Here is a 230,686-nt window from a genome sequence, read left to right as displayed (position 1 = left end):
CAGGCACACCCTGTGTAAACTGCGGCTCAGGGTCTTTTTTGTCGAGTTGTGAGCGCAAATACCAATCATCCGCAATCTCACTGTCTGAATACTCATCAGATGCGGAAGAGGATTTGGCATTTGGCCCTCTATACAAGGAATATGCGTAGGCGCCGGCACCAACAACAGTCTTGTCATTAAACTGATAGGCGTTGGTTGCACTTGCATCAAGCATGAAGGCATCAGCTGTTGTTGTGCCGCCATTAATCGAGTTTACAAGCTTAATGCCATGCCCCGGCTCAGTATCTGTCCCGTCGGCATCAGTCCCTGTATTCTTAATATGCAGCAGGGTCTGTCCGGAAATTGCACTACCGTCATTTACAATCATATCAGAAGCTGAGCCGCTGGCGCCAAGGAATGTATCCAGATGTGCGACAGCTCCCTGCGAGCCCACATATTGCCCGCGCAGAATCAACTGGTCACCGGTTTTGCTATCTGACAGGTTGAGAATACCGCCAATGTTGTCGATGTCTCCCTGCAAAGTAAAGGCAGCGGGAGCACCGCCTGATCCGTAGGCTACAACTTCAGAAGCATTTTTAAGATCTAGCTTGGTGAAAACAGCCGTGGTTGAAGGCGCAGAACCGGTCTTCTCCTGCAAAACCCATTTTGCCTTCTGATCAAGATTCAGATTTAAAGTCGATACAGCTGCCTTATTGGTCAGGCCAAGCATCGTTCCTTCTGAAAAATTGAACGTAGTTATACTTGGTTGACCGCTTATTCCGTCAACATTAAGCAGATATCCGCCGCTGGCAGCTGTCAGCAGACTCCTGGAGCCACGCACAGTCAGCAAATAATTTTGTTGATTACTCGCAACTTCAACAAGGTTCGCTGTTGTTGAAGTTGTAGACGCAACAAGATTATTGAACATCGTGTCGGTCTGTGCATTGGATTGGTTAAAATTACCGCTGATACTAATGGCTTCACGGCCGGCCGCAATGGTCGTACTTGAAGCATCCGTATTGGCATCCAACACAGCCCCCTGCCAGATCACAGCGATGGCAGAACTGTTGGCAGCAGCCGTTGTATCAATTTCCATGCGACCAAGTGAGGTCAGACGACCCTCACCTGTGCCGACATCGGCCGTTTTACCCAGACGGATTGCATTGGCACGACCGGATGTACTCTTAATTTTAATATTGCTGTTGTTTAACCTGACTTCCGGTACCCTGCGGTTTTGCTCTGAACCTGATACGTAAATGCCAATGGCATCATTTGACGCTGCATCAATATCGATTGCCAGATCGCCCTTTACTTCCACATAGCCCGCAGATCCGTTTCCGCTTTGCCGATGTGCACCCTGTATAGCACGAATACCGACTAAAAGAGGGTAGCCAAAAACATACGGTCCGGATTGCATTTTTATATCAAGATTATCAAAAAGCGCCCTTGAGCGCATACCATTAAATGCGGATGTTTCACCGGCATTATTTGTCGATCCGGCCACCACACCATAATGTTCAAAAACCCCACGGCTTGGCAAATTCAGCATCTTTAAATTCAATGTACCGATTCTCACGGTACCACCATGCGTCACCCCGACACCATTCTTGGCAATATTATCACCGGCAGGCGCTGCAGAGTTTGCATCAGTATTCTCAATTGTTAGATTAATTGTTTTACCGGAGGCGTCAAATGTTGAGGTAAAATCAGGAGACGTACCATAAACTGAGATACCTACAGCTCCCTTAACCGTCGTTGTGAAATCATTCTCAATTGTCAAAACACGATTAAGTCCCTGACTTTAAATGAGAAAACCGATATTACCTGAAGATGTATTACCAATTATATTTTGGACAGATGATACAGAACATCCGTTTTGATTATTGCCGTTGTTAACGGTAAAGGTGCCGTTTGCATTGGCTACACATGGTGCGGCATTCGCTGCTGAACTAAAAATAAATGCACTGCTAAGTACTGTACTTGCGAATAAGAGCTCTTTCATAAGCATCCTCCACATTTATCATGTGTGAATATACTTATATCAGAACATAAAAAGTAAAGTACGTAACGTGCAGTACGCACCAAAACAATATCACAGATTGTATTTTTCACACACTTGCGATGATTTCATAAAATTCCGAATGCTAAAATAACAACAAATTTCCCGCTTCTTATTGGACTATTTTTGTATGCACTTATGCGTATATTTGTATTATCAACAGATGATATTTTCACCAAGTTGATCTCCTCATGATACCTACTCGATATCTGCCCCGTTTTGATCATCAAAGCGGGGTCTTTTTATATCATGTGCTGTAAATCAACTTTTCGGGAATTGACCGGTGTTGATACACTGTTCACCCTGCCCATATTACAAAAATACAAATCTGCGATAATATAATGCAAAGCACAGAACAGCTCGGCAGAGATTGATTTCATTCTCTGCTTCATCAGTTTCAGAAAGGCCAATATGACCTCCGGTATCCATCATGTGACCCTCATTACTCGCAATGTGCAGGCCAATATTGATTTTTATGCAGGTTTTCTGGGGTTGCGTCTGGTCAAACAGACCGGCGGCTTTGAAGACGGCGAACAATTGCACCTGTTCTATGGTGATGCGCTTGGCTCTCCGGGTTCACTGATTACCTTTTTGGTCTGGGAAGAAGGTGCCCGCGGGCGTGTCGGACACGGACAGGTAGCCGAAATTGCCTTGGCAGTCCCGCCGGAATCAATTGGTGACTGGCTGACACGCGCTCTGTCCCAGCAAATCCGCGTAGAAGGCCCTAAACGCGAATTCGGTGAACCTGTGCTGCGCCTGAAAGATCCGGACGGCGTTACCGTCAAGCTGGTCGGTCATGACATGCCGGCTGCACATCAGTGGAATTCTGCCCCCACCCGTCTGCACAGCGTTACCCTTTTCACTGAAACGCAGGAGGAAACCGCCGCCTTCATCAAGCGCTTCGGCTATAGTGAAGGGCAGCGAGAAGAAACAGTGCTGCGCATGGTTTCCGACACAGATTTCGTGGATGTGCGCAATGTCACCGGCTTTGTGCCCGGAATTCCGGGAACTGGTATTGCCGACCATGTGGCCTTCCGTGCCAAAGATGTCGATGCAATCAAAGCGTCTGAAACGGAATTGTCACGCCTCAACTCGTCGATCACCAATTTCCATGACCGCAAATATTTCATCTCTCTTTATGTGCGTGAACCGGGCGGAACGCTGATTGAGCTGGCAACCGACGGGCCGGGTTTTACCATTGATGAAACACCGGAGCATCTGGGCGAAACACTGTTTGTGCCACCGCATAATCAGGAGCGCGCGCAGGATCTGAAAATCATAATGCCGCAGTTTTCGATGCCCGGAGAGGAGCGTATTGCTATGCGTGATTTGCCGTTTGTCCATCGTTTCCACACACCTGAAAATCCTGATGGCAGTGTTATTCTGCTGTTGCACGGCACTGGCGGCAATGAAACCGATCTGATGCCTATGGCACATCGCATCAATCCGCGCGCTACCCTGCTCGGCGTACGTGGCCGCAGCCATGAGGAAGGCACTGCACGCTGGTTCCGCCGCTTTGGTGCTACGCAGTTTGATCAGGCAGATATCCGCTCGGAAGCTGAGGCTTTCAACGCTTTCTTTGAAGGCGCCATTGTCTCCTACGGACTTAAACCGGAAGATATCACGGTGCTCGGCTATTCTAATGGTGCAAATTTTGCCGCTGCAGTGATGGCGCTTTTCCCGAAACTGATCCGCCGCGCTATTCTGTGCCGGCCGATGCATGTGCTGGAAGATGTACCGCAGGTTGATCTGTCCGGCACAGAAGTTCTGACGCTGGCCGGTAAATCTGATCCTTACGGAAAATATGCTGAAGCGCTGAATACATGGCTCAGCAAGAACGGAGCTGACCTGACGGCAGAGACACTCAATGCAGGTCATCAGTTATCTCAGGATGATATTACCCATGCAAAGGAATGGCTGCGTTTATAAACGCAGCCATAAAAGCATTTCCAGCAAAGTGTGATGCGGTTTGCATCGAACAATGCGAGGATAAAAAAGATAGAGCGGTTCTGACGACTAAGTCTTAATCGAAACCGCTCTATTTATGTTATAAAATTACAATAATTTCTTTTGCAGCATAGACATACCGGTGAAACGCATCTATTAATCGTAATGTTATTACATTTCGACTTGAGGTTTATGATGCTAAAACAGCTAAAATGCGCTACGGCGCTCGGTATACTAGGCTCCCTAATGATTGCCGGTCATGCCAGTGCAGATGAGGAACATAAGCAGGTCTGGCGTTTGTTTGTTGCCGATCATACCAAGCCGGTCGTTCGGGCTATTGATCTGGAGAGCGGCAAAGAACTCGGAAAATTTGATATCAAAGGCTATGCGGGTCTGACCGCGAGTGCATCCGGCGAAACTGTATTCGCCGTGCAATCCGACGCCGATCAGGTGAATGTCATTAAAACCGGCATCAGTCTCTCCGATCATGGCGACCATCGTGATCTGGAAGTTTCGGAAACAGCTTTGCTGGACGAGAAATTTGAAGGCAAACGGCCGGTTCACGCGGTGATGCATGGTGACAGTATTGTGCTGTTCTTTGACCGCGAAGGCAAAGGCCATGAACTGTCCGAGCAGGATATTCTGAAAGGTAAGCCGCAGGCAAAGATCATTGATGCCACTGCGCCTCATCACGGTGTGATTGTGCCTTTCGGCAATCAATATCTGGCTTCCGTGCCAAATCTGGAAGCAGAAACCAAGCCCGACGTCCTGCCGCCACGCCTCGGCCTGCGTGTCCTTGAAGCTGACGGCGCGCAGACAGGCGATGTCGCGACTTGCACAGCCCTACATGGTGAAGCATTCTCTGCCAGCCTTGTAGCCTTCGGCTGTGAGGAAGGCGTGCTGATCGCCAGCCCGTCCAAAGACAAAAAAGCCGAGCTGAAAATGCTGACCTATGGTGCCGATCTGCCAAAAGGTAAAGTCAGCACGCTCATCGGCAGCAAGGCGATGCAGTTTTTCCTCGGCAATTACGGTGAGGACAAGATTGCGCTGATCGACCCTGACAGTGACACACCTTACCGCCTCGTTGACTTACCTACCCGCCGTGTGGATTTTGCCCTCGACCCTGCTCGTCTGAAAAATGCCTATGTGCTGACGGAAGACGGTCAGCTACATCTCATCAATATTCTTGACGGCACAATCACCCGCTCTGCGAAAGTAACCGAGCCTTACAGCAAAGACGGCCACTGGCGCGATCCGCGTCCGCGTCTGGCCGTTGCCGGTGATCACATTGCCATCACCGATCCGCGCCATAGTCTGGTTCGCCTGATCAATATTGAGAGTTTCAAAGAAGACCGCACCATTCCGGTGGCGGATCAGCCTTTCAGCATTGTTGCTGTTGGCGGCTCCGGCGCAGAGCACTAAAAATATAAAACCTCCCAAGGTGAAAAGACCAGTTTGATACTGGTCTTTTTTATATTTGCCATTCGTATCCCCGCTGCTTAAGGCAGAGATGATCTGTTTAAAGAATGGTATTCTTTCATGAAAAAATTTGCGCTGCTTGCCGCTCTCGGTCTGACACCACTATTGCTGGCAGCGGCTCTGTTCACCGGTATTGAGGTGCGATACCGCGAGCATGACACAGATTATACGTTTTTCGTCAAGCAGCAGCCCTCTCTGCAACTCCGCTTCGTTAATCCGATTGTTTGCGGGGAATGTGATGTTGAGGCTTTTGAAAAGCTGTCGCTGGCTCGTATTGATGACATCCGCACCTATTGCCGCCAGCGCTTTGGTCTGGACAATTTACGCATGTGCCATGCGATTTTTGCCGAGCACCAAAGGCAGGTAAATACAACAATGCAAAATCCTGATGAGATTGCTGCCGTTGCCGCACAATTCATCAATCATCAAAATATCGCACAAAACAGTAACTGGGCATTTCCTGTCATTAATTCCAAGGTGACAGTACCGGAATGTACACTGCCGCTTGATGCAGCATGGCGCGATGATGCCGATCAGGCAAAACGCATTCGAATAAGCTGTACAGATACCGGACTGCCCGTCCCGCAAGACCGCTGGGATGTCACATTGCCGGTAAGTGCCACTCAATAAAAAAAGCCCCGCAAGTCAGACTTGCGGGGCTTTTGATTTTTTACTGCGGATGATTAGTGAGCCATGCCCACAACCGCATCATCATCGCCGGTCTTGGCAATGGCTGAAACCTCTGGCTCCACCCATTCAATCGGCTCCGGTTTGCGGATCAGTGCATGTTCAATCACTTCACCGACGAAGGATACCGGAACAATTTCCAATGCGTTTTTCACATTGTCCGGAATCTCTGCCAGATCCTTGGCGTTTTCTTCCGGAATCAGCACCTTCTTGATACCGCCGCGCAGAGCTGCCAGCAGTTTCTCTTTCAGGCCGCCGATCGGCAGAACACGACCGCGCAGTGTGACCTCACCGGTCATAGCAACATCCTTACGAACCGGAATACCGGTCAGCACAGAAACAATTGCCGTAACCATTGCTGTACCGGCAGACGGGCCATCCTTTGGTGTCGCACCTTCCGGTACGTGCACGTGGATATCACGTTTGTCGAACAGCGGAGGCTCGATGCCGAAATCCACCGCACGGGAGCGGACATAAGATGCCGCAGCCGAAATGGATTCCTTCATCACATCACGCAGGTTACCGGTAACAGTCATACGACCTTTACCCGGCATCATCACGCCTTCAATGGTCAGCAATTCGCCGCCCACTTCCGTCCATGCCAGACCGGTTACAACACCAACCTGATCTTCACCGTCGATCTGTCCGTAACGGTATTTCTCCACACCGAGATAATCAGAAATATTATCTCGTGTTACATGAACCGACTTGGTCTTTTTACGTGCGATTTCCGTGACAGCTTTACGCGCCAGTTTCATCATTTCACGCTCAAGACTACGCACGCCGGCTTCACGGGTGTAATGCTGGATCACAGCCAGGATAGCAGCTTCATCAACCGAGAATTCCTTCGGCTGCAAAACATGTTCCTTGATTGCCTTTGGCAGCAAATGCCGCTTGGCAATTTCAAGTTTTTCATCCTCGGTGTAGCCGGCAATACGGATGATCTCCATACGGTCGAGCAACGGGCCCGGAATATTCAGCGAGTTTGCAGTTGTCACGAACATTACGTTGGACAGGTCATATTCGACCTCCAGATAATGATCCATGAATGTTGCATTCTGTTCCGGATCCAACACCTCCAGCATGGCCGATGACGGATCGCCGCGGAAATCCTGTCCCATCTTGTCAATCTCATCGAGAAGGAACAGCGGGTTGGACTTCTTGGCTTTCTTCATCGACTGAATAACCTTGCCCGGCATAGAGCCGATATAGGTTCTGCGATGACCGCGGATTTCAGCCTCATCACGCACGCCACCAAGCGACATACGCACATATTCACGACCGGTCGCATTGGCGATAGAGCGTGCAAGCGAGGTTTTACCCACGCCCGGAGGGCCAACGAGACAGATGATCGGGCCTTTGATCTTGGCAGCACGTGACTGTACCGCAAGATACTCGACAATGCGCTCTTTGACCTTTTCCAGACCAAAATGTTCCGTATCCAGCACGCCTTCAGCAAAAGCCAGATCGGTTTTGACCTTGGACTTCTTGTTCCACGGCAGCGACAACAGCCAGTCGAGATAGTTGCGCACCACTGTGGCTTCCGCCGACATAGGGCTCATCGAGCGCAGCTTCTTCATTTCAGCTTGCGCTTTTTCCGAAGCTTCCTTGCTCAGCTTGGTCTTGGCAATGCGTTCTTCCAACTCGGCCAGTTCATCACGGCCGTCTTCACCGTCGCCCAGTTCTTTCTGGATCGCCTTCATCTGTTCATTCAGGTAATATTCGCGCTGGGTCTTTTCCATCTGGCGCTTAACACGCGAGCGGATGCGCTTTTCAACCTGAAGAACCGAGATTTCGGATTCCATGTATTCCAGAGCTTTTTCAAGACGCTCACGAACCGACAGGATCGAAAGCATTTCCTGCTTTTCAGCAATCTTGATCGCCAGATGCGAGGTTACCGTATCGGCCAGTTTCGAATGATCATCGATCTGGCTGGTCGCGCCGACAACCTCAGGCGAAATCTTCTTGTTCAGCTTCACATAATTTTCAAAGTCGCTCATCACTGAGCGGGACAGCGCTTCAATCTCTACCGGTTCTTCTTCCGGCAGTTCCAGAATGTCAGCATAGGCTTCGTGATAATCTTCACGGTCACTGAATTTGGAAATCTTGGCGCGGGCAATACCTTCAACGAGCACTTTCACAGTGCCGTCCGGCAGTTTCAGTAACTGCAGCACATTGGCGACAGTACCAACTTCATAAATAGCATCATTGGCCGGCTCATCGTCGGCAGCATTCTTCTGCGTGGCAAGCAGGATCTGCTTATCAACGCCCATCACTTCTTCAAGTGCACGGATTGATCTTTCACGGCCGACAAACAGCGGCACGATCATATGCGGGAAGACAACAATATCGCGCAACGGCAACACGGCATAGAGCCCGTCTTGTCCACCCGCCGATGTCTTCAACTCTGTATCCGTCATTTTAAGTCCTTTCCCGGGTAAACCACCCGATCGCCACACAATGATCCCCGTTTCATCAGCAAATCACTGTGTGCATCGACTGTATAATTGGCCACCCACTGCCCGTATTTCAAGCACTACTTGTGCTTCATACAGCAGAATAAATCAGCGCATTTATGACCACCGGTACAAAATGCAGTTTCCTTTCCTACCTTCTAGCCGCTTTTTCGGTTAAAGAAACGCTTTAAATCACCGGTTTAGTCCAACAGAACCCATAGTCCACATATTGCTCGGAAAAACATGAGTACAATACTCCAAAATATCATTTATCCGGCAATGCATCAATTATGCGTAAAATATCCCGCCAAACAACAAAACGCTCAGGATTGCTCCTGAGCGTTTTTCATTTTCGTCACAATTGACACAGTTTTCAGTTTCAGGCAGAAACAGTGCCTTTTTCTTCCTTGCGATCGCCATAGATGTAAAGCGGCTGCGCTTTGCCATCCACGACTTCACCGGAAATAACCACTTCCTGAACGCCTTCCAGTGTCGGCAGATCAAACATGGTGTCGAGCAGGATTTTCTCCATAATCGAACGCAGACCACGCGCACCGGTCTTACGCTCTACCGCACGACCGGCAATTGCCAGCAATGCATCTTCATGGAATGTCAGCTCAACATTTTCCATCTCGAACAGACGCTGATACTGCTTCACCAAAGCATTCTTCGGCTCAGACAGGATCTTGACCAGAGAGGCAACATCCAGATCTTCCAGTGTTGCGATGACCGGCAAACGACCAACGAACTCAGGAATAAGACCGAACTTCACCAGATCTTCCGGCTCCAGCTCGTGGAAAATCGCACCGATACGGCGTTCATCCGGCGCTTTGACAGTCGCGCTGAAGCCGATGGAGGTCTTTTCACCGCGAGATGAAATGATCTTATCCAGTCCGGCAAATGCACCACCGCAAATGAACAGAATGTTCGTTGTGTCCACCTGCAGGAATTCCTGCTGCGGATGCTTACGGCCACCCTGCGGCGGAACGGAAGCCACAGTGCCTTCCATGATCTTCAGCAGAGCCTGCTGAACACCCTCACCGGAAACATCGCGTGTGATCGACGGATTATCGGCCTTACGGCTGATTTTATCCACTTCGTCGATATAGACGATGCCGCGCTGCGCCCGCTCAACATTATAGTCGGCAGCCTGCAACAGCTTGAGAATGATATTTTCAACATCTTCACCGACATAACCGGCTTCGGTCAGTGTCGTAGCGTCAGCCATTGTGAACGGCACATCAATGATGCGCGCCAGTGTCTGCGCCAGATAGGTCTTACCGCAACCGGTAGGGCCAACCAGAAGAATATTGGATTTTGCCAGTTCAACATCACCGCTCTTCGGCTGGTTAGCCAGACGCTTATAGTGATTATGAACCGCAACCGAGAGAACGCGTTTGGCGTGGCTCTGACCGATGACATAATCATCGAGAACCGCCATAATTTCCTGCGGGGTCGGCACGCCTTCACGGGATTTCACCAGCGAGGATTTATTTTCCTCACGGATGATGTCCATGCACAGCTCGACACACTCATCACAGATAAAAACGGTCGGGCCCGCAATCAGCTTGCGCACCTCATGCTGGCTTTTTCCGCAAAAGGAGCAATAGAGCGTATTTTTGGAATCGCCACCGCCGTTGCTGACTTTGCTCATCGCAGTTTCCTTTCAGTAATGGCCGCCCGCCGCTTCATCAACAGGCACCAAGTTCTAACCGTTATGTCTTCCCGACCGAAACCGACATAAACGGCAGTCGTCATGCATTTGTCTGATATTGGCTTCCGGTGCTATTGACAAGATGTCAGCACACTCAGCCATGCAACGCACTTAACTCTGTATAGACAGCCTGACCGCAGCAATAGCGATCCGTACCGTCTGTGTGTACTCAATGCCTATTTTTAGGCAAAAGACCCAAACAATCACTTAACACAACAACCAGCATAAACAGGCAAAAGACAGTTTTACAACCATTCCGCTCAACTGTTTTATGCGACTGCGTTCTAAAAAGGCTAATGGCAGATAAAATGTGGCTAAAATTATACAAAGCCATTCTTTTCTGCCATTAAACCCCGTTCATGAAACTTTGAGTGCCTTCAAATTAATCCGCATTTTTTACAAAACGGATCATTCTCAACCCACTCAGTCTTACTTATCGCCGAGATCGCGTGATTCGATAACCTTGTCGATCAGGCCGAATTCAAGCGCTTCCTGAGCAGTCATGAAATGATCGCGGTCAAGAGTACGCTCAATGGTTTCATAATCACGACCGGTATGCTTGACGTAGATTTCATTGAGGCGGCGCTTCATCTTGATAATATCCTGCGCATGGCGTTCGATATCTGAAGCCTGCCCCTGGAAACCACCGGATGGCTGGTGCACCATGATGCGCGCATTCGGCAGCGCTAGACGCTGGCCGGTTGTACCGGCAGTCAGCAGCAGCGAGCCCATAGATGCAGCCTGCCCCATGCAAAGCGTGGAAACTGGAGGCTTGATGAACTGCATCGTATCATAAATCGCCATGCCGGATGTCACCACGCCGCCTGGCGAATTGATGTACATTTCAATCGGCTTGTTCGGGTTTTCCGCTTCAAGAAACAGCAACTGCGCACAGACCAGCATTGCCATGCCGTCTTCAACCGGACCGTTTACGAAAATCACACGCTCTTTGAGCAGGCGGGAGAAAATATCATAGGCCCGCTCGCCACGCGCAGTCTGTTCAACCACCATCGGGACCAGATTCATTACGGTTTCAATTGGATCTCTCATGATTAACTGCCTTTGGCTATCGGAGAACGGCGCGAAGCACTGCCGTCAGGATTCGTGAATATTCCATACATAGGTCGACGCACTATGGTTTCGCAAGATGCGGCTCACGGTTTCGCAAGATGCGAACCGGCAAGCAAGCTTAAAAAACGCTGCGAACCGGTTTAAACGCTCATGCTTTCCAAAACCTGAACAAAGCCCTGCACTTCCCTGAAACATCAAACAAAAAAATGCTCCGCAGATGTACCGGCGGAGCATTTTCCGGACAGAATATAAAATTTACTCAGTGATTGTATATTCGCCTAATTCGCAAAGGTTCTGCGTATCTTCCAGATCCTCCAGATCATCCCCCTGAAACTCAAAGCGCATGTCATAGCTACAAACACTGCGGCCATCTGCAATCGTGATTTTCATGCTTTCACCTGGAGCCAGTGCATCACGGCCGAAAATATCATCTTCCCAGCTCTCAACGCCGACGGGTGAAGCATGGAAATTATTAACGACCGACTGGGTTCCGTTTTTTAAAGTAAAAACCAAATCCTCAGCAAAAGCAGCGCCGCTCATCAATGTGAAAGCACATGAAAAAGCTGCTATTAATTTGAATTTCTGCATAGTTAGCCCCCTCAGAAGCGATGTTTAAACCGCTCCGTTATTCAGTTATTACTTTGTCTGAGTATTCTTATGCGCATGGAATAGAATTTTTAATACGCAGACAAAGTATTTTACCCACTATCGGGCGGGCTATCAGGATCTGATTCTCCGTAGGATTGAAATATCAGCGCTTTGTTATTGAGGCATATTTATCGCGGAATTTCTGGGCAGAACCGGCAGTCATATCCACATCAATGACAACCGATCCATCTTCCTCATCCTGACGACGCACATTGCTGCCATGACGATAAATCCAGTCGATCAAACTGAACTGATCCGGCTGGAGACAGACCTGTACTTTTTCCATAGAACCGGAAATACGGCCCTCAATCATCGCCAGCAATTCACGCGTGCCCTGCCCGGTTAAAGCAGAGAGCGGCACCGGCCTTGCATCTTCATGACTGCCGCTGCTCAAATTTTCCGCGCTGTCCTGCATCGGCTCGCTTAAGCGGTCAATCTTGTTCCAGATTTCGATAACCCGCTTATCATTGCCTTTTTTGATGCCAAGACCACTCAGGATCGTTTCAACATCCTCAGCCTGTGCGGCATTGTCCGGATCGGACATATCGCGCACATGCAGAATAAGATCGGCCTCCACCACTTCCTCCAGCGTCGCTTTAAACGCGGCCACAAGATGGTGCGGCAGGTTGGAAATAAAACCAACCGTATCGGACAGGATAATCATATCCCCGTGCGGCAGGCGCAGACGGCGCAAAGTCGGATCGAGCGTGGCGAACAACATATCTTCGGCCAACACATCAGCACCGGTTAAGCGGTTGAACAAAGTTGATTTTCCGGCATTGGTATAGCCGACCAGAGCAATCACCGGATGCGGCACCTTGCGGCGCTTTTGCCGATGCAACTGGCGCGTGCGCACAACCGTATCCAGCTCACGCTTGATACGCAGAATTTTATCCTGCAACTGGCGTCTGTCGGCCTCGATCTGGGTTTCACCCGGACCACCCATGAAGCCGCCGCCACCGCGCTGACGCTCCAAGTGCGTCCAGCTGCGAACCAGCCGGCCTTTCTGATAATTCAGATGCGCAAGCTCAACCTGCAGGCTACCCTCACGGGTTTGCGCACGGCGGCCGAAAATTTCGAGGATCAGACCGGTACGATCAATAACCTTGATTTTCCAAGCCCGCTCCAGATTGCGCTGCTGCACCGGCGTGAGCGGATGGTCAACAATCACCAGCTCAATTTCTTCACGCTCGATGCGCTCGGCAATATCCTCAACCTTACCCGTGCCGAGCAAAGTCGCAGGGCGTGGCTGTGAGGTTTGCACCAGAAAACTGTCGATAATTTTCAGGTCAATCGCGCGTGCCAGACCGGCCGCTTCTTCAAGCCGCGCTTCATCACTACGGCGGTATTTCGGGCGTTCGCTCTCATCCTGATCAACGACAAGTGCATAGCGTTCCGGCAAAATCGGCACGACAACAAAAGCCCGCGTGTCTTCCACTTTCGTGGTGAACGGTGTTTTGCCGCTTTTAAATTTTATATCTTCATCATCATAAACATCTTCAACAGACACATCATATGCGTCTTCTGCTGCTGTTTCAGGTGTCAGGTCAGATGCCGGATCATTTCTTTTTTTCAAGCGTTTATCCTGATTTCATATATTAAAGCGTGGCGCATTTCATCGTGCTCACCGCGCGTTCTGTATTCTTTACTCTGCCGCATGATCGCGGGTATCGGCTGAGCCCCTTATACGCGCGAAATGCTCTGTCTCTTCGCAGCGAAACAATTTCGTATGAAACGGTTGCTGCTTTAGCATCGAATAACTGCCGGTTATGCATGCCTTGTTATCTCATCAGATAATTATTCATCCGCGCAGCAACAATGACCGCAACCCGATAATTATTTTCGTCGCTACAAACAAATATATCCGCAGGCCTTGAGGCGCCGCGGATATAAAAACATTCTCAAATTTCAGAAAACAGTCGTAAAGATCTGTAAAACTTACTCTTCTTCGCCTTCAAACATCTGCACAGGCTGGCTTGGCATGATGGTTGAGATGGCATGTTTATATACCAGCTGTGAATGTCCGTCGCGGCGCAACAGCACACAGAAATTATCAAAGGATGTGACAATACCTGTCAGCTTTACACCATTAATCAAAAAAATCGTCAGAGAGATTTTTTGCTTACGTACAGAATTCAGAAAGAGATCCTGAAGATTTTGCGATCGTTCAGCCATTTTTTTATTCCTTTATTTCGATCCGCAACCGGTACTGATTTGAGCTGGCAAACAGCCCAACTCATATTTATGCTGGCAGGCAGACGTACGCCACAAACAGATATGCACTGAAGAAACTTCAGGAAATATTCCCTCCGCAGCTCAGCTTTATCATCCGCCTCAGATATTGCACCTGTATTTTGATACAGAATCAAGTGTTACGGGAATAATCCCACATTCCACAAAGGGTTAACAGGCCGCTATTTTTTGCGCAACGTCAAAATGTTGTATGATGCCGGATCAATAGTCACAGATCGTTCAAGGACAAAGCCTCCCAGATCAGAACATTACTGAATTCAACTCTGCACACTTCACCAAAAGCTTGTGCCTTATGCTGTTTCCGGCAGTTCTCCTGTTTCCTTCAGCATCCACTCATAAAAACTGCCTGCGCGGACAACCAGATCTTCCGGGCTTTTGCGATGGATATGAAAACCTATGAAATCAGGATGTTGCAATGGCTCAAGGGCATATTCCGGATCAAAAATATTCAGACAGTCACGCCCCGTCCAATAATAGAAGCTTTCTTTTGGCGCAGCATTTTCAAAGCAGCCATATTTCTTCGCCAGTCTGGATATGCCGTCATTGCCGAAAATCGTAATACCGATAGCGGCAGGCGTCACTTCCTTACCCGTCAGGCGATACCATAACGGCCGCAATACACGACGGCGCAATCCAAGCCATTTCGGCAGCGGATAATTTCCCGCCATATAAGCATCAAACTCCGCTATCACCGGATAATCATGCGGGAAATACAGAGCCGACACGCCCACGCGCTCTTTATTTTCCCGTGCCAAATAGGGTTTTGACACATCCGGATGAAACTGCTTATGCAGATAAACATCCGTATCAAGCCATACACCCTGCTTCTGCTTCATCAGATTAATGCGGAAAATATCGCTGAACTGGACGATCGTCACATATTCTTTCAAATCCGGAAAAGCCGGATCAAGACGACGGAATGATTCAATCGGCAAAATAGCAGATGCATCATGCTGCTCCACACCTTCGGGCAGATTTTCAACCGGCTGATAGCTGAACAGTTTCACACGCTGGCCTGTTCTGACCATAGATGTCAGGCACATATGATCTACAGGTCGCAATCTGGTGCCGTACCAGAATGTACAAATATCCATAAAACAATCTCAATTTTAAAATCGGGTGTTTAAAAGAAATCGAGACTCACACGGAACATTTGCTCCACATGCTTCACCGCATCACTTGTAGCAAACATTACGACACGATCATTACGGCGAATATGCAAATCACCGTGTGGTTTAATCACTTTGCCGTCACGATAAACCGCCCCGACACGTAGCCCCGCAGGCAGATCAATATTACGCAGCGGTGCGCCCACCAAAGGTGAAGTCTCCAGCGCCTCCGCTTCAATCAGCTCGGCCCGCCCGTCATACACACTGTGCACCGAGCGGATACGTCCGCGCCGCACCTGCTGCAAAATCTTGGAAATCGTTACGTTTTTAGGACTGACATAGGAATCAATACCAACCGTATGGATAAACTCCTGATAGGCTGAGTTATTAATCAGCACCATATTCGACTTACAGCCAAGACGCTTGGCCATAATGCTCGACAAAATATTTGCCTGATCCTGATTGGTCAGTGCCACCAGCAAATCCGCATCCTGCACTTCTGCTTCACGCAACAATTCCTGATCAAGTGCACTGCCATTCAGTACAACCGTCTTATCAAGCTCGTCTGCCACAAAAGCCGCGCGTTCACGATTATGCTCAATGATCTTCAGGCGGGTATGTGGCTGGCGCTCTTCCATTTTCTTGGCAACATAGAGCCCGATATTACCACCACCGGCAATAATAATCCGGCGTGCCTCCGGCTTGTCGTGGCCAAACAGGCCGAGCGTGCGGCGCACCTGCTCCACCGTTGTCACCACGTAGGCCAAATCGCCCGCCAGCAAATGATCCTCAGAGTGCGGAACAAACAGCTTGTCATTGCGCACCACGCCGACAACCGTTGACGGCAGATCTGGAAACAGATCGGTCAATTGTTTCAGCGGTGTATTGATGATCGGGCAGTCTTCCATGCATTCAATGGCAAAAGCGACCACCTTGTCATCGGCAAAGCGCAGCACATCGGAAGCGCCGGGAAGAGCGATACGGCGCAGCACCATATCACCGACTTCAAGCTCCGGCGAAATCACCACATCAATCGGCATATTATCGCGCGAGAACATCTCCTGATACTGTTTTTCCAGATAGGTCTGCGCGCGGATACGGGCGATCTTGGTCGGCACATTGAACAGCGAATGGGCAACCTGACAGGCCACCATATTGATCTCATCGTAAAGCGTGACAGCAATAATCATATCTGCTTCGTCAGCACCGGCCGCCTGCAATACGTCAGGATGCGAGCCGTGCCCGACGAAGCCACGCACGTCGAGAAGATCGCGCACAGCATGAATAAGCTTTTCCGATGTATCAATCACCGACACATCATTCTGCTCGGCTGCTAACCGCTCGGCAATACCAAAGCCGACCTGACCGGCACCGCAGATGATGATGCGCATGATTATACTCCGAGCGACTTGAGTTTACGGTGCAGAGCAGAGCGCTCCATACCCACAAACTCAGCCGTACGTGAAATATTGCCGCTGAACCGGTTAATCTGAGCCACCAGATATTCCTTTTCAAACATTTCACGCGCTTCACGCAGCGGCAGCGCCATAATATGCTGATCGGAATCCGTTGGTGTGCGCGGCAGTGTATCACCGATTTCCGCAGGCAGCAGATCAGCTGTCACCGGTGCATCCACGTCATCACCACGCGCCAAAATCATCAGGCGCTCAACATTGTTGCGCAACTGGCGCACATTGCCCGGCCAGCTGTGCGATTGCAAAACAGCCATCGCATCATCACTGATACGGCGCGGCTTGATACCGGCCTGCTCGGCCACCTGATTGATGAAGAATGCCACCAGTGACGGAATATCATCGCGGCGCTGCGCCAATGGCGGCACCTGCACAGGCACAACTGCAAGCCGGTGAAACAGGTCTTCGCGGAACAGGCCTTCGGCAATCATGCCCTCAAGGTTTTGCGCTGTGGACGAAATAATACGCACATCCACTTTAACACGCTTGGTGCCGCCAACGCGTTCAAACTGCTGATCGACCAATACGCGCAAAATCTTGTTCTGCGTTTCGCGCGGCATATCGGCAATTTCATCGAGATAGAGAATGCCGCCATGCGCCTCTTCCAGTGCGCCGACTTTGCGTTCACCACCGTCCATTTCGGTGCCGAACAGCTCAATCTCCATGCGTTCCGGTGTAATCGTCGCTGCATTCACAGTCACGAATGGTCCGTTGGCACGGCCCGACAGCGCATGAATTGCCCGCGCGGCCATTTCCTTACCCGAGCCGGAAGGTCCGGTAATCATAATACGGCTATTGGTTGGCGCCACGCGCTCAATCGTCTGGCGCAACTGGTTCATTGCCAGAGAATTACCAAGCAGCTCGAAAGTCTCACCGGAGCGTTTGCGTAAGTTAGAAACCTCACGCTTGAGGTTCGATGTTTCCAGCGCGCGCTCAGCCACAAGGATCAGACGATCCGCTTTGAACGGCTTTTCGATAAAATCATAGGCACCGCGGCGGATAGCCGACACAGCCGTTTCAACATTACCATGACCGGAAATCATCACCACCGGCAAATCCGGATGCAGCTTTTTGATTTCATCCAGCAGTGCCAGCCCGTCTAGGCGGCTGCCCTGCAACCAGATGTCCAGAAACACCAGACGCGGCACACGATCATTGATCGCAGCCAAAGCGCTGTCTGAATCGAAAGCTGTACGGGTTTCGTGTCCTTCGTCGCTTAAAATACCAGCAACCAGATCACGGATGTCCGTTTCATCATCAACGACGAGAATATCAGAAGCCATTTAATCCACCTGCCTTGTTCCCATTATCCTGCTGCCAAACTGCAATATACTTTGGCAACGGATATTTTAAATTCAACTGCCTGCACCTGTCACTCATGCCTGCAGCTCCTCATTTGTATTTGTCTCTGCCGCATTCGGTGTTTCCGGCGGCGTCGCAGGGAAAACCATGCGGATCATCGCACCTCTTCCCTGATAGAAATCGGCTGGCGCATCATGCAGTTCCATATGCCCGCCGTGATCCTCAACGATTTTTCTGACAATAGCGAGGCCAAGGCCGGTGCCTTTTTCACGCGTTGTCATATAAGGCTCCAGCAAACGCTGCCGGTTATCGCCCGGCAAGCCCTTACCATTGTCGATTACATCGACAATCAGCTGATCATTTTCCTGATAGGCCTTGAGCAGAATATGCCCGTGATAATTATCTTCACCGGTAACGGCTTCAATCGCCTCACTGGCGTTTTTAATAATGTTACCAAAAGCCTGACCAAGCAAGCGACTGTCAAAATGACCATAGAGCGGCGTTTCGCTCAGGCGTTGCTCAAAACTGATTTCGCTGCGGCTCACTTCCACCAGAAATGCAGCTTCTTTCAGCGAATCCCGCAAATCAATGGTTTCCATTTTCGGCTTCGGCATACGCGCAAAAGACGAGAATTCATCCACCATCCGGCCAATATCGCCGACCTGCCGGATAATCGTCTCCACGCACTGGTCAAAAACCTCACGGTCTTCGGTAATGACCTTACCATAGCGGCGGCGGATACGCTCAGCAGAAAGCTGGATCGGCGTCAGCGGGTTTTTAATCTCATGAGCAATACGGCGCGCCACATCAGCCCATGCGGTTGAGCGCTGCGCCTGCACCAGATCGGTAATATCATCAATCGTCACAACATAAGAACGCTCGTCGCTTGTGCCGTCTTCAATCGTGATCTGCACATTGAAGGTGCGGGTTAAGCCGCCACGCATCATCGACACCTGATCGCGATAAACCGCACGCCCTGAATCGTGAGCGACCTCGAACACCTGCCCGATTTCAGGAATATGTGCGCTCAGGCTCGTGCCGATCACGTCATCCCCTTCAACGCCGAACATCTGCTCTGCGGAACGGTTGACAATATTAATCAGGCCAAGCGCATCAACGCCGATCACCGCAGCCGTGACACCGGACAAAACAGCTTCGGAGAAGCGGCGGCGTTCATCAATCTGATCTTTGGCGGCCAGAAGATCCGTGCGCTGGCTTTTCAACTCCGCAACCATGTTGTTGAAAGTGCCCGCAAGTGCACCAAGATCACCATCACTGGAGCGCACCGGCACAGAAACCTCAAGATTGCCAACCGCCACTTCATCGGCAGCACCGATCAGCTGACGGATTGGCCGTACCAAACGGTCAGCAACAGCAATACCAGTCCAGATGGCAGGCAACAGAACAATCAGCATCAGGCCGAAATAGAGCAGCGCAAAAATCACCTGCGTCGGGATACGGTTAGCCTCCATATCCTGATAACGCTTGGTATTAGCCTCCATCAGGCGCATGGAGTCCAGAATTTGCGCATCCACACGTCGCACCGTGTAAAGATAAACACCCGGTATCTCGCGCATTTTGATGATCGCACCAACAAAATTGCTGGTCGGCCCCGGCGGAATAATCACCGGATTGCCATCCCTTGCAGTCTCAAACGCTTCAGATGGCGGCTGTGGCAGATTTGCGCCGCCCTGCTCGCTGCGCAGCACAATGCTGCCGTCTTCGCCCAGCAATTGCGCGCCGAGCAAACCGCGCCCCAGCGCCTGCAGGGTCATCAGTTGCACAAAACCATTGCGGTCAAGGCTGTAAAGTGTGCGCTGCGCGTCCATATCCTGCAGCATCGAATAGGTCGTGCTTTGCAGATTACGCGCAGTTTCGTTGATATAACCGTTGGCAAGGCTGATTGATGAATTAACGATGTTGCGCGTATTGGTCTCAAACCAACGATCCAGCCCGAGATTGAGTGTCACACTGGCAACAATTGCCACCACAATCGCCGGAACCGCAGCAATCAGCGAGAACAGGGCAACAATGCGCACATGCAGCCTTGCGGCAGCGCGGCCATGACGGCGCGCCTGCGTAATACGGAAAATCTCACGGATAATCAGCGCCAGCAGACTAACGACCAGCACCACATTGATGATGATCAGCGTCAGCGTCACATTCAGATCAGGCACAATCGGCGTAACACCGATCATAATCAGAAAGGATACAAGCGAGGCAATAATCGACAAGACAACAATGATTACACCCGGAAGAGCCAGCAAACGTCTTTGTTCACTCACCCGTGCAGGTTTAAATTCGCGCAACCACTCAAGCAGACTCGTCTTATCCATTCCGTTAATCTATTATAAACCGTTGCCATCATGCAACAGAATGTTGCACATATGCAACGTTATCGCTGATGACGCTGGCTATATTAGCTATTCTTGAAGATATTGAGGTCGTGGTCGCGGATTTTTTTGCGTAGCGTATTGCGGTTCAGACCCAGCAATTCTGCGGCCTTGATCTGATTGCCTGAGGTCGCAGTCAGACTTGCTGCCAGCAGCGGATATTCGATCTCTTCCAGAATACGATCATAAAGCCCTTGTGGCGGCAATTCACCATTGAATGAGGCAAAATACTGGCGCAGATAAATCTCCGTCGCCTCACGCAAATTGGTGATCTGATCAGCTTTCAGCCCTGCCTCGTCTGCATGTAATGACGGCGGCAAATGCTGTAATTCATGGCGGATAATCTCGGCATTAATCTCATCCTGCGGATAGAGCGCCGCGAGCCTGCGCACCAGATTTTCCAGTTCACGTACATTGCCCGGCCATGTGTAATGGCGCAGCACTGCAAATCCCTCGGCACTGATCTGTTTGGCTGGCAGACCTTCCTTTTCCACCAGCCGGAAGAAATGCTGCACAAGATCAGCCACATCTTCACTGCGCTCACGCAGCGGCGGCATACGCAGCGGCACCACATTGAGCCGGTAGTATAAATCCTCGCGGAACTGGCCTTTATGGATTTGTTTCAGCAAATCCTTATTAGTAGCAGCCACGATACGCACATCAGTTTTAATCGGCGTACGTCCGCCAACGGTCATATATTCGCCCTGCTGGAGTACGCGTAACAGACGCGTCTGCGCCTCCATCGGCATATCACCTATTTCATCAAGAAACAGTGTGCCACCATTGGCCTGCTCAAAGCGCCCTGAAAAACGCTGCTGTGCACCGGTAAAGGCTCCTTTTTCATGGCCGAATAATTCAGATTCAATCAGATCACGCGGAATAGCTGCCATATTGATCGCCACAAAAGGCCCGTTACGACGGCGGCCATATTCATGCAAAGCGCGGGCAACCAGCTCCTTACCCGTACCGGACTCACCGGTAATCATTAGTGTCAGATCAGTCTGCATCATGCGTGCCAGCACACGATACACATCCTGCATCGCCACTGAGCGACCAACGAGCGGCATATTTTCCGCCTGCTCGTCCACATCCTGCTTTTTCTGCACCGGCTTTGGTTCGGACAAAGCGCGACGCAGCAGGCTCACCATCTCGCTCAGGTCAAATGGCTTTGGCAGATAATCATAGGCACCGGCTTCCGATGCGCGAATAGCGGTAATGAAAGTATTCTGCGCACTCATCACCACAACCGGCAGATCAGGGCGCGTTTTGCGGATGCGCGGCAGAATTTCGAAAACGGAACCATCCGGCATATTCACATCGCTGATAACCAGATCACCTTCGCCGCTCGTAATCAGCGCCCAAAGCGCTGCACGATTGCTGGCAAGGCGCACAGCATAGCCTGCTCTGCTCAGCGCCTGATTAAGCACTGTGCGCATGGCTGCATCATCTTCAGCAACGATGATTACCGGTTCATTCAATGCCTCACCCCCACATATATAAATATTATATTACATGATATTAGATAGATATTTTAATATTTAAATTTAAACAACAGAACTGTCTTGTTTCCAAATCGGCAACAGAATACGGAAAATGGTTTTTCCGGAGAAACTTTCGCATTCAATCATGCCGCCATGATCGGCAATGATCTTGGCTACCAAGGGCAAGCCCAGACCAGAGCCATTGGTTTTGGTTGTGATGAACGGATCAAACAGGATCGGCAGAATATCCGGCGCAACCCCGCCACCATTATCAATCACGCAATATTCCAGTGGCAGAGACAAGCGTTCACCCGTCGCCGGTACAATCATATGCATGCCTGCTTTATAGGCCGAAGTCAGCAGGATCTCGCCCTTTCGCCCTGAGCGTTCCTCTGGCTCGATCGCTTCAGCTGCATTTTTAATCAGGTTGAGAAACACCTGTATCAACTGATCGCGATTACCCCAGACACGTGGCAGCGACGGATCATAATCCTCGCGGATCGTGACATGGGATGCAAAGCCGTGGCTCGCCAGCGTTTTGACATGACCCAGCACCGTGTGAAGATTAACAGCGGAACGCTCAATCGGACGCTCGTCGGAGAACACATTCATCCGGTCGACCAGTGCGACTATACGGTCAGCTTCATCACGGATCAGCTGGGTCAATTCACAATCGGACTCATTGGCCGCATCGCGTGCTGACATTTCCAGCAATTGCGCGGCACCTCGAATACCTGAAAGCGGGTTCTTGATCTCATGCGCCAGCATCGCCGCCAAACCGGAAACAGAACGCGCCGCGCCGCGATGGCTCATCTGGCGATTGAGCTTCTCAGCCATTGCTGTTTCTTTGAACAAGATAACAACCTGATCCGGTATTTCACTCACCGGCGTTACCTGCACATCCACCATGCGCTCAGTGCCTAAACGAGGTGACGACAGATCAATATGATATTCATTGACCGCTGTACCGCTTTGAATAACCTGCGCAATCAGGCCAATCAGAGGGCTTGCAGGCGGGAGAAAATAATTGAGGCCGTGGCGCTTCATGATCCCTGCACTGGAGCCGAAAAACACCTCAGCCTGCGCATTAGCATAAATGATGCGCCCCGCAGCATCTGCCATTATCACAGCTTGCGGCAGTGTATTCAGCACATGATCGGACAAAGAGAATGCAACGGCATCCATCAGGCAGCTTCCTTCAGGGATTTTGCCCCTGTGATTGGTGACAGGCCGTTATAAATATCGGTGAGAATGTCGGATACTTCCTGCGCATTGCCGGAGGTCATCAACGCTTTTTTGACCGTATCGGGCACGATCGGCGCATGGCGCTCCATATACCAACCCAGATGTTTACGGGCATGACGGACGCCGGTCTTCTCACCATAATGTTCCAGCATGGCGTGATAATGCGCGAGAATATAATCGCTCAGATTTTGCGGTGCGGCCTTAGTTTCATCGCCGCGCAATTCATCTGCAACCTGCCCCGCCAGCCAAGGCTGACCATAGGCGGCACGGCCAATCATCACCGCATCGGCACCGGAGCGGCGCATAATTTCCTGCACATCGGCAGCACTGCCAACATCGCCATTGGCAACGAGCGGCACAGAAATTGCCTCACGCACGGCGCGTATCGCATCCCAATCGGCATGGCCGGTATAGAACTGACAGCGCGTGCGGCCATGTACGGTAATCATCTGCACACCGGCATCAACAGCGCGCTGCGCCAGTTCCGGCGCATTGATTGAATTGTGATCCCAGCCAAGCCGCATTTTCAGCGTCACCGGCACTTTGACAGCTTGTACAGTGGCTTCAATCAGTGTCAGCGCATGATCCAGATCGCGCATCAGTGCAGAACCGGAATAGCCGCCGGTCACCTTTTTGGCAGGGCAGCCCATATTGATATCGACAATATCCGCACCTTCACCTTCAGCAATTTTAGCGGCCTCGCCCATCCAATGCGCTTCACGGCCTGCAAGCTGCACGACATGAGTCTGCAGGTCACCGCGTTCCATGCGCTTACGGCTCTCGGAGTGATGATTACACAGCTCTGCACTGGCAACCATTTCGGAAACCACCAGACCTGCCCCTGCCTCCCACGCCCGACGACGAAACGGCAGATCAGATACGCCGGACATCGGCGCCAGAAACACGCGATTGCGGATTTCCACGTTTCCGATCTTTAATGGCAGGGTTGCAGTCGTCATTATCAGCCTAAAAATTGTGCAATATTAAAAACGCTCAAACTTTAAGCAGATTTATAGGTTTTATCATCTTCATGCAAGAAAAAGCGGATTTTACTAAAGCTCTTTAAACATCATACGATTATCAAAAAAACATCACTGGTATTTCGTTTATCAAGGCGTTATTCGCTATAAACAGAGGTGTGACAGCTCGGAAAGGCTTTTCTCATTCGCACAGCAGCAGTTATAGTCGCCGCAGGACGCGGAGAACGCGCCGGTCAGAGCACCGAAGGCCCAAAGCAATATCGTCGTATTGGCGGTCAGGCTGTGCTGGCGCATACTTTACGTACCTTTCTGGCCTGCGAGCAGATTTCGCCTGTAGTGGTGGTGATCCATTCCGATGATCACGATCTTTATCATGCTGCGCTGCAACGCGCTGATATTGATGCTGCGCGTATTCGCCTTGTTACCGGTGGCCCGACACGACAGGAATCCACCCGCCTCGGTCTTCTCGCTTTGTGCGATAATGCACCGGATTATGTGATGATACATGACGGCGTGCGCCCGTTCATCACGCAGGATCTGCTCAAGCGCATTATGATTGCCCTGCACCCGCAGACCGGTGTGCTGCCTGCCCTTGCCGTTTCCGACACACTGAAACAGGCTGGCGGCGATGCTTTGGTCACCAAAACCGTGCCGCGCGCGGGGCTTTTTGCAGCACAGACACCGCAGAGCTTTCCGTTTGCGCCCATCTTGGATGCGCATAATGCAGCATTTGCATTGGGACGCACAGATTTCACCGATGATGCCGCCATTGCAGAATGGCAGAGCATTCCTGTTCGTGTTGTCGAGGGCTCAGCCGATAACACTAAAATTACATGGGCAAAGGATATTGAAATGGCAGATCAGCGCTTGCGTCAAGATGTGGTTGCTTTTCCGGACATTCGCACGGGCAATGGTTATGACGTGCATAGTTTCGAGGCCGGAGATCATGTGTGGCTCTGCGGCGTGAAAATTCCGCATACACATAAGCTTAATGGTCATTCCGATGCCGATGTGGCGCTGCATGCACTGACGGATGCCCTGCTTGCCACTCGCGGCGCAGGTGACATCGGTACGCATTTTCCACCATCTGATCCGCAGTGGAAAGGCGCAGCCTCACGGCAATTTGTTGAGTTTGCAGTTAAAATCGTGCGTGAAGCCGGTGGACGTATTGCCAATGCCGATATTACACTGATTGCCGAAGAGCCGAAAATCGGTCCGCATCGGGAAGCCATGACCGCAGAACTCAGCGATATGCTCGGCGTCAGCACTGACCGCGTTTCGGTCAAAGCCACGACCAATGAGAAAATGGGCTTTGTCGGCCGTAAGGAAGGCATTGCTTCTATCGTAACCGTCAGCGTCATCTATCCGGGTGAAGTGCCCGCATAAAGGAAGGCATATTCATGAGTCTCGTAGCAGAAGAACAAGCTCTCGCCGTTCTTGATGCCTGCCGCAAGGCGCAACTCATGATTACCACTGCCGAATCCTGCACCGGCGGCATGATTGCCGCCGCACTGACCGACATTGCCGGTTCGTCCGATGTCGTTGATTGCGGTTTCGTCACCTATAGCAATGAAGCCAAAGCCTCGCTGATCGGCGTTTCCCAAAGCCTGCTCCGTGATTTTGGTGCGGTGTCGAAACCTGTCGCCATTGCTATGGCTGAAGGTGCACTGAAACATGCCCCGCAGGCTAGTATCAGCATTGCAGTCACCGGCGTTGCAGGCCCTTCAGGAGGCAGCGCTAAAAAACCTGTCGGACTGGTGCATATCGCCTGTGCGAGACAGGGGGTTGAAACCCTGCATCTGGAATGCCGCTTCGGCGACCAATCGCGCGAGGCTATCCGGTTAGCCACAGTGCATGCTGCATTGGATTTGGTTCTGCAAAGGCTGGCTGAGTAATTTTAATTACTTAATCGCATCGCCGGTTTTAATGCCGTAAATCTGATCGGCGCGTTTTTCAAAAGCTTCCGCAAATTTGCGGAAAGCCAGATCAAACATTGAGCCCATTACCAATCCGAGCGTGCGGCTTTTGAATTCATAATCAATGAAAAAATCAACATCGCTATGCGTACCGTCACCGACCGGTACAAATGTCCAGCGGTTGTCGAGATAGCGGAACGGCCCGTCAATATATTTGACCTCAATCACCCGTTCATCCGGCTTGAGCAGCACCTGTGTGGTGAATGTCTCACGGATCAACTTATAACCAACAGTCATGTCGGCCAGCAGCAAGGTTTTACCGTCGCGTTCTTTGCGGGAACGGATAGTCAATGCTTCACACATCGGAACAAATTGCGGATAAGTTTCAACATCCGCGACGAGAGCAAACATTTGCTCCGCGCGGTGCTGAACCTGACGTGTGGCAGTAAATTGCGGCATAGTTTTATCGGTTACGCTGTTTTAGAGCATTTCCAGTTTATGATGTACCATAGGAAATGCTCTATCTATTTGCTTTGACGCGTATCTTATCCGAAAACCGGCTCCCACTTTTCGGGATACGCTCTTAATTACGACTGGCGATCAGCGCTTCACGAGCATCACGCAGCTTGGCAAAATCATCGCCCGCATGGTGTGATGAACGTGTCAGAGGGCTGGAAGCGACCAGTAGGAAGCCTTTGGTTTTACCAATCGTTGCGAAAGATTTGAACTCATCCGGTGTCACATAACGGATAACCGCATGGTGCTTACGGGTTGGCTGCAGATACTGACCAATGGTCATGAAATCCACATCTGCTGAGCGCAGATCATCCATCAGCTGGAGAATTTCATTACGCTCTTCGCCCAGACCAACCATGATACCGGATTTGGTGAAAATGGTCGGATCGAGTTCTTTCACGCGCTGCAACAAACGCAGGGAGTGGAAGTAACGGGCACCCGGACGCACTTTCAGATAGTTGGACGGCACAGTTTCCAGATTGTGGTTGAACACATCCGGACGCGCCTTAACAACGATCTCAAGAGCACCTTCCTTACGCAGGAAGTCCGGTGTCAGGATTTCAATCGTGGTCTGCGGGCTGGCAGCACGAATTGCATGAATAACTTCAGCAAAATGCTGTGCGCCGCCATCGGCCAGATCATCGCGGTCAACGGAGGTGATAACCACATGGGTCAAACCCATCTGTTTCACGGCCTTGGCCACATTTTCCGGCTCATTCGGGTCGAGAGTGGTCGGGATACCGGTCGATACGTTACAGAACGCGCAGGCACGGGTGCAGATTTCACCCATAATCATGAATGTCGCGTGTTTCTTATCCCAGCACTCACCGATATTCGGGCAGCCGGCTTCCTCGCATACTGTGACAAGCTTGTTAGAGCGCACAATATCGCGGGTCTCGCCATAGCCGCGTGAAGTCGGAGCTTTAACGCGAATCCAGTCAGGCTTTTTCAAAAGTGCTGTGTCGGGCCGGTTGGCCTTCTCAGGATGACGAAGGCGTTTTCTGTCGTCGTTAACGGTGTCCAGAAGCGTAACCATATGTCTTTCCCAAAACGGCCAAAGCGGCCTTCAGATTTCGTAACACCGGAAATTCCGGCCAGAATATTGCGCCTGCATAGCAGGGAGGACTGCCAAGGTAAACAAGCATGCTTTAACCCTGCCCGCCTCAAATGTCGTAACAGCTCATATAAGCCGTCAGCTTTTATATACAACCGGACTCAGCGTCGCGCCGCTTCACCGATTGCCTTGAACACCAGTGCCCAGATCAGGCCGAAACAAAATCCGGCCAGCCCCAGCGCCAGTGTTACACTCCACACGCCATACCAGCCCGAGAGTGCATAGCCATTAATTGAAATCACATTGCCGGACAGAAAGCTGAGTGTCGACACACCAAAACCAAGCCCCAAACCGATCAGCGTTGAATATTTCAGCACTGTCAGCGCAGCTTTGCGATAAGGTGATCCGTCTTTAATCAGCGGCAATTGCAATCCTTCTCAAAAGTGAAACCGGCCTGAATTTTAGTCATCAGGCCGGAATAAATATTAAGCGTTCAGAACTTTGCCATAGGCATCCAGCACGCTTTCCTTCATCATTTCTGACAAGGTAGGATGCGGGAATACGGAATGCATCAGTTCTTCTTCCGTGGTTTCGAGATTCATTGCGATCACGAAGCCCTGAATGAGTTCGGTGACTTCAGCGCCAACCATGTGTGCACCGAGCAGCTGGCCGGTCTTCTTGTCGAAAATGGTCTTAACCAGACCCTGATCTTCGCCCAGCGCAATCGCCTTACCGTTTGCAGCAAACTGGTAGCGGCCAACGCGAATGTCAAAGCCCTGCTCTTTGGCCTTAGCTTCGGTCAGACCAACGGAAGCAACCTGCGGATTACAATAGGTGCAGCCCGGAATTTTGCCCTTATCCAGCGCATGAACATTCGGCACACCGGCAATCTTCTCAACGCAGATAACGCCTTCATGCTCGGCTTTATGCGCCAGCATCGGAGGACCGGCAACGTCGCCGATGGCATAAATGCCTTCGACATTGGTCTTGCCGTAACCATCAATCACCACGCAACCGCGATCGGTTTTAACGCCAAGCGCTTCAAGGCCGAGATTTTCAATATTGCCGACAACACCGACAGCCGAGATCATACGGTCAGCCGTGATTTCCTGCACCTTGCCGTCATTGGTTTCAACGCTGGCGGTAACCGAGTTTGTACCTTTGACCACTTTGGTCACTTTGGCTTCGGTGATGATCTTCATGCCCTGCTTTTCGAGCAGTTTACGGGCAAAAGTCGAGATTTCTGCATCTTCAACCGGCATGATATTTTTCATGACTTCAACAACAGTCACGTCAACGCCCATTGTGCGGTAGAAGGAAGCAAACTCGATACCAATCGCACCTGAGCCCATAACCAGCAGGCTCTTTGGCAGTTCTTGCGGAACCATTGCTTCGAAATAGGTCCAGATCAGCTTGCCATCCGGCTCAATGCCAGGCAGCGCACGAGGGCGCGCACCGGTTGCCAGAATGATATTCTTGGCTGTGTAAGTACCCTCACCCAAAACGCCTTTTGGCACCGGATTCTGTGGCAGCATCGGCTGTTTGGTGGTTTTGGAAACCACGATTTCAGCAGCTTTACCGGCGGATGCGCCTTTAGTGACTTTGGCTTCGCCCCAAATCACGTCGATCTTGTTCTTCTTCATCAGGTACGCAACGCCGCCATTGAGGCGCGCTGACACACCGCGCGAACGGGCAACAACTGCCTTCACATCCGCGCTGATTTTACCTTCGAGCATCAGGCCGTAATCCTTGGCATTTTCACCGAAATGCAGGATTTCAGCCGAGCGCAGCAGAGCTTTGGTCGGAATACAGCCCCAGTTGAGGCAGATGCCGCCAAGGTGCTCACGTTCAACAATCGCGGTTTTAAGTCCGAGCTGAGCGGCACGGATAGCAGTTACATAACCGCCGGGACCGGAACCGACCACGATAACGTCGTAATTGTTGGACACGCTCATTCTCCTTGAATGGTTTCAATGCCGGTTACCGGCGCATCATTCATTTTATCTATTTAATTTATTACAAACCCAAGATCAGGCGCACGACAGGCTCCAGCGCCTGTCCGATTGCCCGTGTATTTTCCGCATCCAGATGCACACCATCCAGCGATGTGGTTTTGGCAACGCCGGATGCATCAAAGAAGCTGCATTCCGTTTCATCCGCCAGATCTGACAGCAGCAGCCCCAGCTTGCGTGATTCCGTAATACCACCGGCAAAGAGCGAGGCAAAAAACGGATCAGCACTCTCAGTGATATGCGGCGGAGCTACAATCAAAATATCCGGCACCGCATAGCCTTCGCGATACGGATGATTGCGGATCATCTGGATCAGTCTACGCATACCGCAATGGCTGGAAAAAGCATCACCAACGACCTGCGGTTTCATATCATTACTGCCGAGCAGGATAATCACCAGATCAAGCGGCGCATGGGTGCCAAGCAATGTCGGCAGAATACGCGAACCGTTGCGGTCTTCCGGTGCGGTATAGTCATCAAAAGCAGTGGTGCGGCCGTTCAGCCCTTCAGCAATCACATGCGCCTGAGAACCGAGTGCCTTCTGCAAAACAAACGGCCAGCGATCTGCAAGCGGCAATCGTGCACCGTCCGGCGCCTGATAGCCCCATGTCAGTGAATCACCAAAACACAAAACTGACTTCATAAATCCACCACCAGATCAAAATAGAAACGGTGCTCCGATATGAACCGGAGCACCAATCTGGATTACACCAGCATGCCCAGCGGGTTTTCAATGTAGTTCTTGAAAACCTTCGCCAGTTCCGCAGCCAACGCACCATCAACGGCACGGTGATCGGTGGAAAGCGTGACGGACATTACGGTTGCAACAGCCAGTTCGCCGTTTTTAACAACTGCGCGCTGTTCACCGGCACCAACTGCAAAGATTGTTGCATGTGGCGGGTTGATGATGGCAGCGAAGTCTTTAACGCCGAACATACCGAGGTTAGACACCGAAGTGGTGCCGCCCTGATATTCTGTTGGCTTCAACTTACGATCACGGGCACGTTTGGCCAGATCTTTCATCTCATTGGAGATGACTGACAGAGCCTTGGTTTCTGCGCCACGAACGATTGGTGTGATCAGGCCACCCGGAATAGAAACGGCAACGCCGACATCCGCGTGTTTGTGCTTGACCATGCCTGCATCAGTCCAGGAAACATTGGCTTCCGGAATATCGCGCAGTGCCAGAGCGGTTGCCTTGATCACCAGATCATTCACCGAAAGCTTGTAAGCAGGTGCTTCGCCCTTTTCGGTTTTGATCATTGGTGCCGCAGCATTGAGCTGTGAACGCAGAGCCAGCAGAGCATCCAGTTCGCAATCAATCGTCAGATAGAAATGCGGAACAGTCAGCTTGGATTCCATCAGGCGGCGCGCAATAACCTTACGCATACCGTCATGCGGTACCAATTCGTATGAACCTTCCTCAAACATTTTGAGGGTAGCTTCATCCGAAGCGCCGGATACGGCAACCTGAGGTGCTGCAGCAGAAGCGGCAGGTTTAGCAGGAGCTTTAACGCCGGAAGCGATCGCAGCTTCAACGTCCTTACGAATGATGCGGCCATGCGGACCGGTGCCGGAAACAGCGGCCAGTTCCACGCCTGCATCTTTGGCAACGCGACGTGCCAGCGGCGAAGCGAACAAACGCTCGCCCTGAACAGCAGGCGCTGCAGCTACTGCCGGAGCGGCAGCCGAAACCGGTGCCGGTGCGGATACTGGTGCAGCGGCAGCAGCAACCGGTGCTGCTTCAGCCTTTGGTGCTGCGGCCGGTGCATCGCCTGAAGCTGCCTTCGCAGCTTCAGCAACATCTTCACCATCTTCCGCCAGAACAGCGATCAGGGCATTGACCTTCACGCCTTCAGTTCCGCCAGCAACAACCAGCTTGGCCACGATACCTTCATCAACGGCTTCTACTTCCATAGTTGCCTTGTCGGTTTCGATCTCAGCAATAACGTCACCTGCGGAGACCTTATCGCCTTCTTTGACCAGCCATTTTGCCAGATTACCTTCTTCCATTGTCGGAGAAAGAGCCGGCATCGTGATTTTGATAGCCATGTTTAATCTTCCCCTTAACGAGCGTAGGTGACAGCTTTAACAGCCTCAACAACTTCCGCAACCGATGGCAGTGCCAGCTTTTCAAGGTTGGCGGCATATGGCATCGGCACGTCTTTACCGGCGATGGTCATAATCGGCGCATCGAGATAGTCGAAAGCCTGCTGCATCACGCGGGTCGCAATTTCTGTACCCACGGAAGACTGCGGGAAGCCTTCTTCAACAGTAACCAGACGACCGGTCTTTTTGACCGATTCAATCACAGTCGGCATATCCATCGGGCGGATGGTACGCAGATCGATGATTTCAACGTCGATACCCTGCTGAGCCAGCTCTTCAGCTGCCTTGATCGCATAGGTCATGCCGATACCGAAGGACACGATAGTCGCATCTTTACCGACTTTATGAATGCGGGCTTTGCCGATTGGCAGCACAAAATCTTCAATGTCCGGCACATCAAATGTGTGACCATACATAACTTCGTTTTCAAGGAAGATGATCGGGTTCGGATCACGGATCGCAGCCTTGAGCAGACCTTTAGCATCAGCAGCCGAATAAGGCATGATGACTTTCAGACCCGGAATATGGCTGTACCATGCCGCATAGCACTGGGAGTGCTGTGCACCAACGCGCGCTGCGGCACCCGAAGGACCACGGAACACCATAGGCGCGCCCATCTGACCACCGGACATATACAATGTCTTGGCAGCGGAGTTGATGATCTGGTCAATCGCCTGCATGGCGAAGTTGAAGGTCATGAACTCAACAATCGGACGCAGACCGGTATAGGCCGCACCGACAGCGATACCGGCAAAGCCGTGCTCGGTGATTGGTGTATCAACAACGCGCTTGTCGCCGAATTCAGCCAGAAGGCCTTTGGTTACCTTATAGGCACCTTCATATTCAGCAACTTCTTCACCCATCACGAATACGTCAGGGTCGCGGCGCATTTCTTCAGCCATTGCGTCACGCAGAGCGTCACGAACAGTGGTCGGCACCATCTTTGTGCCAGCCGGAATATCCGGGTCATTGGCAACTTCAAGCTTAGGAGCAGCAGGAACCGGAGCTGCAGGTGTTGAAGCACCTGGCTTCTCACCGGCAACAACTGGTGCTTCTGAAGTAACCATTGTCGGCTGTGCAGCAGCAGGAGCCGCGGCACCAATGCTGTCAGCGCTTTCGCCGTCAGCCAGCAACACAGCAATCACTGAGTTTACCTTAACGCCTTCAGTGCCTTCAGCAATCAGCAGCTTGCCGATGGTGCCTTCGTCAACAGCTTCCACTTCCATGGTCGCTTTATCGGTTTCAATCTCAGCAATGACATCGCCGGAAGTGACTTTGTCGCCTTCCTTTTTCAGCCATTTGGAGAGTTTGCCCTCTTCCATTGTCGGGGAGAGCGCTGGCATAAGAATTTCAACAGGCATAGCGCTCGCTCCTTACAGCAGAATATCAGTGTAGAGTTCAGATGCATCCGGCTCCGGATCATTCTGTGCAAAGTCTGCTGAATCAGCAACAATGTCACGAACTTCCTTATCAATCGCCTTCAGGTCATCTTCCGAGAACCAGCCATTATCCATCATACGGTATTTAACCTGCTCGATCGGATCATGCTCGGAGCGCATTTTCTGCACTTCATCCTTGCTGCGGTATTTCGCAGGATCGGACATCGAGTGACCACGGTAACGATAGGTCTGCATTTCAAGAATGATCGGACCCTTGCCGGAACGTGCCCATTCCAGTGCTTCTTCACTGGCGGCGTTCACAGCGCGCACATCCATACCGTCAACCTGAATACCAGGAATGTTGAAGGACAGACCGCGACGGGAGAAATCGGTTTCAGCCGAAGCGCGGGTTACAGCAGTACCCATCGCATAGCGGTTGTTTTCGATTACAAATACAACAGGCAGCTTCCACAGCGATGCCATGTTGAAGCTTTCGTAAACCTGACCCTGGTTGGCAGCGCCGTCACCAAAATAGGTGATGGAAACGCTGTCATTGCCGCGGTAGCGGTTTGCAAAGGCCAGACCGGTGCCGAGCGACACCTGCGCACCAACGATACCGTGACCGCCGTAGAAATGTTTCTCTTTCGAGAACATATGCATCGAGCCGCCCTTGCCTTTCGACAAGCCGCCCTGACGACCGGTCAACTCAGCCATCACGCCGCGCGCGCTCATACCGGCTGCGAGCATGTGACCGTGGTCGCGATAGGCAGTGATAACCTGATCGCCCTCATTCATGGCTTTCTGCATGCCGACAACAACAGCTTCCTGACCAATGTAAAGGTGACAGAAACCGCCGATAAAACCCATACCATAGAGCTGACCGGCTTTTTCTTCGAAGCGACGGATCAGCAGCATCTCACGGTAAGCGTGAAGATCTTCTTCTTTGGTGAACTGGTTAGGCTGAGGTGCCTTGAGAGTGTTAGACAGAGCTGCCTGCGATTTAACCGCAGCAGTTTTTTGTGCCCTAGGTGCCATATTTTGCTCCCTGTTATGGTGGGCGCAGAATAAACCTCATCAGCCAAACTTACAATATGTCTAAACAGCTAATTTTTCACTATTTAAGTTGTTGATATTTATAGCAAAACATCCAATTAACTGCAATTCAGTTAATTGGTCTTTTTGCCGCGATCAACGATAATCGTGACCTCATCTGCATGAGACAGATTCAATGCGCGGCGCGCCTGCTCATCCAGAATATCCTTGTCAATTGAACCGTCACGCAATTGCAAAACCTGACGCTCCAGAGACACTCTTTGCTCGGTCAGATCGGTCAGCTGCGTATTGAGCATAACGGTCTGCGCCAGCAATTGTTCCTTGGAATAGATGCCGTAAGCACCATTATAAGCATGAAAACCGAAATAGGACAAAAACGCCGTCGCCAGAACCGGCACAACCAGTCGACCCTTAATGCTTTTACGCTTTTGTTTTGTCCACATACTCACACCTCTTGAGCAATAAGCATCCGATACGCGGATATCTGCTCACAAAAACAGGACTGCGATTATCAACACACGATAAATTCAATCCGATATTTATTTAAAGCATATTAGCCTTAACAGAGACTTACAGAACCAAACCAAAAACAGCTTCTTTACAAAAAAGGCCTGCATTTTCATGCAGGCCTTTTCTCAATTTATTTCAAAGCAAGATCTTAGAGGCCTTTGAAAGCCGCGCGACCTGCATAACGTGCCTGCGAGCCGAGCTCTTCTTCAATACGGATCAGCTGGTTGTATTTTGCCAACCGGTCGGAACGTGCCAGCGAGCCGGTTTTGATCTGACCGCAATTGGTGGCAACAGCGAGATCTGCAATGGTTGCATCTTCTGTTTCACCCGAGCGATGCGACATCACAGCGGTGTAGCCGTTCTTATGCGCGGTTTCCACAGCATCCATAGTCTCAGACAGCGTGCCGATCTGGTTGACTTTAACCAGAATGGAGTTGGCAACACCCATTTTGATGCCATCACGCAGACGCGCTGAATTGGTTACGAACAGATCGTCACCAACGAGCTGGGTCTTCTTGCCTGTCAGATCGGTGAGGGTTTGCCAACCTGCCCAATCATCTTCCGACATACCGTCTTCAATGCTGATAATCGGATAGTCAGCGGCCAGTTTGGCCAGATATTCAGCCTGCTGCTGTGGTGTGCGTGTTACGCCTTCGCCTTCATAGACGTAGTTACCGCCCTTGAAGAATTCAGTCGCGGCGCAATCCAGACCGATTGCAATTTCTTCACCTGGCTTGAAACCGGCTTTAGCAATCGATTCCATAACGAAATCCAGCGCTGCTTCCGCACTCAGCAGGTTAGGAGCAAAACCGCCCTCGTCACCGACATTGGTGTTGTGACCGGCAGCTTTCAGGCGGGATTTCAGTGTGTGGAACACTTCCGCACCGTAACGCACAGCTTCACGCAGAGAAGATGCACCAACCGGCAGAATCATGAATTCCTGAAAATCAATCGGGTTGTCCGCATGTGCGCCACCATTGATGATATTCATCATCGGCACCGGCAGGATATGGGCATTGGCACCACCAACATAGCGATAAAGCGGCTGACCGGAGGCCTGTGCAGCAGCCTTGGCAACAGCCAGCGATACGCCGAGGATAGCATTGGCGCCGAGGCGGCTTTTGTTTGGCGTACCATCCAGATCAATCATGGTCTGATCGATTTCGATCTGATATTCCGCTTCATGACCGGCCAGTGCGTCAAAAATCGCACCATTCACGGCTTCAACAGCCTGTTCAACGCCTTTACCCAGATAACGGGTGCCGCCATCACGCAGTTCAACTGCTTCGTGAGCGCCGGTTGACGCACCGCTTGGTACAGCCGCACGGCCAAAAGAACCGTCTTCCAGTGTCACGTCAACTTCAACAGTCGGATTGCCACGGCTGTCGAGAATTTCACGACCGACAATATCGATGATCGCTGTCATTGGGAGTATCCTTCCATAAAGCATGTCCGGCAAAATGACGAAGCGGTTTTGCGTAAAGACAATGCGTAAAACAAACCGGTAGAGCCAACACCGCGCCGCCCTAATCAGCCGAAACGGTATTACAGAAATTTCGCGCTATTGATAACCAATCAGATTGCCGGACGCAAAGGACTTCGGCCAATCAGATGTTAATTTCCGGATTTTCAAACGATATTAAAGTGAAGAGTTTGCGACAGCGCGCGCAATCACTCCGTTTCAAACAAAAAAAAGAGCGGTTTGACCGCTCTTTTTATCTGTCACATCGAGGAAACCCGACTCTGTTCCGTTTTCTGGAAGGCCTTTGCCAGACCTTCATCGCGTGCATAAACATCGTCATAATAACGAATTTTACCGCTCGCCTCATCCGGCCATGCAGTAAAATAAGTCAGGTAAATCGGCACGCCGGACGGCACCTTAATGCCGCGCTCATTCTTGCCGAAATATTTGGTCAGATTCTCCTGCCCCGTGCTCATTACGGCCGAAGCCATAGCTCGCGGATCAGCCAGACGGATACAACCGTGACTGACTGCACGCATATCGCGTTTGAACGCAGCCTTTGACGGCGTGTCATGCAGATAAATGTCATGACTGTTCGGGAACAGAATTTTCAGCTCACCCAAGGCGTTACTTGGCCCCGGTTTCTGACGCACACCAACATGCGCTTTGCCCTGCGCCACCGCCGACCAGTTGACCGAGGATGACGGCACACGCTTGCCGCCAACAATCACTTCATAATTATTGCGATCGAGATAACCGGAATCAGCCAGAATACGCGGCATCATCTCATTCATTACAATAGAACGCGGTACGCCCCATGACGGGTTAAAAACAACTGTGCTGATCGTATCATAGAAGAAATGCGTCTGATTGCGCGCAGAGCCAATCACCACATCCATTGCCAGCTGTTCTTTGCCCTGATCGAAATATTGCGCTCGATAGGAAGGCTGGTTGACGAAGACATAGCGCTGTCCGAAATCACGCGGCAGCCAGCGCAGACGTTCCATCGCATAGAGAATACGCTCGCGTTTGACCGAAGATGTTTCGCCCTGCAAGCCTGCGATGGTCGCACGACCAATCACACCATCCGGCGTTTTGCCCATCAGTTTCTGGTAGTCTTTTACCGCTGCCACCAGTTCAGGATCATACAGTGTCCCGTCTTTGTGACGGTCAAACATCTCCTGATAGCTATTCAGATAACCGGCAGGAGCCTTTTGTACGATCAGCGCCAGAATTTTTGGCAATTCAGCATTGCTCTGACCCGGCTTAATCAGCGTGTCCGCTGCAATACGAACAGTGTTTTTTGTTTCCGGCTTCATCGAAGCCAGCTGCGCTTTCAGCTTCTGATAATAGCTGTTTTGCGGATTGAAACTGCTGAGTGTTTCCGCAGGTTCAGCATCCGCAGCCAGTGCTTTCAATACCAGATCAGGTTTAATGCGATTGCGCGGCAGATCATGGAATCCGCTCAGACGATTGGCGATCACCCGCCCCTCACCGGCATCCAGCGCATAGCGCAGTGCCCGTGCAGTCAGATTGATTTCAAATGCAGCCATTTCACGAATACGCTGCTCTTTATGTGTATTGTCAAAGGCCAGATCAGGCACTTTCACCGCATATTCAGCGGAGACCAGTCCATCTTCTTCAGCACGCTCAAACAATGCGAGCACATCTTCAGCGCGGGATGAAACATTCAACCCGTCAGACCATAGCAATGCCTGCTCGGTTGCATAGAAAGTGACAATGGCCTCAGCGACAGATTGTTCGGCCTTCACACCCGTGGATTTCATTGCATCCAGAACAGCAGTCACCAGAGCTGTGTCTGTTTCTGCCAGTGCTTTCTGAGCAGGCGATTTCATCAGCCCCTCAGCACGCTGCGGCAAAGTGCTGATAAAATCAGCAGTCTCGCTATATAATACGGAAGGCACCAATACAGCGCCACCCGCATCATTATCAGGGATGGCAGCGGTCAGCTGCATATCAACAGCCGTAAAATCGACTTTTACAAGCTTCTCAGGCCGGTAGTCATAAACTTGCGGGCCTTTAACAGCCACAGCTTTAACAGCTTGTATTACTGGTTTAGCAGGTTTTGCAGCCCGTGGAGCAGGATTAGCCTGTTGCATCTGTGGTGCTGGCGGAACAACCTGCTGGTTCTGCAATTCCCGCGCCTCACGCTTCTGACGAAACAAATCCATCAGATTACTGGCGGCACCGGCGCTTTGCACCGGAACCAGAACGGCTGCTCCCGTCACAGCAGCAATGGCCGTTGTTAAAAAAGCGCGTCGCATTGAAGTGCTAACGATCGGGCGGCGGGATTTCAGCGGAAAAGTCATATCTGTCCGTCAGCTCTTTTTGCAAAATAAAGCGATGAATTCAGTTTCCGCTGGTTTTCCGGAACTGCAATGATTCACTCCCAAGACTGTGCGCCATTGTGATTTAGAAACTTTTAACAATAAATATAATTTTACGGCACAAAGCCCTTCTGCCTGCCAAATAGCCGAAAAAGATCAATCTGCCGCAGTGGCAAGTGCGGCCACAAACGCTAAAAGCCCGTCATCTGATAGTTTTACTTCCATCCGGCTGCGCGCGGCCTCTCTGCGACGAAACCGGTGAACAAGGTGATATATGGCTGAGCAATTGAATACCGGCATGTTTCCGCTAGGTGATGATACAACCCCCTATCGCAAGCTGACATCTGATTATGTCTCGGTCGATACATTTAAAGGTCAGGAAATTCTGACCGTTGAAACAGAAGGCCTGCGCCTGCTGGCCGAAGCAGCTTTTGCCGATATCAACCACCTGCTGCGCCCGGGTCACCTGCAGCAGCTCAGCAATATTATGGAAGATCCGGAAGCGACCGATAATGATCGTTTCGTTGCCTATGATCTTCTGAAAAACGCCAATATTGCCGCCGGCGGTGTGCTGCCGATGTGTCAGGATACCGGCACAGCGATTATTATGGGCAAGAAAGGCCGCCGCGTCTGGACTGAAGGCGGCGATGAAGGTGCGCTGGGTTCTGGCGTGATGGATGCCTATTTCAAAAAGAACCTGCGTTATTCCCAGCTGGCTCCGCTGGAAATGTTCAAGGAAGTTAACACCAAGAACAATCTGCCAGCCCAGATCGACATTTATCAGGAAGGCGAAGACGCCTATAAATTCCTGTTTGTTGCCAAAGGCGGCGGCTCTGCCAATAAAACCTTCCTGTTTCAGGGCACACCGTCTCTTCTGACCCATGACCGGATGGTCGAGTTCCTCAAAGAGAAAATCCTGACGCTCGGCACCTCAGCCTGCCCACCATACCATCTGGCGATTGTGATCGGCGGTACATCGGCTGAACAGAATCTCAAGACTGTTAAGCTCGCCTCCACCCGTTATCTCGACAGCCTGCCGACCAAAGGCTCCGAAGACGGCCATGCGTTCCGCGATCTGGAGATGGAAAAGGAAATCCACAAGCTGACCCAGTCTCTCGGCGTGGGCGCACAGTTTGGCGGCAAATATTTCTGTCATGATGTGCGTGTTATCCGTCTGCCTCGCCACGGCGCATCACTGCCGATTGGTCTGGGCGTTTCCTGCTCGGCTGACCGTCAGGCCAAAGGCAAGATCACCAAAGACGGTATTTTCCTTGAAAAGCTGGAAACCAATCCGGCAAAATACATGCCGGACATTGATGAAGCCAAGCTCTCCGACAGCGTGGTGAAAATTGATCTCAACCAGCCAATGGCAGAGATTCTCAAAACCCTGTCGCAGCATCCGGTTAAAACCCGCCTGTCACTGACCGGCTCCATCATCGTGGCACGCGATCTGGCGCACGCGAAAATCCGCGAGCGTCTGGAAAACGGCGAAAGCATGCCGGATTATTTCAAAAATCATCCGATCTATTATGCAGGCCCTGCCAAGACACCAGCTGGTTACGCCTCAGGTTCCTTTGGCCCGACAACTGCTGGCCGCATGGATTCCTATGTGGATCAGTTCCAGTCTTTCGGCGGCTCTATGGTCATGCTGGCTAAGGGCAACCGCTCCCGTCAGGTGCGTGATGCCTGCGGCAAACATGGTGGTTTCTACCTCGGCTCCATCGGTGGCCCTGCCGCGCGTCTGGCTCAGGACTGCATCAAAAAAGTTGAAGTCGTTGAATATGCGGAACTCGGCATGGAAGCCATCTGGCGCATTGAAGTGGAAGATTTCCCTGCCTTCATCGTTATTGATGACAAGGGCAATGACTTCTTTAAAGAGCTCAATCTCTCGTAAAATCAAAAAGAAAGCCGGAGGAAACTCCGGCTTTTTTGCTTTTTTAAATTTACGCAGTTTCGAACGAAAAACCGGCGTCCACTTTTTCTGAAACTGCTTTAATGAAACTTCGGTTCGCGGCTGAGGTTTTTAGCTTTCAGCTCATCAAGATAACCTTGCCAGCGGGTTTCATATTCTTCGCCCAACTGATGCAGGTAGATCCACGTAAACAGGCCGGTATCGTGCATATCGTCAAACGTAATGCGCACTGCATAATTGCCAATCGGATCGAGCTTCATAATCCCGACATTGATCTTGCCCGGCACAGTCACACGCTGCTCCGGTGAATGTCCCTGCACTTCCGCTGATGGTGACAAAACGCGCAGCATTTCCGCAGGGAATGAATAATTATGCCCGTTGTTAAATGTCACAGACAGAGTTTTCCGATCTTGTGAAACCCGCAACTCTTCCGGCCAGATATCGCTCATTAAATGATCCACCATATTCATGTCTGTCTGATGTGGTAGTCTCAGAAACGCTGACGGGCAAGAGCCTGTGTTTATACAAAGCAGAGCCTGCGTGACATAATGGTACTGGACAGCACCATATGTTGATCTTATCTCTCTTTATATAAGCTAAAAATTGAAAGAACCGGCACACGCGAAATATGGACATAGCAGTACAAAACAGCAGCATAAATGCGCCTCAGGCGCCTATGATTGACCCGTTTGGACGGGCAATTACCTATTTGCGCGTTTCTGTGACTGATCGCTGTGACTTCCGCTGCACCTATTGCATGGCCGAACATATGACCTTTCTGCCAAAGAAAGATCTGCTCTCACTGGAAGAGCTCGACCGGCTCTGCACAACTTTTATTGATAAGGGCGTGCGCAAAATCCGCCTCACCGGCGGTGAGCCGCTGGTGCGCAAAAACATCATGCATCTTATCGGCAGCCTGTCCCGTCATATTGAGACAGAGCGACTTGACGAGCTTACACTGACGACCAACGGCTCCCAGCTCTCCCGCTACGCAAAAGAACTGGCTGATTGCGGTGTTAAACGCATCAATGTTTCGCTCGACACGCTGGATGCAGACAAATTCAAGACAATTACCCGCTGGGGTGATCTGGCACAGGTTTTGCGCGGGATTGATGCGGCACAGCAGGCAGGCATCCATATCAAGCTCAATGCCGTTGCATTGAAAGGTTTCAACGATCATGAAGTTCCGGACATGCTGCGTTGGGCGCATGGCCGCGGTATGGATATGACGCTGATTGAAACCATGCCGATGGGCGAGATTGATCTAGACCGCACCGATCAATATCTGCCGCTTTCCATGCTGCGTGCCTCGCTTGCTCGTCAGTTCACCATGACTGACATTCCCTATCAGACCGGCGGCCCTGCCCGTTATGTACAGATTGCAGAGACCGGCGGACGACTGGGCTTCATTACACCGATGACCCATAATTTCTGCGAAAGCTGTAACCGTGTACGCATAACCTGTACGGGTACGCTTTATATGTGCCTCGGTCAGGAAGATGCCGCTGATTTGCGTGAACCGCTGCGCGCGAGTGCCGACAATCAGTTGCTGTCAGAAGCGATTGATAATGCCATTCTGCGCAAGCCTAAAGGCCATGATTTCATCATCGACCGGCGGCACAACCGCCCTGCAGTCTCGCGTCATATGAGTGTGACCGGCGGTTAAGTCATATAATTGATTTTTATATCATTATTTTGCTGTGCATGACGCAAACGGGTGACCATGTCGCATAAATACTTGTTATAAGCGCTGTACAGACAGAAACCTCTTCAGGTTTTCTTGCAGGAACATGACCGTGGCACTTTCAGCAAATATTCGCTCCAGCCTTTATATGATGCTCGGTATGGGTGTCTTCGCCATTGGTGATGCTCTGACAAAATACTCTGTGCAGACGCTTAATCTCGGCCAGTTCATGTTTATGCGCGGAATATTATGCATTGTGCTGCTGCTCATTCTTGCAGCAAAACAGGGACATCTTGGTCGCTGGCGCGATGCTCTGGACAAAACAACCCTGCTGCGAGGCTTCGGTGAAGTAGGCGCCACGACCTGCTATCTGGTGGGACTGACACATCTCTCACTCGCCTTTGTGTCTTCCGTTTATCAGGCTGTACCACTGGCGGTAACACTGGGTGCGGTGCTTTTCCTCGGCGAGCAGGTTGGCTGGCGGCGCTGGTTGTCGATTGGCATCGGTTTTATCGGTGTCCTCATTATCATCCGCCCCGGCGGCGATGGCATGAACGCCTATTCCTTGCTACTGCTGATCGGCGTTGGCTTTACAGCGATGCGCGACCTGACAACCCGCCGCATCAATATGCAAATCCCGACTATTCTGATCTCTGCCATGACGTCAATTATGATCACCATTACCGGTTTTGTTATGATGCAGGCGGATACGGGCTGGGTGCAACCAACCATAACAGATATGACACATGTCAGCATTGCCGCTGTTTTGCTGATTATCGGCTATCACTGCATCATTCTGGCGACCCGCGTCGGCGATATGTCTTTTGCCTCACCGTTCCGCTATACCAGTCTGCTCTGGGCGATTGCTCTGACCTATATTGTTTTCAACCAGATACCGGATCAGAACACTCTGATCGGATCGGCAATCGTGGTCGCCAGCGGTTGCTATATGCTTTATCGTGAGGCGATAACCGGCTACCGCATGCGCAAAGAACTGCGCAAGCAAAAAGCAGAAAGCGGCATTTCCGCATAAACACCACACACCGCAGAGGTACTCTTTACAATGCCGGGCGATGAGACAATTCTGACGGGCGAAAATGTACTGGGCCTCATCCTCGCAGGTGGCAGCAGCCAGCGGCTTGGCGGCGGTGACAAATCCCTGCGGCCACTGGGTGAGCATTCAATTCTTCATCAGGTCTGCGCACGGCTGAAACCACAGACTGATCAGATCGTCATCAGCGCCAACAGTGACCCTGCATTTTTTGCAAGCTTCTCCTATCCGGTCATCAACGACGGGAAATGGCTTAATAGCGGACCGCTGGCGGGTATACTTGCCGGTTGTCACTATGCCCGAACGCATGGATGCAGCCATGTGATGAGCGTTGCAGGTGACACACCATTCTTTCCGCCAGATCTTTTGCAGCGCCTCGCGCAAGCACGGGCAGCAGCTCCCGCATCCACGAAGGAAACCATTGTCTTTGCCCGCTCAGATTTTGGCGCGCATCCGACTTTTGCCTTATGGCCTGTTGCCATTGCACATTCACTTGAAAACTGGTTCAGCGAAACAAAGCGGCGCAGCATTCGGGTTTTTGCCGCCAATCATAATGTCTCCTATGCGGATTTCAGCGAAACTGATAAAATAAGCGGGCTTGATCCGTTCTTTAATATCAACACCCAAACAGAGCTGGCACAAGCCAGATCAGTCTGGCAATTGCAGGACTTAAGCAACCGGCAGGAGCCTGAATCATGACACAGAAAATTTTTGGTATTACCGGCTGGAAAAACGCAGGCAAAACGACTTTGACAGAGCGCGTGGTGAAAGAGTTGACCAGACGCGGCTACAGAATCTCCACAATTAAACATGCACATCACAGCTTTGACATCGACATGCAGGGCACAGATTCTTACCGCCACCGTGAGGCGGGAGCAAAAGAAGTGGCGATTGTTGCCTTCAGCCGCTGGGCTCTGATGCACGAATTACGTGATGCGCCGGAACCCTCGCTGGAGGAAGTTGTGAGCCGGATGGCCCCGTGCGACCTCATCATTGTCGAGGGCTATAAAAACGACAAGCACCCTAAAATTGAAGTCCGGCGTAAAGACAGTCCGACTCAGATTCCACTCAATGCTGATGAATATTCCATCGTTGCAATTGCCACTGACGAGTCTTTAAAGGAGCAAAGCGTACCGGTTCTTGATCTGAATAATATCGCTGCCATCAGTGATTTTATTGAAAATTATTGCGCATTAAGCCCCGCAAACTGATCTCACAGTATCGAACTGTCAATTTCATTTTTAATAAAACAAATTAAATTCATCAGATAAATAACTGATTTAATTATAGTATTTTTAAATTATGCACAGCAAAGCCCATTTCATGAAAATTCTAAAACATTCGCGCTTCATCATACTGTCTTAAAACACTTTTTTGCCCTTGCCTTTCCCGCAAAAATGGTGGGAATATCGCTGCGAACAATTATTGCGTCTGAAACCGGTAAAAAACAAACTGTTAAAGAAAACCGGCTTTGTATTTCCGGCGTAATAGTTCTGACTTTTGGATGGGTTAAACGGGTGAAAAGTATATGACAAATTATAAGAGAATTATCGGAACCGCACTGTCTGCCATTATGATGACCGGAGCAGTCTCACTAACCGCTACTGCTGTGCAGGCGCAGGAACCTCTGAAACTGACAATCGCAACTGAAGGTGCATACCCTCCGTTCAACTTCATCAATGCTGCTGGCGAACTTTCCGGTTTTGACGTGGATATCGGCCGCGCATTGTGTGAAGAAATGAAAGCTGAATGCAAGTTCATCACCATTGAGTGGGATGGCGCGATTCCGAGCCTGCAGGCCGGTAAATTTGATGCATTCATCGCTTCAATGTCCATCACTGATGAACGTAAGAAGCAGGTTGATTTCAGCAATAAATATTACAACACCCCTCCGGGTCTGGCTGCGCCAAAAGACACCGACATCAAAGGCACAACCAAGGAAGATCTGGCCGGTAAAACCATCGGCGTGCAGATCTCCACGACACACGCCAACTATGCGGAAAAGACTTTCACAGACAGCACAATCAAAGCCTATCCGACTGCGGAAGAATATCGCCTTGATCTGGCAAACGGCCGCCTCGATGCAGCCAGCGACGACAGTGTGACCCTGTCTCAGTGGCTGAAAACCGAAGACGGCGCTTGCTGCAAGATGGTTGGCACATGGGCACCGGTTCTTGAAATTCATGGCCCGGGCGCAGGCGTAGCTTTCAAAAAAGGCAATCCTGAACTGATCGCCAAGTTCAACGATGCTATTAAAGCCATCCGTACAAATGGCAAATACAAAGAAATCAACGACAAGTACTTTGAATTTGACGCCTATGGCGCCGAAACAAACTAAGCACCCTGTGCGCTTGTAAAATACGCGACAAGAAAAGCTGCATTTTTATAATGCAGCTTTTTTCATTTTCGGGCGGTAAATTCCATTTAATGCAAAAAGTGCATCAACCTATGCACAATGATCTGAAACCGGATTATCCCATGCAGGCACTATAACTTTTTGCACATTAATTTCCGATCCAGAACGGCACAAAAAACGACAACAAAGAGTTTAACAAACCACATTTAAATTATTGATTTAATTATATTAAATGCAGTTTTAATATTACACATTTCGCATATACGCGTGATATTGAACTTGTCCAGCGCTTTATTTTTCCACGCTTGCGTAAAACATGTTTTTGATACTTGCCTTTGATGCCGGAATGATGGGAATATCGCTGTTAACAAAATTTTCTTCGCTATAAAAACGAACCGTACTAAACAACGGCAAAGAGAATAAAAACAATAAAACTTATGACTGGTTTGCATCAGCGATATCATGGGGGATATCAAAAAAATGAGAAATTCAATGGGAACAAGCCGTACTTTCAGTAAGGCTATGCGCAGTCTCGCAACTGCCGGCGTTGTAACAATCAGCGCAATGGCAGCACTTTCTGCATCGGCCTACGCACAGGAACAGCTTGTTCTGAAAGTCGGATCGGAAGGGGCATATCCTCCGTATAATTTCGTCAAAGCTGACGGCACTGTTGCCGGCTTTGAAATCGACATTGCCAATGCGCTTTGCGATGAACTGAAAGCGAAATGTGAAATCGTTGTTCAGGATTGGGATGGCATGATCCCTGCGCTGCAATCCGGCAAGCTGGATGTGGTGATCTCCTCAATGTCGATTACACCTGCCCGCAAAGAGCAGGTTGATTTCAGCAATAAATATTACAATCCTGCCGCTGCTATCGCTGCACCGAAAGATTCTGATATTAAAGGCACGACAAAAGAAGACCTCGCCGGCAAAACAATCGGCGTTCAGTCCTCAACCATTCATGCTGTTTTCTCTGAAAGCGCCTACACTGACAGTAAAGTCAGTTCCTATGGCAGCTCGGACGAAGCACGCATGGATATGGTTGCCGGTCGCGTGGATGCTGTGAATGACAATATTGTCTCGCTGATCGACTGGCTGAAAACACCGGATGGCGCATGCTGCAAGCTTGTCGGCCCGGTTAAGGCTGATCTGGAAATTCATGGCCCCGGTGTCGGTGTTGCCATTAAAAAGGGTCGCGAAGAGCTGGTTGAGAAATTCAACACAGCTATTCTGGCCATCCGCACTAGCGGTAAATATAAAGAAATCAACGACAAATACTTCGATTTCGATATTTACGGCGAATGATACTGAATACACCGGCCAGCTTCGTCTGGCCGGTATTTTTAAACTGATCGTGACGGGTGACAAACCACTCTTGTCGCCCGTTCTTACAGGGATTTACTAAATGGAAAAATATGCTGTGTTGATTGGCTTTGGTCCGGACGGATGGGGGCTGAGCATAGCATGGGGACTGTTAACAACCGTTTTGCTGGCTCTTGCCACTCTGCCAATCGGTTTGTTGCTCGGTTTCCTTGTTGCCTTAGGAAAGCAATCGGCTGAACCATCACTTCGCCTCGCTTCCAATATTTACACCACGATTTTTCGCGGCCTCCCTGAACTGCTGACACTGTTTCTGGTGTATTTCGGTGGTTCACTTGCCGTTCAGAAAGTATTTGCACTGATTGGCTTTCAAGGCTCCGTTGAGGTTAATGCCTTCGCTGCCGGTATGATTGCCCTGGGTTTTGTTTTCTCTTCCTATTCCAGTGAAGTGTTTCTGTCTGCCTTCCGCGCCATTCCAAAAGGCCAGTATGAAGGTGCTTATGCTATCGGCCTTACCAATTTTCAGACTATGCGTAAGGTCATCTTACCGCAGCTGATTAAAATTGCCCTGCCCGGCCTTGCCAATTTGTGGATGGTTCTGCTGAAAGATACATCTCTGGTATCCGTTATCAGTCTTACCGATATTCTGCGTCAGACCTCTGTTGCAGCGCGTGTGACCAAAGAACCATTCCTGTTCTACGGCGTGGCCTGCCTGATCTATCTGGCACTCGCAATCATCTCTTCTTACTTTATTGCCCGCATTGAAAAATGGGCTGAAGGCAGCCGCAAAAAGCCGGCGCCGAGCGTGGTAAGCCAATGACAACGATAACAAACACGCAATCCGAACGCGTTTTCCGCCCTGCTGAACCTGCCCGTCCCTGGACAGGTGCACGGATTACCGGCCATATACTGGTTGCCATATGGCTGGCTCTCTTTGCCGGTCTTGCCATCTATCTCTATAATTCATGGCAGATAGATCTGATCGAAACCTATGCACCACGCTATTGGAACGGTCTGAAAACAACCCTCGTACTGGTTTCTCTTTCCATTGTGCTTGGCGCATTGCTGTCTTTGCCGGTTGCTTTCGCCCGTATGTCGGACAACCGCATATTGGGCGCTATTGCCTATGCCTATGTTTACTTCTTCCGTGGCACGCCGCTGCTGGCGCAGATCTTCCTGATCTATTATGGTCTTGGAACATTCCGCCCGTTTCTGGAAACCATCGGCCTTTGGGGCTTCTTCCGTGAAGCATGGTATTGTGCAGTGCTGGCCTTCACGTTGAATACAGCAGCTTATCAGGCTGAGATTCTGCGCGGCGCTATCCTCAGCGTGCCAAAAGGACAGTGGGAAGGTGCCCATGCCCTTGGCTTGTCAAAGTTCCAGACCTTCCGCAAGATCATTCTGCCACAGGCACTGATTGTTGCGCTGCGTCCTTACGGCAATGAAATCATTCTGATGATTAAAGGTTCAGCCATTGTTGCAATCATCACGGTTTATGACCTGATGGGTGAAACACGCCGCGCCTATTCCCGTACATTTGATTTCCAGACATATCTGTGGGCTGCAATCATCTATCTGGCGATTGTTGAAGTTCTGCGTAACATTATTGAATGGATTGAGCGTAAAATCACCATTCATCTTATTCGCTAAATCGCGATCGTTTGGACTGACAAAAAAGCCTGCCCCTGAACATCAGGGGCAGGCTTTTTAAGTTTTAAACACTCAGAAGAAATCGGGAAGCTAACAGCAGAAAACTAAGCGGCTTTGCCGTTCCCTACCAATTCAAGCAGCACATCCGCGCCCAACTCACCTGCGGGCTTTTCTGTATGCATTTTTTGAATAATCCGCTCGAAACCTTCGATTTGCGCATTGCGCACAAGACCATCTTCCAAAAGCCCTTCAATCTGGCGGCACAACATGCCCACACGAACAAATTCGTTGAAGAACTCAGGAATAACCGGCGTGTCATCAATAATATTAGGCAGTGATGCGCTCCAGACCGTAATCAGCCGTGTCAGAAACAACCGGCTAAAAAGATCTGCCTTGTAGGTAATAACCGTCGGTATTTTCGTCAGCGCCAGTTCCAGTGAAACCGTGCCGGAAGCTGCCAATGCCACATCCGCCTTGGTAAAAGCATCCCATTTCGCCGCTTCCCCGCTCACAATAAGCGGCTTAACCGGCCAATCCTTCGTCAGGCTCTGCACGTAGGCTTCATGGCGCTCCGGTGTCGGCAAAATTGCATTCACCGCTGTGCCGCGCTCATGCAGCATAGCCAGCGTTGCACCAAAATCTTTAAGCAGAGCCTGTATTTCAGAGCGGCGCGAGCCCGGCAGCAGCAAAATGGTTTTTTCAGCATCACCATCTGGTAGTTTCCGGTTTTTACGCTCTTTGGATACATCCAGCAAAGGCTGATAGCTGGTTAACCGGTGCCCGACATAAGTGGACTTAGGCCCTGAAAGCCGTTGCATGACCTCAACTTCAAACGGCAGCACGGTCAGAACATGATCAATATATTTGCGTATTTCTTTGGCGCGGTGCGGTCGCCATGCCCACACGGTTGGTGCAATATATTTGATGATTGGTATCGACGGATCAGCTTGTCTGACTTTTTTGGCAACGCGATGCGTAAAGTCCGGACTGTCAATAATCAGCAAGCAATCCGGCTTTGCGGCAACAATTGCCTTCGCCGTCTGGCTGATACGCATTATCAGCTTCGGCAGCCGCGCCAGCACAGCGCCAATCCCCATCAGCGCAATCTCATCAGGGTCGAACAAGCTTTGTAAACCGCGTTGCTGCAAATGCGTACCGCCAACGCCGACAAGGCTGATCAGGCGATCCGTTTTGGTGCGCAGTGCATCCACCAGATCCGCACCCAACAGATCACCGGATTCTTCACCGGCAACCACAGCAATTTTCAAAGGGAGTTTTTCGCTCATCGTCTGACCGGCATCCTTGAGAGTGTGGAAAGTGTTGAGCATAATTGCTGCGCAGCAGCAGAGCTATACAAGTTTCAATATTTTATTCCGAAGGGCTGTCGAAGGTAACAATAAACAATCCTTCAGCATCCGCAGCCTGAACAGTATCCTTGTAGGATAGCATCACCGTACGTCCGGCCTCAATCGCGATACCGGAAAGTCCTGCAGCAGCAATATTGGCAACCGTATCAATACCAATGGTTGGCAGATCGGCGCGCTCATCCTGCGAAGGTTTTGCGCATTTTACCAAAACCCCGCCCTGACGCGGGATACGGCCTTCATCGCGCATTTGCCGGACGCGCTCAATCATATTATCCGTGCCTTCAGCGCCTTCAAGCGCAACGACACGCCCGCCAACGGCAACGGCACCCTGCCCGACATCAAGTGTCCCGAGCAGTCTCGCAGCTTCACGCGCGAGCTCAATATTATGCTGTTCTTTCTTGTCAGGCTTAGTTGTCGTCAGTACTGAGGCCGCAGGCGCCAGAATATCCGGCACAATCTGATGCGCGCCAACCATACGAAACCCGTAGGATTCCAAAAGCCCGATAAAAGCCCGCAGTAATGCATCATCGCCCTTACCCAGTGCACGAAATACACGGGGCAAAGCACGAAGCGTGGTCAGATCCAAACGAATATCGCTTAAATGCGGGCGCTGCCGGACACCGCCGGCTAAAATCACATTTTTCGCACCGGACTGTTTCAGCGCCTTAATCAGGCGGGTGAACTCCACCACTGAAACCGTAACATGCTCGTAGCGCTTAAGGCTTTCATCCGCTTCGCCTTTAAGGCACAGGATAAAAGGCGGATTACCTTTTCTTTCAAGAGCTTCCGCCACAACCTGCGGCAGAAGCCCGTTACCGGCAATAATGGCAGTTCTGGCTTCAGCATCAGGAGCCTGTGCAGGAACAGCGCTTTCCATCATATCATGAGTGGTCTTCAACATGGCCGTGTTTGCCATGCAAAGGCGGCGTTGTAAACGAGCTGCGCTTGGCATCGGCAGTAATGAAAGCAACCAGATCAGCAACGGCTGCAGAGTCAGCAAGCTCAATACGCACGTCTTCAACGCGCTCTTTAACCGGCTTTGTGCGGTCAAACAGCATACGTACTGCACGGCGCACGGCGTGGATTTCCTTACGCTCAAGGCCCGAGCGCTTCATGCCGATAATGTTGAGGCCGCCCAAATGTGCGTGCACACCGATAGCCATACCAAACGGAATAACATCCTGAACAACAGCAGCCATACCGCCCACAAAAGCGTGGTGGCCAACGCGTACAAACTGGTGAACAGCGGCACCGCCACCGAGAATAACATAATCGCCGATCTCGCAATGACCGCCGATCATAACGTTATTGGCAAAGGTTACATGGTTGCCAACATCACAATCATGAGCGACATGCGCATAAGCAAGAAATGTGGAGTTATCGCCGACATTGGTATAGCCGCGACTGGTATCCGAACCGCGATGCATGGTTACGCCTTCGCGGATCATACAGTTTTTGCCAACCAGCAGCTTTGTGTGGCCACCTTTATGCTTACCATTTTGTGGTTCGCAACCAAGAATAGCATGCGGGAACACTTTGGCATTTTCGCCTAATGTCGTAAAACCCGTGACAACAACATGGCTCATCAGCTCGCTGTTATCACCAATCTCTGCCCCTGCCTCGATATGGCAGAAAGCGCCGACAGAAACACCCTGACCAAGCTTTGCGCCTGGTTCAACACAGGCCGTCGGGTGGATAGAGGTTTCACGCATTGAAATCACGCTTTTTCTATAGTTGAATCAGAGCATACCATAACTCTGAATGTTTATTTACGCCTGCCTCGAAGGACAAGCTTAGTCTTTGCCGTGTCTCAGCTCACGCACCGGTCATTGCGGCCACTTCAGCCTCAGCAACTTTAATGCCGTCAACTTCAGCCACGCAGGCAAATCTTGAAATATTGCCGCGCTGTTTGATTTTTTTAACACGGAGCAAAAGCTGATCGCCCGGAACAACAGGACGACGGAATTTTGCATTATCAATTGTCAGCAAGAACACAGTGCCTGCATTTTCAAGGCCCATTTTGAGCATCGAAATCGCACCGGCGGTCTGCGCCATTGCTTCAATAATCAACACACCCGGCATAATAGGGGTGGCAGGAAAATGTCCAGTAAAATGTGGCTCATTGAATGTCACATTTTTGATACCGGTTGCTGAATCATCGCCGTCAATATCAACAATCCGGTCAATCAGCAGAAACGGATAGCGGTGCGGCAGCACTGCAAGCAATTTCTGAATATCAACAGCAGCAAGATTGCCCCGCTCAGTATTTTCACTCATATCAGGATTTCTCCTTCTTACTTTGACCGATACTACGCAACGTCGCAATATCGCGGAACCACTGCTTCAGTGGTCTGGCAGGCAGACCACCCCATCTCTCACCATCGGGAATATCATTCATCACACCACTCGCAGCAGCAATCTGCACGCGTGAGCCGATATTGATATGATCTGCAAGACCAACACGGCCGCCGATCATTGCCATATCACCGATGGTCACACTACCGGAAATACCGGTATGAGCGGCAATTACGCAATGCCGCCCGATTTTAACATTATGCGCAACCTGCACCAGATTATCGATCTTGGTGCCCTCGCCGATTACAGTATCGCTCAGTGATCCGCGATCAATCGTGGTATTTGCACCGATTTCCACATTATCCTGAATGATAACACGGCCAAGTTGCGGCACTTTTTCTAGGCCTGCTGGCCCCGGTACGAAACCAAAGCCATCCTGACCGATCCGCACACCCGGATGCAGATAAACGCGATTGCCGAGCAATGCGTAGGTCAGAGAAGCATTAGGAGCAATGATACAGTCACGACCAATTTTGCAACCTGCACCAATAACGCTGTTTGCACAGATTGTTGTGCCGGAGCCAATAGATACACCTGCCCCAATAACCGCACCCGGCTCAATGGTCACGGTGCCTTCAATCTCGGCAGTCGGATGAATCGTAGCATTTTCAGAAATACCGCTTACGCCAAGCAGTGAAATCGGATGGACTGCCTGTTCATAGAGCTTTCGGCCGACAGCAGCAAAATCTCTGTGTGGCGAACGGCTGACCAGAACAGCAATACCTTCAGGAATCAGAGATGCCTGCGCTTCAGCGCATAGCACAGCGGCCGCTTTGAGAGAGCTCAGAGCAGCTTCATTTTTCTTACCTTCAAGGAATACAAGAGAATCCGGCGTAGCATTATCCAAAGACGCCAAATGCTCAATTTTCCGGTCGGCATATTGCTTTGTCAGCAAATTGGAACCGGTAAATTGAGCAATATCAGCGACGTTGAGTGCACAGGACAGCGTATAAAATACAGGATCTGCCATCAACAAACTTTCTCTCCTGAGGCGGATCTTTCAATCAGAAAGACTATCGCCTCAGGATAAAGCAAACTTATCAGAACTTGCTCGACATACCGAAGTTGAAGTTCTGAACTTTGTCGGAATCTTCTTTCTTGATCGGAATAGCATAGTCAAAGCGCAGCGGACCAAACGGAGAAGCCCACATCAGACTTACACCAGCCGAAGCACGCAAGGCACTGCCGGTTCCAAGTGCGCCGTCAGTCTTGTTACCATAGAGCGTTGCAGCATCTGCGAAGAACGCACCACGGATACCAAGGCTTTCCGGAACAACAGGCATCGGGAACTGAACTTCAGCGCTGGCGTTGAAGTAAGTTGTACCACCGAGCCAGTAACGATCACCGTTAGCAGCATCCTGATAGGCACCGATACCGTTATATTTAAAGCCGCGGATCATGTCAGTGTTACCTTTGAACATATCAAAGATACGCAGACCATCATCTGTGAAGGCATGGATATAACCACCACCGGCGGTCAGCACACCAACGACATCAGCTTCCTGCAACAAGGTCTTGTAATAAGTAGCCTTTGCAGTGGTCTTCATGAACTTGGCATCGCCGCCAAGACCAGCAAATTCCTGACCGAAACGCGCATAAATACCATCATGCGGGTTATTCGGGTTATCAATCGTATTGTAGGTCAGAGCATAAGAAATCGATGAGCGCAACCAAGGGCTCTGCTCAGCAGCTTCAATCAAAGCCGGAGCGTAGATGTTCATATCATCGCTCTTAAGCTTATACTTTTCCTGAACCAGATTGTAGCCGATGCTGGCACCGAAATTATCTGTAATCGGAAGACCAAAACGGATCGTACCACCGGTCTGCTCTACATCATACTGATCCTTAACGCGGTACGACTTGCGGAACACGTCAAAGCCTGCGGAAATACGCTGACCAAGGAAGTAAGGCTCAGTGAAGGAGAACGAGTAGTTACGCGCATCATCCTGACCGGCACCCGCACCAATACGGATATACTGACCACGACCGAGGAAGTTGCGCTCTGCAACAGAACCTTCAACCGAAGCACCCGGTGTTTCACCACCTGAAGTATAGCCGGCACCGATGGAGAATTCACCTGTAGGCTTTTCGATCACATCAACAATCAGAACAACCTGATCCGGCTCGGAACCCTGAGCTGTCGAAATGTTTACAGTCTGGAAGAAATCCAGAGCTTCAAGACGACGCTTGGCGCGTGTGATCATAACCTGATTGAAAGCATCGCCTTCGCTCATGTCAAATTCACGACGGATTACATAATCACGGGTCTTATCATTACCGCGGATTTCGATACGCTGCACGTAAGCGCGCGGACCTTCTTCCACATTGTAAACAACCGAGATTGTGTGATTCTCAAAGTTACGATCGCCGCGTGGCTCAACCTTAGCAAAAGCATAGCCGCTGCCTGCAACGCGCTCAGTCACAGCTTCAACTGACTTTTCAACGTCATTTGCACTGTAGACTTTACCTGCGCGGGTTTTCAGCATGCCATCGAGAGCCTGCGTATCAACACCCGGAATCGAGCTTTCAACCTGAACATCACCGAATGTATAACGCTGACCTTCTTCAACAGTGAAGGTAATTGTATATTCGTTGGTTGCAGGATCAAGAACCGCATTGGAAGAGATAACACGGAAATCAGCATAACCGCGGTTGTAGTAGAAACGACGCAGCGCTTCTTCATCAGCCTGTACGCGGTCTGCGCTATAGATATCGCCGCGTGTCAGCCATGACAGCGGATTGGTACGCTTGGTGGAGATCACATCACGCAGACGACGACCACCGAAAGCTTCGTTACCAACGAAATCAATATTGGCGATTTTTGTACGGCCGCCTTCAGTGATTTCATAAACAACGTTAACGCGACCCTGACCGAGATCAACTGTACGCGCATTAACAACAGCATCGCTGCGGCCAACATTGCGGTAAGCATCAACGATGGCCTGACGGTCTGTTTCCATCTGAGCAGGATCAAACGGGCTACGGGCTTTCAACTCAACCGCACGGCCGAGGTCAGCATCCTTAACCTTCTTGTTGCCCTGGAAGAGAACGTTATTAACAACCGAGAACTCGGAAACGCTGACGATCAGCGCTCCGCCGGACTGGCTGATACGAACATCAGAGAACAGACCCATATTGAAAAGGCTTTTAACAGCCGCATCAATATCAGTATTGGTGAATGATTTGCCCGGCTTGATGCCGATGGCGCCACGAATTGTCGATGCATCAACCCGCTTGTTACCGCGAACATCAATACGACTAACGACTGCTGCCTGTGCAACACTCACAGTAGCAAATGAGATCGCTGTAGTACCTGTAGCAACCATTGCTACCGACATAGCGACCGCAGAAGCAGCACCAAAGAACTTTGAATTTGCCGTCATAGGTCTATTTAACCTTCGTTTCGTTGCCCCGGGCCGTAATCCGGGAAATAGCGCATAATGCTGTCTGTAATAACCGGTTTTCATATACAAGCAAGCATCACAATTAAAATCTGTTTACTTCATTCCTGAACGTGGCACAGGTGCCACGCAAATCCAACGGCATGGTAAACAAATTATTGCTTTCTTGTATAATCCCCTCGTGTTTTTACACAGTTCGTTAATCTTTTAATTCAATCCCCTGAAGCGGATCACGTCTATTCAGACTGCATACCCGCTTCAGATTCTATCTGTTTATGCATTACCGTAGCCATCAGGCTGTTTCAACTTGATGACGAATGCTTCAGTCCTTGTCCAGTCCAGCCTAGCAGGCAAACAGGTCGTTGTAAAAGACGAATCCCATAAAACCCAGAACTACGAAAAAGCCAAGCCTGAAGAATAATTCCTGTACTGCTACCGGAACAGGACGTCCCAATACAGCCTCACCCGCATAGATCACCAAGTGGCCTCCATCAAGAGGGGGAAGCGGAAATAAATTGAACAATCCAATACCAACAGACAGCATTGCAACCAGCTGAACAAGCCATTCGAAGCCGTGTTGCGCCGCTTGTCCGGCCATATTAGCAATTTTTACAGGCCCGCCTAACTGACATTTATCCTCACGCCCCATCACCATTCTTTTCAGAAAAGTGCCGGTGCGGCTGATAATATGACCAGTTTCCACAACCGCCACCCCAACCGATTCGAGCGGTGAATATTCAATACGGCGGTAATTTCCCGTGTCTTTTGTGATTGATACCCCGATAACACCAAGCTTGATTTTATTGCCCAGCGCATCTGTCTGCTCCATAATTTCAGGAACAGCCTTCAGCTCAATCTCGCGGCCTTCACGTTCAACAGTAAATGACAACTCATCACCGCTGCGGCCATTCACGATACGCTGCACATCGGCAAATGTTGAAATCGGGCTTCCTTCAACATTGATGAAGCGATCGCCCGGCTTAAATCCGGCCACAGCAGCAGGACTACCCTCATTGACCTCAGCAATTGTCGGATCAGCAACCATGCGGCCATAGCTAGCGAAGAAGAAGGTCAAAATCGCGATTGTCAGTAGAAAATTGAACGCAGGACCTGCGAAAACAGTCGCTGCACGCTTCCACACCGGTTGCGTTGCAAATGCGACCTTGCGCTCAGCCTCGGTCATTGAAGCAATGCCCTCGCCGTCCGGCGCGCTGACAGCATTCATATCGCCAGCAAATTTAACATAGCCGCCAAGCGGGATAGCGCAGAGTTTCCAGCGCGTTCCGTTCTTCGCCGTATATCCGATCAGCTCCGGTCCGAAGCCGATGGAAAAAGCCTGAACACCGATACCGCACAGACGGCCTACAATGAAATGTCCCATTTCATGAACAAAAACGACAACGGCCAGAACAAGAATAAACGGAAGCAATGTACCGACCAGCAAGCTATTGCTGCCGAATAAATATGTAAGGGTATCACCCAAAACTTTGTCTCCCGTTATTCAAAACTTCAAAATCAATAGTGTGTCCGGCCAAAATTAAGCCGAACTTAAAGAGGCTGCAGAACCGCACCAATAAACATGGTCGACGGCGAATCCGGCCCTGTCACCAGAGCTCCGATAACATAAAGCACCACAGCAGCCACAATCAGCCCGTCAACGCGATCCATCACACCGCCATGCCCCGGAAGCAGTTTGCCGGAATCTTTGGCACCGAAGCGCCGTTTAACCCACGACTCTCCCAGATCACCCAGCTGTGACGCAACGGAAAGGCCGATAGCAAGAATAACCATCGGATATTTGACGCGGTCAAAGCCGAAATAGCTGACAGCCGCAGCAGCAATCATAGCCGCAACAACGCCGCCGATAGCGCCGGACCAGGTTTTATTCGGAGAAAAGCGCGGGGCCAGTTTCGGCCCGCCAAGACTGCGGCCGGTAAAATAGGCAAAAATATCCGTCGCCCACACAAGCGCGAAAAGATAGATAATTGCAATCAGACCGGAAGTGGTTTCACCGCGCAGAACTGCCAGACACACCATCGGCACACCGGCATAAATCAGCCCTGCTGCCGTCCAGTTTGAACGCTGGATCAGGAAGACCGCACCGGCTGCGAGGATAGCCAGAATCTGTAAAGACGGCACCTGTATCAGCAACAAGCCCGCAGCGATTGACAACACCGCCCAACCCGCCGTCAGGCCGGAGCGTGTCTGCTTCGAGGCGCTCAGTGTTGTCCATTCGTAGAAAATAGCGAAACCGATCACCACAGCAAGGACACGGAAGCTCATACCGCCCAGCCAGATCAGCAGAATTACAACAGGCGCAAGAACTGCCGCCGTCAATATACGCAATTGAAGATTGGACACGAAACCCCCGCCCTAAAACTGACCATCAATGGTCATGAAAACCAAAACAGCCATGCCCCGCACGGCTGCCTCATCCTGCCGTGTGCCGCAAAGGCACCACGTCAGCTTCAGAACTGTCAGGGAAGCTCTGTGCATCCTCAGCCGTCAGCCCGCCAAAGCGGCGAACCCGTTTACGATATTCATCAATCGCCGCCAGCAGATTGGCAGGTTTGAAATCCGGCCAGTATTCCGGCGCAAACAGAAACTCGGAATAAGCCGCCTGCCACAGCAGAAAATTAGACAGCCGCATCTCACCGCTGGTGCGTATAATCAGATCCGGATCAGGAATATTATCCGTGTCCAGCTTTGCACCGATCATTTCAGCGGTAATTGCATTTGGGGAGAGTATACCGGCAGCAACATCCTGCGCCAGTTTTTGCACTGCCCGCGTCAGCTCATCACGCGCGCCGTAGTTAAAGGCAATCACCAGTGTCAGGCCGGTATTTGCAGCCGTCAGGTTTTCCGCCTCATTCAGGAGAACGCAAATATCAGATGCCAGATCATCCCGCGCACCAATGATACGAACACGCACATTACGATTGTGCAGCTTGTTCAGATCGCGGCGGATAAACAGTTTGAGCAGCCCCATAAGCTCGGTGACTTCGGAATTCGGACGCGACCAGTTCTCAGAAGAAAATGCGAAGAGTGTAAGAAACTCCAGCCCGTTATCGCCCGCCGCGCGCACGATCTCGCGCAAGGCATCCACACCTGCTTTATGACCGGCAACACGCGGTAAACCACGCGCTTTAGCCCAACGACCATTGCCATCCATGATAATGGCTATGTGACGCGGATCGGACATTCAGGTAAATTCCTCTTTATCGGCAGAACGGAAACCCTAAAGCACCGCGCTCATCCGGTTTGAAAACTCAATAATGCGCAGACCGCAGCATTGTCAGACCGCCGCTTACAACTGTGTGCATTATCATGCTGTACTATAAAAACTGCAAAATGTCTTTTGCGCGGCCACTCAGGCACTAAATATCCGCCAATATACGGATATTTTATTTCTCACGATATTACCGGAAAGAATAACAATCAGAGTGCTTTCAGTTCATATGAAAACACTCTGAAAGATCGTTTATACAGTTTAAACCTGCATGATTTCCGCTTCTTTAGCGACCAGCAGCTTGTCCACTTCGGTAATTGTTTCGTCTGTCATTTTCTGAACTTTTTCAGACAAAACGCGGCTGTCATCCTGACTGATGGTGCCGTCTTTTTCCAGCTTCTTCAACTGATCCATACCATCGCGGCGCACATGACGGGCAGCCACTTTAGCACCTTCCGCATACTGGTTAGCAATCTTAACCAGCTCTTTGCGGCGTTGTTCATTGAGTTCCGGCAGCGGTACGCGCAGGGTCATACCATCGGTGATCGGGTTGAGACCCAGACCGCTGTCACGGATCGCACGTTCAACTGCGCCAACCATGCTCTTGTCCCAGACAGAAACGGAAAGCATACGGGCTTCAGGAACAGTAATCTGCGCCACCTGATTGATTGGCATGGTCGAACCATAGGCTTCAATCGTCAGCGGCTCCAAAAGACTGGCCGATGCGCGTCCGGTGCGCAAACCGCCCAGATCATGCTTGAAGGACTGAATAGCGCCCTCCATACGGCGTTTCAGATCATTTACATCCAGAGCGTCGCTCATATCATTTCTCCTTGGGCACGTACACCAAACGTCTTGGGCAATTAAGACGGATAATCCTGCCAGAGCGTGCCGCGCCTAACCGTGTGCACTGCGCCCGCTCCGGATATTGTAATTTTTCGTATCAGCAGGCACTGAAATGAGATTCTTCAGAGTGCCTGAATGCTGTGACAGCCTGAAATTGCTTTCAGGCTGTACAATTCGCTTTTTGTTTAGAACAGGTTGACGCAAATGATAAGCACAAAATCTCGGCTGTACTGAATTGAATCAGTCATCAGATGCAGATCAAACCTGTATAGCGCCCTTATCAGGCGTCTGTCACAACTGTGCAGCGGCCTTTGCCCTGCAGAATTTCAGCGAAACCACCGGCTTCGTGAATAGAATAGACCACGATCGGAATGTGGTTTTCCTGAGCCAGCGCCACCGCAGTCACATCCATAACGGCCAGACCTTTATCCAGCACATCTTTATGTGTCAGACGATCAAAGCGGGTCGCGGACGGATCTTTCTTCGGATCTGCACTGTAAATGCCGTCAACCTGCGTTCCCTTGAACAGGGCATCGGCACCAATTTCCGCAGCGCGCAATGCGGCAGCAGAATCAGTTGTAAAGAACGGATTACCTGTGCCACCGGCGAAGATGACAACCTTGCCCTGATCCATATAGGCGGTTGCCTGACGCTGCGAGAAACTTTCGCACAGTTCCGGCATAGCGATAGCGGAAAGTACAACCGCATCAACACCCTGCTTGACCAGTGATGTGCGCAGAGCCAGCGAATTGATCACTGTTGCCAGCATGCCCATATGGTCGCCGGTAACACGATCACCACCTTTAGACGCTACGGCAAGGCCGCGAAAAATATTGCCGCCGCCGATAACAACGCCGACTTCAACGCCAAGCGCACGCGCTTCAGCAATATCGCATGCAATACGGTCAGCAACGGACACGTCAATGCCAAATCCCTGCTCACCCATCAGCGCCTCACCGGACGCTTTGAGGAGAACCCGTTTATATAGTGCCTTACCAGTCATGGGATCCCTTTTTATTAATCTTTAGCCCGAACTTCCCCACCGGCAAGCGGACGTGTTTTCAGTTACGCGCGCCCCGAAAAATACGAAGCGGTTTTCGGAAAAGATACGCGTTAGAGCGTGTCGCGTTTAATTGTATCCACTGCGCCCGCTCTACCTCCTTGTTTTTACGCATGTCGTTATCGGAAAACCGGTACCCACTTTTCCGCGACAAGCTTTAGTTCAAAAAAGCAGAGCATTCCCAATGATTCCGTATAAACCGGAAATGCCTGATCCGGTCTGCATGGCTAAACAAATACCCATGCGGGAAGCCGGAACACATATTAATTTTCTGCCGCAAGCAGCCGGCGCCAAGCATAATTGCATGACCGGTGCAAAGAACAAGAAAAGAATGAATATGCTTCGCATACATGAAGGGCACCGCGTTGTCACGCGGTGCCCTTCATAACTGACAATTTTTATAGGGATTATCGTAAAAAAATGCCGGCCTGACAAAGCCAGACCGGCATTTTAAATCTTACCGTAAATCACATCTCTGATATGCGCTTCGCAATTCAGGCTGTGACTATAAAGAATTAGCCTTTGTTAACGGCAGCAACTTCAGCAGCGAAGTCGGTTTCTTCTTTTTCAATGCCATCGCCCAGAGCGAAGCGAACAAAGCCGGTTACCTTAGCAGGTGCGCCGATTGCTTTTTCTGCTTCTTTAAGAGCAGCTTCTACGCTCAGGTCAGGATTGATAACGAAAGCCTGCGACAGCAGAACAACTTCTTCGAAGAACTTGCGCATACGGCCATCAACCATCTTCGCGATGATTTCTTCCGATTTGCCGGACTGACGAGCCTGATCAGCAAAGATTGCTTTTTCGCGCTCAACAGCAGCAGCATCAACTTCAGCAGAAGTCAGAGCCAGCGGGTTGGTTGCAGCAACATGCATAGCGATCTGACGACCAATAGCAGCAGCAGCTTCTACATCACCGGTGGTTTCGATTGCTACCAGAACGCCCAGCTTGCCAAGACCATCAGCAACACCGTTGTGGATGTAAGAAGCAACAACACCATTGTCCACGCTCAGAGCAGCGGAACGACGGAATGCCATGTTTTCACCGATGGTGCCAACAGCATCTTTGATGGTGTCTGTTACAGTCTTGTCTGAACCTGGATAGGCTGCATTGGCAACTGCATCAGTTGAACCGTCGGTGCCGAGAGCAACTTTGGTTACGTTGAGAACGATTTCCTGGAAAGCTGCGTTACGGGCAACGAAGTCAGTTTCGGAGTTAACCTCAACAACAACTGCCTTTTTGCCTTCGCTGGCAACGCTAACCAGACCTTCAGCGGCTGTACGGCCGGCTTTTTTGTCAGCCTTGGCGATACCCTTGGTACGCAACCAATCCATGGCAGCTTCCATGTTGCCATTATTTTCGTTCAGAGCGGTCTTGCAGTCCATCATGCCTGCGCCGCTGAGTTCACGAAGTTCTTTAACCATTGCTGCGGTAATGCTCATTGTCGCCTCTTAAGGAAAGCAGCAGACATCCGGCAAAGCGGCATGCCCGCCAAGGATCATTGTACAGACAGCTGATCTGCCTTTTATCAATGACCGATTAATCATGACAGCCCGCACTGCAATTGCTGCAATACGTTAACTGTATACATACGGGATAGCAGGAGCCAGATAAGGCCCGAATTCTTGCAGACACAGATTTCATCAGTCAGAAACTGAGAATCAGAAGCGGACTGTCCGCCCCACTTGTTTACCGGCTTTAAGCTTCAGATTTTTGAAGCTCTGCAAACACGGCAGCTTGTGTCTTTTAAGCAGTTTATCTGCCGGACCTGCAATCAGATCCGGCAGATAAAAGATATATTAAGCGTTTTCAGCAGCAGCTTCGAGAGCTGGCTCAACAGGAGCTTCAGCCTGGCCACCGATGTCGATGCCCAGAGCGCCCTGCTGACGCATAATACCGTCCAGAGCAGCCTTGGCAATCAGATCGCAATAGAGCGAGATTGCGCGGGCAGCATCGTCGTTACCCGGAATCGGGAAGTCGATCTGGTCAGGATTACAGTTGCTGTCGATAACCGCAACAACAGGGATACCAAGACGCTTGGCTTCCTGAATTGCAATCGCTTCTTTGTTGGTGTCAACGATGAACATCAGGTCAGGAACGCCGCCCATATCCTTGATACCACCGAGAGCGCGGTCCAGCTTTTCGCGTTCGCGTTCCAGTGTCAGGCGTTCTTTCTTGGAATAACCCTGAGCTTCGCTCGACTGCAGTTCGTCAAGCTTGCGCAGACGCTGGATCGAGTTGGAAATGGTTTTCCAGTTGGTCATCATGCCGCCGAGCCAGCGGGAGTTGACGTAATACTGAGCCGAACGGTCAGCTGCGTCAGCAATGATTTCCGAAGCCTGACGCTTGGTGCCAACGAACAGAACGCGGCCGCCACGAGCAACAGTGTCAGATACAACCTTCAGCGCATTGTGCAGCAGAGGAACGGTCTGAGCCAGATCGAGAATGTGGATGTTGTTACGTGCACCATAGATGAAAGGTGCCATTTTCGGGTTCCAGCGATGTGTCTGGTGACCGAAGTGAACACCAGCTTCCAGAAGCTGGCGCATGCTGAATTCAGGCAATGCCATAGTAATTATCCTTTTCCGGTTGAACCTCCACGGGGCTGAGGCACAATGTGCCACCGGAGGCGCTGTGCGGATTTCTCCCGCAAGTCACCCAAATCCCGTGTGTGGAATAATGCGGCTGGTAAACGATGAATGAAGAAAATGCAACCCCTGAACGGTCAAAAACCACAAAGAGCCGTATTAAAGCCTTCACCTGTCATATGTTTTACAGCCATCGAAAATATACCACAGGGTTATACCGGCTCAAACCGGAAAACCCTGTGGCTTAGTATCAATTACACTGCGGCTTCATAGGCAGGGTAATCCGTATAGCCTTTTTGCGCACCGCCATAGAAGGTTGTGTGATCCGATGCTGCCAGCGGCCAGCCATTGCGCATACGCTCAGCAAGATCAGGATTGGCGATATAAGGCTTGCCGAAAGCAACCAGATCGGTCAGCCCTTCATCAAGCACGCGCTGAGCAGTTTCCTGCGTATAGCCACCAGCATATATCAATGTGCCCTGATAGGCCTTGCGAAACGCTGTCAGGAACTTGTGGCCTTCCTCTGTTGTCAGCAATCCGCCAGCATTCCCGATATGGATGTAAGCCAGATTACGTTTCGACAGCTCGCGGGCTAATTCCAGCCATGTTGCTTCTTCACCCTCAAATGCGTGAAGGTCAAACAAGCGGCTAAACGGGGTCAAACGAATACCGACACGCGAAGCGCCGATCCGTGCAACCACAGCGTCCACGACCTCCAGTGCAAAACGAATACGGCCAGCAATTGTTGCGCCGCCATAGGCATCTTCACGCGTATTGAAACCGGCATTGATAAACTGTTCGATCAGATAGCCGTTTGCACCATGAATTTCGACACCGTCAAAACCGGCCTTTACAGCATTGTCTGCTGCATCAGCAAATTCCTTGGTAATGCGGGCAATCTCTTCTGTATTCAGTGCGCGCGGTGCACTGGGAGATACCAATCCCGGTGTGCCGCCGTCATCAAGTCCGAAGACATTTGAATTTTTTGCAATTTCCGCAACCGGCGCGACAGGCGCAATACCGTCTTTTTGGACGGAAGTATGAGAAACACGGCCTACATGCCAAATCTGCGAGAAAAGCTTGCCGCCACGCGCATGAACTGCATCCGTGACCTTTTTCCATCCCGCTACCTGCTCGGCAGAATAAACACCCGGCGTATAGAGATAGCCGCGCCCCTCATCGGAAATCGGCGTTCCCTCTGTCACAATAAGACCAGCTCCGGCACGCTGAGCGTAATATAATGCCGTATCACTATCAGGCACAGTATCAACGGCACGCGCGCGCGTCATAGGTGCCATCACCACACGATTTTCCAACGACAGGCCGCTCAGATTATAAGAAGAAAACAGATCAGACATTATGAACCTTTATTTGTAACAAATCGCCTTTTCCGCAAAATGCAGACGACGAACCAAAGTCATAATGATATTTATAATCACCACTACATAATTCAAGGTATAAAATTTCAATAAAATGAAAAAGGCGGCAATTCCGTTGCCGGAACCACCACCTTGAATCTCAAAACAATCAGCCTGTATCAGCTCATTCGCAAGATTTTGCACCATCCGCCTGCTTGAACATTTCCAGATTAACCAGTGTGCCTTTCATGGCAAAATCGCCATAATCCATATTGAGATCACGGGTCACGCCATTGCGGTAGAGCTTGAAATTGATGCGATAAACGGGAAGTCCCTCGTCATTTTCCTCATCATCAAAATACGCGACTGTTACCGGCCAGCTTTCCTGCTTTGCCACGTCGCCCATAACCTTCGTCTCACCATCAGAAGGCAAGACCTGCCCTTTGCCGATCACTGCGGTCGTTGACATGATTTTATTGGCATCATCTGAACCATCGAAAATCGTTGTCTGGTAGAAGGTATCGCCTTTTTCAGCTTTTCCGAGCAATTCTTCCATGTGACGTGTCGGAAACTGCGACAGCGCCAGCTTCAGATCCTGCTTTTCAGGCTTTGTCAGCGCAACGTCCATCTGCTTATCGCCGAGTGTTGCATTGCCGCGCACTTCTTTGACCAGCTCTTTATCAACGAAAGTTTTGTTGACGAAACGAAAGCGATTGCCGTCACCGGCCTCGAATGTCGTGGCCTGCTGATCGGTGACCCGCTGATCCTGCCCCTCCATATCAATACGCGTCACAAAACGGAAATTCGTTGTATAGCCCTCACAGGCCGAGCCGTTAAACTCATAGACCATGCGTCCCGTTACGCCGCTGATGCCCGACTTTTCATCCGCACGTTCCAAAGTCAGATCATAAACAGCACGATGCGGCAGAAGAGTACTGCCAGCATAAGCAGCAGTACTCAGCACACCTACAGTGCCGAGCACAGTCGTTCTAAGAATCGCAGTGTGAAGCACTGAGGTTGATTTAAAACCAGTTCCGAACAACAGGGCCTGCAAAAAACGCATAAAGATTCTCCGATAAATTTATCGCCATGTTAAAATAACTCATGGCGGAAGCGAGGCAAAAATCACAGCTTTTGCTATGCTCCACTGATTCTGTCAGTTTCAGTGATGTTTTTGTATCTGCACGTTGTCTAATTAACGCACAAACACCGTAAAATGATCCCGAACAATGAAATGCAAACTGTTAAAGAACCCCTGCGGAGAGACCCCCGCCCCAAAATGACCTTATTACGCATCGCCGTTATCAAGTGATGATGAAATAAAACCGGAAAGAGCGCCATGACCTCGACAATCGAAACCCGTCTCAAAGACCTCGGCATTACTATCCCTGAATCAGCAGCACCAGCCGCTGCCTATCTGCCTTTTGCCCAGAGCGGTAATCTGCTGTTCACCTCCGGCCAGCTGCCGCTGGAAAACGGCAAGCTCATCTCTACTGGTCTGGTTGGTCGCGATCTGACGATTGAACAGGCGCAGGAAGCTGCCAAAGCCTGCGCAATCAATGTGCTTTCGCAGGCAAAAGCGGCACTCGGCGGCGATCTTTCCCGCATCAAGCGCATTGTAAAAATCACTGTTTTCGTGGCTTCCGTTGTTGATTTCACCGACCAGCACATTGTTGCAAACGGCGGCTCACAGCTGTTTATCGACGTGCTTGGCGATGCAGGCAAGCATGCCCGCTCCGCAGTTGGCATGGCCGGCCTGCCACTGAATGCACCGGTTGAAATCGAAGCCATTATCGAGGTTGCATAATTATGAGCGCAGCGCTTCGTGGTGAACTGAAATGGCTTACCCGCAGGCCGATAGCCCATCGCGGATTGCACGATATGAATAAAAAGGTCTGGGAGAACACTCTTCCGGCCTTTAGTGCAGCGATTGCAGGTAATTATGCCATTGAATGCGACGTGCATCTGACAAAAGACGGCGAAGTCATCGTATTTCATGATGATGTGCTGGATCGTCTGGCAGGTCGTGAAGGGCGTATTTGTGACCTGACACTGGCACAAGCCCAAAAGCTGACAATCGGCACAACACAGGACCATCCGCCTTCATTGCGCCAGATGCTCGATTTGATTGCCGGACGCGTGCCGGTGGTGATTGAGCTGAAAGGCATTGAAGGTCAGGACGAAGGTCTTGTTGCCGCCGTTGCCAAAGAGCTGAAAGACTATCAGGGTGAAGCGGCGATCATGTCATTTGATCATCACCTTATCCGCCTGTTCCGCAGCAATGCTCCGGGTGTTGTTGCTGGTCTGACTGCTGAAGGTACACGACCAGCAGATATGGAAGCGCATTTTGCCATGCTGGCGCATGATGTGGATTTTGTGTCCTATAATTTCCACCACTTGCCTAACCCGTTCATCAGCTTTTTCCGCACCGTGCTCGACCGTCCTGTCATCACATGGACAGTGCGCAACGCAGAAGAAAAAGCCGTGAGCGATATGCATGCACAGCAGATTACATTCGAAGGTTTTATACCAGACAGTGCAATCGCCTGAGGCACCAGAAGATTACCGGCGTATCGTCTGATGCGCCGGTATCAACCAGACAGCTTTGAATCGTTTGACGGGAATGGTTGGTTGCTATGCATGAGGAAAAGACGGGACGCGAGGAAGAAACCGGCATCATTTTGCGCACCGTCAGCAATATGCAGGGTTTTGAACTCAGCGAATGGGCGCAATTTTCCGTTACCGACAAACAGCCCATCAGCTCTGCCGATGACATCTCACCGTCCGTCAACAAATCCTATAACCCGTTTTTGTCCTATGCCTATCTTTCCGCACTGGAGGATTCCGGTTGCGTCGGCGGCAATACCGGCTGGCAATCCTGTCACCTGCGCCTCGAAACCGAACAGGGCATTTTGCTTGCAGCAGCCCCTGCCTATCTAAAAGCGCATAGTCAGGGTGAATATGTGTTCGACCACGGCTGGGCTGAAGCCTTTGAGCGTGCGGGCGGCCAATACTACCCCAAGCTCCAGCTGGGCGTTCCGTTCACACCGGCAACCGGCCCGCGACTGCTTACCGCAGAGAATAACCCAGAACTGCGCCGCCTGCTCGCCAGTGCCGTTGCCCAATTCACCGAACAAAACCAGCTGTCATCCGCTCATGTAACCTTTGCTGAAATGCCGGATATTCAGGCACTCACAGAGGCCGGATTTTTGCACAGAAAAGATCAGCAATTCCATTTTATAAACAATGGCTTCCATGAATATAATGATTTCTTGGAAGAACTTGTTTCCCGCAAACGCAAAGCCCTGAAACGGGAGCGACGTGAAGCACTGAGCAACGGCATTTCCATTGACTGGTTGTCCGGCTCCGATCTGACAGAAGAAATCTGGGATCAGTTTTACGCATTCTATATGGATACCGGCAGCCGCAAATGGGGACGTCCGTATCTCAACCGCGAATTCTACTCGCTGATCGGCGAGCGTATGAGCGAGGATATTGTGCTGATCATGGCCAGCCGTGACGGGCGCTATATTGCCGGAGCCATCAATTTCATCGGAGGCGACCGGCTGTTTGGCCGTCACTGGGGCTGCATTGAAGACCACCCCTTCCTGCATTTCGAAGTCTGCTATCATCAGGCGATTGATTATGCCATTGCGCATAAATTATCTGTGGTGGAAGCCGGTGCACAGGGCGAACATAAGCTGGCGCGGGGTTATGAGCCTGTCACCACCCATTCAGCCCATTATATCAGCCACCCTGCCTTCCGCACCGCTGTTGCGCAATATTTGCGCCGCGAAATAAGTGAGGTGGAGATGAACAATAGTTATTACACGGAACACAGCCCGTTCCGCAAAATTCACGAACCGGATTAAAACCCATCAGGGAGCACAACATGCCAGATAACCAGCCAGCCACCTATTCCGGCGACAATATTTTCGCCAAGATCATTCGTGGCGAAATCCCAAGTCACAAGATTTATGAAGACGACGATATCTATGCTTTCATGGATGTAATGCCGCAGGGAAAAGGCCACAGCCTCGTCATCCCGAAACAAGGTTCACGCAATATTCTCGATGCCGATGATGCGGTGCTGACCAAGCTGATTGCCGCAACACAGAAGATCGCTGTTGCCGTAAAAAAAGCCTTCAATGCCGATGGCGTCACCATCATGCAGTTCAACGAACCGGCTGCAGGTCAGACTGTGTTCCACCTGCATTTCCACGTCATCCCGCGTTTTGAGGGCATCGCCCTGACAGGTCATACCGGCAAAATGGAAGATCAGGCTATACTTGCAGAAAATTGTCAGAAAATTATTGCAAGCCTTTAATATTACATGTTTTTATCTCTGCGCATTTTTTCAAGATGCGCAGAGAATTACAAGAGAAGCAGCCCCACCAGAAGCAGCGCTTCACCAGTCAGCACCCCAACCAGAATACGCTGCCCTGCCAGCAGGAATGCCACGAAACCAAGAATGGCAGAGCCAGCCCGCAGCCACATCGGCGAATTTGCCAACTCACCCGTCGGGTAGAGAATAAGCTGCGCAATCACACCGGCCACCAGAGCGGTTGCGACACAGCGCACCAGCACCAAAGCTTGCGAGTCCTCGCGCATCCGCCCGCCGACCAGCACACCTAGAAAACGCCAGATATCTGTCGCCAGTGCACCGGCGATGAGAATAAACAGATATGGCCACCACCATGTATCGAAGCTCATCCAGTTCATGATTGAGCCTCTTTCCGGCGCAGATGCTGTATATAAAGATGAAACCCGAATGCCACTGCGCCACCGGTAATCCCCGTCAGCAGAAGATCATAACCGGGTGCTACCGCATGCATAACAGGAAAGATAACCAGCCCGCTCAGCAACGCTGCCTTGCCCGCCTGCTCACGTGACGAACGCCACAGCGAGGTGAGAAAATACATCGGAGTGAGCATGAAAAGCGCTGCAAATAATAACGGCGGGAAATTAGCCGAGAGCATATAAATCAGCGCCACGACGGCCGCATTGGTCAGCACCAGTGTAACGCCAATACCGGCAAAATAGCTGGTACGCAGATCACGCGGGATATGCCGCAACTGCTCCATCGCCATCACCCATGCAGTCACAGCCACAAAATGCGAGAGAAACAGCAAAGTGATCTTGCGCGATCGCGGACCTTTGAGCTCCGGCAGCAAAGCCACGACCATCGGCATCAAACGCACGGAGGACAGTGCCACAGCCAATGCAGCGGCGGCCATCGAGCTTCCTGCGGAGATTGCGCCGATCAACACCACTTTGGCGGGCAGCGCCCAGATGGTCAGCGTCATAAACACCGCCTGCCCCATGCTGATACCGCTTTCAATCGCCAGGCCGGAAAAGCCGATAAAGGAGCTGATCAGCAGCAGCGCCGGAATACTGAAAATATTGCGGGAACCACGACCAAACCATCGCAGTCTCTCTGCAAAAGAGGACAGAACCTCCCCGTCATGGCTGCTCGCGGCCGCTTCCGCTCTGTGATTAAGCGGCGCTGACGGGCTTACAGGCTTTTCATGATCTGGCATCGGGTTACAGTCTTGAAATTACGGTATGGGAAGCAACAAGTGCATCATAAGGAGCAGAGATATCTGCTGTATCCGCATTGTTAGACACAGGGTTTTCAGATTGCAATGCTGCGTGGTGCCATCATTCGAAACAGGCATGAAGTCCTCTCCTTCAGCATCGCCAACGCATATTCTGTTTCAGACCTGAAAGCGCTAAATCGCGACAGAATGACCTTTTCACAGACAAAGCTGGCAAAAGCCCCCGCCACAGGATAAGCCCTTTGACGAACCCTGCGGGTGCGCAGATATTGCATACCGGCAGCATTCACATGCGTCCGTTCTCTGAACCTCCCATCAGAGTTCCTTCGAATATAGGTTTACCATGCTAGAAGATCGTATCCGCAATTCCTCCCTGCATGAAAAAGTTGTTACGCCTGCCGAGGCCGCAGCCCTGATCAAAGACGGGATGACCATCGGCATGAGCGGTTTCACCCGTGCCGGTGATGCCAAGGCCGTGCCGGTTGCAATGGCCGCACAGGCTATAAATGCACCGTTTAAAATTACTTTGCTCACCGGCGCTTCGCTCGGTCATGATGTCGATAAAATCCTGACCGAAGCAGGCGTACTTGCCCGCCGCATGCCGTTTCAGGTTGACCGCACTCTGCGCGCCGCAATCAACCGTGGCGAAGTCATGTTTATCGACCAGCATCTTTCTGAAACTGTTGAGCAATTGCGCTCCAATCAGATCGGGCCGGTTGATTATGCAATCATCGAAGCCATCGCCATTAATGAAGACGGCGGTGTTGTTCCGACCACCTCCATCGGAAATTCGGCGAGCTTTGCCATTTTGGCAAAAAAGGTGATTGTTGAGATCAACCTCAGCCACGCCCTATCGCTGGAAGGGCTGCATGACGTTTATATTCCGACCAAGCGCCCGTCCCGCGATCCGATTCCTGTCGTGTCCTGTGAGAGCCGGATCGGCACGCCATACATTCCGATTCCACCGGAAAAAATCGCGGCGATTGTCATCACCGAACAGTCAGACAGTGCCTCGCTGATCGAGCCTGCTGACAGCGAGACGTCAGCCATTGCCGGACACCTGATTCATTTCTTTGAAAATGAAGTTGAAAAAGGCCGTCTTGATCTGTCTCTTAACCCGTTGCAAGCAGGTATCGGCACCATTGCCAATGCGGTTCTGACCGGCCTTGTGGACAGCCCGTTCCACCACCTGCGCATGTATAGCGAAGTGTTGCAGGACAGCACATTTGATCTGATGGATGCAGGCAAACTCAGCTTTGCCTCTGCCTCCTCGATCACGCTCAGTCAGGCATGCGGCGAACGCGTTTTTGGTAATTTCGACCGTTATAAAGACAAGCTGGTGCTGCGCCCGCAGGAGATCAGCAACCATCCGGAAGTTATCCGCCGTCTCGGCATTATCGGCATCAACACTGCGCTGGAATTCGACATTTACGGCAATGTGAACTCCACTCATGTGGCCGGTACGCATATGATGAACGGCATCGGCGGTTCGGGTGACTTTGCACGTAATGCTTTCCTGTCGATTTTCGTCACCAAATCGGTGGCCAAAGGTGGTGCGATTTCATCTGTCGTACCGATGGTGCCGCATGTGGATCATACCGAACATGATGTTGATATTCTGGTGACAGAACACGGCCTTGCCGATCTGCGTGGCCTTGCTCCGCGTGAGCGCGCTTCTGTAATCATCGAGAATTGTGCCCATCCGGATTACCGCCCGCAATTGCGCGATTATTTTGCCCGCGCCTGCGAACGCGGCGGCCAGACCCCGCATATTCTTGAAGAAGCAATCTCCTGGTATGCGCTGAAAGAGAAAACCGGCACGATGCTTAAGAGTTAAAACACGCAGCATTGGATAAAAAAAGCGCCCGTCAAAAACGGGCGCTTTTTTGTTTTATTCCTTCGTCCTTGGCACCTTAGGCACCGATGCGGACTTACGCTTCGGTTCTGGCGCCTCAGACTCAGAAGAACTTTCAGCACTGGTGCTGGCATCTGCCTTAGCGGGCTTTTTCACCGGCTTTGGCGCAGGCTCTTCCTCAACCTGCTCTTTCTGCGGTTTAACCGGCTTGGCCTTCACCACATCCAGCAACAGACCAATCTTACCGTCAGGCTTTTCTCCGGTGGAGACTTTAACAGTTCCTCCGGTTTTCAGCTTGCCGAACAGCAATTCATCAGCCAGCGGCTTCTTGATAAACTCCTGAATAACGCGTGCCAGAGGCCGCGCACCCATGCGTTCATCATAGCCTTTATCCGCCAGCCAGCCGATAGCCTTCTTATCCAGTTCAAAAGTCACGCCACGATCAGCCAGCTGGGCTTCCAGCTGCATGATAAACTTCTGCACCACTTTATGAATAACCGGTACAGGCAGCGGGCCAAACGGAATAATCGCATCCAGACGGTTACGGAATTCCGGTGTGAACAACCGGTTGATCGCCTCCATATCATCGCCTTCGCGACGGGTGGAACCAAAACCGATGGCTGCTTTTGCCATATCCGCAGCGCCGGCATTGGTGGTCATGATCAGAATGACATTGCGGAAATCAATCTGCTTGCCATTGTGATCGGTCAGACGACCATGATCCATAACCTGCAACAGGATATTGAACAGATCCGGATGCGCTTTTTCGATCTCGTCGAGCAGCAGCACGCAATGCGGATGCTGATCAACGCCATCGGTTAAAAGGCCGCCCTGTTCAAAGCCGACATAGCCCGGAGGCGCACCAATCAGGCGCGATACGGTATGCCGTTCCATATATTCAGACATATCAAAGCGCAGCAACTGCACGCCCAATGTGCTGGCAAGCTGCTTGGCAACTTCCGTCTTACCCACACCGGTCGGGCCGGAGAACAGATAAGAACCAATCGGCTTATCCGGCTCACGCAAGCCCGCACGCGCCAGTTTGATCGCAGAGCTGAGCGACTCAATCGCCAGTTCCTGACCATAGACCACGCGCTTGAGATCTTTCTCCAGACTGGCGAGTACCTGCTCGTCATCCTTGGAGACAGTCTTCGGCGGGATACGCGCCATTGTCGCAACGGTCGCTTCAATTTCCTTGATGCCGATGACCTTCTTGCGTTTGGCCTCCGGCAACAGCATCTGGCTGGCGCCGCTTTCATCAATCACATCAATTGCCTTATCCGGCAATTTACGGTCAGTGATATAGCGGGCAGAGAGTTCCACGGCAGCCGTAATCGCATCATCCGCAAACTTCACTTTGTGGAAGTCTTCGAAATAAGGCTTCAGACCGCGCATGATCTCAATGGCATCAGGAATAGTCGGCTCAGCCACATCAATCTTCTGGAAACGACGGACAAGCGCCCTGTCCTTTTCAAAAAACTGACGGAACTCTTTATAGGTTGTCGAGCCGATGCAGCGAATCTGCCCCGAAGATAAAGCAGGTTTCAAAAGATTAGACGCATCCATTGAGCCGCCTGATGTGGCACCCGCACCGATAACAGTGTGGATTTCATCAATGAACAGAACAGCACCTGGATAATCTTCCAGCTCTTTAACAACCTGCTTCAGACGTTCTTCAAAGTCCCCGCGATAGCGGGTACCGGCCAGAAGGCTACCCATATCCAGCGAGAAGATCGTGTCATTGAGCAGAACCTCCGGCACATCGCCATCAACGATTCGTTTTGCAAGACCTTCAGCAATCGCGGTTTTACCCACGCCCGGATCACCCACATAAAGCGGGTTATTCTTGGAGCGGCGACACAGAACCTGAATCGTGCGATTGATTTCGCTTTCACGTCCAACCAGACGGTCGATCTTACCGGCCTTAGCCTTTTCATTGAGGTTGACGCAATAGGCCGTCAGCGCATCAATTTTCTTCTTGTTGCGTTCTTCATTCTCAGGCTGCGCGGCTTCTTCCGCATCATGGGCTTTACCCTCCGTCAGATCATCACTGACACCGGAGCGCTTGGAAATACCATGAGAAATATAATTGACCGCATCATAGCGGGTCATCTGCTGCTCCTGCAGGAAATAAGCCGCATGGCTTTCCCGCTCAGCAAAAATAGCCACCAGCACATTGGCACCGGTCACTTCATCACGATTGGATGACTGCACATGGATAACCGAACGCTGAATCACCCGCTGGAATGCGGCTGTCGGCTTGGAATCCTCATCATAACCGGTCACCAGATTATCCAGCTCACGGTCAATATAGTCAGTCACTGTCTTTTTAAGCTGTACGATATCGACATTGCAGGCACGCATAACCGCACCGGCATCTCTGTCGTCGATCAGAGCCAGCAGAAGATGCTCAAGGGTGGCATATTCATGATGGCGTTCATTGGCGATTGTCAGCGCCTGATGAAGTGCTTTTTCAAGGCTTTGGGAGAATGTTGGCATTGTACCTCACTTTTTCTCCATCACGCATTGCAGCGGATGCTGATGTTGACGGGCGAAATCCATCACCTGCGTCACTTTGGTTTCGGCAACTTCATACGTATAGATACCGCATTCACCGACCCCGTGATTATGGACATGCAACATAATACGCGTCGCATCCTCACGGTTTTTCTGGAAAAAACGTTCCAGTACATGAATAACGAAGTCCATTGGCGTGTAGTCATCGTTGAGTAACAGCACTCTGTAGAGACTTGGCCGCTTTAAGCGGGTTTTTGTCCGCGTAATTACAGCTGTGCCATTACCGGAACCCTTCTGATCGTCTTCATCACTTCCCTTCACAGGAGGCTTGGCCTGCATAGGAGGCGTTACCTGCATGAGAGGGTTGGTCTGCATAAAAGGGTCTGCTGCACTCATTCCTGACCGTATCCGTCCTGATCGTATCCGTAATTTCTGAAGTCACGCATCGTGGTTGGGAAGCCACTCGTCGTAGACCTATTATGTAGGTTGAAACGCGGCGATGTTAAGCCCCGCACAACACAAAGCCCGACACACCCTTATTCCTCCCCAGAGTATAGCGCCCGTGAGAAAAAACCAGCATGAAACGCCTCCCACCTGAAAAGATTTCCGCAACTGGTAAACCGGAAAAGACTTTACGCCGGGCGACACCGCACAGATCAACAAAGAACCGGTATTCAGCGGGGAAATTAAGGAAAGCTGCGTTTATTCTGCCTGTATTTTAACATGGTTCACGCAAAATACAGATATGAATTACGGAGGAGGTTCGGACACAAAACAAAAAAATAGCCAAAAAAATTATTTTTTAAAATAAAACAAACATGAAATAAGTTTTCGATTTTTTATTTATTAGCAAGCACTTAACACACCGTCATCACCGAATTTTACGCCCTCTCACATAATGAGCGCCTTAAAAAGTGATCATGAAATCAAAAAAACATCATGATTTGCCCATCTATAAACGGATTGGTAAGGCTGTTGGCAATATGATCACGGAAATGTTCGTGGCGTGTCCTTTGCGCCACACCTGAAAATTGGCAGTCCAGGCAGGTAGTTCACCGTGTATCATGCGTTCCGTCACGCCGCATCCGGCATCAAGATTGCGGCCCGCTCATTGTTAGCAGTAACAATGGCCGGCGCCCTCACTCTTACGATTACGGCAGGGTCTGCTCAGGCAGCAAAAAACCCGCGTCATGCCGCAATTGTGATAGACGCCAATACAGGTAAAACCCTGTTCGCAGAAAGTGCGGATGCCAAGCGCTTCCCCGCCTCCCTTACCAAAATGATGACCCTTTATATGGTTTTCGAGGCGATGCAGGCCGGACGCATCAACAAAAATACCAAAATCCCGTTTTCCAAATATGCTGCGACGCGCCCTCCGACAAAAATCGGTGTGCCTGCCGGTCAGAGCATTACTGTTGAAGACGCGATTATGGCGCTGATTACCCGCTCTGCAAATGATGCTGCGGCAGCACTCGGTGAATATCTCGGTGGTTCAGAACCACGCTTTGCCCAGATGATGACTGCAAAAGCGCGCCGTCTCGGCATGCGCTCAACTACATTCCGCAATGCATCCGGTTTGCCAAACCCGAACCAGCAGACCACTGCGCGTGATATGGCTATCCTTGGCATTGCCCTGCGTCAGCATTTTCCGCAGCAATACCCTTATTTCGGTCGCTCCAGCTTTCAGTTCCGCGGTAAAACCATCAACGGTCATAACCGTCTGCTCGGTCGCATTGAGGGCGTTGACGGCATCAAAACCGGTTACGTCAATGCTTCCGGCTACAATCTTGTAACTTCGGTCAATCGTGACGGCCGCCGTATCGTCGCCGTTGTTATGGGCGGCAGCAGCGGCGCATCCCGTGATGCAACAATGGCTCGTCTGATTCAGGCACATTTGCCAAAAGCAACACCTTCGCGTCGTGGTAATGATGCATTGCTGATTGCACGAAATGATGCACCGGCAGCACCTGCCCTGAGTGCAGAACCTTCACCATTGCCACGCGCCGTGCCGCTTCCGGCTGAGCGTGCAGACCAGCCGGTGCTTGTTGCCGACGCCTCAGCAGGCAGCGCGCAGGATGCAATCAGCGCGGTTATTGCCCGCCAGAAACCGGTTCCTGCCCAACAGCCTGAAATGCTGGCGCTTGCATCGCCAACGCCACGCCCTGCAGTTCCTGTATCCTCGCAGCTTGTGGCCATTCCAACACCTAAAGCCTCAATCCCGAATGTTGATCCGGTCACCACTGCATCGGCCAACACAGCGGCCTCGCGCATGGGGCTGACACCAACGCCGGCGCCTGCCGCACGTGCAGAACCTATTGCCGTACCACAGGAAAATGCTCGTCAGAACAATACTGCCCAAACCAATGTTGCTATGGCCAATAATGCTGCTGATGTTTCCGGTGCGTGGGCCATTCAGATCGGTTCGCTGCCAAGCGAAGGTCAGGCACAGGATATGCTGAGCAAAGCTGCCCAGCAGGCAGGCAGCACACTTCGTGCCACCTCTCCTATGACGGAAACTTTCAACAAGGGTAACAACACATTCTACCGCGCTCGTTTTGTAGGCTTTGAAACCAAAACAGCCGCATGGGATGCTTGTGCAGCCCTGAAGAAAAAGAGCTTCAACTGCTATGCGATTGCGCGTTAATCCGCGCATAGCTTAGCCGCCTGTCCGGCGGCAAACACTTTAACTTTTATCCGGCTTTGTGTTTGGCCGGATGTAAATCAAGCAGACCATCTGCAAACCCCGTGAGTATTGTGTAAAGGGTTTACAATGTCGAATATGCTCAATCTGTTCGGTTTTGCCAGTACGATTCAGGATGAATCCGATTCACTGCAATCGTCGCAAAAAGCAGGTAAAACAACATTGCTGAGTGTTCAGGCTCTGCGTCATGCCGCTGCCCGTCTTGCGGATTTACGCGCGGATGGTGCCTCTCTGAACACCCGCGAACTCGTCGGACTTCTGGTCTGCAATGCCCAGCGCAGTCGTCGCATCAGCCTGCCGGAAGCATCACTGCGCATAGCAACAGGCAATGCAAGCGGACGCGTTGCAATACGCCTTAAACTGCGTTGAATAACTATTGTTTGTTTTGCGCGTATCTTATCCGAAAACCGCTTAACACTTTTCGGGATACGCTCTAATTAAATGAGGCCGAGCGCCGCCAGTTCGCGGCGCAGATCAACAGGCAAAGCCTGCATGCCGCCTCCCGCTCCCGCCCTGTCATCCTGCGGCACTTCTTCATCCGCAATATAACGCCAGCCCTGAAATGCCCTGCGGGGTTGCCAGACAGTCGGAATAACTTTCGGCTCCAGTACCAGATGGCAACGGCCAATGCCGTCCTCACCGGTAAATGTGCGCACTTCCAGCAAACGCTGACGCGCCTGAATATTGCCCTTAATCACCCAATAGAGCGAACCACCGTCAAGTAATTCAACCTGGCGTTTCGGCACCATGCGCGTTGTGTGAAACTGTTCCGGCACAACACCGTTTGCACGGCATTCCTCAAGGCGGAAATCAATCCACGCTGCCAGATCTTCAAGGGAATCACATCCCACACAGAGTTTTACAAGATGCAGAGCCATGTCCGGCAATTACTCCGTTGTTTTAGTGATGTCCAGTATGCAGCGATTGCACAAACAAAAACGGGCAGGATTGCTCCTGCCCGTCTCTTAAAATTGCTTGCGGATTATGCCGCTTCGCCTGCGAGTTTTTTCTCGCAACGCAGCAGCATGCCGAACAGGTCACGCGGCTCATCAGGATCTGCCAGCAGATCGAGATTTTCATAAAGACCTGTCGATTTCAGTTTGTCATGCACATAGCGCAGCGCCGAGAAATCTTCAGTCGCGAAGCCAACGGAATCGAACAATGTGATCTGGTTTTGGTCACGGCGACCCGGCACAGTACCGTTCATCACCTGCCACAATTCGATCACCGGATGATCGGCATCGAGCTGCTGAATTTCGCCCTCAATGCGGGTCTGCGGCGGATATTCAACAAAGATGTCGGAACGCAGCAGAATGTCTTTGTGCATTTCTGTCTTGCCCGGGCAATCACCGCCAACGCCGTTGATGTGGATGCCGCTGCCGATCATATTGTCGGTCAGGATCGTGGCATTCTGCTTGTCAGCAGTTACAGTGGTGATGATCTGAGCGCCCTGCGCTGCATCTTCCGCACTGGTACAGGTGACGATTTCAAAACCGAAGCCTGCAAGGTTCTGCTTGCACTTCTCGGTTGCAGAAGGGTCAATATCATACAGACGCAGTGATTTAACGCCAAGCAGCGCCTTGAATGCCAGCGCCTGAAATTCGGACTGCGCGCCATTACCGATGATCGCCATAGTCTGTGCATTTTCAGGTGCCAGATATTTGGCAACAACGGCTGAAGTCGCAGCAGTGCGCAGCGCTGTCAGAATGGTCATTTCGGTCAGCAGGATCGGATAGCCGGTATCCACATCGGAGAGCATGCCGAAAGCAGCAACGGTCTGCAGACCGTCTTTCATGTTCTTCGGATGACCGTTAACATATTTAAAGCCGTAGAGCGTGCCGTCACTGGTCGGCATCAGCTCGATCACACCGTCATGGGAGTGAGAAGCAACGCGCGGTGTTTTGTCGAATTTTTCCCAGCGCAGGAAGTCTTCTTCCACATAGGTGCAGAGTTCTTTGAGAAAATCTTCAATACCGATTTTCAGCACCAGTTTCATCATATGGTCAACACTGACAAATGGTACGAGGTTCAAGGTTGTTCTGTCACGCATCAGGCTATCTCCCTCCGGTCATTGCCGGAACCTGTTAAACTAAGAAAAGCGCTTCATGTCCATCAGAGACAATTGAAGCGCTTTGGTTGTAAATTTATCAGCTCTATACGAAGCTGCGTGTCGGGCGATCCATCACACTGCGCCCCATCAGGCTGGCGATCAGATCGACCATCAAGAAGGCTGTACGACCGCGCTCATCAAGGAACGGATTGAGTTCAACAGCTTCAAAACTGGTCACCAGCTCACTGTCATGGAGCATTTCCATGATCAGATGCGCTTCACGGAATGTCGCTCCACCCGGAACAGTTGTACCTACCGCTGGTGCGATATTCGGATCGAGGAAGTCCACATCAAGACTGACATGCAGCAAGCCGTTGGCATCTTTTACACGCTTCAGGAAGCGTGTGAGCAGCGCTACAACGCCGTGCTCATCAATCATGCGCATATCGTTGACAGTTACGTCCGTTTTACGGATCGCATTGCGCTCCGCAGGATCAACCGAACGGATACCAATCATGCAAACATTGGCCGGATCAACCGGAGCCTGCACTTCAGGGAATGTGCCCTCAAAGCCCGGCTGGCCGGTATAATAGGCCACAGGTGTGCCGTGCAGATTGCCGCTGGTGGTGGTTTCCAGTGTGTGGAAATCTGTATGCGCATCAAGCCATAGCACGAAAAGCGGGCGACCCTGCTCTTTGGCGCGACGGCTCAGGCCGCAAACGGTGCCCGCTGCCAGCGCATGATCACCACCGAGGAAAATCGGGAAACCATCGGCACTATGCTCAAAGGCAGCTTTATCCAGCGCCTCAATCCATGCCACGATTTCAGACAGGTTTTTCAGAACCGGATTGGAATGCGTGAGGTTCCGCTTTGCAGCCGGTTCCACATTGCCCAGATCGGTAACATCATGCCCCAGTTCTTGCAAAGCCTGAGTCAATCCGGCGGCACGAAACGCGCTCGGCCCCATTTCGCAGCCCATGCGTCCGGTTCCGTCCTGCACAGGTGCACCAATCAGTTTACAATGCATATATGTTCCTCACGACCATAATTGTTTTCTCCGCCCCGTCAGCAAAGCGCTATAAGGGTGGTGACTTTCACGTATAAAACCACGAAACATTGGCAGAGTGGACAGAGAAGATTGGCAAATCTCCACAGATGCTTTATCAGATTGCGCAGTTAAATGAACAAAATGGTAAGACAGTGGACGATCTCGACCAGAAACTCATCACCCTGCTCCGTCACAATGCACGCCGCAGTATCTCCGATCTCGCACTCGATGCCGGTGTTTCCCGCGCCACCGCACGCGCCCGCTTGGAGCGGTTGGAAAAAGACGGCCATATTCTCGGCTATACCGTTATCCTGCGCGCTGACACGGTTGAACAGGCTGTGCGCGGCATTATGATGATCGAGATTGAAGGCCATGTGACAGAACGTGTGGTGAAAGCGCTGGGCGGCTTCTCCGAGATTTCAGAAATTCATACCACCAACGGCCGCTGGGATCTGATTGCAGAAATTAATGCCGATACGCTGAGTGACCTCGACAGTGTGCTGCGCCGTGTGCGCCTCGTACCCGGCATCACGAACAGTGAGACCAACTTGCTCCTCGCAACACCGCGCAGCACCAGAGCGCGGCTTTAAAATATGTCTTAAATTTCAAAGGGAACATTATTCGGGGATGCGGATGAGCAACACCGCACTCTTAAACATGACTAATTTTATCTTATTTAGAAAATTCATATATGCAAAACTAATTTAATACTTTAAGGCAAGCGTAATCATTAACAAAGCCTGAACAACAAATCCTCCCAAGGAGTTGCGCTTATGTCCGCTTATGCTGCTGGTGGTTCTGCCACCGGTGCACGCACTTTTTCATGCATGCAAAAATTTACACTTTTCATTCTCGCCGGTACAGTTTTAAGCAGCGCCGGTATCTTTGATTTTACCTCGAGTGCTCACGCACAGACTGATCAGCCAAAAAAACAAACGGAAAAACAGCAAGCGGACAATACATCCGGTACATTGCAGCTGAACACAATTACGGTTGGCACCGGCACTGTCGGCTCCGGCAGCTATGGCACAGATGCCCCGAATATTGTGACGATCGACCGCGAGACGATTGACCGTGCTCAGGCTTCCAGCCTGCCGGAACTGGTGAAACAGACACCGGGTGTTACCATGCTTGGCGGTGTACGCATTCAGGGTCAGGGCATTGCAATCCGTGGCTTTGCCCGCCAGACAGATGTGCGCATTATCATGGACGGCGCACAGAAGAATTTTGAGCGTTACGATCAGGGAACAGTCTTTATCGAGCCGGAACTGCTCAAAAGCGTTGAGATCGAAAAAGGCGCGACATCCATTAAATACGGTAATGGTGGCTTCGGCGGCACCATCAAAATGGAAACCAAAGACGCAGCCGATATGCTGCGCGAAGGTGAGAGCTGGGGACTCTGGTCAAAAACCGGCTATCAGACAGCCAATAAAGGTTGGGTGCAGAGTGGCGCAATTTATGGGCGCACAGATTATAGCGGCATCACCTTTGACGGCCTTGCAGCAGCCACATGGCGCAAGACTGAGGATATGCGCATCGGTGGCGGTGAGCGTTACAATTTCTCCGATAGCAAGCTCACATCCTTCTCTGCCAAGGGCAGTGCCAGCGCTGACGGCCATGAGCTGAAAGCAACGGCCAGTTACGGCATGAGCCAGAACTGGGGGCCGCCTGCGGCTATTCGCGGTCAGGTTGAACCAATCGGCAGTCAGGTAGAAGATCTAGGTTATTATGAAGCCATCCGTCGTCGCCTCGCCTGGCGCGATCTGAAAGATTTCAGCTCATCCGTTGAGCACAAATTTTCCGGTGACAGTGATCTGGTCAATACGCGCCTGATGGTGAGTTATGCTTTTACGTCCCTCTTCGCCGAGCGCCCTGATGGTGTGAGTACATCTGCCTCGACAGGCGGAAAATGGACAGATTCTCAATATTCTGATCTGCGAATTGAAGCCGAAAATACATCCAACTTCACACTAGGTGGTTTTAATCACAGTCTGAATTACGGCATTCAGTTACAACGCCACAACCGCGATACATGGATGTATTCGAATAGCAAAACCCATAATAATGCCAATTATAACTACGGTTATTTTGCGCCTTATAATATGCCGCAAGGCAAGCAGGAAACTTTCAGCGCTTTTGTGATTGATAAAGTTGCCCTGACCGATCAGCTGGCCATCATTCCGGGGCTGCGTTATGATTATGTGCGTTCAGAAGGCAAGCCGAACGCTGCAAAGACCTATAATGATATCAAAGCGGGTCATGATTACAGCGCAGTCAGCCATGACGGCCTGACACCGGGTTTGAGCGTGACCTATGATGCCACCTCAAATTTGCGTCTGTTTGCTGATTGGGCCTACGCTATGCGTATGCCGAATATTGATGAGCTCTATTCCACGCAAAGTTCATCAACCTATATGCCTGCCACCAGCCGCGATCTGAAAGTGGAGCGCAACAATAACTTCCAGATTGGTGTAGAGACCATTCACAACCAGCTCTTCACCACTGACGATCAGCTGAAGGTTCGGGCAACAGCCTATTATAACCATGTTACCAATCCGATTAACCGCCGCTTTGGTAAAGCGAACAACCCACCCAAACGCGGCGAAGCTGCCAATTACTGGAACATGCCGTCCTACTATTCCACTGGCATCGAGATTTCAGCCCATTACGACACAACTTATATGTTTGCCGATGCGGCCTTCTCTACAATGCATGGCAGCCGTCATGGCGCGCTGAATAATATCTATGGTTATAACACCTATCTCAAAGATCTGGCACCGGCGACACTGGTGACAACGCTGGGCTGGAAAGTGCCTGATTATGATCTGACACTGGGTTGGACAGGGACTTTTGTCGCCAGACAGTCCAAGACACCGCATAATCAGAATGGCGGCGAGTATGCCCGTCCTGAAAGCGCAGGCTATGGTATCCATGATCTGTTTCTGACATGGACACCGCAAAGCGGTATGATGAAAGATACCAAGCTGGATGTCGGGCTCGATAATATTTTCGACAAGAAATATGAGCCATATTTGAGCGATGGTATTACAGCCATGCCCGGTCGTAATTTCAAAGTCAGCCTCAGTAAACAGTTCTGAGACACAAAAAAGCCCGCGTCAGACGCGGGCTTTTTTTAAAATTGTAAATGCTCAAAATCAGAGAGATTTTGACAGCTTGTCAAACGCCATGAGCGTTTCGAGAAGACGCGGCATATCTTTCAAAGGCACCATATTCGGGCCATCGGAAGGCGCATTATCCGGATCCTGATGGGTCTCAATGAAAACACCTGCCACACCAACAGCAACGGCTGCACGCGCCAGTGTTTCCACAAATTCGCGCTGGCCGCCACTGGTTTCACCCTGCCCGCCCGGCTGCTGCACAGAGTGCGTGGCATCAAAGATCACCGGTGCGCCAAGACCCGCCATAACCGGCAGCGAACGCATATCCGACACAAGTGTATTGTAACCGAAAGACGCGCCGCGCTCAGTCAGCATCACATTCGGATTACCGCTCTCAACCACTTTGGCCATTACATTTTTCATGTCCCAAGGTGCAAGAAACTGGCCTTTTTTGATATTGACCACACGGCCGGTATTAGCGGCGGCGATCAGCAAATCAGTCTGACGGCAGAGGAAAGCCGGGATCTGCAGCACATCAACAACTTCACCGACGAGTGCGCATTGTTCTTCCGTGTGAACATCTGTCAGCACGGGAAAACCGAAATCTTTTTTAAGGTCAGTGAAAACTTCCATCGCCTTTTCGAGGCCAATGCCGCGCTGACCTTTCAGCGAGGTGCGGTTGGCTTTGTCGAAGCTCGACTTATACACCAGCCCGATGCCGAGCTTATCCGTCATTTCCTTCAAGGCACCAGCCATATCATAGGCGTGTTCGCGGCTTTCCATCTGGCACGGGCCTGCAATGATCGACAATGCGCCCTTGTTGGAAAATACTACAGTGCCTGACGGCGCCTTAACCTCAACAACTGGATTGGCAGTCATATCTGTTCCTCAAACTTGAAAAGTACCTGACTTTTCCGGATAAATTATTGCGCAGGCACTCTGCGCAGGAAACCGCAGGACGGCTTCATTTTCAGCATATGGATATTACCATCTGCAATATCCAGACTTAGACGATAAAAGCAAAACGGGCACTGTTAAAGTGCCCGTTGCAAGTGTCAGACCAGACGGCTCTGGTTTACTGCCGCCCCGATGAAGGAGGCAAACAGCGGATGCGGTTCAAACGGACGCGATTTAAGCTCCGGATGATACTGCACACCGATGAACCAAGGATGGTCGGCATATTCGATCGTTTCCGGCAGAACACCATCAGGTGACAGACCGGAGAAAGTCAGACCGGCTTTTTCAAGCTTTTCCATATAGTCAATATTGACTTCATAGCGGTGACGGTGACGCTCATGAATATCCGTTGTGCCGTAAATATCAGCAATACGCGTGCCGCTTTTCAGCATGGATTCATAAGAACCCAGACGCATTGTACCACCAAGATCGCCGGATGCCGTACGCTTCTCAAGCATATTGCCTTTGAGCCATTCCGTCATCAGACCGACAACCGGTTCTTTCGTCGGACCAAATTCGGTTGAAGATGCATCTTTGATACCGGCGAGATTACGCGCCGCTTCAAGACAAGCCATCTGCATACCGAAGCAGATACCAAAATACGGAACCTTGCGTTCACGGGCAAATTTCGCCGCGAGAATCTTGCCTTCCGCACCGCGCTCGCCAAAGCCGCCCGGCACCAGAATGCCGTGAACTTTTTCAAGATAAGGTGCAGCGTCTTCGCTTTCGAAAACCTCGGCTTCGATCCAGTCGAGATTAACCTTCACACGGTTGGCAATGCCACCATGTGTCAGTGCTTCGATCAGCGATTTATAGGCTTCCTTCAGGCCGGTATATTTACCGACCACGGCAATGGTAACTTCACCTTCCGGATTATGGATACGGTTGGTAATTTCTTCCCAACGCTCCATCTGCGGTTTTGGTGCCGGTTCAATGCCGAAAGCTGCCAGAACTTCAGAATCCAGACCTTCATTATGATAGGCCATCGGCACATCATAAATTGTTTTAACATCCAGTGCCTGAATAACCGCGCTTGGGCGGACATTACAGAACAGCGAAAGTTTCTTGCGCTCGGATTCCGGAATTTCACGATCCGCACGGATCAGCAAAATATCCGGTGCAATACCGATAGAACGCAGCTCTTTCACAGAATGCTGGGTCGGTTTTGTTTTCAGTTCACCCGCTGCCGGAATATACGGCATCAGTGTCAGGTGAATATAAACGGCCGTGTTACGCGGCAATTCATTGCCGAGCTGACGGATGGCTTCCAGAAACGGCATTGCTTCGATATCGCCGACTGTGCCGCCGATTTCACACAATACGAAATCATAATCCTCATTACCTTCTGTAATGAAGTTTTTGATCTCATCCGTTACATGCGGAATAACCTGAACTGTTGCACCGAGATAATCGCCGCGGCGTTCTTTCTCGATGATGTTCTGGTAGATGCGGCCAGTCGTGATATTGTCCTGCTTTGTTGCAGAACGACCGGTGAAACGCTCATAATGACCAAGGTCAAGATCGGTTTCCGCACCGTCATCGGTCACAAACACCTCACCATGCTGGTAAGGAGACATCGTGCCCGGGTCAATGTTGAGATAAGGGTCGAGCTTTCTGATCCGCACGCGGTAACCACGTGCCTGAAGAAGAGCCGCCAGTGCTGCTGCAGCTATGCCTTTTCCAAGGGAAGAGACCACGCCGCCTGTGATGAATACATATCGCGCCATGGGCTTATGTCGTTAGACTCTCCTGATTGATTCCGCCACTAAAAAATGATTTCAGCAACGGATTTTTCATTATTCTTAACATTTACCCATAAAATCCCTGAGGCATTTTATGGCAAAACCCATAATTCACGCAACAACACCACCGTAAGGAATTTTCCCGAACAGTGCTGAAATTACAAAGTTTGCGTTGAAAACGCGTTACAGAACTCTGATCTGCAACTCTGAGCAAACAGATAGTGCTTCGACAAACAAATTGCCACTGCTTATTCGGTTGTCCTGAGAAACTTTTTATTGAACCGAAATAAAATGCATAAAAAAGCAAAAAGCCGGCCTGAGCCGGCTTCTGCAATATGAGGATATCAAGCGATCAGAGAACGACGACAGTCGCGCCCATGTTAACGCGCTCATACAATTCCATCACATCTTCATTGGTCATACGGAAGCAGCCGTTTGAAGCAGAGCTCCCGATTGTCCAAGGCTGAACCGTGCCGTGAATACGGATGTAGGTATCCTTATTGCCCTGAAACAGGTAGAGCGCGCGTGAACCCAGCGGGTTGCCCAGACCACCGTCCATACCGTTTTTGAAACGGCCGTAATGTTCAGGACTGCGCTTGACCATATCTGCAGTTGGAATCCAACGCGGCCATTCACGCTTGGCATTGATTGTACCGCTGCCCTTAAATTCCAGACCAACTTTACCGACAGCAATACCATAACGACGTGCAGTGGTTGGTGTTTCTACCAGATAAAGGAAATATTTCGACGGATCGACAACAATTGTGCCGACCGGATAACCCGAAAAGGCAACAGTTTGCGCCTGATATCTCGGATCAATATTATATTTGCCTTTGGCGGCGGCTGCTTTCTGAGAAGTTGCTTTTTTCTTCTCTGACTTAGCGGCCTTAACGGTCGTTTCTGTCGATGAAGCCGCACCGGCGGACTGGGCAAATGCCTGACCGGTAAGAGCGGAGAAACTTAAGCACAGACCGGCAAAACCGGCGATGAGAACACGCGATGAAATCATGGGGCTTTCTCGAAACACTCTTTTGTGCCCATCATTTACAGATGAGCGGAAGATGATGTGTAAACAGGTTGCTTGCTGATAGGCTAAACTCACCCATCTCTCAACGGACAATATGTTACCCACAAGCTAATCCCTGCGTCTATGGCAAGCCTGCAACACTTTTATTGCAACCGTCTTAAAATGAAAAAAGCCTCCACGAGGGAGGCTTTTTGTAATTCAAATATTCAGCTCGTTACTGTGAGCTTGGAACCGAGCTTGCCGGTGCGGCAGGCTGTGCCGGAGCAGTTTCCGGTGTCGTTGTGCCGCCGCCGAGCTGGTCAAGAATACCATTGCCACCGGCTGGCGCTGTCTGCGAACCCGATGCCGCTGGAATACGGTTCAGAATGTCTGTCGGACGTTCACCATTCATGGCCATAATGCCCAAAATCAGCGAAGTCGCGAAGAAACCGGCACCCAGAAGTGCAGTTGTACGGGTCAGCGCATTTGCTGCGCCGCGTGCGGTCATAAAGCCGGAACCACCGCCAATACCAAGACCACCGCCCTCAGAACGCTGAATCAACACAACGCCGACAAGAGCGAGAACGATCAGGAGATGTATAACAATAAGAACGGTTTGCATGGGTTTCCGGACTGCTTTCTTGTAAAGATAGAAACGGCTTTTTACACGGATTTATCCGACAATCCAACCCCCTGCAACCGAATGCTTGCAAGGGATTGATATTTATTCAACTTCAGAGCACGCGATAGGCATCGCAAATTGCGAGAAAATCCGTTGCTTTCAGGCTGGCACCGCCAACAAGCGCGCCATCCACATCAGCAACGCCAAGCAGCTCAACAGCATTATTCGGCTTGACTGAACCGCCATAGAGCAGACGCAGATGCGCGCCTTTGGCACCAAAACGTTCGATCAGCTTCGAGCGAATGAACGCATGCACTGTGCGCACATCCGAGACAGTCGGCGTCAAACCGGTGCCGATTGCCCAGACAGGCTCATAGGCAACAACGGTATTTTGCGGGGTCACACCTTCCGGCAGCGAATCCGCGATCTGCTGACCAACGACATCCAGAGTCTGGTCGGTCTGTTTCTGCTCAGCGGTTTCGCCAACGCAGACAATCGTTGTCAGTCCGGTTTTCCATGCGGCCTGCACTTTGGCACACACGGTCTCGCTACTTTCATGGTGATCGGCACGACGCTCGGAATGGCCGAGAATAACATGACTTGCGCCTGCTTCTTTCAGCATCAGCGCGGAAATATCGCCGGTATGTGCACCTGATTCTGCCGCATGACAATCCTGTCCGCCAACGCCGATAGCATCGGTTTCAGGTGTTGCAGCTGCGCGGGAAATGAGTGTTGACGGAACGCAGATCACAACATCGAACTTGCGGCCGATATCCGTGCTGAGATTGGCAGCGATTGCGCGCAGTTCTCCCAACTGTTCGCCGGTGCCGTTCATCTTCCAGTTACCCGCTACAAGCGGACGAATTTCCGGGGTCATTCCACCCTCCTCACCAATGATCTCAGCCACATTGCACAGCGGCCTTTGACAGTGTCCGAGCGTTATTGAGCTTCCGGACAGAGCCGATTTTCACCCTAAACAGAACCTGCTTCGGAGCATATTGCCGTTCAGGAGACGATTAATTGCGACACGCTCTAGCAAATTCGTCTGTGAAAGCAAATCCCCAAACTTACCTTCCCGCGCCGCTTTAACGGTAATAATGTCACAATTCTTTTCATCATATGGCCTGACAAGGCAGGTTTCCGTTTGACTGCATTATCATCGGCGGCTATCCCCTTATTTAACAAAGTGAGTTTACGCCACAAAGGTACTTCTATGCTTGACAGCTTGCGCACTGCATCCAAATCATGGGTCTCGAAATTCTTTCTCGGTCTTCTCGTCCTCTCGTTCGCAGCCTGGGGTATCGCAGATGTGTTCCGTGAAGGTTTTAGCGGCAATGCTGTTCTGGAAGCCGGAGGCTCATCCGTTTCGCCGACTGAATATCGTTTAGCCTATGACCGTCAGGTGATTGCCGTATCCAATCAGCTGCGCCAGCAGCTTACCCGTGATCAGGCAAAAGCACTTGGCATTCCTTCACAGGTGACCGGCCAGCTGGTTGCAGGCGTGCTGCTGGATGAACAAGCCCGCACAATGGGTCTGGGTATGTCGAAAGACCACCTCGCTCGCCTTACCGGTGAGGATCAGGCTTTTCAGGATTCAAGCGGTCGCTTTTCAAGCAACCAGTTTAACGCCGTGTTGCGTCAGGCAGGCATGAGCCCGCAGGATTATTTTGACAGCCGCACCAAATTCGCGCTGCGTCAGCAGATCGTGGAAGCCGTGTCAGATGGTATGAGCGCACCGGACACACTGTTCAAAGCGCTGGCTCTCTATGACGGTGAAAGCCGTACCATCGACTATATTACACTCACACAGGAAAAAGCCGACACAATCGCAACACCTGATGATGCAGAACTGAAAAAATGGTATGAAGCCAATCTCGGCAATTACCGTGCGCCGGAATATCGCAAAGTCAGCTATGTACCGCTGGAAGCGCAGAGCATTGCCAATGAGAGCGATGTAACACCGGAAGAAATTCAGGATTATTACAAAAAGAATGTTGCCCGCTTCTCGACTGAGGAAAAGCGTACGATTGAGCAGCTGAATTTTGCCAATGAAGATGAAGCCAAAGCTGCCGCAGAAAAAATCAAATCCGGCACCAGCTTTGCTGACCTCGTAACGCAGAGCGGTAAAAAGCCTGATGATGTTAAGCTCGGCACTTTCGTGAAAGCCGATCTGCCGGATGCAGTGATTGCTGATGCAGCATTCGCATTGCCTGCCAATGGCACCAGCGATGTTGTGAAAGGTGCCTTTGGTCCGGTTCTCCTGCATATCAGTGCCGTTGAACCATCCGTTGTTAAGACAGAAGCAGAAGTTGAGCCGGAAATCCGCAAAACTCTGGCGCTCACACAGGCACTCAGCTCGCTGAATGCAGTGCATGATTCCTATGAGGAAGAACGCGGCAACGGTGCCACTCTTGCGCAGGCTGCAGAAAAGCTGAAACTGCAAGTTAAAACCATTGAGGCAGTTGATGCCGAAGGAAATGGTCTTGACGGCAAGCCGGTTGCTGATCTGCCGCAACTGCCATCATTCCTCACCTCCGTATATCAGTCCGATCAGGGCATCGATAATGATGCGCTGCCAACACCAACCCGCGGCTATATCTGGTATCAGCTGGATGGTGTAACCCCTGCCCGTGACCGCAGCTTTGACGAAGTTAAAGATCGGGTGACCGCAGAGTGGAAGCAGGATCAGGCAACCAAACGCCTCACAGCCAAAGCGGAAGACCTGCGCAAGCGTCTTGAAGCCGGTGAAGCACTTGACGTGCTTGCACAGGAAGCCGGTACAGAAAAACAGACCAAGCGCGGTCTGACCCGTACAGCGACTGATTCAGAACTTGCACCTTCAGCAATTGCCCAGATCTTTGGTGGCTCTGACAATCTGAGCGGCGTGGCAAGCGGCATTAATAAAGACACGCAGATCCTGTTTAAGGTAACGGAAACCACAGAACCTGCCGGTGTCAGCGCCGAGAGCCTGCCGGAAGGAACCCGCACAGCGATTTCATCGCGTATCGGTGACGACCTGCTGGAACAGCTTGTTGGCCGGTTGCAGGGCGAGTATCCGGTCAAGATCAACCAGACTCTGATGGATCAGGCCCTATCGTTCTAATCTGCCTGTCAGGCAGAGCCTTCAAATACAGATATTGAGAGCAACATGTCAGATTTCAAAAGCTATATTGCCAAGGCGGTTACCGGTACTCCTTTAACCAAACAGGAAGCCAAGGCTGCGTTTGACATTATGATGTCCGGCTCTGCCACGCCTGCCCAGATCGGCGGATTTCTGATGGCGCTGCGCATGCGTGGTGAAGCTGTTGCTGAAATTGCGGGCGCGGTGGAATCAATGCGCTCAAAAATGATCCCTGTTGATGCACCTGCCGGTGCGATTGATATTGTTGGCACCGGCGGGGATCAGTCCGGCTCTTACAATGTTTCCAGCTGTGCGGCCATTGTGGCCGCCGGTGCAGGCGTGACTGTTGCGAAGCACGGCAACCGTGCTTTGTCCTCGCGCTCCGGCGCTGCGGATACTCTGGCAGAGCTTGGCATCAATATTGAAGCAGAACCTGCAACGATCAGCCGGAGCATTCATGAAGCCGGTCTCGGCTTCATGTTCGCACCGATGCATCATTCTTCCATGCGCCATGTGGGGCCTGCCCGTGTGGAGCTCGGCACGCGCACGATCTTTAACCTGCTCGGGCCACTTGCCAATCCGGCAAGCGTGAAGCATCAGCTGGTTGGCGTCTTTTCCCGCGAATGGGTTTTGCCTATTGCTAAAGTTCTGAAAGAGCTCGGCTCGGATCATGTCTGGGTGGTGTATGGTGATGGTCTTGATGAAATGACCACTGCAGGCACCACCAATGTTGCAGCCCTGCATAATGGTGTAATCACAGAATTTGACATGACACCGGAAGAAGCCGGCCTGAAGCGTGTTACGTTTGATGCGCTTAAAGGTGGTGATGCGCAGCATAATGCTGCTGCTTTGCTGCGGGTGCTCAACGGCGAAGCAGGTGCCTACCGTGATATCGTGCTGCTCAATGCCGGTGCCGCACTGATTATTGCGGGCAAAGCTAAAGACATCAAAGAAGGCATTGCCCTTGCCGCACACTCTATCGACAGCGGTGCAGCCAAAGCCAAACTCGATCAGCTGATTGCTGTTTCGAACAGCAAAACAAGTGAATAATATGACCGATATTCTGAAAAAGATCGAAACCTATAAGCTTGTTGAAATTGCTGAAGCCAAGGTACGCCTGCCACTAAGTGAAGTGAAAAAGGCAGCAGCGGATCAGCCGCCTGCCCGTGGTTTTCTCAAGGCACTGGAAACAAAACAGCAAGCCGGCACTTTCGGTCTGATTGCCGAGATCAAAAAAGCCAGCCCGTCAAAAGGTCTGATCCGTCCGGATTTCAACCCGCCCGCATTGGCAAAAGCCTATGAAGATGGCGGCGCGGCCTGTCTTTCTGTGCTCACCGACACACCAAGCTTTCAGGGCGCACCGGAATTTTTGCAGCAGGCGCGTGCGGCTTGTTCCCTTCCTGCATTGCGTAAAGATTTCCTGTTCGATCCGTATCAGGTTTATGAAGCCCGCCATTGGGGTGCTGACTGCATTCTCATCATTATGGCGAGCGTTGATGATGCAATGGCGAAAGAGCTGGAAGAAACCGCACTTTCACTCGGCATGGATGCATTGATTGAAGTGCATGATGAGGCTGAAATGGAACGGGCACTGAAACTCTCTTCCCGTTTGGTCGGCATCAACAACCGTAATTTGCGTACTTTCGAAGTCGATCTTGCAGTTTCTGAGCGTCTGGCAACTATGGTGCCGGATGACCGGCTGCTGGTTGGTGAAAGTGGTATTTTCACTCATGATGATTGCCTGCGCCTGCAAAAATCCGGTATTTCCACATTCCTGATCGGCGAGAGCTTGATGCGCCAGCAGGATGTGACCGCTGCCACACACAAATTGCTGACCGGTGCGGAATAAATCATGAGCAAATTGACACATCTCGATGAAAGCGGCGCTGCGAATATGGTCGATGTCGGCGATAAAGCCGAGACTGTGCGCATTGCCGCGGCCTCGGGCTGTGTCATCATGCAAAAGCAGACGCTTGAGCTGATCCTTTCCGGTAATGCAGCCAAAGGCGATGTAATCGGCACGGCACGCCTTGCCGGTATTATGGCAGCCAAAAAAACATCTGATCTCATTCCGCTCTGTCATCCGCTGATGCTGAGTAAAGTCTCAGTCGAGATTGAGCCGGATGAAACCTTGCCGGGCTTGCGCGTCAGCGCCACGGTTAAACTGACCGGTAAAACTGGCGTGGAAATGGAGGCGCTCACTGCTGTCTCCGTCGCCTGCCTGACAATTTATGATATGGCAAAAGCTGCTGATAAGGGCATGATCATCAGCAATATCGCAGTCGACAGTAAAACCGGCGGCAAGTCCGGTGACTGGCAGCGTTCTTAAACCCCATTCTGACAAATTATCCTGACCGGTTTTACGGGAGAGAGTTCATGGCATTGTTACCCGTTGACGAAGCACTGCGCCTTTTGCTTGCGGATAAAATGCCTTCCGGCCATGAGATGGTTGCCCTTCATGAAGCGGGTGATCGCATCCTCGCCACCTCAATCTTTGCCTCATTCAATCAGCCGCCATTTGATGCATCCGCTATGGACGGCTACGCCATTCGCTTTGCGGACGCTGAACAACTTCCCGTTACGCTGAAAATTATCGGCGAATCCGCAGCAGGCCAAGGCTTCAGTGGCACGGTCAAATCCGGTGAGGCAGTGCGCATTTTTACTGGTGCACCATTGCCAGCCGGAGCTGATACTGTCGTCATTCAGGAAAACACGCAGCAGGAAAATGGCCTGGTCACTCTGCTGCAAGATGTGGAAAAAGCCCGCCATATCCGCCTTAGTGGTTTGGATTTTCGCGATGGTGAATGCCTATTGCAAACCGGCCATATTCTTGATCCGGCTTCGCTTTCACTCGCAGCGGCTTCCGGCCATGCGCAAGTGCAGGTCTATAAACGCCCTCAGACGGCCATTCTTGCCACGGGAAATGAACTTGTGCCTGCGGGAACACAACCTGCGGCCGATCAGATTGTCAGCTCCAACAGCTATGGCGTTGCAGAAATTGTGCGCCGCAATGGCGGCACAGCAACTGATATGGGCATTGTTTCGGACGACCTCGCGCAGATTGAACAAGCCGTCCGCAAAATAGCGAACTCCGATGCTGATATTCTGGTCACGCTGGGCGGCGCATCGGTGGGTGATCACGATCTGGTGCATAAAGCGCTGATTAATTGTGGTGTGGATTTAAGCTTCTACAAAATCGCTATGCGACCGGGCAAACCACTCATGTTCGGCCAGCTGTTGCGGGGAGATAAATCCCCCCTGCTGGTTCTGGGCTTGCCGGGTAATCCGGTCTCCAGCCTTGTCTGCTCTTATGTGTTTCTCGCACCATTGGTTGCCCGTATGGCAGGCAAAACACCCGCCACACATATTGCCGGTGCTAAACTGGCTCAAAGCTTGCCAGCCAATGGAAACCGGCGGGATTATATCCGCGCTACTCTGACCCGTGACAGTGCAGGCGAACTGCTGGCAACACCTTTACCAGTGCAGGATTCTTCCATGTTAACCGTCATTACCCGCGCCGATGCATTGCTCATCAGAGAGCCCTTTGCAGAAGCTGCACAAACCGGCGATCACTGTCAGGTGTTGATGATACGCTAGAGCGTATCCCGAAAAGTGTGAAACAGTTTCGAACAAGATTTTCGTCAAAACAAATAGTTAGGGCGGTTTCACCGATTTAATATTAGCCGGAACCGCTCTGGTGCTTTTCGCAATCAGCTATCTACGGTTGATGCCGTGCTATGCCGCTGGTTAAATTATTCTCAGCAGGCATGTCGCATAGGATGAAACGCCATATCCGGCAGTGCAGCACCGTATCTTCAGATTATTCCCTTTTATAGCCTTGCGGAACAATACTGGAACATATAGGGTTCGTTCTGGGTTTGTTTTAAATATTGATTCTCGCAACCGTGTCCCGTGCAAACGGTTTTGTGTTTAATGTGCACGATGGCTATATTTGCTGTGATTTCAAAGGAGATTGCGGCATTTATGTTCAAGGCTTTGGGAGCGTATAATGCTGACGCGTAAACAACATGAATTATTGCTGTTTATCCATGACCGCCTGAAAGAAAGCGGCATTCCTCCTTCATTTGATGAAATGAAAGAGGCGCTCAATCTGGCCTCGAAATCCGGTATTCACCGCCTGATCACTGCCTTGGAAGAGCGCGGCTTTATTCGTCGTCTGCCAAACAGAGCGCGCGCGCTGGAAGTTATCCGCCTGCCCGACTCAATTGCTCCGGGTCTCAACAGCCAGAAAAAATTCTCCCCAAGTGTGATTGAAGGCGATCTGGGCAAAAAGAACATCACAGATCTTCCGAAAAAGCCTGCGGCGGCTGAAGCCGAAGTTTCGGCCGGTATCAGTGTTCCTGTTATGGGACGGATTGCCGCCGGTGTGCCGATTTCCGCTATCCAGTCGCAAACCCATATGATCACCCTGCCGCCGGAAATGCTTGGCAGCGGCGAGCACTATGCGCTGGAAGTCAAAGGCGACTCGATGATCGAAGCCGGTATCCTTGACGGAGATACGGTTATCATCCGCCGTGGTGACACAGCCAATGCCGGTGAAATCGTTGTCGCTCTGGTCGATGATGAAGAAGCAACACTGAAGCGGTTTCGCCGCAAAGGTGCTTCCATTGCACTTGAAGCGGCTAATCCGGCTTATGAAACACGTATTTTTGGTCCAGACCGTGTTCGGGTTCAGGGTAAACTGGTTGGTCTGGTACGCCGGTACTGAAACCACGCCTGCGCGCTCAAACTGTTTAAACTCAGGGCTGATTGTATATTAGCGATCAGACTTGGGTCAGGATGAGATGCGGAGAATGCCCCTGAGAGTGAGTGTTTAAACACGTTTTGCCTGCCCAAATACAAACATCCGAGCAGGCCAAATTTATAAGTTCAGTTCAAGCTATAAGACCAATTAAAGCGTCAAAAACTGCTTTGCGATCTGGCTTAAGGACAGATTTCGCAGGTTCCGTTTCATGCGCGATCTACACTTAGTCATCCATTCGCCTGCGCACCCTCATTTGGCATCGTGCGGCCTAGTTTCTTTCGGCAAGATTGCGGGCGGCGCGGGAATATAAACGGTATAAATGCCAGGGGCGCTGAGGCTCTCCGATTGCATGGACAATGCTCGCAGGTTTCGCGCTCTGCTCTCGTGATGCAAGATAAATTTCTGCAACGCCCTTTAAAGCCAATTGCTGACGGCTAACAACAAGCGGTTGCGGAGCAGTCGCAATGCCCGCGTCTCCGGTTTCACGGGTCGCACCGCAGAGCACATCACTCGCATAAGCTGAAATCACAATATCCCCGATAGCACATGCGATCTCTGTGGCCTGCGCACTTTCCGCATAGGCCAGCACACGACCATCGGCAAAATCATAGCTGCACAACCCGTCCTCGCAGATAAAGCCCTCCGGATTTTCCGTAGTAAAAGTCTCCGGTGTTCTGATCTCTGTGACCCCGTAGGCCTTACGCCAGTTCTCAATTGTAAAGGCTGAAGGCCGCTCACGATTAACATAGATAATATTATTCTGCCGTATCGCGACCAGTTTGGCATCTTCAGAGATTATAATATCAGGCAAAGGCGCTGCCATCAGCGCTATGCCTCCTGCTCCGAGAAAAACCAGAGAAACGGCGCGTAAATGACTGGTCAGGATCAGCGCGCTCAGCATGGCGAGCGTCCAAAGCAACATAACCGGCGCAGGCAATAATCCCGGAATAAGGTCCGGCGATAGTCCCGCAACGTAATGCGCGATCCACTTTACGAGCTCAATCCCCTTACCCATGACCTGCAATGGCAACCATTCCAGACCAATGGGCATCAGCAATAGTGTTATAACTGCAAAGGGCATTATCAATAGGGATATTACAGGCAATGCCAGTGCATTACCCAGCATGCCAAGCGGAGCCATATTGTTAAAATGGAATGCTGCATAGAGTCCACTGGCAGTACCGGCTAACAGGGATGTTGCAACAATACCGATCAGAAACTGCCGGATTTTATTGCCTAAACCCGTGTGTCTTTCTGCTTTGGCTTCTTTGCGTCTTTTGCGTAATTTTACCCATGCAAATCCGGCAATCAAAGCGCCGGTCGCAGAGTAAGACATCTGAAAACTTGGGCCTAAAATTTCATGGGGCGTTAAGACTATACTGAACAGAGCGGCAATCGCCAGATTGCGCATTGTCAGCGCCTGCCGGTCCAGTATAACAGCGCATAACATAACCGCCAGCATGATAAAGCTGCGCTGCGCTGCAACATCCGCTCCCGATAAAGCGAGATAAAACCCGGAAGAGAACAGAGAGATTAGTGCTGCGATTTTCTTTACCGGATAATAAAGCGATAAAGACGGGAACAATCCTGCAAAGCCCCGCACACTGACCATAACAATGCCGGCTGCAAGCGCCAGATGCAGTCCGGAAATCGAGAGGATATGTGCCAGCCCTGCAATACGCAGAGCTTCATTTGTATCTTCACTGATCCCCGCACGCTGGCCTGAAATCAGCGCGGCAGCAATTGCCCCTTCCTCTTCCGGCAAGGCCTGCATAATCCGGCCGCCAATAATCGCCCGCAATTGTCCGACAGCGGCAGCAATATGAGCAGACCAATGCCTGCCCTCCGTCAAATTTGCAGGCAAAGCATCTGCTATTTTGGGTATACCCAGATAAAAGCCGTTACCGCCGACACCCCGAAAATAGCCATGAAATGCAAAATCATACTGACCGGAACGTACCGGCCCGCCATGAGGGCGCAAGCGCACGGCACCTTTGATTACAGAACCCGTTTCTGTCATGGCAGGCAAATCGCGTGCTGAAAGCCGCAAGCGCTGCGGCGCATAACGCAAATGCGGCTTCTCCGTTGCCAGCACATCAGCGATAATCCGCCAGCGACCAGCCTTGCCATTGCTGTCTGCCTCCTGCTCCAGTGAAACAATCCGCGCGGTCAGAACTGTTGAAACGCTGCTGCCCAGCATTTGCGTGGCATAGCGCTGCGTCTCCCATTTCGCTGTCGCCATACCCGCGACAAAGGCCAGTATCAAAATAAGTCCGACACGGCGAACAAGTGTGTCGCGCAGCAAAAACCACAGCCAGCCAAATAAAAAGGCAGGCACAGCCAGTTCCGCCCAGTAAGGCTCCGCCGTGAGTGCGAAATAATGTACCGCGCCCGTTCCGGCAGCAACGGCAAACAGCAGGAAAACCGTGCCGCGCTCATATTCAAGCAGTAAGGCATTCCGGATATTTTCACACGTATTTTGCCAATGCTCCCGCAATGAGAGCCTGACCGGCAGTGCAGATTCAACCTCAGCGGTGAAAGCTGTGTTTGCAGGAGCCGTCTCTGCCACTAAGTCTTGCTGCAACCCGAGCATAACTTGCTCCGGGCTCAATCCTGCACGTCCGGCCAGACGAATAGCTGCAATCTCAGTCCCGCCATGATCTGGTCGGGACTCAGTATCACGCCGCTGATGGCGGTATTCATCATTGCTCCCATTGGTCATGCTGTCTGAATTGCCCCCGCACCTGACAGCCGCAAAACATCACCTTAAATCAGCCCCTAAAACGCAGGAATCTTGCGTTTTATCGCTATAAACCCCAGTTCTGTGTTCTGATCATTGGCTAAAGTCTTGCACGTTGTGCTGCCTATGCTACATGAACAGCACAAGAAATCGAGAGGCGGCAAATTACATTCTTTTGCGAATATATTCGGATATAAGAGCACGATTTTGTAACCTGACCGCAGATACGGAGCGACCGATGTCATCACCCGTTATTACCCGCTTTGCACCATCCCCGACCGGCTACCTGCATATCGGCGGTGCCCGCACAGCGCTGTTTAACTGGCTTTATTCCAAACATACCGGCGGCAAAATGCTGCTGCGCATTGAGGATACAGATCGCGAGCGCTCCACAGAGGCCGCAACGACAGCAATTCTTGAAGGCCTGACATGGCTTGGCCTTGACTGGGACGGCGATGCCATCTCTCAGTGGGAACGTGCACCGCGCCACCGTGAAGTCGCAGAGCAACTGGTGAAAGCCGGTAATGCTTATTATTGCTACGCCTCGCAGGAAGAGCTGGAAGCAATGCGTGAGCTTGCGCGCGCTGAAGGCCGCCCTCCGCGTTATGACGGACGCTGGCGTGACCGCGACCCGTCGGAAGCACCGGAAGGTGTGAAGCCGGTTATCCGCATTAAAGCGCCTCGGACAGGCGAAACCGTTGTCTATGATGATGTGCAGGGCGATGTGCGTTTCCCGAACAAAGACCTTGATGATTTCATCATTCTGCGTTCTGACGGTGCGCCAACCTATATGCATGCGGTTGTGGTAGACGATCATGATATGGGCGTTACCCATATTATCCGCGGTGACGACCACCTGACCAATGCTGCCCGCCAGACTGTTATTTATCAGGCGATGGGCTGGGATGTGCCTAAAATGTCCCATATCCCGCTGATCCACGGTGCAGATGGTGCCAAGCTCTCCAAGCGTCACGGTGCGCTCGGCGTTGAGGCCTACCGCGCCATGGGCTATCTGCCGGAGGCATTGTGCAACTATCTGGTGCGTCTTGGCTGGAGCCACGGCGATGATGAAGTCATGTCCATTGCCCAGATGATCGAATGGTTTGATACCAAAGACATCAACAAAGGTGCATCACGTTTTGACTTCCAGAAGCTGGAAGCCATCAACGGTCATCATATCCGCGCCAGCGATTCAGAAACGCTCACCAAAGCGTTGATTGATGTTCTGCCTTATATTGAAGGTGGTGCAGAACTGCAGGCTCTGATGACCGATGAACGCCGTGCACAGCTTGTTGCAGCGATGCCGGGTCTTAAAGACCGCGCCAAAACGCTGGTGGAACTGGCAGACGGTGCGAAATTCCTGTTCGTCTCACGCCCGCTGCCACTGGATGAAAAGGCCGCAAGCCTGCTCAATGATGAAGGCCGCGCGATTCTCAAAGCCGTCCTGCCGCAGCTTGCAGCTGCTGAATGGACTGCGGAAGCGCTCGATGCTGTTGTGCGTGCGCATGCAGAATCAACCGGACTGAAGCTTGGCAAGATTGCCCAGCCATTGCGCGCCGCCCTTACCGGCCGTGCAACCTCACCGGGTGTCTTTGATGTTCTTGTTGTGCTTGGGCGGGAAGAATCCCTCGGACGCATTCAGGATCAGGCCATTTAAGACCTCTTCAGTGCCGTGTTTTCTAACAGAAACACGGCACTGTGATTTTCTCATACAGCGAACTGTCGTAAGAATGGTGACTTGACAGAAAGTTGTACATTCAAAGTCAAATTTGTACGTTGCAACGCGATATAATTACGATAGTTTGAGCCGTGAATTTTTGCAGGCAATCATTCAGAAATATCATAAATTTTGAGTGAGATCCGGCTTAGGGTATTTTTCAAACTGGCAGCGCCAGTGAAAATACCCTAACTGTATGTTTCTATGCATAAGACTAAACCGAAACACCCGTTTTCGGCAGTATGCTCCAAATTTACTGCTATCCACGAGCAGTGAGCGCGATGATGAAAGGAACCAGTATGTCTAATACGACAGCGACAATCACGCTAAATGGCAATTCGACCGAATTGCCGGTCCGCAAAGGTACAATCGGACCAGATGTCGTCGAAATCGGCCCGCTTTACAAGAATACAAATTCCTTCACATACGATCCTGGTTTCACTTCAACCGCTTCCTGCGAATCCAAAATCACTTATATTGATGGTGATGAAGGCGTTCTCCTGCATCGCGGCTATCCGATTGAACAGCTCGCCGAACAGGGCGATTTCCTTGAAACCTGCTACCTGCTTCTCTACGGCGAATTGCCAACCAAGACCCAGAAAGCAGATTTTGACTACCGCGTGACCCGCCACACAATGGTGCATGAGCAGATGTCGCGCTTCTTCACTGGCTTCCGCCGTGATGCACATCCGATGGCCATTATGGTTGGCTGCGTTGGCGCCATGTCCGCCTTCTACCACGACTCAACCGACATTACTGATCCGCATCAGCGTATGGTTGCCTCGATCCGCCTTCTGGCGAAAATGCCGACACTGGCCGCAATGGCCTATAAATATCATGTCGGTCAGCCTTTCGTTTATCCGAAGAATGATCTTGATCTGGCTTCCAACTTCCTGCGCATGTGCTTTGCCGTGCCTTGCGAAGAATATAAGGTTAATCCGGTTCTGGCACGCGCTATGGACCGCATCTTTATTCTTCATGCTGATCACGAACAAAATGCCTCGACTTCAACTGTGCGTCTTGCCGGTTCTTCGGGTGCCAATCCATTTGCTTGTATCGCTGCCGGTATTGCCTGCCTCTGGGGCCCTGCTCATGGCGGCGCCAACGAAGCTGCATTGAACATGCTGGCTGAAATCGGCTCGGTTGATCGTATTCCTGAATTTATTGCCAAGGCAAAAGACAAGAATGATCCGTTCCGTCTGATGGGCTTCGGTCACCGCGTTTACAAGAACTACGATCCGCGCGCCCGCATCATGCAGAAAACCACGCATGAAGTTCTCGGCGAACTCGGCATCAAAGATGATCCGTTGCTCGACGTTGCAATGGAACTGGAAAATATTGCTCTGACCGATGAATATTTCATCGAGAAGAAGCTGTATCCGAATATCGACTTCTATTCCGGCATCACTCTCAAGGCTCTCGGCTTCCCGACAGAAATGTTTACTGTTCTGTTCGCCGTTGCCCGTACCATCGGCTGGGTTGCCCAGTGGAAGGAAATGGTTGAAGATCCGCAGCAGAAAATTGGCCGTCCGCGTCAGCTTTATACCGGCTACGCACAGCGCGATTTCGTACCGCTTGCTAAACGCAAATAATCTGTGCCGGATATCTGAGAGCACTATCTCGGATCAATATCCGGCTCCGACAAATAAAAAAGGCTCCTTCGGGAGCCTTTTTTATGTTTCACAATATTTAAATCTTACAAATCCCGTTTTATAAACTAAATTCTACCATAGATTTCCTCTAATATATTAGCCGATATTAATTCCGCCCTATTCCCCTATAATTACGCTGACGCAAGTCAGCAGGGAGCAAGTGCTATGTCTAAATCATTTTTTAAATCCGATATCGCATCCTCTGAAATCACCAGTCAGACATTTTATTTGCGGCGACGGGAATTTATCAAAACAGGTATTGCTGCCGGCATTGGTTTATCTCTGGGCGGTCTATTACCGGATATTGCCTCAGCCAAAGACAGTGCAGACGGTTTCAAAACTGATGAGACGCTGACGCCAAAAGACTCTGTGCTGACCTATAATAATTTTTACGAATTCGGCACAGGCAAATCCGATCCGTCCAGCTACTCCGGCAATTTCAAGCCACGCCCGTGGACAATCGAAGTCGGCGGCATGGTGGCAAAGCCTGCGACATACGATATTGATGACCTGATCAAGAAAATGAGCATTGAAGAGCGCGTCTATCGTATGCGCTGCGTCGAAGCCTGGTCGATGGTTATTCCCTGGCAGGGCTTTCAGTTGTCAGAACTGCTGAAACTGGCTGAACCGCTCGGCTCTGCCAAATATGTTGCCTTTGAAACGGCTCTGCGGCCAAAAGAAATGCCGGGCGTTGGCGGTGCTTTTGCGGTACTCGACTGGCCTTATCGTGAAGGGCTGCGCCTTGATGAGGCGATGAACCCGCTCACATTACTGGCAACCGGCCTCTATGGCGAAACCCTCGCCAATCAGAACGGCGCGCCGGTGCGTCTCGTTGTGCCGTGGAAATATGGCTTCAAGGGCATAAAATCCATTGTCAAAATTACACTGACCGACAAAGAGCCCGTCACTGCATGGAAAATGCAGAACGCTTCGGAATATGGTTTCTATGCCAATGTTAATCCGGCAGTGGATCACCCACGCTGGAGCCAGAAGTCGGAAACACGCATCGGCAGCGGCAGCTTCTTCTCACCGGACAGGCGCGATACACTACCGTTTAATGGTTATGGCGAGCATGTTGCCCAACTCTACAGCGGCATGGATCTGACCAAGAATTATTAGAGTGTATCCCGAAAAGTGTGAAGCGCCTTCTCCGGGAAATCAGTCCACTAGACTGATTTCTCATCCCGCTTCGATCAGATAAGATACGCGTATAAACAAAAAGATAGAGCATTTCCTATGATCCAAAATAAACTGGAAATGCTCTAGAGCGGGAACCGGCATGAAACCTGATATCGCTGCGCAAACTATCGCTATGCCCCGCACATCGGGCAAACAAACAGCTGCACGTAAGCCACCGGTCAAAATCCCCAATAATCCCTGGTTGCGATGGGGTATCTATGCTGTAGGTCTGGCTCCGGCACTATGGGCATTCTGGCTGGCTGCCACCAATCAACTGGGAGCAAATCCGGTCAAAGAATTTGAGCATGTGCTCGGATTGTGGGCTTTACGCTTTTTAATCCTGACTTTGCTCGTCACGCCGCTGCGCGATTTATTCCGGTTGAATTTTCTGCCCTATCGTCGTGCTCTCGGCCTGCTGGCCTTCTATTATGTGGCCATGCATTTTGCGACTTATATCATTCTCGACCGCGGGTTGAACTGGCCGGAAATCGTGAAGGATGTAACGCAACGCTGGTTTATCGTCTTTGGGTTTATCGGTTTTTTACTGCTGATCCCGCTGGCAATAACTTCAAACCAGTGGTCAATCCGTAAGCTCAAGAGCGGTTGGCAAAGCCTGCACCGGCTGATTTATATCATCGCCCTTGCCGGCAGCCTGCATTTTCTGATGTCGGTTAAAAGCTGGCCACCGGAGCCGCTGATTTACGGCCTGATTATCATTGTACTCGTCGCATGGCGCTTCGTCCGGCAGCCCTATCTGGCACATAAAAAAAGCTGACCAGCACAACGTGCCGGTCAGCTTTATCTTTTTAACGCAAGTGACTGATTTTACCAGCGTTTGACCATGCGTGAAGCACAGAAGAATGCCAGCAAAGGCCCTAAACCAAAACTCAGGAACAGCCAGAATGCAGCGCTGGACGTTCCTGCCATGCCACCCGGAACTGTCAGGCCGCCAAGGCTGGTCACCATACCGGCCATCGCTGCACCAAGACCTGCCGAGAACAGCTGAACAGTGGTGATGGCGGTAGAAGCCAGATCCTTTTCATCATCGGGAGCGACCTTCAGCACCCGTGTCAAAAGATGCGGCCATGTCATGCCCACACCACAACCAACGGCGAGAAAACCGGCACAGAGCGGCAGCAATTCCAGATAGGTTCCGCCGCTGGCAATTGGCAGCAACCAAAGCAGCAGAACCATACCGGCAAAAGACGTCAGCGGGCCGATAATAATCACATCCCGAACACGGCGCGATGCAATACCGGAACTCATGATTGAACCGAGTGTCCAGCCTGCGCCCATCAGAGCGGCGAGATAACCGGCAACCAACGGTGTCTGATGATGTAAAACCTGCAAAAACAGCGGTATGAACACTTCAACCGAGGTTACAGTCAGCGCCAGCAAAGACATTGTAACAATGACAGGGCCGAGCGGCTGACTGAAACTGAACGAGCCGCTTGGCAATAAACGCTTGCTGCTGGTTGTCTCCAGACGGATCATGAACGCAATCAGGATAATTGCGCTGCTGATACCAGCCACGTTCCATATAACCTGCGGACTGACACTGCCGAGTGATACTGCAAAAACAGCCAGTGTCAGCAGGGTGAGTTGCGCGAATGGCAGACGATTGGTGTCTTCATCCTCATGGCGCTCATCCGGCAGCACGAACAGTGCAATGACTGCAAACAGCAAGGCTGCGGGCACAACCAGCCAGAAAGCCGCGCGCCATTGCCCCAGCTCTGCAAATATACCACCAACGGCCGGTCCGATCAGCGTAGCCACGCCCCACATGCCGGAAACCAGCGCCATCGCCCTTGGCCACAGCGCCTCAGGAAATGCAATGCGGATCATGGCATAAGACAATGCCAGCATGAAACCGCCACCAAAACCCTGCACGAACCGCCCGACCAGCAGCATCGGCATGCTCGGTGACATTGCACAAATCAGCGTACCCAGAGCAAAAACACCTGCTGAGATTGCATAGGCTTTACGCGGACCGACTGCGCGCAACAGTTTAACCGCCAGCGTGGAACCGATGATCGACGCTACAATAAACAGGGTCGTGTTCCATGCGTAATAATCAAGCCCGCCGATATCAGTCACGACTGATGGCAGAATTGTTGTCGCAATATAAACATTAATGGCATGCAGCCCGACACCACCTGCAAGCGCCAGTGAGCGAACGGCATTTCTGCCAGTCAACAAATCTCCCCAGCCAACCTTATGGTGACTGACGAGCGATGCTGGATCAGACATAGTATTCTCCGGAACAGCTCTCAAAAACCATGAGTTCCGGCGGGAATGCGCCTGTGTTTCTCATCAATTTTAACCGGATTATACCGGTCGGGTTGCAAAGCCCTGACAAAGCCGCTAATTAAGCAAGTATGTACTTGGAATATTCAGCAGGAGACCAAATGTCAAGTTGTGACATTACCACCTCAGGTGAAAAAAACGACACTGCTCAACAAAGCACTGCCGGACGCCTGCTGTTTATTCTTAAAACCCGTGGTCCGCAAACAATATCCGCATTGGCGAATCTTGCAGGCACCGGCACAGAGAATATACGCCAGCAATTGCAAAAATCTGTGACAGAAGGACTGGTTGAACCCTATCTTACTGAAAAAAAGCCAAAGGCTGGCAGACCGGTGCAATTCTGGCAGCTGACCGATAAAGGTAACAGCCGTTTTCCTGATACACATGCCGAACTGACCGCTACCTTATTGCGGCATATGAACAAGCTTGAAGCAAGTCTGACTGACCGTATCATCGCCCTGCGTGAACAAGAGGTATTAGACACCTATCGGGCGGCGATGCAGGATATGACTGCCGTTGAGCAACGCATTGCCTGTCTTTCACAACTGCGCAGCGAAGAAGGCTATATGTCGGAATGGCGCTCCGAGCCGGACGGGACATGGCTGCTGATTGAAAATCATTGCCCTATTTGTGCAGCGGCAGCTGTTTGTCAGGGTTTTTGCCGTTCGGAGCTCACAATATTCCAGACCATTCTCGGTGATGGCTGCAAAATTGAACGGTGCGAGCATATTTTGCTCGGTGCGCGGCGATGCGCCTATCGTATCACGCCGGTCACATAAGAATTATACAGGCAACGGTTGCTGCAGCTGCCTGTATTCTTGTTTTTGCAGGTTATAGCTTATTGCGCACTCAGCTCCGGAAATTTAATGCCGAGCTGATCCAGATAGGTCGGATATTTCTCCGCATCATAATAGAGCTTCTGCATTTCAGGGCGGAATTGCTGCATAATCTCGGTATTCAACTGAATTTGCGGCTTATCATCAGCACCGAGCATCGGCAGGTATTTCTGATCTTTCTGCTGCACATTAGTAAAATAGTCCTTTGCCGCCGTCACCAGCTCCGGCTTCGTCAGCAAATCAACGCCCGTCATCGCAACGACTTTTGATCCGGCCACCACACCTTTATGAGCGATCGGCGTAGCCATAGACATGGCATTTGACCAGTGATGCCCCGGAAGGTTCGGAATATTCGACGGATAGTTCAGCGTGATTGTCGGCACGATCCATGACACATCGCCGATATCATCAGAGCCGCCGCTTTCCGGTTTTGCAGGCGGTGGCGCCAGTTTTTTAAGCTCGGTTGCCAGCCCCTCTTCTTTGCCTTTCACAGCCTTCTGCACTGCTTTAGCAAAGCTGTTTTCATCCTCTGTCCATTTCGGCAGGCCTACTTCCAGAATATTGGCATAAGCAGCTTCTGCCACAGGCTTGTTGAAATGGCGCGGTGCTGCTGTGCCGATAATCTGGCGCTCGACTGTCGTATCCGACATTTTTGCCGCTGCTTCAGACATCGTATTCGCTACAGCAAAATTTTTGGCGATGTTCTCAAAATCCGTCTCACGGATAAAATACCAAACACTGGCAACAGACGGCACCACATTGGGCTGATCACCGCCGTCAGGAATTACATAATGCGAGCGCTGTTCAGGCCGCAAATGCTCACGCTTCATATTCCAGCCAATATTCATCAGCTCCACACCATCAAGCGCACTGCGTCCGCGCCAAGGCGCACCGGCAGAGTGGGCAGACTCACCACCAAAAGTATATTTGACCGAGACCATGCCCGTGCCATTGGAAGCGCCCCATGAAGTTTGCAGATTATTACCCACATGGGTGAACAGCACCACATCCGCATCCTTGAACACGCCGTCGCGTACCATATAGGCTTTGCCGCCCAACAGTTCCTCAGCCACACCCGGCCAGAGCACCAGCGTGCCGGAGAGCTTTTCCTTCTCCATCAGCTCTTTAAGCGCCAGTGCCGCCACCACATTCACAGCCTGCCCTGAATTATGCCCTTCCCCGTGACCGGGTGCGCCCTCAATCATCGGTTTGCGATAGGCAACACCGGGCATCTGGGATGTTTTCGGCAGACCGTCAATATCACTACCCAGTGCAATCACCGGCTTGCCGGAACCCCAGCGCGCCACCCAGCCGGTTGGCAGACCGGCAACACCGCGCTCTATGGTAAAACCGTTCTTTTCCAGAATATCCGTGATGTATTTCGAAGTTTCCACTTCCTGAAAAGCCAGCTCACCAAAGCTGAAAATTGAATCCGTCATCTCCTGTGCAAGCTTGGCACGGCTTTCTACATCTGCTGTCACCTGCTGCTTATAGGTTTTGATATCCTGTTCTGATTTTTGTGCTGCGGCCTGACTGAGCAATGAGGCCGACATCATAAGGCTGAGTGCAATTTTAGACGTGAGATTACAAGGCATGTATAGCTCCGCTCTTTAATTTGCATGGCAGTTACCTGCTGACAATTAAACACAAAAATACAGCACACAATCTTTATTTTCTAAAATATAACCTTTTGTTTTTACTGAATTTATTGTTATTTTCAAAATAACAAAACGCCGAATTTCATTTAGGAAATTCCGCCTTTCACATATACTCAGTCTTTTTCACTCTGCATAAAAACGAAATACTGCGCGCACCGGATGCACCCTTCGCCCTGATAAGAAAAACATTCTCTCAGCGTAAAGCTATTTAGCTTTTTGTTATTGCCGGTTTCGCAAATTTCGCCGTTCCGGCCTTTCAAGCAATTCCTATACTGACCCATAATTTGCCGCATCCATAAGCACCCTCATCCAGAGGGAAAAGGCAAACGGGAACCCAGTATGAAACAGCTCAATCACCTTTCCAAAATCAGCATTCTGACTATTGCCTTTCTGTCGTCTTCCGCAGCCTATGCGCAAGCTTTGCAGCTTAACGGTACGCAGCTCACCACTGCGCAGGTGGCAGAGTTCGCAGCGAACAAAAATGAAAAAGTCGAAATCGCTCCGGAAGCGGCACAAAAAGTCAGCCATAGTTTTGAACTGGTGATGGAAGCTGCGCTGCAAGGAACCGCGGTTTACGGTCTGAATGTCGGCGTGGGCTGGAACAAGGACAAACCGGTTTTCAAAGAGGTTAAAGGCCGCCGCACGCTGGATGAAGAATTGCTGGCTCTTTCCCGCCGCTTCAACACCAGTTCACTTCATGCCCATGGTGGCGGCATTGGCGAGGCTATGCCTGCGCAGGCAGTGCGCGCCGGTATGCTGATCCGCCTCAATGAAATGCTCGGCGGTGAAACAGGAACACAGCTAAGTGTGGTGGAAGCCTATCGCGATTTCCTCAATCACGACATTATTCCCGTTGTGCCAGAAAAAGGTTCTGTCGGTGAGGCCGATATTACGCTGGCCTCCCATATCGGTCTGGCCATGATCGGCGAATGGTTTGTGGATTATCAGGGCAAGCGTATGCCTGCGGCAGAAGCCCTGAAACTGGCCGGTTTGAAACCGATTGAACCAGTCGGCAAAGACTTTCTCTCCATTCTCAGCACCAATGCGCTGACTGCCGGTCAGGCTGCTCTGCTGGCAGAAGAAACCCGCCATTATCTGGAAGCCGCCACAGCCGTTTTTGCTCTGTCGCTTGAAGGCTATAACGGCAATGTCGCGCCTTTCCTGAGCGAGACAACTGAACTGCGCCCATTTCCAGGAATGGTGAAGGCGGCAACAGATATTCGTGCAGCACTGGATGGCTCCTATCTCTGGCAGCAGTCTGACGGCCGCGCTTTGCAGGATCCACTCTCTTACCGCACGATGGCCTATGCGCTTGGTAATGCATGGGAAGCACAGGCCGCACTCGAAGAAGCTTTGCATATCCATATCAATGCCAGCGATGACAATCCGGCCGCAGTGGCTTCCGACAAGCCTGCGGAAAAAGCGGCTGACAGTCATAACCAGCTGCACAAATATCAGGTGGCAGGCGATGTACATGGCGCGATTTATCCGACAGCCAATTTCGATATGCTGCCGGTTGCCACCCGTGTGGAAAATCTGAATGTCGCCCTCACCCGTTTGGCGCAGAATATTGTGATGCAGACCATCCGCACGGAAAATCCGGATTTCACCAAGCTGCCGCGCTTCCTTGCTGGTCCTGAAAATGAAGGCCATGCCTTTGGTGCCATGCAGAAGCCGCTCGTTGCGCTCTATGCGGAAAATCGCCAGCTGGCCATGCCTGTCTCGCTCGATACTTTTGCCATGGCAGGCAATATTGAAGATACCGGCAATAATGCCCCGCTGGCTGTGAGCAATCTCCAGCGCATTCTCGGCAATATGTACAGCCTGTCATCCATTCAGCTGCTGCATTCGGCGCAGGCGGTTGATCTGCGTGGCAAAGTTGCGCTCGGCAAGACATCCGCGAAGCTGCTGGAAACCTATCGTGCACAGGTCAAATTCGTCGATCAGGATCGCATTTACACGCCTGATTTTGCAGCCGGTGTGCAGGTACTGCACGCTTTCACGCAGCCAGCCACCAAGTAATTTTTAAATCGCATAACTGCCTGCATTCCAAAACAATGCAGGCAGTCAGAATGAGGGAATGCCGCAATGCAGGATAAAGTCTTCAAAGGTAAAGTGGTTCTGCCCGATCAGGTCATTGATAATGGCTGGGTGCTGGTCAGCGACGGCCGCGTTGTCCAGACCGGTCAGGGTGCAGCCCCTGAAGGTGAAAGCCACGGCGGTACGGATTATCTGGTGCTGCCGGGTGCGATTGACGGTCAGGTGCACAGTCGCAGTCAGAAAAATCAGGAAGAGTTTATCTGGTCGACCCGTTCGGCCGCTGCAGGCGGTGTGACAACGATTGTCGATATGCCTTATGACGACGGCGACCTGATCGCCACGCCGGAGCGCTTCACCCGCAAAGTGGAATCCGCTGGCAAGGAAGCGCGCGTGGATTTCGCGCTTTATGCCACGGCGCATCCGGCAGACGGCACCAAACATATTGACGGTCTGGTTGAAGCCGGTGCGGCGGGTTTCAAATTCTCCACCTTCGGTACGCATCCTGAGCGCTTTCCGCGCATTACCCCGCAGATGCTTTTTGAGTGTTTCTCGGCCATTGCCCGTCATGGTCTGATTGCCGGTATTCATAATGAAAATGATGAAATGGTGCGCTATTACATCGATCAGGTTGAGAAAAGCGGCCGTACCGATTATCTGACCCATAGCATGAGCCGCCCGCCGGTGACTGAAACGCTGGCTATGGCAGAAGTCTATGAAATCGGCGCCATGAGCGGTTGTGCCACCCATGTGGTGCATTGTTCCGTTGGTCGTGGCTATGAACTGGCCGCCGGTTATCGCGCACAGGGCTATGCCGCAACGGTTGAAGCCTGCATCCACTATCTGACATTATGTGAAGAAGATGATGTAAGCCGCCTGATCGGCCGCGCTAAGATCAACCCGCCGGTGCGCAACCGCGCCGAGCGTGAAGCCATCTGGCAGCAACTGGCCGCCGGTAATGTGACCATTGTTTCCACCGATCATGTGAGCTGGTCGCTTGATCGCAAAAACGATGAAAACATGCTGAAAAACGCATCCGGTGTTCCGGGGCTGGAAGCGCTCTATGCGCTGCTGCTCAAAGGTCTGGATGAACGCGGTCTGTCGCTCAGCCATGCCGCCCGTCTGCTGGCGCATAATCCGGCCAATCTGTTCCGTCTCGGTCAGACCAAGGGTGCGCTCGGTGCCGGTCTTGATGCGGATATCGTGCTGGCACGCCGCGATCCTTATACCTATAAGGCGGCAGAAAGCGGCAATAATATTGTCGGCTGGAGCCCTTATGACGGCATCAAACTGCCATTCCGTATCACCCATACATTTGTGCGCGGTGAATGTGCCATGGCTGAAGGTGTGGTTACGGCTGAACCGGGTTCCGGTCGCTTTGTACGCCCTGCTTCGCGCAAAGGAGCCGCATAATGGCGGCTTCTAACACGCTCGTCGATGGTGACCGGCTCTGGCAGGATATTATGGCGCTGGCTGATATTACCGAGCCGGGCAAGCCTTACACCCGCCGTTCCTTTACACCACGTTTTCTGGCTGGCCGCGCCTATCTGATTGAGCAGTTCAAAGCCGCCGGTCTTAAGGTGCGCATTGATACCGCAGGCAATCTGATCGGCCGCCGTGCCGGTGCCAAGCCTCACGCCAAAACCATTATGATGGGTTCGCATAGCGATACTGTGCCATCCGGCGGACGCTTTGACGGTATTGCCGGTGTGGTGGCGGCACTCGAAGTTGCTCGCGCCCTGCGCGATGCCGGTATTGAGTTGCAGCATAATCTGGAAGTGGTGGATTTTCTCGCTGAAGAACCGAGTGAATACGGCCTCTCCTGTGTCGGCAGCCGTGGCATGAGCGGTCAGCTGACCAATGCTATGCTCGACTTTACCGGCCCGCAGGATGAGCGTCTCGGCGATGCGCTGATCCGTGTCGGCGGTAATCCGGCCAAGCTCGTAGAGGCTATACGCAAGGATGATATTGCCGCCTATCTGGAACTGCATATTGAGCAAGGCCCTGTGCTGGAACAGAGCAAGACGGATTTGGGTCTGGTGACCGGCATTGTCGGCATCACCCGTCTGGAAATCGCGTTTCAGGGTGCCGCTGACCATGCGGGCACCACGCCAATGCATATGCGCCGTGATGCGCTTTATGCGGCTGCACAAGCTGTCACAGCAATCCGTGAACAGGCCGAAGCCTTGGCATCCGAGCCGGACGGCTATTTTGTTGCCACGGTCGGCATTCTCACCCTTGAACCGGGCGGTGCCAATGTGGTGCCGGAACAGGCCAAGGTGATTGTCGATATCCGCACCGGCAAACGTGAAAAGACCCTGCGTTTTCTGGAAAGCATTGATGCGGCGACACAAGATGCTGCCGCAAAAGCCAGTGTGGAGCGCAGCCACTTCAAGACCCTTTCCGACACCATGCCGATGGATTGTGACTTAGGTCTGCTGGATGATCTGGCAAAAAGCGCTGATGCACTCGGCCATAGCCATCTGCAACTCGCCAGCGGTGCGGGGCATGATGCGGCCTTTATCGGCCAGCTGGCACCGGCAGCTATGGTCTTTGTGCCATGCCTCGGCGGGCGCAGCCACACACCGGAAGAATGGGCAGAGAAACACGACATTGCAGCAGGTGCTGCGGCAATGTTTGCGGCAGTGCGCCGGTTTGACGAGCGCACTCCGATTACCAATCAAACGCATAACAGCATTTAAGAGGAGGCCATTATGGGGCGTATTTTAACATTGGATGACGTGGAATCCGCAATTGCAGGCGGTTCGGTCTTTGCAGCAGGCGGCGGCGGCTGGGTCGAGCATGGCCGTATGCTGGGCACTACTGCGGTCACCATTGGCCGGCCTGAACTGGTGGATATGGAAGAAGTATCCGATGACGCATGGATCGCCACAGCCGCAGCAATCGGCGCACCGGCCAGCACCACCCAGTGGGAAATGCTCGGCATCGACTATGTGAAAGCTGTTGAACTGCTGCAATATGAGCTAGGCGACGAAGTCTATGGCCTGATGATCGGCCAGAACGGCATGTCCAGCACCATGAATGCATGGCTGCCTTCTGCTGTTCTCGGCACCAAGGTGATTGATGCTGTGGGCGATATCCGTGCACATCCGACCGGTGATATGGGCTCCATCGGCATGGCCAACAGCCCTGAGCAGATGATCCAGACAGCCGTTGGTGGTCACCGCGATTCTAACTCCTATATCGAGCTGGTAACACGCGGCGCGACAGCAAAAATCTCGCCGATCCTGCGCAAAGCCTCCGATATGTCCGGCGGTTTCATCGCCAGCTGCCGCAATCCGCTGCGTGCTTCCTATGTGCGCAAGAATGCAGCACTCGGCGGCATCTCCCGCGCTCTGACCCTTGGTGAAGCCATTCGCGCAGCCCAGAGCAAAGGTGCAACTGCGGTGATTGATGCGATCTGTAAAACCACCAATGGCAGCATTCTCGCACAGGGCAAAGTCACTGCCAAGAATGTGCATTACACGCAGGAAGCTTTCGACATCGGCACCATCACCGTGCGTGACGGCAACCGCGATGCGATCCTGCATGTGATGAACGAATATATGGCCGTGGATGACGGTGATGGTCAGCGTCTTGCCACCTTCCCTGATGTGATCACCACACTCGACACCAATGGCAGCCCTGTCAGTGTCGGCAATGTCCATGAAGGCATGGAAATTTTGGTGTTCCACATCGCCAAAACGGAAATCCCGCTCAGCGCATCAGTCAAAGATCCGAGCGTTTATCCGATCGTCGAAAAGGCACTCGGTATTTTGCTTGCTGATTACGCACTGGCCTGATTTAGCGGTTTAGAAAGAATTATAATGTCCAAGAAACAATTTAACGTCACCACCGGCACCGAACTGCGCTGCAAAAACTGGCGCGCTGAAGGCCTGCTGCGCCTGATGGAAAACGTGCTGGCTGTGGGTGAAGACCCTGACAATCTGGTGGTCTATGCCGCGCTCGGTAAAGCCGCACGCGACTGGCCGTCCCATGACAAGATCGTTGAAAGCCTGCACAAGATTGAAGAAGACGAAACGCTCGTCGTGCAATCCGGCAAGCCGATAGGCATTCTGAAAACCCATAAACAGGCACCAGTCGTGATTATGGCCAACTGTAATATGGTTGGTCAGTGGGCGAAGGCTGAAAATTTCTACGAATGGGAAAAGCAGAACCTGATCTGCTGGGGCGGTCTCACTGCTGGTGACTGGCAGTATATCGGCTCGCAGGGTGTTATTCAGGGCACCTATGAAATCTTCATGCGCATTGCCGAGCAGAGCTTCAACAATGATCTGGCCGGTCGTCTGATCCTCACCGCCGGTCTTGGTGGCATGGGCGGCGCGCAGCCACTGGCAGGTCGTCTGGCTGGTGCGGTTACGCTCTGCGTTGAAATCGATCAGGAGCGCATTCAGAAGCGCAAGGATATCGGCTTCCTCGATGTGATTGCCAAAGATCTGGACGATGCGCTGGCGCAGGTTAAAGCTGCTATGGCCGAGAAACGTGCTGTTTCCATCGGCGTTCATGGCAATGCCGCTGATCTTTATGAGCAGATTCTGGCGCGCAATATCATTCCTGATATCGTGACCGATCAGACCTCCGCACATGATCTGGTTTACGGCTATGTACCGGCGACCCGCTCGCTGGATGAAGCCCGCGCCATGCGCAAGAGCGACCCGCAGACACTGATGAATGAAAGCCGCGCGTCCATCGTTCGTCACGTCACGGCAATGCTTGGCTTCCAGAAAGCCGGGTCAGTGGTGTTTGACAATGGCAACCTGATCCGCACCCATGCCAAAGACGGCGGTGTGGCTGATGCGTTCAATATTCCGGTCTTCACCGAAGCCTTCCTGCGCCCGCTGTTCTGCCGCGCTATTGGCCCGTTCCGCTGGATTGCTTTGTCGAATAACCGCGAAGATATCCGCATTATCGACAATTATATCCTCAAAGCCTTTGCCGATAACCGCATTGTCACCAACTGGATCAATCTGGCCGGTGAGCATGTGCCGTTTGAAGGCCTGCCTGCGCGTATTGCATGGCTCGGTCATGGCGAGCGCACAGAACTAGCGCTGGCGGTTAACCGCATGGTGCGTGACGGTACGCTCTCCGGCCCTGTTGCCTTTACCCGTGACCATCTTGATGCTGGTGCGATGGCGCATCCGAATATCATGACCGAGAATATGCGTGACGGTTCTGATGCGATTGCCGACTGGCCGCTGATCAACGCTCTGGCCATGTGCTCGTCGCAGGCTGATCTGGTGGCGATCCACTCCGGTGGCGGCGGCTATTCCGGTTATATGACCAGCGCGGGTGTGACTGTGGTGGCCGATGGTACAGATGATGCAGATACTCGCATTGAACTGTCGCTGACCAATGACACATCGCTCGGCGTGATGCGTTATGCTGATGCCGGTTATGAAGAAGCGCTGGACGAAGCGGAAAAGAAAAACATCCGCCACTTCAATTTAGCGTAAAGCATTTCCAGCAAAAGTGTGTAGCGCCTTCGCGGGGAAATCAGTTCACCGGACTGATTTCTTCTCCCGCTTCGATGCGTAGGATAATGCGATTAAAAAAGTCAGTTAATCCTCCCCCGTAGAGAGGACAGGCGGAACTCCGGTTTCGCCTGTTTTCATTTATAGCCAGATTATGGAGTGAGCGCTTCCCGTAATTCGCGCACCAGTTCTCTTTCGGCAACCGTCAATGTGCGGGCATTGGAGTAGATCACAAACAGCCTGCGCAGAATATGCGGCTTCAACTCAAGGCTAACCAATGTGCCCTGCTCCAGATCACGGCGCACTGCTGAGACCGGCAGCAAGGTCGCAAGCTTTTCGCGCCGGATCATCGCAATCATCATCGGCAGAGAATTGATCTCTATAACCGGCTCCAATGTCAGATGATGTTCGCTCAGTTGCGCTTCCAGCAATTGCCGGATGCCGAATGTCATGGTCGGCAGAACCAGCGGCACCTGACGCAACGTTTCCAGATCAATCGCTGTATCCTGAGTTAATTCCGTGGCCAAATCAGGATGACAGATCAGCGATAACGGTTCCTCAACATTGAGGCTGAAACGCGCCATATGCGGCATATCCGTTTCCAGCACGGCAAGGCTGATCACTCCCGCCTGCACCCAATCCTGCAAGACGCTGGTCGGCGCTTCCAGAATTTGCAGATCAATCTGCGGATGGTTTTTTCGCCAGCGCAGTACCGCATCGGTCATGCCTGCGAGCAGAGTGCTTTCCTGACTAACGGACGGCAGCACGCCGATGCGTAAACGTGAACGATTACGCCCTAATGATCCCGCACTATGAACGGCCATAGATTGCAAACGCGTATCGATCAGATCACTGCCGATACGGAAAACGCGTCCGGCATCTGTCGGCACAAGCCCGTCGCGGCGGCGCTCAAACAGCGGCTTGCCGATCACCTGCTCCATCTTGCGCAATTGTCCGGTGATTGCCGGTTGGGCGACTTTGGCGACGCGGGCAGCAGCGGTAAGATTACGGTTATTATCGATCAGCCGGAAATAGCTGAATTGCCGTCTGGTGAGTTGCGGCTGATAGAGCGCAGACGGTTCACCGGAAGCCAGTGCCGCACGGATACGCCGCACGGTTTCCTCTGCCACCGGATGCGGCTCGGCAATATGCACTCGCACCTGACTGATGAGCGGCGGGTCAAGCGGCACGAGTTTAAGCCGATGCAAGCCCATGCGGTTCGCCAGCGTGCTTTGCGGCACCAGAAAAGCCGTATCAGGGTTCTCCCCGCTCAGGCGTGCCAGTGTTCCCGGATGATCCTGCGTAAAACGGATATTTTTAATCGGGTGTTTTGCCAGATAGCTTGAGAGATCATGCAGCAGCGGCTCCGGCAATGCGGGCACAATCACGGGGCCTGCCAGCATTTCAGTCAGAACCGGTGTTTCACCCGTCTGCAAAGGAAAGCTACGTGCCAGCACCCACGGATCATCGTGCACGGCAACGCCTTTATTCTCATAGCTGAAAATAATCCGGTTGCTTCTTGCACTTTCCGTCAACGGTAATGGTGGTTCTCCATCAGCACTGCCCCAATGCGGCTCAATGAAAACATCCGGATAATCACGCTGCAAACCGACCAGCGCAGAGCTGATCGCCTTGGAAATATTACCCAGAGAGAACATCAGCTGCACTTCAACCACCAGATGGCTGAATTCACTCTCCTCGGTACATTCCCGCATACTTGCCTGACGGGTAAAGGCCTCGGCCTGTAACAGCGGAATCGCCGCACGATAGAGCCAGCGACCAGCCACTGTCGGGGTCAGGCCTGCGGACACACGGCGGAACAATTGCGCGCCGACTTCCTCTTCCAGATTCTGCAAAGCCACGCTCAATGTCGACAGCGCAATATCCAGTACTTCTGCCGCTTTGCTGAAGCTGGTTTGATGGCAGGCCGCAACAAAATAAGAAAGCTGACGCAGCTCGATCATAGACACTGAACCTTAAACGCTGATTTTCATTATAAATTTCAACTGAATATGCCACAGACATATAAAAACTACTCTAGTGAAACACTATTTCGTTTTTCGCTATGGAGACATTCATTTTTTGTCATCTGTCAGCAGAAACTTAAATTGTTACTGTCTCGTACTGCCGGTGGGAGCATGGGACAAGAGATACCATAGCCGGGAATGTTTGGGGGAGCCTGTCATATGACGGACGTTATACATAATCAAACTATCAAATCGGATACAAAGCAAAATTCCAACGCCAAAAAGGCTGTTGCTGCCGCCTCAATCGGTAATGCTCTGGAATGGTATGATTTTACAATCTACGCTTTGTTTGCCGTTTATATCGCCAAGAATTTTTTCCCTGGCGGAAATGAAACTGTTGAACTGATCAAGTCGTTTCTGGCATTTGGTCTCGGCTTTCTGATCCGCCCCTTGGGCGCGGTCGTGCTGGGCGTTTATGCCGATAAAGCCGGTCGTAAGGCCGCTCTGTTTCTGACAATCATGATCATGGCAGCCGGTACGCTGCTGATAGCTATTGCACCGACCTATGCCGCTATCGGTATCGGCGCACCAATGATTATTCTTGCAGGCCGTGTGCTGCAGGGCTTCTCCGCAGGTGGTGAAGTCGGCAGTGCCGCAGCATTTCTCGTTGAGCATGCGCCGGCAGGACAGAAGGGCAAATATGCCGCCTGGTTGCAGGCCAGTATGGCATTTTCCAATATTATCGGTGCCTTTGTGGCTCTCGCGGTAACATCGCTTCTTACCGAAGATCAGATCGGTGACTGGGGCTGGCGCGTGCCGTTCATTATTGGTCTGCTGATTGCACCTGTCGGCCTGTGGATGCGTCGTTCGCTCGATGAGACACCGGTTTTCAAAGCAAAATTCGATGAAAAGCCGGAAGCCAAAGCAGAACATGCTCCGCTGAAAGAGATCTTCACCACCTATCGCGGTGCATTGATCAAAGGCACAGCCTTCTCCGTGCTCTGGGCAGCCAGCGTCTATGTGATGGTTATCTATATGCCGATCTACGTGCAGCGTGCATTCGGCTTCACCGGTTCGCAGGCCTTCATCTCGGCGCTTATCAGCAACATTCTGATGGCTATCGCCTGTATCGTTGCCGGCTCTGTTTCCGATAAGATCGGCCGCCGCCTGACACTGGCAATCACCGCAACTGTGCTGCTGATTGCTATTCATCCGCTGCTGTGGTGGCTACATCACTCGCCGACACTCGCAACACTGATTACCGTTCAGAGCTGCTTCTGCATTATGGTTGCCGGTGTGGTTGGCGTTGCACCTTCTGCGCTGTCAGAAGTCTTCCCGACCCATATCCGCTCAACCGGTATGTCGCTTGCCTATAACATCTCCACCACGATCTTCGGTGGCTTTGCTCCGGCAGCACTCACATGGCTCGGCACAACATCGCTCGGCTACAGTGCCCCTGCATGGTATGTCAGTATCGCAGCTGTTATCGCTCTGTTCGCCATTTTCAAAATGGACGACAACAAAGCAACAGCCTGATTGAATCATCGTCAGAAACAAAGCTACACCCGTCATGAAATTTCATGGCGGGTGTTTTCATTTTCACAGGTTCTGAAACTTTAGGCCTATATCACCCCGCCGCAGACTCATTTTATTACCCACAGGTGGTTTATTTTATTTCAGTAATAACTTGCCATACATCGTTACAATAATTAGAGCGGGTTAAGTTATTCAATAAGGACTATCTGTAATGAAAACGCTTGCATCCTTTTCAGCATTCGTAGGCAAGACCTTTGCGGCCTGGGTTCTGCTATTTGCTGTACTGGGTTTTGTATTCCCTGAGACCTTCAAACAATTCGGCCCTTATATTGTTACCCTGCTCGGCATCATCATGTTCGGCATGGGGCTTACCCTCTCCCTTGACGATTTCCGTGAAGTGGTACGCCGTCCGGTTGATGTGGGTATCGGCGTTGCCTCGCAGTTTCTGATTATGCCGCTGCTTGCCGTGCTGCTGACCAAGATCATTCCGATGTCACCGGAAGTGGCTGCCGGTGTTATTCTCGTCGGCTGCTGCCCGGGTGGTACATCCAGCAATGTGATGACTTATCTCGGCAAAGGCGATGTGGCACTCTCCGTTGCTTGCACCAGCGTGACCACGCTGGCCGCACCGCTGGTAACACCATTCCTCGTCTGGTTCTTCGCCAGTCAGTTCCTGCCTGTCGATGCAATGGCAATGTTCATGAGCATTGTTAAAGTGATCCTCGTGCCGCTGGCGCTTGGTGTTCTGGCGCAGAAACTCATTCCGGGTGTTGTTAAGTCCGCCGTACCGGTGCTGCCATTGGTGAGCGTGACCGGCATTGTACTGATCGTTGCCGCCGTGGTTGCAGGCAGCAAAGGCGCAATCGCCACATCCGGCCTGCTGATCTTCGTTGTCGTGGTTCTGCACAATGGTATCGGCTATCTGCTCGGCTTTACCGCTGCAAAGCTTACCGGTATGTCCGTTGCCAAGCGTAAAGCAATTGCGGTTGAAGTCGGCATGCAGAACAGCGGTCTGGGAGCAGCGCTTGCCAATGCGCACTTCTCGCCGCTGGCAGCAGTGCCAAGCGCGATCTTCAGCGTGTGGCACAATATCTCCGGTGCATTGCTGGCAAACTATTTCGCCCGCATGAAAAACGACTGATAAGTCATTATCACCGATAAGAAAAACCGGCTTACTCCTCAGGAATAAGCCGGTTTTATTTTTTACAGCAGATCGCTTTGTTTATGCTTTACGGTTCATCCGATAAATCAGCAGTGCCGTTGCAAAGATCAGCAAAGACGCAGTGCCGAGAACCCAGAGAAAAGCCTGATCGAAGGCCACAAAGCCGATCTCACGCAAATGCTGCGCCTGTTCTGCGGGTAAGGCCTCTGCCAGTATCAATGCCTCATCCAGACTGTCACGGATAGTCTCAGACAGGCCAGATCCTTCCGGCACAATCATGAAAGCCGTGTAGATAGCCGTCATCAGGCTGCCGAAAATCGTAACACCGGTTGCACCGCCAAGTTCATAAGACACTTCTTCAATTGAAGCGGCCATACCGGCTTTTTCTTCCGGTGCATTGCCCATGATTGAAGTTGAGGCGGCGGTCATCGCTGCGCCAACGCCAAAGCCCATAATCATCAGGCCGATCAGCCAGATATGCGGCTCCATCTTGAAGCTGAGAAGATAGAGCGTCGTGCCGATACCGGTGAGCAGCATTCCGCCCCAAAGCACCCGCGCAGCCCCGATTCTCGGCAGGTAAAGACCGACCAGCGGCCCTGCAACAAAAGCAGCAAGCGGGATTGGCAGAATAAGCAGACCCGCTTGCAGTGGAGAATAACCGCTCACCAATTGCAAACGCTGACTGAAAACCAGCTCCACACCGATCAGCGCCGCTGAAGAAACGGAAGCGGCAAGCACACCGGATGAGAATTTGCGGTTACGGAACAGCGAAAAATCAATCAGCATGCCATTGTTGGCTTTCTGCCTGTGGTAGAACACCACCAGCGCAATCAGACCGACAATCATAGAGACGGCAAAGAGCAACATGGAGCTGTCACGCTTGGCCAGCTCTTTCAGGGCAAATGTCACGCCAACCAAACCGATCATCACCTGAACAGAGCCAACCAGATCCCATTGGCGGTTTTTATTGCCGGGACGATTTTCCAGAACGGTCAATGCCAGAACCAGCGCAATCAGCACAACCGGCACATTGATCAGGAAGACGGAACCCCACCAGAAATACTCCAGCAAAACACCACCAACCACAGGGCCGAAAGCAGCACCACCGGAGGCAACCGCCGCCCAGATGCCGATTGCGAAAGAACGCTCATGTTCATCCTCAAAGGTCAGACGAATGATAGAGAGTGTTGCAGGCATCATCATCGCCGCACCAACAGCCAGCAGCACGCGGGCAGCAATCAGCATTTCCGCGGAAGGCGCGTAAGCCGCAGCCAGCGAGGCAATGCCGAATACCACAAGACCTGCTGTGAACATGCGTTTATGCCCCAGACGGTCGCCAAGACTGCCGACACCCGGCAGCAGACCAGCCACAACCAAAGGATAGGCATTAATAATCCATAATTTTTCTGATGCGCTGGCCGCAAGGTCATGGGTAAGCCGCGGCAATGCCGTGTAAAGCACGGTCATATCAATCACGATCAGGAATAAAGCACTTGAAACGATGGCCAGTACCAGCCAGCGATTATGCAATGTCATAGAATTTATCCACTTCTGCTGCGCTGAAATTTCAGCGCCGTATACTGATTTCCGCATGAGGCTAAATGCCCCGTTAGCGGTAAAAAGCTTGAAACCTGAACCTTGCTAATTTAAATCCATACGTATGGAAAGTAAAAAACAAACAAAAATTGGCCGTCCCCGCACCATTGACCGCAATCATTTGCTGGATCTGGCGGAAAAGATCGTCGTGGAGCATGGCGCACCGTCCTTGACCATTGATGCGCTGGCTAAAGCCGCCAACATCACCAAGGGCGGCGTGCAATATTGCTTCGGCAATAAAGAAGGCCTGCTCAATGCGATGCTGGAACGGTGGGGCATGATCTTCGACAAAGAAGTCTCCGCGCAGCGAAAAGGCAGAACGGATGCCCACTCCCACATTGCTGCCTATATCCGTGTGACCCGCGACAGCGACCCGCTCAGAGATTCACGATTTGCAGCGATGCTTGCAAGCCTTGATCCGAGCTCAGATCATTTGGATAAAACACGGGAATGGTATCGTCAGCAGCTGCACGGGCTGGATGTCTCCACACAGCAAGGGCGCGATAGCCGCCTTGCCTTCATCGCCAATGAAGGTGCGTTTTTGCTACGCAGCTTCCAGTTGTTTGACCTGAACGAAGAGGAATGGCAGCAGATTTATCACGATATTGAAAAGCTGCTGCCCGAAGAGACCCATGAATAAGCAGGATTACTGCCCGTAGAGCGCATTGGCCAATATGCGCACAGCCTCCGCCGTGCGTGGCCCGAAGCCCAGCATATATGGCCCGTCAAGCACGATCAGCGCCTTGTTCTTTGCAGCAGGTGTGGTTTGCAGTGCTTTGACAGAAAACACGTCCTCAGCCTTGGGGCCACCGGCACCATCTGCCAGCATCAGCACCACATCCGGCTCTGCTTCCAGCAACCATTCTTCCGACACGGCTTTATAGCCTTTATAGACCGAAAGCGGATTAACCCCGCCCGCATGACGGATGAAGGCATCTGCCGCCGTATCACTGCCTGCACCGCTCAGTTTTGTCAGCCCGTGGAAGAACACCACCTTTTTGCCACGCCCTTCGGAGACTTGTCGTACATAGGCCATAGCCGCATCAAAATCTGCGGTAACGCTCTTTGTCAGCTCCTCCCCCTGTGGCTCAAGCTGCAAGCGCGCGGCAATCAGGCTGATTTTCTTTATCAGCCCCTCACGGCTATTTTCAGCAGGAATATAAAGCACCGGCACACCGGACTGGTTGATCACATCCACCACTTCCGGCGGGCCGATATCTTCCGACGCGATAATGAGATCGGGATGCAGCGCCAGCACGCCTTCGGCTGAAAGGCTGCGGCGATAACCGACATTGGTCTTACTGGCTGTATCCGCCGGATATTTACTGCTGCGATCAAGCGCAACGATCTTGTCTCCTGCCCCCAGCGCATAAACAATCTCGGTCACGTCCGGCCCTAAAGTGATGATGCGTTGTGCTTCACCTTCCTGCTGCGCGGCACTTGCAGCGCTCACATTCAGCCAGCACACCACTAATGCCAGCGTAACAATGAGCAAAAATATTGCCTTCATCGCGTAATAATCGGGATGATTTTTCGCCTTAGTGAACAATTGTCTGATTTGCATAATTAAAGTTGACTCTATTTATCATGATTTATATAGCCTCTAATTAATACGAGTTAATGAGTCAACTTAATGCATGCCAATAGCCGGAAATCCCTCCCGCTGTGAGCCGGCAGCAGCATCGGGGGCAATATGAAAATCTCTCAGAATTCCGCGTTTCGTTTAATGAGCACAACTGTGCTCAGCACATTTGGCCTGCTCGCATTCAGCACCGTACCGCTACTGGCACAGACAGTGCCGGTTAAAACTGCGCAACAAACAGATGAGCAGAAGACCGCAGACAAAGCCAAGTCTCAGGTGCTGGAGCTCGATACCATTACCATCTCCCCACTCAGCAATGATCAGGCGGTGATTGACGCGATTGCCTCCACCAGCCTGATCTCGCGCCAACAGATTGATCGTATTCAGCCGACAACCGCTGCCGACATTTTCCGCTTCACACCGGGTGTTCATGCCTCACTCAACGGTGATGATCCTGCAACTTCAATCAATATTCGCGGCCTTCAGCAATCAGGTCGTGTGGCTGTAACGATGGACGGTGCAAGGCAGGATTACTGGCGCGTTGGTCACGGCTCTGGCTCTTTCTATATTGAACCGGAACTGCTCAAGCAGGTGACAGTCATTCGCGGCCCCGTTTCCAATATTTATGGCTCGGGCGCCATTGGCGGTGTGGTTGCCTTTGAAACCAAAGATGCCCGCGATTTTCTCAATGACAGTGAAACATGGGCTTTGAGCGAAAAACTGCGCTATGAAAGCAATGGCAAAGGCTTTCTCACCAGTACAACCGGCGCTTACCGCTTTAATGATAATTTCGATGTAATCGGCAATCTCAATTACCGTGACAGCGATGAATATAAAAACGGTGACGGTGATACTGTGCGCTGGACAGGCGAAAAAGCTATCAGCGGCATGGGTAAAGTTACCATGCGCCCTGCTGAAGGCCATGAGCTGAAATTTGGCATTTCCCGTCAGAAATACGAAGATATCATGACCGCCAGCAGCGGATCTGCTTCTAAAACCCTGTCGCGCTATAATGCTGATACAGTGGTGAGCACCTATACAGGCAGCTATACCTACAGGCCGGATGACAATCCGTTCTGGGATCTCTCCGTCAATGCCTATCACAGCGCCACGGATAATGACCAGTTTCAGGTCTGGCAGCTCAAAGACTATGGCAAAACGCGTTATTATGATGTTTCGACATCCGGTTTCCGGGCCCATAACAGTTCGCGCTTTGAGACGGAGAGCCTGAAGCACACCGTTACCTACGGCATGGATTATTACAAACTGCGCGGACGCTCTGATACCGACAACTTCGGCAATGGTGAGCAGCAGGCCTATGGCGGTTTTGTGCAGTGGCAGGGCGAATATCAGAAATGGCTCGAGCTGATCGGCGCTGTGCGCTATGACGGCTATAAGCTCGACGGCACCAGCAAAACCACACTCACCGCCCCATCGCAGGATGTGAGCCTTGACGGCAATCGCGTCTCACCGCGCCTGAGCATTGGCATCACACCGGTTGAGGGCATCCAGTTCTACGGTCTTTATGCGCAGGGCTACCGCGTACCGCATATGCAGGATGTGTTCCGCCAGAATGGCTCTCACGGTTCCGGCTATGAGCCGAACCTGTTCCTGAAACCGGAAGTCGCCACGACTTATGAAGCGGGCATCAATCTGCGGCAGGACAATCTGATCGAAGCCGGAGATCAGCTGCGCACCAAACTGAATATCTTCCACACCGATGTGAAAGACTACATCAACACCGTTAAAACCGGCAATGTCACGACATCGGAAAATGTCGGCACTGCCCGTCTGCGCGGTGTGGAGCTGGAAGGCACCTATGACACATGGTGGGGCTATGTGAACCTTGCCGCCTCCTATACCGATGCCGAAATGAAAGACGGCATCTACAAAGGTGAATCCCTCAGCAGCACACCATTGCATAATTTCAGTGCAGCTCTTGGCCTGAAAGCGCTTGATGACAGGCTGGTTTACGGTGTCGAATATCAGAGTGTTGGCAGAACCACCCGTGCGACGAGCACAGGTGTAACCGTCTATCCGCGCACTGATCTGGTGAATGTCTTTGCCAACTGGCAGGTCACTGAAAATGTGAAACTCGACTTCGGCGTCGATAATGTCTTCAACAAAGCCTATACCGATGCCCAAACCGGCTGGGCAACCAATACAGATATTGAGCAAGGCAAAGGCCGCACTTTCAAAGTCGCCATTACCGGACGTTTCGGCGGCTAAAATACGAATCTTCTCCGGTCTGGCAGGCGGCATTTCATGCTGCCTGTCCTTTTTTCTTCAATCATATTTCTAAGATCGAGAACACCGTGTCCCAGCATTCAACCACCTTGTACAGCTATGCCAATATCCGCCTCGTCAATGGTGCGAACTACCTGCCGCCGATCATTGACCGCCTGAACTCCTATGAAGCGCGCTATGATGCGGGCGAAGAGCACCACGCTTTTGACTATCCGTTCGGGCAGATCGAACTCAAAGCGCGCCCTGACGGTTATCGCGTATCGCTACGCGCGTCTGAAGATATCGGATTGAGCCGCCTGAAAGATCTGGCTGCCGTTGCAATCAAGCTCTACACCAAAGATGAAGCACCGGACATTCTCTGGGAAGGTGATCAGGCAGGAGAACAGCCCCTGCCGCAGTTCCGGCAGATGACAGTGCTCACCGCCCATCATTTTACTCCGCATATGCTGCGAATCCGTTTTGGCGGTGAAGACCTTAAGCGCTTCTCCCTGTTTGGCGCCATGCATGTGCGGCTGTTACTCCCGACTGAAGATGTGCCGCACCCTGTCTGGCCGATTATGGGTCCCAACGGCCTGCCCTTCTGGCCGGATGAAGCAAAACGACCGGCAGCGCGCGCTTACACTATCCGCAATCTCAATATTGAAGAAGGCTGGATGGAAATTGACTTCTATATTCATGAGACAGAAGGTCTGGCCTGCCAATGGGCAAAAAATGCAGGTGCAGGCGATAAGGTCGGCCTGATGGGGCCTGTCGGTCGTCCTCTTCGGCAGGCCAAACAATATCTGATCGGTACGGATATGACCGGTTTGCCAGCCGTCGGGCGGATGCTGGAAGACTTTGCAGCAGATGTAACCGGCCATGTGCTGATTGCGGTCGATACACAAGCCGATATCCAGCCACTCACACATCCGGCAGGTGTTAGCATTGAATGGATTGTGAATGCTGATCAGAATACAGCGGTAACTGAGCTTACGAATAAGCTCTGTGCACTGCCGTGGCCGGAAGGTGATGACAGTTTCGGCTGGTTTGCCGGTGAAGCTGATTTTGCCAAGATCATGCGTGAGCATTGGCGCAAACAGCTTGGCAAATCCCGTGATCAGACGCTGGTTGCCGGTTATTGGCAAAAAGACTCAACCGGCTTCATGGCCGGTTGATATTTACTGCAACGGCCACCAGAACATCAGTACCGGCACGGCTACCAAAATAATGATGAATGACAATGGCAGACCAAGACGCGGATAATCACTGAAACGATATCCGCCCGGCCCCATCACCAGCGTATTACACTGATGCCCGATCGGTGAGAGAAAATCACAACCGGCACCAATCGCCACAGCCATCAGAAATGCCTCCGGTTTAAAGCCGAGACCAGAAGCAAAACTGGTCGCAATCGGTGCCATAACCAGCACCGTCGCTGCATTATTGAGAAATGGTGTTACCGCCATTGCGGTAATCAGCATCAGTGCCAGCGCACCGGCTGGGGGCATTTGTTGTGCAAAAATTGTCAGCCAATGAGCAATAACATCGGTCGCTCCCGTTGTGCGCAAAGCATCACTCACGGGAATAAGAGCTGCCAGCATAACGAGGATCGGCCCGTCGACCGATGAATAGACCTCGCTGACCGGAATAGCGCGAAACACAACCATAGCCACTGCCGCCGCAAAGAATGCGATGGATACAGGCACTACCCCCAAAGCAGTTGCCGCAATGGCGACCAGCAAGATCGACAGCGGAATAAGCCCGCGCCGCACACTACCCAGCAAAATTGTGCGCCGTGCCAGCGGCAGGCAGCCCAGCTCGCGCAACAATGGCGGTAAAATACCTTGGCGCCCCTGCAACACCACCACATCGCCCTGATGCAGCACAACTTCGCGTAAGCGCTGGCCGATGCGCTCGCCCTGCCGGCTCACGGCCAGCAGATTAACATCATAATTCTCATAGAGGTTCAGCCCGCGTGCCGAAGTGCCGATCAGCGCAGAATCCTTACCGATCACGGCTTCAACAGCTTCAATCTCGGCAGAACCGGCATTATCAGACGGCACCCTGTCTTCCGAAATCTTGAGCTTGCCATTACTGACAATCGCATCCAGCGCTTTCGGGTCACCTTCCAGCAGAATAATATCGCCTTCAGCAATCACTGTATCCGGCAGTGGTGCAACACGTTTTGTATCCCGCAAGATGGACGTGACCATCGCATTGCCTTCGGCAGGCTTCACCAGATCGGTTACTTTTTTGCCGATCACGGTTGCGCCTTTAGGCACCCGTGCTTCCGACACATAATTGCGGATTTCAATGGCCTCATTCACGCTGATATTCTCGCGCTTACGCTGCGGTACCAGCCAATAGAACAGAGCCAGATAGATAATTCCCACCACTGCCAGCGTTGCACCAACCGGTGTAAAGTCAAACATGGTGAAGCTTTCGCCCACCATTTCCGCACGCACACGCGACACCACAATATTGGGCGATGTGCCGACCTGCGTCATCAATCCGCCCAGCAACGCACCAAAAGCCATCGGCATCAGGAAGACGGAAGGCGACACATTGGAGCGGCGGGCAAATTGCAGTGCGACCGGAATCATAATTGCCAGAGCGCCGACATTTTTCACAAAAGCAGAGAGCACCGTTACCACGCCGACCAGCAAAATCATTTGCAACCGCACAGCATTAAGGTGGGGCACAAAGCGTTGTACTGCCGCTTCCATCAGGCCGGAACGCGCCACACCGGCACTCACGACCAGCGCACTGCCAACAATAATCACAATATCATCAGCAAAGCCGGTGAAGGCTTTATCATAGGGAACCAGACCCAGCGCGACTGCAAGTAGAAGAAAACACAGCGCTACAACATCATAGCGAAACCGTCCCCAGATAAAGGCCGCCATCATCAAAGCGATAACCGCTAGCGCCAGTATCTGATGCATCGTCATACGGCAGTCTCTCCCTGTAAATCCCTCATCCGCATGAAGCGAATAAAAGAATCGCATGTATCCGTTACGGCTTTTATACAGACGATAGAATATTTTTCTTTTATTGATTTGGGGAGAGAAAAAAGGCGGCATTTCTGCCGCCTTTTTAAAATAATAAATATCTCAGGTTTTTCATAATCTAACAGAGAAATCTTAAATCAGTTTCTAAACCAAATCAGATGACTGAAACAACCCATGCTACGATCTGTCCCGTCACATCGCTGAAACCGGCATCCAATGCGCGGATATAGGCCTTGTTGCCCGCACCGCTCACCGGTGCCGAAGATGTGAACACCCGTGTGGCACGCACTTCACCGGTCTTATCGTTCAGCACACGTACAGCCAGTTCGATCTTGGCAGTTTGCGGCGATGATGCAGCATTGATACCGAAATCGCGTAAGTCTGCCTGCACCTGATAATTAATCGCCAGTCCATCCCCCGGACGACCTACACCGCCAACCGCCTTGCTATTTTCAAAGGCTTGCACCAGCCGCGCCTGTACCAGATTGGTCAGACGGTCACCCCATTGTGCGCCTTTCAGATAGGTGATGGAGCCCGGCGCATCGTGAATGACGATATTTTCACTGTCGAGCGCTTTAAGCGCAGCCGGTGTCGGTACCAAAATCTGCACATTCTTGCGCTTTTGTGCCACCTGCACCTGCGGCGCAGAGCCAAGGCTGAATGTATCCAGCGGCGTGGTCGACGCACAACCGCTAAGCAACAGCACAGTTCCGAGAGCCGCCAGTTTGTATTTCACAATATGCTTCAGCATCAGTGGCGTTTCCTTCCGTCATATTGCGGTACGGTGCCTGAACCGCCGAAAATAATACGCTGCGGATCACGTTCAAGATCAGTAATCGCCTGCTCGATACGCTGCAACGAGCGACGGCTATCGACAACAACCGACTGCACATCGCTCAAACCTTTACCCGAGAATCGGGTCAGATTATCCGCAATCGGCCCAAGCCTTGTATTCAGATTATCAGAGGTTTTCTGAATGGAAGCGAGCGTGGATTTTGCCTGCGCAACGATACCGTCGCGGTCTTCCGGCGACAGCATCTTGTCAACTTTGGCCATAATACCGTCAACACGCTTGGATGCCTCGTTGAGGCGCTCCATCATCTCGCGGGCTTCATGAATTGTTTTCTGCACATCCTCGGCATTATCACCGATCGCACTGATCACATCAGCATTCTTGGCAAGAGCATCCGTAAAGGTCTTGGCATTATTGACGGTATCTGTCAGCGGACCGCGGGCATCATTCACAAAGCCTTCCAGCCCTCCGAGAACACGCTCGGTACGGCCGAAAATATCTTTTGCCGTCGCCATCAGATCAGTAAAGATCGACGGATCAGCATTGATACGCGCGACATAGCCGCCCTTATCCGCCTCTTCCATCAGGTTCGGCTCCATCAGGCTGCCGCCCTTGAGCTCAACAAAAGCAATACCCGTCAGGCCTTGCGAAGAAAGTTCGGCTTTCGTGGAACGGGTAATCGGCGTGGTGCGGTTCACATCAGTCTGCACAATCACCATATTCGGATTGAGCGGATCAAGGAACATCTGGCGCACGTCACCAACCTTAATACCATTGAACAGCACCTGACTGCCTTTTGACAGACCGGTAACCGAACCCGGAATGCGGATCTCAAGCGGCAGTGTATCGCTGTTGTCGCCAAAACGGGCAGCCCAGTAGACGAAACCAAAGGCTGCAATCGTCACTGCCAGCGTGAAAATACCGACCAGAACATAATTAGCTTTTGTTTCCATTACTGATTTGTTTCCGTATTTCGGTCCGTATCCAGGCCTTTATTTCCGTTCAAATCCGCACCTGTATTTTCAACCGGCAATGCTGACGTTTTACGCCGGCGGTTTGCCGCATTCATATCAATCTGGCGTGCTCTCTTACCATTGAAATAGGACTGCACCCAAGGATCGTCAAATTTCAGCAGCTCTTCAACTGTGCCATCTACCAGCACCTTCTTTTGCCCTAATACAGCAATTCGGTCGCAAATTGCAAAAAGACTATCAAGGTCATGGGTCACCATATAGACGGTCAGCCCCATCGTATCGCGCAAATTTGCAATCAGATCATCAAAATCTGCCGCACCGATCGGATCAAGCCCTGAGGTCGGCTCATCAAGAAACACAACTTCCGGATCAAGCGCCAGTGCACGCGCCAAAGCTGCGCGCTTAATCATACCGCCGGAGAGCTCAGACGGATATTTCTCCGCCGTATCGGGTTTCAGCCCCACCAGATCAATCTTGAGCCGTGCCAACTCATTCATCAGTTTCGGCGACAGATCGAGATATTCCCGCATCGGCACCTGAATATTCTCCAATACCGTCAGCGAGGAAAACAGCGCACCTTGCTGAAAAAGCACGCCCATACGCATATCAATCGCCATTTTCTGGCGTTCATTGACCTTATCGACGTCCTGACCAAAAATATCAATCAGACCGGACTTCTTCTGGTTAAGCCCCAGAATCGTGCGCATCAGCACCGATTTTCCTGAGCCTGACGGGCCAATGAAACCCAGCACCTCGCCGCGCCGGATATCCAGATCCAGCTTGTCCAAAATCACGTTACGACCGAATGAAACCGTAACATCGCGCACAGAAATCACGGCATCCTGTGCCGGTTCTGCATTCAATGTCTGCGCTGTCTGCCGGTTATCCTGAGATTTCATATTCATCCGTATAATTTAAATGAGCTTGTCATTTTTTCTGCCGTTATCAGGCGTTAAAAATTAATGGCCGCGTAGAAAATCGCAAAAATACCATCCACGACAATCACCACAAAAATCGACTTCACCACCGATGCAGTCACGCGTCGCCCGAGTGATTCTGCACTGCCTTTAACTTTCATTCCTTCAACCGAGGCCATAATACCGATAATCATAGCCATAAACGGCGCTTTAATCAGCCCTGCCAGATAGGTGGAAGTCACGATCGCGTCACGCAGACGGCTCATGAATGCTTCCGGCGGAATACCGGAATAGCTCCATGCAACGAAGCCCGCACCGGCAAGCGCCGCCAGATCGGCGACAATCGTCAGCATCGGCAAAATAATAACCAGCGCCACCAATCGCGGAAACACCAGTACGCCAACGGGGTTTAGCCCGATCACTGTCAGCGCATCAGTTTCCTCACGCATTTTCATGGAGCCTATCTCTGCAGTAATCGCACTGCCGGAACGCCCTGCAATCATAATCGCCGTCAGCAGCACCCCGATCTCACGCAGCACGAGAATCCCGACCAGATCGACGACGAAAATTTCCGCACCGAAATATCGCAGCTGAAACGCGCCCTGCTGGGCAATAATCGCACCGATGATCGTGGACATCAGTAACACAACCGGAATAGCGCCCACGCCCATCCGGTCGATTTGATTGACAATCGCGGCATAGCTGATGCCGTTACCGCGACCGGATTTCATCTGCGAACCGCGGATTGTCGCGCCCAGAATATGCATCGACATCATAAAATCATCGCGCGCCGCATACATGAAGCGGCCAAGCTGATCGAGCAGAGCAATCGCAAAAAACGGACGGCGTTGTTTTTCCGGCAATTGATAGCGTTCAACGGCGGCGCCGACCTCTTCCAAAAGGGGTGTCCAGCTCGGCCGGATATTATCAATATGCACACTGATCTGCTGTTTGCTCAGCGCCACACGCAAACGCTCGATCAGCCATGCGCCTGCTGTATCCAGACCGGAGATATCCCCCATATCCAGTTTAACAACCGGCGACGGCAAGCGTGAAGCCAGCCCGCTTTCAAGTTTACGCATCTGATTATCAACGCGGGCGACCGTCAGCGATGTCCAGCGACCGGATAAAGTGACAATAGTACCGGCATCGTCCGGCACCACATTTATTTCCGGTGCGGATGCTGGGTCACTACTTGTTTTACCCGTTTTATCGGTCAACATGCGTCATCCAAAACTTGAGTCTGTATGGTAATATCCGGTTCAGATTTACGCCGGAATACTTCCATCTTTTAAGCAACATGTTCGCATCTATCAGTTCTCTGATAAACTCAAACGTCTGTATCATATGGCTTATCTGTATCATTACAGGCGTAAAATTCTATAATTACGGACAGTACCAATGCAATATAATCTCAATCTGCTTGTTGAGCGCTACCCGATTGCAGGCAAATTTACAATCTCACGCGGCTCCAAAACCGAAGCTGTTATCGTAGTGTGTGAATTGAGTGACGGTATTCACAGCGGTCACGGCGAATGTGTGCCCTATGCCCGTTACGGTGAAAGCATCGAATCAGTCAGCGAGCAAATCCGTGCGATTGAGCCATTGCTGAAACAAGGTGGTTCGGCTGAAAGCCTGCGCCTCAAACTGCAAACGGCCATGCCTGCCGGTGCCGCTCGCAATGCTGTTGACTGTGCCTTGTGGGACTTACAGGCCAAACAGTCCGGCACAACGGTTGCAGCGACCCTCAACCTGACAGCGCGCCCGCTGATTACCGCCATTACTGTTTCCATTGATACGCCGGAAGCGATGGCTGAAGCCACTGCCAAGCTGGCGCATCACCCGCTGATTAAGGTCAAAATCGGTGGCGAGAACGATGCTGAGCGCATCCGTGCTGTGCGTGGTGCAGCCCCGAATGCGCAAATCATTCTGGATACCAATGAAGGCTGGAATGCCGATAATTTCGAAGAAAACATCAATGTGGCCGCAGAGTGCAAGATTGCGCTGATCGAGCAGCCTCTGCCTTCCTCCGGCGACAGCTATCTGTTGCAGGCCAAACGCCTTGTACCAATCTGCGCCGATGAAAGCGCCCATACATCTGAAGGTCTGGAAAAGCTGAAAGACCGCTATGATGCGGTGAATATCAAGCTCGACAAAACCGGTGGCCTCACAGAAGCGCTGATGATGCGCGACAAGGCACGCGCCCTCGGCCTGCAAGTGATGGTTGGCTGCATGGTCGGTTCGTCTCTGGCTATGGCGCCTGCCCTGATGGTTGCGCAGGATGCGGATTTTGTGGATCTCGACGGCCCGCTTTTGCTGGCGCGTGACCGTGAACCGGCATTGAGTTATGACGGCACAACTGTCTCCCCGCCACTGCCTGAATTGTGGGGTTAACCGGATTTAAGTTAAGCGCGATTTTGTCATGGTGAGACATAATCGCGCTGCTCCCCTGCGCTATGCCGCCAAATCTGGGTTATTCAGAATTTTTCACCGGCCAAACAGCAGTCTGTGATTTGTAAGTTATAAAAATATCCCATATACGACTTTATTCTTATTAAATGGCACGCATAGTCTGAAGCGCCTCCTTTCAAGACTACACTGCTTAGCTGTCACGGGGATGGCCACCCCAATCGTCTGAATGGACAATTATTATATGACTAAAAAATCATCCAACGACATGAGCAAAACCGGCACCGCACAGGTAACCGGCGCAGACAGAAAATTCTCCGATTTTGATGAAGCGGCACTGTTTTATCACCGCTCGCCAAAACCGGGGAAGCTGGAAATCCAGCCAACAAAAACGCTCGGCAACCAGCGCGATCTGGCTCTTGCCTATTCGCCGGGTGTTGCAGCGCCATGTCTTGCTATTCAGGATGATCCCGCCCTTGCCGCAGAATATACCGCACGCGCCAATCTGGTTGCGGTTATTTCCAACGGTACAGCCGTTCTCGGTCTTGGCAATATCGGCCCGCTGGCTTCCAAGCCGGTGATGGAAGGCAAAGCCGTTCTGTTCAAGAAATTTGCTGATATTGACGTTTTCGACATTGAAATCGACTCGCTTAAAGTCGAAGGCATGGTTGATGTCATCTCCGCGCTGGAACCAACTTTCGGCGGCATCAATCTGGAAGATATCAAAGCGCCGGAATGTTTCGAAGTTGAAGAACAGCTTCGCGCCAAGATGAACATTCCTGTTTTCCATGACGATCAGCACGGCACAGCGATTATCGTAGCCGCAGCTGTTATGAATGGTCTGGAACTGGCCGGCAAAGATATTACCAAAGCCAAAATCGCTGTTTCCGGTGCCGGTGCGGCCGCTCTTGCCTGTCTTAACCTGCTGGTGAGCCTTGGCGCGCAACATAAAAACATCTGGGTCAGCGATCTGGAAGGTGTAGTCTATAAAGGCCGTAACGAGCTGATGGACCGCTGGAAAGAGGTCTATGCTCAGGATACTGATGCCCGCACGCTGAATGATATTATTGCTGATGCGGACGTATTCCTCGGCGTATCTGCTGCAGGCGTTCTGAAACCGGAAATGGTTGCCAAAATGGCGCCGACCCCGCTAATCATGGCACTGGCCAATCCGAAGCCGGAAATCATGCCGGAAGAAGCCCGCGCCGTGCGTGAAGATGCAATCATCTGCACCGGCCGCTCGGACTATCCGAACCAGGTGAACAATGTTCTCTGCTTCCCGTATATTTTCCGCGGCGCTCTGGATGTTGGCGCAACTGCCATCAACGAAGACATGAAAATGGCTGCGGTGAAAGCAATTGCTGCTCTCGCCCGTGAAGAAGTTTCCGATGTGGCAGCGCGTGCCTATTCCGGTGATACACCGGTTTTTGGTGCCAATTACCTGATCCCGTCACCGTTTGATCCGCGTCTGATCCTGCGCATTGCTCCGGCTGTAGCACAGGCTGCTATGGAAACCGGTGTGGCGACCCGCCCGATCACCGATATGGAAGCCTATATCGACCGTCTCAACCGCTTCGTGTTCCGCTCCGGCCTGATCATGAAGCCGGTTTTTGCAGCTGCACGCCGCTCTACTGACAAAAAACGCGTTATCTATGCCAATGGTGAAGATGAGCGTGTATTGCGTGCCGCGCAGGTTGTTCTGGAAGAAGGCATTGCACTGCCGATCCTGATCGGTCGTCCGAATGTGATTGAGACCCGTCTCAAGCGCTACGGTCTGCGCATTAAAGCTGGTGTTGATTTTGAAATCATCAATCCGGAAGATGATCCGCGTTACCGTGATTATGTCGAGTTGATGCACAAGCTGACCGGCCGTCAGGGGATGACACCGGAAGCAGCCCGTTCCATCGTGCGCACCAATCCGACTGTGATTGCCGCGCTGGCCATTATGCGTAACGAAGCTGATGCGATGATCTGCGGTCTGGAAGGTCGTTTTGAACGCCACCTGACACTGGTCAAACAGATCCTCGGCATTCAGACCGGCCTGCATGACCTTTCCACGCTCAGCCTGCTGATCTCTTCACGCGGTACTCTGTTCTTCACAGACACCTATGTGAATATTGATCCGAGCGCTGAAGAAATCGCGGAAATGACCATTCTGGCTGCGAAAGAAATCCGCCGCTTCGGGATCGAGCCAAAGGCTGCCCTGTTGTCTCACTCGAATTTCGGTTCGCGCGATTCAAAAAGCGCTGCCAAAATGCGTCAGGCCTGCGCCATTCTGCAGGAACGCGCGCCTGATCTGGAAGTGGATGGCGAAATGCATGGTGACGCGGCTCTGTCGCAGTTCCAGCGTGACCGCGTATTCCCTAATTCCCGCCTGAAGGGTGAAGCCAATCTGTTGGTCTTCCCTAATCTGGATGCCGCGAATATTACCATGAACGTGCTGAAAACCGTGACAGACTCTCTGCATGTCGGCCCGATCCTGCTCGGTGCGGCACGCCCTGCGCATATTCTCACACCGTCGGTTACATCGCGCGGTATTGTCAATATGACAGCACTGGCCGTTGTTGAAGCTTCACAGCGCACAGCACTGTAATTTTAACAGCGCTATAAAAATATTTGAACGCCGCATAGTTTCAAAACTATGCGGCGTTTTTTGTCCGCAATAAAATCTGAACCGCAAGCACCAAAACATAATTGTAATTTCAAAATATTATTGAAAATCAATAATTTACAAGTCATTTACCATCAATATTCATACTCCTCCCATCACATATTTCATGTCTTTTGAGCGGAGCATTTCATGGTCTTATATTTTTATTTCAAAGCACTTTATTCTTATGTCTTGCGTCGTAAAACTACGGTTCTCACGGCCTGTCTTGTTGCGCTGAGCACACCTGCGATTGCGCAAAATATCAGCGATAACCGTCTGTGCCGCGCCTATGAAGAAGACTTGCAGGCAGTGGACGATCACACAAGGCTCAGTCCGCGTCAGACTGCTCGCTATCAGCAATTAGCGCACATGCAGCAGCAGGCAAAAAGTGACGCAAAGCGCTATTCCTGCCTTGCAGGGGCTTTCAGCAGCGGCTCGAACTCCGTGCAATGCCGCTATATCAACAGCTCTCTGGTGCGGATTGACACCGCCATGAGAATTTTGAGCACACAAGCGGCCACGCCGCAGCAAAGACGTGTGCGACAGATAATCTATACGGATATGCGCCGCTATAATTGCCGCACCCCGCAGAGCCTTGACCGGTTGATGAAAGAAAATCGTGCTGTGGTTGCAGGCCGCAAGCGCATTCAACAGGCCTATAAAAAGCCCAAACCTGTCAGGCAGGCTGCATTACCGCAAGCCATTCTCATTCAGCAGGACGTGGCGGAGACTATGCAAACGCCTGTAGTACCGGTCAAAGTTAGCGCTAATGCCCGTGTCGGTAAATCCGTCTTCTCCATTCCGGCAGTTCCCGCAATACAACATACAAAAGCGGCGGAGAGTGCTCCGCCGCCTGTATCAAAAGCTGTTGACTATGTGCCTGACCCGGGCGTCAGGCGCGTCGGGCCAGCGTATTTGCCCGCCCAATAAGCGGCAAGAGATCAGCCAGTTCAGGGCCGGAGCCAACACCGGTCAGTGCCAGACGCAAAGGCATGAACAGAGTTTTGCCTTTGCGGCCTGTGGCGGCTTTCACAGCCTCAGTCCAGAGTTTCCAGACATCACTGCCCCAAGGTTCTTGTGGCAACAAATCAAAAGCCTGCGCAATAAAGTCTTTGTCTTCATCGCCCACAGCATCGCTGAAAGGTTCCGTACGGTTGACAATTTCCCACCACTGCGCAGCGTCCTGTACATGGTCGATATTTCCGCGCACAGCAGCCCAAAAGGCCTCTGCTTTATTGCCGGTGATACCAAGGGCTGCCAGACGCGGCTCAACAGCAGCAAAGTCCAGATGATGAATCAGAGCGCGGTTGAGACCGGTCAGATCAGCCGGATCAAATTTGGCATTGGATTTCGACGCATGGGACGGCTCATAACGTGCCGCCAGTTCTTCCATGTTAGCTACCGGCTCAACATTGTCCGATGTACCGGTGAGCACGGCCAGTGACGCAACGGCCATTGGCTCCACACCGGCTTCGCGCAAACTACCAACCGACAAAGCGCCGGAGCGCTTGGACAAGCCCTCACCGCTAGTGGTTGTCAGCAGATTATGATGGCCGAAGACCGGCACTACGTCGCTTAGCGCACGGAAAATTGCAATCTGCGCACCGGTATTGGTCACATGGTCGTCGCCACGGATAATATGGGTAATACCCATATCAATATCATCCACGACGGACGGCAGCGTATAGAGATAGGTGCCGTCTTCACGCACCAGCACCGGATCAGACATTGAAGCCAGATCAACGGTCTGGGGCCCACGCACCAGATCATCCCAATGCACTTCCGTGCGCTCGGTTTCAAATGGTGAGTTTTTAAAATTCGGCAACAGAAAACGCCAATGCGGTTTGCGGCCTTCTGCTTCATAAGCCGCCTTCTGCTCGTCCGTCAGCTTCAGCGCATCACGGGCATAAACCGGTGGCAATTTGCGTGTCAGACGCAGCTTACGGCGCGAATCCAGCTCTTCCGCTGTTTCATAACAGGCATAGAGCAAACCGGCTGCTTTCAGCTTTTCAACAGCAGCATCATAAACGGAAAAACGCTTGGACTGATATTCCACACGGGATGGCTTGATGCCCAGCCAGTCAATATCGCGGGCAATCGCCTCCGCATATTCTGTTTTGGAGCGCTCCACATCCGTATCATCGTAACGCAGGATGAATTGCCCCTTATTTTTCAGTGCAAACAGCCAGTTATAAAGCGCCGGACGGGCATTGCCGATATGGATATAGCCGGTCGGCGACGGTGCAAAACGAACGATTACAGTCATAATTTTCTTCTTTTGATCTTGTATTAGTGCCGGTCGCGGAAGCGGTTGGTTATCGGATAACGACGGTCGCGGCCAAAATTCTTGGTGGTGATCTTCACGCCCGGCGCCGATTGTCGGCGCTTATATTCAGCGATGTAAAGCAGATGCTCCACACGCTCGACAACAGCGCGATCATAGCCCTCAGCGACAATCTCATCCACACTGCGCTCATGCTCGACCAGCGCCTCCAGCACAGCATCCAGTACCGGATATGGCGGCAGAGAATCCTGATCAGTCTGATTATCGCGCAATTCAGCGCTTGGCGCTTTGTCGATGATATTTTGCGGTACAACCACGCCGTCCGGCCCCATACCACCTTCCGGCAGATGGTGATTACGCCAGTCAGCCAGCGCATAAACCTGCATCTTGTAGAGGTCTTTAATCGGATTGAAACCGCCGTTCATATCGCCGTAAAGCGTGGCATAACCAACAGCCATTTCCGACTTATTGCCGGTGGTAACAACCATCGAGCCGAACTTGTTGGAAATTGCCATCAGAATAACGCCACGGGCGCGGCTTTGGAGATTTTCTTCTGTCACTCCGCTCTCAGTGCCCGCAAACATCGGCGCAAGCACATTGAGAAAACCCTCAACTGGCTCTGCAATCGGTACGATATCATAGCGGCAGCCAAGTGCCTCAGCACAATCTTTTGCGTCTTTGAGCGAGATTTCGGACGTATAGCGATAAGGCAGCATCACCGTATGCACGCGGTCTTTGCCCAGCGCATCCACGGCCAGCGCTGCACAGATCGCCGAGTCCAACCCACCGGACAGGCCAAGCACCACGCTTTTAAAGCCGTTCTTGTTCACGTAGTCACGCAGGCCATGCATACAGGCGAGATAGTCCGTCTCTTCACCTTCCGGCAGCCAGTTGCGGTCGCCGTCAGTACAAGACCAGCTGTCCGCTCCACGTGTCCATTCGGTCATGGAGACCAGTTCTTCAAACTGCGGCAGTTGCACGGCCAGATGATGATTGGCATTGATAACGAATGAACCGCCATCGAACAGCAGCTCATCCTGCCCGCCGGTCTGGTTGGCATAGACCAGTGGCAGGCCGGTTTCGACCACCTGACGCACAGCAACCTGATGGCGCACTTCCATCTTGGAACGGTGATAAGGAGAGCCATTCGGCACCAGCAGAATTTCAGCACCGCTTTCGGCCAGCGTTTCACAGACGCCGAGTTCACCCCAGATATCTTCGCAAACCGGAATACCTAAACGCACACCGCGGAAATTGACCGGCCCCGGCATAGCGCCCGCCTGAAAATTACGTTGCTCGTCAAACTCACCGTAATTCGGCAGATCAACTTTGAAACGCTCGGCAATGACCTTGCCGCCATCCAGTACCATCACCGCATTATGCAGGCCGGTTTCACGCTGCAAAGGTGAGCCGATAATCACTCCGGGCCCGCCGTCAGCGGTTTCCAGTGCAAATGCCTGCACGGTTTTCTCACAAGCCTTCACAAAAGCAGGCTTGGAAACCAGATCTTCCGGCGGATAGCCGCAGATGAACAGTTCCGTAAACAGGATCAGATCGGCTTGGGCGCCAGCCGCAGCTTTGCGGGCTGCGCGCGCCTTTTCAAGATTGCCCTGAAGATCGCCCATAACCGGATTCAGCTGGGCGATTGCGATACGTAATTTATCGGGAGATATGGTCTGTGTGCTCATGGCACAAGCATTACCGCGACTGCCATTTTCATGCAATGAGAGATCAGCAAAGCAAACAATAAGAACTATATTTAAGCAGAAAAAATCAGCGGGCGGACAAGCGGCCAGAGATGATAAGCCCACACTGTCGCACACATGATTGAAGCAATCAGAACCGCGAGTGATCCTGCATCTTTGGCAATCTGAATGTCTTTCTTGAAATCACGGCTGACAGCATTGCACGCCGCCTCAACAGAGGTATTGAGAACCTCGATCAGCAGCAAAAACAGTACGGCTCCGACCAGCAAAAGATAGGCTGCCATATCTGCCGCAACAAACCATGCCACAGGCAGAGAAACAAGCAGCAGAACCAGTTCCTGCTGCACCGGCTTCTCATGGCGTGCCAAATGGTTCAGCGACCGCATGGAATTGATAAAAGCTTTATAAATACGTTCCATATCGCCCCGCAACAAACCGGAAATCATAAAAATACGGGCGGGAAACAAAGTCCCGCCCGTATTGTGTTACACATTAAAAATCAAGCATTTACCGCAAGTTTCTCTGAATGTGAATCACGGTCTTTCTTCAGGAGTTCTGCCACGAGGAAAGCCAGCTCCAGTGCCTGATCCGCGTTCAGACGCGGGTCGCAATGGGTGTGGTAACGATCGGACAGTTCTTCCGCAGAAATGGCGCGTGCACCACCGGTGCATTCGGTCACATTCTTACCGGTCATCTCGATATGAATACCGCCGGCATGCGTGCCCTCAGCCTTATGCACTGCAAAGAAGCTCTGCACTTCTTTCAGAATACGATCGAACGGACGGGTCTTATAGCCCGCAGCAGTGATCGTATTGCCGTGCATCGGATCACAAGACCAGACAACCTTACGGCCTTCCTTCTCAACCGCACGGATCAGACGCGGCAGATGATCTTCCACTTTGTCATAACCGAAACGGGCGATCAGGGTCAGACGACCAGCTTCATTTTCCGGATTCAAACGGTCAATGAGGCGCAGCAGATCATCAGCTTCCAGTGACGGACCGCATTTCATGCCGATCGGGTTCTTGATACCACGGCAATATTCAATATGCGCATGGTCAAGCTGACGGGTACGGTCACCGATCCACATCATGTGGCCGGATGTGCCATACCAGTCGCCCGAGGTCGAATCCACGCGGGTCAGCGCTTCTTCATAACCAAGCAACAGAGCTTCATGGCTGGTGTAGAAATCGGTTTCACGCAGCGCATGGTTGCTGTCTGCGGTAATGCCGATAGAGCGCATGAAATCAATGGTTTCGGAAATGCGGTTGGCAACAGCAACATAACGATCGTTCTGCGGGCTGTCGGAAACAAAACCGAGCGTCCATTTATGCACGTTTTCCAGATTGGCATAGCCACCCTGCGCAAAAGCGCGCAACAGATTGAGCGTTGCCGCAGACTGGCGGTAAACCATTTCCTGACGGTTCGGATCCGGAATGCGCGAGCCTTCATTGAACTCGATGCCGTTGATCACATCACCGCGGTAAGACGGCAGTTCGACGCCATTGATCGTTTCCATGTCGCTTGAGCGCGGCTTGGCAAACTGACCGGCAATACGGCCAATTTTAACCACAGGCTGCGATCCGCCAAACGTAAGCACGACAGCCATTTGCAAAAATACGCGGAAAAAGTCGCGGATATTGTCCGCGCCATGTTCCGCAAAGCTTTCTGCACAATCGCCACCCTGTAAAAGGAAGGCGCGACCTTCAGCAACTTCGGCCAATTGCTTGGTAAGCTTGCGCGCTTCCCCTGCAAATACCAAAGGCGGATATGTACGCAGACGAGCCTCGACATCGGCCAAAGCCTGCGCGTCCGGATAAGAAGGCACTTGCTTAATCGGCATGCCTCTCCAGGATTGCGGTGTCCAGTTCTTCGTCATTATAGCACCTGTGTTATTTCAAACTTTATTCAAAGTTTTCCCCTGCTGCATCGCACCATTGCGACAACAGCCTTGCGTATATAATCCACCGGAAGACAATAAACCAGCCGCAATTGAGCAGATCGTCTCCAGCCTTGTCATTTTCGCCAATATTAAAAGCGTTTCTTGTAATTTTATGACGAAGACAGGCTATTAATGCTGAAAAACCGGCGCTTTACACCGCCGGTCTGTCACTCTGTCTCATTTTCAATACGAATGATCAGCCTTGACGCACGCCATTCACCAGCCGGTAGCTCGGTGTATACATGGTCACAAACTCTTCCGCAGCTGAAGGGTGCAGCGCCATTGTACGGTCAAAATCATCTTTCGTCGCACTGGCTTTCAACGCAATACCAAGCAACTGCGCCATTTCACCAGCATCAGGCCCGACCACATGCGCGCCGAGTACTTTGCGGCTGTCACCGTCCACCACCAGCTTGGTCAGCATCTTGTCAGAACGACCGGCCAGCGTATTGCGCATCGGGCGGAACAGTGCACGATAGACCTCAACATTGGCATATTGCTTCGCCGCATCTTCTTCCGACAGTCCGACCGTGCCTATTTCCGGCTGAGAGAAGACGGCCGTCGGGATCAGCTCATGATCAGGGCGAACCGGATTGCCTTTGAAAGCCGTTTCAAGGAAGCACATAGCCTCGTGAATGGCGACCGGCGTCAGCTGAACACGGTTCGTCACATCACCCACAGCCCAGATATTCTCGATATTAGTATGGGAATATTCGTCAACGATGACCGAACCGTCAGCGGCCTGTTTCACACCTGCATTTTCAAGACCAAGACCCTTGGTGTTTGGCACGCGGCCGATAGCCTGCAACACCTGATCCGCAGCCAGAACCTCACCAGTACTCAGGGTAACGCTCAGACGGTGGTCGTCTTCGCCTTCAGCAACGGCATCTATCTTGGCTTCAGTTACAATGCGGATGCCTTTTTCAATCATCGCATCTGTAACGAGGCGGAAAGCATCGCTATCAAAGCTCTTCAAAATCTGCTTACCGCGATAGACCAGCGTGGTTTCAACGCCCAGACCATTGAAAATACCGGCAAATTCCACTGCAATATAACCGCCGCCCTGAATGACTATCGACTTTGGCAATTCAGCCAGATCAAAAACCTGATCGGAATTGATGCACAGCTCATGTCCCGGCATCGCATCATCCATAAACGGATGACCACCGGTCGCGATCAGAATGGTTTCTGCGGTCACTGACTTGCCCAGACCTGTCAGCTCAATCGTATGCGCATCTTTCAGCACTGCACGCGAAGCAAAAATTTCAGTCTTCGCATTATTCAGCCCTTTGGCATAAAGGCCTTCAAGGCGGGTAATCTCGGCTTCTTTATTAGCAACCAGCTTCGACCAGTCAAAGCTGCGCTCGCCAACAGTCCAGCCATAGCCCGCAGCATCGCTGAAATGCTCCGGAAACTGGGATGCATAAACATAGAGTTTTTTCGGTACGCAACCGCGGATCACGCAAGTGCCGCCCATGCGATATTCTTCTGCCAGCCCGACCTTCTTTCCCATAGCTCCGGCAAGGCGCCCTGCCCGTACACCGCCGGAACCGCCGCCGATAACAAACAGGTCATAGTCATAACTGGTCATTTGAATCTCCGAACATCTGTCACTGCATCAAAATATGGAACTTGCACCATGCCTTAACAAGCCTGCTCCGCGAAAACCAGTACAGTCTCTTATCTCACAGCCCAAACAGAAAAAGCCCGGTCGTTGAACCGGGCTTTTCAATCAATCAAATCTGATTATTTCTGATATGCCAAAGCCGCCTTGCTTATTCAGCGGCGGCAGGCGCTGCACTGCTTACTCAGCAGCGGCAGGCGCTGCACTACTTACTCAGCGGCGGCAGGCGCTGCACTGCCGGCAGCCTTGGACAGAACTTCACCAACCTGCGAAGCCAGATCACGGGCAACGCCATTCTGCCAGACTTCAGCAGCTTTCAGCACTTCACGGGTGACAATCGGGCCTTCAGAAATCAGCTTTTTACCGGCTTCAGAGGTATAAAAAGCGCTGATTGCCTTCAGCTCGTCTTCACTGAAAGAAACCGCATAGGCACGCGCAGCTTCAGTTTCCAGATCGGAACGGCGGGCAGCCAGTGCAATCGCTTTATCATCAACGGTTTTGGTGATGATCGCTTCAAGATTCGGATCTTTCTGAATCAGTTCAGCCTTCAGCGCCTGTGCAGCACGTGGCAGAATGCCGTCAAACTGTTCGGTAGCGCCGATTGCAGCAATCGCAGCACGCGCGGCAGCCAGATGAGACTGCGAAGCCTCCTGAGCCTGCGCGAGATTGACACCAGCCAGTACTGTAAGCGCCGCCAGCGGCGCAATAAGACGGCGATAGCCAGTTGCCTTGGTCATATGGTCAATACTCCGTTTTTTATTCACTTTACACCGCTATATCCGGTGTGAAATCTGTTCTTACCGGCAATACCGGACAGATATGTATTTAGAATTACGACAATGTACGGATACCTGACGTGCCTGCAATAATTGCAGCACGGGCAAGTCCGATAAACAAACCATGCTCTACAACGCCCGGAATGGCGAAGAGTGCGTCTGACAATGCTTTTGTATCCGGAATACGGCCAAAAGATGCATCAAGAATATAATGTCCGCCATCGGTAACAAAAACTTCGCCGTCTTTCATGCGAAGGTTCAGCGGGGCTTCCAGTCCGAGATCAGCAATTGCTTTTTCAACGGCCAGCTTTGTTGCAGCAAGACCAAAACGGTTCACTTCAACCGGCAGCGGAAAACGCCCCAGAGTGTCCACCACTTTTGATTCGTCAGCAATAACGATCATAGCATCAGATGCTGCTGCTACAATTTTCTCGCGCAATAAAGCGCCGCCGCCGCCTTTGATCAGCGACAACTGGCCATCCACCTCATCCGCACCATCAATGGTGAGATCAAGATGCGGGGTTTCTTCAAGTGTTGTCAGCGGCACGCCCAGCTCGGCACACAAAGCGGTAGTGCGCTCGGAGGTCGGCACGCCGATAACCTCAAAGCCTTCAGCCACTTTAACAGCCAGCAAACGCACAAATTCTTCAGCTGTAGAACCGGTACCGATACCGAGTTTCATACCGCTCTTCACATAGGTCAATGCCTCAGCGGCAGCGGCAATTTTCAACTGACGCGGATCAACTGAACTCATAAATCTGCTTCCCGTATTTTCTTATGCAGTCTTTCGCTGCAAATCGCGCAAGCCTTAACAATCTTATGCTGCAATGATGCGCAAAACACTGTTAATACCGTTTAATTCTGCATTGCATGTAGCACGAGCATCACGCGCGGCAAATATATTATTGTTCCCATTTCATCTATTTGCGGAAAAAGACTATCAATAACCATAGTTTCGGATAATTTTGCGAATGCTACGGCGCCCTCTGGACACCGTGCTCTCTGAAATAGTGATAAGCCAAAGGGCAGATATGTCTCATTCCTCCTCAGTCACCACAGGTCAGCCGATCATTGTTTTTGACCTCGACGGCACATTGGTTGATACCGCACCGGACTTGCTGGACAGCCTCAACCATTGTCTGATTGCAGGCGGTCTGACACCTGCCGATCCCGTATCTCTGCGCAAATTTGTCGGCTCCGGCGCTAAAGTGATGATTGAACGCGCTTATCAGGCACAGAACCGTCAATTGACCGACAGCGATATGCAAAAACTGTTTGCCCTGTTTATGGAGCATTACAACAGCAAAATGCCGGGCAATTCAGCCTTCTATCCCGGTGTGCTGGCCAGTCTCGACCGGTTGAGCGCTGCCGGTTACACCCTTGCTGTCTGCACCAATAAATTTGAGATCAGTGCTAAAACGCTGCTGGAGCGCATGAGCGAAGCACACCGCTTTGCCGCGATTTGCGGACAAGACACCTTCCCTTACCGCAAGCCTGATCCGCGCCACCTGACTGATACGATTGCGCAGGCCAAAGGCGACCGCTATCAGGCGATTATGGTTGGTGACAGCCGCGCCGATATTGACGCCGCCAAAGCTGCCGGCATTCCGGTGATTGCTGTTGATTTCGGCTATACCGATTTGCATGTCTCGCATTTCGAGCCAAGCCGTGTCGTCTCGCATTTTGACGAGATAACGCTGGATATGGTCAGTGTTTTGCTGGAAGCGGCAAAAGAAGCTGCGGAATAAAGAAAAGCGGGATTTCTCCCGCTTTTTATTGCTCATTACAGAGGCGAAATATCGCCGCTCTTTTTAGCTTACAAAGGCGAAATATCGCCTTTGGCCCATTCTGCCCTTGTCTCTTCGAAGAAGTCATTGAAACGGCCCGCTTCAATCGCATCGCGGATACCCTGCATCAGATACTGATAATAATGCAGATTGTTCCATGTCAGCAGCATACCGCCCAATGCTTCATTGGATTTCACCAGATGATGCAAGTAAGCGCGGCTATATTTACTCGATGCCGGACAGGTTGACATTTCATCCAATGGGCGGTGATCTTCTGCATGGCGCGCATTGCGAAGGTTCACCTTACCGCGGCGGGTAAAGGCCAGACCATGACGGCCTGCACGGGTCGGCATTACGCAGTCGAACATATCAATGCCGCGCGCAACCGATTTCAGCATATCGTCCGGTGTACCAACACCCATCAGATAGCGCGGCTTTTCATGCGGCAGGATAGGACAGGTCACATCCAGCATATCCAGCATCACCTGCTGCGGTTCGCCCACAGCAAGACCACCAACGGCATAGCCTTTGAGATCCATATCTTTCAGCACTTGTGCGGATTGCTCGCGCAACTGCACATTATCGCCGCCCTGCACGATACCGAACATGGCTTTGCCCGGCTGATCGCCAAAGGCCACCTTACAACGCTCAGCCCAGCGCAATGAAAGCTCCATTGCCTTTTGCATCACATTGAAGGTTGCAGGCAGTGCCGTACATTCATCCAGCTGCATCTGGATATCGCTATCGAGCAGTCCCTGAATTTCAATGGAGCGCTCCGGCGACATTTCATAGGCGCGACCGTCAATATGCGAACGGAATGTCACGCCCTGCTCAGTAAGCTTGCGCAGCTGCGCCAGCGACATAACCTGAAAGCCACCGGAATCGGTGAGGATCGGCCCCTGCCAGCCACCAAATTCATGCAAGCCGCCAAGACGTGCCACACGCTCGGCACCCGGACGCAGCATCAGGTGATAGGTATTGCCGAGGATAATATCCGCGCCAAGATCCTTCACCTGATCCATATACATGGCTTTAACGGTGCCTGCGGTGCCAACCGGCATAAAGGCCGGAGTGCGGATAGTGCCGCGCGGCATGGTAATTTCACCGCGACGTGCTTTGCCGTCTGTCGCCAGCACTTTGAATTCAAAATTTTCACTAGTCATATCAAAATCCGTTAAGTGCGAAGCGTCAGAAGGCTGGCATCGCCATAGGAATAAAACCGGTATTCATTGCTAATGGCATGGGCATAGGCCGCCTGCATTGTCTCAAAACCACTGAAAGCCGAGACCAGCATGAACAATGTCGAGCGCGGCAGATGAAAATTGGTCATCAGCATATCAATCGCGCGGAACTTATAGCCGGGTGTGATGAAGATATCGGTCGCGCCCGACCAAGGACGAATAATACCATCCTCACCGGTTGCACTTTCAATCAGGCGCAGCGATGTGGTGCCGACAGAGATAATCCGTCGGCCCCGTTCATGCACACGATTGAGCGCCGCTGCGGTTTCCTCAGAGACATAGCCGATTTCCGCATGCATTTTATGCTCTGCGGTGTCATCCGCTTTTACCGGCAGGAATGTGCCCGCGCCCACATGGAGCGTCACAAAATGCTCTTCCACACCTTTGGCGCGGATGCGCTCCAGCAGTTCCGGCGTGAAATGCAGACCGGCGGTTGGTGCTGCGACAGCGCCTTCTTCACGGGCATAGACAGTCTGATAATCCTGTTTGTCCTGTGCATCTTCCGCACGTTTGGATGCGATATAAGGCGGTAGCGGAATATGACCGACGGAAGCAATAGCCTCATCCAGCATGGCACCGGACACATCAAACACCAGCAGTACCTCGCCGCTATCGTGCTTTTCTGCAACCGTTGCATCCAGCGTACCTAGAAAACAGCTCGAACCGGAATGACCGAAGCGGATACGCTCGCCTTGCTTAACGCGTTTTGCAGGGCGTAAGAAGGCTTTCCAGCGATCAGCGCCGGTGCGCATATGCAAGGTAGCGCTCACGGTTGCGACTGTGCCGTCACGCTCGCGCGTGCCTTCCAGCTGTGCCGGAATAACCTTCGTATCATTGAAGACCAGCGCATCGCCTTCACGCAGCAAATCCGGCAAATCACCGACATGCAGATCCTGCAAAGGCTGATCAGGAATAATGCGCAACAGTTTTGCATGATCGCGCGGGGTTACCGGACGCAGCGCAATACGCTCTTCCGGCAGGTCAAAATCAAACAGATCGACGCGCATCACTGGCCTCAATTTCGGGGAGTTCAAAAATTTTAAGACTTCGCATTGCCCTGCAATACAGAACAGCGGGCAAAAAATAAAGGGCGTGTTACGGTCTGAACCATAACACGCCCCTCAAATCAGCAGGCCGACAGATTAAATGTCAGCAGCGATTTTCGCAGAAGTAATTGAATCCGGATCAGTTACCGGCTCACCGCGCTTGATTTTGTCAACATTATCCATGCCTTCGATAACCTGACCCCATACGGAATACTGGCGATCCAGCCAAGGAGCATCAGTAAAGCAGATGTAGAACTGGGAGTTTGCCGAGTTCGGGTTCTGGCTGCGTGCCATCGAGCAAGTGCCGCGAACGTGCTTAACATTCGAGAACTCAGCTTTCAGATCAGGCTTGTCGGAACCGCCCATACCGGCGCGGCTTGCATTGAAGCTTGAGCCACCCTGCTTACCGAACTTCACATCACCGGTCTGCGCCATGAAGCCTTCGATCACGCGGTGGAAAACAACGCCGTCATAAGCGCCTTCGCGTGCCAGCTCTTTAATACGGGCAACGTGACCTGGTGCCAGATCAGGATAGAGTTCGATCGCAACGGTACCCTTAGTGGTTTCCAGTACCAGTGTATTTTCCGGATCTTTATAAGCCATCGGGCTTCTCCTGTAGATTTTTCAGGCTGCGCATCAGGCAGCCACGTTAAAATGAATTATTTGCGGTCGGCCAGAACAATGGCTTTAACGATACGGTCAGGATTATCAACCGCGCCATTAGCAGATTTGCTGCCTTTTTTGATTTTATCGACGACTTCCATACCGCTGACCACTTCACCAACAACAGTGTACTGGCCGTTCAGGAATGAACCTTCGTCAAACATAATGAAAAACTGCGAATTGGCAGAATCCGGCGATGAACTGCGCGCCATGCCGACTGTTCCGCGAATAAACGGCTGCTTGGAAAACTCTGCCGGAATATTGCCATAGGAAGAACCGCCGGTGCCTGCGCGACCCGGATTGTAGTCTTTATCCGCGTTACCGAACTCTACGTCACCGGTTTGCGCCATAAAGCCGTCAATCACGCGGTGAAACACAACGCCGTTATAGGCACCGTCGCGCACCAGCTTCTTAATCTGCTCCGCATGTTTCGGCGCCAGATCAGGACGCAGTTCGATGACAACATCGCCGTCTTTCAGGGTCAGAACCACGGTATTTTCCGGGTCTGCGGCCTGCGCATTGACCGGCTGCAAAGCGGCAGTGGCAGAAAATGCGAGAAAGGCCGTGACGGCCAGTAATTTACGCAAAAAGGACATGATTTTTCCTGTGTGAAGCTGAATTCTTATTTCTTAAGCTTTAACCGAAGGGCTTTCTCAATGGCAGGCGGCACGAATGTGCTCACATCGCCGCCCATTGCCGCAATCTGGCGTACCAGTGTGGCAGTAATAAAACGCACATTTGGGGAGGCAGGCAAAAATACCGTCTGAATTTCCGGTTCCATCCCTGCATTCATACCGGCCATCTGCATTTCATAGTCGAAATCTGTGGCATCGCGTAAACCGCGCACCATCAGTGTCGCCTTGAAGGTTTTAGCCGTTTCAACGACCAGACCACTGAAACTGGTATAATCAATGCGGCTGCTCTCTTTGCCGAACGCCTGCTCTCCGGCCTCACGCAGCAGTGCCACACGCTCTTCAAAACTGAACATCGGGATTTTGCCCGGATGGACACCGATAGCGACAATCACCTTGTCGGCCAGCCCGAGAGCCCCGCGCAGAACATCAAGATGACCATTGGTGACCGGATCAAATGATCCTGCATAGAGAGCTGTTTTCATACCCAATGAATTAATCATTATACTGACCAATTTCAATCTCAAAAGCGAAGTACATAAAGGGTTCAGCAAAGAGCGGAGCAAGAACCTCTCTAAGCCTCAGTCTTAAATCAAAAGCATAGGTTTACGCGCTCTCAAACTGAACCTAGCATGAATAGACCGGTCAGGAATAATTCACGGGAAAACGCCTATATTACAGGCAACACAGTCGTTGCACAGATCACACACACCACTCAACCAAAGATTTTATGCAACCTTTGTCTCGCTTGTGCGTAATATAAGCGAAAGGATAAAATGATGATGCTATTTATTCTCGCAATATCAATGATCGTCGCGATGATGTTTGCAGCCATTATCCTGATGATCGAAGAAAGCGCCTCCAAGCGCCTGAATGATCAGAAATCTGTATTCGATCTGCGTTCCGTGCGCCGCATCGCACGTGGCACCAGATCAAAACGCATTACACACGCATAAGTGAAGTGATAATATCTTGGTTTTGCCTAAATCAGGTCTAAATAGATACAAAATGCCTCTTTAATCAGAGGGTAGTTGCAGCCGGAACCTCCAGTCCAGGCTTTTATTTAAGGCGGTGTGAGAAGACACCGCCTTTTTCTTTGCCTATATCCCAAGAAAAAAGCCCCGTCAGTGACTGACGGGGCTTTTTTTTTGCTTCAGAGCTTATTCTGCGGCAGGTTCATCACCACCCGCTTGGGTCACTTCCTGAACCGGTGTCTGTTCACCGGCGGTTTCCGAGGTTTCATCCTCTTCATCATCGGTTTCCGAAATTCGTTCAACCGACACAACCTTTTCACCGTCAGCCGTGTTGAAGATGGTCACGCCCTTGGTGGAGCGTCCGGCAACGCGAATACCGCCAACCGGTACGCGGATCAGCTGACCGCCGTCCGATACCAGCAGGATCTGGTCGCTTGCCTCAACTGGGAACAGCGCGACAAGCTTGCCGATTTCATCAGTTTTGGATGTATCAGTTGCACGGATACCCTTACCGCCACGGCCGGAAATACGGAATTCATAAGAGGAAGAACGCTTGCCGTAACCGTACTCACTGACTGTCAGAACAGTCTGCTCATGGGCTTTCAGCTCTTCATAGCGCTCGTCATTCAGTTCCGCATCTTCGGTCACGTCTTCACCGACAACCGCAATATCCTCAATATCTTCCGAACCGAGGCTACGGCGTTCAGCAACAACGCGCTTCAGATAGGCTGTACGCTCAGCCGGTGTCGCTTCCACATGTTCAAGAATAGCCATCGAGATGACTTTGTCGCCTTCGGCCAGATTGATACCGCGTACACCAATCGAATTACGACCAGCGAAGACGCGAACATCATCCACACGGAAGCGAATACACTGGCCACCGGCGGCAGTCAGCAGCACGTCATCATTGACAGTACAAGTATCGACCGAGAGGATTTCATCGCCCTCTTCTTCCAGCTTCATCGCAATCTTACCATTGCGGTTGACCTGAACGAAATCAGACAGCTTGTTACGACGCACAGTACCGCGCGTTGTCGAGAACATCACGTCGAGTTCAGACCAGCTTGCCTCATCCTCAGGCAATGGCATGATTGTGGTGATACGCTCACCCTGCTGCAAAGGCAGCATATTAATCAATGCCTTACCACGGGATTGCGGGGTGCCGATTGGCAGACGCCAGACTTTTTCTTTGTACACAATACCGCGCGACGAGAAGAACAATACCGGCGCATGGGTGCTGGCCACGAACAGACGGGTAACGAAATCCTCGTCCTTGGTTGCCATGCCCGAACGGCCTTTACCGCCGCGACGCTGCGCACGATAGGTGCTGAGCGGTACACGTTTGATATAACCGGCATGACTGACGGTGACGACCATATCTTCACGGGCGATGAGGTCTTCATCATCCATATCAGCGCCGCCAAGGGTCAGCTCAGTACGGCGCGGGGTGGCGAATTCATCACGAACCGCTGCCATTTCGTCTTTGACGATGCCAAGGATACGCTCACGCGAGGCCAGAATTGCCAGATAATCTTTGATTTCTTCGCCGATCTTGTTCAGTTCATCGGCAATTTCATCACGACCGAGAGCTGTCAGGCGCTGCAAGCGCAGTTCAAGAATGGCGCGTGCCTGCTCTTCCGACAGATTATAGGTATTATCGTCGTTGAGCACATGACGCGGATCATCAATCAGACGGATCAGAGGCGCAATATCAGCAGCCGGCCAGCGGCGTGTCATCAATTGTTCACGCGCCGTTGCAGGATCCGGAGCACGACGGATCAGCGCAATAATTTCGTCGATATTGGCAACAGCAATCGCCAGACCAACCAAGACATGCGCGCGTTCACGGGCTTTATTCAGCAGGAACTTGGTACGGCGGCTGACAACTTCCTCACGGAAATGCACGAAAGCATTCAGCACTTCCATCAGATTCAGCAGCTGTGGTTTACCACCATTCAGCGCCACCATATTGCAGCCGAAAGAGGTTTGCAGCGGCGTGTAGCGATAAAGCTGGTTCAGCACCACATCGGCGTTCGCATCGCGCTTCAGTTCAACAACCACGCGGTAACCGTCGCGGTCGGATTCGTCACGCAGATCGGAAATGCCTTCCACGCGCTTATCGCGCACCAACTCAGCCATTTTCTCGATCATGGTCGCTTTATTGACCTGATACGGCACTTCCGTGATCACGATAGATTCACGGTCATTGCGCATCGGCTCAATGGTAACGCGACCACGCATCAGCACAGAACCGCGACCGGTGCTGTAGGCAGAATTGATACCGGCACGACCGAGAATCAGACCACCGGTCGGGAAATCCGGCCCCGGAATGATCTCAATCATCTCTTCCAGCGTCATTTCCGGATTGTCGATCAGGGCAATACAGCCATTGATCACTTCACCCAAATTATGTGGCGGAATATTGGTGGCCATACCAACGGCGATACCGCCGGAACCATTGACCAGCAGGTTCGGATAGCGCGCCGGAAGCACTTTAGGCTCCTGTTCGCGGCCATCATAATTGTCCTGAAAATCAACGGTGTCCTTGTCGATATCTTCAAGAAGAACCGAAGAAACCTTCTCCAGACGGCACTCAGTATAGCGCATCGCCGCAGCACTGTCGCCGTCGATGGAGCCGAAGTTGCCCTGCCCGTCAACCAGTGGCTCGCGCATGGAAAAGTCCTGCGCCATACGCACCAGCGCATCATAAATCGAGGCGTCACCGTGCGGATGGTATTTACCCATCACTTCACCGACGACACCGGCAGATTTACGGTAGGAGCGGTTCCAGGCAAGCCCCATCTCATTCATGGCATGGAGAATGCGCCGGTGAACCGGCTTCAACCCGTCACGAACATCCGGAAGCGCGCGGCTGACGATAACGCTCATCGCGTAATCGAGGTAGGACCGCTGCATCTCCTCCACAATAGAAATCGGTTCAATACCATTAGATTCTTCTGAACCGGGCGGCGGAGTAAGGTCTGTCACTATTCAAATATCTTTCATAAAGAATCGATTAGTTTTGATAGATTGCAGTCTATCCCATAACATCAAAATCACGAAATTTCGACGGCCTTGCGGCAGCTTTCATACACATCAAATATGCCTGATTTACCACTTCAAAGGCATATTTGTCACGATACCAGCCACAAATCAGAGAATATTATCGCGGCTGCGAATTTTTATCCGGTGCGAAAACAAAATCGTCCGGAAAACAGCCAAAACTGCTTTAATTTTTAACACTGGTTTACGGTCATTCTCACTTTACATCTGATCGGGACATCTTGCACAAAGACCGCAATAACAGGCATAATCATCAACAGAAACCTACATACACAAGATCGGAACATGAATGAGCTTTTTTGACAGTCTTTTCAGCGCGTTTGTCACATTGCTCGTGACCATCGACCCGCCCGGTCTTGCACCGCTGTTTCTGGCTGTTACGACCGGCATGGATCGCCGCGAGAGAGCTCAGGTCGCCAAACGAGCCAGTATCATTGCCTTCATCATCCTTGCGCTTTTTGCCATTGCAGGTGCGCAAATCCTGATGTTGTTCGGCATTACGCTCGGCGCTTTCCGCGTTGCCGGTGGCTTGCTGCTGTTCTGGATCTCATTTGAAATGATCTTTGAGCGCCGTCAGGAGCGCCATGAGAAAAGCGCGACCGTCGCAATTACCAAAGACCATATCCGCAATGTTGCCGCCTTCCCGCTGGCCATTCCGCTGATTGCCGGCCCCGGCGCAATTTCCGCTACGGTGCTTCTGGGTGGTACATTTCCGACCATCGGCTCCAGACTTGCCCTGCTTGGCATTTTGCTTGCCTGTATTGTACTTTCTTACATCGTATTCCTGCTGGCAGAGCGCGTTGACCGCTTCTTAGGGGAAACAGGCCGCTCGATCCTCACCCGCCTGCTCGGCGTCATCCTTGCCGCTCTGGCAGTGCAATTTGTGGCGGATGGTATCCGCTCACTGATCGTAGGAAGCTGAGCATCCTTTGTTCGTCCAATGGGGCGCTCGGCGCTCTAAACAAAAAAGCCCGCGTCAGACGCGGGCTTTTCTTTTGTGAACACTTAAGTGTCTGAATCAAAAAGCGACAGACGCCAGCGAAAATGGTGATTTGCGAGCATCGGAACGGAGCGTACTTATTGTACGTGAGTACCGAAGCGCAGAACATTGCCATTTGCAGCCAAGTCGGGCGACTTTTGGATCAGATACTCAGAATGGGATATCATCATCCAAGTCATGACTGAAGCCGCCGGACTGCTGCTGCGGGCTTGAACGGCCGAAATCATTACCGCCACCGCTGCTGCCATAGTCACCGCCACGCGATGAACCGCCGCCGCTGGCAAAACGATCGCCGCCGCTGCCGCCACCTTCAAAGCGACCTCCACCACCACTGCCGCCTTCACCACGGCTGTCGAGCATCTGCAATTCACCACGGAATTTCTGCAACACGATTTCAGTTGTGTATTTGTCGTTGCCGTTCTGGTCTGTCCATTTACGGGTCTGCAACTGACCTTCAATGTAAACCTTGGCGCCTTTTTTCAAATACTGCTCAGCAACCTTGGCCAGATTTTCATTGAAAATCACAACGCTGTGCCATTCGGTTTTATCTTTGCGCTCACCGGACTGGCGGTCGCGCCAGCTTTCCGATGTTGCAATACGCAGGTTTGCAACCGGCTCACCGGAATTCAGACGACGGATTTCAGGATCCGCTCCGAGATTACCAACGAGAATAACTTTATTAACTGAGCCTGCCATAGACCTGCACTCCAAGATTTTTTCTTAATGTTGGCGCCACAATACATAAGGCAGCCCGCTGTTGAAAGAGGCTGCCGTCGATGAAAAAGACAGTCTGCAGCTTTTCCATAACAAAAAAGCCGCCGCGGTTAACCGCGGCGGCTTCGATTTCGTAGCGGAAGGCTCCGCCAACGTCACGATTAACGTGAGTAATATTCAACAACCAGATTTGGTTCCATCTGAACGGCATATGGCACGTCAGACAGGCCAGGAACGCGGCTGTATGTTGCAGTCAGTTTGTTGTGGTCTGCTACGATGTAGTCAGGCACATCACGTTCTGCGAGCTGAACAGCTTCCAGAACGATAACCAGCTGCTTGGACTTTTCACGAACTTCAATCACGTCACCAGCCTTCAGGCGGTAGGACTGAATGTTTACGCGACGACCGTTTACATTAACGTGACCGTGGTTGATGAACTGACGGGCAGCAAAAATGGTCGGTACGAATTTAGCGCGGTAAACAACTGCATCCAGACGGCTTTCCAGCAGACCGATCAGGTTTTCACCGGTGTCGCCCTTACGGCGAGCAGCTTCTTCGTAAGTCTTACGGAACTGCTTTTCAGAGATATCGCCGTAGAAGCCTTTCAGCTTCTGCTTTGCGCGCAGCTGAATACCGAAGTCGGACAGCTTGCCCTTACGGCGCTGACCGTGCTGGCCCGGGCCATATTCACGACGGTTTACTGGGGACTTAGGACGACCCCAGATGTTTTCGCCAAGACGACGATCAATTTTGTACTTGGAAGATTCGCGCTTACTCATCGCATTTCCCTTTAATAATGATACCGGCGCGGCAGCTTGTCTGCCTCGCTCGAAGGAAACGCGCCCTCCTCTGTCTTCACATCGGAAGACTGACAGAATATTACGGCAGCGAATGCGGTAATGATTCACGGGACACGTCAAGATACAGGGAATCTGCTAAGATGCCCTGAGATCATGGGCGGCTTTTAAGGATTGAGTACCGGTGTTGTCAAGCCCTGTAGCTCAGACACCTGAAAATCAGGCATTCTAACCCGTATACAGCTTTACATTTTTTGGAATGCGCACTGGATTCGTCGGGTGGTCGCATTGCCATTCGATGAATGTTGTTTCAGTTTAAATGTCAAATGCCCTAATAACCGAGATAGCCCGCATATGATAAAATTTATAATACGCATATATCCGGACATGATTGCCGTTATTTGCGGCATTCTCATTCTCCCTTGGATACTCGGGGTTCCGGGACAACCGACACAGGCTGTATTGTCTGGCTGGACAATCGGACTGATAGCAATGGGCATCTACCTGTTAATATACCAAACCGTAAAATCCCTGAGAACATTGGAATTTTACAAAAAGAACTGTGCATTTCACCGACCAGTTTTCGCCATTTTGAACGGGACTGCCTTATGTGTTCTTCCGGTGATGCTTTTTTCATTCCTTTTGATTTTTTATTCTGAATAGCCTGCAGAGCAGTTCATATTCTGCATTCTTAAGTGCTGTATAATCATTTCATTCAAGTTCAATATGAATTTTTCTTGATATAGACAAAAGAGACTACTCTTTAAGCTTTACTACAAAACGATGTCAAAAGACTATATTTACCATCATCAGCGCTTAATTCGCTCATAATTTGCGACGATATTTTCAGCGTCAAATATTAATCAGATAATCACGATCAATATCTATATTATATTCATTCGATAACCAGCAGGATATCTCATGTTAAAAACAACATTTAAAGCCTCAGCCATCATTGCTTCGCTCATCAGCCTTTCATCCTTTGCACATGCAGAAAAACTGCCAAAGCAAAGCCCTGATTTTAAGGCCAATTACAATTTAGCAATTAATGACAGCAAGGCAAAACCTGCAACGGCTCTATGCTCGGCAACAGTTCATGACCTGACAAAAGATAAAAAATATAAATATGACCGTTTCGGCTTCACACAAGCGGATTACGACGCGGTTACGTTAAACAAGACAACCGGCAACGGCGCAACAAGCGTGCAACTCACTGGCGAAGCCCGCCTGCGATCAGGTGGCACTGCATGGGAGCCAATCACCGTGAAATGCGTTGTCAGCAAAAATAAAGTTCAGTCGATTTCCGTTACCGTTAAAAAGTAACGCTGCAACCGGTATATGGCTATTGAAAGCGCACCGGTAACTCCGGTGCGTTTTAATCAGAGCGTGTGCGATTAATCTGCCTCGCGGGTCTAGCTCTGTCTTTTTGTTTAACGCATGCTTTTACTCCCAACTCGCTACCCGCAGCTGGCGACATGCTTCAGGACTTAATCCTGTGCAGCATCAAAACGCGCCTGCTCATTGCGCATAAGGCGGCGGTTTTCAACAGCCCACTGCCCCAGTCCGTCAATCGGCTTTGCCAATGACATACCCAATGCCGTCAAAGAATACTCCACCTCGGGCGGCGATGTCGGGCGCACAATGCGCAGCACCAACCCGTCACGCTCCAATGAGCGCAAAGTCACTGTGAGCATACGCTGCGATATACCTTCCACCAGACGGCGCAGAGCATTGAACCGCGTTGTGCCTTGCTGAAGATTGAGGATAACCAGCAGGCTCCATGTATCTCCCACACGGTCGAGCACCTCACGGATAGGGCAAGTACCATCTTCATCCGGTGTAAAGCCTGCCATCTCAGCCAGCAGCGGCAGTGTACTCTGTTCATTCTCTTGCATATTCGCAGCTGCTTTTTTCTTCAGCGCCGCATTCATATGAGAGGACATTGCCTTCTCCCTTGTCGCCTCTATTTTTATACTGCTCGGCCATCACAGTCAGGCGGTTACTTTGATGTGACCTGCTAACTTTAAAGTGCATTCTTCACAGCCATTTAAAATCGCATTACATAGTTACTCATCGTAACCTGATTAAAAATAATTCTTTACAACTTATAATATGAGGTAAGCACTATGTCAAAAATCGCAATCATCGGCGCCAGCGGCTATGTCGGTTCTGCCCTGCTCAATGAAGCAGCCAAACGCGGCCATCAGGTAAGCGCGCTTGTTCGCCACCCTGAAAAAATCTCTGCGAACGCCAATATCAGCGCCGTAAAGGCCGATGTGTTGGATACGGACGCTCTGGCGAAGCTGCTTGCAGGTCATGATCTGGTGATCTCCGCCTATAATCCGGGCTGGCAGGAAGCCGATATCCGCAACATTCACATCAAAGGCAGCCGTTCCATTACTGAGGCTGTGAAGAAAGCAGGCATCAAACGCCTGATCGCCGTTGGTGGCGCCGGCAGCCTCGAAATCAACGGTGCGCAGCTGGTGGATTCTCCGGAATTTCCGGCAGAGTATAAAGAAGGAGCGCTCGGCGCTCGTCAGGCACTCAATGATCTGAAAGCTGAGAATGAGCTGGACTGGTCATTTATTTCACCAGCCATTCTGCTGGTTCCGGGCGAAGCCACCGGCACGTTCCGTCTTGGCAAAGATTCTCCGGTCTTTGATGACAAAGGAGAAAGCAAAATTACCGTTGGTGATCTGGCAGTTGCCATTCTTGATGAAGCCGAACAGGGCAAGCATATCCGTCAGCGCTTCACCGCAGCTTACTAATAGCCAGAGCATAATTTCTTAAACTTGAATCAGTTTAAGTTTTAATTATGCTCTACTTTTAAAGTGTTAGAGCGACCTTTGTGCGCCCAATGGGGCGCCCGGCGCTCTAAGACAAAAAAGCCTGCGGTTCCCGCAGGCTTTTTTTTACAATCAATCAGCTGACCAGTTCGACATCAACCACACCGCTGATGGCCTTCATCGCGCTGGCGATCTGCGGGCTGATGCGGTAGCGATCGGGCAAGGCCACTTCAACCTCACGCTGACCGTTATCCTTGATAACGATGAAGCTGACCTCACCATCACCACGGGTTTTGAAGTAAGGCACAATCTGATCCAGCGCATCGCTGTTACGCAAAAACAAACGCAGCGCTTTTTGCAGGCGACTGGCTTCATCTTCCAGCGATACAACTGTTGCAATACGCAAGCTCACGCCTTCCGGCCGGTTTTCAGCAGAAACGGTAATCACAACAGAACGCCCTGGCTCCAAGAGATCACGGAACTGCTGCAACGCCTCCGAGAACAACACAGTTTCAAACTGCCCTGTAGCATCGGAAAAAGCGATGATGCCCATTTTATTGCCGGTCTTGGTCTTGCGCTCCTGCTTGCTGATAACCGTTCCGGCAAGACGGCCATTGGTAGCGCCTTTTTTCACCGCATTGGAAAAATCTGCCCAGCTCTGCACGCGCATTTTTTGCAGTGCATCATTATAATCATCCAGCGGATGAGCAGAGAGATAAAACCCTGCCGCCTGCAACTCTCGATGTAGTTTTTCTGAGGATGTCCAAGGTGTTACCACCGGCAACTGAAGCTTTTCTTTCGGAACCAGACCCGTGCCGAAAATATCAGACTGCCCGCTATTGGCATTTTCCTGCGTGCGCTGAGTATAGGCCATCAGGCTATCCATACCCGAACTCAATGCCGAACGGTCAACGCCAAAACAATCCAGCGCCCCAGCATTGATCAGGCTTTCAAAGACACGGCGGTTGACCATACGCGGATCAACCCGCTCACAGAAATCCTCAAGGCTTTCAAACGGCTTTTCTTTCCGCTTATCAACAATGTGCTCAACAGCTGCTTCACCGACACCTTTAATCGCGGCCAATGAATAGAAAATCTTGTTCTCGCCCACTTCAAACGGACGGAAAGATGTCATCACCGAAGGCAGCACAACCTCAATTCCAAGACGCAGTGCATCACGGCGGAAATCATTCAGCTTTTCCGTATTGTTCATATCATAGGTCATGGATGCGGCGAGAAACTCTGCCGGATAATGTGCCTTCAGATAGGCCGTGTGATAGGAAACAATCGCATAGGCCGCAGCGTGGGATTTATTGAAACCATAGTCAGCAAATTTGGCTAGCAGGTCGAAAATCGTATTGGCCTGCGCCTTGCCAACACCGCCTTCAATTGCACCATCCACGAAACGGACGCGCTGCTTGTCCATTTCCTCACGGATTTTCTTACCCATCGCACGGCGCAGCAAATCCGCTTCACCCAGCGAATAGCCGGAAAGCTCCTGCGCAATCTGCATCACCTGCTCCTGATAAACGATAACGCCCTGCGTTTCCTTCACCAGATGGTCGATTTTCGGGTGAATGGAGGCAACTTCCTCCTCACCATGTTTGCGCGCATTATAGGTTGGAATGTTCTCCATCGGGCCCGGACGATAGAGAGCCACGAGCGCGATAATATCCTCGATACGGTCAGGCTTCATACCGATGAGCGCTTTACGCATACCAACCGATTCCACCTGAAACACACCGACCGTTTCACCGCGCGACAACATTTCATAGGTCAATTGGTCGTCAAACGGCAGCGTTTGCAGATCAATATTCACGCCTTTACGGGCAATCAGCTTCACCGCCGTATTCAGCACCGTCAGGGTTTTCAGTCCGAGAAAGTCGAACTTAACCAGACCCGCCTGCTCAACCCATTTCATATTGAACTGTGTGACCGGCATATCGGAACGCGGATCGCGATACATCGGCACCAGCTCCGACAAAGGCCGGTCACCGATAACAATACCCGCCGCGTGAGTGGACGCGTGGCGGAACAACCCCTCAAGCTTCAGCGACATGTCCAGAAGGCGGCCGACTACCGGCTCCTTCTCGCGCTCTTCATTAATACGCGGCTCTTCATTAATAGCCTGACCGAGTGATACCGGATTGGCAGGATTTGACGGCACAAGTTTACAAAGCCTGTCAACCTGACCATAGGGCATCTGCAACACACGCCCAACGTCGCGCAGTACCGCGCGCGCCTGCAACGTACCGAAAGTGATAATCTGCGCAACCTGATCACGACCGTATTTCGCTTGCACATAGCGGATCACCTCTTCGCGGCGATCCTGACAAAAGTCGATATCAAAGTCCGGCATCGACACACGATCCGGATTAAGAAAGCGCTCAAACAGCAGCGAGAAACGCAGCGGATCAACATCCGTAATTGTCAGCGCATAAGCAACCAGTGACCCCGCACCGGAACCACGCCCCGGCCCTACCGGAATATCCTGCTGCTTTGCCCACTTGATAAAGTCAGAAACGATCAGGAAGTAACCCGGAAATTTCATACGGACGATAATGCCGACTTCATAATCCAGCCGCTTAATATAATCCTCATGCGTATGGCCCTCAGCGAGACCGAAAATCTTGAGCCGCTCTTCAAGACCTTCACGCGCCTGACGCGCCATCTCGTCAGCTTCTTCCTGCAACGCGGCCTCAGGATCATCGGACTCTCCGGTAAAGCGTGGCAGAATTGGTGCACGGGTCTGTGTATACCAATGACAGCGGCGTGCAATCTCGACCGTATTTTCCAGAGCCTCAGGCAGATCAGCAAATAAGGCCGCCATCTCGCTTTGTGACTTCAAGTAATGATCCGGCGTCAGACGGCGACGATCATCAGAGGCGATCACCTGACCAGCAGCGATTGCCAGCAGCGCATCATGCGCTTCATAATCATCGCTCTGCTTAAAGAATGCCTCATTGGTCGCCACCAGCGGCAACTCATATTCATAGGCAAGATCAACAAGTTTCGCCTCAAGCGAGCGGTCATAGCCGCGCTGGCGATGCAACTCGATGTAAAGACGGTCAGCAAAAACGCTCTTCAGAAACTCAAGCCTGTTGCGCGCACGCTCACCACGTTCACTGCTCAGAGACTTCCCGATCGGCCCATCAGCACCGCCCGTCAGCATAATGACATCTTCCGACAAATCCGGCAGCCAGTCCGCACGGACATGCACGGGATCACCGGATTCTGTTTCCAGATAGGAACGGCTGACCAACCGCACCATATTGGCATAGCCTTCCTCGCTGGAAGCCAGCAAGACAACCGGTGCCAGATCAAGCGCGTCACGCCGGTTAACCGTACGTCCTTCCGGTTGATGATCACCGAATGCCAAATCCACAATACAGCCAATGATCGGCTGTATGCCGTCTTTTGATGCTTTTTGCGCGAACTCCAATGCACCAAACAGATTGTTTGTATCCGTTACAGCAATGGCCGGCGCATTATCATCTTTCGCATGGGCAATGATTTTACCAATCTGCAAAGCCCCTTCGAGCAGAGAATAAGCAGAATGCACCCGCAGATGAATAAATGCCGGAGCAACGGAATTGGCAGATACATCAGAAGGCAAAGACACAACTCCGTAGATACGAAAAGACCGCTCACCCCTAAAAAGGCAAAACGCAATTCTCATATTTCAAAGTATTACAACGATTATATTTTTAAAACATACGCGCTGTAACGCGGGAAATTTAAGGCGATAATGAACCGAATGTCTTTCAGACTCCAGCTGAATATCAAAAGTCTTTTTCCCGCAATGTCGTCATGATGTCCAGATGCGATTATGCATTCTGCAAACCATGCACAGGCAGTTGCTCCGCCTGTGATTATCTTATTGTCATTCTGACAAGGTATTCAAACCCTATCAGAATGCGGCAACCCACATAGCAAATGTCGCTACAAACAAACCGATGGAAATAAATGACATAACATCGCGAACCAGATCAGACATGATATGAACTCCATATGTTCCTGTATGTTTGTAGTTTGTTCTATTATAGTTCCGCAGTCAACCCCTGTTTGTTCTCATAAAAACATCTATAGTTAGTGAAATATGAACTGCGCATTCCCAATCCGTTCCGCATGTATTATTGGCGAAACGCGCTTTCACAGCTCAGCGCAATGTTTTGCAAATTTTTTCAGCACGTTATCGAAATACAAAAATGCCGCTTGCAATACACAAGCGGCACGTCATGAAATGCAGACATATATCTTCTGTCAGTCAGCACATTAACGGGCGGACACAGCGAACTCGCTTTGAGGTTCCGACCAGATTTTACGCGCCAGTAATCGGTCATTTTTAATCAGTGCGTCAACTTGTTCTGCACCATAGCGCTCCGTCAGAGTTTCATGCTCCGACAGCAATGAAACGCCGAGCCCTGCGCGACCGGCTGACAAATTAAAACCCAACAGATCCAGCAGCGTCGGGAAAACGTCAAACATTGCGGCCTGACGCTCCAGCAACTTCGGATGAATATTGTCCGCCAGAACCGCGAAATAATTCAGCCTCTGTTTTTGGTTCAATTGCTCTTCAAAGTCGTTTTTCATCATCAAATGATCGCTGACAATCACAATGACCGTATTTTTTGTTCTGCCCTCACGCTGAAGATTGCCAATGAACCGGTTAATTTCATAACCGGTACATTTTACGGAAAACAATATGTCCGGCAGTTTATTTTGCGGAAAGGCCTGTCTGCAACTTTGCGTCGGATGCCCGTGAGGAAAATGCGCCCCAATTGTTGCTACGGATAAAACAAAGGGCTTGTCCGCTTGATGCAATAACCGGATGCGCTCTTCCGCATGCGCAAAAACCGTATCATCATACAGGCCCCAGTAATTATGATAATCACCGGCAGCAGCTATATTATGTAAACCATGAGCCTCATTAAAATTATGGCTCTTCAAAAAAGTGGTCATCCCCGCAAATTCATGATCAGAGCCATTAATATACTCGGCATGATAACCGCTTTTATTCAGCACATCACTGAGACAGCTGATACCGGGAAAAAACGTCTTTTGCCTGTCATACATATTGTGGCTGAGGAGCCCCAGAGGCTGCAACGGCACGCCGCATTGTGATGTAACAAAACCAGCCATACTCCACCCGGTATTGGCAGCCTGCCCGATACCTTTAACCTCCAGACCGGAGGATGCGAGCTGGTTCATTTCCGAAAATACCACGTCACCACCAGGAATTTCCGCGAAAGTACGCTCCGTACTTTCAGCATAGATGATGATCATGTTCTTCTTCGTATCAGTCATCTGCACAAGTTGATCCGGTGCATGATACACGTTTAACAACCGGTCATCATAAGGACTACCGATTAAATACGCGCCGACATTCCAGATCATCGGATTAATCAACAACAAAGGTACAAACAACGTACGATCCAACATCAAAAACCGTTGATCCAGATTGATCAGAAGCCAGAACGCCGCCGTTATTCCTAAAAAACTTAATCCAAATCGCGTGGCAAATTTCACCTGTCCCTCAGGTATGCCACCACCAACACCCATATCCAGATGGAAAACAATACTTGAGATATCAAAGTCGCCATATATACCAACGACCATCGTATAAATAAAAATAAGTAGTAACGGAAATAAACTATAAAGAATCCGGAATTGAGCAGAGCGTTTAGCCACAGCTCCATAACCACGGATAATAAAAATCGCAGCAAGTCCGAAAAAAACTAAAAAGCTGACAAGTCCGGAAATCTGGAAATATTTTTTAACCGCATAAGATGCAGATAAGGCCAGCACAAGTATAATAAAATTATATTTGTGCTGGCCACGATTTAAAATATTTTCCATTATTGCCCCACCTGAATAATGCCCTAAAACGGGGCATATCCACATGTCACAATAAGTTCAACAAATATTCACAATAATCCAAAAGTAAAAAATCTAATTTTACTTTTTAGATTTTTAGTATGCTTGAATGTACCGGCACTGACTGAGTGTAATTACAACACCAAATCAACAACTTTACCGTCTTTCAACGTCACACAACGATCCATACGCCGTGCCAGATCATGGTTATGCGTTGCGATCAGTGCAGACAGGCCGGACTGGCGCACCAGCGCTTCCAGTGCCTGAAACACATAAGACGAAGTCGACGGATCAAGATTACCTGTCGGCTCATCGGCAAACAACACCAGCGGTGCATTGGCAACCGCGCGGGCAATCGCCACACGCTGTTGCTCACCACCGGAAAGCTCTGACGGACGATGCGATGAGCGGGGTCCGATGCGCATATAATCCAGCAGGTTCTGCGCCCGTTGCGCTGCCACTTTGGACGACAGCCCGCGCAGCATCTGCGGCACCATTACATTTTCAAGCGCAGTAAATTCCGGCAGCAGATGATGAAACTGATACACAAAGCCCAGATCATGCCGGCGCATCGCCGTGCGCTGATCATCATCCAGCTGAGCGCAAGATGTTGCCCCTAAAATCACATCGCCTGAATCCGGCTTTTCCAAAAGACCAGCAGTATGCAAAAGCGTGGATTTACCGGCGCCGGATGGCGCAACCAGCGCCACCATTTCACCACGCATAAGCGTGAAATTGGCGTCTTTAAGAATGGTCAGTTCACGGTCAGCCTCTTTATAAGAACGGCAGACATTCTTCAATTGCAGGATCGGTTCACCTGTTTCACGAGCCATTATTCGTACCTCAGCGCATCAACAGGATCGAGTTTGGCTGCGCGCCAAGCCGGAAAGATTGTTGCAATAAATGATAAGACCAGCGCCATTCCAACAACGGAAAGCGTTTCACCGAGATTCATTTTAGCCGGAAGCTGGCTCAGGAAATAAAGCTCCGGATTAAACAGTGTTGTCCCTGAAAGCCATGAGAAGAATGCACGGATACTCTCAACATTCAGACACACGACAACGCCAAGTACCACACCCGCTAACGTACCGGTGACGCCGATAGCAGCACCGGTCATCAGGAAGATACGCATGATTGCGCCACGGGTTGCACCCATCGTGCGCAAAATAGCGATATCGCGCCCTTTATCCTTCACCAACATAATCAGGCCGGAGATAATATTGAGTGCCGCAACCAGAACAATCAGCGTGAGGATCATGAACATCACATTGCGCTCAACCTGCAAAGCCGAGAAGAATGTGGCATTGCGTTGCCGCCAGTCTGTCATCATCACAGGACGTTCTGCCGCTTCTTCAACACCCGCACGCAGATCGTCGATCTTGTCCGGATTATCAGCAAAGACTTCAATCGACTGTACACGCCCTTCCTGATTGAAGAAGAGCTGGGCTTCAGTAAGCGGCATCAGCACAATGGAAGCATCATATTCCGACATGCCGATCTCAAAAATCGCTTTGATCGGATAGGCTTTGGTTCGGGCATTCACACCAAACGGTGTAACGTCACCATCCGGTGAAATGATCTTCAGATCATCGCCAACACCAAGGCCAAGATTTTGCGCCATACGGGTGCCGATTGCCACGCCGTCTGCCGTATCGAAACTTGCAAAAGTACCGGATTTCACATTCTTGGCGATAAGCTCAAGCTTATTCACGTCCTGCTCACGCAGACCGCGCACTAAGGCACCGGTGCCTGCACCAATACTGCCCTGCACCAGAGCCTGCCCTTCAACGACCGGAATAGCGAATTTTACGCCTTGCAGCGCATCCATACGCTTCACCAGATGATCGTAATCTTCCATCGGGCTGTCGATCGGTGCAACAATCAGGTGACCGTTGATACCGAGAATACGATTGAGCAGTTCCGTGCGAAAGCCATTCATCACCGCCATAACGATGATGAGTGTGGCCACGCCGAGCATGATGCCGGTAAAGGAGAAACCGGCAATCACAGAGATAAAAGCCTCGCGACGGCGGGAACGCAGATAGCGCCAGGCTATCATACGCTCAAGAGAGGAAAACGGGCCGGTTCCCTGACGTTTCACCTGCGTTGCAGATTTATTTTCCGGTTGTTTCTTTGGCAATTTATTGAGCAATTGCGCGCCCCCGTTGCCTTGGTTTCCACCTGTCGCAGGCTTTTTGAACATTACTGCCCCGCAGTCAGAAGATTGATTGCGGCTTCAACAGTCATTGTCTGACGCTCACCGGTTTTACGATCTTTGACTTCAACTTCGCCATTGGCAACGCTGCGTGGCCCGGCAATGATCTGTACCGGTACGCCGATCAGATCCATCGTCGCAAACTTCGAACCCGGACGATCATCGCTATCATCAAGCAACGGATCCAGACCGGCATTAGTCAGTGCTTCATAGAGCTTTTCACATACGGCATCGCAAGCCGCATCACCCGGCTTCATATTGACAATACCTGCACCGAACGGCGCAATGGCTTTCGGCCAGATGATGCCGTTTTCGTCATGGGATGCTTCAATCGTTGCTGCAACCACGCGGGAAGGACCAATTCCGTAAGAGCCCATCGAAACCAGATGTTCCTTGCCATCAGGCCCCTGCACTTTCGCGCCCATTGGTTCCGAATATTTGGTACCGAAATGGAAGATATGGCCAACTTCAATACCGCGCGCGGCAACCTGTTTGGCTGCATCGACTTTCGCCCATGCGGCTTCATCATGCATTTCCTCAGTTGCAGCGTAAGGTGTTGTCCACTGGTCAACGATGGATGCCATTGCGGCATCATCGAAGAAATCAACATCCGCACCCGGTACTTTCAGATCGAGATAAGCGCGATCACAGAAAACCTGACTTTCGCCGGTATCCGCCAGAATGATAAATTCATGCGACAGATCACCACCGATCGGGCCGGTATCCGCACGCATTGGTACAACCTGTACGCCGATACGGGAGAATGTACGCAGATAAGAAACGAACATACGGTAATAAGCGGCTTTTGCACCTTCATAATTCAGGTCAAAAGAATAGGCATCCTTCATCAGGAACTCGCGCGAGCGCATCACGCCGAAACGCGGACGCACTTCATCGCGGAACTTCCACTGAATGTGATAAAGGTTCAGCGGCAAGTCCTTATAAGAACGCACATAAGAGCGGAAAATATCGGTGACCATTTCTTCATTGGTCGGGCCGAACAGCATTTCACGCTCGGAGCGGTCTTTAATGCGCAGCATTTCCTTGCCGTAAGCATCATAGCGGCCGCTTTCGCGCCACAGATCAGCGGACTGGATTGTCGGCATCAGAATTTCATTACCACCGGCGCGGTTCTGTTCTTCGCGAATGATCGCATTGACCTTGTTCAGAACCTTCAGGCCAAGCGGCAGCCATGTGTAAATACCGGCTGACTGCTGACGGATCATACCGGCGCGCAACATCAGACGATGGGAGACAATTTCTGCCTCTTTTGGATTTTCTTTCAGGATTGGCAAAAAGAATCGCGACATACGCATGGAGGAACCACCGGAAATTGCTCCCGACCCAAAAGAATCAGGAAAAAACACATAAAATCTCCCGTGTTTATTAACCACTTATCATGGCAATGAAAACCCGTCTCACGCAGCGCGGAGCACAGCCGTTTTCGGCACGGAATGACGCAGACCTGACGGATAAAGCCCGCTAAATTATGGCAGTGGCCGATGATTCCTTCTCAAACTGAAGAAGCCAGTCAAAATACCGTGATCCTGACGCGTTATGACCCCGCGCAGATGAAAATTACAAGATTCATTTCAACATTACGTCTTTGTGACAAAATTTTTACAATTTCTGTTTTCACTCAAAAACTACTCTAAAAACTGTATTTTTGATGAAAACCTTATCTTAAATCGAATTAAAAACTTAAAAAAATGCATTTCCATTTAAATTCTTATGGCATTTTTGTGTCTGCGCTAAAAAAACGCGTGACATCTGATATTTCTCATTCTATTTTCCAAGCAACGACAACAGAGAGCAGGCTTAACTACTCTCTCACGCGGTCAAAGTCTTGGGAGGATGCAACTCAGGCGCGGTATTCGCAGCCGCCTGTAACAAGGAAACGAGTTGGACGCGTATTTTTATCAGCAAGGCTAACGCCTTGCTTTTTTTTATATCTTAATAATACAAATATAGTGTGATTATAAACACTGCCTTTGCTTTATCACGATAATAAAGCAGTCTTCCCACCTCATGACCGAATGCCCTTCTCAGCCATGTGAATTCGGCACAAGCATCCGACTGCGATATAGCTCTCCCTACTGCGCATTGTCGCGGACGTCAGATGTACCCATCTGACTGCGAAATGCTTTAGGGCTCATGCCCGTCACGCGCAGAAATTCGCGGTTGAAATTCGATTTGGTGAGAAAGCCGCTGGCGAATGTAATTTGCGTCACCGGCTCATCCGTCTCCCGCAACAAACGACATGCTTCCTCCACGCGGAAATTATTCACATAAACCGATACACTGATCCCGCGACAGCGATTAACCGCCTCAGAGACATGGCGCGGTGGTCTGCGCAGCCGGTGCGCAATGCGTTTCAGGTTAAGTTCCATATCCTTATAGAGCTGTTTATCCTGCATCAGCGCATCCAACTCCGCGACAATAGCTCCGTGCTGTTCTGTGTTCAGAGTGGTTTCCGCTACAATCACAAGCGGCCGCCCCTCATCCCGTTCATCCTCATCGGCATTGGTACGGTTATTCAGCGCCACACCGGCCGCTGCGCCTAATACCAGCAGTGACAGAATATTGGTTACCAGAATGATCGAAGGGGAATAGCGGCCGCTGTTCCAGAGAAAATCGAAATTAATCAATATATCAACGATCACAGAACCGATCAGCATAGCGCCGGTAATCTGCATTGCCCGATAGGAACGTAAAACCCCGTCCAGCCTTGCAGCAATCAGCACATCCGGCCCCGCAGAACTCAGGCGTAACAGAGCCAGACCATAACCTAAAAAAATCACGATAATTGCCAGCGCTGCAAGATCACGACGTAGAAGCAGCAAGCCGAAGACCACAAACACCGGCAACAGATGCGGCCAGATTTTATTTGCCCGCAAAACATCCGCACTATTCTGCACCGTGAGACTGCGAAAGCTTAAATAAGACAGTCCGGCAATCATCGCCGCCAGCATAATTTGCACCGGCAGTACCGCAAAAATATCATAGCCCCAGCGTAGTCCAAGCAAAACCGATTGCAGCATATAGGTACCGATCAACGCGATAAAAAGCATATCCGAGCGGCTGCCCGCCTCACGGTTGCGCAAGAGCTGCACCAATATAATGGCCAGCAATATCGTCAGCACAAATGGCAGCGGAATAAAAATCATCGGCTAATATCTCTGTTTGCTCGTATTCTAGGCTCCGGAACATGAAGCAAAACGCGTTATGCGTCGACCTTGATCCTGTTTCAGGTCGCAGAAATACACAGTCGGGCAAATGATCCTTGTATTGCCAATGTATCAAGGGTCAACACACATGGATAATCTGCTTCTCACAGTTTTGCTATCAGCCATTGTCACGCTGAGCGGTTGCAGCAATGAAACCAGCCTGCCGGAAAAACCTGTTGCAACTGACGGTATTAAAAGTGTGAAAATCAGCGGCGATGCCAGCCTCATTCTCCTGACAACCAAGGACGACCAGCAACAACAGGCCGTTATGACGGCCAAACCAAGTGGCTGGCTTTCCGGCTGGTTTTACAATGATTGCAAGGCCAATGGCGATATGATTGTCAGCGGTCAGACATTGCTGATCAAAGCCCGAAACAGTGGTTGGTATGATCTGTCCGAATGCAGCACATATTTGCGGATCAACCTGCCGCGCAATGTGGATGTGACAATAGATCAGCCTGCTTTCAAAGGGGACTTCCAAGGCCAATTTGCAGGTCTGAATATAGAGACCAGAGCTGCGGATATCGCCCTGCAAGGCTCTGCCTCTTCAGTCAGGATTCGCGGCGATGCTTTCCGCACCAAATTGCACTTTGATGGCACAGCGCAACCTGAACAGATTGATATTGCCGGTCGTGCGCTGGATACCAGCCTGATTTTCCCGACAGGCACATCGGTCAGTTATCTTATCCACTCCAAAGCCTCACTGCTCGATACCAAGCTGCCGAATACGCAAGGAGCAAAGCCGGAAATTCTGATTTCCGGCGATTATGCCCGCACTGAAATCAGGTAAACATTACCGGATACCGCTATAATTACAGCCTCTTATGGCAAATAGTTCAGAATGAGATTCATAGATCAGGGAAGAAGTGCGGAATATCGTCCAGCCCGTAACCGAGCTTCTGTGTTACAAACCAAAACAAACCAAAAATGACCGTGGCAACCACAGTTGTCCGTAAAAAAGCCAACCAGATACGCGGGCGCGCCGGTGCGCTCGCGACTGTGCCGCGCACAATATTATTCTCTTCCGCCTGTGTACGCAGACCGAAAGGCAGCATGGCAAACAAAGAAGTCCACCAGATAATAAAATAGATCGCCATACCGGACATAACCGACATATTCTTCCTCCCCGCATCTCCTCCCGAACCGAAGAGTATGCATCATTATTGGCTGTAACATAGAACAGCGAAACAGTAGCGGCAAGTGACAGAACATTTCCAGTTGCTCTTGAAACATGGGAAATGCTCTGTCTTTTTGTCTTTACGCGTATCTTATCCGAAAACCGCTACGCACTTTTCGGGATACGCTCTGGCATCACGCAGTTCCCCACAATGATACGCATAAAAATGCCAGCTTCAAATTTCAGGCAATGCGCTTAACCTGCTTATTATTTCGAATAATATCAGGTCATTAGCCGATGATACGCAATATATTTTCATACTTTAGAATAATCATATTATTCAGCATATTCGCTTTCACTTTGAACGCGCGCGCAGAAGAAAACAGTACAGAAGAACTGGCAAAGAAACTTGCCAATCCGGTTTCCAGCCTGATCAGCGTGCCCGTTCAAAATACTTATACCTGTTGCACAGGCGCCAATAATAGCAGCCGTTTTACCACCAATATTCAACCGGTCATTCCATTCTCACTCAATGCAGACTGGAATCTGATTGTGCGCACGATTGTGCCAATCATTCATCAAAGCTCCCCTGCGCCGGATATCGGAGCGAAATTCGGGCTTGGCGATACGGTGCAAAGCTTTTTCCTTTCTCCGGTCAAAGAGTCCGATGGTATTATCTGGGGTGCTGGACCGGCCTTTCTGTGGCCGACCGCCACCAATGCCATGCTCGGCAATCAGAAATGGGGCGCGGGCCCGACAGTTGTTGTGCTCAAACAAATGCACGGCTGGACAATGGGCGTACTTGCCAATCATATCTGGTCTTTTGCCGGAGAGAGCGACCGGCAGAATGTCAGCGCCACACTGATTCAGCCTTTTATCAGCTATACTTTTCCCAATACGGTCGGCTTATCGCTGAACAGTGAAATGACCTATGACTGGACGAATGAGCAATGGACAATACCGGTTGATCTCGGCATTTCCAAAGTCTTCACCTTCGGCAAGCAGCATGTCAGCCTTGGTGTTACCGGCCAATATTACGCCCGTAAACCTGACAACGGCCCTGATTGGGGCGCACGTTTTACCGCGACATTCCTGTTACCCAAATAAAAACCGCCGGTGAGAGGCTCACCGGCGGCTAAAACTTTGTATCGAATATAACGATCAGGCTTCCGGTATGCGGGTAACGAACACAGTCGTCACCGGCTTTTTACCCCAGACATCATTGGCCGCAGCACGCACTGCACGCCGTGCCGCTTCACGCACCAGCTCAATATCCTTGCGACGCGCACGCGGAATGCTGTCAACAGCGCTGACAACAGCATCATAGAGCAGGTCTTCGATCAGATTTCGCTGACTATCTTCTTCCGGCAAACCAAAAGCAACAACTTCCGGTTCATCATAAATCTTGTGCTGATTGTCGAGAAGAATGGACACTGCCACATGGCCGACATAGGCCAGCTTGCGGCGCTCAGAAATGCCCATTTCATCTTCATCACCGATCAGGCGACCATCTTTATAGATACGGCCATAAGGTGCCTCATCAATAACCTTTGCAGGCCCCGGTGCCAGCCGCAGCACATCACCGTTACGCACCTGTGCCACATCCGGAATACCGGCCTGCATGCCCAGCGTGCCCTGCGCAACCAGATGCGCGGCTTCACCATGTACCGGCACCAGAATTTGCGGGCGCACCCAAGCATACATACGCTTCAGCTCATTGCGACGCGGATGGCCGGAAACATGCACAAGCGCGTCATCATCAGAGATAATCTTGATGCCCTGCTCGATCAGCATGTTTTTGATTTCAATGATTGATTTTTCATTACCCGGAATAGTCCGCGAGGAGAAAATCACAGTATCACCGGCAGACAATGCCAGCGAGCGCATTTCATCGCGTGCCAGTTTGGCCAAAGCCGCACGCGGCTCGCCCTGACTGCCTGTCAGCACCATCACCACATTTTCACGCGGGACATAGCCGTAATCATCTTCCGAGAGAAATTCCGGCAGGCCTTCCATATAGCCAAGCTCGGTTGCCACCGAGATACAACGCTTCATCGAGCGACCAACCACGAGCACCTGACGACCGGCATCACGCGCAGCCTCGGCGATAGAGCGGATACGTCCGACATTCGAAGAGAATGTGGTGATTGCCACGCGGCCTTTGGCATTCTCAATCAGCTCGCGCAGGCTTTCCGAGACCTGACGCTCGGATGGCGATTCACCTTCGCGCATCGCATTGGTGCTGTCGCAGACGAGAGCCAGCACGCCTTCATTGCCGAGCTGCTCAAAGCGGCTTGCATCGAGCACAGGCCCGAGTGACGGTTCCGGATCAATCTTCCAGTCGCCCGTATGGATCACACGGCCAAGCGGCGTGGTAATCGCCAGCGACACAGGCTCAGGGATCGAGTGTGTAACGGCAATCGCTTCGATCTTGAAAGGCCCGACTTCAAAACTTTCGCCGGCACGGAACACAGTTACCGGAATTTCCGGCGCATTATATTCAGCCTGACGTTTGGCTTCGAGCAATCCGGCAGTAAATGGCGTTGCATAAACCGGCAGGCGCAGACGCGGCCACAAATCCAGCAGCGAGCCATAATGGTCTTCATGCGCGTGGGTGATGATAATCCCGCGTATATTATTACGTTCGGCTTCCAGATAGCGGATATCCGGCAGGATCAGGTCAGCCCCCGGCAATTCAGGACCTGCAAAACTCACGCCCATATCGATAATGATCCATTCACGCGCATGTTCCGGCCCGTAGCCATACATCGCAAGGTTCATACCGATTTCGCCGACACCACCCAATGGCAGGAACACCAGTTCCTCTTTACCATTCAACTGGCCGTTATTTTGCAAATCATCCAAACGGGACTGGGGCATTCCCCCTCCTCAAAAACTATTTAATTCCGCTGCATCACCATGTGGCATTTTCCTCGCTCTTTTAAAGACAGAACCGGACGCGCACAGCCAAGACAATGCAAACTCACTATATTAATTTCATGACCGCTAAAGTGATTTGAAGCAAGAATAGTTCTCAAAAATTCTCAACTTACAAAAAGAAAACTGAAGTTTTGCACCTCAACTTGTCAATTATAGCAATACCGGCCTTTTCTGCCAGTTTGTCGCGTTCACTTCGGCTTTACTCAGTGTCACCGATATATGATCGCGTTCCATGAAATATCACCATTAGAAAAATGCTTTAGCGTGTTTCAGCTCCAAAGAAAACCTCACCGGCCGAGATCGCCTGTTTACGACCCTGCGGCAGCGTCAGAACCAGATGTCCCTGTGGATCAATCGAGGAGAAAATACCCTCCAATGTCTCACCGCCGCTTTGCACACGAATAACCTCGCCCAGCCTTGCCGCATGGCGCAGCCAGTGGCTACGAATGGTTTCCAGTCCTTGCCCGTCATTCCATAAAGCAAAGTTCACAGCAAAGCGTTCTGCCAGAGCCTGCAGAAGCTGTTCAGAGCCCTGTGTGTAGCCATTGGCTTTCAGGCTGCTTACCGCATAGGGCACGCCTTCCGGAATATGCATTACATTCACACCGATGCCGATAACCAGAGCCTTGCGACCGTCTTTTAGCAATGCGGATTCCAGCAGGATACCCGATAGTTTCGCGCCATCAGCCAGCACATCATTCGGCCATTTCAGCTGAAAATGTGTTTCCGTTTCGGGCAGCAATTGCTCAACCGCTTCAACCAGTGAAAGACCGGCGACGAAGCTAAGCGTGGCAGCCAGTTCCAGCGGATAATCATGAATAAGCAGCAAAGTTGCGGCGAGATTGCCGGTCTGTGTTGACCATTCCCGCCCGCGCCGTCCACGGCCGGAGCGCTGATCTTTGGTCACATACCAGACGGCACTTTCAGCCCCTGTCTGCGCTTCAGCCAAGGCCTCTGCATTGGTTGAGCCGATATGTTCAAACTCTTTCAAGCCGTAGCCTGCGGCAATGGTTTGTTTGCTCAGTTCAAAACTCATAAAGCACCTTACAAAAAGAAACGCCCGGCAAAATACCGGGCGTTTGTAGCATGTCTTATTCAGATCTTATCAGAAAAATGCTTTGGCAGCATTTGTCGCCCAGATCATCACCGGCGAAGCGATCAGCGCATAGAGCAGAACGAAAGCTGCAGATACGCCCATCACCAGTTTCAATTCACCGGCAGGTGCTTCAAGACCGGCTGCAGGCTCATCGAACCACATGATCTTGATCATGCGCAGATAGTAGAAGGCACCAACAACAGAAGCCACGATACCGATAACCGCCAGCGGCACCAGACCAGCCTGAACGGCTGCAAGGAATGTGTACCACTTACCGAAGAAACCGGCGAGCGGAGGAATACCTGCAAGCGAGAACAAGAAGATGGTCATAATTGTCGCCATCACCGGATTGGTGCGGGACAGACCAGCCAGATCATTGATCTCTTCAACAGTGCCGCTTTTGTTACGCATTGCCAGAATGAATGCGAATGTACCCAGTGTCATCACCAGATAGATCAGCATGTAAATGGCAACACCACGCACACCGTCGACAGTACCGGCAGCAAGACCAACCAGAGCATAACCAACATGGCTGATGGAAGAATAGGCCATCAGGCGTTTGATGTTCTTCTGACCGATCGCTGCGAAAGCACCGAGGATCATCGAGGCCAGAGCCACGAAAACGATGATCTGCTGCCAGTCAGCGGTCAAAGGCTCGAACGCACCCATAGTAACGCGTACCAGCAATGCAATCGCAGCCATTTTCGGAGCAGCAGCAAAGAAGGCGGTTACAGGGGTTGGCGCACCTTCATAAACATCCGGTGTCCACATATGGAACGGAACAGCGGAAATTTTGAAAGCCAGACCGGCCATGATGAAGACCAGACCGAAGACCAGACCCAGCTGACGCTCTCCGCCGGTAACGGCAGCAGCAATATCAGCAAAGTTGATTGTGCCGGTATAACCATAGACCAGAGAAATACCGTAAAGCAGCATGCCCGAAGACAAAGCGCCGAGAACAAAATATTTCAGACCAGCTTCTGTGGAACGTACGCTGTCGCGGTTGAAAGCGGCCAGCACATAGAGCGCCAGCGACGACATTTCGAGGCCGAGATAGAGAGCCAGCATATTGTTGGCTGATACCATCAACAGCATACCAACAGTCGAAAGCACGATCAGAACCGGAAATTCAAACTTGTTGAATTTCTGGTCTTTGGCAAAGCCGACCGACATGATCAGTGTGACGACCGAACCGATCAGTGTCAGCACTTTCATGAAGCGGGTAAAGCTATCGCTAATGAATGCCGTGCCGAAAGCAGCGCCGTCAGCAGGGAAAACCAGCAGGAGTGCGAGCGCACCAAACAACAGTGCTACGGAAAGACCCGTAACAATGGTGTTGGCACGGTCGCCGGTAAATACACCCACCATCAGCAGCGCCAGAGCGCCAACTGAAAGCAGCACCTCCGGTGCAGCAAGGGTAAGGTGGGCAATCAGATCGGTGTACATCGCGCGATGCCCTCGTCTTAATTTGCAACCGGCATGGCAACATTTGCCACAGCCGCATTGTAGTTGGTGACCAGAGCGTCAACGGCACTCGCAGTCGCATCAAAGACCGGAACCGGATAGACACCGAAGAAGATCGTCAGAATGACGAGCGGATACAGGATTGCTTTCTCACGCGGAGACAGATCCAGCAGCGCTTTCAGGCTTTCCTTATCAAGCGCACCGAAAATGACGCGGCGATAGAGGTAGAGCGCATAGGCAGCCGACAGAATAACACCGGTTGTTGCAATCACAGCAATCCACGTATTGGCCTGGAACACACCAAACAGTGTCAGGAATTCACCGATAAAGCCGGAAGTCCCTGGCAGACCAACATTGGCCATGGTGAGGATCAGGAACACAACCGCATATTTCGGCATGTTGTTGACCAGACCACCATAGGCCGAGATATCTCTTGTGTGCATACGGTCATAAACCACGCCCACACAAAGGAACAGACCGCCGGAAATGATACCGTGTGACAGCATCTGGAACAGCGCACCCTGCACACCCTGCACATTGGCTGCAAAGATACCCATAGTCACATAACCCATATGGGCAACGGACGAATACGCAATCAGCTTTTTGATGTCGGTCTGAACCAGAGCCACCAGAGACGTGTAAACAATAGCGATAACCGAGAGCCAGAATACGAATGGTGCAAAATCAGCAGAAGCCAGCGGGAACATTGGCAGCGAGAAACGCAGGAAGCCATAACCGCCGAGCTTCAAAAGAATACCCGCCAGAATGACCGAACCGGCTGTCGGTGCTTCAACGTGCGCATCCGGCAACCATGTATGCACCGGCCACATTGGCATCTTCACCGCGAAAGAAGCGAAGAAAGCCAGCCACAACCATGTCTGCATTGATGCAGGGAAGTCGTAAGCCAGAAGGGTCGGAATATCCATTGTACCGGCAGTGAAATACATTGCCATCATAGCAATGAGCATCAACACCGAACCCAGCAGCGTGTAGAGGAAGAATTTCAGGCTGGCGTAAACGCGGCGCTGACCACCCCACACACCGATGATGATGAACATCGGGATAAGGCTTGCTTCAAAAAACACGTAGAACAGGAACATATCCAGTGCGCAGAACACACCGATTACGAGCGCTTCAAGGATCAGAAACGCAACCATATATTCCTTGACGCGGAAATCCACAGACTTCCAGCTCGCCAGAATACAGAACGGCATCAGGAATGCAGTCAGCACAACAAACAGCATGGAAATACCATCCACGCCCATGTGATAGCTGATGCCCTCACCGAACCATGCATGTTTCTCAACCATCTGGAAACCGGAGTTTGAATTATCAAAACCCGCCCAGATCACCAGAGACAACGCAAAAACAAAGATTGTGGTCAGCAATGCAACATTACGGATGTTGCGGCGCGCTGCCTCGCTGTCGTCCCTGATCAGAAGGATCAGGAACGCACCAACGAGTGGCAGAAACGTGACCGTCGAAAGAATTGGCCAGTCGGTCATCAGAAAGAGCTCCCGATCATCATCCAGGTGACGAGCGCGGCGACACCGATAAGCATCGCGAATGCGTAGTGATAAAGATAACCGCTCTGCAGCTTAACAACGCGGTTGGTAATGCCGACTACACGAGCCGCCACACCATTTGGTCCCATACCGTCGATGATCTTGGTATCACCGGTCTTCCAGAGGAAGCGACCCAGTGCCATGCTTGGACGAACGAACAGGAAATCATAGAGTTCGTCGAAGTACCATTTGTTCAAGAGGAACTGGTACAGACCAGGATGACGGGCTGCAATTGCCTTCGGTGTTTCCGGCGAGCGGATGTAGAAAGCCCAAGCAAAGATGAAACCCAACACCATTGCAATGAACGGCGAGAATTTAACCCAGGTCGGCACACCGTGGAAATCATGCAGAATATGATTATCCGCACCGGTGAACAGAGCACCCTTCCAGAACGCATCATAATGATCGCCGAAGAAGTAACCAACGAAGATGAAACCGGCAATCAGTGCACCGATAGCCAGCAGGAACAGCGGCACCAGCATAACCGGAGGTGAATCATGAACATGATGCATAACTTCAGCGGTTGCGCGCGGCTTACCGTGGAATGTCATGAAAATCAGGCGCCATGAATAGAACGATGTGAATGCAGCAGCGATAACCAGAAGCGTGAAGGCAAAGCCTGACGCAGCACTGTGCGAAGCAAATGCAGATTCAATAATCGCATCTTTGGAGAAGAAGCCAGCTGTACCAATAGCTGTGCCCGGAATACCAAGACCAGTCAGCGCTACAGTACCGATGATCATCATCCAGTAAGTGGTCGGGATCAGCTTACGCAGACCGCCCATACGACGCATATCCTGCTCGTCTGATACCGCATGGATCACCGAACCGGCGCCCAAGAACAGCAGAGCCTTAAAGAAAGCGTGTGTGAACAGGTGGAATACAGCGGCACCATAAGCGCCAACGCCGAGTGCCACAAACATATAACCAAGCTGCGAACAGGTCGAATAAGCAATCACGCGCTTGATATCATTCTGTACCAGACCAACGGTCGCGGCAAAGAAAGCAGTGATCGCACCGATAATGGTCACAACGAGCAGAGCAGTTTCAGACTGTTCAAAGATCGGCGACATGCGCGCAACCATGAACACACCTGCGGTCACCATCGTCGCCGCGTGAATCAGAGCCGACACAGGTGTCGGGCCTTCCATCGCATCAGGCAACCATGTGTGCAGCAGGAACTGAGCCGATTTACCCATCGCGCCCATGAAGAGCAGCAACGCTACGACAGTCAGTGCGCCTTGTTTGTCGAGTTCAAAACCGAGGAAGCTCAGCACAACCTGTGATGCATTTTCACCGGCAGCATAGTTCTGGGCTGTCGAGAAGATCGTGGTGTAATCCACGGCGCCGAACAGAACGAAGATACCGAAAATACCAAGCAGGAAGCCGAAGTCACCAACGCGGTTAACAACGAAAGCTTTCATCGCAGCCGCATTGGCCGAAGGTTTTTTATACCAGAAGCCGATCAGCAGGTAAGATGCAAGACCCACGCCTTCCCAGCCGAAGAACATCTGAACCAGATTGTCAGAAGTTACCAGCATCAGCATCGCAAAGGTAAACAGCGACAGGTAAGCAAAGAAACGCGGACGGTGCGGATCGTGATGCATATAGCCGATCGAGTAGATGTGCACGAGTGCCGACACGCTGTTGATAACAACAAGCATGACTGCAGTCAGTGTATCAACACGGATAGCCCAGTCAAAAGACAGCGTACCCGAAGTCAGCCAATGCAGAACCGGCACGCGGACAGGCTCGGATGAGCCCATTGCAACAGTAAAGAAAGCAACCCATGACAGCGCAGCCGCAATCACGAGGAAGCCGGAAGTGATATATTCGCTGGCTTTGGCTCCGATCTTATTGCCGAAAAGTCCGGCAATAAGAAAGCCCAGCAGCGGAAGGAAGACGATCGCGTAGTAGAGCATCTGCCCGTCAACCTTTCATGACATTGACATCTTCCACCGCGATAGAACCACGGTTACGGAAGAACACGACAAGAATAGCAAGACCGATTGCCGCTTCAGCAGCAGCAACAGTCAGGACGAAGAGTGCGAAAACCTGCCCGACCAGATCGCCGAGCGTTGCGGAAAACGCAATAAAGTTAAGATTGACCGAGAGAAGAATAAGCTCGACCGACATCAAAATGACGATCACATTCTTACGGTTGAGGAAAACCCCGAAAACGCCAAGCGTAAACAGGATCGCCGACACGGTCAGATAATGTTCGATACCGACTACCATCATGAGGCTCCTGTTAAATACCCTTGCCTGTTTCTACTTTTTTGATCTCGATCGCGGTTTCCGGCGTGCGGGCAACCTGCGCTGAAATCGACTGACGCTTCACACCTTCTTTATGGCGCAGTGTCAGCACAATCGCACCGATCATCGCCACCAGCAGGATCAGACCGGCAACCTCAAAGTAGAAAACGAAATCTGTATAGAGAATATCGCCAAGTGCCTGTGTGTTCTGACGTGTTGCCACATCAGGGATCGGATAAGCGGCATTTGCTGCAATTTTCGGCGAGAAGATCGAGGCGGAGAACGCCAAAATCAATTCTGCCAGCAGAACCACCCCAACCAGAGCTCCGACCGGCGCATGTTTGAGCGCGCCCTGCTTGAGCTCAGCAAAATCCACATCCAGCATCATGACGACGAAGAGGAAGAGAACCGCCACAGCACCGACATAAACAACCACAAGGATCATTGCCAGGAATTCAGCGCCCGTCAGCAGGAACAAAGCCGCTGCGTTGAAGAAAGCCAAAATCAAAAACAAGACCGAGTGAACGGGATTGCGCGCGGTGATAACCATCAGCGCACTCGCAATCATGATGAAGGCGAATAAATAGAAAAACGCCGCCGCTATACCTGTCAGCATGGGGTTCCCCAATATCCTTTAACTTGCAGGCTGACCTGCCTGTCCGACCACCTCATATCCCACAGCGAGAGCCGCGACATGAGGCAAAACTTCAAGCACAACAGCCATGAGCATTTAAAAAGCTCCGGCTATTGCACCAACTTAAATATTCAGCCCTGCCCTTATAGGACGGGGTGACACACCTTAACGATCCGATGGGCCGAGCCCGCCTTAGCGATAAGGTGAGTCCATCGCGATGTTGCGCGCAATTTCACGTTCCCAACGGTCACCATTGGCGAGCAGTTTTTCTTTATCATAGTAAAGCTCTTCGCGGGTTTCCGTGGCGAATTCGAAATTCGGCCCTTCAACAATCGCATCAACCGGACAGGCTTCCTGACAGAAACCGCAATAGATGCATTTGACCATATCAATGTCATAACGCACGGTGCGGCGGGTTCCGTCATTGCGGCGCGGACCAGCTTCAATTGTAATTGCCTGTGCCGGACAGATCGCTTCGCAAAGCTTACAGGCGATGCAGCGTTCTTCACCATTCGGATAACGGCGCAGAGCATGTTCACCGCGGAAACGCGGTGAAACAGGACCTTTTTCATGCGGGTAGTTCAATGTTGCCTTAGGGGCAAAGAACTGACGCATGGAGAGAAAGAATGCTCCGACGAATTCTTTCAGAAGCAGTGATTTAGCGGCTTGAGCGATAGAAGCCATGTGATGTCTCCTTAACCTGCAAGGCCGGTGAATTTGAGGAATGCAGCGGTTGCCACAACCATGAACAACGAGATCGGCAGGAATACTTTCCAGCCCAGACGCATCAGCTGGTCATAACGGTAGCGCGGTACAAATGCCTTCACCATCGCGAACATGAAGAAGCACAAGCAAAGCTTCAGCATGAACCAGACAATACCCGGCACCCATGCGAGGAACCATACATCCACGATTGGCAGCCAGCCGCCAAGGAAGAGAATGGTCATCAATGCGCACATCAGAGTGATGGCAACATATTCACCGAGGAAGAACAGCAGGAACGGTGTTGACGAGTATTCGATCATGTGACCGGCAACAAGTTCAGATTCCGCTTCAACCAGATCGAATGGCGGACGGTTGGTTTCAGCCAGTGCCGAGATGAAGAAGATCACGAACATCGGGAACAGCACGAGCCAGTTCCAGTCGAGGAACGAGTTCGGCAGACCCAGTGAAGTACCAAGACCTGTTGACTGGGACAGCACAATGTCGGTCAGGTTCAGGGAACCGGCAACCAACAGAACTGTTACAATCACAAAACCGATCGAAACTTCATAAGAAACCATCTGCGCTGCGGAGCGCAGAGCGCCGAGAAACGGATATTTCGAGTTTGAAGCCCAGCCACCCATAATCACGCCATAAACTTCAAGTGAAGATATAGCGAGAATATAAAGGATACCGACATTGATATTGGCAATTGCCCAGCCTTCACTGACCGGAATAACTGCCCATGTGGCCAGTGCCAGCAGTGCCGAAATAAACGGCGCCAGCAGGAACACGGCCTTGTTGGCACCCGATGGGATGATCGGCTCTTTGAATACGAATTTCAAAAGATCCGCAAAGGCCTGAAACAGTCCCCAAGGGCCGACAACGTTTGGTCCCCGACGCAACTGTACCGCAGCCCAAATCTTACGATCCGCATAAAGCAGATAGGCTACAACAATCAGCAATACGACGAGCAGAACGACTGACTTCAGCGCTATAATCAGCGCTGGTAAGACGTAAGCTGCAAAAATACCGTCCATTTTCCCGTCTCTCTCTTACAGCACTGCGTGGTTTTAAATCCACGCAAGGGCAAGCTGTAAACCTTATTATTTAGCAATATCAGCTCCTTAAACCCGAAAGCTTAAGGAGCTGTATGCATCAATGCTTATTCGGCTGCCTGCTGGAAGCCGCCCTTTGCCAGCGCAGAACATTCAGCCATAACAGCTGAAGCGCGGGCAATCGGGTTTGTCAGATAGAAATCTGTGACAGGCGAAGCAAATGCAACGCCCTTTACCGGAGCTGCTTTTGCACCGAGAGCTGCGATATCCGCAACATGACCGGCAGCCACTGCGTCAATCTGAGCCAGATGCGGATAGTCCGCATAAAGCGCTGCGCGCAGCTGAGACAGACTGTCAAACGGCAGTTTCGCACCCAGTACATCAGACAATGCACGCAGGATCGCCCAGTCTTCCTTGGCTTCACCAGGAGCAAAACCGGCACGGTTTGCCAGCTGTACGCGGCCTTCCGTGTTCACGTAAGTACCGGATTTTTCCGTATAGGTGGAACCTGGCAGGATCACATCAGCAGCGTGGGCACCGGCATCACCATGGGTGCCGATATAGACAACAAAGCTCGAACCTTTGTTGGACAGATCAAGTTCATCTGCACCGGCAAGGAACAGAACATCCATGTGGCCAGCCATGTCAGTTGCCTTAACGCCGCCCTCACCCGGCACAAAGCCGAGATCCAGAGCGCCGACGCGGGCAGCAGCAGTGTGCAGAACGCCGAAGCCGTTCCACTCATCGCTCACCGCACCAACGGCATTAGCCAAGGCAGCGGCCTGTGCCAGAACTGCGGCACCGGTTTCACCAATAAGTGCACCCTGACCGATCAGGATCAGCGGACGCTGTGCATTTTTCAGCACATCAAAGAACTTGTCTTTGCCGCTAGCTACCTGTGCCAGCGTGTCGGAACCCGCACCCAGATAGGTGTATTCATAGCGCTGGTCGCTCTGTTCGCCGATCAAAGCAATCGGGAAACCGCCCTGACGCTGACGCTTGCGGATACGTGTATTGAGTACCGAAGCTTCAAAACGCGGGTTGGCACCAATGATCAGCAGTGCATCAGCCTGTTCAATACCTTCAATCGTCGGATTGAAGATATAAGAAGCGCGGCCATTTGCAGGATCAAGTGCTGTACCATCCTGACGGGCGTCAATATTGACGGAACCGAGTTTGGTCATCAGGCTTTTCAGCGCATAAATTTCTTCGACATTGGCCAGATCACCAACAACCGCGCCGATTTTAGCAGCAGACGTTTTAGCAACAGCAGCTTTCACAGCGGCAAATGCTTCACCCCAGCTGGCAGCCTGAAGGCGACCATTGACGCGAACATAAGGGCGGTCAAGGCGCTGGGTGCGCAGACCATCCCAGATGAAGCGGGTCTTGTCGGAAATCCACTCTTCGTTCACCTGTTCGTTCAGACGCGGCATAATGCGCATCACTTCACGACCACGGGTATCAACGCGGATGTTTGAGCCAACCGCATCCATAACGTCGATGGATTCAGTTTTGTTCAGCTCCCAAGGACGAGCCTGAAACTCATAAGGCTTGGATGTCAGCGCGCCGACCGGGCACAGATCAATCACATTACCCTGAAGTTCAGAGGTCATTGCGCGTTCGAGATAGGTGGTAATTTCAGCATCTTCACCGCGACCTGTGAGGCCGAGTTCAGAAATACCGGCAACTTCCGTGGTGAAACGAACGCAGCGCGTGCAGTGAATGCAGCGTGTCATGGTCGTTTTAACCAGAGGGCCGATATATTTGTTTTCAACAGCACGCTTGTTTTCGCGGTAACGCGAACCATCAGTGCCGAAAGCCATTGCCTGATCCTGAAGATCGCACTCACCGGCCTGATCGCAGATCGGGCAATCCAGCGGATGGTTGATCAGCAGGAATTCCATCACGCCTTCGCGGGCCTTTTTGACCATAGGTGTGTTGGTGAAAACTTCTGGCAATTCGCCGTTCGGGCCCGGACGCAGATCGCGTACGCCCATAGCGCAGGATGCGGCCGGTTTTGGCGGTCCGCCTTTAACTTCAACCAGGCACATGCGGCAGTTGCCGGCAATGGAGAGGCGTTCGTGGAAGCAGAAACGCGGCACGGTAGCGCCAGCCTCTTCGGCTGCCTGAAGAAGCGTGTAGTGATCGGGTACTTCGATCTCGTTACCGTCAACTTTGATCTTTGCCATCGCTTGTCCAAACCTGCGGCACTTGCCGCATTATTTTAAACCCGCGGCATCAGCCGCATCATATTAAATCCGCGGCCAGGCCGCATAATCATTGTCGGGCAGACCGTTTCCGGCCTGCCCTGAAGCTTATTCCGCAGCTTCGAGCCGGATATTACGGCTCTGCACAGCATTGCGGGTATAATCATCAATACGCTTTTCAATTTCCGGACGGAAATTGCGGATCAGACCCTGAATAGGCCATGCAGCCGCATCACCAAGCGCACAGATCGTATGACCTTCAATCTGCTTGGTTACATCGAACAGCATGTCGATTTCGCGCTTCTGCGCGTTACCGGTCACCATGCGTTCCATGACGCGCCACATCCAGCCAGTCCCTTCACGGCAAGGCGTGCACTGACCGCAGCTTTCATGCTTGAAGAAGGCCGACAGACGGGCAATCGCTTTGATGATATCGGTCGACTTATCCATAACGATAAGACCACCGGTACCGAAAGACGACTTAACATCGCGCATACCGTCGAAGTCCATGATAGCGTCCATCATGTTTTCTGCGGTAACCACAGGACAGGATGCACCACCCGGAATGACAGCCAAAAGATTGTCCCAGCCGCCGCGGATACCGCCGGCATGCTTTTCAATCAGTTCACGGAACGGAATGCCCAGCGCTTCTTCCACTGTGCATGGTGTGTTCACATGACCGGAAATCTGGAACAGCTTGGTGCCCACATTGTTCGGACGGCCGATAGCCGAGAACCATGCGCCGCCGCGACGAAGAATCGTCGGAGCAACAGCAATCGATTCCACGTTGTTCACAGTGGTCGGGCAGCCATAAAGACCCATATTCGCAGGGAACGGAGGCTTCAGACGCGGCTGGCCTTTTTTGCCTTCAAGGCTTTCCAGCAGAGCAGTTTCTTCACCGCAAATATAAGCGCCTGCACCGTGGGAGACGAAAATGTCCATATCCCAGCCGCACTTGTTATTTTTGCCAAGCAGACCGGCATCATAGCATTCATCAATTGCCGCCTGCAGGGCTTCACGCTCACGCATGAATTCACCGCGGATATAGATGTAAGCTGTATTTGCACCCATTGCACAACCGGCAATCACGCAGCCTTCGATCAGCGTATGCGGATCGTGGCGCATGATATCACGGTCTTTACAGGTGCCCGGCTCGGATTCATCGGCATTAACGACGAGGTAATGCGGACGACCGTCGCTTTCCTTCGGCATGAAGGACCATTTCATGCCGGTCGGGAAGCCCGCGCCGCCGCGACCGCGAAGGCCGGAAGCCTTCATCTCATTGATGATCCAGTCACGGCCTTTTTCGACCAGACCACGGGTATTATCCCAGTGACCGCGCGACATAGCCCCTTTCAGGGACTTGTCTTTAAGGCCATAAATATTTGTAAAGATGCGATCTTTATCAGCCAGCATCAATCAGCCCTCCGCTTTCGGATTGCTTGTCGTCAAAGATGTCAGACCACCGATTGGCGCCGAGAAATCGCGATCGATCTGCGGGCCCGGCTTGATGGTGTCGCCCTTGCCTGCCGCAAACGCATCAATAATTTCTTCGAGGCGTTCAGGTGTCAGGTCTTCATAAGCATCTTTGAAGATCATGACCATCGGCGCATTGACGCAAGCGCCCTGACACTCAACTTCTTCCCATGACAGCGTGCCGTCAGTATTCGGCGTTAGCGGATCGTGATGAATTTTGTGCTTGCACACTTTCATCAGCTCTTCAGCACCGCGCAATGCGCACGGTGTTGTGCCGCAAACCTGAATATGGGCGCGTGTGCCAACCGGCTTCAGCTGGAACTGGGTATAGAATGTCGCCACTTCCAGAACGCGGATCAGCGGCATTTCCAGCATAGCAGCAATGTGCTCGATGGAAGCCTTGGTGACCCAGCCATCCTGTTCCTGCGCGCGCATCAGCAGCGGGATAACTGCTGATTGCTGGCGGCCTTCAGGGAATTTCTTAATCGTTTTCTCAGCCCATGCCTGATTTTCCGCATTAAAGGAAAAGCTGGCTGGCTGAACAGAATCATCTGCGAGACGACGGACGGACATCAGCGGTCTACCTCACCAAACACAATATCGAGCGAGCCAAGGATCGCGGAGACGTCGGCCAACATATGACCGCGACAAATGAAATCCATGGCCTGAAGATGAGCAAAACCCGGTGCACGCAATTTGCAGCGATACGGTTTATTGGTGCCATCGGACACCAGATAAACACCGAATTCACCCTTCGGCGCTTCAACGGAAGCATATACCTCGCCTTCCGGCACATGGTAACCTTCGGTGTAAAGCTTGAAATGATGGATGAGAGCTTCCATCGAGCGTTTCATTTCGCCACGTTTCGGCGGAACAATCTTGTTATCCATTGCGGAGACAGGGCCAACGCGCTCTTTACCAAGCAGCTGTTCACAGCACTGGCGCATAATCTCGGCGGACTGGCGCATTTCTTCCATACGGATCAGATAGCGGTCATAGCAGTCGCCGTTCTTACCGATAGGAATATCGAATTCCATCTCGGAATAGCACTCATATGGCTGGCTCTTACGCAGATCCCATGCCGCGCCCGAACCACGCACCATGACACCGGAGAAACCCCATGCCCATGCATCATCAAGGCTCACAACACCGATATCAACGTTACGCTGCTTGAAAATACGGTTGCCGGTGATCAGGTTATCGAGGTTGCTCAGTGTCGTTTTGAGGAACGGATCAATCCAGTTCGCAATATCCTGAATCAGTTGCTCAGGCAGATCCTGATGAACGCCACCCGGACGGAAATAGGCAGCATGCATACGGGCGCCGCAAGCACGCTCGTAGAACACCATCAGCTTTTCGCGCTCTTCAAAGCCCCAAAGCGGCGGTGTGAGTGCACCAACGTCCATAGCCTGTGTGGTCACGTTCAGAATATGGTTGAGAATACGACCAATTTCGGAGAACAACACACGGATCAGCTGACCGCGCTTTGGCACAGTGACGCCAAGCAGACGCTCAACAGCCAGCGCATAGGCATGTTCCTGATTCATCGGCGCCACGTAATCGAGGCGGTCGAGATAAGGAACAGCTTGCAGATAGGTCTTGGTTTCCATCAGCTTTTCGGTGCCGCGATGCAGCAGGCCGATATGCGGATCTACACGCGCCACCACTTCACCATCCAGCTCAAGCACCAGACGCAAAACGCCGTGCGCCGCCGGATGCTGCGGGCCGAAGTTGATATTAAAATTTCTTACTTGTGTCTCAGCCATTCTCGGCATCCTGTGTAGAGGCAAAAGCTGCCAGAAACTCTGCTTCCGTCATTTTGCGCGTATCATTGGCAAAAGCGTAACTATCAGGCTTACAATCGATATAGATCTCTGTCGTAAACCTGAACTGTGAAGGATTTTCAAAAGCCTGAACAGAAACAACATTATGGGAGCCGTCTTGCATACGCCACATCAGCGTAGAACCGCAGACTTTGCAGAAACCGCGCTCACCCCATGCGGATGAACCGTAAAAGCCGAGATCATCGCCCTTGGTGATTTCAAGGCTATCTCCGCAATCCACACACAGGAATACGCCGCCGGACCATCGGCGGCACATTGAGCAGTGGCAGGCGCCCATTTCGTCATTTACAGGCTTCGCCGAAAACTGCACTGAACCACAGAGGCAGCGACCTTCCAACTTAGCACCATCAGACATTTTTCAATCCTCACGTTTAACGTAGCAGATTAATTTACCTTGGCTTTCTCATCGCCCGGAAGCACATAGTCTGTCGCTTCCCACGGGGACAAGAAGTCAAAATTACGGAATTCCTGACGCAGCTCAACCGGCTCATAAACAACGCGCTTGACCTGATCATCGTAACGCACTTCAACAAAGCCGGTCAGCGGGAAATCCTTACGCAGCGGATGACCTTCGAAACCGTAATCTGTCAGAAGACGACGCAAATCCGGATGACCCGAGAACAAAATGCCGTACATATCGTAGGCTTCGCGCTCAAACCACAAAGCACCAGCATAAACGCCGGTGATTGACGGAACCGGTGTATCTTCATCTGTGATCACGCGAATGCGGATACGCAGATTAAGACGCGGTGACATCAACTGATAAACCACATCAAAGCGATTGGCGCGGCTCGGATAATCAACGCCGCTCAGATCAGTAAAATTGACGAACTGGCACTGCACATCATCCCGCAGGAATGTCAGAACAGAGATGATCTGATTTGCAGGAACAGTAATGCTCAGCTCACCGTAGCGCAGTGATACGCTGTCGATCTTATTGCCGAGGCTTTCTGTCAGATAGCCGGAGAGTTCATTGAGAGCTTCTTCTGTCATCATATCCCCCAATCAACGCTCAATCGTGCCGGTGCGGCGAATCTTCTTCTGCAGCATCAAAATGCCGTAGAGCAGCGCTTCAGCGGTCGGAGGGCAGCCTGGTACATAGATATCAACCGGTACAACACGGTCACAACCACGCACAACAGAATAGGAATAATGGTAATAACCACCACCATTCGCACATGATCCCATCGAGATCACATAGCGCGGCTCAGGCATCTGGTCATAAACCTTGCGCAGTGCCGGTGCCATTTTATTGGTCAGTGTACCTGCAACAATCATCACGTCGGACTGACGCGGTGATGCACGCGGCGCAATACCAAAGCGCTCGGCATCATAACGCGGCATGGAAATATGCATCATTTCCACAGCGCAGCAGGCCAGACCGAAGGTCATCCACATCAGCGAGCCGGTGCGCGCCCATGTGATCAGTGCATCAGCGGACGTAACAATAAAGCCCTTATCGGACAGTTCATTATTCAACTCACCGAAGAACGCATCATCCTGACCGATCAGCTTGCCGGTATTCGGATCAATAATGCCCTTAGGGCGGGGAGCAATCAGCGTGCCCCCACCCATCTGTGCATTTGGAGAAATTGTGTTTTGGCCAGAGGTCAATCCCATTCGAGGGCTCCCTTCTTCCACTCATAAATGAAGCCGATGGTGAGCACACCAAGGAAGACCATCATGGACCAGAAGCCAAACATACCGATTTCACCGAAGGACGCCGCCCACGGGAACAGGAATGCAACTTCAAGATCGAAGATGATGAAAAGAATGGACACCAGATAGAAGCGCACATCAAATTTCATGCGCGCGTCATCGAATGCGTTAAAACCGCACTCGTATGCAGAGAGTTTCTCTGGATCCGGCTGTCTGTACGCGACCAGGAATGGCGCTACCAGCAACGCAATTCCGATCACCATTGCCACGCCAATAAAAATGACGATCGGCAGATAGGAACTTAAAAGCTCGTTCATTACCCTATTTCCGGCTTCAAGATGTAAAGTTGTGCACTACATAAGCCATTTGACGGCTACAGCCATGTGACACATTGCACCTTACAATCAATCTCGCCCAAACAGCTTCAAATGGCGTGCCGTGCGAATACAGTGCTTTGTGTGGGGACGGTTATCGCAGTCAACCCGATTGCGCAAGCCTATAAAGAACATGTCAGCTATGCACTCACGTGGATATGATTAATAAAAGCCAACCTGTTAACAACTGTAGCACTTGAATTTTGCACAGACGCCAACAGTCATCACATATTTATATTACACAAATTTTCGTGAAAATCATCCGGCCCTGACTTGAAGACCAGGAGAATCCCCCTCTCTGGCAAAAACGAGTCGCACTCACCGCATGCGGCACACCACAAAAAATGCTTAATCTACCGATAAATCAGTCGCGTATTTTAAAACCTGTTATTTTTTTGATTTATTTTTATAGGAAATGCCAATGTACACACCACTTGGCGTCATTACGGGATTATTCACCCTGACCGCCGCACTTCTTTCCGCAACCACTGGGATATTCGCATATATTTTGCTGGACGGCAGCGGAGTACCGACAATTATCGAAATGATCTCCATCAGCTTCCTACTCATCAGCCTGATCTTGTTTGCTGCCATTCCATACAAACTAACAAAACCACTTCGACACGAAACCGAAGTCGATCTCACACCAATCAGAAGATATCTTGCAAGCGGCCTTATATTCCTGCTGACCGCCTTTGTAATTTATACTTCAGAGGCCGCCTATATAAAACGCATCAGCAACCCTGCCGTTAGAATTGAAAAGCAGGCAGCTAAGTCCACACCGGCACAAACGGCATTACTATATCTAAATGACAAAAGAGGATAATTGGCGGGGTGCGCCACTTTCTCAAACCATATTATAAAGAGAGAAAGTGGCGCGAGTGACGGGGCTCGAACCCGCGACCTCCGGCGTGACAGGCCGGCACTCTAACCAACTGAGCTACACCCGCGCAGTACTTCATCTGCTGAAGTGATTTGGTATGTACCCTGATTCATTTTTAAAATCAAAGGGTTTTCTTACAAATTTTACAAATAAATGAAGAAAATTTGCATTTAAAAACAAACGCTTAATTCGGTGTATAAAAGAGAAATATAAAGCAGGCGGGGTGCGCCACTTTCTCATAAACTGTATTTTGTAAGAAGAGAAAGTGGCGCGAGTGACGGGGCTCGAACCCGCGACCTCCGGCGTGACAGGCCGGCACTCTAACCAACTGAGCTACACCCGCGCAGTATTTTCAGAGATTATCTGAAAGCCTTAAGCTATTCGCTTGAGGCACCGTGACGTTTCCGTTCGGTATGGGCGCTGTCTAATGTGTTCACTATGAACTGTCAAGCGAGCTTTTGAAAGTTTTTCACCGAAAAAGTCACAAAGATGCCGAAAGCCGCAATATTGCACTTTATATATAAGGCGACCTAAAAAGAGGCAAAAACTTATACACACCCCTCCCCCTCACTTCCGGACTTAAGCATCTGAATTCAAAGAATCATATGAATTTGCCATTTGGTCAGAAGATGAAATGAGGCTGCGATTTGCCGGAAGATAAAATTATTGCATATTTCTGTTTTATTTTGATTTTTGCTCTTGCGCTTACCGGAAGAATTCCTTAAACGGGCCTCACAGCCGCTTCAAGCGAGCGGGCGATTAGCTCAGTTGGTAGAGCGCTTCGTTTACACCGAAGATGTCGGGAGTTCGAGTCTCTCATCGCCCACCATTCATTCTCTGAGAAATCAGTTTGATGAATGATTATTATAAATATGTCGTGCTCATATTTATAATAAGAATATAAGTCAGCACATCCGCTTTTAGCGAGCGGGCGATTAGCTCAGTTGGTAGAGCGCTTCGTTTACACCGAAGATGTCGGGAGTTCGAGTCTCTCATCGCCCACCATTCCCCTTCTCATAATCAATCATATCAGTGACAGAGCAAGCTTATCTCTCACCACCATTGCTGTGCGCCCGAATCTTTCGACGCCGCTCTGCAGCTATTTCATAATATTCGAAAAGAATCGCCTGCCCGCTTCGCAGTCTTTTGTAAAGAAAAGAATCTGCCAAGAAACAGCAAAGATTCCGCCCCAAAAGCGCTCATATCTTATATGCTGCGTGTAAGAATCAAGACGCGTGGCGGCAACCCTTCTGCCAGCCCTATATTCGTCTTTTGGGTACTTCTCCCCACATTCCTTTCCGCCTGTGTATAGCGGGCAAAATTTCCCGCTTCCGCCCCTGATGGACACCATAGGTATTGACGAAAAATTCATAACATATACCATATATAGTATCTTGAGCGAATATTCGATTCTGCAATCTGCGGCTTCAGAATAGCGTTCAAAACGACTTTATCAGGTACAGAGAATGCGGAAATTCACTATGTAATCCGGATTTTTTGTGCCGAAATTTTTGCCGGTTTTTCGGGATTTTTCCTTTCCGGCGAAGAATCGGAGCTTGTTGTCAAATATAAGCTCCGGGAATGTTGAAGACGGAAGAAATGTGATGCGCAACACCGGTACAGACTACAGTACCAAGGGGGCACAGATCGCATTTCAGCAAGGCTGCAGGAATCAAGATATGCGCACGGTCAGAGCTGCTTTTCAAATATTCGGATACAAACAGGCCTTGTTGTCTGTTTCTCAGAATATTGAGTCAGCAGATTTTGCACCACGGGCATCCGGGTCGGACTTATCTGCCTTAAAAACAGATCTTCGCCCTATGGCTTTATACGACCATTCCTGAATGCGTATCCGGCTCAGGTGTCTTTCCGAGCCAGAACAGTCCAGCCTCTCTCGCCGTCCGTTCCCACATTATCAGTTTAAGCAAGTACAGCATGCGTTTTGCGGATTAACCGCAGTTTTGTGCAGCAGTTTCGAAGGCGCGATACCGCGCCTGAAATATCCTCGCCCCTGCGATCTCAAAGGTGGCGGAACCACAAAGTTCGAGTTTATCGCATACGGCACCCAATATGCCGGCAAAGACTGCAGGGAAGCGTCGCATAACTGGTTCTTTGAGGGTGAAAAGCTCCTAAGAACAACGAATGCCGCATCAGGAGATGCAAAGAGTACCGCGCTGTCAGGCGCAAAATAACAAAGTGCCGTCAGGTGCAGAATAAAAAAGCACCGTCAGGTGCAAAGCCGATGAAGCCCCGCAAGGGGAAACGTAGCCCCCGCTACAATGCCCGCCGAGCATTCTGAAACGAATAACCGACAGGCATATAACGCATATAAGCTCTGAAATATCAGGGCGATCAAGAAACGAGGAATCCGATGTCCATTACTGTTTACAGCAAGCCAGCCTGCGTTCAGTGCACAGCCACCTACCGCGCTCTGGAACGTCAGGGAATCGATTTCAACATCATTGATATTTCGGCAGATTCTGAAGGTTTTGATACCGTAAAGGCTCTCGGCTATATGCAGGTACCAGTCGTTGTGGCCGGTGATACGCATTGGGCAGGCTTCCGCCCTGATATGATCAGCGCATTGTCATAAGCAGTCCGGCCTGTTTGGGCCGGATTGTTATAAGCGGATCTATGATTTGCTCTGCCCGTTTTCAGTCCATGAGGACGGGCAGCAGTAAGGGGTCAGGAACCGCACTTCAGATATAAGACCGTAACGACCACCCTCTTCCTTATATAAAACAATCACAATAAGGGCTGCATAGCCTGGCTGAGATAACTATATATAGAGAGGGCTTTGTTTGACTTCAGTGTTTCACTGATGATTTCATGAGGAAGTGGCTATGAGCATGCTCGTCTATTTTTCAAGCGGCACGCAAAATACGCATCGCTTTATCACAAAAACAGAACTGCCTGCTCAGCGTATTTCGTGCAGCATGAAGGCTGATCTATTGCAGGTTACGCAACCTTTTGTACTGGTTCTCGCGACCTATGCCGGTGGTGACGGACGCGGAGCAGTACCGAAGCCCGTCATCCGCTTTCTTAATGACAGTACCAATCGCTCGTTGATCCGCGGTGTCATCGCCAGCGGCAACCGCAATTTCGGCACGACTTTCGGCATTGCAGGTGATGTGATCTCCGAAAAATGTCAGGTGCCGTTTTTATATCGCTATGAACTGGCCGGAACTGAGGATGACGTTATGAACGTGCGTACCGGTCTGAAAAAATTCTGGGCAGCGTAATTGTTGCCTGTCCTTTAGGCCTGCAAAAGGTTTAAAGAGCTGAACTTAAAACAACTGCCCGCTTTCAGATAACCAAGCCGGAGCAGTATTGTGAACAGACATGTCATACGGCGTTTCACCTGTATGTGGCATGACCCGAAAGATGAATTGGAAAAACTGTGGCAACTCTTGAGCTTGAACGAACAGAAAAAACCAACACAAACAGTTCAAACAACGGGAGTTCTAACAAGGACACTCCGGCAATGGACTATCATGCGCTGAATGCCATGCTTAACCTGTTCGGTCCGAATGGCGAGATCCAGTTTGATATGGATCGCAAGGCCGTTCGCCAGTATTTTCTACAGCATGTGAACCAGAACACGGTTTTTTTCCACAATCTGGAAGAAAAGCTCGATTATCTGGTGACCCAGAATTATTACGAAAAAGAAGTGCTGGATCAGTACTCTTTCGAGTTCGTGCAGAATCTCTTCAATCTCGCCTATAAAAAGAAGTTCCGCTTCCCGACCTTCCTCGGCGCGTTCAAATATTACACCAGCTACACGCTGAAAACTTTTGACGGTCTGCGCTATCTTGAGCGCTATGAAGACCGCGTTTGTATGGTTGCATTGGCACTGGCCAATGGTGATGAGGCTCTGGCCACATCAATCATGGAAGAAGTGCTGTCCGGCCGTTTCCAGCCTGCGACACCGACTTTCCTTAATGCCGGTAAAAAACAGCGCGGCGAGCTGGTTTCCTGCTTCCTGCTGCGCATGGAAGACAATATGGAATCGATCGGCCGTTCGATCAATTCCGCACTGCAGCTCTCCAAGCGTGGCGGTGGCGTTGCTTTTGCACTCACCAATATCCGTGAACACGGCGCGCCGATCAAAATGATCGAGAATCAGTCTTCCGGTATTATTCCGATTATGAAGCTGCTTGAAGATGCGTTCTCCTATGCGAACCAGCTGGGTGCGCGTCAGGGTGCCGGTGCGGTTTATCTGAATGCGCACCATCCGGACATTATGCGCTTCCTCGATACCAAGCGCGAAAATGCCGATGAAAAAATCCGCATTAAAACCCTGTCGCTCGGTGTGGTGATTCCGGACATCACCTTTGAACTGGCGAAGAATGACGAGGATATGTATCTGTTCTCGCCATATGATGTGGAGCGCGTTTATGGCGTGCCGTTCTCTGAAATTTCCGTGAGCGACAAATACCGCGAAATGGTTGATGACGGCCGTATCCGCAAGCAGAAGATCAAGGCGCGTGCTTTCTTCCAGACGCTCGCAGAAATTCAGTTTGAATCCGGCTATCCGTACATCATGTTCGAAGACACGGTGAATGCTGCCAATCCGATTGCCGGTCGTATTCATATGAGCAATCTCTGCTCAGAGATTCTTCAGGTCAGCGAAGCCAGCACCTATAAAGACGATCTGAATTACGAACATATCGGTAAAGATATTTCCTGTAATCTCGGTTCGCTCAATATTGCGATGACGATGGACAGCCCTGACTTCGGCAAGACCGTCGAAACATCAATCCGTGCGCTCACTGCCGTATCGGTTATGAGCCAGATCAACTCCGTGCCATCCATTGCCCGCGGCAATGATGAGAGCCATGCGATTGGTCTTGGTCAGATGAACCTGCACGGTTATCTGGCACGCGAACGCATTTACTACGGTTCGGAAGAAGGCGTGGATTTCACCAATATCTACTTCTACACCGTGGCTTATCACGCGATTAAAGCGTCGAACCGTATCGCTATGGATCTCAAATCGAGCTTTGTCGGTTTTGAAGATTCGAAATATGCCGACGGTACATTCTTTGACAAATATACCGATAAGCTCTGGGAACCGGAAACCGCCCGTGTGCGCGAATTGTTCGAAACTGCAGGCGTTGCGATCCCTACTCAGGCAGATTGGGAAGAATTGCGCAAATCGGTGATGGCGCATGGTATGTATAACCGTAACCTTCAGGCTGTTCCGCCGACAGGTTCGATTTCCTACATCAACAATTCGACCTCATCGATCCATCCGATTGCGTCCAAGATTGAGATTCGTAAAGAAGGTAAGATCGGCCGCGTTTATTACCCTGCCCCGTTCATGAACAATGATAATCTCGATTATTATCAGGATGCCTATGAGATTGGTGCTGAGAAGATCATCGACACTTATGCTGCGGCTACACAGCATGTGGATCAGGGCTTGTCCCTCACGCTATTCTTCCGTGATACGGCAACGACACGCGATATCAACAAGGCGCAGATTTATGCATGGCGCAAGGGAATCAAAACAATCTACTATATCCGCCTGCGCCAGATGGCTCTGGAAGGCACACAGGTAGAAGGCTGCGTTTCCTGTACGCTGTAACGCGATATTGTCATTTCATTGATGCCGTCTGTTCTTAAACAGACGGCACATCATCACAAATTCAGAGCTCATCATGAACGCCCAACCAAAACTCGTCTGTGCCACCAAGGCTGTTAACTGGAACCGCATCGAAGATGAAAAAGATCTCGAAGTGTGGAACCGTCTAACCGGTAATTTCTGGCTGCCGGAAAAAGTTCCGCTGTCCAATGATATTCCATCCTGGGGCACACTGACACCTGCAGAAAAAACACTGACAATCCGTGTTTTCACAGGCCTGACCCTGCTGGATACTATTCAGAACACCATCGGCTCAATCAGCCTGATGCCGGATGCTGTGACCCCGCACGAAGAAGCTGTTCTTTCGAATATCAGCTTTATGGAAGCGGTTCATGCCCGCTCCTATTCGTCAATTTTCTCCACGCTTTGCTCAACACCGGATGTGGATGACGCCTATCGCTGGAGTGAAGAAAACCCGCATCTGCAGCGCAAAGCAGCTCTGATCGTCAATGAATATAAATCAAACGATCCGATGAAGCGTAAAATCGCCAGCGTATATCTGGAAAGCTTCCTGTTCTATTCCGGCTTTTATCTGCCGATGTACTGGTCGAGCCGCGCCAAGCTGACCAATACTGCCGATCTTATCCGCCTGATCATCCGCGATGAGGCCGTGCACGGCTATTACATCGGTTACAAATATCAGGTCGCGCTGGAAAAAGAGAGCGAAGCACGCAAGGAAGAGCTGAAAGATTTCGCCTTCTCTATGCTGCTCGATCTCTATGATGTTGAGACCAAATATACAGCAGCGCTTTATGACGGCACCGGTCTGACCGAAGATGTCAAAAAGTTCCTGCATTACAATGCGAACAAAGCGCTGATGAATCTCGGCTATGAATCGCTGTTCCCGAGCACTGTGACCAATGTTAATCCGGCGATCCTGTCATCGCTCTCACCGAATGCCGATGAGAATCACGACTTCTTCTCCGGCTCAGGCTCCAGCTATGTGATTGGTAAAGCCGTCGCGACTGAAGATGATGACTGGGATTTTTAATCTATGCATTAAGAAACGGGCGTTTTATTGCTAATATTACGCCCGTTTCTTCATTACACTTTATATCAAGCCTCAGAGACAGAAAAATGTCTCTGAGGCTTTTCTTTTAAAGAATACACTTTAAGGCATTGAAAAAACTATTTTATTTTCAGATTTCAGCACATAACAATTGAAAAAATTTCTGACAAAAAAGTAATTCATTAAGCAAGTTCAATGCTTAAACTTCATTTACTATGTAATTTAAGTCTTGGAAAACAATCTGTAGGCTATAAGTCGTAACAGGTCAGCAAGACCATAACAAAAAGAACTATCTGGAGTTAAGGCAAATGAAAGCAATTTTTAAGCGTTTCCGTAAGAATGAAGATGGCGCAACTGCAATCGAATACGGCCTGATCGCAGCTCTGATCGCGGTTATCATTATCGGCGCAGTAACAATGGTAGGTACAAGCCTGACCAATATCTTCACAACAGTAAGTGAAAAAATTGACGCTGCCGATACAAATGCGAACAAATAAGCTTCGTAATTAATTAGCACTTTTCAAAAGCCGTCCGGTATAAATCGGGCGGTTTTTTTTAAAAGACTATTCAATAATCCCTGTAACACTGTCAAAGGATGAGAAGTTAATGTCGCTTAAGACTTTTCTTCAATCAAAATCCGGTGCAACAGCAATTGAATATGGCCTGATTGCCGCCTTGGTAGCGCTATTGATTACTGCCTCACTCATTCTGCTTGGCTCATCATTCAGCACCCCGATGGAAACAATCTCTGATACGCTGACATCCAGATCACAATCCTCTGGCAACTGAGCATCAGTAAACCTTAAATTCCCTCATGCCGCGCTTTGTCACGCTGCATTTTCTTTTCATCTGCCTTTATAGTCGCATAGCAAATTCTCTTTTAATGCCAATGCGATGAAAGCCTGATGATCAACTACCCTAGCGCGCCTTTAAAACCCGATTATCTCCATTTCGATGCTGCTACCCGTCATGTGCGGATTGATCCGCATCAGCCGGAGTTTGTGCAAAACCCATACGCGGCATACGCATGGCTGCATCACAATGCACGGGTATTTTTCTGGGAAGATTACGGTTTTTGGTGCTTTGCCGGGTACAACGATATCAACAAGCTGTTCCGCGACCGTCGTTTTGGCCGTGAAGAACCGGGCGGTTATCGCGCCAATGCAATCAATCGTGAACATCTCAAAGATTTTGACGGCGTTGAGCGCCACTCCATGCTGGAAATTGAACCGCCGGTTCATACCCGCTTGCGCACCCTCGTCAACCGCGCTTTCGTCTCCCGTCAGGTCGAGCGTCTGCGCCCGCGCATTGAAATACTCGCAAATGAACTGATCGACGGCTTTGAACATCAGGGCCATGTCGATCTGATGCCTGCCTTCGCCACCCCTATCCCGCTCGTGGTGATTGCTGAAATGCTCGGCGTTCCGGTTGATAACGCCCCGCAACTGCTCGACTGGTCGCATCGCATGGTCAACATGTATATGCATAACGCCACGCGTGAAGTGGAAGACAGTGCCAATCAGGCGGCCAAAGAGTTTTCCGACTATTTGCGCGATTATGCTGCTCAGCGCCGTAAAAATCCAGGTGACGACCTGCTGAGCCTATTGCTCGCCGCAGAAGAAAATGGTGCCAAGCTCTCAGAAGATGAGCTGATTACTACTTGTATCCTGCTGCTCAATGCCGGACATGAAGCAACGGTCAATCAAACAGGCAATGCAGTGAAAACCATTCTGCAAAGCGGTTTGGATCATCGCACGCTGTTTGCAACGCCGGAATCAACAGCTGCTGTGGTTGAGGAAAGCCTGCGCTTTGATGCACCGCTGCATATGTTCACCCGCTATGCCTATAATGAGACTGAAATTGCGGAAGGCGTGACACTGAAAGCCGGTGAACAGCTTGGCCTGTTGCTGGGCTGCGGCAACCGAGATTATCAGGCTTTTGACCAGCCGGATCGTTTCTGGCCGGAGCGTCCGGATCAGAAAAATGTTTCTTTCGGTGCCGGCATCCATTTCTGCATCGGCGCACCTTTAGCGCATCTGGAAATGCAGGTCTCACTAGCAACATTGTTTAAACGTCTGCCGAATATCCGCTTTGCTGAGCCACCGCTCTATGGCGACACCTATCATTTCCACGGCATGCAAAGCCTGAAACTGGAATGGTAAAAACAAAAACGCCGCGTCCCATAAGACGCGGCGTTTTTTTTATTTTCATGATCAATGTTCAGAGTTTGATCACATAGGTTTTACGAGTCGTTTCAATCACTTCCCACGAGCCTTTAAAGCCCGGTCTGATGATAAAACTATCACCAGCACGTAAGGTTAAAGGGGTTTTGCCCTCTTCAGTCAAAACAGAAACGCCGCTGATAAGCTGGAAGAACTCCCACTCATCATAAGTGACATGCCATTTGCCTGCAGTCGACTCCCAGACACCGACATAAAGCCCGTCTGAGGTCTCCTCCGCATTCCATGTTCTGAACTGCGGATTGCCGGAAATCACGCGCCCTTCAGCAGGCGCACCAATTTCCGGTTCAGTCTCTGTATTGACTGGCAGCAACAACGACATCATCAGACGATCTTTGCCAGAGCCTGTTCAAGATCAGCGATAATATCGTCGGCATCTTCAATACCGATCGACAGACGCACCACTTCAGGGCCTGCACCGGCAGCAACTTTTTGCTCATCGGTCAGCTGGCGATGGGTGGTTGATGCCGGATGAATAACCAGCGAGCGCGTATCACCGATATTGGCCAGCAGCGAGAACAGTTCCAGCGAGTTCGCGAAAACCTTACCGGCTTCATAGCCGCCCTTCAGACCGAAGGTGAAAACCGCACCGCCGCCCTTAGGCGAATATTTTTGCTGCAGAGCGTGGTATTTATCGGTTGGCAGACCGGCATAACGCACCCATGAAACCTTCTCGTGCTTTTCCAGCCACTGGGCAACCTTCAGCGCATTGTCGCAATGACGCTGCATACGCAACGGCAATGTCTCAATACCAGCCAAAATCTGGAACGAGTTGAACGGCGAAATCGCCGGACCAAAATCACGCAAGCCGAGTGTGCGCGCAGCAATGGCAAAAGCAATATTGCCGAATGTTTTGTGCAGTTCCGCACCGGCATATTCAGGACGCGGCTCGCTGAGCATCGGATAATTGCCGGATTTCGACCAGTCGAATGTACCGCCGTCCACCAGAATACCACCCATAGAATTGCCATGACCACCGATAAATTTGGTCAGTGAGTGCACAACAACATCCGCACCATGTTCAATCGGACGGATCAGATATGGCGATGCCATTGTATTATCAACGATCAGCGGCAGGCCATGCTTATGCGCAATTTCCGCAATGGCTGCAATATCAACAACGATACCACCCGGATTGGCCAGACTTTCAATAAAAATCGCACGGGTTTTATCGTCGATCTGCTTCTCAAAGCTGGAAACATCATCCACATCGCCCCAGCGGACTTCCCAGCCGAAGGATTTGAATGCATTACCGAACTGGTTGATTGAACCGCCATAAAGCTTGTTCGCAGCAATGAAATTATCGCCTGTACGCAGCAGATTATGGAAAACCAGCAGCTGTGCAGCATGGCCGGATGCAGTAGCAACAGCAGCTGTACCGCCTTCAAGCGCTGCAACGCGCTCTTCAAGCACGGCAGTGGTCGGGTTGGTCAGACGGGTATAGATATTGCCGAAGGTCTGCAAGCCGAACAATGCGGCAGCATGGTCAACATCGTCAAAGACATAAGATGCTGTCTGGTAAATCGGCGTGGTGCGGGCACCGGTTGTCGGATCTGGTTTTGCGCCTGCATGAATGGCAAGTGTATCAAAACCGGGGCTGCGCTTAGACATTCTCTACTCCCAAATAAAAAATTTGGGTCAGGTTAGAATTTTACTCTCACACAAGCAAAGAAAAAGATTCCGCTAATCGCCATAATTCACGCAAACTATTATCTTTTTTATTTAGCGCTAACTCCGGTTACTGACAGACTTATACTATGCTCAGATCAGTCGCTGGTGTTGCTGCTTGGTGCACATATTGGTCACAACCTTTATTCCGGCTGCACGGGCTTTGGCTTCAGCCTCTTCATGGGCAATTTCAAGCTGCAACCACAATACATCTGGCCGTGCTTTCAATGCCAGAACTTCATCGACAATTGCAGGCACGGCATTGGAAGCGCGGAAGACATCGACAATATCAATCTTCTCAGGAATATCGGAGAGCGAGGCATAAACTGTCTGCCCCAATATCTGCTTACCCACCTGCCCCGGATTAACCGGAATGACCTTATAACCATGCCCCAGAAGATATTTCATCACACCAAAACTTGGACGATCCTCATTCGGAGAAGCGCCGACCAGCGCGATCACATGCTTGGTTTGCAGGATAGATTTCACTTCCGTTTCATTCATGGCATTCTCCGTTTTCATGCTGGCAAGCATCACATTCTGTAGAAAATACAATCTATGCATAAAATGCGGGCAATTGAAGTGATGCCGTCCGCCTACCGTTAATATTGTTAAAAATCACCAATTTTTAATAGGGTAACATATTACCGTATTTGTAAACCATTGATTTTGCATAACTATTACAAATGAAAGCAAATTTAACGCACTTGACGTCCTCTCACAGGCACTGTATTGCACACCCAGAAAGCATACATCCCTCAAAGATGGACGGTTTTCATTTGTTACGTGCAGATTTCTGCCGAAACACAAGCAACAAAAAAAGCCTTGTTACAGTCTCTGTCGCAAGGATCATTCAAGGATAACTTCAATGGCAACTTTTTCTCAGAAGCCAGCAGAAGTGGTGAAGAAGTGGATCTTGATCGACGCTGAAGGCGTTGTTCTTGGTCGTCTCGCTTCTCAGGTCGCCAACATTCTGCGCGGTAAGAACAAACCAACCTTTACCCCACACGTTGACGACGGTGACAATGTCATCATCATCAATGCTGACAAGGTTGTTCTGACCGGCAAAAAGTTTACCGACAAGGTTTACTACTGGCACACTGGCCACCCAGGCGGTATTAAAGAACGTACAGCTCGTCAGATCCTCGAAGGCCGTTTCCCGGAACGCGTCGTTGAGAAGGCGATTGAACGTATGGTTCCGCGCGGTCCGCTCGGCCGTCGTCAGATGAAAAACCTGCGCGTTTATGCAGGCGCTGACCACCAGCACGAAGCACAGCAGCCAGAAGTCCTCGACATCGGCGCTTTGAACAGCAAAAATAAGAGGAACGCATAATGGCTGAGCAGCTCAACTCGCTCGAAGAACTTGGCACAGTTGCAGCAGCTGCTGCTCCTGAAGCTCCTGTTCACGTTAAAAAAGTCGACGCTCTCGGACGTTCTTATGCGACCGGTAAGCGTAAAGATGCGATTGCACGCGTTTGGGTAAAGCCAGGCACAGGCAAGATCACTGTGAACGGCAAAGAGTTCAACGCATATTTTGCTCGTCCGGTTCTGCAGATGGTTCTGCAGCAGCCAATCGTTGCAACAAATCGCACAGGTCAGTTTGACATCGTTGCGACTGTTGCCGGCGGTGGTCTGTCCGGTCAGGCCGGTGCGGTTCGTCACGGCATTTCAAAAGCCCTGACCTACTTCGAACCAGGTCTGCGCGCAGTGCTGAAAAAAGGCGGCTTCCTGACACGCGATAGCCGTGTTGTAGAACGTAAGAAATACGGTAAGGCGAAAGCCCGTCGTTCTTTCCAGTTCTCCAAGCGCTAATCGCGCTCTGGGGCTCAGTTCTCCAAGCGCTAATCTTTTATCGCTTACGAACTACAGAAAAGCGGATCTTCGGATCCGCTTTTTTTATTTCATGCGACAGAGTAGCGGCTGTTTCCTGCAGCGCTTGGTCTTTATGTTTCCATATCACCAAGCCTCAGGATTCTGTCTCATGCATAATCGCTCTCCCTTCGCTACTCTTCCTGATACACCTTATTATGTTGTCGCGTTTTCATCGCAACGCACCGCGGATGATGACACAGGCTATGGTGACATGGCCGGTCAGATGGTTGAACTGGCGGAAAAGCAGGATGGTTATCTCGGTATCGAAAGCGTGCGGGATGCAAGCGGCTTCGGTATTACCAACTCCTACTGGCGCGATGAAGAATGTATCCGCCAATGGAAGCGTAATGTCGATCATCTGGCCGCGCAAAAACAAGGCCGCGCATTGTGGTATGAGGCCTATGCGCTGCGGATTGCCCGCGTTGAGCGCGCCTATGATTTCACAGCCACCGGAAAACAAACCGGATGACATCAGAGAGTTTTACGCTCATGCGTTTAGATTTGCAGGATATGGCGCAAGCTGCCTGCATTCACCGTGCAGCCTTTGACGATCGCTTACCTTGGCTGAAGGGGCTACACACGCCTGCACAAGACCGCTGGTTTTATGAGAATTGCGTCTTTCCGCAATGCGAGATCCGGGCAGCCTTCTCCCCTGACATGGCTGGTATTATCGCCTTTAAAACAGGCTGGATTGAACAGCTCTATGTTCTGCCGGAATTTCAGGGACGCGGTATTGGCAGTGCTTTACTCAAACAGGCACAAACGACGTTTCCGCATCTGCAATTATGGACATTCCAGCGCAATATTCAGGCGCGGCAATTCTATGAGAAGCATGGCTTTACAGCGATTGACGAAAGCGACGGCAGTGGCAACGAAGAAAAAGAACCGGATGTGCTTTATGAATGGCACAGAACCGTCTCCTGAAACGCAGGCAGCTCAACCTTTCCAGACTTTTAAATTCTCGCGGTTGATTTTCAACTGTTTTGCCGGTGTCTGCTTATAGTAGTCCGTTGCCATACCGCTGATCCAGTCGCCGTAATTCGGGTTTGGCAGCATGATGAATTTTGAGCCAAACTTGTTCTGTTGTGCGGCGACCAGTAACCGGCGCTCACTATTATTCTTGCCGTAGAACTGTGCACCGAAATCATTGAGATTGTCACCGGCGTAAACCACAACATCATAGCCTTTGGATTTCACCCGATCAAAACGCGCCTGCTTGTTTGATTGTTCAGTGCGCAACAGAACCGTCTCACGCGATACACCGGGAAAACCGAGCTTCTGCAAATTACTGACAGTTGCCGCATAGGATGTGTCATCACGGTTGGAGATATAGAACATCTTACCGCCATGAGAATTGTCATAGCGGGCGAAAGACACAGCGCTGGCAATGGCCGTTGCCTGTCGCGCCGCCATCCAGCGCCCCCATGTCGGCTTGGTATAAGGCACACCATTCTCCGCCCGCCATGCAGCATAAGCAGAGTTGTCGATCATCGTCTCGTCCAGATCAACAATCACAGCCTTCTTACGCCCGTCCTCCAGCTTTGCCGTATCAAACGCTCTGCGGGCAGCATTGAAAGCCTGATACGCCAGTGCTTCATATTCACCTGATTGCTGGACCCAGTTCAAACCCAGCACGGCCTGCTGCTCAAGTTGAGCCTGTGCCGCTTTCTGATCCGTGACACAGCCTGCCGTTAAAACCGCCAGTGCTGAAACCACAAAAACATTGTTTACCCTGCTTTGCATAATGTCCCCTCGGATGAATAGAAAAACACTATCTGCAGGCAGAACGGGACACCTCACAATCGCAACTCTGCGCCCGATAATTCTCAGTATTTAAATATCGGACGCCGCTTTATCAGCCCGCCAAAAGACGCTACAGCTTGTATCGTCAGTTTTGTTTCAGCTTACGGTGTTACTTCATGGCACATAAATCCATCGACAATGCTTTTACGGCTCAGACGATCAAGGGAGCCGCAACCGACCCTACTCATGCCGGTGCCCTCTCCTTTATGCGGCGCCTCTATAGTAAAGATGTGAGCAATGCCGATGCGGTAGTCTGGGGCATTCCGTTTGATGCAGCTGTTTCCAACAGGCCGGGCGCCCGTTTTGGCCCGCAGGCAATCCGCCGTGCCGCAGCGATCTTTGATAACGATCCGCAATATCCGTTTCAGCGTGATCTGTTTGAAAATCTGGCGGTGATTGATTACGGCGACTGCCTGCTCGATTACGGCAACCACCAGCTGACACCGGCCACCATTGAACAGGAAACCGCTAAACTGATCGCCAATGATGCTTTTCTGGTGTCGCTTGGCGGCGATCATTTTGTGACATGGCCGATCCTCAAAGCCCATGCCGCTAAATATGGTCCGCTGGCCTTAGTGCAGTTTGATGCTCATCAGGACACCTGGTTTGATGATGGCAAGCGTATCGATCACGGCTCATTTGTTGTCCGTGCTGTACGAGACGGTATTATTGATCCGGCCACATCCATCCAGATCGGTATCCGCACCCATGCACCGGAAGATTGCGGCATTCAGATTCTCTATGGTCACGATGTTGAAGATATGAGCGCCAGAGACATTGTACAGGCGATTGAAAAACGCACACAAGGGCGCAAAACCTACGTCACCTTCGACATTGATTGCCTTGATCCGGCCTATGCGCCCGGTACAGGCACACCGGTTGCGGGTGGTCCGTCCTCGGCAAAAATGCTATCCGTGCTGCGTCAGCTCGGCAAAATTGATATTGTCGGCGCTGATATTGTAGAGGTTGCGCCAGCCTATGATCATGCCGATATAACAGCCATTGCAGGCGCGACAATTGCCATGCATTATCTGGGTCTGCTTGCAGAAAAGAAAGCTGCGCGTTAAAGCGGTTCCGGTGAATATTGAATCACTGGCACCGGTTCATCTGTTTGATTTTATGCATTTCCGAATGCAAAATGGTTCACAGTTTTACCGGAAATGCTCTAAGTCTCACAGAATGAATCAACTGCTTGACAGAATGATTCAGCAACAACTCCTAACCTCATGAATTCTCTACCATTAAGGCAAAATTCAAATGAAACCGAAAATCTTTATTGACGGCGAACATGGCACAACGGGTCTCCAGATCCGTACCCGCCTTGCCGGTCGCACTGATCTGGAAGTCCTGTCTATTCCGGAAGAAGAGCGACGCAATAAAGATTTGCGCGCTGACCTGCTGCGCTTGGCTGATATTGCTATTCTCTGCCTGCCGGATGATGCCTCGCGTGAAGCAGTGATCCTGCTTGAAGGCCATTCCACCCGTATTATCGACACGTCGACCGCGCACCGTACCCATTCTAACTGGGTTTATGGTTTTGCAGAGCTTGAAGCATTGCAGGCGCAGCGTATCCGCGAAGCCCGTCTGGTTGCCAATCCGGGCTGCTATCCAACCGGCGCAATCTCGCTCATCCGCCCGCTGCGTGATGCAGGGCTGATGAACAGCGACTATCCGGTCACGGTCAATGCCGTGTCCGGCTATACCGGCGGCGGCAAGCAGATGATCGCCCAGATGGAAGATGTGAACCATCCGGAACATATGAAGGAAAATAACTTCCTCTATGGTCTGACGCTGAAGCACAAGCACCAACCTGAAATGCAGCTTTACGGCAAGCTGGATCATGCGCCGATTTTTGCACCGAGCGTTGGCCGCTTTGCGCAGGGCATGATTGTGCAGGTTCCGGTCTATCTTGATCTGCTCAAAGGTAAACCGACATTGCAAGACGTGCATAATGAATTGAAAATTCATTATTCCGGTCAGAAAATTGTTCATGTTGTTCCGCTTGAGGAAAGCAGCGCAATGGTGCGTGTTGATGCGGAAATGCTGGCCGATACTGACGAGATGAACCTCTATGTGTTCGGCTCCGAAGGCGGCAAACAGATCAATCTGGTGGCCGTACTGGATAATCTTGGCAAAGGCGCATCCGGTGCAGCTGTCCAGAATATGAACCTGATGCTGGGCCTGAGTTAAGCTTTATGAAACAACAGCAAGTGATGCAGCCGGACTTTCCGGCACAATGGCAGATTGCCTCTGCATCACTGCTGGCTGACACCAATTCCAGCCATATCTGGAAAGCAATAATCACCGGAGAAGAACAGTCTCCGGTGATTGTTAAGGTTCTCAAGCCTGCCGGTCATGAGGAATTGCGCGGCGCTTATTATCTGCGTGAGCGTGACGGCAACGGCGCTGTCAGCTTGCTGGATCTCCACCTTGATCCGGTGATGATGTTGCTGGAATATGCCGGTGACTATGACCTCAAAGCCCATCTTGAAGCCGGACATGATGCAGATGCTATCCGCATTGCCGGTGAAGTGATCCGCGCTTTACACAGTCCTTCCGGTCAGGTTCTGCCGTCTGAATTACAGCCGCTGCATAAACATTTCAAAAGCCTGTTTGATCTGGCGGGAAAGACAGCGGATATTTACGCGGAGGCAGCCGATCTTGCGGCGTCCCTGCTCAATCATCCCCATGAGGTGATCGCCCTGCATGGCGATCTTCACCATGAGAATATCATTCGCAGTGCACGGGGTTGGCTGGCAATTGACCCGCACGGATTATGCGGCGATGCGGCTTTTGACTGCGCCAATCTGTTTTACAATCCGCTCGATCGTGATGATCTGTGTCTCGACATGAAGCGGGCGGCGGATATGGCGCTTTATTTCTCCCAAATCATTCACAAGTCTGCGGCGTATATTCTCGACTACGCCTTTTGCTATGGCTGCCTCTCTGCTGCATGGCACCGTGAGGATGGCAATGATGCTGACGAGGCACGGGAATTAAGAATTGCCGCCGCATTACGTAAATTACGGCTCCAGCTTTACCCATAAAAAAGCCCCGCTTGTGCGGGGCTTTTTGTTACGCTGCTTGCACCGCATAAGCACCTTTACAGGCGCGCCAATGGGCGACAGCAAAGCTCAGCACCACCAGTGCAAATCCCTGATGGGCAAGGCCCCATTCAATCGGCACCATTGTCAGCAAGGCGATAATACCGATTGCTGCCTGCATCAGGATCAGGCCGAGCAGCACAACAGAGCGTCGTGCGTGAGTTGTACCGGCAGCATGGCGATGCGCCTGCACGGCGTGCAGCACAGCCAGCACCAGCACCGTATAAGCAAACATACGGTGGATGAACTGCACGGTTTTCGGATTTTCAAACAGGTTGCGCCAGTAAGGCTGATGTATGAACAGATCAGACGGGATGATCGCACCATCCATCAACGGCCATGTATTATAGGTCAAACCGGCATGCAGCCCTGCAACCAGGCCGCCGAGATAAATCTGCACAAGGACTGCCAGAACCAGCCAGCCCGCAAAGCGCTGCAAACCGCGCGGCGCTGGTTTCTCCGTATATTCGGCAAGACCGCGCGCCACATAAAGCACCGCAGTAATAATAATACAGGCCATCGTCAGATGTATTGCCAAACGGTACTGGCTGACAGAGGTCAGCACACTCAAGCCTGATGCCACCATCCACCAGCCGATTGCGCCCTGCAAACCGCCCAGCGCCAGAATACCGAGCATCCGTGTTTTCAAACCATCCTGCAAACGACCGGTTACCCAGAAGAAGATCAGCGGGATAGCCACCAGAAAACCGACAAAACGCGCCAGCATGCGATGCGCCCATTCCCACCAGAAGATAAACTGGAACTCAGACAGCGCCATGCCTTTATTGATCTGCTGATATTGCGGGATCTGGCGGTATTTATCAAACTCCTCCAGCCACTCCGCATGGTTGAGCGGCGGAATAACCCCGTGGATCGGCTTCCATTCGGTAATCGACAGGCCGGAGCCGGTCATACGCGTGGCACCGCCCACCATGACAATCGCAATCAGCACAACAAAGACCGCATAGAGCCACCAGCGTACGAGTTTGCGATTTTTATCGTGGTTCGCACGCTCCGGCTGCTGTGCTGCCGGGAATGCGGCATAATCTGTGATCATCAATCCTGCTCCGCCTGCCAGAGCGTGCTGCATGTCATCATAGCCATTGCGCTCGTTCCGGTTTCTTTCATTTGTGCATTATCCGGCAGATAAACGTAAACGCTTCTGGCTCGAAAACACTTTGACTTCCCCCGCAGATACATGCCGCAAGCGGACGGTGAAAACAAGCGAACTTCACGCGACACGCAGCCGCTGCCCTGATTTTCGGTCTGCGCGGGCGTAAACGCTGTTTAACAATAACCGGCGAAAATCGTTTCAGATTTGTACTTGTCTGCTATAAGACAAAGCAGACGGAGAAAGAAATATGCCTGTACGCCTGAAAAAACTGATCGGAACTTTTCTGCTTGTTGTGCTGATTGCGGTCTACGCTCTGCTTGCAACGATTATTGCAGTTGCCCATCTCGGCCAGTCTTCGGTCTGGGTACAGCTTGCTTATTTCTTCTTTACAGGCTTTCTGTGGATTTTGCCTGCCATGTATTTATTGTGGTGGATGGTACAGCCGCCTAAAGCACGTTAAACAATGTTCAGCGCCGTTTGCTTCACCAGTATTGATGATGCTCTGCCGCTTTGGCAAAGCGCAGACCAAACTGTGCACGGCATTGCCCAGTCTGCTCTGTGGACAAGGCTCTGGCAACAGAATGTCAATTCTGACTGTGTTGTACTGGCGCTGTTTATTGATGAAAATCCTGCTCTGTTGTTACCGCTTGAGGTTATCAAACAAAAACAGCAGGTCATTGCACGCTTTGCGGGCGGCTCTCATGCCAATTGTAATTTTCCGGTGCTGTTTCCCGCATATGCTGAAAAGCTCAGCAAAGAACATATTACGTCGCTGATTACCTGCCTGAAAGAGGCACGGCCGGATATCGCCCTGCTCTCCCTCACCCGTCAGATGGAGAACTGGCTCGGTTTCAGCAATCCGTTGCTACAGCTCAGCCACCAGCTGAACCCGAACCCGACGCTGATTGCTACTCTGCCGGATCATTTCGACCAGATTCTTGAGCGCAGCAATGCATCGCGCAAACGCAAAAAGCATCGCCAACATGCCCGCCGTTATGACGAGACCGGATCATGGCGCATTTACACCGCAAACGGTGAAGCAGAAAACATTGCCGCCTTTGATGCTTTTTACACGATGAAAAGCCAGCGTTTTGCAAAGCAAGGCATAGCCAACAGCTTTGCCGGTGATGGCATAACCGCCTTTTTCCAGAAGCTCTTCGCTTCATCGGAGAATGAGGTGAAACGCCAATACCGGCTGCATGTGCTGGAAGTAACCGGAAAACCCCGCGCGGTCATTGGCTGCGCCTATTGGCAGAACCCGCAAAATGCGGCAACGCCAGTCCGGCACGGATTGACGGTTGAATTCGGTGCTTTTGCCGATGACGAACTGGTTACCGCCAGTCCCGGCGATTTTTTGTTCTATGAATCAATCGCCAAGGCTATTGATGAACGTCTGGATTATTTCAGCTTCGGCATTGGCGAAGAGAAGTATAAGCGCGACTGGTGCGATATTGAGCAGCCGCTCTATGACAGCCATATTGCACTGACATTTGGCGGGCGCTTAAGTGCATCGATCAATCAGCTGCGTTCCGGCCTTATCTACCGCATCAAAACCAACAAGCATCTCTGGCCGCTGGTCAAAAAACTGCGCCAGAAGCTGCGCAGAAGCGCTTAGAGCATTCCCGCTTTTTGCCGGAAATGCTCTAAGAAGCCGCATTAATTATGCGGCACCATCAGAATGGTCACATCTTCCTGACCGGCCTCGTGAAAAGCCAGCGCAGTCTGCGCAACTGCCTGATCCTCACTGTCCGACACATTCATGATGAATAATGTTGCGTCGCTGTCCAGATTAAGTGCCTGCTCGGCAGTCGTCGCACCGGTTTCCACCAGCACAAAATCATAGGCTGTTTCCAGCGCCTCAAAGATCACCGGCAAACGCTCGGCCTGAGCCATAGCATCCTTCGGATCAGAAAGACCTGTCGGGATAACATCCGCATCCGAATAAAGATCGCCGTGAATAATGTCGGTGAACTGCTTAACATTGAGCAGGAGATCGGTAATGCCTGCAGGCTTGCCGCCATCCAGCATCGCCTGACTGACAGCGCCATTGCCGGTCATGTCGACCAGCAGGACCCGCAGACTGCGGTCGGCCAGCTCACGCAGCAAATGCACACTGCCCGCAGAACCTGCATCGCCTTCTGGCGAAATCAATACAATGCGGCGGCGCTCCTGCAACATCAGACGGCTGGCAATCGCAGCAACACCGTTCGGCGCATAAATATCATCCGATGCCGGATCAGGTTCTCCGGCAGCTTCCGGCTCAGAAACCGAGTAGCTGTCGTAAATACGCTGGATCGTTTCAACATCAATTTCAGGACGTGCCATCAGACGCTCATTGCTTTCATTGTTATCAGAAACGGACTCAGAAGCTTGTTGCATGGTCTGCGCGTTATCAACCAACATAGCTTTATTCTGCACAACTTCAAAATCATCTGCGCTGCGGCCATATTCATCGCCCCAGAGGTTTTGTCCCCTGCCGGTTTTCGCAGGTATCAGAGCGCGACCGCTGAAAAGCTCGCGCAGCAACACAAAAACAGACAACAGCAAGAGCCCTGCCACAAAGCTCATACTGACCATAGGCAGCACTTTAGGAAAATAAGGCTCTCCCGCTACAGTCGCCGGAGAGAAAATTCTGGCATCAGCAGGCTGGTTATTCCGATCCGCGCGGCTGGAGGCCTCACGAAAACGCGCAAGATACGTCTGCAATAATTCACGCTGGGCTGTCGCTTCCCGCTCCAGCGCCCGCAGTTCAACTTCCTGACTACCAGCTTCTGCCGCCTGTGCTTTCAGCCGGTTCAACTCACGGCTCTGCTCCTGCTCGCGGCTGCGTGCCGTTGCCACCTCATTATCGAGGCTTTTAAGAATCGTGCTGCCTTCTTGACGGATTTGCCGGTCGAGATCAGCCAGCTGCGCACGCAAGCCCTGAATACGCGGATGACCATCAAGAAGCGTTGTCGACAAATTTGCGATTTCTGCCATCAGCGCACCGCGCCGCTCATTGAGCTGCAACATGATGCCCGATGACATAACTTCCGGCAGGCTGTTGATCGGCACGCCGTTTTTCAATGCCGTGCGGATGCTTTCCGCTTTAGCCTCACTGGCTGCCCGTTGCGCTTTCAAACGAGATAGTTCTGATGAAATGTCAGACATTTGCTGCGTGGCAAGCGAGGTATTGCCGCTGGTGTTGAGAAGATCTGTTGCAGCACGGAAATCTGCGACCTTAGTCTCGGCCTCACGCACCTTTTTTGTCAGCTGTTCAATTTCCGGCTCCAGCCAGCCGGTCGCATCGCCTGTCAATTGCCGCTTTGCAGCAATCTGCATGGCAATATATTCATCAGCGATTTTATTGGCGACATCCGCTGCAATCTGCGGATTCTTTGAAACAAACTCGACCACAATCACGCGTGAGCCGGTTACATTGTAAACCTGCAAATTCTCGCGCATACGGGTGAGAACCTGATCAGCCACCGGAATAGTACGCGGATCAGGCCGCAGTCCCAACATGACAAGCACCTGCTTAACAGGTGTCATGGTTTTCCGGTAAAATTCTGTATGGTCAGCAAGCTTCAGGTCAGTGGCAACTTTTGCCAGAATTTGCGGCGATCCGATCAGCTCCACCTGAGATTTAACGGCCTCAGGATCAAGCAACGGACGATCAGCCTCGGGAGAGGCATTAGGGCGCGTGAAAACGGATTCACGCATTTCAATCAGAATGCGGGCTTCAGAGCGGTACCAAGGGGTTAAAACCTGCGCAACGCCCCATACCAGCAGGGAAAACAAGACAGCCCCGAGCAGAATAAACAGCCAGTTGCGTTTCAGACTCGCGAACAGCGCTCCGATGTCAATTTCTGCATTTTCTGCGGCACCACGCATAACTGATCCGACCCCAATACTCCTGAACTGGATTCTTATGGTAAATCGTCAAGGTAACTATAGAGTTAAACTCAGAGAAATCACACGCCTGCCCTGCTTTATCGTGATCCGCTATTTACTTTAGCAGATTGTATTTAATGATATTTTTTCTACGATGGTGCAATTAATCATCCGGCCTTTACGCCATATTAACCCTAATAATTCAATAATTGCTCTCAGGATATATGACAGGACTTGTCATTCAAATTACGAGCCAGCGCGAGTTTTACGCATAATCACTGCGTAAAAGCGGGATGAGGATAAGAGCAGAATGAAAACACGTGTTTTTATGGCAGCTTTAGGCGTAACCTGTTTGGTATTGTCAGGTTGCACCAGCTATCGCCCTGCTCCGCCCGCTTTTCACGAAGCTCTGAACCAGCCTTATATTCTTGGTTCCGGCGATCGCCTGCGCATCACTGTTTTTGAGCAGGCAGGTCTGAGCAACACCTATTCCGTTGACCAGTCCGGTCATATTGCCTTCCCGCTGGTCGGCAGCGTGCCTGCCCGTGGCAAAACGGTGAAACAGCTGGAAGCAACAATCGCTGCAAAACTGCGCGGCGGATACATCCGCAATCCTGATGTGAGCGTGGAAATCGACCGTTACCGCCCTGTCTTTATTATGGGTGAAGTCGGCGGTGCCGGACAATATTCTTATGTACCAGGCATGACGGCACAAACCGCTATCGCAGCCTCCGGCGGCTTTACACCACGCGCCAATCAGGAAAGCGTGGATATTACCCGCCAGATCAACGGCAAAATCTTCACCGGACGGGTGCGTATTACAGACCCTATCCTGCCGGGCGACACGATTTATGTTCGTGAACGCTTGTTCTGATTATAAAGCTGCTTCTATAGGCTGACAGATGAGAGGAAAGCGTGAAGCAAAAATCTTTACGGATTATCCATTGCTTCCGGTCGCCCGTGGGCGGCGTTTTCCGGCACATCCGTGATCTGGCAGCGATGCAGAATGCCGCCGGTCATCAGGTCGGCGTCATCTGTGAACAATGTGAAGATGGCGAGTTGGAGCAAATGCAATTTGCTTCCATGCTTCCTGATCTTGCGCTTGGCCTGCACCGCATTCCGATAAGCCGCAAAATTGGTCTCAGCGATGTCAGCGCCGTCATGGCAATCCGTAGACTGATTAAGTCGCTTCAACCGGATATCGTGCATGGCCACGGCGCTAAAGGCGGCACCTATGCACGGCTCGGCACTTTATTGACGCGCAAAAACCCGTCGCTCAGGTTCTATTCCCCGCATGGCGGCAGTCTGCATTTTGATGCCACGTCTCTGGCTGGCAAAATCATGTTCACCGCAGAGCGCTGGCAAGAGCGCATTACCGACGGCCTGATTTTTGTTTCCGCATATGAAGAGAACACCTATCGCCGCAAAGTCGGAAATCCAAGCTGCGCCTATACGGTGATCCGCAACGGCATCGCCAAAGATGAGTTCGCACCCGTAATCCCCGCCCCTGACGCGGCTGATTTTTTATTCACCGGCATGATGCGCGACCTCAAAGGGCCGGATTTGTTTATCCGTGCGCTGGCGCAACTGCATATATCACAACAAGCCAGCGGCCTTCCCCTTGCGACCGGCGCTATGGTCGGAGACGGCCCGCAGAAACAAACCTATCAGGCACTGGCAGAAGAGCTTGGCCTTGGCCGGTATATTCGTTTTTATCCCGCCATGCCGGTGCGTGAAGCGCTGACACATGGCCGGATATTTGTGCTCTCATCCCGCGCGGAATCTCTGCCATATATCGCATTGGAAGTTCTGGCTGCGGAGCGGAATGTCATTGCCACCCGTGTCGGCGGGCTTGCAGAAATATTTGGCGAGAACAGCCCCGCGCTTTGCGAGGCAGAAGCCACTGCAATTGCCGCAAAAATGCAGGAAGCGCTGACCTCTCCTGTGCATTTCCAAGAGAGAATACCTGCCTTGCCGCTGCTGCGCTCGGCATTCAGTCGCGAAAACATGGCTTCAACGGTTGAACATTTTTACCGCAACCGCTAAATTGCACGTACTGAAAATACAGGTTTCCTAAAATATATTTAAGTATAATCTACGGCTTTTATAGGCCCATGATAATAAAGCATTGTTGCGGATATATTTACTATCCGGCAACCACGACACATAAAAAAGCCTGTACACAGGCTGAAAGCATGCGCTTGCCTCAGAAAAATAAGAAAATCACAACACTCATGCAGATAAGTTGCAGATGTTTTCTTGTGAGCAACAACTTTAAAATATGCCGGTACGCCAATGACTGAGAAAAAAAACAGCGGAAGTTTCGACAGGAAGTCTTTGCAAAGACCGGCCGGTTCGGAGCCACGTTCTGCTTCGACTGAGAAGGTTGAGCTAAGTCCGATCGCCTTGCGGGTCGCCTCGCAGTACCGGAATGAAAGCATTTCACCGGCATTGTTTACAGGACTTATGCGGGTCTGGGAGTTTTTTCTTGTCGCGCTATGCGGCACAGTCATTTATCTCGGATATGTCGGCGTTCAGAATGCGCATTTGATTGAATATCTGGTTGCCAATATTCTTGCCGCTGCGCTTTATGTTGTTTTTGCTCAGTTCAGCTCCGGCTATCGCCCCTCTGTTTTGCGTAAACCGCTGCGCTATCTCGGACGGCTGATCATCTGCTGGGCCGGTGTTTTTGCGGTCATGGCTATTCTGGCGTTTTTGCTTAAAATTTCTGCCGTCTATTCCCGCATATGGTTCACTGCCTTTGTCATTTCCGGCTTCATTGCACTTGCCATCTCACGGCTGCTCGCCGCTAAGCTGATGCGCATGCTTGCCCGCAGCGGCCGTATGGAGCGCCGCGCGGTTATTGTCGGCGGTGGCCAGAATGCAGAAGACCTGATCCTTGCGCTCAACCAGCAGCCGGATAATGACATCCGCATTTGCGGTATTTTTGATGATCGTGGCGACCGCCGGTCACCGCCGGTTGTGGCTGGCTACCCGAAGCTCGGCAATATTTCCGAGCTGATTGAATTTGCCCGTGTTGCCCGCATTGATATGCTGATTGTATCTCTGCCGATCTCTGCGGAAGAGCGTGTGCTGACCCTGATGCAAAAACTCTGGGTTCTGCCCGTGGATATCCGCCTGTCAGCCCATGCGGCCAATATGCGACTGCGGCCACGCGCCTATTCCTATATCGGCTCCGTGCCGATGCTGGATATTCTTGACAAGCCGATCAACGACTGGGACGCCATTGCCAAACGTATGTTTGACATCGTTTTCAGCCTGTTCGGCATTGTACTGTTTTCACCAATCATGCTGGCAACCGCCATTGCTATTAAGCTCGACAGCAAAGGCCCTGTCATCTTCAGACAGAAGCGTCACGGCTTTAACAATGAAGTCATCAATGTCTGGAAGTTCCGCTCCATGTATGTCGATCAGTGCGATCCGACAGCAAAGCTTGCGGTTACAAAGAACGACAGCCGCGTCACCCGCGTTGGCCGCTTTATCAGAAAAACGTCTATTGATGAGTTGCCTCAGTTTTTCAACTCGCTGGGCGGTAGTCTCTCACTGGTGGGCCCGCGTCCGCATGCTATCAGCGCCAACTCCAATAATGTGCTCTACAATGATGTGGTTGACGGTTATTTTGCCCGTCATAAAGTTAAACCCGGCGTCACAGGCTGGGCACAGATCAATGGCTGGCGCGGTGAAATTGACAAGCCGGAAAAGATTGTCATGCGCACAGAATATGACCTGAATTATATTGAAAACTGGTCGCTGTGGTTTGATCTGAAAATTCTCTTCCTGACCCCTGTTCGCCTGCTGAATACGGAAAATGCCTATTGAGCAATCCGGTTAGAAGCCAGATGAATAAGATGCCTGCTGTGAGTTCATCAACCGATAATCCTCACCGCAGGCAAAAGGCTGCTTTGCAGTGGATAGCTCAGCTGTCACTGGCAACCGGAGTATTTTTCAGCGGCTTTGTGCTCTTTGAGCCGGGGCCGTATGAAATTATAATGCTGGCTCTCATCAGTCTGTGGCTGCTGTCCGGCCTCAAACTAAGCACTTACGCCCTCACGCTCCTGCTGCTGCTCACATTGTTTAATATCGGCGGCGTGCTCTCCATCTTTCAGATGGCTGATTTAAAGAAGGCACCGCTTTATATCGCGGTGTCTTACTTTCTTGCGCTCACGGGGGTATTTTTCGCCGCAGTTACCGAGAGTGACTGGCGCAGATTGCAGCCTCTTTTTACCGGCTATCTGGCCGCAGCTATTATGACCAGCCTGTTAGGTATCGGCGGCTATCTGAACCTCATACCGGGGGCAGACCTCTTCACACTCTATGGCCGTGCCAAAGGTGCGTTTCAGGATCCCAATGTTTTCGGGCCGTTTCTGATCCTGCCCGTGAACTGGTGCATCTATCAGGTTTTGATCCGTCCGCTGAATAAAAGCCTGCTTTACTGGGCCCTGTTGCTGGTTTTGACGCTCGCCATCCTGCTGTCATTTTCCCGCGCGGCATGGGGCATGTTTGCGCTGTCTCTTTTGCTTATTCCTGCACTCTTGTTTGTGCGTAGCAGCGACCAGCGCTTTCGCGGAAAAATATTACTGATCAGCATTGGGGCAATCATACTTCTTGCCCTCACCCTGCTGGTCGCATTGCAAATCCCTCAAATTGCAGAACTGTTTTCTCAGCGTGCGCGCCTTGAGCAGGACTATGACAGTGCTCGCACAGGCCGTTTTGCGCGGCATTGGTTGGGCTTTTTGCTGTCTATGGAAAAACCTTTCGGCATTGGCCCGCTGGAATTCGGCCCCATGTTCGGGGAAGACACCCATAATATCTGGCTTAAAGCATTGCTGGATTATGGCTGGCTGGGCTTTATCGCCTTTATCATCCTGACGATGCTGACATTAGCCTTCGGCTTCAAGCTGATGCTGCGTGAAAGACCGTGGCAGCCCTATCTTCTGTGCAGCTATGTCGCCTTTATCGGCCATATACTGATCGGCAATGTGATCGACATAGATCACTGGCGGCATTTTTATCTGATAATTGGTATTATCTGGGGCTGTGCAGGTCTGGAACACCGCTATCAAAAACAAATGCAATCTCAGACTGAAACACAGCAACGCAGGCAACAACTCCCTGATTTTACGGAACCAAAGTACCGACACTGACGTTACCCCTACAGACAATCAGGGAGAATGACTATGCTGAGAGCCGGTATTTTGTGGATGATGGGCGTTCCGTTTTTTATCGTTGTACTGATCTGGTACTTCTTCTTTTAAAGCAAAAAGCTGAGATCAACTTCAGCAAAACCGGACGGGTTTCAGGCCATAGTGACCTGATCGCGTCCGGTGGCTTTGCTGGTGTAAAGAGACTTATCAGCCCGCCTGAACAGGCTTTCAAAGTTTTCATCATCATGCAGCTCAGCAACGCCGATGCTGATTGTCAAAATATCGGAAACCGGTGATCCGCCATGCTCTATATTCAAGGCGGCAATCTGCTTGCGGATCAATTCAAGCACCGGTTTTGTCTGCTCGGTTGTGCGATCATAAAAAAACAGACCGAATTCTTCTCCGCCTATTCTGGCGACCATATTTTCAGGCTGCGGCAGGGATGAGCTGATCGCTCTGGCAACTTTTTTCAACGCGACATCGCCTGCCCCATGACCATAAAGGTCATTATAGCGTTTAAAATAGTCCACATCGATCATAGCGAAAGACATGGCTTTCTTATGCTGCATACCCTTGCGCATCATCGCTTCCACATGGCGGGTAAACAGGCGCCGGTTTGCAAGCCCTGTCAAAGGATCTGTATCGCGTTCCTTGCGCAGCTCCGAAATAATATCCATAAATGTTACGGCCAGAAGCCCCAGCCCCATCGCAACACCTGCCACAGAAATGGTGAATTGCAGTACAAGCCAGAACGGGCTGACAGTAAATTCGACCAGAGATTTTGTGGTCACTTCCTCTGCGGTCATGATGGTACGCGGGAAGAAATGCAGCCCTAAGCCGAAGACCAGCCAGAACAGCACTTTATCGCCCGTGCTGCCGCGCAACAGAAAACGCCCCTGCAAAGCAGTGGCCAGAAAAATCAGACCTATACCCAGATTGATTATATAAATCCGGTAAAACAGGTTTCGCTCAACATAATAATAGTAAATCGTGCCGCCGATGATGCTCGTAAAAAACAGCACATGAAACCAAAAGGACAGGTGTTTATCCGAGCGCAGAAAAATTGCCTGCGAAAGGCACAGCGCACCGGCGACATAGAGCACGGCTGAAAGAACAGCATTCATACCTATATCTGCAGGCATCGTGGATACCTGCAACAAGATTGCCATTGAGATTAACAGGAAAGCGCACCCGAACAGCGCCAGATGAGGCCGCTCCCGCTCAAGCAGCCAAACGCTAAAAAATACCAGCGAAAATAAAAACAAGAAAACCGGCGGCAGAAAAATCATTCTAGTTAAAGCATCCCCGCATTACTTCTGCCATTTCACCCAAATGCACCGCCACCGTAATTCTATTGCACATTATGAATGCAATTACGACATGGATGTCTCCAAAACCCACACCAAGCTCTGCCCTGACAAGAGCTTGACCACCCTCAAAAACCTTCAAACGTACAGCGCAGGAAGTCAATTCAACTTATTATTTAAATGTTACTTATCAAGGTTTGTGGAAAGATTTCATTCCAAACAGCAATTATACCCCTTTATCCGGCTTTGCTTAGCTTTTGCGTTCGGAACCAAAACTCCCTTGGAGCGTTGTCAATATAGTCAGGAAAAGACCGTCTTTTCACATGTGCTGAACATTATCAAATGAAGGACACAATCATGCAGGATGCTCAGATAGGCTGGATAGCAGCGATTATTATTGGTGGTCTGGCAGGCTGGCTGGCCGAAATGTTTATGAAGAGCGACCACGGCGTCTTTATGAATATTATCCTTGGTATTATCGGCGCTGCCATTGCCAATGCACTGCTTGGAATGCTCGGTGTCGTACTGGGAGGCTGGCTCGGCTATCTGATTGCCGGCTTTATCGGGGCCTGTATTCTGATCGCAGCAGGACGGATGATCCGACGATAATCAGCAATGCGCCCTGTTATGTTAAGAGCTTTAAGCTCCTTAAGAGCCAAGCCCGTATTCTGCAGTAATAAAACGGAGAATGAAAATGGCTGATAATGCTGACAATGCCCGTCAGGCAATGGAAGAACAGATCGCGGAGCTGCGTTCACAGATTGATGCGATGAGTAAATCTCTGAAGCAACGCGGCGAGGAAGCAGCAGAAGAAGCCCGTACCCGGCTGAATCGCGCAGCCTCAACGATCAAAGAACAGGGACAGGCAACCGTATCTGTTATCCGTGAGAACCCCGGCACTGCGACGACCATTCTCAGCACTGCCGGAATTGCCGGATTTGTTCTGGGTTTTTTGGTTGCCAGCTGCCGCAATGATACGCGCTGGTAATTATCGGAAACCTTCCCGCACATAATATGAAACGGCTCCGGAAGCAAAACTTCCGGAGCCGTTTTGTTTGCTGCTTCTGGCTATCCTAAGACGTACTACCGCCGCTGCGGCAGCCGCTGAATGTATCTAATGTCTTGTCATAAACAGAGGTTTTTATGCTCATCAACCCCAGAACCATATGGAACAGGTTGTCGTGTGAGGCCGGTTTATCAGTCAGTGTCTTGAGACAAGCGGGCTCCAGACCATCCTGCTTCAGGAACTCCGGCGAAAACCAGCTGATAAACGGAATGGAGGTCTGCTCACGAGGAGCAATGAAATAGGGCATTGCGTGCAGATAAAGCCCCTTTTCGCCCAAGGACTCGCCGTGATCCGACATATAGATCATTGACGAGGCAAACTCGTTCTCTTTGGACTTCAGAAGGTCGATTATTTCCGCCAGAATTTTATCCGTATAAACGATCGTATTATCATAGGCATTGATAATTTCCTGCTGACTGCAATCAGCAAAATTGGACGTACGGCAGGCAGGTTTGAAAACCTCCTGATCCGCAGGATAGCGCCGGTAATAAGCTGGGCCGTGACTGCCGAGCATATGCAGCACCACAACTGTATTGGTTTTAAAGCTATCAATACGGGAGGCCAGAGTATCAACTAACACCTGATCGTAGCACTCGCCGCCTTCACAATTCGGATTCCCCTCCTGAGCAACACTCATGTCAAATGTCTCGATCCGGTCTGCCACGCGTTTGCTGCCGGTATTATTCTCAACCCATAGCGGCTGAACGCCTGCATGTTTCAGCACATCCATCAGATTTTCCGACTGGCGGAATTTCTTGCTGCTATATTCACTGCGTGGAAATGGCGAGAACATGCAGGGCACCGAAACGGCTGTTTCTGTTCCGCAGCTGCTGACATCAGTGAAATTCAAAACATCGCGCTCACGCAACAGCGGATTTGTTTCCCGCTTATAACCGTTAAGGCTGAAATTTTGCGCACGCGCTGTCTCTCCGAGCACAATCACTGTCAGGCGCTTTTTATCACCGTCGCCCATATAGGGCTTTAACTGCACAGCATCAGTGCCGAGTGGCTTGGCAACATAGCTCCGCTCAATATTGACGCGCGCATAATAGCGGATTGTACTGCTGATCGGTGCCAGCGGATTGAGTCTGCCGGTAATTTCCTCTTTTTTCTCCCGCACCATCGAAGAAAAAGTACCAAAATTTGTCATCAGCAATGCGACGCCAGCGACCAGACAACCACAAATCAACAGCGTATTAACCCATAGCTTCCGTGCAAACGGGCGATGCCTGATCTTTACCCAAGCGATCAGCAAAGCCGGCAAACCGGCATAGAGCAGCATATACAGAACGAAATGCGCGTTAATCAGATGTCCCGACTCTGCCCGCGTGGTGGTCGCAGCATTTTCAATCATATTCGGTGTGATCAACACTCCGAAATGATCAATAAAATAAGAAGCGGAAGCTGATACTGTGACAAAGAAAATCAATGCAGGCTTGATCAGATAAGGTGCCGAAAACAGCACCATCAGACAATAGGTCAGCAGAAACATGACAGCGACTATTATGCCTGAATTCAACATATCTCCTTTGAGATAGTCAAAAATAAAAGCAAAGGCCGACTTATTAAAAAATGCAATAATATATACAGCTACGATTAAGCATAAAAAATTACTCGCAACAGAAATTCTTTTGAATTTCATACTTCACCTGCTCAGCGTTAAAAACGCATTGATCCAACAAATGCGTCAAGAGCTCATGTGTTTTCAGATGGTTTATAGAATAGACGCGAAATATCGCGCTCATAATCTGAGTATTACTGGCATGTATATTCCCCCACGGAAAAACTTCGGCCATCATCCCCTGTTGACTTGGCGAAGTTTTAAAATTTTGCGAGCAGAGCGCCTGCTTCCGGGCAAAATTGTGACGATTCCCCAGAGAAAATCTGTATTTTTTCTGCCTTTTTCGTCAAGCAAGAAATCTTTACTAGTCCGCTACAAAAGGACTTGTTTTAACTTGCCGTAACTGAGCTATGATAGTTACACCTGAAGATTTACTTCGTGCATAATTCAGGCTTCCGCAGAGGGTTTTATCCCCGTGAGGCCCTATCAGAAGGATATAGTTGTGATGATTACCGGCCCGCAATGTAAAGCTGCCCGTGCATTAATCGAGCTCAGCCGAGAAAGACTGTCATCATTTTCATGTATCGATGCCAGCGTGATTGAGATGTTTGAGCGGAAACTGGAAACGCCGGATAACACTGTGCTTGAAGCCCTGCAAAAAGCTCTCGAAAATGCCGGTGCAGTATTTATTCCGGAAAATGGCGGTGGCATCGGCGTGCGACTGAAATTCACCCGCTCTGAAGCCAAGCGTCTTTCCACACTTGAAAGCGAAGGCGGCATCGTCGCCTATGACGAGGTTCCGTAAACCCGTAGTTGTTTGCAGGCTTGGCCTTACGGATTGTTAAACTGCATCTTTGCGGATGCAGTTTAAATAATATCTTTCCCGCAGCTTCGCCGGATATATCTTATTCAGCAGAGGGGACTGGGCAGCTCATATCACCCTCTTCGCATTTCAGATAAGCCTCAAACGCCTGAACACGGTTTTTGGTCAGTGTTTCAAGGCATTGCGAATAAATAAGCGGATAAATACTGCCATCAGCTGCGGCAGAGGACGAGAATTTACATTCGCTATCGCGATAGCCGATCCATGCCCGCTGAGCATTGACGAATAGCTTCAAAGTATCCTTATCCCCCTTCAAGCGCTGCTGAATAGACTTGTAAAGCTTGTTTAAACGCGCATCTGCTTTGCTATAAGACTGACCGGCGCATTTATTCATATCTTGCTGCGTTGATGCATTGCTACAGCCTTCCTGAGCCGAAGCGGGGAACAGGGATGCAAGAAAAATCAGGAAAAAAGCTGCGATCGAAAGTAAAATCTGTCTGATCATCAAAGATATCCTCAACAGTTTTATTGCTCTATACAGAGCAGATCAATATGTGGCAGATCAATCTATCTATACATAATATTTGCAACTGTTAAAGAGCCTGAAGCAGGTGCTGCGCCAAACAAATACTTAAAATTTTAAGAGACTACTCTTGCACCATTGCTTAGAGCGGTTCCGGTTAATAATGAATCGATGGAACCGCTCTAACTCTTTGTTTTAACGCGTATCTTATCCGAAAATCGCTTCGCACTTTTCGGGATACGCTCTAGTTCCCGCTGCTTTGTGAAAACCGCAGAAATGGTTTATTCAACACCAGATACAATCCTTGCAATCCAGGCCCTATAACACCGAGGCAAAAATGGCTGACTATATCAAGCCGATCCTGTTGCTCTGCGCATCCAATATCTTCATGACCTTTGCCTGGTACGGGCACCTTAAATATACAAACAAGCCACTTTTACTGGTGATTATCGTCAGCTGGCTGATCGCTTTTGCCGAATATTGCCTTGCAGTTCCTGCGAACAGAATGGGGCACGGCATCTACAATGCTGCCCAACTGAAAACAATTCAGGAAGTCATTACGCTCAGCGTCTTTGCAGGGTTTTCAGTTTTATATCTCGGTGAGAGCATAACGGTTAATCATCTGATCGGCTTTGCACTCATCTGCCTCGGTGCATTTTTTGTATTTAAAGGGCCGTTTTAGAGGTATAAAGGACGCTCCTGCCTCCCAAAACAGAGAGTGACATGATGAAATTACACATCCCTGCAATCGGCTTAATGGCTGTGCTCACCTCAGTAGTAACGACAGCAGCCTCATCAGAAGAACTCAAAATTGAAGGATCCGGCATCACGCGTGATGTTGCATGCAGTTCCAATGATGTCGGCATTTACGGAGCAAACAACATCATCAAGCTAACCGGTAAATGCGATGATATTGTTATTCATGGCACAAAACATGAGGTTACGTTTGAATCAGCCAATGATGTTTCCGTCTCAGGATCAGAAAACAAGGTTACAGGTGGTCAGGCAGACGACTTGTCCGTAGAGGTCGCAAATAACGAAGTTACCGTCACCCTGAAATCAAACGGCAATGCACGGGCTGAACTTGAGGTAAGCGGCGCTGAAAATCTGGTCAATGTCACGCTTGAAAGCGACACCAAGATTGAAGTTGAAGGTGTCGGCCATAAGGTGAACTGGTCTGTTGCTTCCGGAATTAAAGATCCGGCCATCTCCATCTCTGGTGCGAACCATGAAGTAAAAAAGGTCAACTGACCTTATCGCCGTAAATCTGCCGCGCATTCCAGCGGAGCGTTTCACTATCAAAGCGCTTCATCCGAAAGCCATATCATCGTTTTCGGAGCGCAGGCCAATGATCGTTGAATGCTCCGCATTTACGACAACCACACAGCAAACTTTAAAGCCCCCATAACCGTCTCAAGATTTGCTGAATCACTTGCGGAGTTTTGACCTCCTTCGCCCCGAGTCCATCAACAAAACAAGTATCGCACGCGGATGCGAAAGACATCTGCAGGCGGTTAAAGTCACTCCTGATGAATTGATCAGTTTAAAAGCGAACCAATGATAACATTTTAACAAAATTACCATTGTTATACCATCTGAACTAACTTAATCAGCGGCTTCGTTAATTTCCATATATACTGGCTAAATGCGAGCGAGTGGAAAACTATAAACAGAGAAAGAGATACAAATGGTCATTAGGCTTTCAAAAACATTTATGGTAATGGCGATTGCCCTTTTTGCCTCTTTAGTTGCTTTCGGCAATATCACAGATTACGGCTCTAATTTTGCGTTTGTGCACCATGTATTTCTCATGGATACAATCTTTCCTGAAGCCACTATCAAATACCGTGCCATCGAAACCGAATGGCTTCATCATGTTGGCTATATCGGAATTATCATCTTAGAAACATTGACGGCAATTATTTGCTGGGTTGCCGGTTTCAAACTGCTCGCCGCACGCAATGAAAGTGCGCGCGTTTTCAATAAGAGCAAAAACTGGGCTATTGCAGGCCTTACACTGGGTTTTCTGACATGGCAGGTCGCCTTCATGTCAGTTGGCGGCGAGTGGTTTGGCATGTGGATGTCAAAGCAGTGGAATGGCGTGCCTGATGCGTTCCGCTTTTTCATAACCATTATTCTGGTTCTCATCTATCTTGTTCAGCCTGAAAAAGACGATGAATAATCTATATCGCTGATATAGAACGATCACTCTGAACCTCGCAGTTTTCCTAATCGAAACTGCGAGGTTTTTGATTTTATGTAAGTTAAAGCATGCCATCTCAGATGACTATTTTGCAGTTATAATCTGGTGAAGCGGCGTATCGGGCAGAATTTCTTTATCTTTGATCATTGTATTGAAGAGATGAATAGCCTCGGTTTTACCCGTAGCAATATCCTCAACCCGCAAGCCGCGTTTAAAAAGCCTGTCTGTTTGCGCGCAATCCAGCGGATAATAAAGTTCAACCGGCTTCGCTTTCGACAACAAACCACGCTCCCGAACACAATGCGTAATTAAAGCAGGGCCAATTGCGCCCCATGTGCGTGTCGAAATATGACGGGGAAAGCCTATCGTCTTGCGAATTGTACCAATGGCTCTTTTGTGAAACTCCATCCACGGCGGAATGAAATACGGATCTTCTGCAGCCTTCAGAATATCCGTGAGCAAACCGCTGTTCTGAGGAATTTTTAATACAGCTCCGTTCAACCGATCGGCATTTTCGAAACCAAACAGATATTCATCGTCGGTCATCGGCTTGATGCAATACATATCTGCATCAATATAAATCCCTAATCCTTCCCGCATTATGCGGTAACGATAGACATCCGAAGCCAGCGCTAGGCTGCCTGTTTTCTTATGAGAAATGATTTCGGTTTCCGCCATAAGTTTGGCGGCATCAAAAATACGCACGCCATCTGGCGTGTCTTCCGGCCTGCCGAAAGCATGAAGCACAACATCATGGCCGTTTCGTACAAACGAACGTAAACATGCGGCATGGACAGTACCAAGTTTACGGCCAATCCAAAAAGAATTCACAATTAGCATATGATGCCCCCTGCTCACCCCTTACCCATTGTTGATTTAAATAATCAAGCAGATTTTCCATTTTGGCGAGCCTGTGCAATGTGAAAATTTCGACACAGTTTTTCGTGCTAATTTTAATACCACGCAGCATCTTGCACCCTGCATTGCTCAGCTCCTTGATTTTAAAGCGCTTGCCAGAAAAGCCTTTATATCCTAAGGCTTTCAGGTGTTCGGAGCGTAGCGCAGCCAGGTAGCGCACTTGACTGGGGGTCAAGGGGTCGGAGGTTCGAATCCTCTCGTTCCGACAATTAAATCAAAGAGTTAGCAGGAATTCCATTTCTGGCGTTTTTTTTAAAAACTGCCATCCTGCGATCAACAATCACTTCCTTTTTCATTCCCGCAACTCAACTTGCCTCAATCGCACTGTGACTATGCATGCGGATACGGCAACAGGCTTTCCCCTCTCAGGGCACCACAACGCTCAATACTCGGCTTTGAAGATCGGGATAATTTCAAACAAACTCAGAAATGGCGCACAATGAAAAGTAGTGCATTTCACCATCCTTAAACCAATGATTGACAAAAAGAATATTCAAACCTATATATTGGTTACGATATTTGCTTGTTTAGCTTTGCTTTTAGCGCATCATTTGCGCCTTTGACGAACCTTCCTTCAAAAAATCGGTATCACTCTCATGACATAAATCCGTGTTATGAGCACTTTATATTGCTAAGAAAGGGTTCGTTATGACCACTGGCACAGTTAAATGGTTTAATTCCACTAAAGGCTTCGGCTTCATTCAGCCAGACAATGGCGGCGCAGACGTGTTTGTTCACATTTCAGCCGTTGAACGCGCTGGCATGCGTGAACTGACAGAAGGCCAGAAAATCGGTTACGACTTAGAGCGCGACAACCGTTCCGGCAAAATGTCAGCCAGCAACCTGCAGGCTGTTTAATCAGTATTTTCCCTCCTTTGTCCACGGATGTACCGGCATTGTTGAGAGTGTAATACAAAAAAAGGCCAGACAATTTGTCTGGCCTTTTTTATTTAAGCTGCGTTTCCCGCTCGCCCCAATATGGCTTGAGCAAGCGACATGATCGCCTTTTTTGTGAAGCCGCAACTTGTAGATTTTAGCAGCTTGACAATATACTGGCGACGAGAACATTATAGGAACATAAAGAGGATTCCATCATGTCTCTCGCTATACAAAAGTCTGAAAAATACATCATCATGCCATTTCGTAAAAACAAGCAAAAGCTTGTTGCAGCGGAAATGCGTCCTGCATCCAGCGAAGCCGGTGCGATTAAAATTGCTACGTCAATGTCAGATCGTTTTGTTGGCGTTGCCGCTTATGCAGTGCAGGTTGATGAAGAAAGCGGCGATATGAACGCGCCACGTTTGCTGGCCAGTTTCGGTGAGATTCCGGATTTCAATGAAGATTAAGTGTGAAACTCACATGACTGAACCAACACGTTCAGCGTGATAAATTTTCTTCTCATAAATATAGCTCTCATTCATCAATAACCGGAGGATTGAACCGAATGCGCATGATCTTTACGAAGCTGATTTTGACAGCTCTTATGCTGGCCAGTTTTAGTTCAATCTCTTTGGCAGCTCTGGCACCGCAATATCAGCGCGCCAATGAAATGAATGCCGTCATCACTGCTGCAACTGAAATACTCTCTCCATATCAGCCCATCACGAAGATCGTCTATCAAAGTGAGGATCAGTATCTGGTCGTCGCAGGCACCTGCAGCCTCAAAGCAAGTATCATTTCATTGCCATCAAAGCCCGGCATGGTTGGCGCGCGCCAGTTCAAAGTTCAGCTTGGAAAACAGCGCTGCAAGAAATAACACTCTCCATGAGCCGGTATTTTAAAACCTGTGTATCAGGTGAATATCTTCCGGCTCCAGAGCATACAGCGTCTCATCCGGCCGCAGCACCGGCAGAGCTCCTTTTTGAAGATAAAACTCCACCGTCCGCCGTGTCGGGGTCGATGAGATATATAACCCCTTCGCGCCGCGTTCTTGTGCAGCACTCATAGACTGCCGGTACAGGTTGGAGGCCAGCCCCTGTCCGCGCCAGCCATGACTGACATGTAAGAAAGACAGCTGGCGCACTTCAGGATAATCCTGACCCGGCCTTGCATCCGTTACCGCAACGGCAACCAGTTGTTCACCCGCATATGCACCAAGAAATATACCCCCGTGATCAAAGCAGTCCAGCAGCAGCGGCATATAAATTTCAGGTTCACCTTCGGGCCAGTCCTGCACATCATAGAATTCAGGCTGCAAACGTAATTTTCCGCCAACAGACCGGTAGATTTCATGCACGATCTCCCGTCGCTCAATCTGCCAGACAGTCTTCACCTCATGGCGTTCAAGCATGCGGATTATAATGTTACTGCGCATATCTTTCTCTGAACCATCCTATAAATCACGCATTTATTCAGCTTTTGCACTGGTATCCACCTTAACAATAACCGACATCCCCGGTGCAAGACGCTCCGCCAGCGGCTGATCTGCATCAAGTGCAATACGAACCGGCAGGCGTTGCGTCACCTTGATAAAGTTGCCCGTAGCATTATCAGCCCTCAGCACGCTGAACTCAGACCCTGTTGCCGGTGAAAAAGCCTCAATGTGGCCGGTCATTTTTTCATGCTGCAATGCATCCACAGTAAAAGTAACCGGAAGGCCTATTTTCATGCCATGAAATTGCGTCTCTTTGAAATTCGCTACAATCCATTTTTTATCTGGCACCAGCGATGACAATTGCGCACCTATGTTCACATATTGGCCGGGCTTGGCTCCGATTTCTCCGAGCACACCATCTTGCGGTGCGATAATTTTGGTATTGTTCAGATCAATTTTTGCCAGATCAACCGCAGCTTCTGCACTCGTCACCGCAGCTTCAAGTGAATGACGGCGTACAATGATTGATTGTACATC

204 protein-coding genes and 5 tRNA genes (2 of these 209 cut by a window edge) are annotated in these 230,686 nt (G+C 51.1%); 88 read left to right on the top strand and 121 right to left on the bottom strand.

The annotated features are described in order from the left end of the window. Positions 1-1,759, bottom strand: partial view of an autotransporter outer membrane beta-barrel domain-containing protein gene (locus P8H26_RS05180; RefSeq protein WP_289631795.1) — the 5' portion only. Its footprint begins 1,013 nt before the window's first position; the window shows 1,759 of its 2,772 coding nt (coding positions 1-1,759); it begins with the start codon at positions 1,757-1,759; the stop codon falls past the left edge of the window. A 21-nt stretch (positions 1,760-1,780) separates the two neighbouring features. Further along, a complete protein-coding gene (locus P8H26_RS05175) occupies positions 1,781-1,981 on the bottom strand; it encodes a hypothetical protein (protein WP_289631794.1) in 201 nt (66 codons plus the stop codon). A 468-nt stretch (positions 1,982-2,449) separates the two neighbouring features. Between P8H26_RS05175 and P8H26_RS05170 the strand changes: the two genes are divergently transcribed. The 3 genes from P8H26_RS05170 (at position 2,450) to P8H26_RS05160 (ending at position 6,094) form a co-directional block, all read left to right on the top strand. After that, positions 2,450-3,967, top strand: a complete 1,518-nt coding sequence (locus P8H26_RS05170) for a VOC family protein (protein ID WP_289631792.1) — start codon at positions 2,450-2,452, stop codon at positions 3,965-3,967. A gap of 210 nt (positions 3,968-4,177) precedes the next feature. After that, a complete protein-coding gene (locus P8H26_RS05165; RefSeq protein WP_374708223.1) occupies positions 4,178-5,407 on the top strand; it encodes a hypothetical protein in 1,230 nt (409 codons plus the stop codon). Between the two features lie 117 nt (positions 5,408-5,524). Continuing rightward, positions 5,525-6,094, top strand: coding sequence for a hypothetical protein (locus P8H26_RS05160; protein ID WP_289631790.1), 570 nt, complete (start codon positions 5,525-5,527; stop codon positions 6,092-6,094). Positions 6,095-6,147: 53 nt separating this feature from the next. Here the strand turns inward: P8H26_RS05160 and lon are convergent, their stop codons facing one another. The 13 genes from lon to dusB all read right to left on the bottom strand — a co-directional run bounded on the left by lon (position 6,148) and on the right by dusB (position 24,254). After that, entirely contained in the window at positions 6,148-8,571 is a 2,424-nt protein-coding gene (gene lon, locus P8H26_RS05155) for an endopeptidase La (protein ID WP_289631789.1), read from the bottom strand. A 415-nt stretch (positions 8,572-8,986) separates the two neighbouring features. Beyond that, entirely contained in the window at positions 8,987-10,261 is a 1,275-nt protein-coding gene (clpX, locus tag P8H26_RS05150) for an ATP-dependent Clp protease ATP-binding subunit ClpX (RefSeq protein ID WP_289631788.1), read from the bottom strand. A gap of 489 nt (positions 10,262-10,750) precedes the next feature. Next, on the bottom strand, positions 10,751-11,371 hold the full coding sequence (locus tag P8H26_RS05145) for an ATP-dependent Clp protease proteolytic subunit (protein WP_289631787.1): 621 nt from the start codon (positions 11,369-11,371) through the stop codon (positions 10,751-10,753). A 276-nt stretch (positions 11,372-11,647) separates the two neighbouring features. Beyond that, entirely contained in the window at positions 11,648-11,980 is a 333-nt protein-coding gene (locus P8H26_RS05140) for a hypothetical protein (RefSeq protein WP_289631786.1), read from the bottom strand. 163 nt (positions 11,981-12,143) lie between these two features. Continuing rightward, complete coding sequence (gene hflX, locus P8H26_RS05135) at positions 12,144-13,517, bottom strand: GTPase HflX (RefSeq protein WP_289631862.1); 1,374 nt, start codon at positions 13,515-13,517, stop codon at positions 12,144-12,146. Positions 13,518-13,978: 461 nt separating this feature from the next. Then, positions 13,979-14,215, bottom strand: coding sequence for an RNA chaperone Hfq (hfq, locus tag P8H26_RS05130; RefSeq protein WP_022712353.1), 237 nt, complete (start codon positions 14,213-14,215; stop codon positions 13,979-13,981). Between the two features lie 368 nt (positions 14,216-14,583). Further along, positions 14,584-15,387 (bottom strand): capsular polysaccharide synthesis protein, encoded by an 804-nt coding sequence (locus P8H26_RS05125; RefSeq protein WP_289631784.1) that lies wholly within the window; start codon positions 15,385-15,387, stop codon positions 14,584-14,586. 29 nt (positions 15,388-15,416) lie between these two features. Continuing rightward, positions 15,417-16,793 (bottom strand): Trk system potassium transporter TrkA, encoded by a 1,377-nt coding sequence (gene trkA, locus P8H26_RS05120; protein ID WP_289631783.1) that lies wholly within the window; start codon positions 16,791-16,793, stop codon positions 15,417-15,419. Positions 16,794-16,795: 2 nt separating this feature from the next. Further along, positions 16,796-18,157, bottom strand: a complete 1,362-nt coding sequence (locus P8H26_RS05115) for a sigma-54 dependent transcriptional regulator (protein WP_289631782.1) — start codon at positions 18,155-18,157, stop codon at positions 16,796-16,798. Positions 18,158-18,250: 93 nt separating this feature from the next. Next, on the bottom strand, positions 18,251-20,512 hold the full coding sequence (locus P8H26_RS05110; protein WP_289631781.1) for a PAS domain-containing sensor histidine kinase: 2,262 nt from the start codon (positions 20,510-20,512) through the stop codon (positions 18,251-18,253). Between the two features lie 83 nt (positions 20,513-20,595). Further along, on the bottom strand, positions 20,596-22,005 hold the full coding sequence (ntrC, locus tag P8H26_RS05105) for a nitrogen regulation protein NR(I) (RefSeq protein ID WP_374708231.1): 1,410 nt from the start codon (positions 22,003-22,005) through the stop codon (positions 20,596-20,598). Positions 22,006-22,113: 108 nt separating this feature from the next. Next, a complete protein-coding gene (locus P8H26_RS05100) occupies positions 22,114-23,235 on the bottom strand; it encodes a nitrogen regulation protein NR(II) (RefSeq protein WP_289631779.1) in 1,122 nt (373 codons plus the stop codon). After that, a complete protein-coding gene (dusB, locus tag P8H26_RS05095) occupies positions 23,235-24,254 on the bottom strand; it encodes a tRNA dihydrouridine synthase DusB (protein ID WP_289631778.1) in 1,020 nt (339 codons plus the stop codon). The genes P8H26_RS05100 and dusB overlap by 1 nt, the downstream gene beginning before the upstream one ends. Before the next feature lie 204 nt (positions 24,255-24,458). On the opposite strand from dusB, the gene P8H26_RS05090 reads away from it, so the two are divergent. Both P8H26_RS05090 and P8H26_RS05085 read left to right on the top strand, forming a co-directional pair. Beyond that, the gene (locus P8H26_RS05090; protein WP_289631861.1) at positions 24,459-25,661 is read left to right on the top strand and encodes a bifunctional 2-C-methyl-D-erythritol 4-phosphate cytidylyltransferase/2-C-methyl-D-erythritol 2,4-cyclodiphosphate synthase; all 1,203 of its coding nucleotides are present in this window, start codon (positions 24,459-24,461) and stop codon (positions 25,659-25,661) included. Positions 25,662-25,675: 14 nt separating this feature from the next. Next, complete coding sequence (locus P8H26_RS05085; protein WP_289631777.1) at positions 25,676-26,170, top strand: CinA family protein; 495 nt, start codon at positions 25,676-25,678, stop codon at positions 26,168-26,170. A 6-nt stretch (positions 26,171-26,176) separates the two neighbouring features. Here the strand turns inward: P8H26_RS05085 and P8H26_RS05080 are convergent, their stop codons facing one another. The 11 genes from P8H26_RS05080 to P8H26_RS05030 form a co-directional block, all read right to left on the bottom strand. After that, positions 26,177-26,650 (bottom strand): type II toxin-antitoxin system RatA family toxin, encoded by a 474-nt coding sequence (locus tag P8H26_RS05080; protein WP_289631775.1) that lies wholly within the window; start codon positions 26,648-26,650, stop codon positions 26,177-26,179. Between the two features lie 124 nt (positions 26,651-26,774). Then, positions 26,775-27,743 carry a lipoyl synthase gene (lipA, locus tag P8H26_RS05075; protein WP_289631773.1) on the bottom strand — a complete coding sequence of 323 codons (969 nt, stop codon included), beginning with the start codon at positions 27,741-27,743 and terminating at the stop codon, positions 26,775-26,777. A 179-nt stretch (positions 27,744-27,922) separates the two neighbouring features. Continuing rightward, complete coding sequence (locus P8H26_RS05070) at positions 27,923-28,120, bottom strand: hypothetical protein (RefSeq protein WP_028233977.1); 198 nt, start codon at positions 28,118-28,120, stop codon at positions 27,923-27,925. Between the two features lie 126 nt (positions 28,121-28,246). After that, positions 28,247-29,710 carry a dihydrolipoyl dehydrogenase gene (gene lpdA / locus P8H26_RS05065; RefSeq protein WP_289631772.1) on the bottom strand — a complete coding sequence of 488 codons (1,464 nt, stop codon included), beginning with the start codon at positions 29,708-29,710 and terminating at the stop codon, positions 28,247-28,249. Between the two features lie 67 nt (positions 29,711-29,777). Continuing rightward, on the bottom strand, positions 29,778-30,416 hold the full coding sequence (locus P8H26_RS05060) for an SGNH/GDSL hydrolase family protein (protein WP_289631771.1): 639 nt from the start codon (positions 30,414-30,416) through the stop codon (positions 29,778-29,780). 62 nt (positions 30,417-30,478) lie between these two features. Then, the gene (locus P8H26_RS05055; protein ID WP_289631770.1) at positions 30,479-31,825 is read right to left on the bottom strand and encodes a pyruvate dehydrogenase complex dihydrolipoamide acetyltransferase; all 1,347 of its coding nucleotides are present in this window, start codon (positions 31,823-31,825) and stop codon (positions 30,479-30,481) included. A gap of 14 nt (positions 31,826-31,839) precedes the next feature. Next, a complete protein-coding gene (locus tag P8H26_RS05050) occupies positions 31,840-33,243 on the bottom strand; it encodes a pyruvate dehydrogenase complex E1 component subunit beta (protein ID WP_289631769.1) in 1,404 nt (467 codons plus the stop codon). 12 nt (positions 33,244-33,255) lie between these two features. Further along, on the bottom strand, positions 33,256-34,296 hold the full coding sequence (pdhA, locus tag P8H26_RS05045; protein WP_289631768.1) for a pyruvate dehydrogenase (acetyl-transferring) E1 component subunit alpha: 1,041 nt from the start codon (positions 34,294-34,296) through the stop codon (positions 33,256-33,258). A gap of 131 nt (positions 34,297-34,427) precedes the next feature. Then, positions 34,428-34,757 (bottom strand): septum formation initiator family protein, encoded by a 330-nt coding sequence (locus P8H26_RS05040; RefSeq protein ID WP_289631767.1) that lies wholly within the window; start codon positions 34,755-34,757, stop codon positions 34,428-34,430. Positions 34,758-34,972: 215 nt separating this feature from the next. Continuing rightward, positions 34,973-36,250 (bottom strand): phosphopyruvate hydratase, encoded by a 1,278-nt coding sequence (gene eno / locus P8H26_RS05035; protein ID WP_289631766.1) that lies wholly within the window; start codon positions 36,248-36,250, stop codon positions 34,973-34,975. 296 nt (positions 36,251-36,546) lie between these two features. After that, positions 36,547-38,616, bottom strand: coding sequence for a murein L,D-transpeptidase (locus tag P8H26_RS05030; RefSeq protein ID WP_289631765.1), 2,070 nt, complete (start codon positions 38,614-38,616; stop codon positions 36,547-36,549). 292 nt (positions 38,617-38,908) lie between these two features. On the opposite strand from P8H26_RS05030, the gene P8H26_RS05025 reads away from it, so the two are divergent. After that, a complete protein-coding gene (locus P8H26_RS05025) occupies positions 38,909-40,528 on the top strand; it encodes a fumarate hydratase (RefSeq protein WP_289631764.1) in 1,620 nt (539 codons plus the stop codon). Positions 40,529-40,626: 98 nt separating this feature from the next. Here the strand turns inward: P8H26_RS05025 and P8H26_RS05020 are convergent, their stop codons facing one another. Next, complete coding sequence (locus P8H26_RS05020) at positions 40,627-40,995, bottom strand: DUF971 domain-containing protein (protein ID WP_289631860.1); 369 nt, start codon at positions 40,993-40,995, stop codon at positions 40,627-40,629. A gap of 179 nt (positions 40,996-41,174) precedes the next feature. Between P8H26_RS05020 and moaA the strand changes: the two genes are divergently transcribed. From moaA to P8H26_RS04980, 8 genes are all read left to right on the top strand, one after another. Further along, positions 41,175-42,212, top strand: a complete 1,038-nt coding sequence (moaA, locus tag P8H26_RS05015) for a GTP 3',8-cyclase MoaA (protein ID WP_289631763.1) — start codon at positions 41,175-41,177, stop codon at positions 42,210-42,212. 130 nt (positions 42,213-42,342) lie between these two features. Further along, positions 42,343-43,263, top strand: coding sequence for a DMT family transporter (locus P8H26_RS05010; protein ID WP_289631762.1), 921 nt, complete (start codon positions 42,343-42,345; stop codon positions 43,261-43,263). 30 nt (positions 43,264-43,293) lie between these two features. After that, entirely contained in the window at positions 43,294-43,980 is a 687-nt protein-coding gene (mobA, locus tag P8H26_RS05005) for a molybdenum cofactor guanylyltransferase MobA (protein ID WP_289631761.1), read from the top strand. Further along, on the top strand, positions 43,977-44,492 hold the full coding sequence (gene mobB / locus P8H26_RS05000; protein WP_289631760.1) for a molybdopterin-guanine dinucleotide biosynthesis protein B: 516 nt from the start codon (positions 43,977-43,979) through the stop codon (positions 44,490-44,492). Before mobA ends, mobB begins: the two co-directional genes overlap by 4 nt. Positions 44,493-44,809: 317 nt before the next feature. Further along, positions 44,810-45,619: an ABC transporter substrate-binding protein gene (locus P8H26_RS04995; RefSeq protein ID WP_374708222.1), complete on the top strand. Its 810-nt coding sequence runs from the start codon at positions 44,810-44,812 to the stop codon at positions 45,617-45,619. Between the two features lie 510 nt (positions 45,620-46,129). Further along, entirely contained in the window at positions 46,130-46,942 is an 813-nt protein-coding gene (locus P8H26_RS04990) for a transporter substrate-binding domain-containing protein (protein ID WP_374708221.1), read from the top strand. Positions 46,943-47,042: 100 nt separating this feature from the next. Beyond that, positions 47,043-47,777: an ABC transporter permease gene (locus P8H26_RS04985; RefSeq protein ID WP_289631759.1), complete on the top strand. Its 735-nt coding sequence runs from the start codon at positions 47,043-47,045 to the stop codon at positions 47,775-47,777. Next, positions 47,774-48,607 carry an ABC transporter permease gene (locus P8H26_RS04980; protein ID WP_289631757.1) on the top strand — a complete coding sequence of 278 codons (834 nt, stop codon included), beginning with the start codon at positions 47,774-47,776 and terminating at the stop codon, positions 48,605-48,607. The genes P8H26_RS04985 and P8H26_RS04980 overlap by 4 nt, the downstream gene beginning before the upstream one ends. 104 nt (positions 48,608-48,711) lie before the next feature. Here P8H26_RS04980 and lpxB read toward each other — a convergent pair whose 3' ends face one another. The 16 genes from lpxB to P8H26_RS04900 form a co-directional block, all read right to left on the bottom strand. Then, positions 48,712-49,893, bottom strand: coding sequence for a lipid-A-disaccharide synthase (gene lpxB / locus P8H26_RS04975; protein ID WP_289631857.1), 1,182 nt, complete (start codon positions 49,891-49,893; stop codon positions 48,712-48,714). 82 nt (positions 49,894-49,975) lie between these two features. Next, the gene (locus P8H26_RS04970; RefSeq protein ID WP_289631856.1) at positions 49,976-50,854 is read right to left on the bottom strand and encodes an LpxI family protein; all 879 of its coding nucleotides are present in this window, start codon (positions 50,852-50,854) and stop codon (positions 49,976-49,978) included. A gap of 1 nt (position 50,855) precedes the next feature. Next, complete coding sequence (gene lpxA / locus P8H26_RS04965) at positions 50,856-51,686, bottom strand: acyl-ACP--UDP-N-acetylglucosamine O-acyltransferase (RefSeq protein ID WP_289631756.1); 831 nt, start codon at positions 51,684-51,686, stop codon at positions 50,856-50,858. A gap of 103 nt (positions 51,687-51,789) precedes the next feature. Next, positions 51,790-52,251 carry a 3-hydroxyacyl-ACP dehydratase FabZ gene (gene fabZ / locus P8H26_RS04960; protein WP_289631755.1) on the bottom strand — a complete coding sequence of 154 codons (462 nt, stop codon included), beginning with the start codon at positions 52,249-52,251 and terminating at the stop codon, positions 51,790-51,792. Between the two features lies 1 nt (position 52,252). Beyond that, complete coding sequence (lpxD, locus tag P8H26_RS04955) at positions 52,253-53,299, bottom strand: UDP-3-O-(3-hydroxymyristoyl)glucosamine N-acyltransferase (protein WP_289631754.1); 1,047 nt, start codon at positions 53,297-53,299, stop codon at positions 52,253-52,255. Between the two features lie 70 nt (positions 53,300-53,369). Continuing rightward, entirely contained in the window at positions 53,370-55,712 is a 2,343-nt protein-coding gene (bamA, locus tag P8H26_RS04950; protein ID WP_289631753.1) for an outer membrane protein assembly factor BamA, read from the bottom strand. Positions 55,713-56,073: 361 nt separating this feature from the next. Further along, positions 56,074-57,213, bottom strand: coding sequence for an RIP metalloprotease RseP (rseP, locus tag P8H26_RS04945; RefSeq protein WP_289631752.1), 1,140 nt, complete (start codon positions 57,211-57,213; stop codon positions 56,074-56,076). A 65-nt stretch (positions 57,214-57,278) separates the two neighbouring features. Continuing rightward, positions 57,279-58,091 (bottom strand): phosphatidate cytidylyltransferase, encoded by an 813-nt coding sequence (locus tag P8H26_RS04940; RefSeq protein WP_289631751.1) that lies wholly within the window; start codon positions 58,089-58,091, stop codon positions 57,279-57,281. Between the two features lie 70 nt (positions 58,092-58,161). Continuing rightward, positions 58,162-58,932, bottom strand: a complete 771-nt coding sequence (locus P8H26_RS04935; protein ID WP_289631750.1) for an isoprenyl transferase — start codon at positions 58,930-58,932, stop codon at positions 58,162-58,164. Positions 58,933-59,220: 288 nt separating this feature from the next. Further along, positions 59,221-59,781: a ribosome recycling factor gene (gene frr, locus P8H26_RS04930; protein WP_289631749.1), complete on the bottom strand. Its 561-nt coding sequence runs from the start codon at positions 59,779-59,781 to the stop codon at positions 59,221-59,223. A gap of 304 nt (positions 59,782-60,085) precedes the next feature. Then, positions 60,086-60,808, bottom strand: a complete 723-nt coding sequence (gene pyrH, locus P8H26_RS04925) for a UMP kinase (protein ID WP_289631748.1) — start codon at positions 60,806-60,808, stop codon at positions 60,086-60,088. Positions 60,809-61,380: 572 nt separating this feature from the next. Further along, the gene (gene tsf / locus P8H26_RS04920; RefSeq protein ID WP_289631747.1) at positions 61,381-62,304 is read right to left on the bottom strand and encodes a translation elongation factor Ts; all 924 of its coding nucleotides are present in this window, start codon (positions 62,302-62,304) and stop codon (positions 61,381-61,383) included. Between the two features lie 357 nt (positions 62,305-62,661). Then, positions 62,662-63,432: a 30S ribosomal protein S2 gene (rpsB, locus tag P8H26_RS04915; RefSeq protein ID WP_289631745.1), complete on the bottom strand. Its 771-nt coding sequence runs from the start codon at positions 63,430-63,432 to the stop codon at positions 62,662-62,664. Between the two features lie 272 nt (positions 63,433-63,704). Further along, positions 63,705-64,808 carry an alkene reductase gene (locus P8H26_RS04910; protein ID WP_289631744.1) on the bottom strand — a complete coding sequence of 368 codons (1,104 nt, stop codon included), beginning with the start codon at positions 64,806-64,808 and terminating at the stop codon, positions 63,705-63,707. Positions 64,809-64,817: 9 nt separating this feature from the next. Further along, positions 64,818-65,015: a hypothetical protein gene (locus P8H26_RS04905; protein WP_289631742.1), complete on the bottom strand. Its 198-nt coding sequence runs from the start codon at positions 65,013-65,015 to the stop codon at positions 64,818-64,820. Next, the gene (locus P8H26_RS04900) at positions 64,993-65,871 is read right to left on the bottom strand and encodes a cell envelope integrity EipB family protein (protein WP_289631741.1); all 879 of its coding nucleotides are present in this window, start codon (positions 65,869-65,871) and stop codon (positions 64,993-64,995) included. Before P8H26_RS04900 ends, P8H26_RS04905 begins: the two co-directional genes overlap by 23 nt. A 276-nt stretch (positions 65,872-66,147) precedes the next feature. Between P8H26_RS04900 and P8H26_RS04895 the strand changes: the two genes are divergently transcribed. The 4 genes from P8H26_RS04895 (at position 66,148) to P8H26_RS04880 (ending at position 69,135) form a co-directional block, all read left to right on the top strand. Next, complete coding sequence (locus P8H26_RS04895) at positions 66,148-66,615, top strand: RidA family protein (RefSeq protein ID WP_289631740.1); 468 nt, start codon at positions 66,148-66,150, stop codon at positions 66,613-66,615. A 2-nt stretch (positions 66,616-66,617) separates the two neighbouring features. Then, positions 66,618-67,358: a glycerophosphodiester phosphodiesterase gene (locus tag P8H26_RS04890; RefSeq protein WP_289631739.1), complete on the top strand. Its 741-nt coding sequence runs from the start codon at positions 66,618-66,620 to the stop codon at positions 67,356-67,358. An 86-nt stretch (positions 67,359-67,444) separates the two neighbouring features. After that, positions 67,445-68,680 (top strand): GNAT family N-acetyltransferase, encoded by a 1,236-nt coding sequence (locus P8H26_RS04885; RefSeq protein ID WP_308446651.1) that lies wholly within the window; start codon positions 67,445-67,447, stop codon positions 68,678-68,680. Positions 68,681-68,700: 20 nt separating this feature from the next. Then, positions 68,701-69,135 carry an HIT family protein gene (locus P8H26_RS04880; protein ID WP_289631738.1) on the top strand — a complete coding sequence of 145 codons (435 nt, stop codon included), beginning with the start codon at positions 68,701-68,703 and terminating at the stop codon, positions 69,133-69,135. Positions 69,136-69,182: 47 nt separating this feature from the next. Here P8H26_RS04880 and P8H26_RS04875 read toward each other — a convergent pair whose 3' ends face one another. Both P8H26_RS04875 and P8H26_RS04870 read right to left on the bottom strand, forming a co-directional pair. Next, entirely contained in the window at positions 69,183-69,530 is a 348-nt protein-coding gene (locus tag P8H26_RS04875; protein WP_289631737.1) for an AzlD domain-containing protein, read from the bottom strand. After that, a complete protein-coding gene (locus P8H26_RS04870; RefSeq protein WP_289631855.1) occupies positions 69,527-70,183 on the bottom strand; it encodes an AzlC family ABC transporter permease in 657 nt (218 codons plus the stop codon). Before P8H26_RS04870 ends, P8H26_RS04875 begins: the two co-directional genes overlap by 4 nt. A gap of 526 nt (positions 70,184-70,709) precedes the next feature. Here P8H26_RS04870 and P8H26_RS04865 point away from each other — a divergent pair. Then, complete coding sequence (locus tag P8H26_RS04865; RefSeq protein WP_289631736.1) at positions 70,710-72,203, top strand: acetyl-CoA hydrolase/transferase family protein; 1,494 nt, start codon at positions 70,710-70,712, stop codon at positions 72,201-72,203. A 54-nt stretch (positions 72,204-72,257) separates the two neighbouring features. On the opposite strand, the gene clpA is transcribed toward P8H26_RS04865, so the two are convergent. Both clpA and clpS read right to left on the bottom strand, forming a co-directional pair. Then, entirely contained in the window at positions 72,258-74,720 is a 2,463-nt protein-coding gene (gene clpA, locus P8H26_RS04860; protein WP_289631735.1) for an ATP-dependent Clp protease ATP-binding subunit ClpA, read from the bottom strand. Between the two features lie 6 nt (positions 74,721-74,726). Beyond that, a complete protein-coding gene (gene clpS / locus P8H26_RS04855) occupies positions 74,727-75,077 on the bottom strand; it encodes an ATP-dependent Clp protease adapter ClpS (protein ID WP_289631854.1) in 351 nt (116 codons plus the stop codon). Between the two features lie 718 nt (positions 75,078-75,795). Between clpS and P8H26_RS04850 the strand changes: the two genes are divergently transcribed. Then, positions 75,796-77,382: an SPOR domain-containing protein gene (locus P8H26_RS04850; protein WP_374708220.1), complete on the top strand. Its 1,587-nt coding sequence runs from the start codon at positions 75,796-75,798 to the stop codon at positions 77,380-77,382. Positions 77,383-77,508: 126 nt separating this feature from the next. Then, positions 77,509-77,808, top strand: coding sequence for a hypothetical protein (locus P8H26_RS04845; protein WP_289631733.1), 300 nt, complete (start codon positions 77,509-77,511; stop codon positions 77,806-77,808). A gap of 68 nt (positions 77,809-77,876) precedes the next feature. Here P8H26_RS04845 and P8H26_RS04840 read toward each other — a convergent pair whose 3' ends face one another. From P8H26_RS04840 to rocF, 3 genes are all read right to left on the bottom strand, one after another. Next, positions 77,877-78,317 carry a DUF1489 family protein gene (locus P8H26_RS04840; protein ID WP_289631732.1) on the bottom strand — a complete coding sequence of 147 codons (441 nt, stop codon included), beginning with the start codon at positions 78,315-78,317 and terminating at the stop codon, positions 77,877-77,879. A gap of 104 nt (positions 78,318-78,421) precedes the next feature. Beyond that, entirely contained in the window at positions 78,422-79,489 is a 1,068-nt protein-coding gene (locus P8H26_RS04835) for an ornithine cyclodeaminase (RefSeq protein WP_289631731.1), read from the bottom strand. 103 nt (positions 79,490-79,592) lie between these two features. Next, the gene (gene rocF / locus P8H26_RS04830; protein WP_289631730.1) at positions 79,593-80,516 is read right to left on the bottom strand and encodes an arginase; all 924 of its coding nucleotides are present in this window, start codon (positions 80,514-80,516) and stop codon (positions 79,593-79,595) included. Between the two features lie 173 nt (positions 80,517-80,689). Here rocF and P8H26_RS04825 point away from each other — a divergent pair, with 173 nt between their 5' ends. Together P8H26_RS04825 and P8H26_RS04820 are read left to right on the top strand one after the other, a co-directional pair. Next, positions 80,690-81,127 (top strand): Lrp/AsnC family transcriptional regulator, encoded by a 438-nt coding sequence (locus tag P8H26_RS04825; protein WP_289631853.1) that lies wholly within the window; start codon positions 80,690-80,692, stop codon positions 81,125-81,127. Positions 81,128-81,310: 183 nt separating this feature from the next. Continuing rightward, a complete protein-coding gene (locus tag P8H26_RS04820; RefSeq protein ID WP_289631729.1) occupies positions 81,311-83,635 on the top strand; it encodes a TonB-dependent hemoglobin/transferrin/lactoferrin family receptor in 2,325 nt (774 codons plus the stop codon). A gap of 57 nt (positions 83,636-83,692) precedes the next feature. Here the strand turns inward: P8H26_RS04820 and kdsA are convergent, their stop codons facing one another. The 5 genes from kdsA to tpiA all read right to left on the bottom strand — a co-directional run bounded on the left by kdsA (position 83,693) and on the right by tpiA (position 88,860). Then, entirely contained in the window at positions 83,693-84,535 is an 843-nt protein-coding gene (kdsA, locus tag P8H26_RS04815; protein ID WP_289631728.1) for a 3-deoxy-8-phosphooctulonate synthase, read from the bottom strand. Between the two features lie 176 nt (positions 84,536-84,711). Further along, positions 84,712-86,340, bottom strand: coding sequence for a CTP synthase (locus P8H26_RS04810; RefSeq protein ID WP_289631727.1), 1,629 nt, complete (start codon positions 86,338-86,340; stop codon positions 84,712-84,714). Positions 86,341-86,707: 367 nt separating this feature from the next. Beyond that, positions 86,708-87,364, bottom strand: coding sequence for a L,D-transpeptidase (locus P8H26_RS04805; RefSeq protein ID WP_289631726.1), 657 nt, complete (start codon positions 87,362-87,364; stop codon positions 86,708-86,710). Between the two features lie 232 nt (positions 87,365-87,596). Continuing rightward, complete coding sequence (secG, locus tag P8H26_RS04800) at positions 87,597-87,983, bottom strand: preprotein translocase subunit SecG (protein ID WP_289631725.1); 387 nt, start codon at positions 87,981-87,983, stop codon at positions 87,597-87,599. 112 nt (positions 87,984-88,095) lie between these two features. Further along, entirely contained in the window at positions 88,096-88,860 is a 765-nt protein-coding gene (tpiA, locus tag P8H26_RS04795) for a triose-phosphate isomerase (RefSeq protein ID WP_289631724.1), read from the bottom strand. A 336-nt stretch (positions 88,861-89,196) separates the two neighbouring features. On the opposite strand from tpiA, the gene P8H26_RS04790 reads away from it, so the two are divergent. From P8H26_RS04790 to lexA, 6 genes are all read left to right on the top strand, one after another. Then, a complete protein-coding gene (locus P8H26_RS04790; protein WP_289631723.1) occupies positions 89,197-91,086 on the top strand; it encodes a SurA N-terminal domain-containing protein in 1,890 nt (629 codons plus the stop codon). Between the two features lie 45 nt (positions 91,087-91,131). Further along, on the top strand, positions 91,132-92,154 hold the full coding sequence (gene trpD, locus P8H26_RS04785; protein WP_289631721.1) for an anthranilate phosphoribosyltransferase: 1,023 nt from the start codon (positions 91,132-91,134) through the stop codon (positions 92,152-92,154). A gap of 1 nt (position 92,155) precedes the next feature. Continuing rightward, positions 92,156-92,953, top strand: a complete 798-nt coding sequence (gene trpC, locus P8H26_RS04780; RefSeq protein WP_289631720.1) for an indole-3-glycerol phosphate synthase TrpC — start codon at positions 92,156-92,158, stop codon at positions 92,951-92,953. Further along, on the top strand, positions 92,954-93,433 hold the full coding sequence (gene moaC, locus P8H26_RS04775) for a cyclic pyranopterin monophosphate synthase MoaC (protein ID WP_289631852.1): 480 nt from the start codon (positions 92,954-92,956) through the stop codon (positions 93,431-93,433). It begins immediately after the preceding gene. A gap of 47 nt (positions 93,434-93,480) precedes the next feature. After that, complete coding sequence (glp, locus tag P8H26_RS04770; protein ID WP_289631719.1) at positions 93,481-94,701, top strand: gephyrin-like molybdotransferase Glp; 1,221 nt, start codon at positions 93,481-93,483, stop codon at positions 94,699-94,701. 412 nt (positions 94,702-95,113) lie between these two features. After that, positions 95,114-95,833, top strand: a complete 720-nt coding sequence (gene lexA / locus P8H26_RS04765; RefSeq protein WP_289631718.1) for a transcriptional repressor LexA — start codon at positions 95,114-95,116, stop codon at positions 95,831-95,833. A 304-nt stretch (positions 95,834-96,137) separates the two neighbouring features. On the opposite strand, the gene P8H26_RS04760 is transcribed toward lexA, so the two are convergent. Next, positions 96,138-98,591, bottom strand: a complete 2,454-nt coding sequence (locus tag P8H26_RS04760) for a ComEC/Rec2 family competence protein (RefSeq protein ID WP_289631717.1) — start codon at positions 98,589-98,591, stop codon at positions 96,138-96,140. A gap of 256 nt (positions 98,592-98,847) precedes the next feature. On the opposite strand from P8H26_RS04760, the gene gltX (P8H26_RS04755) reads away from it, so the two are divergent. The 4 genes from gltX (P8H26_RS04755) (at position 98,848) to msrQ (ending at position 103,932) form a co-directional block, all read left to right on the top strand. Further along, complete coding sequence (gene gltX, locus P8H26_RS04755) at positions 98,848-100,266, top strand: glutamate--tRNA ligase (protein WP_289631716.1); 1,419 nt, start codon at positions 98,848-98,850, stop codon at positions 100,264-100,266. Positions 100,267-100,625: 359 nt separating this feature from the next. Continuing rightward, positions 100,626-101,918, top strand: a complete 1,293-nt coding sequence (gltA, locus tag P8H26_RS04750) for a citrate synthase (protein WP_116088088.1) — start codon at positions 100,626-100,628, stop codon at positions 101,916-101,918. 225 nt (positions 101,919-102,143) lie between these two features. Continuing rightward, positions 102,144-103,097, top strand: a complete 954-nt coding sequence (gene msrP, locus P8H26_RS04745) for a protein-methionine-sulfoxide reductase catalytic subunit MsrP (RefSeq protein ID WP_289631715.1) — start codon at positions 102,144-102,146, stop codon at positions 103,095-103,097. Positions 103,098-103,257: 160 nt separating this feature from the next. Next, on the top strand, positions 103,258-103,932 hold the full coding sequence (msrQ, locus tag P8H26_RS04740; RefSeq protein ID WP_374708219.1) for a protein-methionine-sulfoxide reductase heme-binding subunit MsrQ: 675 nt from the start codon (positions 103,258-103,260) through the stop codon (positions 103,930-103,932). Between the two features lie 50 nt (positions 103,933-103,982). On the opposite strand, the gene P8H26_RS04735 is transcribed toward msrQ, so the two are convergent. Next, on the bottom strand, positions 103,983-105,407 hold the full coding sequence (locus P8H26_RS04735) for an MFS transporter (RefSeq protein WP_289631714.1): 1,425 nt from the start codon (positions 105,405-105,407) through the stop codon (positions 103,983-103,985). Between the two features lie 158 nt (positions 105,408-105,565). Here P8H26_RS04735 and P8H26_RS04730 point away from each other — a divergent pair, with 158 nt between their 5' ends. After that, entirely contained in the window at positions 105,566-106,243 is a 678-nt protein-coding gene (locus tag P8H26_RS04730; protein WP_289631713.1) for a metalloregulator ArsR/SmtB family transcription factor, read from the top strand. 59 nt (positions 106,244-106,302) lie between these two features. Here the strand turns inward: P8H26_RS04730 and P8H26_RS04725 are convergent, their stop codons facing one another. Then, complete coding sequence (locus P8H26_RS04725; protein ID WP_289631712.1) at positions 106,303-107,895, bottom strand: amidohydrolase; 1,593 nt, start codon at positions 107,893-107,895, stop codon at positions 106,303-106,305. Between the two features lie 402 nt (positions 107,896-108,297). On the opposite strand from P8H26_RS04725, the gene hutH reads away from it, so the two are divergent. The 5 genes from hutH to P8H26_RS04700 all read left to right on the top strand — a co-directional run bounded on the left by hutH (position 108,298) and on the right by P8H26_RS04700 (position 115,469). Then, positions 108,298-109,980 (top strand): histidine ammonia-lyase, encoded by a 1,683-nt coding sequence (gene hutH, locus P8H26_RS04720; RefSeq protein ID WP_289631711.1) that lies wholly within the window; start codon positions 108,298-108,300, stop codon positions 109,978-109,980. Between the two features lie 66 nt (positions 109,981-110,046). Then, positions 110,047-111,408 carry a dihydroorotase family protein gene (locus P8H26_RS04715; RefSeq protein ID WP_289631710.1) on the top strand — a complete coding sequence of 454 codons (1,362 nt, stop codon included), beginning with the start codon at positions 110,047-110,049 and terminating at the stop codon, positions 111,406-111,408. Next, positions 111,408-112,697 (top strand): Zn-dependent hydrolase, encoded by a 1,290-nt coding sequence (locus P8H26_RS04710; protein WP_289631709.1) that lies wholly within the window; start codon positions 111,408-111,410, stop codon positions 112,695-112,697. Before P8H26_RS04715 ends, P8H26_RS04710 begins: the two co-directional genes overlap by 1 nt. 12 nt (positions 112,698-112,709) lie before the next feature. Then, positions 112,710-113,798: a DUF917 family protein gene (locus P8H26_RS04705; RefSeq protein ID WP_289631708.1), complete on the top strand. Its 1,089-nt coding sequence runs from the start codon at positions 112,710-112,712 to the stop codon at positions 113,796-113,798. 24 nt (positions 113,799-113,822) lie between these two features. After that, entirely contained in the window at positions 113,823-115,469 is a 1,647-nt protein-coding gene (locus tag P8H26_RS04700) for a urocanate hydratase (protein ID WP_289631707.1), read from the top strand. A 170-nt stretch (positions 115,470-115,639) separates the two neighbouring features. On the opposite strand, the gene P8H26_RS04695 is transcribed toward P8H26_RS04700, so the two are convergent. Next, positions 115,640-117,451 (bottom strand): LysR family transcriptional regulator, encoded by a 1,812-nt coding sequence (locus tag P8H26_RS04695; RefSeq protein WP_289631706.1) that lies wholly within the window; start codon positions 117,449-117,451, stop codon positions 115,640-115,642. A 222-nt stretch (positions 117,452-117,673) separates the two neighbouring features. On the opposite strand from P8H26_RS04695, the gene P8H26_RS04690 reads away from it, so the two are divergent. Together P8H26_RS04690 and P8H26_RS04685 are read left to right on the top strand one after the other, a co-directional pair. Beyond that, complete coding sequence (locus P8H26_RS04690) at positions 117,674-118,990, top strand: MFS transporter (RefSeq protein WP_289631705.1); 1,317 nt, start codon at positions 117,674-117,676, stop codon at positions 118,988-118,990. A 211-nt stretch (positions 118,991-119,201) separates the two neighbouring features. Beyond that, a complete protein-coding gene (locus P8H26_RS04685) occupies positions 119,202-120,131 on the top strand; it encodes a bile acid:sodium symporter family protein (protein ID WP_289631704.1) in 930 nt (309 codons plus the stop codon). A gap of 81 nt (positions 120,132-120,212) precedes the next feature. Here P8H26_RS04685 and P8H26_RS04680 read toward each other — a convergent pair whose 3' ends face one another. Continuing rightward, entirely contained in the window at positions 120,213-121,688 is a 1,476-nt protein-coding gene (locus tag P8H26_RS04680) for an MFS transporter (protein ID WP_289631703.1), read from the bottom strand. Between the two features lie 124 nt (positions 121,689-121,812). Here P8H26_RS04680 and P8H26_RS04675 point away from each other — a divergent pair, with 124 nt between their 5' ends. Further along, positions 121,813-122,388, top strand: coding sequence for a TetR/AcrR family transcriptional regulator (locus P8H26_RS04675; RefSeq protein ID WP_289631702.1), 576 nt, complete (start codon positions 121,813-121,815; stop codon positions 122,386-122,388). A gap of 6 nt (positions 122,389-122,394) precedes the next feature. On the opposite strand, the gene P8H26_RS04670 is transcribed toward P8H26_RS04675, so the two are convergent. Further along, positions 122,395-123,243 (bottom strand): hemin ABC transporter substrate-binding protein, encoded by an 849-nt coding sequence (locus P8H26_RS04670; protein WP_289631701.1) that lies wholly within the window; start codon positions 123,241-123,243, stop codon positions 122,395-122,397. Between the two features lie 243 nt (positions 123,244-123,486). Between P8H26_RS04670 and P8H26_RS04665 the strand changes: the two genes are divergently transcribed. Together P8H26_RS04665 and P8H26_RS04660 are read left to right on the top strand one after the other, a co-directional pair. Further along, positions 123,487-125,559, top strand: coding sequence for a TonB-dependent hemoglobin/transferrin/lactoferrin family receptor (locus P8H26_RS04665; protein ID WP_289631700.1), 2,073 nt, complete (start codon positions 123,487-123,489; stop codon positions 125,557-125,559). An 86-nt stretch (positions 125,560-125,645) separates the two neighbouring features. Then, positions 125,646-126,731, top strand: coding sequence for a siderophore-interacting protein (locus P8H26_RS04660; protein WP_289631699.1), 1,086 nt, complete (start codon positions 125,646-125,648; stop codon positions 126,729-126,731). Between the two features lie 3 nt (positions 126,732-126,734). On the opposite strand, the gene P8H26_RS04655 is transcribed toward P8H26_RS04660, so the two are convergent. From P8H26_RS04655 to P8H26_RS04635, 5 genes are all read right to left on the bottom strand, one after another. Further along, a complete protein-coding gene (locus tag P8H26_RS04655; protein ID WP_289631698.1) occupies positions 126,735-128,507 on the bottom strand; it encodes an SLC13 family permease in 1,773 nt (590 codons plus the stop codon). A gap of 214 nt (positions 128,508-128,721) precedes the next feature. Continuing rightward, positions 128,722-129,318, bottom strand: coding sequence for an ABC-type transport auxiliary lipoprotein family protein (locus P8H26_RS04650; RefSeq protein WP_289631697.1), 597 nt, complete (start codon positions 129,316-129,318; stop codon positions 128,722-128,724). After that, a complete protein-coding gene (locus P8H26_RS04645) occupies positions 129,318-130,313 on the bottom strand; it encodes an MlaD family protein (RefSeq protein ID WP_289631696.1) in 996 nt (331 codons plus the stop codon). The genes P8H26_RS04650 and P8H26_RS04645 overlap by 1 nt, the downstream gene beginning before the upstream one ends. Continuing rightward, positions 130,313-131,233, bottom strand: a complete 921-nt coding sequence (locus tag P8H26_RS04640) for an ABC transporter ATP-binding protein (RefSeq protein WP_289631695.1) — start codon at positions 131,231-131,233, stop codon at positions 130,313-130,315. The genes P8H26_RS04645 and P8H26_RS04640 overlap by 1 nt, the downstream gene beginning before the upstream one ends. Before the next feature lie 53 nt (positions 131,234-131,286). Then, positions 131,287-132,474: an ABC transporter permease gene (locus P8H26_RS04635; RefSeq protein WP_289631694.1), complete on the bottom strand. Its 1,188-nt coding sequence runs from the start codon at positions 132,472-132,474 to the stop codon at positions 131,287-131,289. A 178-nt stretch (positions 132,475-132,652) separates the two neighbouring features. Here P8H26_RS04635 and dgcA point away from each other — a divergent pair, with 178 nt between their 5' ends. The 3 genes from dgcA (at position 132,653) to P8H26_RS04620 (ending at position 137,240) form a co-directional block, all read left to right on the top strand. Further along, positions 132,653-133,645, top strand: a complete 993-nt coding sequence (dgcA, locus tag P8H26_RS04630) for an N-acetyl-D-Glu racemase DgcA (protein ID WP_289631693.1) — start codon at positions 132,653-132,655, stop codon at positions 133,643-133,645. A gap of 259 nt (positions 133,646-133,904) precedes the next feature. Next, positions 133,905-136,253, top strand: a complete 2,349-nt coding sequence (locus P8H26_RS04625; protein WP_289631692.1) for an NADP-dependent malic enzyme — start codon at positions 133,905-133,907, stop codon at positions 136,251-136,253. 207 nt (positions 136,254-136,460) lie between these two features. Further along, entirely contained in the window at positions 136,461-137,240 is a 780-nt protein-coding gene (locus P8H26_RS04620; protein ID WP_289631691.1) for a hypothetical protein, read from the top strand. On the opposite strand, the gene gltX (P8H26_RS04615) is transcribed toward P8H26_RS04620, so the two are convergent. The 7 genes from gltX (P8H26_RS04615) to rpiA form a co-directional block, all read right to left on the bottom strand. After that, positions 137,203-138,576: a glutamate--tRNA ligase gene (gene gltX / locus P8H26_RS04615; RefSeq protein WP_289631690.1), complete on the bottom strand. Its 1,374-nt coding sequence runs from the start codon at positions 138,574-138,576 to the stop codon at positions 137,203-137,205. The two genes, P8H26_RS04620 and gltX (P8H26_RS04615), sit on opposite strands and share 38 nt — an antisense overlap. A 23-nt stretch (positions 138,577-138,599) precedes the next feature. Further along, entirely contained in the window at positions 138,600-140,282 is a 1,683-nt protein-coding gene (locus tag P8H26_RS04610) for an NAD+ synthase (RefSeq protein ID WP_289631689.1), read from the bottom strand. Positions 140,283-140,353: 71 nt separating this feature from the next. Beyond that, on the bottom strand, positions 140,354-140,719 hold the full coding sequence (locus P8H26_RS04605; protein ID WP_289631688.1) for a diacylglycerol kinase: 366 nt from the start codon (positions 140,717-140,719) through the stop codon (positions 140,354-140,356). Positions 140,720-140,799: 80 nt separating this feature from the next. Next, positions 140,800-142,179: a class II 3-deoxy-7-phosphoheptulonate synthase gene (locus P8H26_RS04600; protein WP_289631687.1), complete on the bottom strand. Its 1,380-nt coding sequence runs from the start codon at positions 142,177-142,179 to the stop codon at positions 140,800-140,802. A 259-nt stretch (positions 142,180-142,438) separates the two neighbouring features. Beyond that, positions 142,439-143,833 carry a glutathione-disulfide reductase gene (gene gor / locus P8H26_RS04595; RefSeq protein WP_289631686.1) on the bottom strand — a complete coding sequence of 465 codons (1,395 nt, stop codon included), beginning with the start codon at positions 143,831-143,833 and terminating at the stop codon, positions 142,439-142,441. Positions 143,834-144,075: 242 nt separating this feature from the next. Then, complete coding sequence (locus tag P8H26_RS04590) at positions 144,076-144,603, bottom strand: DUF2059 domain-containing protein (RefSeq protein ID WP_289631685.1); 528 nt, start codon at positions 144,601-144,603, stop codon at positions 144,076-144,078. A 94-nt stretch (positions 144,604-144,697) separates the two neighbouring features. After that, positions 144,698-145,396 carry a ribose-5-phosphate isomerase RpiA gene (rpiA, locus tag P8H26_RS04585; protein WP_289631684.1) on the bottom strand — a complete coding sequence of 233 codons (699 nt, stop codon included), beginning with the start codon at positions 145,394-145,396 and terminating at the stop codon, positions 144,698-144,700. A gap of 277 nt (positions 145,397-145,673) precedes the next feature. Between rpiA and P8H26_RS04580 the strand changes: the two genes are divergently transcribed. Beyond that, on the top strand, positions 145,674-146,390 hold the full coding sequence (locus tag P8H26_RS04580; RefSeq protein WP_289631683.1) for an HAD family hydrolase: 717 nt from the start codon (positions 145,674-145,676) through the stop codon (positions 146,388-146,390). Positions 146,391-146,458: 68 nt separating this feature from the next. Here P8H26_RS04580 and tgt read toward each other — a convergent pair whose 3' ends face one another. The 5 genes from tgt to coaD form a co-directional block, all read right to left on the bottom strand. Further along, positions 146,459-147,592 (bottom strand): tRNA guanosine(34) transglycosylase Tgt, encoded by a 1,134-nt coding sequence (tgt, locus tag P8H26_RS04575; RefSeq protein ID WP_289631681.1) that lies wholly within the window; start codon positions 147,590-147,592, stop codon positions 146,459-146,461. Positions 147,593-147,603: 11 nt separating this feature from the next. Beyond that, positions 147,604-148,677 carry a tRNA preQ1(34) S-adenosylmethionine ribosyltransferase-isomerase QueA gene (queA, locus tag P8H26_RS04570; RefSeq protein WP_289631680.1) on the bottom strand — a complete coding sequence of 358 codons (1,074 nt, stop codon included), beginning with the start codon at positions 148,675-148,677 and terminating at the stop codon, positions 147,604-147,606. Positions 148,678-148,812: 135 nt separating this feature from the next. Beyond that, positions 148,813-149,319, bottom strand: coding sequence for a peptidylprolyl isomerase (locus P8H26_RS04565; RefSeq protein WP_289631679.1), 507 nt, complete (start codon positions 149,317-149,319; stop codon positions 148,813-148,815). Positions 149,320-149,375: 56 nt separating this feature from the next. Beyond that, positions 149,376-149,975 (bottom strand): peptidylprolyl isomerase, encoded by a 600-nt coding sequence (locus P8H26_RS04560; RefSeq protein ID WP_289631678.1) that lies wholly within the window; start codon positions 149,973-149,975, stop codon positions 149,376-149,378. Positions 149,976-150,001: 26 nt separating this feature from the next. Continuing rightward, the gene (coaD, locus tag P8H26_RS04555; protein WP_289631849.1) at positions 150,002-150,496 is read right to left on the bottom strand and encodes a pantetheine-phosphate adenylyltransferase; all 495 of its coding nucleotides are present in this window, start codon (positions 150,494-150,496) and stop codon (positions 150,002-150,004) included. Between the two features lie 291 nt (positions 150,497-150,787). Here coaD and P8H26_RS04550 point away from each other — a divergent pair, with 291 nt between their 5' ends. Then, entirely contained in the window at positions 150,788-150,967 is a 180-nt protein-coding gene (locus P8H26_RS04550; RefSeq protein ID WP_289631866.1) for a hypothetical protein, read from the top strand. A gap of 204 nt (positions 150,968-151,171) precedes the next feature. On the opposite strand, the gene gyrA is transcribed toward P8H26_RS04550, so the two are convergent. After that, positions 151,172-153,901 carry a DNA gyrase subunit A gene (gene gyrA / locus P8H26_RS04545; RefSeq protein WP_374708230.1) on the bottom strand — a complete coding sequence of 910 codons (2,730 nt, stop codon included), beginning with the start codon at positions 153,899-153,901 and terminating at the stop codon, positions 151,172-151,174. A 436-nt stretch (positions 153,902-154,337) separates the two neighbouring features. Between gyrA and P8H26_RS04540 the strand changes: the two genes are divergently transcribed. Continuing rightward, on the top strand, positions 154,338-154,970 hold the full coding sequence (locus P8H26_RS04540; RefSeq protein WP_289631676.1) for a MarC family protein: 633 nt from the start codon (positions 154,338-154,340) through the stop codon (positions 154,968-154,970). A 228-nt stretch (positions 154,971-155,198) separates the two neighbouring features. Here the strand turns inward: P8H26_RS04540 and P8H26_RS04535 are convergent, their stop codons facing one another. Genes P8H26_RS04535 through rpsD form a run of 3 tightly spaced genes read right to left on the bottom strand, consistent with a single transcriptional unit; the run spans position 155,199 to position 156,541 of the window. Continuing rightward, positions 155,199-155,744, bottom strand: a complete 546-nt coding sequence (locus tag P8H26_RS04535; RefSeq protein ID WP_289631675.1) for a single-stranded DNA-binding protein — start codon at positions 155,742-155,744, stop codon at positions 155,199-155,201. Next, positions 155,728-155,946: a hypothetical protein gene (locus P8H26_RS04530; protein WP_289631674.1), complete on the bottom strand. Its 219-nt coding sequence runs from the start codon at positions 155,944-155,946 to the stop codon at positions 155,728-155,730. The genes P8H26_RS04535 and P8H26_RS04530 overlap by 17 nt, the downstream gene beginning before the upstream one ends. Then, positions 155,924-156,541, bottom strand: a complete 618-nt coding sequence (gene rpsD / locus P8H26_RS04525; RefSeq protein WP_289631673.1) for a 30S ribosomal protein S4 — start codon at positions 156,539-156,541, stop codon at positions 155,924-155,926. Before rpsD ends, P8H26_RS04530 begins: the two co-directional genes overlap by 23 nt. 939 nt (positions 156,542-157,480) lie before the next feature. Here rpsD and P8H26_RS04520 point away from each other — a divergent pair. Then, positions 157,481-157,882, top strand: coding sequence for a BspC domain-containing protein (locus tag P8H26_RS04520; RefSeq protein ID WP_289631672.1), 402 nt, complete (start codon positions 157,481-157,483; stop codon positions 157,880-157,882). Positions 157,883-158,046: 164 nt separating this feature from the next. Here P8H26_RS04520 and P8H26_RS04515 read toward each other — a convergent pair whose 3' ends face one another. Next, a complete protein-coding gene (locus tag P8H26_RS04515; protein WP_374708229.1) occupies positions 158,047-158,454 on the bottom strand; it encodes a winged helix-turn-helix transcriptional regulator in 408 nt (135 codons plus the stop codon). A gap of 231 nt (positions 158,455-158,685) precedes the next feature. On the opposite strand from P8H26_RS04515, the gene P8H26_RS04510 reads away from it, so the two are divergent. Further along, positions 158,686-159,327, top strand: a complete 642-nt coding sequence (locus P8H26_RS04510; protein WP_289631671.1) for an NAD(P)-dependent oxidoreductase — start codon at positions 158,686-158,688, stop codon at positions 159,325-159,327. 154 nt (positions 159,328-159,481) lie between these two features. On the opposite strand, the gene dnaE is transcribed toward P8H26_RS04510, so the two are convergent. The 6 genes from dnaE to P8H26_RS04480 form a co-directional block, all read right to left on the bottom strand. Then, positions 159,482-162,967, bottom strand: a complete 3,486-nt coding sequence (gene dnaE, locus P8H26_RS04505; RefSeq protein ID WP_289631670.1) for a DNA polymerase III subunit alpha — start codon at positions 162,965-162,967, stop codon at positions 159,482-159,484. Between the two features lie 653 nt (positions 162,968-163,620). Then, the gene (locus P8H26_RS04500; protein WP_289631669.1) at positions 163,621-165,204 is read right to left on the bottom strand and encodes a sulfatase-like hydrolase/transferase; all 1,584 of its coding nucleotides are present in this window, start codon (positions 165,202-165,204) and stop codon (positions 163,621-163,623) included. A 152-nt stretch (positions 165,205-165,356) separates the two neighbouring features. Beyond that, on the bottom strand, positions 165,357-166,055 hold the full coding sequence (locus tag P8H26_RS04495) for an ABC transporter ATP-binding protein (protein ID WP_289631668.1): 699 nt from the start codon (positions 166,053-166,055) through the stop codon (positions 165,357-165,359). Further along, positions 166,055-167,281 carry a lipoprotein-releasing ABC transporter permease subunit gene (locus tag P8H26_RS04490; RefSeq protein ID WP_289631847.1) on the bottom strand — a complete coding sequence of 409 codons (1,227 nt, stop codon included), beginning with the start codon at positions 167,279-167,281 and terminating at the stop codon, positions 166,055-166,057. The genes P8H26_RS04495 and P8H26_RS04490 overlap by 1 nt, the downstream gene beginning before the upstream one ends. 143 nt (positions 167,282-167,424) lie before the next feature. Next, positions 167,425-168,753, bottom strand: a complete 1,329-nt coding sequence (gene proS / locus P8H26_RS04485; RefSeq protein WP_289631667.1) for a proline--tRNA ligase — start codon at positions 168,751-168,753, stop codon at positions 167,425-167,427. A 777-nt stretch (positions 168,754-169,530) separates the two neighbouring features. Further along, positions 169,531-170,604, bottom strand: a complete 1,074-nt coding sequence (locus P8H26_RS04480) for an AraC family transcriptional regulator (RefSeq protein ID WP_289631666.1) — start codon at positions 170,602-170,604, stop codon at positions 169,531-169,533. A gap of 148 nt (positions 170,605-170,752) precedes the next feature. Here P8H26_RS04480 and P8H26_RS04475 point away from each other — a divergent pair, with 148 nt between their 5' ends. After that, positions 170,753-171,454: a hypothetical protein gene (locus P8H26_RS04475; protein ID WP_289631665.1), complete on the top strand. Its 702-nt coding sequence runs from the start codon at positions 170,753-170,755 to the stop codon at positions 171,452-171,454. A gap of 58 nt (positions 171,455-171,512) precedes the next feature. On the opposite strand, the gene P8H26_RS04470 is transcribed toward P8H26_RS04475, so the two are convergent. Next, a complete protein-coding gene (locus P8H26_RS04470; RefSeq protein WP_289631664.1) occupies positions 171,513-171,779 on the bottom strand; it encodes a DUF1467 family protein in 267 nt (88 codons plus the stop codon). 362 nt (positions 171,780-172,141) lie between these two features. On the opposite strand from P8H26_RS04470, the gene P8H26_RS04465 reads away from it, so the two are divergent. After that, the gene (locus tag P8H26_RS04465; RefSeq protein WP_289631663.1) at positions 172,142-172,888 is read left to right on the top strand and encodes a hypothetical protein; all 747 of its coding nucleotides are present in this window, start codon (positions 172,142-172,144) and stop codon (positions 172,886-172,888) included. A 54-nt stretch (positions 172,889-172,942) separates the two neighbouring features. On the opposite strand, the gene P8H26_RS04460 is transcribed toward P8H26_RS04465, so the two are convergent. The 17 genes from P8H26_RS04460 to P8H26_RS04380 form a co-directional block, all read right to left on the bottom strand. After that, a complete protein-coding gene (locus P8H26_RS04460; protein WP_374708218.1) occupies positions 172,943-174,661 on the bottom strand; it encodes a ribonuclease J in 1,719 nt (572 codons plus the stop codon). A 319-nt stretch (positions 174,662-174,980) separates the two neighbouring features. Continuing rightward, complete coding sequence (locus P8H26_RS04455; protein ID WP_289631662.1) at positions 174,981-175,757, bottom strand: biotin--[acetyl-CoA-carboxylase] ligase; 777 nt, start codon at positions 175,755-175,757, stop codon at positions 174,981-174,983. 69 nt (positions 175,758-175,826) lie between these two features. Continuing rightward, on the bottom strand, positions 175,827-177,263 hold the full coding sequence (nuoN, locus tag P8H26_RS04450; protein WP_289631661.1) for an NADH-quinone oxidoreductase subunit NuoN: 1,437 nt from the start codon (positions 177,261-177,263) through the stop codon (positions 175,827-175,829). Between the two features lie 17 nt (positions 177,264-177,280). Beyond that, the gene (locus P8H26_RS04445; protein ID WP_289631660.1) at positions 177,281-178,786 is read right to left on the bottom strand and encodes an NADH-quinone oxidoreductase subunit M; all 1,506 of its coding nucleotides are present in this window, start codon (positions 178,784-178,786) and stop codon (positions 177,281-177,283) included. Then, entirely contained in the window at positions 178,786-180,768 is a 1,983-nt protein-coding gene (gene nuoL / locus P8H26_RS04440; RefSeq protein WP_289631659.1) for an NADH-quinone oxidoreductase subunit L, read from the bottom strand. Before nuoL ends, P8H26_RS04445 begins: the two co-directional genes overlap by 1 nt. Positions 180,769-180,775: 7 nt before the next feature. Next, complete coding sequence (gene nuoK, locus P8H26_RS04435) at positions 180,776-181,084, bottom strand: NADH-quinone oxidoreductase subunit NuoK (RefSeq protein ID WP_022711734.1); 309 nt, start codon at positions 181,082-181,084, stop codon at positions 180,776-180,778. Between the two features lie 13 nt (positions 181,085-181,097). After that, positions 181,098-181,718 carry an NADH-quinone oxidoreductase subunit J gene (locus P8H26_RS04430; protein WP_289631658.1) on the bottom strand — a complete coding sequence of 207 codons (621 nt, stop codon included), beginning with the start codon at positions 181,716-181,718 and terminating at the stop codon, positions 181,098-181,100. Positions 181,719-181,928: 210 nt separating this feature from the next. After that, positions 181,929-182,420, bottom strand: a complete 492-nt coding sequence (gene nuoI, locus P8H26_RS04425; RefSeq protein WP_022711736.1) for an NADH-quinone oxidoreductase subunit NuoI — start codon at positions 182,418-182,420, stop codon at positions 181,929-181,931. 11 nt (positions 182,421-182,431) lie between these two features. Continuing rightward, positions 182,432-183,478 (bottom strand): NADH-quinone oxidoreductase subunit NuoH, encoded by a 1,047-nt coding sequence (nuoH, locus tag P8H26_RS04420; RefSeq protein ID WP_289631657.1) that lies wholly within the window; start codon positions 183,476-183,478, stop codon positions 182,432-182,434. 125 nt (positions 183,479-183,603) lie between these two features. Then, entirely contained in the window at positions 183,604-185,685 is a 2,082-nt protein-coding gene (gene nuoG / locus P8H26_RS04415) for an NADH-quinone oxidoreductase subunit NuoG (RefSeq protein WP_289631656.1), read from the bottom strand. Positions 185,686-185,811: 126 nt separating this feature from the next. Then, on the bottom strand, positions 185,812-187,119 hold the full coding sequence (nuoF, locus tag P8H26_RS04410) for an NADH-quinone oxidoreductase subunit NuoF (protein ID WP_289631655.1): 1,308 nt from the start codon (positions 187,117-187,119) through the stop codon (positions 185,812-185,814). 3 nt (positions 187,120-187,122) lie between these two features. Continuing rightward, a complete protein-coding gene (nuoE, locus tag P8H26_RS04405; protein WP_308446650.1) occupies positions 187,123-187,752 on the bottom strand; it encodes an NADH-quinone oxidoreductase subunit NuoE in 630 nt (209 codons plus the stop codon). After that, positions 187,752-188,945 carry an NADH-quinone oxidoreductase subunit D gene (locus tag P8H26_RS04400; protein ID WP_289631654.1) on the bottom strand — a complete coding sequence of 398 codons (1,194 nt, stop codon included), beginning with the start codon at positions 188,943-188,945 and terminating at the stop codon, positions 187,752-187,754. The genes nuoE and P8H26_RS04400 overlap by 1 nt, the downstream gene beginning before the upstream one ends. After that, entirely contained in the window at positions 188,938-189,378 is a 441-nt protein-coding gene (locus P8H26_RS04395) for a GFA family protein (protein ID WP_289631653.1), read from the bottom strand. The genes P8H26_RS04400 and P8H26_RS04395 overlap by 8 nt, the downstream gene beginning before the upstream one ends. 29 nt (positions 189,379-189,407) lie before the next feature. Beyond that, the gene (locus P8H26_RS04390) at positions 189,408-190,016 is read right to left on the bottom strand and encodes an NADH-quinone oxidoreductase subunit C (RefSeq protein WP_289631845.1); all 609 of its coding nucleotides are present in this window, start codon (positions 190,014-190,016) and stop codon (positions 189,408-189,410) included. A 12-nt stretch (positions 190,017-190,028) separates the two neighbouring features. Further along, positions 190,029-190,598, bottom strand: a complete 570-nt coding sequence (locus P8H26_RS04385; protein ID WP_033316155.1) for an NADH-quinone oxidoreductase subunit B family protein — start codon at positions 190,596-190,598, stop codon at positions 190,029-190,031. Between the two features lie 35 nt (positions 190,599-190,633). Continuing rightward, positions 190,634-190,999, bottom strand: coding sequence for an NADH-quinone oxidoreductase subunit A (locus tag P8H26_RS04380; protein ID WP_289631652.1), 366 nt, complete (start codon positions 190,997-190,999; stop codon positions 190,634-190,636). 478 nt (positions 191,000-191,477) lie between these two features. On the opposite strand from P8H26_RS04380, the gene P8H26_RS04375 reads away from it, so the two are divergent. Next, positions 191,478-191,882, top strand: a complete 405-nt coding sequence (locus P8H26_RS04375; RefSeq protein ID WP_289631651.1) for a hypothetical protein — start codon at positions 191,478-191,480, stop codon at positions 191,880-191,882. Between the two features lie 47 nt (positions 191,883-191,929). On the opposite strand, the gene P8H26_RS04370 is transcribed toward P8H26_RS04375, so the two are convergent. After that, positions 191,930-192,006 (bottom strand) — tRNA-Asp (locus tag P8H26_RS04370). A gap of 199 nt (positions 192,007-192,205) precedes the next feature. After that, a tRNA-Asp gene (locus tag P8H26_RS04365) sits at positions 192,206-192,282 on the bottom strand. Positions 192,283-192,692: 410 nt separating this feature from the next. Here P8H26_RS04365 and P8H26_RS04360 point away from each other — a divergent pair. From P8H26_RS04360 to P8H26_RS04315, 10 genes are all read left to right on the top strand, one after another. Further along, a tRNA-Val gene (locus P8H26_RS04360) sits at positions 192,693-192,768 on the top strand. Positions 192,769-192,868: 100 nt separating this feature from the next. After that, a tRNA-Val gene (locus P8H26_RS04355) sits at positions 192,869-192,944 on the top strand. A 494-nt stretch (positions 192,945-193,438) separates the two neighbouring features. Continuing rightward, positions 193,439-193,783 (top strand): hypothetical protein, encoded by a 345-nt coding sequence (locus tag P8H26_RS04350; RefSeq protein WP_289631650.1) that lies wholly within the window; start codon positions 193,439-193,441, stop codon positions 193,781-193,783. A 527-nt stretch (positions 193,784-194,310) separates the two neighbouring features. Beyond that, positions 194,311-194,532: a glutaredoxin-like protein NrdH gene (nrdH, locus tag P8H26_RS04345; protein ID WP_289631649.1), complete on the top strand. Its 222-nt coding sequence runs from the start codon at positions 194,311-194,313 to the stop codon at positions 194,530-194,532. A 250-nt stretch (positions 194,533-194,782) separates the two neighbouring features. Continuing rightward, the gene (nrdI, locus tag P8H26_RS04340; RefSeq protein ID WP_289631648.1) at positions 194,783-195,181 is read left to right on the top strand and encodes a class Ib ribonucleoside-diphosphate reductase assembly flavoprotein NrdI; all 399 of its coding nucleotides are present in this window, start codon (positions 194,783-194,785) and stop codon (positions 195,179-195,181) included. Between the two features lie 242 nt (positions 195,182-195,423). Further along, positions 195,424-197,529, top strand: coding sequence for a class 1b ribonucleoside-diphosphate reductase subunit alpha (gene nrdE / locus P8H26_RS04335; RefSeq protein ID WP_289631647.1), 2,106 nt, complete (start codon positions 195,424-195,426; stop codon positions 197,527-197,529). A 73-nt stretch (positions 197,530-197,602) separates the two neighbouring features. Beyond that, entirely contained in the window at positions 197,603-198,577 is a 975-nt protein-coding gene (nrdF, locus tag P8H26_RS04330; protein ID WP_289631646.1) for a class 1b ribonucleoside-diphosphate reductase subunit beta, read from the top strand. 326 nt (positions 198,578-198,903) lie between these two features. Next, complete coding sequence (locus tag P8H26_RS04325) at positions 198,904-199,092, top strand: Flp family type IVb pilin (RefSeq protein ID WP_289631645.1); 189 nt, start codon at positions 198,904-198,906, stop codon at positions 199,090-199,092. Positions 199,093-199,201: 109 nt separating this feature from the next. Then, positions 199,202-199,384, top strand: a complete 183-nt coding sequence (locus P8H26_RS04320; protein WP_289631644.1) for a Flp family type IVb pilin — start codon at positions 199,202-199,204, stop codon at positions 199,382-199,384. Positions 199,385-199,500: 116 nt separating this feature from the next. Continuing rightward, positions 199,501-200,757, top strand: coding sequence for a cytochrome P450 (locus P8H26_RS04315; RefSeq protein WP_289631643.1), 1,257 nt, complete (start codon positions 199,501-199,503; stop codon positions 200,755-200,757). 58 nt (positions 200,758-200,815) lie between these two features. Here P8H26_RS04315 and P8H26_RS04310 read toward each other — a convergent pair whose 3' ends face one another. From P8H26_RS04310 to P8H26_RS04300, 3 genes are all read right to left on the bottom strand, one after another. Beyond that, a complete protein-coding gene (locus P8H26_RS04310; RefSeq protein ID WP_289631844.1) occupies positions 200,816-201,157 on the bottom strand; it encodes a cupin domain-containing protein in 342 nt (113 codons plus the stop codon). A gap of 2 nt (positions 201,158-201,159) precedes the next feature. Next, a complete protein-coding gene (locus P8H26_RS04305; RefSeq protein WP_289631642.1) occupies positions 201,160-202,446 on the bottom strand; it encodes an O-acetylhomoserine aminocarboxypropyltransferase in 1,287 nt (428 codons plus the stop codon). Between the two features lie 150 nt (positions 202,447-202,596). Beyond that, positions 202,597-203,007 carry a CoA-binding protein gene (locus P8H26_RS04300; RefSeq protein ID WP_289631641.1) on the bottom strand — a complete coding sequence of 137 codons (411 nt, stop codon included), beginning with the start codon at positions 203,005-203,007 and terminating at the stop codon, positions 202,597-202,599. A gap of 364 nt (positions 203,008-203,371) precedes the next feature. Here P8H26_RS04300 and rplM point away from each other — a divergent pair, with 364 nt between their 5' ends. From rplM to P8H26_RS04280, 4 genes are all read left to right on the top strand, one after another. Further along, on the top strand, positions 203,372-203,836 hold the full coding sequence (gene rplM, locus P8H26_RS04295; protein ID WP_221721169.1) for a 50S ribosomal protein L13: 465 nt from the start codon (positions 203,372-203,374) through the stop codon (positions 203,834-203,836). After that, positions 203,836-204,315 (top strand): 30S ribosomal protein S9, encoded by a 480-nt coding sequence (gene rpsI / locus P8H26_RS04290; protein WP_289631640.1) that lies wholly within the window; start codon positions 203,836-203,838, stop codon positions 204,313-204,315. Before rplM ends, rpsI begins: the two co-directional genes overlap by 1 nt. Before the next feature lie 169 nt (positions 204,316-204,484). Beyond that, positions 204,485-204,844 carry an antibiotic biosynthesis monooxygenase gene (locus P8H26_RS04285; RefSeq protein ID WP_289631639.1) on the top strand — a complete coding sequence of 120 codons (360 nt, stop codon included), beginning with the start codon at positions 204,485-204,487 and terminating at the stop codon, positions 204,842-204,844. Then, positions 204,841-205,299: a GNAT family N-acetyltransferase gene (locus P8H26_RS04280; RefSeq protein WP_289631638.1), complete on the top strand. Its 459-nt coding sequence runs from the start codon at positions 204,841-204,843 to the stop codon at positions 205,297-205,299. Before P8H26_RS04285 ends, P8H26_RS04280 begins: the two co-directional genes overlap by 4 nt. 12 nt (positions 205,300-205,311) lie before the next feature. Here the strand turns inward: P8H26_RS04280 and P8H26_RS04275 are convergent, their stop codons facing one another. Continuing rightward, positions 205,312-206,118, bottom strand: coding sequence for a 5'-nucleotidase, lipoprotein e(P4) family (locus P8H26_RS04275; protein WP_289631637.1), 807 nt, complete (start codon positions 206,116-206,118; stop codon positions 205,312-205,314). Between the two features lie 176 nt (positions 206,119-206,294). On the opposite strand from P8H26_RS04275, the gene speB reads away from it, so the two are divergent. From speB to P8H26_RS04260, 3 genes are all read left to right on the top strand, one after another. After that, the gene (gene speB / locus P8H26_RS04270; protein WP_289631636.1) at positions 206,295-207,245 is read left to right on the top strand and encodes an agmatinase; all 951 of its coding nucleotides are present in this window, start codon (positions 206,295-206,297) and stop codon (positions 207,243-207,245) included. A 190-nt stretch (positions 207,246-207,435) separates the two neighbouring features. Beyond that, positions 207,436-208,368: an N-acetyl-gamma-glutamyl-phosphate reductase gene (gene argC / locus P8H26_RS04265; protein WP_289631635.1), complete on the top strand. Its 933-nt coding sequence runs from the start codon at positions 207,436-207,438 to the stop codon at positions 208,366-208,368. A gap of 5 nt (positions 208,369-208,373) precedes the next feature. After that, positions 208,374-209,225, top strand: a complete 852-nt coding sequence (locus P8H26_RS04260; protein ID WP_289631634.1) for an aminoglycoside phosphotransferase family protein — start codon at positions 208,374-208,376, stop codon at positions 209,223-209,225. Positions 209,226-209,253: 28 nt separating this feature from the next. Here the strand turns inward: P8H26_RS04260 and P8H26_RS04255 are convergent, their stop codons facing one another. Then, a complete protein-coding gene (locus P8H26_RS04255) occupies positions 209,254-210,339 on the bottom strand; it encodes a COX15/CtaA family protein (protein ID WP_289631633.1) in 1,086 nt (361 codons plus the stop codon). A 304-nt stretch (positions 210,340-210,643) separates the two neighbouring features. On the opposite strand from P8H26_RS04255, the gene P8H26_RS04250 reads away from it, so the two are divergent. After that, positions 210,644-210,856, top strand: a complete 213-nt coding sequence (locus P8H26_RS04250; protein WP_289631632.1) for a DUF2842 domain-containing protein — start codon at positions 210,644-210,646, stop codon at positions 210,854-210,856. A gap of 3 nt (positions 210,857-210,859) precedes the next feature. Then, on the top strand, positions 210,860-212,011 hold the full coding sequence (locus P8H26_RS04245; protein WP_289631631.1) for a GNAT family N-acetyltransferase: 1,152 nt from the start codon (positions 210,860-210,862) through the stop codon (positions 212,009-212,011). Positions 212,012-212,052: 41 nt separating this feature from the next. Here P8H26_RS04245 and P8H26_RS04240 read toward each other — a convergent pair whose 3' ends face one another. Further along, entirely contained in the window at positions 212,053-214,269 is a 2,217-nt protein-coding gene (locus P8H26_RS04240) for a Wzz/FepE/Etk N-terminal domain-containing protein (protein ID WP_289631630.1), read from the bottom strand. A 310-nt stretch (positions 214,270-214,579) separates the two neighbouring features. Between P8H26_RS04240 and P8H26_RS04235 the strand changes: the two genes are divergently transcribed. The 4 genes from P8H26_RS04235 (at position 214,580) to P8H26_RS04220 (ending at position 219,434) form a co-directional block, all read left to right on the top strand. Then, a complete protein-coding gene (locus P8H26_RS04235; RefSeq protein ID WP_289631629.1) occupies positions 214,580-215,143 on the top strand; it encodes a polysaccharide biosynthesis/export family protein in 564 nt (187 codons plus the stop codon). A gap of 41 nt (positions 215,144-215,184) precedes the next feature. Continuing rightward, on the top strand, positions 215,185-216,315 hold the full coding sequence (locus tag P8H26_RS04230; RefSeq protein ID WP_289631627.1) for a glycosyltransferase family 4 protein: 1,131 nt from the start codon (positions 215,185-215,187) through the stop codon (positions 216,313-216,315). Positions 216,316-216,564: 249 nt separating this feature from the next. After that, positions 216,565-218,109: an undecaprenyl-phosphate glucose phosphotransferase gene (locus P8H26_RS04225; RefSeq protein WP_289631626.1), complete on the top strand. Its 1,545-nt coding sequence runs from the start codon at positions 216,565-216,567 to the stop codon at positions 218,107-218,109. A 29-nt stretch (positions 218,110-218,138) separates the two neighbouring features. After that, positions 218,139-219,434, top strand: a complete 1,296-nt coding sequence (locus tag P8H26_RS04220) for an O-antigen ligase family protein (RefSeq protein ID WP_374708228.1) — start codon at positions 218,139-218,141, stop codon at positions 219,432-219,434. 152 nt (positions 219,435-219,586) lie between these two features. Here the strand turns inward: P8H26_RS04220 and P8H26_RS04215 are convergent, their stop codons facing one another. Continuing rightward, positions 219,587-220,576 (bottom strand): GGDEF domain-containing protein, encoded by a 990-nt coding sequence (locus P8H26_RS04215; RefSeq protein ID WP_289631624.1) that lies wholly within the window; start codon positions 220,574-220,576, stop codon positions 219,587-219,589. Positions 220,577-221,098: 522 nt separating this feature from the next. On the opposite strand from P8H26_RS04215, the gene P8H26_RS04210 reads away from it, so the two are divergent. Beyond that, positions 221,099-221,350, top strand: a complete 252-nt coding sequence (locus P8H26_RS04210; RefSeq protein ID WP_289631623.1) for a GlsB/YeaQ/YmgE family stress response membrane protein — start codon at positions 221,099-221,101, stop codon at positions 221,348-221,350. A gap of 85 nt (positions 221,351-221,435) precedes the next feature. After that, positions 221,436-221,729, top strand: coding sequence for a hypothetical protein (locus P8H26_RS04205; RefSeq protein WP_289631622.1), 294 nt, complete (start codon positions 221,436-221,438; stop codon positions 221,727-221,729). Positions 221,730-221,814: 85 nt separating this feature from the next. Here P8H26_RS04205 and P8H26_RS04200 read toward each other — a convergent pair whose 3' ends face one another. After that, positions 221,815-223,449, bottom strand: a complete 1,635-nt coding sequence (locus P8H26_RS04200) for a phosphoethanolamine transferase (protein WP_289631621.1) — start codon at positions 223,447-223,449, stop codon at positions 221,815-221,817. Between the two features lie 424 nt (positions 223,450-223,873). Between P8H26_RS04200 and P8H26_RS04195 the strand changes: the two genes are divergently transcribed. Beyond that, a complete protein-coding gene (locus tag P8H26_RS04195; RefSeq protein ID WP_289631843.1) occupies positions 223,874-224,173 on the top strand; it encodes an XRE family transcriptional regulator in 300 nt (99 codons plus the stop codon). A gap of 100 nt (positions 224,174-224,273) precedes the next feature. On the opposite strand, the gene P8H26_RS04190 is transcribed toward P8H26_RS04195, so the two are convergent. Next, positions 224,274-224,696: a lysozyme inhibitor LprI family protein gene (locus tag P8H26_RS04190; RefSeq protein WP_289631620.1), complete on the bottom strand. Its 423-nt coding sequence runs from the start codon at positions 224,694-224,696 to the stop codon at positions 224,274-224,276. A 355-nt stretch (positions 224,697-225,051) separates the two neighbouring features. Here P8H26_RS04190 and P8H26_RS04185 point away from each other — a divergent pair, with 355 nt between their 5' ends. The 3 genes from P8H26_RS04185 (at position 225,052) to P8H26_RS04175 (ending at position 226,896) form a co-directional block, all read left to right on the top strand. After that, entirely contained in the window at positions 225,052-225,396 is a 345-nt protein-coding gene (locus P8H26_RS04185) for a DMT family protein (RefSeq protein ID WP_289631619.1), read from the top strand. Positions 225,397-225,437: 41 nt separating this feature from the next. After that, a complete protein-coding gene (locus tag P8H26_RS04180; RefSeq protein ID WP_289631618.1) occupies positions 225,438-225,965 on the top strand; it encodes a DUF3060 domain-containing protein in 528 nt (175 codons plus the stop codon). Positions 225,966-226,401: 436 nt separating this feature from the next. Next, a complete protein-coding gene (locus P8H26_RS04175; protein WP_289631617.1) occupies positions 226,402-226,896 on the top strand; it encodes a DUF2165 family protein in 495 nt (164 codons plus the stop codon). A 105-nt stretch (positions 226,897-227,001) separates the two neighbouring features. Here the strand turns inward: P8H26_RS04175 and P8H26_RS04170 are convergent, their stop codons facing one another. Continuing rightward, positions 227,002-227,757 carry a glycosyltransferase gene (locus tag P8H26_RS04170; RefSeq protein WP_289631616.1) on the bottom strand — a complete coding sequence of 252 codons (756 nt, stop codon included), beginning with the start codon at positions 227,755-227,757 and terminating at the stop codon, positions 227,002-227,004. 210 nt (positions 227,758-227,967) lie between these two features. Between P8H26_RS04170 and P8H26_RS04165 the strand changes: the two genes are divergently transcribed. The 4 genes from P8H26_RS04165 to P8H26_RS04150 all read left to right on the top strand — a co-directional run bounded on the left by P8H26_RS04165 (position 227,968) and on the right by P8H26_RS04150 (position 229,591). Next, positions 227,968-228,041, top strand: a tRNA-Pro gene (locus P8H26_RS04165). A gap of 442 nt (positions 228,042-228,483) precedes the next feature. Continuing rightward, on the top strand, positions 228,484-228,693 hold the full coding sequence (locus P8H26_RS04160) for a cold-shock protein (RefSeq protein ID WP_289631615.1): 210 nt from the start codon (positions 228,484-228,486) through the stop codon (positions 228,691-228,693). A 248-nt stretch (positions 228,694-228,941) separates the two neighbouring features. Continuing rightward, positions 228,942-229,181, top strand: a complete 240-nt coding sequence (locus tag P8H26_RS04155) for a hypothetical protein (RefSeq protein WP_289631842.1) — start codon at positions 228,942-228,944, stop codon at positions 229,179-229,181. A gap of 98 nt (positions 229,182-229,279) precedes the next feature. After that, positions 229,280-229,591, top strand: a complete 312-nt coding sequence (locus tag P8H26_RS04150; RefSeq protein ID WP_289631614.1) for a hypothetical protein — start codon at positions 229,280-229,282, stop codon at positions 229,589-229,591. A gap of 21 nt (positions 229,592-229,612) precedes the next feature. Here the strand turns inward: P8H26_RS04150 and P8H26_RS04145 are convergent, their stop codons facing one another. Next, positions 229,613-230,149 carry a GNAT family N-acetyltransferase gene (locus tag P8H26_RS04145; RefSeq protein ID WP_289631613.1) on the bottom strand — a complete coding sequence of 179 codons (537 nt, stop codon included), beginning with the start codon at positions 230,147-230,149 and terminating at the stop codon, positions 229,613-229,615. 33 nt (positions 230,150-230,182) lie between these two features. Continuing rightward, a protein-coding gene (locus tag P8H26_RS04140; RefSeq protein ID WP_289631612.1) for an HlyD family secretion protein crosses the window boundary here: on the bottom strand, positions 230,183-230,686 show its 3' portion. The gene runs 543 nt beyond the window's last position; 504 of the gene's 1,047 nt are visible here — the last part of the coding sequence; its start codon lies off the right edge, out of view; the stop codon is at positions 230,183-230,185.

This window comes from Pseudochrobactrum sp. sp1633 (assembly GCF_030376605.1).
GTDB lineage: Bacteria > Pseudomonadota > Alphaproteobacteria > Rhizobiales > Rhizobiaceae > Pseudochrobactrum.
Note: the sequence above shows the minus strand (reverse complement) of the source record. Positions and strands in the feature narration are given on the sequence as shown.

Coding starts and splice junctions, on each gene's coding strand:
- P8H26_RS05175 (WP_289631794.1), bottom strand. CDS start 1,981: ATGAAAGAGCTCTTATTCGCAAGTACAGTACTTAGCAGTGCATTTATT.
- P8H26_RS05170 (WP_289631792.1), top strand. CDS start 2,450: ATGACCTCCGGTATCCATCATGTGACCCTCATTACTCGCAATGTGCAG.
- P8H26_RS05165 (WP_374708223.1), top strand. CDS start 4,178: ATGATGCTAAAACAGCTAAAATGCGCTACGGCGCTCGGTATACTAGGC.
- P8H26_RS05160 (WP_289631790.1), top strand. CDS start 5,525: ATGAAAAAATTTGCGCTGCTTGCCGCTCTCGGTCTGACACCACTATTG.
- lon (WP_289631789.1), bottom strand. CDS start 8,571: ATGACGGATACAGAGTTGAAGACATCGGCGGGTGGACAAGACGGGCTC.
- clpX (WP_289631788.1), bottom strand. CDS start 10,261: ATGAGCAAAGTCAGCAACGGCGGTGGCGATTCCAAAAATACGCTCTAT.
- P8H26_RS05145 (WP_289631787.1), bottom strand. CDS start 11,371: ATGAGAGATCCAATTGAAACCGTAATGAATCTGGTCCCGATGGTGGTT.
- P8H26_RS05140 (WP_289631786.1), bottom strand. CDS start 11,980: ATGCAGAAATTCAAATTAATAGCAGCTTTTTCATGTGCTTTCACATTG.
- hfq (WP_022712353.1), bottom strand. CDS start 14,215: ATGGCTGAACGATCGCAAAATCTTCAGGATCTCTTTCTGAATTCTGTA.
- P8H26_RS05125 (WP_289631784.1), bottom strand. CDS start 15,387: ATGGATATTTGTACATTCTGGTACGGCACCAGATTGCGACCTGTAGAT.
- trkA (WP_289631783.1), bottom strand. CDS start 16,793: ATGCGCATCATCATCTGCGGTGCCGGTCAGGTCGGCTTTGGTATTGCC.
- P8H26_RS05115 (WP_289631782.1), bottom strand. CDS start 18,157: ATGGCTTCTGATATTCTCGTCGTTGATGATGAAACGGACATCCGTGAT.
- P8H26_RS05110 (WP_289631781.1), bottom strand. CDS start 20,512: ATGGATAAGACGAGTCTGCTTGAGTGGTTGCGCGAATTTAAACCTGCA.
- ntrC (WP_374708231.1), bottom strand. CDS start 22,005: ATGCGCACAGTGCTTAATCAGGCGCTGAGCAGAGCAGGCTATGCTGTG.
- P8H26_RS05100 (WP_289631779.1), bottom strand. CDS start 23,235: ATGGATGCCGTTGCATTCTCTTTGTCCGATCATGTGCTGAATACACTG.
- dusB (WP_289631778.1), bottom strand. CDS start 24,254: ATGACGACTGCAACCCTGCCATTAAAGATCGGAAACGTGGAAATCCGC.
- P8H26_RS05085 (WP_289631777.1), top strand. CDS start 25,676: ATGAGTCTCGTAGCAGAAGAACAAGCTCTCGCCGTTCTTGATGCCTGC.
- P8H26_RS05080 (WP_289631775.1), bottom strand. CDS start 26,650: ATGCCGCAATTTACTGCCACACGTCAGGTTCAGCACCGCGCGGAGCAA.
- lipA (WP_289631773.1), bottom strand. CDS start 27,743: ATGGTTACGCTTCTGGACACCGTTAACGACGACAGAAAACGCCTTCGT.
- P8H26_RS05060 (WP_289631771.1), bottom strand. CDS start 30,416: ATGAAGTCAGTTTTGTGTTTTGGTGATTCACTGACATGGGGCTATCAG.
- P8H26_RS05055 (WP_289631770.1), bottom strand. CDS start 31,825: ATGGCTATCAAAATCACGATGCCGGCTCTTTCTCCGACAATGGAAGAA.
- P8H26_RS05050 (WP_289631769.1), bottom strand. CDS start 33,243: ATGCCTGTTGAAATTCTTATGCCAGCGCTCTCCCCGACAATGGAAGAG.
- pdhA (WP_289631768.1), bottom strand. CDS start 34,296: ATGGCACCTAGGGCACAAAAAACTGCTGCGGTTAAATCGCAGGCAGCT.
- P8H26_RS05040 (WP_289631767.1), bottom strand. CDS start 34,757: ATGTGGACAAAACAAAAGCGTAAAAGCATTAAGGGTCGACTGGTTGTG.
- eno (WP_289631766.1), bottom strand. CDS start 36,250: ATGACAGCGATCATCGATATTGTCGGTCGTGAAATTCTCGACAGCCGT.
- P8H26_RS05030 (WP_289631765.1), bottom strand. CDS start 38,616: ATGACTTTTCCGCTGAAATCCCGCCGCCCGATCGTTAGCACTTCAATG.
- P8H26_RS05025 (WP_289631764.1), top strand. CDS start 38,909: ATGGCTGAGCAATTGAATACCGGCATGTTTCCGCTAGGTGATGATACA.
- P8H26_RS05020 (WP_289631860.1), bottom strand. CDS start 40,995: ATGAGCGATATCTGGCCGGAAGAGTTGCGGGTTTCACAAGATCGGAAA.
- moaA (WP_289631763.1), top strand. CDS start 41,175: ATGGACATAGCAGTACAAAACAGCAGCATAAATGCGCCTCAGGCGCCT.
- mobA (WP_289631761.1), top strand. CDS start 43,294: ATGCCGGGCGATGAGACAATTCTGACGGGCGAAAATGTACTGGGCCTC.
- mobB (WP_289631760.1), top strand. CDS start 43,977: ATGACACAGAAAATTTTTGGTATTACCGGCTGGAAAAACGCAGGCAAA.
- P8H26_RS04995 (WP_374708222.1), top strand. CDS start 44,810: ATGACAAATTATAAGAGAATTATCGGAACCGCACTGTCTGCCATTATG.
- P8H26_RS04990 (WP_374708221.1), top strand. CDS start 46,130: ATGGGAACAAGCCGTACTTTCAGTAAGGCTATGCGCAGTCTCGCAACT.
- P8H26_RS04985 (WP_289631759.1), top strand. CDS start 47,043: ATGGAAAAATATGCTGTGTTGATTGGCTTTGGTCCGGACGGATGGGGG.
- P8H26_RS04980 (WP_289631757.1), top strand. CDS start 47,774: ATGACAACGATAACAAACACGCAATCCGAACGCGTTTTCCGCCCTGCT.
- lpxB (WP_289631857.1), bottom strand. CDS start 49,893: ATGAGCGAAAAACTCCCTTTGAAAATTGCTGTGGTTGCCGGTGAAGAA.
- P8H26_RS04970 (WP_289631856.1), bottom strand. CDS start 50,854: ATGATGGAAAGCGCTGTTCCTGCACAGGCTCCTGATGCTGAAGCCAGA.
- lpxA (WP_289631756.1), bottom strand. CDS start 51,686: ATGCGTGAAACCTCTATCCACCCGACGGCCTGTGTTGAACCAGGCGCA.
- fabZ (WP_289631755.1), bottom strand. CDS start 52,251: ATGAGTGAAAATACTGAGCGGGGCAATCTTGCTGCTGTTGATATTCAG.
- lpxD (WP_289631754.1), bottom strand. CDS start 53,299: ATGGCAGATCCTGTATTTTATACGCTGTCCTGTGCACTCAACGTCGCT.
- bamA (WP_289631753.1), bottom strand. CDS start 55,712: ATGACGGCAAATTCAAAGTTCTTTGGTGCTGCTTCTGCGGTCGCTATG.
- P8H26_RS04935 (WP_289631750.1), bottom strand. CDS start 58,932: ATGTCCGATCCGCGTCACATAGCCATTATCATGGATGGCAATGGTCGT.
- frr (WP_289631749.1), bottom strand. CDS start 59,781: ATGAGCGACGCTCTGGATGTAAATGATCTGAAACGCCGTATGGAGGGC.
- pyrH (WP_289631748.1), bottom strand. CDS start 60,808: ATGACTGGTAAGGCACTATATAAACGGGTTCTCCTCAAAGCGTCCGGT.
- tsf (WP_289631747.1), bottom strand. CDS start 62,304: ATGAGCATTACCGCAGCAATGGTTAAAGAACTTCGTGAACTCAGCGGC.
- rpsB (WP_289631745.1), bottom strand. CDS start 63,432: ATGGCATTGCCTGAATTCAGCATGCGCCAGCTTCTGGAAGCTGGTGTT.
- P8H26_RS04910 (WP_289631744.1), bottom strand. CDS start 64,808: ATGTCTGATCTGTTTTCTTCTTATAATCTGAGCGGCCTGTCGTTGGAA.
- P8H26_RS04905 (WP_289631742.1), bottom strand. CDS start 65,015: ATGGTGCAAAATCTTGCGAATGAGCTGATACAGGCTGATTGTTTTGAG.
- P8H26_RS04900 (WP_289631741.1), bottom strand. CDS start 65,871: ATGCGTTTTTTGCAGGCCCTGTTGTTCGGAACTGGTTTTAAATCAACC.
- P8H26_RS04895 (WP_289631740.1), top strand. CDS start 66,148: ATGACCTCGACAATCGAAACCCGTCTCAAAGACCTCGGCATTACTATC.
- P8H26_RS04890 (WP_289631739.1), top strand. CDS start 66,618: ATGAGCGCAGCGCTTCGTGGTGAACTGAAATGGCTTACCCGCAGGCCG.
- P8H26_RS04885 (WP_308446651.1), top strand. CDS start 67,445: ATGCATGAGGAAAAGACGGGACGCGAGGAAGAAACCGGCATCATTTTG.
- P8H26_RS04880 (WP_289631738.1), top strand. CDS start 68,701: ATGCCAGATAACCAGCCAGCCACCTATTCCGGCGACAATATTTTCGCC.
- P8H26_RS04875 (WP_289631737.1), bottom strand. CDS start 69,530: ATGAACTGGATGAGCTTCGATACATGGTGGTGGCCATATCTGTTTATT.
- P8H26_RS04865 (WP_289631736.1), top strand. CDS start 70,710: ATGCTAGAAGATCGTATCCGCAATTCCTCCCTGCATGAAAAAGTTGTT.
- clpA (WP_289631735.1), bottom strand. CDS start 74,720: ATGCCAACATTCTCCCAAAGCCTTGAAAAAGCACTTCATCAGGCGCTG.
- clpS (WP_289631854.1), bottom strand. CDS start 75,077: ATGCAGGCCAAGCCTCCTGTGAAGGGAAGTGATGAAGACGATCAGAAG.
- P8H26_RS04845 (WP_289631733.1), top strand. CDS start 77,509: ATGTCGAATATGCTCAATCTGTTCGGTTTTGCCAGTACGATTCAGGAT.
- P8H26_RS04840 (WP_289631732.1), bottom strand. CDS start 78,317: ATGGCTCTGCATCTTGTAAAACTCTGTGTGGGATGTGATTCCCTTGAA.
- P8H26_RS04835 (WP_289631731.1), bottom strand. CDS start 79,489: ATGCGTGACAGAACAACCTTGAACCTCGTACCATTTGTCAGTGTTGAC.
- rocF (WP_289631730.1), bottom strand. CDS start 80,516: ATGCATTGTAAACTGATTGGTGCACCTGTGCAGGACGGAACCGGACGC.
- P8H26_RS04820 (WP_289631729.1), top strand. CDS start 81,311: ATGTCCGCTTATGCTGCTGGTGGTTCTGCCACCGGTGCACGCACTTTT.
- kdsA (WP_289631728.1), bottom strand. CDS start 84,535: ATGACTGCCAATCCAGTTGTTGAGGTTAAGGCGCCGTCAGGCACTGTA.
- P8H26_RS04810 (WP_289631727.1), bottom strand. CDS start 86,340: ATGGCGCGATATGTATTCATCACAGGCGGCGTGGTCTCTTCCCTTGGA.
- P8H26_RS04805 (WP_289631726.1), bottom strand. CDS start 87,364: ATGATTTCATCGCGTGTTCTCATCGCCGGTTTTGCCGGTCTGTGCTTA.
- secG (WP_289631725.1), bottom strand. CDS start 87,983: ATGCAAACCGTTCTTATTGTTATACATCTCCTGATCGTTCTCGCTCTT.
- tpiA (WP_289631724.1), bottom strand. CDS start 88,860: ATGACCCCGGAAATTCGTCCGCTTGTAGCGGGTAACTGGAAGATGAAC.
- P8H26_RS04790 (WP_289631723.1), top strand. CDS start 89,197: ATGCTTGACAGCTTGCGCACTGCATCCAAATCATGGGTCTCGAAATTC.
- trpD (WP_289631721.1), top strand. CDS start 91,132: ATGTCAGATTTCAAAAGCTATATTGCCAAGGCGGTTACCGGTACTCCT.
- trpC (WP_289631720.1), top strand. CDS start 92,156: ATGACCGATATTCTGAAAAAGATCGAAACCTATAAGCTTGTTGAAATT.
- glp (WP_289631719.1), top strand. CDS start 93,481: ATGGCATTGTTACCCGTTGACGAAGCACTGCGCCTTTTGCTTGCGGAT.
- lexA (WP_289631718.1), top strand. CDS start 95,114: ATGCTGACGCGTAAACAACATGAATTATTGCTGTTTATCCATGACCGC.
- P8H26_RS04760 (WP_289631717.1), bottom strand. CDS start 98,591: ATGACCAATGGGAGCAATGATGAATACCGCCATCAGCGGCGTGATACT.
- gltX (WP_289631716.1), top strand. CDS start 98,848: ATGTCATCACCCGTTATTACCCGCTTTGCACCATCCCCGACCGGCTAC.
- gltA (WP_116088088.1), top strand. CDS start 100,626: ATGTCTAATACGACAGCGACAATCACGCTAAATGGCAATTCGACCGAA.
- msrP (WP_289631715.1), top strand. CDS start 102,144: ATGTCTAAATCATTTTTTAAATCCGATATCGCATCCTCTGAAATCACC.
- msrQ (WP_374708219.1), top strand. CDS start 103,258: ATGAAACCTGATATCGCTGCGCAAACTATCGCTATGCCCCGCACATCG.
- P8H26_RS04735 (WP_289631714.1), bottom strand. CDS start 105,407: ATGTCTGATCCAGCATCGCTCGTCAGTCACCATAAGGTTGGCTGGGGA.
- P8H26_RS04730 (WP_289631713.1), top strand. CDS start 105,566: ATGTCAAGTTGTGACATTACCACCTCAGGTGAAAAAAACGACACTGCT.
- P8H26_RS04725 (WP_289631712.1), bottom strand. CDS start 107,895: ATGCCTTGTAATCTCACGTCTAAAATTGCACTCAGCCTTATGATGTCG.
- hutH (WP_289631711.1), top strand. CDS start 108,298: ATGAAACAGCTCAATCACCTTTCCAAAATCAGCATTCTGACTATTGCC.
- P8H26_RS04715 (WP_289631710.1), top strand. CDS start 110,047: ATGCAGGATAAAGTCTTCAAAGGTAAAGTGGTTCTGCCCGATCAGGTC.
- P8H26_RS04710 (WP_289631709.1), top strand. CDS start 111,408: ATGGCGGCTTCTAACACGCTCGTCGATGGTGACCGGCTCTGGCAGGAT.
- P8H26_RS04705 (WP_289631708.1), top strand. CDS start 112,710: ATGGGGCGTATTTTAACATTGGATGACGTGGAATCCGCAATTGCAGGC.
- P8H26_RS04700 (WP_289631707.1), top strand. CDS start 113,823: ATGTCCAAGAAACAATTTAACGTCACCACCGGCACCGAACTGCGCTGC.
- P8H26_RS04695 (WP_289631706.1), bottom strand. CDS start 117,451: ATGATCGAGCTGCGTCAGCTTTCTTATTTTGTTGCGGCCTGCCATCAA.
- P8H26_RS04690 (WP_289631705.1), top strand. CDS start 117,674: ATGACGGACGTTATACATAATCAAACTATCAAATCGGATACAAAGCAA.
- P8H26_RS04685 (WP_289631704.1), top strand. CDS start 119,202: ATGAAAACGCTTGCATCCTTTTCAGCATTCGTAGGCAAGACCTTTGCG.
- P8H26_RS04680 (WP_289631703.1), bottom strand. CDS start 121,688: ATGACATTGCATAATCGCTGGCTGGTACTGGCCATCGTTTCAAGTGCT.
- P8H26_RS04675 (WP_289631702.1), top strand. CDS start 121,813: ATGGAAAGTAAAAAACAAACAAAAATTGGCCGTCCCCGCACCATTGAC.
- P8H26_RS04655 (WP_289631698.1), bottom strand. CDS start 128,507: ATGACGATGCATCAGATACTGGCGCTAGCGGTTATCGCTTTGATGATG.
- P8H26_RS04650 (WP_289631697.1), bottom strand. CDS start 129,318: ATGCTGAAGCATATTGTGAAATACAAACTGGCGGCTCTCGGAACTGTG.
- P8H26_RS04645 (WP_289631696.1), bottom strand. CDS start 130,313: ATGGAAACAAAAGCTAATTATGTTCTGGTCGGTATTTTCACGCTGGCA.
- P8H26_RS04640 (WP_289631695.1), bottom strand. CDS start 131,233: ATGAAATCTCAGGATAACCGGCAGACAGCGCAGACATTGAATGCAGAA.
- P8H26_RS04635 (WP_289631694.1), bottom strand. CDS start 132,474: ATGTTGACCGATAAAACGGGTAAAACAAGTAGTGACCCAGCATCCGCA.
- dgcA (WP_289631693.1), top strand. CDS start 132,653: ATGCAATATAATCTCAATCTGCTTGTTGAGCGCTACCCGATTGCAGGC.
- P8H26_RS04625 (WP_289631692.1), top strand. CDS start 133,905: ATGACTAAAAAATCATCCAACGACATGAGCAAAACCGGCACCGCACAG.
- P8H26_RS04620 (WP_289631691.1), top strand. CDS start 136,461: ATGGTCTTATATTTTTATTTCAAAGCACTTTATTCTTATGTCTTGCGT.
- gltX (WP_289631690.1), bottom strand. CDS start 138,576: ATGACTGTAATCGTTCGTTTTGCACCGTCGCCGACCGGCTATATCCAT.
- P8H26_RS04610 (WP_289631689.1), bottom strand. CDS start 140,282: ATGAGCACACAGACCATATCTCCCGATAAATTACGTATCGCAATCGCC.
- P8H26_RS04605 (WP_289631688.1), bottom strand. CDS start 140,719: ATGGAACGTATTTATAAAGCTTTTATCAATTCCATGCGGTCGCTGAAC.
- P8H26_RS04600 (WP_289631687.1), bottom strand. CDS start 142,179: ATGACGAAGAACTGGACACCGCAATCCTGGAGAGGCATGCCGATTAAG.
- gor (WP_289631686.1), bottom strand. CDS start 143,833: ATGACCAGTTATGACTATGACCTGTTTGTTATCGGCGGCGGTTCCGGC.
- P8H26_RS04590 (WP_289631685.1), bottom strand. CDS start 144,603: ATGACCAAGGCAACTGGCTATCGCCGTCTTATTGCGCCGCTGGCGGCG.
- rpiA (WP_289631684.1), bottom strand. CDS start 145,396: ATGAGTTCAGTTGATCCGCGTCAGTTGAAAATTGCCGCTGCCGCTGAG.
- P8H26_RS04580 (WP_289631683.1), top strand. CDS start 145,674: ATGTCTCATTCCTCCTCAGTCACCACAGGTCAGCCGATCATTGTTTTT.
- tgt (WP_289631681.1), bottom strand. CDS start 147,592: ATGACTAGTGAAAATTTTGAATTCAAAGTGCTGGCGACAGACGGCAAA.
- queA (WP_289631680.1), bottom strand. CDS start 148,677: ATGCGCGTCGATCTGTTTGATTTTGACCTGCCGGAAGAGCGTATTGCG.
- P8H26_RS04565 (WP_289631679.1), bottom strand. CDS start 149,319: ATGGCTTATAAAGATCCGGAAAATACACTGGTACTGGAAACCACTAAG.
- P8H26_RS04560 (WP_289631678.1), bottom strand. CDS start 149,975: ATGTCCTTTTTGCGTAAATTACTGGCCGTCACGGCCTTTCTCGCATTT.
- coaD (WP_289631849.1), bottom strand. CDS start 150,496: ATGAAAACAGCTCTCTATGCAGGATCATTTGATCCGGTCACCAATGGT.
- P8H26_RS04550 (WP_289631866.1), top strand. CDS start 150,788: ATGATGATGCTATTTATTCTCGCAATATCAATGATCGTCGCGATGATG.
- gyrA (WP_374708230.1), bottom strand. CDS start 153,901: ATGCAGCGGTCCTACCTCGATTACGCGATGAGCGTTATCGTCAGCCGC.
- P8H26_RS04540 (WP_289631676.1), top strand. CDS start 154,338: ATGAGCTTTTTTGACAGTCTTTTCAGCGCGTTTGTCACATTGCTCGTG.
- P8H26_RS04535 (WP_289631675.1), bottom strand. CDS start 155,744: ATGGCAGGCTCAGTTAATAAAGTTATTCTCGTTGGTAATCTCGGAGCG.
- rpsD (WP_289631673.1), bottom strand. CDS start 156,541: ATGAGTAAGCGCGAATCTTCCAAGTACAAAATTGATCGTCGTCTTGGC.
- P8H26_RS04520 (WP_289631672.1), top strand. CDS start 157,481: ATGTTAAAAACAACATTTAAAGCCTCAGCCATCATTGCTTCGCTCATC.
- P8H26_RS04515 (WP_374708229.1), bottom strand. CDS start 158,454: ATGCAAGAGAATGAACAGAGTACACTGCCGCTGCTGGCTGAGATGGCA.
- P8H26_RS04510 (WP_289631671.1), top strand. CDS start 158,686: ATGTCAAAAATCGCAATCATCGGCGCCAGCGGCTATGTCGGTTCTGCC.
- P8H26_RS04500 (WP_289631669.1), bottom strand. CDS start 165,204: ATGGAAAATATTTTAAATCGTGGCCAGCACAAATATAATTTTATTATA.
- P8H26_RS04495 (WP_289631668.1), bottom strand. CDS start 166,055: ATGGCTCGTGAAACAGGTGAACCGATCCTGCAATTGAAGAATGTCTGC.
- P8H26_RS04490 (WP_289631847.1), bottom strand. CDS start 167,281: ATGATAGCCTGGCGCTATCTGCGTTCCCGCCGTCGCGAGGCTTTTATC.
- proS (WP_289631667.1), bottom strand. CDS start 168,753: ATGCGTATGTCGCGATTCTTTTTGCCAATCCTGAAAGAAAATCCAAAA.
- P8H26_RS04480 (WP_289631666.1), bottom strand. CDS start 170,604: ATGATTTTTATTCCGCTGCCATTTGTGCTGACGATATTGCTGGCCATT.
- P8H26_RS04475 (WP_289631665.1), top strand. CDS start 170,753: ATGGATAATCTGCTTCTCACAGTTTTGCTATCAGCCATTGTCACGCTG.
- P8H26_RS04470 (WP_289631664.1), bottom strand. CDS start 171,779: ATGTCGGTTATGTCCGGTATGGCGATCTATTTTATTATCTGGTGGACT.
- P8H26_RS04460 (WP_374708218.1), bottom strand. CDS start 174,661: ATGCCCCAGTCCCGTTTGGATGATTTGCAAAATAACGGCCAGTTGAAT.
- P8H26_RS04455 (WP_289631662.1), bottom strand. CDS start 175,757: ATGAGTTTTGAACTGAGCAAACAAACCATTGCCGCAGGCTACGGCTTG.
- nuoN (WP_289631661.1), bottom strand. CDS start 177,263: ATGTACACCGATCTGATTGCCCACCTTACCCTTGCTGCACCGGAGGTG.
- P8H26_RS04445 (WP_289631660.1), bottom strand. CDS start 178,786: ATGACCGACTGGCCAATTCTTTCGACGGTCACGTTTCTGCCACTCGTT.
- nuoL (WP_289631659.1), bottom strand. CDS start 180,768: ATGCTCTACTACGCGATCGTCTTCCTTCCGCTGCTGGGCTTTCTTATT.
- nuoK (WP_022711734.1), bottom strand. CDS start 181,084: ATGGTAGTCGGTATCGAACATTATCTGACCGTGTCGGCGATCCTGTTT.
- P8H26_RS04430 (WP_289631658.1), bottom strand. CDS start 181,718: ATGCTGACAGGTATAGCGGCGGCGTTTTTCTATTTATTCGCCTTCATC.
- nuoI (WP_022711736.1), bottom strand. CDS start 182,420: ATGGCTTCTATCGCTCAAGCCGCTAAATCACTGCTTCTGAAAGAATTC.
- nuoH (WP_289631657.1), bottom strand. CDS start 183,478: ATGGACGGTATTTTTGCAGCTTACGTCTTACCAGCGCTGATTATAGCG.
- nuoG (WP_289631656.1), bottom strand. CDS start 185,685: ATGGCAAAGATCAAAGTTGACGGTAACGAGATCGAAGTACCCGATCAC.
- nuoF (WP_289631655.1), bottom strand. CDS start 187,119: ATGCTGGCTGATAAAGATCGCATCTTTACAAATATTTATGGCCTTAAA.
- nuoE (WP_308446650.1), bottom strand. CDS start 187,752: ATGTCCGTCCGTCGTCTCGCAGATGATTCTGTTCAGCCAGCCAGCTTT.
- P8H26_RS04400 (WP_289631654.1), bottom strand. CDS start 188,945: ATGGCTGAGACACAAGTAAGAAATTTTAATATCAACTTCGGCCCGCAG.
- P8H26_RS04395 (WP_289631653.1), bottom strand. CDS start 189,378: ATGTCTGATGGTGCTAAGTTGGAAGGTCGCTGCCTCTGTGGTTCAGTG.
- P8H26_RS04390 (WP_289631845.1), bottom strand. CDS start 190,016: ATGACAGAAGAAGCTCTCAATGAACTCTCCGGCTATCTGACAGAAAGC.
- P8H26_RS04385 (WP_033316155.1), bottom strand. CDS start 190,598: ATGGGTGGGGGCACGCTGATTGCTCCCCGCCCTAAGGGCATTATTGAT.
- P8H26_RS04380 (WP_289631652.1), bottom strand. CDS start 190,999: ATGAACGAGCTTTTAAGTTCCTATCTGCCGATCGTCATTTTTATTGGC.
- P8H26_RS04375 (WP_289631651.1), top strand. CDS start 191,478: ATGTACACACCACTTGGCGTCATTACGGGATTATTCACCCTGACCGCC.
- nrdH (WP_289631649.1), top strand. CDS start 194,311: ATGTCCATTACTGTTTACAGCAAGCCAGCCTGCGTTCAGTGCACAGCC.
- nrdI (WP_289631648.1), top strand. CDS start 194,783: ATGAGCATGCTCGTCTATTTTTCAAGCGGCACGCAAAATACGCATCGC.
- nrdE (WP_289631647.1), top strand. CDS start 195,424: ATGGACTATCATGCGCTGAATGCCATGCTTAACCTGTTCGGTCCGAAT.
- nrdF (WP_289631646.1), top strand. CDS start 197,603: ATGAACGCCCAACCAAAACTCGTCTGTGCCACCAAGGCTGTTAACTGG.
- P8H26_RS04325 (WP_289631645.1), top strand. CDS start 198,904: ATGAAAGCAATTTTTAAGCGTTTCCGTAAGAATGAAGATGGCGCAACT.
- P8H26_RS04320 (WP_289631644.1), top strand. CDS start 199,202: ATGTCGCTTAAGACTTTTCTTCAATCAAAATCCGGTGCAACAGCAATT.
- P8H26_RS04315 (WP_289631643.1), top strand. CDS start 199,501: ATGATCAACTACCCTAGCGCGCCTTTAAAACCCGATTATCTCCATTTC.
- P8H26_RS04310 (WP_289631844.1), bottom strand. CDS start 201,157: ATGTCGTTGTTGCTGCCAGTCAATACAGAGACTGAACCGGAAATTGGT.
- P8H26_RS04305 (WP_289631642.1), bottom strand. CDS start 202,446: ATGTCTAAGCGCAGCCCCGGTTTTGATACACTTGCCATTCATGCAGGC.
- P8H26_RS04300 (WP_289631641.1), bottom strand. CDS start 203,007: ATGAATGAAACGGAAGTGAAATCTATCCTGCAAACCAAGCATGTGATC.
- rplM (WP_221721169.1), top strand. CDS start 203,372: ATGGCAACTTTTTCTCAGAAGCCAGCAGAAGTGGTGAAGAAGTGGATC.
- rpsI (WP_289631640.1), top strand. CDS start 203,836: ATGGCTGAGCAGCTCAACTCGCTCGAAGAACTTGGCACAGTTGCAGCA.
- P8H26_RS04285 (WP_289631639.1), top strand. CDS start 204,485: ATGCATAATCGCTCTCCCTTCGCTACTCTTCCTGATACACCTTATTAT.
- P8H26_RS04280 (WP_289631638.1), top strand. CDS start 204,841: ATGACATCAGAGAGTTTTACGCTCATGCGTTTAGATTTGCAGGATATG.
- P8H26_RS04275 (WP_289631637.1), bottom strand. CDS start 206,118: ATGCAAAGCAGGGTAAACAATGTTTTTGTGGTTTCAGCACTGGCGGTT.
- speB (WP_289631636.1), top strand. CDS start 206,295: ATGGCACATAAATCCATCGACAATGCTTTTACGGCTCAGACGATCAAG.
- argC (WP_289631635.1), top strand. CDS start 207,436: ATGAAACCGAAAATCTTTATTGACGGCGAACATGGCACAACGGGTCTC.
- P8H26_RS04260 (WP_289631634.1), top strand. CDS start 208,374: ATGAAACAACAGCAAGTGATGCAGCCGGACTTTCCGGCACAATGGCAG.
- P8H26_RS04255 (WP_289631633.1), bottom strand. CDS start 210,339: ATGATCACAGATTATGCCGCATTCCCGGCAGCACAGCAGCCGGAGCGT.
- P8H26_RS04250 (WP_289631632.1), top strand. CDS start 210,644: ATGCCTGTACGCCTGAAAAAACTGATCGGAACTTTTCTGCTTGTTGTG.
- P8H26_RS04245 (WP_289631631.1), top strand. CDS start 210,860: ATGTTCAGCGCCGTTTGCTTCACCAGTATTGATGATGCTCTGCCGCTT.
- P8H26_RS04240 (WP_289631630.1), bottom strand. CDS start 214,269: ATGCGTGGTGCCGCAGAAAATGCAGAAATTGACATCGGAGCGCTGTTC.
- P8H26_RS04235 (WP_289631629.1), top strand. CDS start 214,580: ATGAAAACACGTGTTTTTATGGCAGCTTTAGGCGTAACCTGTTTGGTA.
- P8H26_RS04225 (WP_289631626.1), top strand. CDS start 216,565: ATGACTGAGAAAAAAAACAGCGGAAGTTTCGACAGGAAGTCTTTGCAA.
- P8H26_RS04220 (WP_374708228.1), top strand. CDS start 218,139: ATGCCTGCTGTGAGTTCATCAACCGATAATCCTCACCGCAGGCAAAAG.
- P8H26_RS04215 (WP_289631624.1), bottom strand. CDS start 220,576: ATGCCTGCAGATATAGGTATGAATGCTGTTCTTTCAGCCGTGCTCTAT.
- P8H26_RS04210 (WP_289631623.1), top strand. CDS start 221,099: ATGCAGGATGCTCAGATAGGCTGGATAGCAGCGATTATTATTGGTGGT.
- P8H26_RS04205 (WP_289631622.1), top strand. CDS start 221,436: ATGGCTGATAATGCTGACAATGCCCGTCAGGCAATGGAAGAACAGATC.
- P8H26_RS04200 (WP_289631621.1), bottom strand. CDS start 223,449: ATGAAATTCAAAAGAATTTCTGTTGCGAGTAATTTTTTATGCTTAATC.
- P8H26_RS04195 (WP_289631843.1), top strand. CDS start 223,874: ATGATTACCGGCCCGCAATGTAAAGCTGCCCGTGCATTAATCGAGCTC.
- P8H26_RS04190 (WP_289631620.1), bottom strand. CDS start 224,696: ATGATCAGACAGATTTTACTTTCGATCGCAGCTTTTTTCCTGATTTTT.
- P8H26_RS04185 (WP_289631619.1), top strand. CDS start 225,052: ATGGCTGACTATATCAAGCCGATCCTGTTGCTCTGCGCATCCAATATC.
- P8H26_RS04180 (WP_289631618.1), top strand. CDS start 225,438: ATGATGAAATTACACATCCCTGCAATCGGCTTAATGGCTGTGCTCACC.
- P8H26_RS04175 (WP_289631617.1), top strand. CDS start 226,402: ATGGTCATTAGGCTTTCAAAAACATTTATGGTAATGGCGATTGCCCTT.
- P8H26_RS04170 (WP_289631616.1), bottom strand. CDS start 227,757: ATGCTAATTGTGAATTCTTTTTGGATTGGCCGTAAACTTGGTACTGTC.
- P8H26_RS04160 (WP_289631615.1), top strand. CDS start 228,484: ATGACCACTGGCACAGTTAAATGGTTTAATTCCACTAAAGGCTTCGGC.
- P8H26_RS04150 (WP_289631614.1), top strand. CDS start 229,280: ATGCGCATGATCTTTACGAAGCTGATTTTGACAGCTCTTATGCTGGCC.
- P8H26_RS04145 (WP_289631613.1), bottom strand. CDS start 230,149: ATGCGCAGTAACATTATAATCCGCATGCTTGAACGCCATGAGGTGAAG.